The organism is Mucilaginibacter sp. FW306-07-L (assembly GCF_058782065.1).
In genome coordinates this window covers 631,520-862,205 of sequence record NZ_JBYSXI010000003.1, presented here as the reverse complement: position 1 = coordinate 862,205, position 230,686 = coordinate 631,520, and the positions used below count along the sequence as shown (strand labels likewise).

The following is a 230,686-nucleotide window of genomic DNA, read 5'->3' as shown; positions in this document are numbered from 1 at the left end:
TTTGAGCTTCCTGGACAGCATAGCACAGGATTGGCGCGGTGTCAAGTACTTCACCCCCCGCGGAAAGACGGGTCTTAAATTGCGCATATAGTACTCAGGCAGCGCCGGAAGTTTCACTAAGCGGCGAAAAAAATTTATACCGCCCATCATTAAGATAAATTATAGTATCCCCGTCGTGAAAAAACGGTCTAAAATGGAGGCAAAAAGCTGTTTTTGAAGGATAATTCGCAGGAAATTTTGCCTTTATTAAAAGTAATTCGCCTGACAATCAGTGTTATGTGTTTATTTTTCACTGATCTATGATTTTTTTATTTTTCAGCCGGATTTGACTGAATCGCGGTTCCTAATTTCTTTGCGCACTTTTGAGGAATGAGTTTAAGTTTAGAAGACACACTTCGGTTATGCGATGGCGAGCGCAATCACCACGGGCTGACACTTGCCCGGAGCTATGAGGGCTTCAAAGCATGGTTTGCGGCCTTTGAAAACAGCAGCGATGAATTTGACCTGCGTCTTGCTTACATGCGCGAACTTGACATTCCGAAAGAGGAAGCTTTCTTTATTTTAGCTTATACCGGTACACACTCCAGCTGGATCAACAGCGATCTTCGGAACGGTGAGGAACTATCAAGCCGCTGCAAGCAAACATTCGCGGAATCTTTAGATCAGGTGCTTCGTAAGCTTACCTCATTCAATAATCAAATCGTCTACCGGATGGATATCCCACCTAACGATGACGAAGAGACTAGAAGCTGGTTCCATCAACATGTAGGAGCAAAGTTCGAAGTTCCTTATTATCTTTCAACTGCGCAGGAGGATTACCATAATACGCCCGTCGTCTGGAAAATCCAGACACTGACTGCCGATAGTTTTGGGAAGGATATTTCCAAACTTACGAATAACGAGTTTGAGCGGGAGGTGCTTTTCCGTCGGCACGCTAAATTTGAAATATTGGGAATTGAGTACGGAACTGGGTATGTGATGTTACAGGAACTGACGAAGGACGCCGCAACCGATTTTCCCCTGGTTGGTATCTATAACCGCAAATATTAGGAACGACGGCAATTGAATGCTCATTAAATTTGATTATGAAAAAAACGATCTTCTATTCTTGGCAGTCTGATCTGGCCAGTAATACTAACCGGGGGTTTATTGAGGACAGCCTTGAGAAGGCGATCAAGGGGATAAACCGCCAGGAAGTACATCTCGAGGTGGCGATCGACCGTGATACCCAGCACAGCAGCGGGACCCCTGATATTGTAAATACGCTTTTTGAAAAGATAGACAAATGCCAGGTTTTTGTTGCGGACGTTAGCCTGATCAATACCGAAGGCAAGCGCACACCTAATCCGAATGTACTTTTGGAACTTGGTTACGCAGCCAAATGCGTTGGCTGGGAGAATATCATCTGTGTTTATAATACGGAATACGGTCAGCCTGAAGAATTGCCATTTGATTTGCGTTTCCGCCGGCCACTGCAATACAAGATCAGTAAAGCCGGGCCGAAAGCCGCTGAGCGAAACCTGCTAGCAGCCGCGCTTCAAAAATCACTTCAGGCGGTTTTGGATAAGCAGCACAGCAAAGATGTCATCTATGAGAACATCAAACTACAGGTCGATCAGCATTTGATGGCAATCGCTAATCTTGGGTATAAGCTATTTTACGGCTATAAGGGTTTTATTACGCCGCGTGACCTTTTTAATTTAGTTGATCTAACAGAACAAGAATTATCGGAACTATTGAGTGCCGGTGACTTTATGGGCTTCCAATTATTCAAAAACACTGAAAGTTTACAGGATAGCTTTCAGGCCATCGTTAATAACCCGATCTTTGCCAAGCAAATTGATGATGATAAAGTCGCCGCACTGATCAAACTGGGCAACGCACTTCACCTGTTGAACGAGAACCTGGCGAACCGCCGGGAGCTGTTCCGGAAAACAGAAAAAACCATTAGCAGGTTCCGGACGATTGAAGGCACGGCTATAGAAGCAGGTAATAAACCGGGCAAATTTCTTTTGCTGAAAACGATCGATCAGGAGAAAGGTGTGGTGATGGATAGCGGGGATTTCACCATATACCGGCAAGCAGATCTCCTAACTTTTTTCAAGGTTGCAGAGGACCAGGTATTTGTGCTGGTACTGTTGTTTAAAGAAGTGTTTTCAGCTGTTGGCGCCGTGATTGACCAATGGGGCGGCTCGATCGTGCTTGACCCCGCTCGGATCTAAAGGCGCTTAATTTTCCGGTAGACCGTATTTGTGGTAATACGAATTCAGGCACCACTTTTTACAGGCTTCATAACTTTCTTTTTCTGAGGCAAGCTCCGGATATTTGGCCATCGTTCTTTCTGCGAATTCCCAGGCGAGTTCTTCCCTGGCGACCTTGTTATCTCCGGGCCTTATTTTCGGTGACTGAAAATGGCCGAACTCATGAAACAGAATCCATAACACGTTTAGGGGCACTTTCACATTTTTGAGGCTGATGCGGATATGCTCAGGGTTATTGTCGTAGGCTTCAAAATTAGAAAACTCAACATCATAACGTGCAGAGATATTCACGCCTTCTGCCTGCAGGTCATCCAATACGCGGGTGACTAATGTGCGATATGGTTCCAGCTTACCTTGAGCGCAAAACTCGTCGATCTTTTGTTCACGTGGCGTTTTAAGTGGCATATGCTGGGTTATAAAGCCAGGTCCAGATCTTGTTCGCTATCCGAAATGTTATTGATGTCCCGGATCACCACGATTGACGGCGTATCATCATGGACACTGGCGTAAATATTTAATCCTTCTTTCGGATAAATAACGCTTGCGGCATAATGCCGTAATGCGTCGACCAGTTTTTGCTTTGCTTCGGGCGTAACGCCGAACGGCGGCATGGCAGTCAGGATGCAGCCGGTTTCAGCTCCTGTTTCCGGATTGTTCAATCTTTTGATAAGTGTTCTCATGGATAAGGTATTAATTAAGGTGCAATATAAAAATATTTCATTTAGGGTTGAATGATTTTCAACATTTTCAGGTCAGCGGTCAGATTTTGCATGGGGCAAACAATCAGGCCATCATTTGGGATCATTTCGGTGCAGTTCTTTATTATCCTAAATTACCAAGGCGATTACATCATCGAAACTAACGATAACTATTTTACATGATTATCATTATTGGCTAATTTTGATTAATTCCCAATTATCATAATGTAAGCCACTCTTTGTCATTTAAAAACGGCTTGCCGGACATTCGTCTTAATGATTGTTTCAACTTTGTTCTGCATTTACACGTGCTCTTGACTAATGGCCTTTTATAAAATTCAGATTTTTAACCCCTCTAAATTAATGATACAAGGGAAAGTAGTTATCAACAACAGATAACCATTTATTATCTGTTACTAGCGGGTTTATGTAGAATAATTGCTTTGTCGATAAGCTTACCCAGCATGCTTATCTCTTCAATTTTATAAAATAATGTTTCTATGGCCTTATAATTTCCATTCGTTTGCTTTGATAAATATCCTTGAAAACAGCCTTCGGATGTGATCATGTAACAGTGACAGGGTACGCCTGGAATAGACTTCTTATCCGGTTGGAGTTTTATTCCTTTCCTGCGATGACGCATGAATGTTGATTCGATCCATTTCCTTGTTTTATTTAACACCTAAGAGCGCTATTTGCAGGTTTTTATTCTTTAATCTTTGGCTCCATTTGCGCGATAATGGCGTTGACATCTGATTCCGTCGATTGCAATTTAGCTTTACAATAATTGATCAGGACAGCGCCCCTTTTGACCTTTTCAGCAAGTTCATCTACTGTAATGGTTTCTGATTCGAGGGCTTCTGCGATCTCAGCAAGTTCTGTATAAGCCTGCTCATATGTTAAAGTCGTTTCCGTCATATTCTTTTTTATTGGTTACAGTAGCTGTTATTTCATGCTTCGATAAAATAATGGCTATCTCGCTGTTTTTGTCAATGCCTTCCGCATTGTTGACGATCTTCTGCTGGTGCTTCACCAGAGCAAAGCCTTTCCTCAGGACATTCTCCGGTGACATCAACTTCATCAGGGAAGTATAATTTTCAAGTTTGCTTTGCTGGCCCTTCAGGTAATAACTGCTGCTAAGCTTGATCTTACTTTGTTGTGTTTCGATGTCCCGTTGCTTTTCATACAGGATCAGTCCCGGCTTTCGGAGGAATGCTGACGCTCGGAGATGAAGGCGTTGTTGCTTAGCATTTAGGAACTGGCTGACTGATTTGGTCAGTTGCTGGTTAAGTGTTGACAAAAGTGCATGCTGCTTGGCTAATAAGCGCTGGGTACGGATAATAATGTTTTTTTCGATTGACTCCAGTTCATCAGCAAACGATTTGTTATGAGCAACAATGAACTCTCCGGCTTTGGTTGGCGTCTTTAAAGCAGTATGTGCCATCAGGTCAGCGACGGTTTCATTTTTGTGGTGCCCTATACCGGTGATCACCGGAACTGGAAACCGGGCGATGGCACGCCCGATCGCATATTGTTCGAATAACAGCAAGTCGGTTTGTGAACCGCCGCCACGGATCACCACAACTACGTCATAGGTTATTCCGCTATTATAGATCGCGATCAGTTGGTCTACTACATACTGTGCGTTAAGTTCGCCCTGTACAACACTATAGTACGGATCAATCCTAAACTGGTAGTGGTAATTATTGCTTTGCAATGTATGCGTGAAATCCTCCAGCCCGGCCGATGTACTTGATGAGATCACCGCCACGCGCTGGATTACCAGCGGCAGGGGTAACTCCTGGTTGAACGTGACGTAAGAATCCTTTTCCATGCGGATAAATGCCGCATTATCCCTGACCAGTTTTATTAAGGTCGAACGTTTTTCTTTTTCCAATGCTCCTAACGTAAAGTTAGGATCAATATTTATCAACGTTAGTTGAAGGCCATATACAGCGTTAAAGGATACGCTTGCCTGCACCAGGACATTAAGGTTATTTGTGAACTGCTGACCCGTCTCTGCTTCAAAACTTGCTATGTAACGGCTGCCTTCAGACCAGGAACGGGTAGCGATTTTGGCAACCAATGACGAGGTATCCTTGTCTTTTTCTACCAGATCAAAGTAATGATGATTTGATTGCGCTTTAAAACTGTGATTCGCAACGTCGGCGATCACCCAAAACAACTTTTTATGGAAAGCTTGTTCCACCGTCCGGCCTACTTCGCCTGCCAACTGTGACAAAGATAAATGGGGTATTTGATCGACCACGTCGCTGTTCATCTGTATCAAATGTACCAATTAGAAAACATCAGATCCAAATTAGCAAGGAGAATCGCTTTTGAAGGTCTTTATGCGGGAGTAAGACACCAGAAATTTAAATGATTTAAAGTCCGCGGATTTGTCAACCGCTCATTTTGCCATTTAGGATCTATGTCGAGGTGGTCCCATACTTTCTTTTTAACCCTAAGCTGATCCATCACATAACCACGGTAGCGGTAATGTCCATAAGTGGCTATGCAGGCCACGGCATAATGTTCCGCAAGTTTTTGGTTACCCGAAATCACGACAAAGTTCTCATCATTCTTTTGACTGGCACCCCCCGAAAAATTATGTGAACCCGTAATCACCACCGGGTTAGGTCCGAAGGCATCGATTACGATCATCTTGGTATGCGTGATCGCAAAACCCACCTTGGGAATAAAACCTTTTCTGGTTACCTCTTCTACCCAATAGGAGAAATCCTGTGCAATACCGTCCGGTTGGATCAGGTCTGTTTTATAGGTTTTACCCATCGATTCATCCAATATTTCGAACTGTTCTTTATTGGATTTGATCACGGTGCTGACCACTCCGCGGATATAAATGTTAGGATCTGCCCGTTTCTGCAGGATGGACCTCAACGGTTCGCTGCCTGGCTGGAACATTACGTACAAAACAGAGCTTTGGGCCTGGTCGATCAGCGATTTAATGTACTTGATATCCGGTGGAAGTTCTTTTTTAGGTGTCTTTTCTGTGCGTGTGAACCAAACGGCGGCATTGCCGGTAACATGGGGTTTGTTACTGTTGAAGTCCATCAGTTCAGTATTGAATCCATTACCTGCCTGTTTAAGTTTCTTCCAATAATCTAAATAGACCTGCACGATTTCTCGTTTTTTAAAGACGATCGCATTATTAAGTTGTGTACATAACCCACTAGAGGTCCAGTTTGTGCTCCCGGTCAGAACGGTTTTGGGCTCATTTGTGCGGTTATCTACTACAATCAGGATCTTATTATGGCCTAATCCGTCTTTACCAAGGATCCGGTCAAATACCTGGACGCCCGCATCACGTAAAGTTTTACGGGAAGCTTTGTTTTCATCATAGTATTCCACAGGCTTCCCTTCCGCTTTTTTGGTGTTGGCACCATCCGACAGGATCACACTGGCGCGTACGCTGATCACCGAAAGTTTTGCGATCAGTTCCGGGTCGCCTAATTCAAACAGCGCCGCATAAATGCTCAGGAACGGGTTGCCCGCCACTTCTTCCAGTAATTTGACCATGGCAATTCGCAATTCACCGGATAAAAAAATCCTCAATGGTTCCTTAAGTTCCTTGACATGATCTTTTATCGCAACTGCGCTCCAGTTCTTTTCCCGCGCGATCCTGGCAACATATTGGGACATCATAGCTCCACGGTTAAAATACACCTCCGTGTCTTCATCGACTTGAGCACTTACCGTAATATCGTCCGTCCATGCGGAGGACAAAAGCACCGGGAGTTCGCTTTCATCAAATATAGTTGTCGCTGTTTTTCCGACAGCTGAGACCCTGTAGCGCACAAATTCATTATTATTTGCCCCGTGCTCTGTCCAGTCATAACGTTGGAAAGGCCAGATATTGCTTGGCCGGGTGAGTTCTTTCGGATCGTTCTTGTTGATTTTCTTAACCCCAAACCCTACCCGGTTCCGGAGGATTTCGGAAGGAAGCCAGGTATTCCCTTTCTTTCGTTGCCGCTCAATCATAAAACCGACACAATTTTCGACCGGTGCGTCTATACCGGAATCGTCAAGCGTTCTCCAGCAAAGTTGCACATCATCACAGTTAACATAGAAACTTACCGCCAGGCGGGACGCGAAGGGGGTATCAGGTTGGATATCTGGCATGTGAAAAAGATTGAGGGTTAAATAGTTGAAGATAAATTTAACGACTTAAATAATTGATTACAAGTATTTAAGATCTTTTTTTTATTTAGGTAATACCTGCTTCGTCTGCCATCAATGCGATTAATTATCAAATGGAGTTCCTTGATAACGCTTATGGAACACGGTCAAAGTGTTGGATTTGATCCAGGTGTAAGCTTTGTCAGATCAGAATCGTTGCTGCTTTATTTTATTACCTTAGCATCGACTTATAATTTGCAGATCATCGTCCATGTTAACTTACAGTTTTCGATTGGCGCTGATTGAATTTTGGAGCCTGAAAAGACCTTATCAACATATGACCACCTTCGTTATCATTTTTAGCACCTTAATAAGCTTAGGCTTATTTATTGGTTCCGCTTTCTTCATCCGTTGGGTATACAACAAGTACTTTTTATCGGCGAACAAAAAGCCTTCCATGGAGCATTTAAATTGGCAAACAATTTTCGCACTCCTTATTGCGCTCTTTTTGGTTGTTTGCTCACTGATTTCTCCTTTTATTTTAACGCGCCCCGCAGTAACCGGCGATTTCGATTTTTCAAAGGCGGGACCCATCGGCGATACAATTGGCGGTTTAATGAATCCTTTCATTGCACTGGGAGGGGTGATTGTAACCGGCCTGGCATTTTACATGCAATACCGGGCAAATTTGCTGCAAAGAAAACTTTTCGATGAACAGATTCAGAAGGAAAAAGATCAGTTTGAAAGTCAAACAAGGCAAACTACCGAGCATTTTGAGAAGCAATTTAATGCACAGGCATTAGAGATAAGACATCAAAGATTTCAAGATCAGTTTTACGAAATGTTGCGGCTTCACAAAGAAAATGTTAATGAAATGGAGGTATCGGGCCAACGTAGAACTGAACAAAACAATTTATTCCACTATGAAGCCTACACGATTACCAAACGATCCGTTTTTGTAGAGTTTAAAAAAGAATTTGAAGAGATATTAAGATCCGTTCGGGAAAGTGATCTTAAAGATATCAATAAGAACACTTTTGAAATTGCTTACGGTCATTTTTTTTGGGGCATTAACAATCCTTATGCAACGGAAGAAAACAGGAGCATACAGGAAATCTTTGAGGATGATAAAAGTTTGCTGAACATTCTATTGAAAAAGAAAAACGCCCAGTTTGCGAAGGATAAGTCCATTTCGAGCAAACTGGATACTGACCTGTACGCCTTTGAAGGCCACTCCGGTTTTTTAGGCCACTATTTCAGACATTTATATTTTACCGTAAAGTTTGTTGTTAATCAGGAACCGGGGTTTCTTGATTATGATGCGAAAATGCATTATTTGAAAATCCTGCGTGCCCAGCTTTCCAACCATGAACAGATTATGTTATTCTATAATTGGTTATCCGGTTTTGGTGGCCCATGGGAAGATAGTCAAAGACATTTCTTTACTGATTATTGTATGATTCATAATCTATGGTATGACATGTTGCTTAAAGACGATTATCTGGATAGCCGAGTTAATTATCTAAAAGATAAAAAGCCGGTACTTCGTAATGGTTCAATGTTTGAGATTGATGGATAGACGTGATTAGCTCTTATTAAGAGCTGAACTAATTTAATTAGGGATAATGTGATACTGATAGCTTTGATCGGGATGGTGCCGATCAGGTGCCTTTTGCCTATAAACCTGACCAGGCTCTTTATCGGATTGAAACCCCTCCTGTTGTCGGTACTGACTGGAACAGTTATTGTTATGCTCCTGATGTTGATTTTGGTATGAACCAAAATTTGCTTATATTTGATTGTGAATCACACAAAATCGCATATGACTTTTAAGAAGCAAAAGGGACCTTTTGTCAATCCTTTCATTAAGTTGATCGAGGATAAGATGAAGATTGCCGATGCTGTCAAGGAGGGAAAACCGCTTTCCACGCTTAAGCATATTAAATTTGTCAAGCCTATATAATCTTACTTCTGTTCCTGGTGGGTATGAGTTTACCACTACCTCCGGTGATGTTTACTTCGTTTATTTTACAGAGTTCTTTCTGCTCGATCCGGAAGATGAGGGTAACTACATCGAAACTTATTCCTTTGGGTTTGATTGCCGCAGGGCCCATCCTGAAAAGAAGCACCGTTTTGATGCCGGTACCAAAGCCACTATACTAAATATTCTAAAGGATTTCTTTGATGAACACGGGGAGGATGCTTTCTTATATATCTGCCTCAATACCGACGGCATGGCCCGCAATCGCCGCGTTACCTTCGGCCGGTGGTTCCGGGAAATGAAAAATGATTATGAACGCCATCAGTCACATATCGATTATGGTGATCAGGATTGGTACAGCGCCCTCCTGGTCAGGCAGGACAACCCGGAAAAGCAACGTTACATTAATGCGTATCACTATACACTTGAACAAATGCTGGAAGATGCGGTACAGGGCGATAATGAGGAACATGAGGATGAAGATGATTAAATGGCGTTAAGGAGATGATTAACATGACCTATAAAAAAAAGCAGACCACCAGGTCTGCTTTTTTCGTTTTAAACTTTTAGCTTACTTTTTTGGGCCGGCTTTTTTTCCGGCAGCACCTCCTTTTGCTGCTTACCCTGTTGCTGGGTCTTTTCTGTGTTGACCGCTGGTGTGAGCAGTTCTTCGCGTTTCAGCTTTTTCATCTGCGGATCGTACAGGTCAATGGTTTTGAACTGGGGATTGGCCGTAACATAGTACTTCTGTTCCTTGCCGTCCTTTTCAACGGTGATCTGCTGGGCATTCCCTTTTTTCAAAGATCTAAGCAGGTTTTCACGGCCTTCATCCGTTTTCATTTCCTTGATACCCTTACCAGCCAGCACCTCTTCCGGTTTATACCCGTAATTTTCGTTATAGGAGCGGAATTTCTTGTTGCCGCCTTCGGTCAGGTTTTCATTATCCAGTTTTAACCAGGCAGTATATTTCTCGCCTTCCTGGCTGAAGAGCTGCTTATGCACAGCGCGGCCTTCCATCAGGTTAAAGGCTTCTTTTGCCGTTACGCCATTTCCCTTATTAATATAGAACGACTGCTTGTTGTCCTCGCCTTTGTCATTCTTAATGGTGGCATCGTACTTATTGAAAAAATACATTTCCTGGTTTTCACCTGCTTTGAAATGCAGGGTATAATCTGTTTTCTTCTGGTTGAACTCATGAGAAGTGTTCAACTTGAATTCGGGTGACCTGGCTTCAATTTGCTTTTCGAGGTCGGTATTCAGCTTTTCGCCAAATCCAAGGTTCAATAAGCTCTTTTTTAAAAATTCTACATTCTGCGTATTCATAACATTTTCGGTTATTGATTAATTAATTTGTTGATTGAGTGTTAGTGCGAACAGGTAGGTCTATAAGGCTGCCTTTTGCTGGTTGTCGCGCAGCAGCAAAGGCGTTTCGTCTTTCAGCCGGACCTTAATTTTTTTGACCTTTTTATTGAACAACCCTTTAGCCGCGTTGATCCCGGAGGTTGCGGCCTGTGCGCCAATCGATTGGTCCATAGACAGGAGCTGCATGTTAGCCAGGGCATTTTCGGCCCCTTCACCCGCAGCGCCGGCCAGTTCCGCTTCCGGTGCCGGTATACCCGGCATACCGTCCATGCTGTAAACCGTCAGGTCGACCGGGATGATCTTATCACGCAGGCGGATATTCTTTACCTGTACCAGCAGGCGCTGGTTAGTGACCTGGCCAATACCAAACAACAGTTGTCCTTTAGGCAGAACTTGCTTCATAAGGGTAATGCTGTCCGTTAATCTGATCCTTACGGCAGCGCCGTCGGCAACTTTTTGTTTGCCATCGATAGTCGCCGGAATAGCCTGGAAGGCATTTTCCGGTACGGTTTTGCTGCTGCCGGAATTGGCCGTGCCGGGATTCTGTATGGCCTGGATCTGGGACAGTACCTTACTGATCTGCTGCATCTCCGGATCTGCTGCCTTGCCCTCACCCGCAGCGTTCATCATCGAACGCAGTTTGCGGATGCTCCGGTCATCCTCCCGGGGGGCTGCCGTATGTACCGGCGCGCTGGCCGGTTGCGTGGTGATCTGCCGGTTGATCTGGGCGATCTTCTGCTCGATCTGTGCAGATTGCACATCCGCCTCGTTCGGCGCTGCGGGGTCGGCGATCCCTCCGTTATTGACAGATTGCGGCGATCTTTCGCCACCCATTTCGGCAAGGAAGCTGCCGCTTACGATACTTGCCGTGGAGGAATCCTTCGCCGCCTGCTGGTAAAGGGCCAGTTTATCCTGCTTTTTCTCATCCTTAAAACTGGCATCGGGTAAGGTGGCGTTCAGTCCTGCTGGGGCGTTCGGCACGGGGTCCGGCTGGCTTCCCTTTTTTCCGCCGCCCAGTGCCCAAAAGGCAATGGTCATAAACGGCAGGATCAGGATGGGCAGGGCCACATAAAATTTCCGTTTCTTTTTTTGCGCTTCAGGTAGCGCTGCCACAGAAGGGCTGTCGATGATGATGTTCATGTTCATTGTTTTTTAGTTAATGAATCGGTTACTTGCTCCTGGATAAGGTTGGGGACCGCCGGCGAGGGCTGTCCGATAGTGGTCGGACGATAGCCGGTGATTTTAGCGTTGGCCATCGTCCGGAACTTGAAGGAAGTCACACCGATCAGCAGGCTGATGAGCGCTACAAAAGCCCAAAAGAAGCGAAGCTGTGTCTTCCTGGGGAACTGATTAACCCGTTTGTTCAGCCATAGCGCGGTGCGCCGCATCCAACGGATGAGAAACCCGGCGATCCACTGTGCCAGTCGGTCACTGGCTTCCCGGCTTTTGGATGAATGTTTACTGAACAGCATAATTGTTGGTGTTGGCGTTAAGGGTAGTGTCTTTGTTAACCAGCGTTTCCCAGCGCTGGATCAGGAATCCATGCGGGTTATTATCCGATCTGGCGACATCGCGCAGGTAACCCTGTGTCACCAGCACCCGGTTAATGGTAGAAGAGGATCGGATCAGCTTTTCCCGGGCATAACATTTGAAATAGTACGGTCGCTGGTTCAGGTCGAGTGAAATGCTGTCTATTTCGATCTGCTGGCTGATATTTCCCGAGATCAGGTTATTGTAGTAGCTCTTCTCCTTAAGATTGTTATACTGGTTCCGCGCACTTTCATCGGCCAGGTAAAGTGCTTTGCCCAAATTGGCCCTGATAACCTTTTCGTCCGGGTCCAGCGTAAAGAAATAATGGTGAAACATGCTGATGTGGTCGCGGGCCTCTACCGGAACATTGTCTTTTCTTTCAGCAGAAACCGCTTCCATGGCCTTTCCATTGGCCAGGATATAGATATGCTTGCCTGCGTTGTTCGAACTTTCGTAGCTTTTATACAGGGCAAAGCAGGAGATCAGGGTACAGGCTGCGATCAGTACCAGGCTGAATAACTTAATGTGCCGGAAGGCGGTGTCGATATTTTTGAGATGCGTAAACATAGGTGTAAAAATTAAAGGTGAATAAATCAGTTACCCGTAAGTTTCTTCTTTTGATAATCATCGGTAGTTTGTCCGCTTCCGGCCTGGGCACCTCGGTAACCTTCCATGATCTGTCCAGGTGCATTGATGGTGTTTTTGGCACCGCTCAATGCCCTGCTGCCGATCGCGGTACCTGCAGCCGCTGCGGTATTGCCGGAAGAACTGACGATGGTGTTCACTTTACTTAAAAGGCCGTTCATGCCACCTGCATTAACGATGTACCCCGCAACACTGGGAACGGTAAAATAACCGATGGTGCCGATGATCAGGAAAACAAGATAAGCCGTATCCGTAGAGCTGAAAAAGGTATCGCCGGACTGTTGTACCTGTCCGATATCGATTTTGAGCATGTTTTCCTGGACTTTGCCGATGATCGCCCCGAAGATATTGGCGACCGGCAGCCAAAGGAATACGTTGAGGTACTTGGCGAGCCAGACCGTCAGGGTATGCTGGAAGCCGTCGAAAACCGCCAGCCCGAAAACAATGGGGCCGAGGATAGCCAGTACAATGAGGTAAAAGGTACGGATGGTATTGATGCATAGCGAAGCGGCTTCATAGGCTACCTGTAAAACTTCGGACATCCATTTTTTGACCGTGTTGCGAAACTGGTAGCTGGCCTTGGCCATCGCGAATTTCATATCGTTTCCAATGCCTTCGAAAACGCCTTCTGAATCTCCGGTCTTATTATCTGGATGGGTATATTTATACCATTTGTCCCGGTCGCCCTGCCCGTCGTCACCTTCATACATCTGCCAGGAGCTGGTTTGCTTGACGGCATCCTCCTTGGCTTTCAACAACCGTGCTATGGCCGCATCGGAGTCTTTGACCATCCCGGCGGTTGCAGTAACGGTCGGTTTCATGATGCCGTTGATCACAGCGATCACTACCGGGAACATCATGATGGCCATACCCAGAGCGAAGGGCCGGAGCAAGGGATAAAAATCAATGGCTTCGGCATTAGCGATCTGCCGCCAGACCCTCGCCGCGATATACCATAGCGCGCCAAAGCCCGCGATAGCACGGCCAACACCGATCAGCTGACCGAATAGGGGTAACATGTCCTCATACACCGTGTCCAGCGTTCCCTGCAACCCGTGAATATCACCGGCAAGACCCTCCGCATAGGTCAGTGATGGCATCATTCCGGCCATAATGACCAGGATGCCGCTTATAACAATAGACTTTTTCATAGCATTTTCAATTAGTTAAACCGTAAAGGCGTTTCAGCTGACGCGTATTTTCGAGGTCCCGGGTACGCCTTAGCGACAGGAGGATGCCCTGCCGGTTGAAGGCGCGCAGAAAGTTTAGCTTATCAGTTGCCCCCTTGTAAATGCGGTCGATGGCCTGCAGGCGCTCTGCGTCTGACATGCGGAGTTTACCGGCAGTGGTCACCTGAACCAATTCCTCGATCCCCTGTAAACTCTCCCCGATCAGCTTTTGATAGACCTTAGAAAGATAACCCAGCTCCGCGGCAGAAAAAGTTCCGCTCTGACGGAAACGGCCGGTCGCAATTTTGTATTCCTTCACGAGGCTGGCCTGCATGGAAATAATCTCCGGGATCCGCTGGTAATTCCGGACGGCCGGGCTCACCGCTAAAAGCCCGTTCAGGTAAATATCGTGCAGGTTGAAATTGCCCTTGCTCAGGTTAGAGATCATCCCATAGCCCTGCTGGTATATCTGGTAGCCGGTTTTCATGTCCGAAAGGATACTTTTAAGCTGGGTAAGTTTCTCTATATTGAGCAGGAGCTGCTGCATTTCTGTTCCCTGACTATAACCTTTCACGGTGCCCATCCAGACAATCAGGCTGAGCGTAACAATAATGGCTTTGCTTTTCATGTTTTTCATTTTTGGGGGATTACTGGATACCGCGCATCAACCTGCTGGCCTTTGCCTCTTTCTCTTGTTGCTGGCGTCCTTTGATGAGGCTCATGACCTGCACCACGAATTCGGAACTGAAGCGGTAATTCACCGTCATGGCCGCGTGCACCTGGTTAAGCTGTTCCATTCTTTCCCGGTCACCGGCTTTTAGTTTACCGTCACTGATGACCCGTTCCAGGTCCTGAAGTTGGAGTTCACAGTCATGTAACACCGCACCTCTGACCTTTCCAAGGTATTGTAGCTCTGCTTGGGATAGCCCTTCCGGTCGTTCCAATGGCACGAACAGCTGTTCGATATCCGCCTGGCGACGGAGGATCTCCCGGATCTGCGGGTCGTCCCTGACGGCCGGTCCCGCCTGGAGTAGACGATTATAATAAACGGAATGGCTTCCGTACTCCTCGTTGAGGTAACTGCTCACAGCGCCTAAACCTTTTCGGGCAACCGCATAGCCTTTTTGAAGATAACCGCTGTAAACCCGAAGGGCAGCAAGCTGCTCCAGCAGGTATTTTTTTTGTGTCTTCTTCTGGAAGAACCATTCAGAAAAGGTTTGGCCATGGACCGCAGTGCTCATTCCGGAGACAATGGCGGTAACGAAAGCATAAAGCAACAGTTTTTTGGTATGCTTGCCGATCTGACCGGCTTCGTACCATGCGGTGCTAATGGATGCCATAAAGCGCTTTGATTTGGTTTACATCACCCTGTTGCTGGCCTCTCTCGAGCGTAAGTATCAGGTTTTGGTTATTGAATTGTTTAAGATCAGTGAAGTTCTCGTCCAAACGGTTTCCTGCCGCATTGATCAGTTCGAGACGCTGCTCGTCCGTCATCTGGGTCTTGAAGCTATTGATCACCAGCATGATCTGGTCAAGGTTCCGGACACTGGATTTCAGGATGCCTGAATAGACTTCCTGCATATGACCGAGTTCGTCCGCACTGAAATGTTTGTCAGAATTGAAAAGGCCCCAGGCCTTTTGATATTCGCCCACCAGTTGCGCCTGGCGAATGGTAAGGTCCCTGATCCGCTGGTAATAGCTGATGACCGACTTGATCTTCCATAGTTCATCATAATAGTTACCATACAGCTTTCGCTGCTTGTCCGTCCAGTCGGAGATTTCCGTTAACCTGAGCTTCGACAGTTGGTTTTCCAGCGCTTTCTGCGCATTTTGCAGCCAGATGGTTTTGTTTTGCATGCGCTGCACCTTCAGGTCGATCGCTTTGATCACTTTCTTGACCGTCATCTTAACGACCTCTGCCACGACGAACTGTGCATTGGCCTTTTCTGCGTTTACCGAGATCAGCACAAATGCGAGACTGACCGGCAGGGTCACTTTAAAAATTTTCATAATAAGCCTCCTTTCCCCCGCTTGCAGGCGGGAGTCAATTGTTAAATGATGTGGATTTAAATTACCGGATCTTGCGGTAAGCCGTGCTTTTCAGGAGCAGGCCATCCGGCGTCAGCCGGATCGGCGGGTAGTACAGCGACCCGGTAAAAGCGTTGGCTTTGTCGTCCCAGTCAGCAAACCATGTTTTAGTTTTGTACTCCTTAGATTGCTTTTTACTGTCACGGATTCGCTGAAATCCTGTGTGGTTCTCAACTTTATATGATGACTTTAATTCGGGAATTTTTGAGATAACCAGTGTGTCCCATGCTACACTGTATTCTCCTGCATGCTGATTCACATAGATGCCTTCGATGCGGCTTTCCGGTTGGTGGCAGGACAGGAACATAGCGAACAATAAAGAAACCAAAAGTACGATGCTAAACTTTTTCATAACGAGTTGATTAGATTAAACGATTTTGTTTTTGATCGGCCACCAGGGCTCGTATGCCTTTTTCCATACTGCCGTACTTACGGGCGTAGTCCTGCACCATGACCCGTTCCCTGCCTTCCGTTGTATAAGCGTAATATTCCTCCGCACTCAGCTCGTTGCGGACCACCTTGGCCACCTGCCCGCCAAGCCCGATATAAATATCACGCTGGTCCTTATTGACCGATAACACCTGCGCTTTCGCCTTTTCAGATAAGCCGAGCGTTTCCTGCAATTTGTCGAACTTATTCATGTACCCCCGCATATCCATGAGGATCTTGATGTCCGCATTGTTAATGATCGCGTCTTTGACGATCGGCGAACTGATCAGGTCATCCAGTTCCTGGGTGACAACATTAGGAACACCGTTAAATTTCCGCATGGTCTTAAAGGCGTACTGAATAAAGCCGGCCATTCCGGAATTCGCAATAGCTTTCCAGGCTTCGTCGATCGTGAGTACTTTACGTACGCCTTTAAGTTTGCGCATTTTGGAAAGGAACATTTCCATTACGATTAGGGTGACCACCGGGAAGAGGATCGGGTGGTCCTTGATCGAATCCAGTTCGATCACCACGAAACGCTGCGCCAGCAGGTCGAGGTTTTCCGTGGCATTCAGCAGGTAATCAAATTCACCGCCGCGGTAATAAGGACGGAGCACATACAGGAAATTGTCCATGTCGAAATCCTTGTCTTTGACCCTATGCTCCTGCAATACTTTGACATAATCACGTTCCAGGTATTCATAAAAGGTATTAAAAGACGGTTTGAGCTTCCTATTGGCGGCTATGGCCTGGTAGTAGCCCTGCAGGGCATTGGAAAGGGCCACATATTCGCTCCTATTAAAGGATTCGTTTTCCTGCTTCCAGAGGGTAACCAGCAGGGCTTTTAAACTCTCTTTTTTCTCCGTGTCCAATACCTGGTCCGCCGGCAGGTAAAATGGGTTGAACCTGATCGGTTTTTCTTCTTCATACGTAAAATAATAACCGCCTACCAATTCACACAACCCTTTATAGCTGCCACCGATGTCAACCGTCACGCAATGTGCGCCCTGGTCATACAGCGTGCGGAGGATATGGTTGACGGTCATGCTTTTTCCACCGCCTGATGTCCCGCAGACCAGCATGCCCATATTGGAGGTAATGCCCCTGGCCCTCGGCTTGTCGAAAAGATCGAGGTACACCGGCCTGCCGGAGACCCGGTCGCAGAAGCGGATGCCTGCTGCCGGCGGGTCGCTCCGGAAATTGCTGTCATGGTTGATGAAGCAGGCCGCTTGCTCAGCAAAGGTATCAAAGGTGTCATTTAACGGGAAATCTGCGGCATTGCCCGGAATACCTGCCCACCAGATCTGAGCGGCGCCATCCGTTTCCAGTTTACTGCTCGCGCCGATCTGCGCGATGGCCGCACTGACCCGGTTTTTCAGGTCCTGCAAAGCGCGTCCCTCCGAGGGCCAGGCCATCACATTGAAATGGGCCTTGACCGGAAGTCGCTGCTGGCTGATGGCTTCGTTCAGGAAATCATCCGTCGCATCCCGGCCGATCGCGTTTTCCCGGCTGTATGCGGATAAGGACTGCAGCCGCAGCTTCTTGGTCTCCATCTCCTTCATCGTCTTGGCCGGATCACCGATAAACAGGTACTGATTATAGATATGGTCGCAGTTCAGGAGCAGGTTAAGATGCGCCGCAAAGCCTACCGGGAAACTGGTCTTGTCCGTGCTGAAAGCATCGTAGTTGATCCGGCTGCCGCAAAGGGCGGGCAGGTGTTCCGCGTCCCCGAGTGAAAACAGTAATACGGGTTGGTCTCCGACAGCCAGCCTGTCCCGTAAATGCACGTCCTTGATGACCGGCCGTTCTTCAGGCCTTAAAAGAAAACAGTACTGTTCCATAATGCCCGGCACGGTCTGGGTTCCGGTCAGCTCCTGATCATTAAGCCGCTGCAGGCTGATCAGCCCGCTGTCACCCAGGATTCGCTCGAACTGCCCGGCCTTTTCGATAAAACTGTGATAAGCGCCATCATCTATGGTCTGGCGGGGAACAACCGATTTACGCATGATGCCGGACAACGCGCTGCTGGCCTGCTTCCTGTCCGCAGCTTTTTGGGTAAGCATCACGTAACAGGTGTGATCCAGGTAATCACGGCCATTGAAATGCGCCTTTGCTGCCTTATTTAAAAACGAATCCGGAAGTTCACCTTCATCCGCCCGGTAGGGTCGCTTATGGTAAATATCCTGCTTGTGCAAAATACTTTCCTTCGGAAGCACCTTGACCGCTTTGACCCAGGACTGGTGGATCGTTTCATAATCTGCGTCAGATAGGGTAAACAGCTCTGCCAGGCCAAGGCGGTAAGCGATGGTCAGGTCTCCGGAGTTTGATACCATGCAGCCATGCTCTACTTTGAACACCGGGAAAATTTGCTCTGCTAAGGTGTATGCGCTCATGTTGTTGTCTTTTTAGAGGTGAACAAATGCCGGGAACGGAACTTCAGGTAACCCGGCAGGTAACGTTTAGCCGACTTTTTCATCAGCCCGAACGCACCATAGCGGTTGCTTAGCCGGTATACCTGCCGAAAGAGGATGCCTCCGAGGCCGCCTGTCACCAGCAGGCAGCAGATGACGGGCAGGCCGAACAGGTACATCAGCGTGAACAACAGCAGGAGGATCACCAGTCCGATGGCCAGAAAGCTGATATACTGGGCTTTCAATCCCTTAAATTCGATGGGCTTATTAATGCCTTTATTGATTTGATAAATAGCCATATAGTGTTTTATTTTATACACCGAAAAAGGACTTCAATACGGTAGTTACGATGGCTACGAAAATGCAGCTCCCGAACCAGCTGGTGGCTACCTTGGCCGTGTCATGGTCCCCGTCGTTCCATTTTTTATAGACCTTGATTGCCCCGACGAGCCCGACGATGGCGCAGATGGCATAAACCAGTTTTGACCCGTCATCGAAATAGCCGCGTACCCGGGTCGTCGCCTCGGTGATCCCGGCATTGCCGTCCTGCGCGAACGACTCGATACCGGTAAGCAGTAAAATGATCAGAATGATGAAATAGCGTTTAACAGTAAGGCGCAGTGCCTGTGCTTTGGTTACAATTGCTGAGGTCTTCATGTCTTTAATGATTTAATTGTTCATCCCATAGTTGATTTAGATCTTTATCGCTCAAAGCGAAAGGAAAGGTGCCCTGGCTTTCGGCCAGCAGGTAGCCGATGATCTTGCTGCGGTAAGGCGTTTCCGACAGACCAGGGTACTTTTGGATGATGAGTCCGAAAAGCATTTCAAAATTTTCCCGGCTTTCGGAAGATTCCGCGACCACGCGGATCAGTGTTTTGACTTCTCCCACCATCTCCGAAAATTCACTGACCTGCTGTGGCGCAGATGGAACCGTTAATTCCGGTGTGGCGGGCTCATCCGCATCTGCCGGGCCGAACTGCAGTTCCTGGTCACCGGCTACCGTTTCATCCTCCGGTGCCGTCTGCCCGATGACCTCAAAGCCGGGATCGGTCTGGGCCTTGCCGGTAAAACCGTTGCCAGCAGAATGCCTTTTGAAGGCTCCGGCCAGTTCTGTTCTGTAAAAAGTGAGCGATACCCAGCCATAGTAGATCAGGGTAATGATAAGAATGCTGACCAGGTAGGTAGGCCACGAAATGGATTCAAGCATAATGATTCTGTTTTAATCCTTGAGCTTCATTGCTTTCGGTAAAGCAAAATTGGTAAGAAGCCTGACCGAATTACTCCGAGTTTGTCCGACTCGGAGTGCAACTAATTTCATTTTGATCAAAAAAAAGCGGCAAAAGCCGCTTTGAATGCTGCTATCGCAGCTTTTTTTCGATCCGGAGCAGGAAGGCTTCCCGCATCTCATCCAGGTAGGTGGTGGGGCTGGGCCTGCCGCAGAGCCAGTCATAAGTATCATAAAAATTGCCTAACGAAATATTGAACGTGCGTTCAATGAACTTAACGATGCTTTTCAGGTTTTTTTTTCCGAAAGCCTCGGTGGCATGCCAGCTGTAAATCAGTTCGATCAGGGCGCATTTGGTCTGTTTCCAGTCGAAATCCTTGAACTCCGGATCGACCTGGGTAATCGCATCCCGTTGGCTGATGCGCTGAATAGCCTGTTCCAGGTGCTCCTGCAGCAATTCGCTGGCGAGGACCTGCGCCAGTTTATGGTCATGCGTCGTACTGAAGGCCGGGTCGAAATCAATCACGCATTCGTCCGGGTTCAGGTGCACGTCATAGTTGCCGCGAACAAAGTAATACTCATCGAGGTAGGTCGCTTCTGTACGGACATATTGATAAAAGGTAAGGTTGCTATCAAAAAAATGCCGGAGGATGCGGATCTCATTCCGGTAATACTCGCTGACGATCTGACCATCTCCGATCGGTTTCCTGAGCTCGATGTTCAGCAGGGCCTGGTGAAAGATCAACTGGGACTTGAACTTCGGTTTGATACATTTAAAGAAGCGGATCTCCTCCTCTGGTGCCGAAGGATCATTAAGTTTAAAGTAATCCTTTAGCTTCCTCAGGTATTTGAGGCTGGTATGAATGGATTTCTCAAGCCTCTTGATGACCTGTTCATCATCCAGTAACAAGGCGTTCAGATCCTTGTTAAGGTCGGCATATAGCCGCTCACTAAATTTGACAAGCATGGTTCTTACATTAAGTGACCGGGTCTTGCCACCCGCCCGGCTAAGCGGGTGTAACTAACAATTCCCTTTGGTAGTGTTTTTTCATAAGCAGGTCTTCATTCAGGGGAAATAGGTTTTATTGATAAAAGTGATCATGCGCTGCAGAAAATCACGGACCACGGCCGCCGAAGTCTGATCCATCGCGTAGAATCCTTTGGTGAAACTTTTTACAGAGATATTACCCTGCCGTTTGGTCGTAAAATGCGCCGTGAAGAACCGGATGATCTCTGCAGCATTATTCAGCGAAAAACAACCGGCCCGGTAACATACCCGGCAAAACAGCGCGAACTGGGCCACAGATAAATTCAGCGGCAGCTGCAGGAAGCCTGGTAAAGGCAGTGCCTTTTCTTCCGGTGTCTCTGCCGGCTCATGCAGCAAGGGAAATAAGGCCTCGGTGATGGCAAGCTCATGAGCGTCAACAGGCGGATGCGATGAGCTTCTTTGTTCATTGGTAACAGCATGGGCTTCCTCAAGGGTGTAAAAGCCCGGGTTGTTGATTGCCTGCTTGAACCATTTCACCAGCCGTTTGGAATTCAGGTTCATTTTATACACCAAAAGAAACAGTCTTTTTTCGTCAACGGATTCCACGCCGGTCAGGAAATACCGGAGGGAGCTTATGAACTGACCGATCACCGAGCTTTGCCGGTAAGAGATCCGCTCGTTCGGAAAGTCAAGTAACTGGTCGCTCAGCGAACTGATAATAACTTTTGGCAGGGAACTTGCCGGCAATAACCGTTGCAGATCGGCCTCCAGCTCGCTGACCATTTGCAGGTATACTTTCTGTTCCTGTTCCCGCCTGAAGCGGCTCTCGGGCATACCGGTTTCAAAAAAGCCGTTTAACGAACGCTGCAGAAATTGAAGCAAGTCGTCAAACAATTGCAGAATTTTCATCAGGTGCGGATCTGCATCGGACGGCGTGCCCGATCGCATGGCCCGCTCACTCAGCTGATCCGACAGGTGGGTCAAACCGGACTGGTGAAACCGCACGTAACGAAAGATGACCTGTTCTTTCATCCGACTGAACAGATGATGTGTCCACTTACTCCGGAGCCTGTCGCATTCCAGGGCGATCAGGCGGACGAACTCCGTAGGCTTTCGATCATACCGGACGCTTGCGGCACTGCTGCCTGAGTTCAGCACCTCATGAACAAGGATCTCAATCGTATGAAGTTCGGACCGGAGCATTGCAGAATTATTAAACTGTTATCAATCGGCAAATAATAATATAACCTTTAGGTAAATTTTAATGATTTGTTATTAATTTTATAACTAAAACTTAGCATTTACCTGCCGATATGCGTATTCACCGTCGTGATTGTCGTGATCATGGTATTGGTTGGATCGGTGCCCAGTGTAGTTTCTGTCGGAAACGGGTTTTGAGATAAATGATTAAAATCACAAACGGTATTGATCTTTTTTACAAGTCGTTTTGCTTTGGTAGTTTTCATGTCTTTAATTTTTCATTAAAGTTATTTTCACTAAAGCGACGATAAAGTTTATCTGACGAAGAGCCCCTTGCGCTATGTAGATACCGTTTTGGTTAATGTATTAAATTAAAAAAAATTAGAACATGGGTAACAGGAGCATCATATTACGTCATCTATTTTTGTGGGTCCTATATATCGGTTTCGAAGTGGAATACCTGCATATCACCGTGGACGCCATGGCTTCGTTCACGCACTTTCTGATCTATTACCTACTTAATATCGGCCTGTTCTATATCAATTCCCTGGTGGTATTGAATTATGCATTTTTCAAAACGCACAGGCCCTACACGATCTATCTGTTGCTGCTTATTCCGGAAATTTCCCTGTACCTGGGCATCAAAGTGATATTAGACGTGCTGCTGTCTGAACCAGCTGTATCCGTTGCGCAGGTAATCTGTTGGGGCAAAGTTTACTTCATGGCCAACTTGTGGCGGGGTATCAACTTCATCGGATTGAGCATCGCTTACTTTTCCACCATCTATATGATCCGTTTCAAAGACAGGAACCACCAGGTGGAGACAGAAAGGCTTAAAGCCACAACGGCTCAACTGGAACTGGAAAACAGGTATATCTCCGTAGAAAATGCTTACCTGCAAAACCAGATCAGCCCGCATCTGCTGTTTAACACGCTGAATTTTGTATACGCTTCCGTAGAAGACGTTTCCGATAAGGCTGCTAAGGGAATCAAGTATTTGTCCGAACTGATGCGTTATTCCCTGGTTAGTACAGGTGACCAGCAAAAAGTTCTCCTGGCTGCTGAAGTCAGGCAGATTGACCACCTCATCGCGTTAAGCCGCCTTCGGTTCGGGGAGGAACTGTACCTGGACTTCACGAAGACCGGCGGGATCACTGACCAAACGGTCATGCCGCTCCTGCTGGTCACCCTCGTCGAAAATATGCTGAAGCATGGTGACCTGGGCGAACGTACATTTCCAGCGATCCTTGATCTCAGGATCAACGTTTGTTCCCTGCAGTTCCGGACCCGGAACAAAAAGCGCCCTGCAGCGCCCTATCTGAAAACGGGCATTGGCTTGAAAAACCTGGAGAAAAGGCTTCAAAACTTTTACCCCGGGCGGTACGTACTGCAGATCGAAGACCATGCCGACATTTTTACTGTAACCTTAACCATTGACCTATGAATATCCGATGCTATATTATTGACGACGAAACAGATGCCATCATGCTGCTGAAGCGGTATATCGAGCGGACAGCCGGGCTGGAACTGGCAGGCTCCTCCCGCGACCCGCTGGTGGCCATCGATCACCTGACCAGTCACTTTGCACCTGATCTGACCTTTATCGATGTGGATATGCGGCAACTCTCTGGTCTGGAACTTGCCGGGATGGTCAATCAATACACATCGGTCGTTTTTACGACCGCCTATCCGCAGTTCGCGATTCAGGCCTTTCAGAAAGAGGCATGGGATTACCTGCTCAAACCGATCGGTTACGAAGATTTTCTCTGGTCAATTCAACGGGCAAGAAAGCGCCTGGTAAAAGAGGCCGTTAAAGGTTTGCCGGCTGAAAGCTTTTTTAACATCAAAAGCGAGGTCAAAGGCAGAATGGTACGGATCAGGACGAACGAAGTCATGTATATAGAAGGTGCACAGAACTACATCTATATCCATACCACCGGCGACAGGCATATGACGTATATCCCGATCAAGAATATAGAAAATAGCCTGCCGCCGGATCTGTTTGTCAGGATCCATCGCTCATTTATCGTCAATGTATCTTACGTGAGGGTGATTGAACGTAACCGGATCATACTCTATAACGGGCATGAATTGATGCTGGGCGATCACTATAAACAACGGTTCCTGCAAATGATGGACGACCGCTTGCTGAATCCCGGGAAAGCTAGCTAGCCTGTTTCCGCCTGGCGATGGCTGACCGGAGAGCTTTGTAAAGCAGGTAATAGGTCATCATCTCCTGTTGCCGCGACTGGTCGGGAAAAAGCCGGTTCAGGTGCATATGGATCAGGCTTCTGAAGAACGAACCTGCAAACTCCGGACTTGCCTGATTCAAATTAAATCTTCCGGCAGCTTTGATGAATTCCAGCATTGCTGACTTCAGGCCCTGGAACTGCATCAGGTACCCGGTCTGTAGCTTGCCGCTGATCACACGGCTGACCTCCCTGTACTTTCTGTCCAGGTCTGCCCGGAGTTCGGGCCCTTCAAACTCCGTAAAAAACGACAGGTAGCTGTCTTCGTAAAACCGGAGCAGGCTTCCCGGGTCGGCGGTGAGACATTCCGCAAGGGCGTTCGTCGTGATCATGGCGAAATGATAGGCGGGCAAGTCAGATCCGTTCGATTGCAGCTTCAGGAAACGGATAACCAGTTCACTGCTTTTCCAGAATAGATGCTCGGTTTCCGGGTAACCTCCGGCCTGGTAACGCTCGTTTTCCCGCGTATAGGTGTCTACCTGGTACTCCCGGATCACGCGCTCGTGAATGTTCCCTTCCAGTTTTCGCTTCAGGGCCTGCAGTACATCGCTGATCATCGCAGGATCAAGATGAAGGCGGAGGCGGATATGGGGTGCATGGTCTTCATAGCGGATAAAGAACCATTTCCTGATGCTCCCTGTAGGATACTTTTGCCGGAGCAGCGGCAGCACTTTTAGCAACAGCCGGTTGGTCAGTGACCGCGGCACATAGATTTTCAGGTACAGCCATTCGGAGCCCGGTACGAACTTCCGTTCTGCAGGCTTACCGTGGAAAGGACGGTAAGCATAAGGGAAAAGCTGCGGGTCCGACGGCGGGATAAAAGCATTATACTGCCTGACCGCAACGGATGCCGGATTTTGCGCATCAAGGTTTGCGGACGAACGGTCAAGGAACACTTCCCGGATCACCACCTCTTTTTTGCTTTTGACCAGGGACAGGAAAAACCGTCCCTCATTTTCCTTCCGCCGGAAGATGACCATTTGCTGGTCACCCTCACCGGTATAGAAAGCATCCGGGATGTCCAGCCCATCCATGAGTTCGTTGAACTGCAGGTCAAGCCCATTTTCAGGGGTATGGAACAGGACATCAAGGTCTGCCTTTTTGAGGACCCAGGTCGCAGGCTGGAGAATGGTATTCCGGTAGGTTACGCGCGGATAGTGCGACACTCCCGGGAAGAAATCTTTCAGGTCGAAACCGAAGGTTGACCGGGCAAACTGGTAAGGCAGGTCAGCGAGGAACCGGAAAAGCGGCAATTTGTTCAGGCTGTGATTGTAAGCGGTACTCAGCCGTGGCATGACCATTTTACGATGCCTGACGGACCACAGTAAGAGCTTGTCGCCTTCAAGCCGTAAGGTGAGGTCAGCAAGCGGCAACTGTTGTGAGAAGGGCAGGTGTGAGCCTGTTGTTAACGGGATCTCATAACGCCAGATACTTTCCCGGACGTTGACATTATCGGTATGCGGATCGGTAACATGAAGCAATTCCGCGAAAAGAACATGCGGATAAAGGGCTTCGGTTTCTTGCGCTGTCCTTTTAACCGCTTCATAAATACGGGGGTCTGCGGGGGTGAACCGGCCGGCCAGTGCCGCCGTGTTTACACCGCCGGCCGTTTCCAGCCAGAGCTGTTCGTCCACTGCCCGGAAAAGAACGGACATCCCCATGATGGGTTCATTTCCTGCCGCCAAGCGCAATTTTTCGATACCCTGCGCATCCAGGTTCATGACAGTCGCACCTTCCCTGATGGTTTGATGCCATTGCTCCAGTAAAAAGGCGTGCGCGTCCGTCCACTTTACCCCGTCGGCAGGAGGGCCTATCTGGCGGATATCCACGGTTTCTAAAAGCGGGTTTGTTAATTCCCTGATCGGTGGCCCGTAAGCGATTCCCGCCTCCGGGTCAAGGGCTTTGAGCAAGGACACTTCCTCATCTTCGAATAAACGTCTGAAGGCATTTGCGAATTCGGCCATCGCGGGTGGCGTTCGGCTGGCCGAAAGTGCCCCGATAGCAGACAGCCCGTCGGATAGGTCTGTTTGCCATTTCAGGGGAATGGTTTCTTTCCTCCGTTCCCCGATGAGGATCACATTGAACGGAGCCTCGTAGGCCGGTTGCGAAGCGATCTGGCTGTTGACGGCCTCGGTGGCCTTGATCAGGTCGGCCGGGTTAAGAGCGCTTTTAGCGCTGATCGATGACAGTACCTGCTGCGATGAGGCTTGAAGCAACGGGTCGCCGTCACCGGCGGGCTCGAATGCCGGCGAATTGGTAATCCCCGAACGCTTCACCGGCAGCAGTAACTGAGCGTTGACCAGGAAATTAAAATAAGAAACGGCTTCCTCGTTCGTACAACCCGCTTTAAGTTCGATCTGGGCGATAAACTCCAGTCCGCTCCTGGGGGTCTGGACAGGCGTAAACAGCGCCTGCAGGATCGACGTATAGCCGGTGCTTTGCAACAAATATTCACGCTTGCCGCCGGTCACATCGGTTCGGATAAACCGGTACTCGTCCATTAACCGGTATAGGGTCGGGTTGACCGTGAATCTTTCGTCCGGACCATGCTGCAACTGTTCCTGTTCATAACTGACCAGGCATTCCTGGCTGAGAAAGATCCGGGGAAGTAACGCTTCATCCGGATCTTTCAGAAGATCCGCTCCCCAATGAATGAGCGATACGGAGGCGAACAGCCCGAAAGGCGTCGGACGGTAACATATCCGGTTAATATACTTCTGCAAGGTGTCCAGTTCTTTTCGGGTCAGTTGGGCCGGATCGAAACCCTTGGTGGCCAAACGGCTGTAAAATACCGGGCTCGCGAGATAGAGCGCGGACCGGAAGAAGGAATCCCCGAGGAACTGGTCAGGGCAAGGGCTTTCGCGGTGTGCAGTCATAGCAGGCATCCGCAATAGCAGCTGTGGCGAAAAAGTAAATGACATAAGCAAAAATTTGAGGTGAAAAGATGGAACAGGTCCCGCCCGGATGTTTCATGTCTTCACTATAGAGATTGAAGGGTAGTTCAGATCAATCAACGATGTTTTCGTGATTAAGGCTTTTAAACGAGGATGATCTGGAAATTATGGACATTAACTGTGCGTTATCTAAAGTAGAATGACCAGCTCCGAGAACGAAAAAACACTCCGGATCTCACCCCGGAGTGTCTCAACTAAACACTGAACTCACTGAATCTGTCCCGGACAAATGGGACCTTCACGTATTGACTATTTATATAGATCAAATTCGGTTAATGCAATTAAATTATTTTGCCATCCGGTAATGTCTAATCTGATATAGCGGGCATTGAAAGGTTTATAAGGTTTAATGTATTGGGTCTCCCCGCCGGCAAGATTCGCGGTACCGTAATCGGTCCAGTTCACGCCATCATTGCTGGAAAGTACCTTGGTCGTGGTAAGCCCGTAAAATCCAAAATAATTTTTTATCCGGATTCCGCTGATGCCCGTTACCGATTCACCTAGATCTGTAATCAAAGTACTGGTAGAAGACAAGTAGTAAAAAAATGTCTGAACGTCTCCATCGAAAAGGTCTGAAACAGACCCTTGTAATAAGGACTGGTCTAACGTTCCGGTCCATTTAGAACGGTCGGCAATGACGCTTCCTGTCATGTCCGCAGCTCCCGGCGACTCATACAATTGGGAAGTGGATACACTTACCTTTACAATAACATAAACTACGTTTAAGTTCGTGCTTATCTGCGTAGCTGCATCACCGGAAACACCGGCAATTTTTACAGGCACCAGGTACGTATTCTCCGTAAGTTGCGCTAACTTATCTTTTGGAATAGCAACTTTTAAAGAATCTGCCGATACTTGCTGTCCCTGTTGAATAATTACAGAGGCGGCGCTTAACTCAAAGACCCCGTTCGGTAAGGCGATATAATTCGTGTTGTTAGCTGCGTTATAGCTATCTACCATAGAATTATCTATACTAAAACTAACTTTTAAGCCTTGCGCAACGGGCATGGTAGTACGGACAGGCAGTGCCGCATCTACGTTGCCAACAGAGCCAATTACCGTATTCACAATGGAGAACCTTAGACTATTAGCGCTCTTGACCGTATTATTTCCTGTTGCGACATAAACCCGGTTCACCTTATCACCGGTAATATCGTATTTGGTTTCCTTTTTACAGGATGTTACAGTTGCTATCAACAGCAGCGTACAAAGACCGGTATATATATAATTTATTTTTTTCATGTTTCTCGTTATTGAACACATTTGTTATTGTTATCCTGGATCCAAATTGTTTGGTTAGGCCAGGTCATATCCCTGCCATTACCTGTACGATCGTAAAAAACGTTGCCGGAACCTTCGTTCATTTTATAATATGCGATCAGCCCGTCTGATTTAGCATCCACACCGCATATGCCGCTTGATATTTCTGTTCTCGACAGGGCTTTGTTCCACAATCGGATCTCGGAGATCCGGGCATCAATCCTTTGGCTGAACTGGTAGCCACCGTAAGACATACCTAATTCAAGAGCGCCAAGTTCGAAGCTGCGTGGTGATCCATCAAAGGAAGAATCGAGTTTACCATTAACATACATCATATATTTGGATCCATCAAAAACGCAGGATACGGTATACCATGTTTTGGTGGCGAACCTGGCGCTGGAAAAAGAACTCCCCCCAGGCGCCACCCATTGCAGCTGATTCTGATCACTGCCAAATTCACCAAAGCGTAACAGGTTGGGATAGGCTTCATCTGCCGGCCCCCAATTGGTTAAACGGTTGATGCCATCATGAAAACTGTTAATGTAACATTTGATTTCGTACGTGAACTGGCTGATGTTTTTATAAGGCTCGGGGAACTTATAGGTTGCATAATAATTAGGGCTGGATATATCGATGGAATTGAAATCAATCACCCGCGAAATTTTTAAAAATACTGTTCGCGAAGCTTCCAAGACCTCATTCCCACCAGATATATTTTTGATCGTTACCGGAATGAGGTAGGTACGGCCCGATACCAGCTTATCAAGAGAGAGTATTTTCACGTTCACCGCGTCGGATACGTTCGTGCCTGATTTAATTACACTCGTGTTACCCGATAATTCATAGCTGCCTGCAGGCGCGGCAAAATACTTACCGGACACTTCCGAATTGTATCCTGCAACCATCGTGGTATCAACCGCGAAGTTTATGGTCACATCGCCGGTTACTTTACCTGTTGCGGTAGCAGTCACGGCATAGGTGGCGGGAGCTGTTTCTACCGTAAAGGGTACTAATTTACCACTTTCGGTGCCGGTTATTAAAATAACGTCGTGAAAGTCTAACGATTTTTTGCATCCGGCAATAAGTACTACGGCCAGGCAAAAACAGCTGATAAAGGCTGTCTTTAATTTTATGTTAAATGTTTTCATATCAAATTTAATTTAAGAGGTTGTTAACGTACAGCAGGATTTGCAGCCTGAATGCTGGCCCTTACAAAAGGGAAAGGCCCGTTGTTGTAATCTCTATCAAAAAAGAAGGCGCCCCAGCCAGCCTTTTGCCCTTGCTTTGGATTCCAGCGCGCCATGCCTTCTAATGACATCATGCGTTTTCCGTTTGGTGAAAGCGTATTGCCATCAGCCTCGGTAAATGCCACGCCACCTGTCTGCCAGTAATCACCAAAGGTTTCGGTAACAATGTACTTGCCTGGCGGGCACCAGTTACTCACGCCATCAAACCTGCCCTGTAAGCCAGACGCCGAGCCAATACCATAAGCCTGGTTTACCACCAGGTTGATGTAAGGTTCAACTTCCGACGGAGGTGCCTGATTGTAATAATCTACAATAAGGTATTTCTTAGGGTTGCTGGATTGAGGGCCAAACTCTGCACCCAAAATTTTAATGAATTTGGTGAAATTGTCATTTTGTAACCAATCACCCTCCGGTTCGTAATCCAGGTCAAGACCATCGAGGTCATTGTCCTTTACCTGGTTAATAAGCCATTGTGCATACATCCTTATCCCATCATCGTTTAAGGGGTATCTGCCTTTAAATTGTGGCTTTTGGATCCTGGTAATCTCCACAGCAACCATCTTAATACCGCGCACTTCCATTGCTTTTCGCATTTCCGCATAGGCTATCGGATTGTAGGTTGATACGGAGTCATTTTTCTTTAACGAAGGGATGCCCCCCCATAAACTGCAAAAATCAAGACTGTCCGGAAGGCCGGCAAAATGCTCGCCCCATGATGCTGATTGTTTATAATCGGCTATTACGCCCTCCTTGTTACCGTACCCGGCAAACCAGCCATAAAAAACCTGGTGAGGGGATGCTTTGTAAGCACGCAGGTTTTTATAATATTGATCATCGTACGTATAAGGTTTCTGAATAGTTATAGCCGCGGCCTCATTCTGCTTTTTACAGCTTGCATATAGGATCACCATAGCAAACAGCACGGCGTATAGGAATATGCTTTTCGTATATAAGTTCTTTTTCATATCATTCTTATTTTTTATCCCACCATAATTTAGTGCCGCCATTGTCGCTTCCGCCAAGTAAGGAAATGCCTTGGTTTACACCCGCCCGGTTATTTTGATATTCATTAGCAGGAAAAGGCAAACGACGGATTTGTACGCTGGTATTTATTGTTCCCTGGCTGTTGTTCACTACCACCGGGAAAACTTTTGGGTAACCTGTACGCCTGAACTCTGTCCAGGCTTCCTGACCATCCGGGTATATGGCCAGCCATTTCTGGGTAATAATGCGTTCCAGCTTATCCTCAAATGAACTGGCGTCGCTCCATTTAATTGTAATTGCACTGCCCGCAGATGTACTATTAGCGCCGTTCCCCGGATCGCTGTAATCAGCCGGTGTGCTTACGTCATCAGCAATGTATTGGTCTGCATTGCCGGATACGCCGTTCAGATCAAACGAGGTACGAATGCCCTGCTCGTAAAGATTTTGTGCAGTACCGCCCATGGTCCATCCCCGTAAAGCACCTTCGGCACGTAGAAAGTACGCTTCAGCCGGGTTAAACCACGTAATATTGGTAGAAGGCTGAATATTCAGTTCAGAAAATGAACCGCTGGTATAGGTAGCTTTGTTGTTAATATTGATCCCGCTTCTGATCCCGCGAAACTTACCATCATTAGCTGCCACAAAATATTTGGCAACCCGAGGATCTTTGTAACCATTCAGGTAAGAATCCATTACCGCGCCCATTCGGGTGTCGTCAAAATTGTTTGAAATGATGTACAGCGGGTGGTTGTAAACTAAAGCTGAAGAATGCTGTAGTGCCGCAATATCTGAACCACTTGTCATGACGCCGAATTTTTGCGAAACAGCCGATTCAGCTTCTGTTTTGGCCTTGCTTGCATCGGCGTACGCTAATCTTACGGCCAATCTTAATTTAAGTGAATTTGCAAATTTGATCCAGTTGGGAATATTGCCGCCATAAATGTAGTCATAGGCAGCAAGTGTTTTGGCCGAAGGAAACTTCGCATTAAAATCTGTAAGGATCTGTATGGATTCATTCAGTTCATCAAAGAACTTATAGTAAACATCTTTCTGGCTGTCATATTTACCCTGGGAAGCAACGTCGCCGTTGCCAAAGCTGACGTAAGGTAAAGGTCCGTACATATCCGTGGTACGGTGTAGCGCCTCAACCTTGATAATAGTTGCAATGGCATACACTTCGGGGGTTTGTGTTTTTGCAGTGGTTACGATACGCTGCCATGCGGGCATAACGCCCACATAGGAGCGGGAAAATGCCTGGCCGTACCAGCCGGGAATTAAAGCATAAGTGGTATTGTTGGCACCTGACAGAAAATTGTTAGTCGTACCCAGGTAACCGGAATAAGCGTCACCTGCAAGGTTTAGCATGACCTGGTATACTTCGTCGCCGAAAGCAGGCTGCTGCGCAATCGGGAATACATTCTTTTCCATTTGTACGATAAGCGAACCGGTAGACAGATTATCGGTCTGTAGCATTTCTGCCGTAGCCTTATTGGGATCGGTATTGAATTTCTCGAAGTTTTTTGTACACGAACTTATAAGCGTGAGCAGCGCTGCGCAGCTGATGTACATTTTTTTGCTTTTTAAAGCATTGAATATTTTGATCATAATGATTGGTGCTATATATTAAAACTTTAAACGGGCAGAGAAACCTACACTTCGTAAACTTGGCTGCATAAAGTAATCTATACCCTGATAGTAAGTACCGGTATTGGCGGTGCTTTCCGGGTCATAAGGCGCTTTGTTGTAAAACATAAATAAATTGCGCCCTATTAATGACACATTGAAGCCTTTGATCCATTTATAGTATTTAGACAGGGGAATATCATAGCCTATTGATGCTTCACCAAGCCTTACATTGGTTGCGCTGTAAACATACATTGAGCCTATACCCGAAGAGCCGCCGCCCACAACGCTATAGTAAGCCTGCGCCGGAACTTTAAAGCCATTAACTACTGCGCCGCCATTATCCCTGGCCGTAGCCGAATTTTGTGACACACCAAAACCATCCATAATAGCTTGTGTAACTGATACGCCGACACCGCCAATCCTGGCTGCAACTAAAAAACCAACATCTATACCTTTGTAAGAAAAGCTGTTACGCCAGCCGAGCGAAAAATCCGGATTAGCATTACCGGCTTTGACGTACCTGTTCTGATTGGCAGAAACGGTATAGTTTGTTGGATTTACATAGATCTGACCATGCTCATCAACCTGTAGGGTGTTCACGTAAATATCACCCATAGATCCGCCTTTGGTAAGCAGCATTTTGTAACTGGTTGCACCGCCAAGATCCAGCGTATCCTGTGAAACGCTGATGCCTATCTGCCCAATTGTACTTTTTGGAAGCATTTGGGCGACTTTGTTACGGTTTAGGGAATATACCAGGTTTGACGTCCATTTAACGGCACCAAGATCTTGCTTTAAAGCTACGGAGATCTCTATACCTTTATTGTCTATACGCCCGCCGTTAACAAAAATGTTATCATAATTGGTGGTTTCTGAAACTTTGACATTGAATAATTGATTAAAGGTAGAAGACTTGTAAACCGTACCATCAATTTTGACCTTGCCGTTCCATAATATCAGGTTTAATCCTGCTTCATAAGATTTGGTACGTTCCGGGCGAAGATCAATGGCGGCTGAACTTAATAAATTCGGTAGCCCGCCGGTTCCCAGTATCGGATAGGTTGGAATGGTTAACAATGGCGGCGGCGGATTACCGACCTCACCATAAGAAACCCGCACCTTCATAAATGACAGCACATCAGATTTGATCTTAAAGATATCCGTAACCACACTTGATAAACCTACGGACGGGTATAATATCGAAGATTTAGGGGTATTTACAAGTTGCGATGGGTTATCGTTACGAAGGGTTGCGTCCAGATAAACCATGTTATTGTAACCAATCTGTGCCGTTGCAAAAACAGATTGTACCTGGGTATGATAGTCATTCTGCAGGGGCTTTATCTGTGTAAAATCTATATTATTATAGCTGAACAAATTAGGCACAGAGGCCAGGTTGCCCGCTATGGAAGCATCGCTGTACTTATCATCCTGCAAACTTCCCCCTATGTTGGCAGATATGGAGAAATTACCTAATGTTTTATTGATATTTAACAAAACATCCGCATAGGTTTGGTTTGATGTAATGTTGTAGCGATGGTATGCGCCTGTAGCACTGGCAAATAAACCTGAAGTTGAGGCGTAATATTTACGCTCGTTTAAAGCCGTAGAGCGGTCAGACTTAACCCTTGCGGTAATATTCATCCAGCTATTAATGCGATATCCTACGTTTGCCGTTAACATGTAACGGTCTTTATTATTCTGAAACAGATCGCGCTCGGTGATCCAGTAGGGGTTCTGTATCTGAAAGCCCTGATCGCCAAAAGGCCAGTACTGCGTCTTAAAATTCCGATCGGGGTTATATCTTTCAAATGCCTGGTATTTGCGGATATCGTCTCCCCTCGGAAATAGATAAATAGGCACTAGCGGATTAAAATATTGACCCTGCGCCAGCATATTCTGCTCTTTCGTACTGGTGTACATTGCGCTTAGGTCCAGCGTAAGTTTGTCATTTAACAACTTACTGGTATTGCGCACATTAAAATTATAACGTGTTAAATCGTTGTTGTGAATAATTCCGTTGGCGTTTACAGATGCTGCCGAAAAATAAGTTTGGTTTTTTTCGTTACCTGTAGATAGCGTGAAAGCGGTTGTACTGTTTACACCTGTCTGGAAAAAATCTTTAGGGTTATAGGTTGATGGTGTCTTCAGTTTTTCACCCCAGCTGGCAAAATTTCCCTCTTCAGAACCATAAGTATTCTGAAACTTTGGTAATACGAAGGGGCTCGAAAAAGTTGTGCTGTTTGATATCGTTGCGCTAAACCCATTGGCCGAGCCTTTTTTTGTCGTAATTACCACGACCCCATTCGCGCCTTTATTACCATATAAAGCAGTTGCTGAAGGGCCAGTTAATACAGTTAACGATTCAATATCTTCCGGGTTAATGTTCGAAATACCGTCACCTGTTTGCCCGGCACCTGAGAAGATGTCACCGGGCTGTGCGGAACTTAAGTCCTGTAGCGGGATGCCGTCAACTACATATAAGGCATTGTTATTGCCGAATATAGATTTGGTACCGCGTAATATGACTCTGGTGCTTGCACCGGGACCTGCAGAACTGCTGTTGATCGTTGCACCTGCTATTTTACCCGTAAGTGAGTTTACGAAATTCGCATCCTTGACTTTGGTAAGTTCGCTGTTGTTTAACTCCTGTACGTTATAAGATAGCGTACGTGTTTGCTTTTTAATACCTAATGCAGTAATTACTACGCCCCCAAGTTCGTTTTTGATTTCTTTCAGAGAAATATTAATCTCCGTTTTTGTGCCAACCGGCATCTCGGCTGGTACATAGCCGATAAAGGTAAATACCAAAACGTCGCCGCTGGTAGCATCAATGTAGTAAGCGCCTTTTTCGTTACAGATACCTGTTTTATTACTTCCCTTGACCTTTACTGTTGCGCCTGGTAAAGGCAGCCCTTGTTCGTCAGTAACTGTGCCGGTTATTCTAATGAAGTTTGATCCAATACCTTCTTTAAACTGGGGAACCGAAATTTCCCTTATCACAATATTTTTACCTGTGATGGTATAAGTAAGCGGAAAACCTTTTAAACACTGGCTTAAAGCTTCCGTTATGGTAGCCTGCCTTAGATCAACACTTACCAGGCGGTTGTTAGTGATGTTTTTTGAAGCCCAAAGGATGTTATAACCTGTTTGTTTATTGATCTCATTAAAAACCTGTTTCAAAGTAGCATTATTTTGGCTGAAGGTTATCTGCTGAGCAAAACTTCTGGCTTGTACCTGTAACAGGGTAGCCATGATTAAAATTGTAATAAGTTTCATAATTATCAGGGGTTTCCAATTGCGTTTAGCAGAATTATAAAAAATATTTGTAAATATTATTTGCATTTAAATTGGTTAAATTTAGTTAAACATTAAGTGGTTTATTGCTGTATATCAGTAACTAAGATTCTTGAATTTCGCTACGATATAAGGCAGGCGGAATGCGTGCTCAAGTAGAATTGATCATGATTTTTAATTTTTTAGGGTTATTACTATTGGTTAATTTTTACCGAGCACAACAATGCTGTTTTTATCTATCCTGAATTTTACTTCTCCGGTTAATTCAAGCATTTTCAGCAACTCCGCCACGTTGGCAAAGCGCGTTGTTACACCAGCAAATTTTATTTTCTTTAACGCATCGTTCTGATACTGTACATCTACATCATACCAGCGTTCCACTTTGCGCATGATACTTTCCAGACTTTCGTCGTTAAACCTGAAATAGCCGTTCTTCCAGGCAACGGCATCTTCTGTATCCACTTTCAAAACAGCCATATGGCTTTGGGTTAAAACAGATTGCTCGCCGGGTTTTAATACCGTATTATCAGGTGACAATTTATCATGGATGATAGGGCTCACTCGGACGCTACCCTCCAGTAAAGTGGTTTTTATAACGTCCTCATTATTATAAGCACTGACATTAAAATGCGTACCCAGAACTTCGACCATCTGAGCCGATTTGCCTGTGGTCTTGACCATGAATTTTACTTTGCTGCCATCTACCGGGCTGAGGTGCTTCACCTCAAAATATCCCTCGCCAGTCAGCTCTACCATTCTGGTTTTTCTTTGAAAACTGAGTGGAAAGCGTAAAGTACTTGCCGAATTTAACCAGACTTTACTGCCATCCGGTAGGTTTATTTGGTACTGTCCGCCCCTGGGGGTGCTGATTGTATTATAGGCAAATTGATTATCTGGACTGATTTTACTACTCGTAACAGTATAGATCAATTGGCCGGCAGCAGTTTTGCTGATTCTTACGCCCTCGTCAGTAAATTGCGAGCTGGACAGATCATCGAGAAGTATTTTCTTGCCATCGGCAAGGGTAAGGATAGCCTTGTTACCACCAACCCTAACCGTATTGGCCAACCTTTTTTCCGTGGCAACTGCGTTCGTGTCTTTATTTAAAATATATAATTTAAAGAATACGGTAAGTGCAGCAAATAACAAGAGCGCTGCAACATACAACCTCCAGTTGACAGATCTGGTTCCTGCTTCATTGGCGCCGTTGATCTTCAACCACATATTTACTTCAGCTTCCTTCAGGTCACTCTCGGTCAGTCCATGACTACCATCTTCATTTAAATGATGGCCCCAGTATTCAATAAGATTTCGTTCAGCTTGTGTGCAGTCATCCGAATTGTATTTTTCCAAAAGTTCAACTGCATTTTTATTTTTCATGAATACGGTATAAGTAGCAACTTACTGGTTTATAGCTCCGCTGGTTTACGGCAATTATATACAAAGACAACTCAAACAGCCCTATCGGGTATCCGGTCGTTACTTTTTTTAATAAAAAAATATTTTAATTTAACAGGAAAGATGAAGCCGGAATATCTACCTCATTAATAAATAAATAAGCACCGCATGTGCACCAAATTTACCTTTAAGAATTCGCAGTACTTTCTTGATATGGGTGGCTACAGTATGGTCAGATATATTTAAACGTGCTGCTATTTCCTTATTAGACAAATGTTCTTTCAGACGAAGTTCAAAAACCTCTCTCATACGAAAAGGCAGCAATGCGATCTCTTTATCAATAAGTTCAGCAATATCTTTTTCCCTGACACGATAGTCGGTATCATCTGACTGGGTGACAATCAGGTGTTGTAAATCAGATACATATCGCTCGGAAATGCCCTTATGTTTCATGACGTTGAGTACTTTATGTAGTACCGCTTTATAAAGATATCCGGCGATATGGGTCTTCAGGACAAATTCTTCCCGGTTACACCAAACATTCAAAAAGACATCCTGTACGATATCTTTTGCCGTTTCTTGGTCCTGAACTTTTCGATAGGCGTAAATAAGCAGTAAGGAATTATAACGCTCATATAATTCCCTGAAAGCAGTATAGTCCCCTTTGCAAAGCAGTTGTACTAACTCCCCATCGTTTGTTTTACGGTAACTTTCGGTGTCTATACGCATACATCAGGGGAAAATAGCATCACTGATTCAGAATGATTTAAAAGGCTTTGTCAACAAATTGTTACTTACAGATTGTAAAAATATAAATAATTAGCACTCGGCAAGTAGTTCATCATTTTTTAAGAACTTTCTGAGATATTACAAAATTGTTGAATTTCAGATTTTCAAAAAGCAATAAATCAAACTTGTGTCTGAACGATCAAATTAGTAGCCCGTGGCGATGCATGTGACTTTTTAACAAAGTTTTTATTTCGATCAAGCCGGCGTTGGTTATTAATAGCAACCTGACCAGGGTGGACAAGTCTTATGTCATTCCCCGGCCTTGTGTTTATGGACGCTCAAAAAAAAATAAATTACCGGAAGGCATTAGGTAAAGTAGTTGATTGGTCATTTTGATGCGAACCCATCCGCAAAATTGTCCTACGGCCCCTAATTAAGATTGCCTTGCACTATTAAGTGCTAAAAGCGGAAATAGTTATCAAATACAATACATCCGGCCAAGGTGACCCGCTGATCACCTTCTTTTTTACAGCAATGGGCTGCCGCCTGGCATTGCTTTTAACAGCCGTGCTTTTTAAATTTTAATAAGGGAAATGCAATACTTCCCGGTTAATGTCACCGAGTTAAATGCCAACTTTTATCCCAGATCTTGTGCCCCCGCTGCCACTGCGAAATGAAAACGCAGCAGCCAGGGCTGCAATAACGGATATAATACTGCTTAAAACAAAAACCCCGTTGGCATTGGAAAGATCGAAGATCAAGCCACCTGTTGCAGCACCAACTGTAATCGCCAATTGGACCACGGCTACCTGAATGCCGCCGCCGCTTTCTGCTTCATCAGGAATGGTTTTCGTTAGCCAGGTTGGCCATCCGACCTGCACAACGCCAAAAGTCATTCCCCATAAAGCTACCAAACCGGCTGCAACGGCGAGATGCTCCCCAAAAAGCACCAGCAGCGCTACAGTAACTCCCATTACAAGCGGGGCTAAGATCAAAGATATTTTCAGGCTTTTTTCCAAAACATGACGTGCCATTGAAGTGCCTGCCAGATTAGCGGCTCCAAAACCCAACAAAACGGTTGACAGTACATTCACATTAGCACCTGATGTTTTCTCCAGGAATGGCCTGAGATAAGTAAAGAACGTGGCATAGCCGGCGAAAATGAGCAAAGTGGATAACATCCCCGACTTAACTCTTGGGCGTTTTAACACCAGGAGAAGCGTTTGCAGGTTAGTGGGTTTTTCAGAAGGCATCGACGGCAGAGTGAGCGCTTGCATGATGAGGGAAAGTACGCCCAGGGCCGCCGCAAAGAGAAACACGTAGCGCCAGCTCATGACGCCACCCAGATAGCTGCCAAGAGGTGCAGCCACCACTGTAGCCACCGAAACAGCGCCGAAGATAAGTGATAAAGCCTTGGCGATAAACCGGCCTGGAACCAAACGCATAGCAATGGCCGCTGACATGGCCCAGAATCCGCCGATGGCGATACCCAATAATATACGCCCGGTAACGAGCACCATGAAATTGGGCGCAAAGGCAACCAAAATATTGGAAAAAATCTGAAGCAAAGAAAATGAAAGCATCACCCATCTTCTATCCAGGTTTTTAGTTACAATTGTTATGGACAGGCTCGCGATCATAGCTATAACGGCTGTAATAGATATGGCCTGTCCGGCTATTCCCTCTGTAACATGAAGGTCAGTGGCCATCGGTGTCAGTAAACTAACCGGGAGAAATTCAGAAGTAATGAGTCCGGCTACGCCCAATGCAAGTGCGTAAATCGCCATCCAGGCAGGTTTAATGGTTTCTTTATCCTCGTTTTTCGAAATGGAGCTTTCAGTTATGATCATAATTAAATTCTATAAAGCCTAATCCTATAGGTGAAGCATGATGATCGATTTATATACACGATTAACATCTACCTCAGGATACAAGGTGAATTGCAAAATTAGTTCGATGCCATTTCACGTTTTAATGATAATCAAGCGAATGAATATAATATTCAAACGAATTATCGGATAAGCACAATTTGTATGACCACTGTCGTCTGCTAATAAATGGCTGTAGTTTCCTTTTAATTCAAATTATGGGTTTAATTAGCTGCTACGGATTAAAAAAATGTTATTTGATTTTCTTAGCTTTGAGTTATGACAGACCAAATAAAAACAACCGAACAAGCGATTAAAAAAGAGCACATTACCAAAAGTTATGGGTTCAATGCATCCTGTTCTGATGAAACGGATGGTGTCGTTAGAACATACAGCAGAAAAGATTTTTACAAAGTCTGCCTTTACCGTGGTAAATGCGTAATTGAATATGCCGACCGCGGTATTGAACTGGATGGCCTCTTTTTATTTTTCGGAACACCACATATTCCCTATTCTTGGGAAGATATCGATAAAGAGAAAGCTTATTCAGCGCTTTTTACGGAAGAATTCTTAAAGACCAATAATAACTCGGAAAGTTTGCAGCAATCCCCGCTCTTTAAGATCGGAGGTACCCCGATCTTTAAACTGAATGAGGAACAGGGAAAATCGATCACAGATATCTTTGAAAAAATCATTAGTGCTTACCATACAGATTACATTTATAAAAGTGATCTGATCCGCAGTCATATCAATTTAATTATCCATGAAGCGCTGCAGATGGAGCCATCTGCTACTTATACCAAACACAAAAATGCATCCTCAAGGGTAACTGCACTTTTCCTGGAGCTACTGGAGCGTCAGTTTCCGGTCGAATCTCCGCACAATCCACTAAAACTTCGAAACGCTACGGATTTTGCTGAAAGCCTGGCCATCCATGTGAATCACCTTAACAGGTCTGTAAAAGAAGTGACAGGAAGGCCTACTACGGCACACATCGCCGAGCGAATTATCACGGAAGCAAAGGCCTTATTAAAACATACGGATTGGAGTACAGCTGAAATTGCTTTCAGCCTCGGCTTTGAATACCCCACCTATTTTAATAATTACTTTAAAAAACTAACCGCAACAACGCCGACGGCTTTTAGAAGCTAGCACTTTGCATATAAGATTCGATTAGGCCTGTAATCTTAATCGTTTAACTATTTAAGCGAAATATCCATTACCTTGAATTAAGGGAATGATAGCCAATTCTCCCGATAGAACGCCACATGGCTAGTTCTTCCTTATACCGGTCTTTTATGACTTCACATTTAGTGTCAATACGCATGGTAGGCCGACTTGTCAAATTATAAGCAGGCCATTCAGGGACATCCTTCGCCGAAGGTTTGCCCGTCCTTGCAAATGTCGTCCATAATTCCGCCATCTGATGCGATGCGATAAAGCGTTCAGGATTGTTCCCACTCAAAAAACCCGGCTTTGAACCTGGCAATTCGTTATTAAATTTAAATGTGATATCCATGGCGTGCGGCGTGCCGAATGGGTAATCAGTATCAGGAACCTTCGCTTCAGATTTATAACCAAAATTGTACAGATACACCGATGCCCCATGTTGTTCACATTTCCTTTCTGCAATCGCGATTGTGCCTAACCCCATCATATTAATGGATTTGACAGCCATACAGATATCACTTGCAGATGCTTTCGGCCTGGTTCGCCTGTAAGTTGCTATGATTTTCTTAGTATCGGCGCCAAACTCCGGTTCGATTTTAGCCCTTAATGCATCGAAGGTGAAATCGTCTTTCAGCGCGTTCGTATCATGTGAAAACATGGCAAAAAACGCCCATTCATCCTCGTTCCATCCGGTCATCAGTGGCTTATCTTTTGATATGCTCGGAGCAACAGGATCAAAGGGGTCATGCGGTAGTGCAACGCCATCCACTACCGGCGCAAAATTGTTTGGAACGAATCCTACCACACCATGCTTGCGTACATAGTCACTATTAGCCATCAGGCCGGGAACTTTATTTTGAACATCGATCAGATCCTTCACGGGAACATCTAGTATTTTTTCCCAGTTTTTCGGATCGATGTTGAGTTCCTGAAATACCAGTTTTGTCATCTCGATGGCGGCTTCTTTCGGCAACATTTTAAGGCCGGGGCCGCTTTCGATAGAGGCCTTATTAAAATAGGGTGCTGCTGCCGGCATAGCATATAAACAGCTCGTTTTGGCGCCGCCGCCGGATTCCCCAAAGATCATCACATTATCCGGGTCGCCTCCAAAAGCTGCTATATTCTTCTTTACCCATTTTAAGCCATCGACAATATCCAGAAGGCCGTTATTACCCGAACCGGCATATTCCGGGCCTGCAATATGTTCCAGATACAGAAACGCCATCAGCCCTAATCGATGGTTTGTTTCCACGACGACCACATCAAAGTTTTTTGCAAGGTTCGTTCCGTCCTGGCCTGGTGCCGCGCCGGAGCCGTTGGCAAAGCCGCCGCCATGGTTATAGACCATTACAGGCCGCCTTTTGCCGTCATTGGCCGGTGTCCAGATGTTAAGGAACAAACAGTCCTCCCTTGAGGCAGGATTGAAAGTATCGCCCTGAATGGCGGGTGGCCCGAATTCCAATGCATCCCTGACACCCTGCCACGGCTCTAGTTTTGCAGGCCTTTTAAACCGCCTGTCACCCGAGAGGCGTCCGGCGTAGGGAACGCCCTTGAATAAACATACCCCATCTTTTTTGATTCCCTTAAGCTTGCCCTCAGCGACTTCAGCTATTATGAAGTCGTCTTCAGCCAGAACAGAGGACCTGGCAAATTTGGGGAGGGTAATTGCAGCGGTAACAACCGACAACTGCCCTAAAAATTTTCTTCTGCTTGACATGGTTGTGGACATAGAATAATCAATTGGCTTTTGCAAATTCGCCGTCAGCTGCAATTTCAACCTCGTCGCTTACAAGTACCTTAGGAGTGCCTGAGCCAATATTAAAGTCTGAACGCTTTAACGTGCCCCGCAATTTAAAACCTGCATCGCTTTTCTTGCTGTTGAGGTTCTCTTTTGTGCCGCGGTACCAAAGATCCATCGTTACGGGTTTTGTAACAGCGTGCATGGTCAGGTTGCCGGTAAGCTTATACTTGTTTGTTCCGTCTGCCTTTATTGATGAACTTTTGAAAATGATAGCCGGGTATTTCGCAGCATCAAAAAAGTTAGCACTTCTCAGATCATTGTCACGCATTTCAACTTCTGTATTGATCGACGACACATCTGCTGAAAGTTCAAAAAATGCATCACTGAAATCAGGTTTGGTTGCAGTGATGGTCACATCAAAATTTTTGAACAAGCCATCAACATCCGAAAGCAAATGATGGGTAACGGTAAACTTGAGCTTGGAATGCATTTTATCATTTTTCCACGTGGTCGTTTGGGCAAATAATGAGGTTTGTAAAAGCAGGATTACTGCAAATAGTAATAATTTCTTCATGTTAAATAATTGGTTTTTGTAATTAATCGAATAATTTCCCTGCTGACAAACCCGCATTTCAATGCTTCATTTGACGACAGGAAGATTCTGGGTAAAAATAGAGTGAAACTCCATTCAACATCTTGACATGGATCAAGAAATAATATTGATTTCAATCAATGCTTCAGTCCTTTTTTACAAAGAGTTTTTTTCTGACGCGGCTTAGTGTTTCAGGTGTTAAACCGAGATAAGAAGCGATCATATGCTGTGGAACGCGCTGCATGATATCTGGATATATACTTAAAAGTTTGGTGTATTTTTCTTCAGTAGACAGCGTCAACATATCAATTAACCTTTTTTGCAGTGCGATATATGCACCGCGATACTGCATATAATTAAACTTAAAAAAATCGGGAACCGCAGCCTCCAGATAGACATGTGCTTCTTTGCTTATCAATATTAATTCAGAATCTTCTAATGCATCAATGTTTAGATGCGATTTATCTTCGTTGACAAAACTTGCGATATCCGAAATAAACCAGCCCTCCGGAGCGAATTGAATAATTTGTTCGTTGTTTTTTTCATCCACCAAGTAGGAACGCAGCAGGCCTGTACTAACAAATGCAACGTATTTGCAAATTTCGTGTTCCTGCAAAAGATACTGTCGCTTCCTTAATTTTTTTATAATAATATGCTGGCTAAAAATTGCTTTATCTGCTTCTGTAAGTAGTATTCCCTTTGATAGCTTTTGGAAGAAATTGTCGTACATGTATCTATATTTAATTTGCTGCCAATATTCAAGCTTTAGAATAACGAAGTGCTTAAAGTGTAATAATAACTTATTAAGTTTGAATGCACAGTATTTTTGTAATTTGCATTATTACGTAGCTCTTATGGGCGAAAAACATTGTTTAAGATTAATTATTTGAATCCATGCATCCGACTAAGGTATAACTGGTTTTGCATTCGATGGTCAACATATTCCACGATAGCTATTGGTAATTAAATTTTGCCCTTTTTTAAGAAAGATTTGAAAAGCGTTATGTCAGGTGTCTTAACATAAGTATCTTTCTGTAGCAAGCTTAAAGCATTATTAGTAACAAATATGAGAGACACTGCCTGAACTTTTTTTGCACGCCATTAAAACCCCAGTATTTTGCCCGATGGTAAAAACTACGATCTTACACATTCATCACAATGCATACAGGCTAATGAAGCACGCTCAAATAAAGTTATTGTTCTTAACGCTGTTTTCACTTCCCTTATTTACACTTGGGCAATCTGCGAAAACGCGTGTAGTAAGTCTCAAAACAGAATACGCGTCTACACCGCTGGGTATAGATGTTAAAAGACCAAGGTTTAGCTGGCAGATGCAATCCGCACAACGCGGCTCCTATCAATCGGCCTATCAGATACAAGTAACCGATGAAACCGGCGCAGAAGTATGGAACTCTCGGAAAAGGAGGCAAGGCGTATCGCTGAATATTACCTATTCCGGAAAAAGCCTGAAGTCGCGTATGCGTTATCAATGGCATTTGCGCGTCTGGGATCAGCAGCAAAATCAGTATCAAAACAGTTCATGGTTTGAAACGGGGTTAATGGATACCAGTAGCCGATTTACTGCCTGGAGCGATGCCCGTTGGATTGGTGGTGGCGATGAAGATTTGCCACTTCATGCCCAGTATCTGCCGGTTTTTAAATTAAATGTCACTATCCGGTTTGACCAGGCATCTCACAGCAAAAGGGCAGGATTGGTGTATGGTGGCAATGATAGTCGTCTTCAAGACAAAAACAAGAACAACTATGGCCTGCAGAACAAGTCGGATAGTTCTTATATTCTTGCCGAACTTGATTTTGCCCCGCTGGATTCAGGCAAATTTGCCAGGCTGTGTATCTACCGGGTTGGGTACAAGCCGGGCGATCGGAGTGACAAGCCGCTTCAATCTTTCGATATCCCTGCTTCGTTGCTTAAAGCTCAAAACCAATATATGCCGCATACCATTTATATCTCTTCTGTAATGGGCGCTACAGAGTTATATCTTGATGGCGAGCATCCGGCAAATCTGATCGGTAAAATAGGCCTGAACCCTTTGGGACAGGGCGGCGATTACATTGCCTTCCCGGTATTGGGTGATATCGGGTTCCGGGTTCCGGCAGGTCAAAGCGCCTATTTTTCTAACCTGCAGGTTCACAATTTCAGAAGCCCGTCCAGTATTTTATATAAGGCTTATTCCTTGCCTGTTATAGTAAGCGGCACCAATAAGCCGATCCTGAAGATCTATGATCCAGGTCAGCATTCCACACCAATGCTTCGAACAACTTTTTCTGCTTCAAAGGGCTCCATCGCAAAAGCCCGCTTATATATCACTTCACGCGGCATTTACGATGTTTATCTTAACGGAAAGCGTATAGGCAATGACTACTTCAATCCGGGGTTAACCCAATATAACAAAACTCACCTCTACCAGACTTTTGATGTAACTAAAAATATGGTTCCCGGACCTAATGCCTTAGGTGCTGTTTTAGGTGAAGGATGGTGGAGCGGAGGAAGTACTTATTCAGGAAATTTTTGGAATTTTTTCGGCGACCGGCAATCCCTATTAGCCAAACTGGTCATCACCTACGCTAATGGTAAAGAAGAAACCATAGTTACCAAACCTCAAATGTGGCGCTATTTCAATAACGGCCCGGTCGTTTACGGAAGCATCTTCCAGGGTGAAGTATATGATGCCACTAAAGCAGGTGCGATTGAAAACTGGTCAACTGCCCGTTACGATGATTCCAAGTGGAAAATGGCATCCGAAGTTAGTCTTGAAAGGCATGTAAGTACCGACTACCGAGATACCCTTCTGAATATTCCGGCTGTAGATAATTACCAGAACCTGTCTTTGATGGGGCAGTTTGGTCAAACGATCAAAAAAATAAAGGAGTTACCGGCAATCTCAGTTAAAGAGGTACGGCCGGGCGTTTTCGTATATGATCTTGGGCAAAACATGGCCGGAGTTCCAATTATTTCATTAAGGGGAATGCCACGGGGTCGCAAAATAACACTACGCTTCGCTGAGGTCAAGTACCCTGACCTGCCCGAATACCAGGCAAATAAGGGCATGATTATGCTGGAAAATATCCGTGCAGCTATGGCGCAGGATATATACATTACACATGGCGGTAATGAAGTCTTCAGCCCGAGGTTTACTTATCATGGTTTCCGTTACATTGAGATCACCGGAATTGACCACGCATTGCCGCTACAGGCTGTGCGGGGTGCAGTATTGAGTTCTGTTCACCGGTTTACGGCAGATTATGAGACATCCAATACCAGAATTAATAAGCTTTGGGAAAATATTACCTGGTCTACAGCTGCCAATTTTATGTCAATTCCAACCGACTGTCCGCAACGAAACGAACGCCTTGGCTGGAGCGGGGACATATCGGTGTTTAGCCGTACCGCTACTTACCTGGCAGAAATGCCGCAGTTTCTGCGCAGACACATGCTGGCTATGCGGGATGTGCAGCGTAGCGACGGGAGGTTTACAGATGTTGCCCCCTTGGGCGGCGGTTTTGGAGATGTATTGTGGGGAAGTGCAGGGATCACAGTGGCCTGGGAAAGCTTTCAGCAATACGGTGATGAAGCGTTGCTGTCCGAGCATTATGATGCGATGAAGAATTACGTGGCATTTTTAGTTAAAAAGATTGATCCTGAATCAAATGTACTGTATGATAAAAACAGGAGCAACTGGTCGAGTTTGGGCGACTGGTTAAGCCCCGAATATGACAAAACAGAGAAGGCCCTGCTGTGGGAAGCTTACTTCCTGTACGACCTGAAACTTATGACGAAAATTGCGGCAGTACTAAAAAAAGATAGCGATGCCAGTTGGTTCAATAAGCTTTATGCTCAGAGAAAGACATTTTTTAATGAAACCTATGTTGACAGTAACACCGGTAAAACAGCCTTCAGAGGTAAGGAAATCGATACACAGACATCCTATGCGGTCCCGCTTGCTTTTAACCTGTTCGATAACATACAGGTAGCTGTAAACCATTTTGCGTCTACTATCAGCCGGGGAAATGTGGATGACCGCGGAAAGTTACTGCCCCCATTTTCCTTAATGACGGGGTTTATAGGAACAGCATGGGTGTCTACAGCACTGTCCGATAATGGTCAAAGCAAAATGGCGTACCAGCAGCTTCAGCAAACTAAATACCCTTCCTGGTTATACCCGGTGGATCAAGGGGCTACAACTATCTGGGAGCGACTCAATTCTTATACCCATAGTGATGGATTTGGAGGCAACAATAACATGAATTCATTTAACCACTACTCCTTTGGAGCAGTTGGTGCATGGATGATCAGTCATTCATTGGGTATTCAAAGAGATGAAGCAAGTCCTGGATTTAAGCATTTTGTTTTGGCACCAGAACCTGACCCCGGCAGCGAAATGACGCATGCAAAGGGATATTTTGATTCCATGTACGGCAGGATTGAGGCCAGCTGGACAATAAAAAACGGGGCATGTTACTATCATCTCCGTGTCCCTTCAAACACTTCGGCAACACTCTACTTGGATGCGCCGGCGCTGAAGGCCATACAGCTAAACAATAAGCCGCTTTACAGAGCAAAGGGCGTGCGATATTTAGGTTTGCAGCACGCGAAATTTGCTTTTGAATTATCACCTGGTGATTATGATATCCGTATAAAATAAGTGATATGACTGCATGGTTTGACGAATGTGTTTATAGAAAAAGATCATTTGTGTATGTTATCTCAAAAAATTAAAGCCAATGAATAACTTTAAATTATTTGCCTGTATTTATTTGTTTACAGTCTTTATTATTAAGCCGGCAGCAGCACAACAATTTAAAAGCGGCAAATTATTGTACGGCGTAGCTTACTATGATGAGTATATGCCTGTTGAACGCCTGGATAAAGACGTCGCGATGATGAAAGCTGCCGGAATTAATGTGGTCAGGATAGCTGAATCGACCTGGAGCACGCTGGAACCACGGGAAGGGGAATTTGATTTCACTCATATCGACCGTGTTTTGCAGGCTATGCACGGTGCCGGTATACAAGTGATTATCGGTACACCAACCTATGCCATCCCTGCCTGGCTGGCCGCAAAGTATCCGGATGTACTGGTTACTACTTCGCGCGGACAGGTTGGCTTTGGAACGAGGCAGAATATGGATATTACAAACGAGCATTACTTAAAAGCCGCTGAGCGGGTGATTCGTAAATTACTGGCACATGTTAACGGGCATCCCGCAGTAATAGGCTATCAACTGGATAACGAAACCAAAGCCTATGGAACGGCAGGGCCTAACGTTCAGCATTTGTTTGTAACGTATTGCAAACAGAAATTTCACTCACTTGATACACTGAACAAGCTATGGGGCCTTGATTATTGGAGCAACAGGATCAATACCTGGGAAGAGTTCCCATCGGCGAATGGTACCATCAATGCCAGTATGGCGGCAGAGTTCGCAAAGTTCCAGCGGAAACTGGTTACTGATTTTTTAGCCTGGCAGAACAGTATCGTCCGGGAGTATAAACGACCGGAACAGTTTACCACTCAAAACTTTGACCTGGGCTGGAAAGGCTATTCATTTGGCATTCAACCGGAGGTCGACCACTTTGCAGCAGCCGCGTCACTGGATGTAGCCGGAATAGACATTTATCACCCATCGCAGGATGAGTTGACTGGCGTGGAAATATCATTCGGAGGAGATATGACACGTTCGATGAAAGGCGGTAAAAACTATTTCGTACTCGAAACCGAGGCGCAGGGTTTTCCGCAGTGGGTTCCTTATCCGGGGCAATTGCGTTTACAGGCTTTCAGTCATTTAGCTTCCGGGGCTAATATGGTTGAGTACTGGCACTGGCACTCAATTCATAATTCAGCGGAGACTTACTGGAAAGGGTTATTAAGTCATGATTTTTCGCCCAACGCAACGTACAACGAAGCGAAGATCATCGGGAAAGAATTTGAACGGCTCAGCCCGAAACTGGTCAATCTGAAGAAAAAGAACGAGGTCGCGATTCTTTATAGCAACGAAGCGCTGACTGCCTTTTCTAACTTCAGTCAGGGGATGTCCTATAACGACATTCTAAGGTCTTTTTACGATGCCTTTTATAACATGAATGTAGGTACTGACCTGGTTGATCCAACGAGTAACAATCTCGAAAGCTATAAGCTGATCGTGGTACCGGCTTTATATGCCGCGCCGGATAGTTTACTTCGCAGGCTCAATAATTATGTAAAAAACGGTGGCCATATTATTTACTCTTTTCGCAGTGGTTTTTCAGATGAGAATGTTAAAGTCCGTTATTCGCGGCAACCGGGTGTCATTGCCGAGGCGTGTGGTATAGGTTACGACCAGTTCACGGTACCAAAGAATGTGGGGGTGCGAAGCAGCATTTTTAAAATTTCGGGGGCAGATGCGCAAGCCAGGCAGTGGATGGAACTGGTCACGCCTACAACCGCGAAGGTTTTAGCCTATTACGATCATCCGGTGTGGGGTAAATATGCGGCCATCACAGAAAATCAATTTGGTAAGGGGCAGGCGACCTACATAGGATTTATGCCATCACAGAACTTAGTGAGTGAAATCATTGGTGACGCGGTGAAAAAAGCACAGATCAGCAAAGATAGTGAGCTGAGATTTCCGCTTATCAGTAAATCCGGTACAAATGAAAAAGGTAAGCAGATACATTATTATTTTAACTATTCAGCCTTACCAAAAGTGATAACGTATTCCAGGAAAGCAGGTAAGGAATTGTTGACCGGTAACGAAATCAAAATGAATGACAATCTTAAAATCGGTCCGTGGGATTTAAAAATTATTGAAGAGCACTAACAACGCTTAATAACGCTCACGATTACAATTTATAACGGGATTTTATTAACCGGAATCTGTCATCAATGATTTCCGACAACATCATAGCGCATAAATATTTCAGGATACCAAATAATAGTCCTAATGATATAGAACTTGTACACTTCCGGTAAAAATTTGATGTAGCTTATTTAACAACAATTATTGCGAAGTGACTTCGTATTGTTTGAAACCATTAAGCTTATGTTTGATTATCTTTATAGCTACCGCCCGTGATCAGTTATTTTTGTATCATGAGAAAGATAATACTACTACTTTTTTCAGCGGTTATGCTTAACAGCGCATTTACCTCATGCAGCAAAAACGGTGATGATATGAATGGCAGCAACGATACGGAAAATAGCAATACCGAACCTAACGTCGCTACGGGTAGGATCACCATCACTGCAGGTGGCCAAACATTCAACGCTACATTAGCTAATAACGCCACAGCCAGAGCATTTCTCAGCCGGCTTCCGTTAACACTCGATATGCAGGATCTAAATCATAACGAGAAGTTTTTTGATCTTGCCCAAAGCCTTCCCACAAATGCCTCAAATCCCGGGTCAATCAATAATGGAGATATCATGCTTTACGGCTCAAATACCTTGGTGCTGTTTTATAAAGGGCTATCAACTTCTTTTAGTTACACCAGGATTGGACGGGTTGATAATCCATCTGCGCTTGAAGCAGCTTTAGGCGCCGGGAATATTACGATCACATTCACGGCAGTCCCTTAAGGTCATCTTATAAAATATTTTATAGCTGATCACAATCAGACAGACGAGTCCGAACCATTGGTCATGTTTCCTAACGCAGGCTTTACAGATAAAAAAACAAATATGGATAGAAACTATTTTTTAAAGAAAAGCCTCTTAGGCTTGGGTGCTATAGCAATTTTGCCAATAGCCACCTCTTCCTGTTCCAAAGGCAGTGAGGGCAATAGCTCGGGCACTATAGATGAAGCCAATAGTGGCAATTGTGCGGTTTCACCAGCCGAAACGCAAGGCCCTTTCCCAATACGAACACCGGCTCAATATGTACGTGCAAGTATTATTGGAGACAGGACGGGCGTTCCACTTCTCATGACATTAACAATACAAGATCAAAGTAATGGTTGCAGTCCGCTTGCTAATGTATTAGTGGACGTGTGGCAATGTGACAAAGACGGGTTATACTCTCAATATACCACACAAACGGGAGCCAATTACTTGCGTGGAAGACAAACCACGGATAATAACGGGCAGGTGTCGTTCATCAGTATATTCCCGGGGTGGTATCCGGGCAGAGCGCCCCATATTCATGTAGAAGTATTAACACCTTCCGGAAACTCACTTTTAGTCACGCAAATCGCTTTTCCGGCTACCGCTTACACGTCTGTTTATTCTACAAACGGTTATAACGGAGTGCCGGATACCTCCAACACCCAGGACAGTATCTTTGCCGACAGCCTGAACAGAAATATGGCTGATTCAATTACCGGAAATAATACAGATGGTTATACCTTGACTAAGAGGATTATTGTAGCTTAAGTAATAAAAAGAGAGAGATAAATATCCGGTTTGGCTATAGCTGGACCGGACATTTGCATGTCACTGCTTTGCAACAGCTTTATTTTAAAATCGATATTTCCCGGTTTGAATCTTACGGTATAGTTTGTTTTATAAGCAGGAATAAGCGTAACATTCCTATCTGAAGGCAGGTGTGATATCCGTACATATTTTGTTCAAAAGCCCGCTGTCAAATATGGCAGCGGGCTTTCTTCTGTTTATATTCGGCGTTGTAGCGGAACCTTAACATGCAGTTCCTATTTAAGATTAGCTTTAAAGAAAGACGCTAACTTGTCAAAGGGGATAAGATCTGTTTTATCATATAAGTCAACATGCCCTGCATTAGGAACAATCACCAGTTCTTTAGGTTGTCCCGCTAATCGGTAAGCTTCCTCACTAAACTCTCTGGAGTGGGCATGGTCACCAGTGATAAAAAGCATCGGGCGGGGAGAGATGGTTTCTATATCATTAAACGGGTAAAAGTTCATAAATTTAGTGTTACTGCTTAAGGTAGGGTGCGTGGTAAGCGCTGAAGATCCGCCCTTCGGCGTGTACTCGCCACGTTGGGTTCGATAGAATGCATAAAATTCACGCTGGATCGGATCGGTATTTTTATCCAATTGGTGCACTGTTCCACCAGTATATTTTACTTTGCCGCCTGTAAATTCCACATAGCGTTGCTCTGCCGCCTCTTCGATAATCTTTTTGCGTTGTTCAACCGTTTGCGAATGGTGTAAAGCATTACGGCTGGCCGCCCCCATATCATACATACTAACGGTCGCGATAGCTTTCATGCGGGGATCGATCTTGGCGGCACTGATCACAAAACTACCGCTCCCGCAAACACCAATAATGCCAATTTTTTCACGATCTACGAAAGGACGGGTTCCCAAAAAATCAACGGCTGCGCTAAAATCTTCTGCATAAATGTCCGGAGCAACAGCGTTTCGTGGCTCACCCGCACTTTCACCCCAAAAAGAAAGATCAATTGACAGGGTTATAAAACCACGATCGGCCATGTTGGAAGCATATACGTTAGCACTTTGTTCTTTGACAGCACCCATTGGATGACCGACGATAAGTGCTGCGCTTTTACTGTTGCTGTCTAAATTTTTGGGTACAAACAAATGGCCGGACACAGTCATATGATATTGGTTGTTGAACGTAACGGCATACATGGTTACGTTATCACTCACCTTAAAGGTGGTATAATTCTTCGGTGATATTTCTTTCATCTCTGTTTTTTTTGCTGGTTCTTCTCTAGCCTTATTTTGCTTGCTATCCTGTGTTTGATTGCAGGCCTGTCCAAAAAGGATCAGAAAACCTGCTGCTATTAACATTTTTAAGTTTTTCATATAAATTTTTATTTAAAGTGGCTGAATAGTATTCGGGTAGATCAACTTACCTCAAAGTATGGTGTTCTTATTCAGTAGCCTGAATGATCAATACACTTTTGAATCCTTTACAGACAATACAAAATTACATCTGTTCCGCTAAATCGGTTAAAGAAATTCAATGCAAAAACTAAGAAATTCAAATAATTTAAAGACGAAAAGCTACTTGATTTAGAAGAATTAATAGCGGGTTCAATCCATTAACAATGATTTTTATTTGAAATTCTTAGCTATCGGTTTGAAAATTGTTATCATCTGGCTTTCTTAAAGGCATAAATTTGCATTATCAATTATAAGTTGATCACAAATTATAGTAGTATGAATAGCAAACGTCTTTTACTGATATCATTGCTAGCGAGCCACAGCCTCTTTGCGTTCAACAGGACGACTTTGCAGCACAAAGCCGACCATGTCAGGATCGCTCCGCAACAAAACAATAAAATGAAAATAAAAATTGGATCAAAGACCTTCACAGCTACACTGAATGATAGCGAGGCATCAAAAGCATTGAAAGCAATGCTGCCGCTGACATTGAACATGGACGATGTTAACAGCAACGAAAAAAAATATGATTTTCAGAAGAGCTTACCCGGTAATCCACACAAGCCAGGCAGGGTCAATGCTGGCGATCTGATGATCTGGAGCGGAAACACGCTTGTTTTATTTTATAAAAGCTTTTCAACGCACTATAGCTATGTCCAACTGGGACGAATCGATGACCCGTCAGGGCTTGAAGATGCACTCGGTGCAGGCAAGGTGACAATAACTTACGAACTATAAAACGGGAAGCGAAGATTGGGTTCTAACTATGTTCGACTACCCGGTAACAATATCAAACATCTATCTATCATGGAAAACAATAAAAACAACGAAGAAAACAAGATTAACACAGGAATGGACAGACGGGATTTCCTGACAAAGTCTGCCTTGTCAACCGCTGGCGTAATGGCAGGGAGCACTTTGCTTGCGCCGCTTGCCGATGCCCAGACCAGTAAGAAAGCTGTTGCGGCGTCGAAAAACAGCAGCAAGTTTGGGCCCTATTCCGCCAAGGGAATGGCCGCTTATTCACCAGATGGCCCATTAAAATTAATGACGTTTGAACGCAGGGCCTTGGGTCCGAAAGACGTGGCGATCAAATTGCACTTTTGCGGTGTTTGCCATTCTGATATTCATACGATACATGAGGACTGGGGAAAAGTTCAGTTCCCTCAGATCGTAGGCCATGAACTCGCAGGAGAAGTAGTCGAAGTCGGCTCAAGCGCGAGCAAATTTATGGTAGGTGCCCGGGTAGGTGTCGGTTGTATGGTCAACTCCTGCAAGCATTGCACGGAATGTTTAGCCGGCCATGAGAATTATTGCCTGAACGGCAATGTGCAGACTTATGGTTCAAAAGACAGGGACGGATCGATCACCCAGGGTGGCTACTCTACCTTCGTTGTTGTGGATGAAGACTTTGTTATCAATATTCCGGATGCCATAACACTCGAAGAAGCGGGGCCACTGATGTGTGCCGGTATTACCGTATATTCTCCGCTGCGCAGATGGGGCGTGACAACAGGAATGAAGGTAGCCATTTTAGGGATGGGCGGATTAGGCCACATGGCGGTAAAACTGGCTAAGGCAATGGGTGCGGAAGTAACCGTCTTTACGACATCTCCCGACAAGGTTGATGATGCCAAAAGGTTCGGTGCAACCAATGTAGTGATCAATAAGGAAGGCGCTGATTTTTCCGCTTACAACCATAAATTCGATTTTGCCCTCGATACCATTCCATACAAGCATAACATAAAACCCTTCATCCCGCTCCTTAACCGTGATGCGACATTTTGCCGGGTCGGAGTTGGTAAAGTTACCGATGATATCGAAACAGGCCAGATGAGTCTGGTCATGTACCGAAATGCTATTGCCGGATCAAATACCGGGGGCATAAGGGAAACCCAGGATATGATCAATTTCTGTGCGCTCAACCAAATCAAGCCTGAAATAGTAAAAATTCCGATGAATGGAATTGATAACGCTTGGAAAACCGTTGTGAACAAAAAGGCACGATACCGTTACGTGATCGATGTCCAGTCAGTGTAAGCAAAGCAGCAAATCATATTATGCTTGTTTAGGTTTTTTAAAGCTTGAGTCGGTCACTGTAAAACAATAAGCCGGATTATCCTATCGAGTTAAGTTATGCAATTAGCAATAAGAAGCAATGTTGTAACCAGCAGTAAATACACTATTTAAAGGCCAAGTATCCGTAGATTAGTTTGATTATCATAATCAGTGACTTTATTTAATACTTAGTTTTACGTGAAGTAAAGTATTTTCCAGCCGAAGCAATATTAAGACGATTGATATCACTGTAAATGGCTTGTTGCACCAGGCAGAAGCTGACCTAAAGAGTAAGATTTTAGCCCCTTTTTTATAACTCACCATGCATGGGCATAGCCATGCATGGTGAGTTTACACTAATACGACATGAAGCTACAGTACAACGGCAAACTTTACCTGCAGGTCAACGGTGAACGAGTGTTCGGCCCGGGAAGGGTCGAATTGCTGGAAAGAATAATTATTTCAGGATCGATAAGGACAGCCGCCAAAGAGATGAAAATGTCATACCGGCAAGCCTGGCAATCCATAGACCATATGAATACGCATTTCGGACAGCCGGTGGTTATTGCAGAACGTGGTGGGAAAGGTGGTGGTAAAACAATTATTACACCATTTGGCATGAAGCTCATAGCGGAATTTAAAGCGTTCCATGAAAGGTTTCATGAATTTTTAAAATCAAACAGTCTTCAGATCAAACCATAAGACATTTTTTTAAAATTCGTTATTCACTACAGGGAATCACGATATTTAAAAATCTGTAAATATATTACAGCACATGACCATTTTTATAAGACCTGGATTTTTCCTGTTATTTCTTTTGTTACCCTTTGTCCTGTTTGCGCAGGTACAAACGGCTAAAGACAGTACCAGGAAAGCGGATTCTATCAAAACACGTTCTCTACAGGAGGTGGTGGTATCTGCCTCGCGTACCGCAGAGAGCATCCTGAAGTCGCCGGTTAGCATAGAGAATGTAAACACAAATTTTCTTAAAAACACGGCGTCACCCTCATTCTTCGACGCGCTCGAAAATGTAAAGGGTGTACAACTGCTTACCCCAAGTTTAGGCTTCAAGATCATCAACACCCGGGGTTTTGCCAATACCACCAACGTCCGCTTTACACAACTAGTCGACGGCATCGATAATCAGGCACCACATCTTGGTGCACCAATCGGGAACGCCCTGGGGCCAAGCGACCTGGATATCGAACGGGTGGAGATCATCCCGGGAACCACATCTGCCTTATATGGACTGAACGCTGTAAATGGTTTGGCTAACTTCATTACCAAAAACCCGTTTACCAGTACAGGTATTACCATACAGCAAAAAACAGGTATCAACCATTTAGGCGATAACAATTCCAGTGTCAAACCTTTCTCGGAAACCAGTTTCCGGATCGCTGAAAAGCTGTCGAACCGTTTTGCATTTAAAATCAATGCCAATTACACCAAAGGATCCGACTGGATCGCTGCTAACCGGACTGACCTCAATCCTAATGCGAACGCAAGTATCGGTATTCCCGGGGGCGTCGATAACCCGGCATACGACCCGGTCAATGGATATGGCAACGAGTCCTCGAACCGCCGGACGATCACCCTGCAAGGGAGAAGATATGTGGTTGCCCGGACGGGTTATGCGGAGCAAGACCTGACCGATTATAATGTCCAGAACATCAAGGCCGATCTCGGCCTCTATTACAAGTTAAGCCCGAGGACTACCCTGAGTTACACCTATCGTTTCGCCGACCTGGATAATGTTTACCAGCGCGCCAACCGGTTTGCGCTGAAAGATTATGTGCTCCAACAACATGCCTTAGAGGTTATAAACGATATATTCCAGGCACGTGCTTTTGTGACCAGCGAAAATACCGGCAAATCCTATAACCTGCGTTCAGCAGCTGAAAACCTGGACCGACGTTTTAAAACTGACGACAATTGGTACGCTGATTACACGAACGCCTTTAACAGCGCAGCGGGTGTGGCCGGCACGACAACTATACAAGCGCTTAACCAGGCAAGGACAATGGCGGATCAGGGCAGGTTACAACCAGGTACGACCGCCTTTCAACACAGTTTGAACGAACTCGCAGACATTAATAACTGGGACCGGGGCGCAGCATTGCGCGTAAAAGATGACCTGGTGCATGGCGAAGCACAGGTGGATATTGCCAGGGCGCTTGGCACGAATTTCAGGCAGCGCACCGGCCTGGAATTACTGGCCGGGATGGATTACCAGGCTTATCTTATCCAGCCGGACGGCAACTACTTCGTGAACCCTGTAGGGAGCGATCCCAACAAGACCTTTTCCTACGGCAAGACCGGCGGATTTATACAGGTGGGCAAGAACCTGTTTCACGAAATGCTGAAACTGACCGCAACCCTGCGGGCTGATAAGAACGATTATTTCCAGGTTAAATACAACCCGCGTTTTACGGCGGTGTTGACGCCGGATGACCACCAAAGCATCCGCATGTCTTACCAGAGCGGCTCTCGGTTTCCCAGTATTTTTGAGGCTTACTCCAACGTGAACAGCGGTGGCGTCAGGCGGGTTGGCGGTCTAAGGGTAATGTCAAACGGCGTATTTGAAAACGCGTACCTGCGCAGTTCCATAGACCGCTTCCAGGCCGCTGTAACCAACGATTTCAACAATGGCGGGCTAACGACGGCTCAGGCTATCGAACAGGAGAAAGGATTATTGGTCAAAAACTACTACAGCTACCTGCAGCCTGAACATATCAAGTCACTGGAACTGGGTTACAAAGGGATATTCCTGGCACGCACGCTCAAGGTGGATGCTGACGTTTACTACAATAAGTACAACAATTTTATCGCGCAGATCGAGATGAACGTTCCGGGCACCACCCGTCCGGATTCAATTCCTTATTACCTGAATAACCGCAACCAACAAAGCCGCTACCGCATATATACCAATTCGCGCAGTGTCGTGTATAACTATGGTGGTAGCCTGGGCTTAAGTTACCTGTTTTTGGACAAGTACACGATCGGCGGTAACGTAGCTTACGCTAAACTTAGTCGTACAAATAATTCAGATGGATTTGAAGATGGCTTCAACACGCCTAACTGGATCACCAATGTTTCCTTTGGCGGTGAACATGTGATCAGCAGCCTGAGCTTTAATGTGTCTTACAAACACCAGAGCAGTTTTTACTGGCAGTCTTTTTTAGTAAACGGCAATGTACAGGCTTATGGCAATGTAGATGCACAGGCCAACTATGATTTTTTAAGCGAACACCTGAATATCAAACTTGGCGCTACCAACCTGCTGAATCAATATTACAATTCGTTTCTCGGGGGCCCTGCGGTGGGTGGCATGTATTATACCACCTTAACCTACAAACTTTAATTAAATTAGCTGGAATGGATGCCAATCAACTGATCGATCAACATGGAAGGAAGCTGGATTACCTCAGGTTATCCGTGACCGACCGCTGTAACTTCCGATGTTACTACTGCATGCCGGAAGAAGGAATTGACTTTGCACCGCGTAAGGAATTGTTGTCATTTGATGAAATGTACAACCTGTCTGCCCTCTTTGTCGAAATGGGGATTCGCAAGATCCGTATTACCGGCGGTGAGCCTTTTGTGCGCAATGGAATTATTCCCTTCCTATACCGCCTATCCGCTTTGACTGATCTGGAAGAGATCACCATTACCTCTAACGGGACATTATCGGCCAGGCATCAAAGCGCCTTAAAAGACATGGGCATCCGTAAAATAAATATCAGCCTGGACTCACTTGACCCTCTCCGCTTTTTCAGGATCACCCGCAGGGATAGGTTTCAACAGGTTTATAATGGAATCTTTGACCTGCTCCATAACGGGTTCGAAATAAAACTCAATTGCGTGGTGGCTGAGAATAAGAACGTGGAAGACATCATGCCTTTTATTGAATTGACAAAAGACCATCCGCTGTCGGTACGCTTTTTGGAGGAGATGCCATTTAATGGCAGTACGGAAAGTAATGGAGGGGAACTATGGGATCATCTTAGAATCTATGAGCATATCGATTCACATGGAATTGGCATTATTCCTTTAGTTGACCCTGTTCATTCCACCTCGGTCAATTACCGGGTAAAGGGCTACCAGGGATCGTTTGGCATCATCCCATCCTTTAGCAGGACTTTTTGCGGCACCTGTAACCGTGTACGGCTATCAGCAACAGGCGAATTGCGAACCTGCCTGTACGGGCCGCCGGTTGCTAACCTTCGCGACCTGATCCGTGGAGGCACAGGTGAAACCGGGTTAAAGAATCAGATTCTGTCTGCCATCAGTCAAAGGGCTAAGAACGGCTTTGAGGCAGAAACAATGAACGGAGCAAATATTCACACCTCAATGTCGTCTTTAGGCGGATAAATCAAAAAAAGAACTTCACGAAAATATAACCTAACATGAAAGAGCTTAAAGCGATTATAAAAGCTTTCGATGAAGCGGAGGCACTGGGCAAAAAGACTGCGCTGGCCACGGTTGTTATGGTCGATGGATCGTCCTATCGGAGGGCGGGTGCACGTATGCTGGTTACCGAAGATGGTCAAATGACCGGCGCGATCAGCGGAGGTTGCCTGGAGGGAGATGCTCTGCGAAAAGCCCGTCTTGTAATAGCGCAACAGAAAGCGATGCTGGTTACTTATGATACTACTGATGAAGATGACGCCAAACTGGGTGTTGGACTGGGCTGTAACGGGATCATTCAAATTTTGATAGAACCTATAAATAACGGTGAGGCTACAAACCCTATTATATTACTCCGCTCTTTTCTTGGTAAACGCGACCCTGCTGTTCTGATCACGGTATTTAATTTGGATGACAGGCATAAAACCCAATTCGGAACCTGCATGCTGATCGAGAAGGACGGTTGCGCCGCAGGTGAATTAGCCCATGAGATCATGTCCAAAGAAATTTTTAAAGATGCGGTAGACGTTTTTCAACAGGGTAACCGGGACCATAAAGCTTACCTTTATCAAAACGGCTATACCTGCTTCATTGAACTGCTGGAACCTGCGATATCATTGGTGATTGCAGGTGCCGGAAACGATGCTTTGCCACTTGTTGAAATAGCCAAGGTTTTAGGATGGACCGTTACACTTGCAGACGGCCGGGCCAATTATAATACCCCAGAAAGATTCCCATTTGCCGACAATCGGATCATTGCAAAACCGGAAGCTGTACTAAAGGAGTTACAACCTGACGAACGCACGGTTTTTATGCTGATGACGCATAACTATAATTATGATCTGGCACTGCTGGAACAATTACTGCCATTAAACCCGCCATATATTGGGGTATTAGGCCCCAAAAAACGACTCGACCGGATGATTGAAGAATTAAATTTAACGGCATTAACCGCAAAAATGCCGGAAAGCCTGCATGGACCGGCGGGTTTAGATTTAGGCTCTGAAAACGCGGAAGAAATAGCCCTTTCCATTGTTGCCGAGATACAGTCCGTTATGAAGCAGCGTGACGGAAGGCCACTAAAAGAAAAGGTGCTCGTTCATCAACGGACACAGCGCCTAAGATCGCTAAAGCAGGAGAATTGAAATGTTAACTATAGTTATATTAGCTGCGGGTGCATCCAGCAGGCTGGGTAAGCCAAAGCAAAATTTAGTATTCAAAAACCTGACTTTGCTGCAGCAAGCTGTAATTAATGCGCAAAAGGTTAGCCACAATGTGGTGGTTGTGCTGGGTGCTAATTATGAGGCTATAGCCGGTAGCATTGATCATCTCGGAACGGTAATTCTGCATAATGCCGAATGGGCCGAAGGAATTGCATCGTCCATAAGGATAGCGATATCCCAACTATCGAAGGAAACACAGATTCAGTCCGTACTGTTCATGGTCTGTGATCAACCGTTTGCCAATGCCGGGTTCCTGCAGTCCGTAGCGGATACAGCGGAAGCATCTGACCGCAACATCATCGCCAGCGGATACAGCGAGACCATCGGCGTACCGATGCTTTTTAAAAGGCAGTATTTTGAGAACCTGAAAGCGCTGAAATGCGATGAAGGCGCTAAAAAAATAGCAATGTCCCACCAGGACGATCTGCTTGTCATCCCATTCCCAGAGGGAGCTATCGATATCGATACTGAAAAGGATTACCAGGCATTTAAAAAACATGAAAATTAATATTATCAGTTTCGGCAGCATAGCCGAAGTCATTACCGGGGAAAAGAAGGACCTGGAAGGCGTTGAAGACACGGACCAGCTCAAAAGTTACCTGGAAGACAGGTATCCTCAATTGAAAACAATGCGATACATCTTAGCGGTGGATAGCCTTCAGGTGCAGCAAAATATACCAATAAGCGACGGCGCAACAGTGGCCGTCATGCCGCCTTTTTCCGGCGGGTAATTATTATAATTGATGAACGAACGATACAGCAGACAAATTGCATTAAAAGATTTTGGCCAGGCTGCACAGCAAAAATTGTCAGCAGCCAGTATCCTGGTCATCGGTGCCGGGGGGCTGGGCTGTCCGGCTTTGCAATATCTGACCGGTGCCGGTATAGGCACTTTGGGTATAGCTGACGGCGACCATGTTGGACTGACCAACCTGCATCGCCAGGTGTTATATGATACAGCAGATATCGGCCGGCTGAAGGTCGATGTCGCATCCGGGAAATTAAAGGCTGCAAACCCAGAAATTACGATCAATAGCTACCCAATCTTTATTGATGCGCAAAATATATCAGGAATCATTGACCTGTATGACATCGTGTTGGATTGCAGCGACAATTTTAAGACCCGTTACCTGGTGAACGATACCTGTGCAATGCTGGGTAAAACCCTGATCATTGCAGCCATTTCCGGCTACCAGGGGCAGCTTGCCCTATTCGCCGAAAGTGCTGATTCATCAACGCGGACTAACTACCGGGACCTGTTCCCTGTACAGCCCGGGCCAAATGAAATACCCAATTGTACGCATAACGGGGTTTTAGGCGTATTACCTGGTATCATGGGAACGATGCAAGCAGCAGAGGCTATCAAATTGCTCACGGGTACCGGCAAGCCGCTGATCAACCAGTTCCTGCTCTATGACCTACTGGAGCAAAGCATTTACACCATGCGCATATCTCCCGCAGCAGCCGGTTCCTACACCCTGTCTGAAAACAACAGTGAGCTTTTGCAGAACTTCTGTGATGAAGGCGCGGCGGATGGCGATCCTGACATTGCAGAAATAGACGGCAAGCGAATGAAAGAGCTTTTACAGGTATCCACTACGTTGGTGATCGATGTCCGGGAAACGCATGAACTCCCCGTGCCGGACATCGCGCATATAAGGATTCCGATGTCTGTCTTGCAAACGGCTGATAGCAAGGTTGATGTCGCGCAAACCCTTATCCTGATTTGTCAATATGGGATACGGAGCATGGCTGCGGCGAAGTTGATGAAGAACAAATACGGTTCAGAAAAAACCATTTATAACCTAAAAGGCGGTTTTGCCCGTTGGAACCATTATTTATAAGTATCATGAGCAATAAAAAATCACCAAACATATTTAGTAACGGACCAATTGCGCCATTATTTATCGCAGAAAGTATTACCAAACACAGTACCAAAACGAGTATCGGTGCACACCAGATCTTTTTAGGACAGGTCAGGCAGGATGAGATCAATGGGAAACCGGTCTCCGGGATAGCATATACGGCTTATGAGAAAATGGTTACTCAAAAAATGGCTGTGATCAGAGAAGAGATCTTTGAACGTTATCCCTTATCCTGTATGCATGTTCACCACAGCCTTGGCTTTGTAAAAGCCGGAGAGATCTGCCTGTTCGTTTTTACGTCATCGGCGCATCGCCGGCCCGCCATAGAAGCTTGTAACGAACTGGTGGAGCGGATAAAAAAGGAGCTGCCGATCTGGGGCAAAGAAGTATTCGAGGACGAAACGTATCAATGGAAAGAAAATACCTGAGTAGTATTTCGGTACATATTATTCCTTCTGACATATACAAGCAGCACGCATTTCAGCTGTGTTTGAAAATTGCAGCGTTTTATTTGAATATCTTAATGACAAAATGAGTCATATATGATAGTTTTATAGAAGAAAACATAAGCCGGGATGTTAACCCGGTTCGCACCTTCTAAATTGTAAACGATCATGCCCAGATACACGCTTTCTGTCAACGGAAATGTTTTATCAGCAGACGCAGATGCTGACACCCCCTTACTATGGATACTTCGCGACCATTTAAATATGGTGGGGACCAAATTTGGTTGCGGTATAGCACAATGCGGTGCCTGCACAGTTCATGTGGACGGACAGGCGGCGCGCTCCTGTGTACTCCCGGTTTCGGGAGTAGGAAAGCGCAAGGTCATTACGATCGAGGGGCTAAGTTCCACAGGTGATCACCCGCTGCAGCAAGCCTGGGAAGAGTTGGATGTAGCACAGTGTGGTTATTGCCAATCCGGCCAGATCATGTCTGCGGCAGTATTATTAAGAGAGAAGCCGAATCCCAGTGACGAAGACATCGATAATGCCATGGGCGGAAATATATGCAGGTGCGGAACTTTTACCAGAATACGAAAAGCGATCCATTTGGCAGCTGAAAAAAATAAAGCAAAGTAACATGAAACCAGCTATATCCAGAAGACATTTTCTTAAAGTCTCCGGCATATCGACCGGGGGAATGCTGCTGAGCTTTTCTTTTCTCAGCCAGGCGGTAAAAGCAAGTATTGATGCAGAACCCGCTTTTGATCTTAACATGTTCATCAGGATCGGTTCCGACAATTCGATCGTACTACTTGCACCGAATCCCGAGATCGGCCAGGGCGTAAAGACATCTTTACCGGTTATTGTCGCCGAAGAACTGGCTGTTGACTGGAAAAAGGTAAAAGTTGAACTGGCACCACTTGATGCTAAATTTGGCAGGCAAACAGCCGGAGGAAGCGGATCGGTCAGGGGCCGTTTCACTGCCTTGCGTACCGCAGGTGCCACCGCCCGCGAGATGCTCATAGCCGCGGCCGCCCAGACATGGAACGTGCCGGCTACAGAATGTACGGCCGATAACGGAGAAGTACTACATCAACGCAGCGGAAAAAAATTAACCTATGGCAAACTGGCATCAAAAGCCGCCACGATGCCCGTGCCGTCAAACCCTGCATTGAAGGTAACTAAGAATTTTAAACTCATTGGCACCCGCATTACAGATGTGGATGCGCATAAGATTACCACAGGTAAGCCTCTCTATGGCATTGACACACGCCGTGAAGGGATGTTATTTGCCATGGTAGCCCGGCCACCGGCCTACGGTAAGACACTGGTATCGGTGGATGATTCTGCCGCCCGCAAAGTGAGCGGCGTTAAGCAGGTTATTAAACTTAAAAATTCGGTGGCCGTGCTCGCTACTTCAACCTGGGCAGCCAAAAAAGGACGTGCAGCATTGGTCATCGAATGGAATACAGCAGAGAAACTTGAAAACAGCGCGGAACATTTTGCTGCCTTTAAAGAAATGCTCGACAAAGGCGCGCCATCCGCAGCAAGGAATGACGGGGATGTTAATGCTGTTATACAAAGTGCAAGTAAAGTACTGGATGTAACGTATGAACTACCTTCGCTCTCTCATGGGCAGATGGAACCGCTCAATTTTTTTGCTGATGTACGGAGCGGTAAAGCAGAATTGTATGGCCCGACACAGGTTCCGGGGCAGGTACGAAGTGAAGTATCAAAAGCATTGGACATTCCTGAAGCAAACATCACGGTTGGTGTACCGCGCCAGGGCGGCGGTTTCGGACGTAAATTAATGCCTGATAACGGCCTTGAAGCAGCGTTGATCTCTGCTGCCGCACAAAGCCCCGTTCAGGTTCAATGGACGCGTGAAGATGATATGCAAAATGATTTCTATCGTCCAGCAGAGATGTACCGCTATCGTGCTGCACTTTCCGAAGACAGTCTTATCGGATGGCATCAGTCAGGTGTCGGTATCGGCGGAGGGCCTCGTGGAGATAGTTATGTGGCCGGCGCGCTGGCCAACTATCGCTCGGACGGGCAAGGCTTAAAGAGTAACACGCCAACAGGCTGGTGGAGGGCACCGGGCGCCAATACCTTAGCCTTTGCGGCAGAAAGTTTTATGGATGAGGTTTGTTCGGCATTGAAAAAAGATCCGGTCGCCTATCGTCTCCAGCTTTTAGCAAAGGCCCAAACAGAACCCATCGGGCGTCTTGGCTATGATCCTGAAAAATACAAAAGCGTAATCGATCTGGTAGCCAAAATGAGCGACTGGGGAACTACTTCTGACGGCATGCACAGGGGATTCGCGACCTGGTTCTCTTTTGGCTCTTACGCGGCGCAGGTTGTTGATCTGAAACTGGTAGATGGAAAACCAAAAGTAATGAAGGTGTATTGTGCAGTGAACTGCGGAAGGGTCATCAATCTGAGCGGCGCCGAAAACCAGGTTGAGGGTGCCATCGTCGACGGTATTTGCCACGCGATGTTTCCCAAAATAACATTTGTTAACGGGGCGGTAGCTGAAAGTAATTTTCATGCTTACCGGTTTCTCCGAATAAACGATGCGCCCTTGGCCATTGACGTAAAATTTGTTCAAAGTGAGGATGCGCCGACTGGTTTAGGTGAACCTGGCCTTCCCCCGGTTGCGCCTGCCCTGGCAAATGCTTTATTTGCTGCAACCGGTAAGCGGTACAGAAAAATGCCATTTGCAGAACATCTGGCGTAAGCCTGAAACCTATCCATGTCATTCATACCGCAATGCTTACGGGTTAGTCGCGTAAATACTGCCATTTATTAAAACATATCATGAAAGTAATAAACAATTCTTTCCTTAAAATAATCACTTTTTTTGCCGTTAACCTGCTATACCTGGTTACACTGCAAAGTTGTTCAAAGAATAACGGCACATCAGATAATGAAACTGACCCAACCAATCCAACAACGAGCGTAAATCCTGTAGAAACCGGCCGTGCAAATGCCAGTTACAGACCGGCTTTTGACGGGCAAACAAGGATCTCAGGCGTACGGACAACAACGGCTATCCAAACGAGTGTCCTTACTTCTTCACTGACTGCTCCCTGGGGAATCGCTACGCTTCCTGATGGTCGTTTCCTGATCACGGAGAAAGCGGGCAACATGCGGATCGTTACTTCGACAGGTACGGTTAGTTCGCCCATAACCGGGTTCCCCGCGGTCAACGGTTCGGGGCAAGGCGGTTTGCTGGATGTGGCCGTGGACCCGAATTTCCAATCGAACAGAATGATCTACTGGACATATGTCCGTTCTGTCACTGGCGGTAATGCGATAGCTGTTGGCAGAGGACGGTTATCGGCTAACGAAAGCGTTATAGAGTCACCCACTGTCATCTACAGTTCTACCACACCTTCTTCACAAACCAGTAATTACGGCTCACGGATCATATTTGACGGCACGGGAAACCTGCTTGTGTCCTTCGGAGACCGAACCTCTAATGAAGTACGGATTGAAGCGCAGTCGGTCAATAGTAGTATAGGTAAGGTTATCCGCATAACGACCAATGGAACGGCCGCCGCTGGTAACCCTGCCTTTAATCAACCAGGCGCCTTGCCGGAGCTTTATACCTTAGGACATCGTAATCCCCAGGGTTTGGCTATTCACCCGGTAACCGGTGACATTTGGGAAAGCGAACACGGACCGCGCGGTGGTGATGAGATCAATCGGCTGCAGCCCGGAGCTAATTATGGATGGCCGGTGATCAGTTACGGCATAGAGTACAGCGGGCAAGCTGTAGGTGCGGCCATCCAGCAGCAAAATGGTATGGAGCAACCTGTTTATTACTGGGATCCGGTGGTATCACCAAGCGGCATCACGTTTTATGCAGGTACCCGGATACCGGAATGGCAAAATAACCTGTTTCTGTGCTCTCTTACACAAACGCATATTATCCGGTTGATTATCCAAAATAACCGGGTCACTGGAGAAGAAAGGTTACTGACCGCAGAAAACCAAAGATTCAGAGATATTATACAAGGCCCGGATCAGGCACTGTATGCGATTACAGATCAGGGAAGGTTATACCGGATCGACAGGCAATAGGTAACCCTTATCTTCCTATGGCAGCATAAGCCATCTATCCTAAATTTTTACTGTTTAAGCAGAAACTACCTATAAATTTTATAAATGACTGGTATGTTATCGCGCAAGCATCAGGGGACAAGACAGCTATATCTTTGAAAGAACTACCGATGTTTCGAATATTCCTGATCTGTGACAGTTGACAGTTCAGGCAAGTTATAAGGCAGGCGATCATATTTGCTAATTCGCTAAAATCACCGGGCCATTAAAAATCACTGGGCACATACCACTGCTTAACGGTAATTCCGAAGCATCCGACTGCTTACAAGAACTAAAATTCTTTAAAGCAAAATGCATGATCTGCAACAGCAGTTGCTGGAGATATTCATTTTTGAATAGATATCCGCCCCTGGACACATCCTCAATCTTTTCCGTGATCAGTAAAAGGTCGTCTTTCTGTAGTGCCGTCAGCGGATAGCACACCTGAGATCGCATGTGTTGTAAAGCACAGCCGATTAACGGGCACTCATTCGGCCTGAAAAATTCCTGACCGATTATTAAGGTCAGACCCGACCTCGCCTGCAAAAAGTTTCTCCGTATCACATTTTCTCCGGGCTTGATGATGTGAAAAGTGGCATCTTCTTGGTCATCGAACAGCACATTACAAATCAGCCAATTGGCATCCATTGCCAGCGGCAATGCGGATAAGATCATGAAGTCCCGAAATCGCTCGATTTTCAGCTCATGATTCCCATTGACGGGAGTCATATTCTTACCTGAAGCCCATTTCTTACTTACATTTTCGCCTACCGAATCAAGCCACTTATTAAAATCCATTGTCATTATCCTCGTTATTAATCATACATTATTAAGATGATCACGCATATACCTGAAGCGCGGCTTACTCGTTAAATTCGGTGGCGGATTGATGATCCCGACGTGAGCAGAGTATGAAAAGATTCAGCCAGCGAAGAGGTCAAAATCATTGTTGTCGGGGATACCTGTAAAGTGCGGCAATCCGTTTCTACGGCATCGATTTTAATCTTTATGCAAAGTTAAGACGGCATCAACTGGGAAGTTAAAGAAAATCAAACCATTAATTAAGAAAATCAAATGATTGTACACATCCGTAGCCCGCCGCTATGGCAGCTTGCGGTTCACGCCTGATTGCCAAGGCAAAATAACCGCATATGTTCATTGGCCGTTTGTTCAAAGGCGACAATTCGATCTAAGGAATCTTAGGATATGCAAACATGTCAGCAGGGTACTCCGAAATGTCTGATATTTTAAAAAGATGATGCTTCTGGCGCTAAATATAACGCTAAACGGGGGGACTATGCCCGTCCCCCCGGAGGAAATTTTGCGTATCTCAATCGTTTACCTATTGAGGTTCGCTGATTCAAATGAAGTGCTTCGTTATCTTATCACTTATTTGGTTATTTTCAATTCTGCTTAGGCATCTTTTAAAGGTTAAGTCACATTCCCCCGGCGCAGTTCCCGGACTTGATTTACCGATCTCAACTATACCTCATCGTAACTCTTTAAAACGAAACACTTTGACTTTATTTCACGAATATTCCATGATAGGAGATTGAACACTTAAATTGGTTAATTTGTCTGGTTAACTGTATAAATTCTTACTCAAAAAATCATTACGGAATTTGCCTTCAGGATCATAGCTTTCAACAAGTTTTTTGAATTCGGGCAGTTTGTTAAATCTGGATTGTAAAATCTTGGGATCAATCGTGAATACTTTCGCCCAGTGTGGACGAACATTAAAAGGTGCCAGTTTTGCTTCTATCAATGAAACGACACTGTTAACTGCATCGATATCCTGCTTCCAGGTAAAATGAAAGGCGACACAGTCCTGCTGATAGCATGGACTCATCCACAAATTGTCAGCTTTAATGGTTCTGATCTCCGTTATGAAAAGATGTGGTGTAATTTTTTCATTAAGTTGCTCAATCGCCTTCATGGCCTCATAGGCATGCTCAATACCAACAAAAAATTCTGATTGCAATTCTTTCCCGGTGCTTGGCTTAAAACCCATTTTAAAGTGTGGCATCCGCTCGTACCACGGTCCGGGAACACCCATCTGATCAGTTACATTCTCTGCGGATTGGTGAATTACAGGATGAACATTTTTATTCGCCGCTTTCGCGCCAAAAAATTCAGCAGCGATTTTAGCCGGAGTCTTACCTGTCGCTTTCTCAATCAGCCAGATTTCACTTATATTTTTATTGGCCCAGTTGGTGAAAAGACTTACGCTATAAGCTGACGATAAAATGGCAAGCATGTTTTTCTCCAGCGTCTGCATCGGCATGTTTAGATATACTACTTGCGTCATGTCGAAGGTTGGCACCAGGTCCAGGGTTATTTTCGTAACAATTCCCAAAGCACCCAGGCCAACAACAGCTCCATAAAAGCTGTCGACGTTATCTTTATTGTTCAGGTTTACAATTTCCCCGTTGGCATTGATAAACTCAATTGCAGATACACACGTCGCCAGGTTTCCGTTATTCACGCCTGAACCATGTGTAGCTGTGCTCACCGCGCCTTCAATGGTAATGTGAGGAAGTGAAGCGAGGTTATTTAAGGCAAAGCCATGCTCATGCAAATAAGGAGCGAGTTCACTATACCGTATGCCGCCCTGAACAGTAACCGTACGCGCCGTTTTATCCAGTGAAATGACCTTATTTAGACCAGATAGGGAAATCTGATTGGCATCGCTGTCAGCGATACGGTTAAAAGAGTGTCTCGAACCTATGGCCCGGATCTTTTTGCATTTCTTTACCACTTCCTGTATGTCTTTAACGGATTGGGGATAATGGACATTTTCTGTACTGAATTCTATGTTGCCAGCCCAGTTTTTTAGTCTTGAACGACGGGGAGCCAGGCAACCGTAGAAAGGGGTAAATGCAGCACCAGTCAATAGTGCCGCCGACATTTTTAAAAAAGCTCTTTTTTTCATCTATTATTATGTGTTTACTGGCGCATTGGGGATAATTATATGATTACAATGGTTTATCGCTGTTCCTCATTTGCTACAAGTCGCCAATATTTAAAACAGTCTTGCTTGTATTTGAGGTTCTACGTGGACAAATTTAAAGGTCAAGACAAGGTCAATCTCCATCCCGATTAACCTAAAAAACCTCTGTATTGATAAAAAAAGTATATTTGATCAACAATTTTATATAATGCAGCATGCAGGATATTCATTTTGAAAAAATTCAATTCGATGAAGGAAAGTCCTTTAGGCTTATCTACCCCGAGATGAGAAACAAATTTTTCTGGCATTGTCATCCGGAAATCGAACTCGTATATATTGAAGCGGTCTCGGGGATAAGACATATTGGAACGCATGTGTCAACCTATACGAACACGGACCTGGTACTGATCGGCAATAATCTCGCCCACCTGAACTTTGACTATCGACTGAGAAGTGATTATACCCAGATCGTCATACAGCTTCGGACTGATTTTTTGGGAACAGCGCTCTTGAAATCACCGGAATTTTCGCTTATTTCCCAACTACTGAAAAGAGCAGATTATGGGATAGCCTTCGAGGGAAAGACAAAAGTAGCCGTTGCCGAAAAACTTAAAAGGTTAAAAGGCATGGACACATTAAAACAATTATTAGAAATCATACAAATCCTCCAGCTACTAGCAGATTCTACCGATGCCCAACTTCTCAACGGGGATTTAAAAAGCAAGGCGTTTTTACTGAAAGATAAACTCAGAATGGGAGATATTTATACCTATATAGATATCGAATATAATCATAAACCGGATGTCAATGTAGTAGCCGCGAAGGTGAAAATGACCACCCCTGCATTTTGCAGGTATTTTAAAAGGCAAACCCAAATGACCTTCACTGACTTCGTTAATCAATACCGGCTGGAAAAAGCCAAAAATCTACTAATTCAGGACCATACCGTTATAGAAACATGTTACGCCGTTGGGTTCGAAAGCCTATCGTATTTTAACAAGCTTTTTAAAACCATTGTCGGAATAACACCCTCGACCTTTAAAAAAACTTCAAGAATGAAGTAGCCCAATATTACCATCGCGCCATACATAGGATTGATTTTCCTGAATAAAACTCATCTATAATTTGCTATGGCAGCCTTGTGAGGCCTGCCTCCCGCTTTGTATAGAAACTTGCTGAGCTGGACCCCGGCGTACCGCGATTTTGGTCGGGCGTATCCTGGAAGACTCCAACCCGTCCACCAATTATCAAGGAATTATTTTGGGGTAATCTTTATCAAACAGCTTTATATTGTTCGTCCGTTACCGGTTCCAGCCACTCCGGTTTACCTGCAGTGATCGCAATATGTTCAAACCAACTGTCTTGAGCCGCGCCATGCCAGTGTTTGACACCGTCATGCGTAACGATTACATCCCCGGATTTTAAAAACTGAGCAATTTTACCCTCTTCCTGATACCATCCCTCGCCACCTGTCACTAACAAAATTTGATAGCCATCACGATGGATGTGCCAGTTATTCCGACACCCTGGTTCGAAAGTAACCAGTCCAACGCTGACATTTACCGCTGGGTCACCCCCAACTAATCCATTCAAATAACTTTGCCCTATGAAATATTGGGCATACGCATCATTCTTCTGCCCGATTGGGAATACAACGCCGTTTTTAACTTCTTCGTGCTTTTCCATATTTTGAAATTTAATTTTTAGCTGTTCAAAGACAGCGTTTTATTTTTTTGCAGATACCAGCCTGTTTAAAACTATTTGAGCTGCCTCTGCCTGCGTTTTACCAACATAGTTTTCCAGTAAGGTAAGCAAACCCTGGAGTTGACCTATCGTTATGCCTACGTGCATGCCCGCACCGATATGATATTGCAACTGCGCTCCCAGGCCTGGCAAGGTAGCCAGCACAGTAATAGTAGCAAGTTCGCGCTGCTGGAAGGTTAAAACCCCTCTGCCAAAGATATCGGCGAACAAATGTTCTTTTAAGAAAACATCGATCCCCGGTGCAAAGGCATTGGTGCCGGTGAGCGGGTCTGATTGTGCTATGCCGGAAAGTTCCTCAAGTGTCTTTCTCCCTTTTTCATATTTATCACCGCCTTTTACGCGAGTGCCTTCAACTCCTGCCTGGTCCTGAATACCTTTGCCTTTTCTTTCGTCAATTATCGCCATAAAGGTACTAAGCCCGTTAAGGCTCCTGGGAAAGCCGCAATAAGCATACAACTGGATTAAAATTTCTTTGATCTCGTTGATGGTCAATCCTGCATCCAACCCAGCGTTCAATGCGGGTTTTAATTTCTCAATGTCGCCATTAGCCGTGAAAGCTGCTATGATGATGATGCTTTGTTCTTTGACACCTAACTGCTGGTTGTTTTGTTGTGCAATCATAGTTTTAATGCTTATAATATTAAAAATGATTGTTAACAGCACCCAAAATTTTAATTTTTTCATAGATGAAACTTAAATACCAGGCAACTATAATTTACGTTATCACAGTTGCCTGGCAGATTGTTTAAGAACCGGGACTATGCAAGATAGCCGCAAATTAATTTACAGTTCCTGAGATGTAGGACGGAAGATAACTTCATTGATATCCACATCCTCAGGCTGGCTGATCGCAAAGGCAACCACGCGCGCAAAACTATCAGGACTGATACCAACCGATCCCACATAATCCTGGTTAGCCTGCTGGATATCCACCTCAGTGATATGCTCCAGCAGTTCCGTTTTAACAGCACCAGGGCAAACGATCGTCGTACGGATATTATAAGGTTTTACCTCCATACGTAAGCCCTCAGTCAATGCGCGTACAGCAAACTTGGTAGCAGAATAGACCGAAGAGCCTGCGAATATTTTATGGCCCGCTACAGAAGAGGTATTGATGATTTGACCTGATTTTTGCTCTTTCATATAAGGAAGCACAGCGGCTATGCCATTAAGCACGCCTTTGATGTTCACATCGATCATTTTATTCCACTCGTCAACATTAAGACGATCTATTGGCGACAAGGGCATGATACCTGCATTATTCACTATTACGTCTACCCGGCCAAATTTTTCAACTGCTGAATCCACCAATTTTTTTACCTGGTTTAGCTGTGTTACATCGGCAGCGATAGCCAACGCTTTGCCGCCAGTGCTATTGATTTCATTGGCCAAGCTTTCAATACGTTCAGCTCTTCTAGCTCCTAGTACAACGGTTGCGCCAAGTGCTGACAAGTGCTTTACAGCAGCTTCGCCCAAACCACTGCTTGCGCCTGTGATTACGACTACTTTACCCTCGATATTATCTTTCATGATTTTGTATTTTTAATTGTTGTTTATTTAAATTTATATGGCGGCCTAAATTAATCCCCTGCCCATGGGCAAGGGGCGATAATATTTTTGATTACACAAAGGTCGGCGAAGCGCATATAAAAAGTGTATGAATAACAAACCAATAATTAAGAATTTCAAACTAAAAAAATTAAAGAGCAGGTCTGCTGTTATCAATGGGAAAATGCTCTTTTGCGGTCCGGTTCAAATAATTAATATGGGCTGAGAGGTTGTCCGCATACCCGGCGCGGAATTAAATGCGGGTGATTGTTCAGCGCTGAACCTGTGTTAGAATATATGTTATAGAAATTTTTGCTATAAATGAGTTACTTACCGCTGTCGGCTTTTATCTGAACACTCTAAAGTCTTTTAATTACTGGTTAAATTCCGAAACCCGGCGTATCTACCCGCTTTCCACAATGCCAAATTAAGGAAAAATGAATTCAGATAAGCGTTTGTCAAATTCTTGTTAAGTAGCTTATGACCCATAATTCGATTCAATTATTAGATTAATTTAAGATATTGTTTGAGGGCCTTGAAGATTTATACCAATTCCGAATGTACTTTTGTACAAGCCGGAAGATTTTAAAGATATGCTTTCGATGGATGGTGTCGAGATTTCTGACCTGCTCTAAAGAAGTTTACAATATTATTAGTCTATTCTCTGTTTTCTTGCGGTGCAGTGACGCATTACGTATGAGTATAACATCAGATATATTTGAATTTCTTAAGTAATGGTTTGATTAGTATAATTCAGGCGATTATTAACCTTGTATATTTACCAATTAGTTTTAAAGTTTAACAAACCAGACGCAATGATAAGTTTAACTATAAACGGAAAACAGCGGGAGATTGATGCTGATCCGGATATGCCCCTGTTATGGGTGATCCGTGATATTTTAGGCATGACAGGAACCAAGTTTGGCTGTGGCGTTGCCCAGTGCGGTGCCTGTACTGTACACCTTAATGGGGAAGCCGTTCGGTCATGCGTAACTAAAGTGAGCCGGGCAGCCGGGCAGCAGATCATCACCATCGAAGGGCTTTCGGCCAATAACGACCATGCTTTGCAAAAGGCTTGGGCCGAATTTGATGTACCCCAGTGCGGTTATTGCCAATCGGGCCAGTTGATGTCGGCAGCGGTGCTGCTGCGCGAAAACCCAAACCCAACAGATCAGGATATTGATGATGCCATGTCTGGCAATATATGCCGGTGCGGTACTTATCCGCGAATAAGGGCTGCGATCCATCAGGCTGCTAAAATGCAGCGGGAAGGGGCTAAATCATGAACAGGCGTAATTTTATTCAGTCAGGTGCCCTCTTGGGCGGCGGATTGCTGATATCATTCAAAATACCCGTTGCCAATAAATTAGCTGCTTCAAATGAGGTTGCTGCGGGCGTTGCTTTTGCACCTAACGCTTTTTTGAACATCAGTACAGATAACACCATTACCGTGGTTTTAAGCCACGTAGAGATGGGGCAAGGTATATGGACCACGCTCCCTATGCTGCTGGCAGAGGAACTGGACGTTGACCTTGAGCAGATAACCGTTAAACACAGCGGTGCAGACAAAGCATATAATCATAATGTTTACGGCGTACAAATCACGGGCGGATCATCAACCACCTGGTCAGAATTTGACCGTTACCGCAATGCCGGTGCAACAGCAAGAACATTACTAACCCAGGCAGCCGCTAAACGCTCGGGTGTTGCCCTGCAAAACTGCAAAACCGAAAAGGGTGCGGTAATAGCCGGAGGAAAGAGATTTACTTATGGCGAACTGGCTGCTGATGCTGCGCTACTACCGGTTCCGGCAAAAGTTGCTTTACGTACCAAGGCCGAGTGGAAATATATTGGCAAAAATACCAAGCGCCTGGATGCCGGTGTAAAAACCAATGGGACGGCCATATTTGGTATGGATATCCATTTCCCCGGTTTATTGACAGCCGTAGTTGCACATGCGCCGGTTTTTGGCGGCAAGGTTAAATCGTTTGATGCCGTTAAAGCCAGAGCGGTTAAAGGTGTAAGGCAAGTGATTGAAATACCAACCGGGGTTGCGGTTATTGCCGACCACTATTACGCAGCACAGCAAGGTAAAAAAGCGCTGAAAATAATTTGGGAAGACGGCGCAGGTGCCCAGCTATCTACACTTAAACAAACGGCAGCCTATAAAAAGCTGGCGGCTACCGACGGTTTAACTGCTCAGAAAAAGGGCGATGCAGCAGTTGCGCTCTCAAAATCGGCAAAAATAATAAAGGCCGAATATGTGTTTCCTTACCTGGCCCATGCGCCTATGGAACCGTTGAACTGTACGGTAAAAATTGATAAAGACAGTTGTGAGATATGGACAGGTACACAATTGCCGGGTGGCGAACAGGCTGCAGCAGCTAAAATATTGGGCTTGGCACCCGAAAAGGTAAAGATCAATATCCCATTTTTAGGTGGGGGCTTTGGCCGCAGGGCAACTCCCGCTTGCGATTTCGTTTCCGAAGCCGTACATATTGCAAAGGCCTGCGGTAAACCTGTAAAAATGGTTTGGAGCCGCGAAGATGATATGAAAGGCGGACACTACCGACCATTTTTTGTACATAATGTAATTACGGGTGTTGATAGTCAGGGCATGCCTATAGCATGGAAACATAATATTGCCGGGCAATCCATCATGAAAGCGGCAACCCCTGCATTCGGACCACCGCGAAGCCCTATTGATGACACTTCGGTTGAAGGTGTGAAGGGCTCACCATATCTCACCAGCGTTCCCGATCATTTTGTTGGGCTGCACAATACTGACGAGGTTGTACCTGTGTTGTGGTTCAGATCAGTAGGGCATACCCATACGGCTTATGTAATGGAAACCATGATAGACGAGCTGGCTCACAATGCCGGTCAGGATCCGGTTGAATACCGGAGAGGCTTTTTCAAAGAGCACCCCCGCCACCTGGCAGCTTTGAATCTGGTAGCAGAAAAAGGTAACTGGAAAAAGACATTATCCAAAGGGCGTTACAAAGGTGTAGCCGTAAATGAGGCATTTGGAAGCTTTGTAGCCACCATAGCAGAAGTGAGTATATTGAATGGGCAGGTAAAAGTGCATAAGATAGATTGCGCCATTGACTGCGGTTTAGCCGTTAACCCCGAGGGCGTTAAAGCGCAATCGGAAAGCGGGATCATTTTTGGCTTAACGATGGCGCTTTACGGTGAACTTACCCTGGAGGGCGGCACATTACAGCAGAATAACTTTTATGACTACAAGATTGCACGCATGAACGAGTCGCCCGAGATCAATGTTTACATTGTTGAAAGTGATGGCAAAATGGGCGGAGCCGGAGAATGCGCCGTGCCGCCAACCGCACCGGCCATTGCGAATGCTGTTTTTGCAGCTACAGGCAAACGTATTTATAATCTCCCTATTATGAACCATAAACTAACCGAGCAAGCATGAAAAAATTGATCATCTTCAGTATCATATTATTCACTTCGTCTTTAATCATCCTGTCTTTTAAAACAGAATACCCTAACAATAATGCTTCACCAATGGTGGTACGTAAAGATAGCGTAGCTTCGGTGAAAGCCTTTAAGCAGGTGTATACAGTATTGATGAGTGCCCGTTGCATGAACTGCCACCCATCTGGAGACGTGCCCTTACAGGGAGATGACAGCCACCTACACACCATGGGGCCTAAGCGGGGGATTGACGGAAAAGGCGTGTATGCCATGAAATGTTCCAATTGTCACCAGGCTACTAACACACCGGGGCTTCATACGCCGCCAGGCAACCCCAACTGGCATCTGCCTCCGGCCAATATGCGTATGGTTTTCCAGGGCAGAACACCGAGGCAGTTAGCCAAACAACTGGTTGACCCCAATCAGAACGGCCACAAGGACATGAAAAAGCTAATTGAACATGCTGATGACGGTTTGGTGCTGGCCGGCTGGAACCCGGGCGAAGGCCGCAAACTTCCGCCAATGAGCCATGCTGCATTTAAAAAAGCCTGGTTAACCTGGTTATCTACGGGTGCTTATGCCCCTTCAAAATAACGTTAAAGCTATTCACAATCGCTTAAGTTGCTTTTAATAAAAAACATCCCGTGATCTTGCTGATTGATAATTATTAAAGTTTTTGTATGGATGTTTATAAGGTAAGAAATTGAAACATCGATCAAGGGTTAACAAACAAGGAAATAGTACCTGTACAAAGAAAAGAGTAGCCTTACATGAAATTGTTTAGGGCAATTGTTGCGTGAAAATTATGTGCCGGGCAGCCTGCACAAAACGCGATTTGCGGAAATGTATTAATGAATCAAATAGTTATGTCCGGTAAGCTATAAGATTGGAAATGATGAATATATTAGGCGTTTAAGTTTTCCATGTTTAGGATTTGCATCGCCTGGGAACCTCATAACCTGTTGTACTTCACCGCTCGCCTTACAGGTCGTTCAATTGCTAGTAGCGATAAGAAAGGAGATGTCGGCGCGTACGCGCTTATTGTGCTCGACTTTACCTTGTCGGAATAATTTTAAATATAAAATTACGATCAACTTTTCTTAGTTTAATTATAGCTTAAATATGTGACCGCAGTTACATCTTGCATTTTGATTGAATTAATTCAATCCGCGGTATTCATTTGGTGTCATTCCTGTTTTCTGTTTAAATATCCTTGAAAAATGTTGCTGATATTTAAAGCCCAGATCAGCAGCAATCATATTTAATGTCTTTGAATGGTCTGAAATATACATTTTTGCATATTCTATCATTTTCAACTGTATGTGGTCTAAAGCAGTATTTCCGGTTTCCTTTTTTATCAGGTCACCAAAATAGTTTGGGGATAAATGTAATTTTTCAGCACAATAGGAGACCGTCGGCATACCCAGTTGAGCGGCCTTATCTGAACTGAAATATTCTGTTAAAAGATTTTCGAAACGTACAAGAATGTCTTTATTTGCATGCCCGCGGGTTATGAACTGCCGGTCATAGAACCGCATACAATAATTTAAAAACAGTTCGATATTTGACACAATTAATGTCTTACTGTGATTGTCAATATTCTGATCTATTTCGTCACCTATCTTCCGGAACAAATCAACAATTGTCTTCTTTTCCTTTTTTGAAAGATGCAGGGCTTCATTAACCTCGTAAGAAAAAAAGTTGTAATCCCTGATAGTCTTCGCCAAATGAGTTCCCTTCAGCAGATCGGGATGAAATACCAAAGCGTAGCCTGAAGGAATAATGGGTATTCCATTGCTGTCTATGCCATACACCTGTCCTGGGGATATGAATACAAGTGTGCCGTCTTCATAGTCATAGGTATCACAACCGTAAGTCATATTTCCGCATTTAATATTCTTAAAGAATATGGCGTAAATACTCATGTAGTGACGGGACCGAATAATGGTTGGCACTTTATCAAAATTGACAACGCTAACCAACGGATGCAAAGTGTCTACACCTACATACTCGTTATATTGACGTACGTTATCCAGTCTTCTCAGTTCTGTCATAATATCCAAATTTAGCTAAAATGAAATTGTGGCATAATGTGGTAATATTAAATCAGTAAAATTGGTAAACAAAACAGTGATTTGTATAAAAAGAAAGCTGATCGTACTCCCGATATTTGTAATGCAGATTTCTGATTAATAGAATTTTAGCTTAATTATTCCAATGATGCTTGTATTGAAAAAGACCTCAATAGTTCTAATGTAGCTTAATATTTACCTGATTGAAGAATGAAGTCTAATTCGTTGAACAAGAAGACCTATCTGAATTATACCTTTAGCGAAAGATCATGACAGAAAAAAATAAATTTAACATTACACGTCGCGAAATGATCGTTGGAACGGCCGCAGCGGTAACCGTAAGCCTGACGTCAGCAACTATTGAAAAGGTGCCGGGTATAGCGGCTGCTCCTGAACGCAAGCTATCTACGATGAAAGTCTCTTTCAGAGTTAACGGAAAACCGACGGAGCTGCAATTAGATACCCGCACGACACTTTTAGATGCCCTTCGTGAACATATGCATATGACCGGCACCAAAAAAGGCTGCGATCATGGACAATGCGGTGCCTGTACCGTTTTGGTCAACGGCCACCGGATCAACTCTTGTCTTTCACTTGCCGTCCAGCATGAGGGCGACGCAATAACCACAATAGAGGGGTTAGGAACTCCGGAAAAACTACATCCTATGCAAGCCGCTTTTATTAAACACGATGGGTATCAATGCGGCTATTGCACACCGGGTCAGATCTGTTCTGCGGTCGCTGTACTAAAGGAGATCAAAGCAGGTGTTCCCAGTCATGTGAGCAGCAACCTTGAAGTAACCCAGGAACTGGATATCCGCGAATTGAAAGAGCGAATGAGCGGAAACATCTGTCGCTGCGGAGCATATGCCAACATAGCGGATGCCATTATGGAAGTGGCTGGCAAGGCCTGAACTTTTTAGCGTACCACTTCATTCTGATTGAATATGTCATTTAATAATTTTCAATGAAAGCATTTACCTACGAACGTGTTCATTCAGCGGCTGAAGCAGCAGCAGCAGCGGCCCGTAATCCTGATAGCAAATTTATTGCCGGTGGAACAAACCTGCTCGACCTGATGAAGTTACAGATTGAAACCCCTGTCCACCTGATTGACATAGGGAGGATCGGACTGAATAAGATCGAACGAATTTCCGGCGGCGGGCTGCGTATCGGCGCCATGGTCAGCAATACAGATCTCGCTGCTGATCCGAAAGTCAGGAAAGATTATGCCATACTGTCCCGCGCATTGCTGGCAGGTGCATCAGGTCAGTTGCGAAACAAAGCTACAACAGGTGGAAACCTACTACAGCGCACGCGCTGCCCATATTTTTATGATACGAACCAGCGTTGCAATAAGCGGAACCCCGGAAGCGGTTGCGCTGCAATCGATGGATTCAGCCGGCAACTGGCAGTTATCGGAAGCAGCGACGCTTGTATAGCTACTCACCCGAGTGATATGGCCGTAGCCATGCGGGTATTGGATGCCGTCATCGAAACCGTAAAGCCCGGCGGTGCGACCCGTAAGATTCCCATCGCTGACTTTTACCGCCTGCCCGGTGACACGCCTCATCTGGAAACGGCGCTTCAAAAGAATGAGATCATCACATCGGTTACTCTTCCCGCGCCTGCAGGGGGCGTACATATTTACCATAAGGTACGTGACCGTGCGTCCTATGCTTTTGCGTTGGTGTCGGTGGCGGCAATTCTGCAAAAGGACGGATCAGGGCGAATTGCAGTTGGCGGAGTGGCCCATCGGCCATGGCGCAGCGAGGCCGCTGAAAAGCTATTGCCCAATGGTGCGAAAGCGGTCGCAGCTAAGCTGATGTCAGGGGCTCGTCCCACAAAAGAAAATACGTTTAAGGTTAATCTGGTTGAACATACCATTGATGCCGTAATTAAAGAAGGGAGAGTTTGATATGAAATTTGACAAGCCTGCAGGAAGCAATCCGACCGATCAAAAAAAAGTAATCGGTAAACCAGTTGACCGCATAGACGGGCCGTTGAAAACAACCGGCCAGGCAAAATATGCTTATGAGCAAAATGAGGCAGCTCCTGACCATGCTTACGGATATGTGGTTGGCGCTGCTATTGCAAAAGGCCGCATCAATACCATTCATCAATTGGCCGCGAAGTCTTCACCGGGTGTCCTCGCCATTGTGACTGCCGCGAATGCCGGGCCATTGAAGAAAGGGAGGTTCTATGCAGATACGCTTTTTGCAGGGCCTGAAGTAGATCATTATCACCAGGCGGTTGCCGTCGTTGTTGCTACCACATTCGAACAGGCGCGTGCGGCTGCTGCGCTGTTAACATTTGATTATTCGGAATTGAAAGGCGCATTTGACCTGAAAGAAGCAATGGCAATAGCGCCGGAGCAAAGTCAATTCGGCCCGCCTCAGGTCGTTGGTGATTTCGAGGGCGCCTACAATGCCGCAGAGGTAAAGCTGGATGAAACTTATACTACGCCCGACCAGTCGCACGCCATGATGGAACCACATGCCGCGATTGCCAGGTGGGACGGCGACAAGCTCACCTGCTGGTGCGCCATCCAGCAAATCAACTGGGGGGTCAGGGATCTTGCAAACGTACTAGGTATACCTAAAGAAAATATCCGGCTTATTTCACCTTTTATCGGAGGTGGGTTTGGAGGTAAGGGAACCGTTCTTTCCGATATTGTCACTGCGGCCCTTGGTGCGAAAGCGGCAGAACGCGCCGTTAAGGTAACACTGCAGAGGCCGCTCATTTTCAATAACACTACGCACCGGCCGGCGACTATACAGCATATTAAGTTAGGTTCCACCCGGGAAGGCGTGATCACAGCGATCGGACACGAAAGCTGGTCAGGAAACCTGCGTGGAGGATTTCCGGAATTCGCGGTCACCCCGACGCGCTTGCTGTATGCCGGTGCAAACCGGAGAACACATTTGCGTTTAGGTGTATTGGATTTACCTGAAGGGAATGCCATGCGTGCACCAGGTGAGGCCAGCGGTATGATGGCTTTGGAGATCGCGATGGATGAAATGGCAGAAAAGTTAAAAATCGACCCTATTAAATTTCGCATACTGAATGATACGAAAACAGATCCTTCTGCGCCAAGTCGGAAATTTTCTTCCCGTATGCTGGTGGAATGTCTGGAAACCGGGGCACAGAAATTCGGCTGGGAGAAACGGAAAGATTCACCTGGACAGTGGCGTGACGGCCAATGGCTGATCGGCATGGGTGTTGCTTCTGCTATCCGTGGCGCTCCTATCGTAAAATCTGCAGCGAGAGTCCGCCTTAACCGGGACGGCATCATTACGGTGGAAACCGACATGACAGATATCGGTACGGGCAGTTACACCATAATTGGCCAAACGGCGGCAGAGATGATGGGCGTGAGCCTTGATAAGGTAATTGTTAAACTCGGTGATTCGAGTTTTCCGGAGTCTTCCGGATCAGGCGGGCAATGGGGTGCCGCATCTGCCACCTCAGGTGTTTATGCGGCATGTGTAAAACTTCGCGAAATGGTAAGTCAGGCTCTCGGCTTTGAAGCGGATAAGGCGCAGTTTGCTGATGGGTTCGTGCGGATCGGTGACCGGGTCATAGCTTTGAAGCAAGCCGCCGGTAAGGGTGACCTGGTTGCGGAGGACGAAATGACTTATGGTCAACTGTCGAGAGAATTTGCACAGGATACATTCGGTGCACATTTCGTTGAAGTCGCCGTAAACGCCTACACGGCAGAGGTACGCGTAAGGCGCATGCTGGCGGTCTGTCATGCCGGGAGGATATTAAACCCCAAATCGGCCCGAAGCCAGGTGATCGGCGCGATGACCATGGGCGTTGGTGCGGCGTTAATGGAAGAGCTTGCGGTTGATACGCGACTGGGCTTTTTCGTTAATCATGATCTTGCGGGTTATGAGGTTCCTGTCCATGCAGATATCCCGGTTCAGGACGTTATTTTGATGGAGGACGAAGATCCCACGATGTCGCCTATGAAAGCGAAAGGCATTGGTGAATTGGGAATTGTCGGTGTTGCGGCAGCAGTTGCGAATGCTATCTACAACGCGACAGGTGTCAGGGTGCGGGATTATCCGGTTACCTTAGATAAGTTATTAGATAAGATGCCGGCCACCATCTGATGAATAGCCTCCATAGCAGGTCACCCGATGGATGATCTAAAGCGGAATGATAAAGGCGTGGGTTACTTAAATGAGTATGGTATATTTGAGCAGTTGTAAGCCTAAAAAGCACCTGGTTTAGATGCATAGTTGCTTAAAGAAATGCAAAAAGTAATTTATTCGAGATAACCTGATAATGCTTTCAGCATATAAATATAATGGCCGTTTATGGATCAAGACAGACGGCGAGCCTGTACTAAGTGATTTTAGACTCATAACAAAAAGATCAGTTTACAGCTTGAGACAGCATTTATACAAGCAGATCGATACTGCTGGCAACAGGAGGTCTCTCATTAGATCTTGCGCTTACCTCACGGGGCCGGTGTATGGCCTGCTTTTACAGGAAAGATCAAAAAAATGGACGCAGCATTTAAACGCGCGTGACAGCTTCCCGGAACTGATCAGCCGTTATTATGGCGTCAGCGCCACAGGTGCGCCGGACGAAATACGTTATCAGGGTTTGGCTATCCGGGCTGCCGAAATGCAAAAAGAAACGATACGTTTGCAGCAAGTCGCTGCCTATTCCGAAACATTTACCCGCAGACCGGTATTAAGCATCGAACTTGTTAAAATGAGCGTCATGTTTAACCCGAATACCCTTTTTGATTTAGGCGCCCTCGGCACGGTCTATCCTACTGGAGAAATAAGGGATAGTTGGGGTTACCTGAAGGTCAGTAGTGGCGGCATGCTGCTCAAAGACTGGCATATCGTTACCGTACCAATTGGCGACCTTCCTGACATGAACGCCCGTCAGCTCATTGGCGATGGCTGGACATTGGAACTGGCCGCAGGCTGGCAATTGGTCAAAACAGACGATATTCATTATAAATTGATTCGACGTAATAATTAAATTCGAACACACATTCTGAGATAATTTAATTGCCAAAAATCGGAGCCATTGACACGCTTGCAAAGAACCGTATACAGAACCTTGGCGCAATAATGTTACTCAACATTCCATGGCGGCTACCAAATGGCAAATGCTATAAATGATCTAAGTTTAAAACTGCGCACAGCTTTATTTACAAAGATATTTTGCCACCGTCATTTCTATTTGAAACCCTTGAATTTTGGCACTAAATCATTTTGGCGTGCCGAAGGTGTGAAAAGCGCTGTGACTCCATTAAAGATCTTTTCAGACACCCGATCTGAGAGGGGGTTAGCTTTCATATTGGTGTATTCTACCTGCCTTTTTTGGCTTTAGGATAATATTCGGTCAATTCATAAGAGTAAATTACACTTGTTATCTTCCATTCTCCGTTTATCTTAATCAATTGCCAGATTTCTTTTCCCCAATTTGTCATATTGTTCTCATTCCAAAATGAGTAGTCAAACTGAACACTGGCAATAACATCGTCGTTGTCAATTTTAACGTTTTCAAACTTCTCTTCCTTCTTACCATCTTTAAGAATAAATTGAAAGAAGCTCTTATAATCATCTGCAAAAAATCTTTTTGTACTGGAAGGGTCTTTCTCTAATATCTTGCGCTGGGTTCTATCTTTTACTAATCCGATCCAGACTACGGGATTTTCGTGAAATAAACTGTAAAACGTTGCAGAATCTTTCTGAATTATACTTTGCCTGAATTGCTGTACCACCTTGTTGATTTCAACTTTTTGCTGATGGTAATCCTGGGCAAATGACTGATTGAAAAGATGCACGAGCAAGATAAAAACGACAATTTTCATAGAACTTGATTTATAAGGGTTAAGAATTTATTTTTTATGATGTTGGATATTTTTTCAATGGAGAAGTGATATAACACACTGACCATGATGCATGAAATAAAACACAATAACAGCAGTACATTACAAGAAACCACCATGTTGTAATTTTGTACCAACAATTGTATGAGATGTATAATGCCTTTATGCGTGAGGTACAAGGAATAAGAAAGAACGGCTAATTGCGATGTGACAAAGAGTTTGTTATTTCCAAAAATACATGAACTGGAAATAGCTCCCATCACGATCATACCGTAACTTATTGCCACTAAAGAGAATCCAAAAACAGAAGCCCTTGGAGAGGCTTGATCCTCGCAAAACCATAACGATAATGCCGTTGCGACCATTCCCATCAGGAATAATACATTTCCGTTGCTATTAAGTATATTCTTAAAACGGGAAGAGTATTGATAAAAATAACCAATCAATACACCGATAGCTAATCCGTCAAACCTGGTATAGGTCGGATAATAGATGTTCATATACCACGCTTTCCAAAAGTTGGGAGAGTTTAGGTTGGGAACTACAAATTCATGCCACGAATAAAGCCGAAGCAAAATTGAAATAATAATAAGCAGTATAACGCCGAATTTTAAATAAGAAAAAATACCTGCTCTAATGAAGGCGATAAGTGCCAGGGGTAAAAATAGATAAAACTGCTCTTCAATACACAGCGACCATGCATGTGAGAAAGTTCCTTGATTAATAACGTCTAAGGCATAGTTTTGAGTAAAAGTCAGGAATTTCCAAAGTGGTGGTAAAGTTTCCCTTTCTCTAAAAACCGGAACGCAGTCATATAGAAACAAGGTAACAAGATAGGGCGGAACAATCCTGAAAAAGCGTTTTATGAAAAAAACATCGAGTCTAATCGTTTTGCTTTTTTTAATCTCTACAAATAACTGATTGGAAATCAAAAAACCGCTTAATACAAAAAAAAGATCTACACCAGTCCATCCGACAGATCCGATGATATCGATCCAGGAGGGATGTTTAAAAGCTCTGTAATGATACATCAACACCAGAAGAATGGCAACTGCTCTCAAATGATCCAGTCCGTAAAATTTCTGTCCCTCCATTTACTTGTTTTTTCAAAGGTTCAGCTTTTTAAAATTTTTCAGAACGGTTGGATTCAGACAACAGTCTTTTCATTGCGAGTGGCTACATCACCGTTTTAAAACCTAAATCACGCCGTTGGCAGCCGAAATGCTGTCCTATGCATGTATCCCAGCAATTAAATTTATTTAATCATTAATTTTGAAGATGGTGAAAATGGAATCGATCCATCAAGTAAGAAAAGATATCCGCTATCAGATCGTATTTTGGGCGGCGCTTTTCATATTTGGATTAACTAAAAACTACGGTGAGTATCAACAGCCTACCGCCAGGGATTTTTTTTATTACGAGTTATGCCACGTGCTTTTTCAGGTGATTGGGGCTAATTTCATTCTATTCGTACTCATAAGGAAATTCTATGACGCTAAAAAATATGCTTTATTTTCAATGTCTTTACTATGCTGCATTTATTTGTTGGGGGTATGTAACCGCATTTTTGTTGTATACCTTGCAGAGCCATTTTTTATCACACAACCCCAGGATGGAATTGTAGCTATTTTCACAGATCTGAGATATCTGTTGTTTCACTATATTTTTCCGATCGTAACCGGATCATTTATTTTTATAGCATTTATGTATATGTTACAATACAGGCATGAAAAGCAAAATGTGGCACAACTTCAAATGGAAAAATCAGAGTTGGAACTGAAGGCCTTAAAAACCCAATTAAATCCACATTTTTTATTTAATACCCTCAATAATATTTATTCGCAGTCTGTTAGCAATTCTGTGTACACATCACAGTCGATCAGCAGGCTTTCAGATATACTGGATTATATCCTTCATAAGGGGCCTAAAAGGCTGGTTCCGATTGAAGATGAATTAAGGATCATTGACGATTACATTGGGCTTGAAAAATTAAGGTATGACGAGCGGCTGAAGGTCACCAAATCTGAAAAAATATCTTCCCAGCATACCATTCCACCTTTATTATATCTTTCATTAGTTGAAAATGCGTTTAAACATGGCGCAGAAAAAACCAGCAAAAATGTGGAAATCGTCATTTCAGTGACGACCAGTAAGGGACAATGTACATTTAAAATAGAGAATACTTTTTATAAAAAAAGCAATGAAGAACATATCGGCATTGGTTTAAAAAACATAAAGCAACAACTTGAATTGTATTACCGGCACAATTACAGTTTAACGATCAAACAGGAAAATAATTGGTTTAAAGTTGAAGCGATAACCCCTGGGTGTAATGATTAATATTATGATAGTGGATGATGAGCCTTTGGCTATCACACTTTTAGAGGACCATATTTCAAAAATCAACGGCTTAAAGCTGATTGTCACCGCGAAAAATGCAATGGAAGCCTATCGCATATTACAACATCACGATATTGATTTAATGTTTTTAGACATTCAGATGCCTGACTTAAACGGGATCGAGTTTTTAAAGTCATTGCATCAAAAACCTAAAACCGTATTTACAACTGCATATCGTGAGTACGCCATTGAGGGATTTGAATTAGAGGCGGTAGATTACCTGTTAAAGCCTATTACCTTTCATCGTTTTTTTAAAGCTGTTGACCGGGTACTGCGGCATGATATAAAAGAAAGCGAGGAAAGGTTTATCATACTCAAATCCGAAGGATTTAATCGAAAAATAAAACTAAATGAAATTATATATTTTGAGAGCAATGGAAACGATATCAAAGTCATACTGGATAATGAAATAGTTACTGTTGCAAAAATGGCCATTTCTGAACTGACAACCAGTTTGCTTAATAAGGGGTTTGTGAGGATTCATCGCTCATTCATCGTCAATACAGATTGGGTGAAAGCGATAAACAATAATGAAGTAATACTTTCCAGATTTAAAATTCCTGTCGGTCGAAGCTACAAAAAAGAGCTTGACAACATGATTAAGGAATTCTTTGGGAAATAATTTTCAGGCTGAAACACTTTTAAATTTTTAAATTATTATTCAACACCAGTCTATATCAGTTATGGTTAGAAAGCCTTATAAATTAGACATAACAAAACCAGGGCACGTTTATATCGCTCAACTGTGCCCTTACTGTAAACTCACTACATAAAACGTTTACCGTCGGATGTAGTGGACACTTCTAAAAAATTCAACATCATCTAATAATTCAGTTCTCTGTAACCTGATAGATCAAAAACACGTCACACACCCAAAAAATAAAAATGACAAAAGCAGTCTCAATCAAAATCCTATCGATCCTTTTATTCGTAGCCTGGGGCTTAATCAACAATGTTTTCGCCCAAAGCCTGGAAACCAAAATAGACAGTACTTCTTGAATGCTTTAATTAATTATTGATACTTCGTCCTTTCTATAACCCAAAAGCAATGCTTCTAACGACGTTCAAATTCAATGTAGGAGCAAGCATATATTGTCTATGTCAGATTCTGCGCAGCCGGGCATTACTCAAGTACTGTCTTTATCCGGCTTTCGGTAGGTTAAGGTATTACTATGAGTTCGTGCCATCCGTATGATAATCAAACCATTCCTTAAGACTTTCAAACCATTTTATATGAGCGGCTTAGGCGATAATGTATTACCGCTCATCAATAATATCTAATATCACTTCCAAAGATGGCTATTTGGTAAACTGGGATCCTTTCCCAATGGAGTTCGCAATTGTAGCCGTTGAAGTATTCATGCCGTGTAGCATTTCTTTTTGAACCCTAATTAAGCAAACGGTAATCCTGCGGTGAATGCCCCACCTTCTGCTTAAAAAGCCGCGTGAAATGCTGCGGATACTTAAAGCCCAGATCATGGGCGATCTCACCGATCAACTTCCCGCTATCACTCATTCGTTCTTTAGCGACGTCAATGAGTTTCGACTGAATATACTCCTGTGCGGACTGTCCGGTTTCTTTTTTGATCAGGTCACCGAAATATTTAGGAGATAAATGAAGCTGTTCGGCACAATAAGCAACGGTTGGCAGTCCGATCAGGGCCGGCTTTTCCGACACAAAGTAATCGTCAAGCAAAGCTTCAAACCGCGTTAAAATATCTTTATTGTGGTGCTCCCGGGTAATGAACTGACGGTCATAGAACCGTTCGCAATAGTTAAGCAGCAGTTCGATATTATTGACGACAAGCTTTCGGCTGTGTTTATCAATGGGATGTGCAAGTTCGTAACTGATCTTTTGGAAACACTCTACCAGCAAATCTTTCTCGCGGCTGGAAACGTGCAGCGCTTCGCGTACATCGTAGGAGAAAAAATGATAGTCTTTAATATGTTTGCCGAGGTGGGTGCCATGAATAAGATCCGGATGAAAAGCTAAAGCCCAGCCGTTCGGCTGAATCAGCGCATCACCTTCCAGACCGGCGAGCTGACCCGGCGCAATAAAAATTAGCGTTTCTTCCTGGTAGTCGTACCTGCTCCTTCCGTAAAGCAGGTCAGCACATTTCTCATCCTTTAAAAAGACGATATACAAGTCGGAGGTAAAACGGTAAGGCCGGATCTGAATTGACCGGGATTGATCCAGGACGCTCACGAGCGGATGAAGGGTATCGTGGCCTCTTTCCTTGTTGAACTGTGTGACGTCCTTTAATCGGCTGATCTCTTCCATTTGCTTTAATTTTACTTTGATCAAAAATACGATATCTCCTGCAACATGCACCGTCATCAGGAATAGTGGTAGATATTACAGGAATTCGTATAAGTATTCACCAACAAATTTCTTCCAATTTTGCAGTACTAAACAAAAAAGAAATGAAACTTGAAAAATTATTGCTGGTATTTTTACTGTTGCTCAGCTGGGAAACGAAACTCCTCGCGCAGACTGGAGATACTACCGGTAAGAAAATAAAGAAATATCAGGCCAAAGCGCCAGAAACGCAGTCTTTCGGCCGGGAAGCATTTAAAAGATCGAACAGTACGACCATTCGGTGGCTGGGTATGGCCGGATTTATGGTCAACAGCCGGGGTACGGTGTTTATGATCGATCCGCTGCTGGAAGGTTATGATATGCCGCTGCTGATGAAGTTTCCGATCCTGCCAAAAGATGTTCCAAATGTAGATGCCGTGATGGCGACCCATAGCGACAACGACCATTACAGCGTAGAGACGTTCCGTGACCTTAAAGCAGTGACTAAATCGTATCATTCCACGATATACGTGGACTCATTGATGAAAAACGAAGGACTTCCTTCCAGCGGACATGCAATCGGTGAAACTTTCAGTTTCGGTGTTGTCAGTGCAAAGCTTACACCGGCGGACCATGCCTGGCAGAACGCCTATCCGGGCACTAGCAAGCGACATTTCAATCCGGAGGATGCCTGCGGTTTTTATTTCTTTACTCCCGATGGTACGATCTGGGCACCCGGAGATTCGCGCCTGATGCCGGAACAATTGAAACTGCCCGCTCCGGACATGATCCTGTTGGATTACTCTGAAGATGCGGAGTGGCATTCCGGCCTCGAGGGGTCTGCAAAGCTGCTGAATGCTTATCCTCATGCACAGGTAATACTGGGCCACTGGGGTTTTGTTGACGCCCCGGATTTTAAGCCTTTTAATGGCGATCCGGCAAGACTGGCCAAATTGGTTGTCAATCCCGAACGCATTCAGGTGCTTGCGCCGGGGCAGCCATTCACGTTGAAAGCGCTAAAAAAGGCAAGAAAACGATAATTGTAAATGCGCAAAATAATGAAGAAGATGACTATCCTGATCCATTGTATGATGACCATTGCGGCCTTTGCTGTTGCACAACCATCTAAAGCAACGCTGACAAAAACGATTATCGCCGCAGACAACGTTTTTTTAAAAGCCTTTCGAACCGGCAACGTAAGTGAGCTCGACGGCATTATAGCGCCAGAATTTTTTAACCACACCGGAGAACATCGTGGTCTGGATAGTTTAAAAAGTTCGATCACACATTTCCATAGAACAATGAAGCCGGTCTGTATGAACCTGATCAGGCAACTTGCCGATCATGAATACGTGGCGGATTGGGTGCGTTATAATTTTGCTGCCCCCGGAACTGCGATCGAAGGAGTTGAAATGACCCGTTACCTCGGGGGCAAAGCCGTTGAACACTGGGTCTTTCCTTACATGCGTCCCCGAAAACCATAAACAAGCAATTTATGAAAACCCTGAAGACCATCCGAACATCACTGATCCTGTTAATTATAATATTTCTATCTATGACAAACGCTAATGCACAGAAAAACCAGGAATTAAACCCAAAAGAAAGGCATATCGTAATGATTGCCGCTTTTACGGCAACCGGTGACCTTCCGAAGCTGAAAAATGCGCTAAATGCCGGGCTTGACGCCGGTTTGACCATTAACCAGATCCGGGAAGAACTGGTCCAGTTATATGCCTATTGCGGCTTTCCCCGCAGCCTTAACGGCATCAACACCTTTATGGCCGTGCTGGAAGACAGGAAATCTAAAGGTATAACAGATACAGAAGGTGATGCGCCGGACGCTGTTAAAGGAACGAATGGAAGTAAATACGAGCAGGGCCGGAAAATGCTGGAAACGTTAACCGGTAAATCGCAGACCGGGCCGCTCAGCGGCGCTAATGCTTTTGCGCCAGGCATTGACACTTTTCTGAAAGAGCATCTTTTTGCTGATATCTTCGGGCGGGGTGTGCTGTCCTATCCGGAACGCGAACTGGCAACGATCACCGTGCTGGCAAGCCTGCCCGGACTGGAGGCGCAGCTACTGGCACACCTGGGAATGGGGATGAATGTTGGGCTCACCGAATCGCAACTGGAACAAGCATTTACGGTATTGGAATCAAGTATCAGCAGTAAACAGGCAAATACAGCGAGGTCCGTCATGGCACAGCTGGGAGCAAGGAAATAAAGAAATTTACATAAGCTATGAAAACCATTAATCAATATTTCCAAAAAGCAAGGCAGGCATCGATCAGGACACTGATATGCTTCGGCATGTTACTTTGTTTCGTTCAGGGTCTGAAAGCACAATCAGATAAACGCATGATCCGTCTGGCGAAGATCGAAGTTGATCCGGCGCAGCTCAAAGCTTATCATACAGCCCTTTCAGAACAAATGCATACCGCTGTCAGGCTGGAACCGGGCGTGCTGACCTATTATGCGGTGGCCGACAAAAAAGATGCTTCTCAGATCACCATCCTCGAAATATATGCCGATACTACAGCCTACCAAAAGCATATTGCGACCACTCACTTTAAGAAGTACAAGGCCACTGTAGCGCATATGGTCAAAAAACTGGAACTGGTGGATGTTAACCTCATAGGAAGCGCTAAGCAGGCTGGATTGTAAATACTAACGCACAATGAAAATTAGAAAATTAGGCAACAGCGGACTCGAAGTATCCGCTTTAGGATTGGGGTGTATGGGTATGAGCTTTGGTTATGCGCCGTTCCCGGATAGAAAAGAAATGATCATACTGATCCGCAAAGCGGTAGAATTGGGTGTGACCTTCTTCGATACAGCGGAAGTGTATGGACCTTATATTAATGAAGAACTGGTTGGCGAAGCATTGCAGCCGCTTCGGGATCAGGTGGTAATAGCCACTAAGTTTGGTTTTGCGCCGGCTGATGAAAGTGAGGCAAACAGCAGATGGAATGCATTAAGCAGCCGCCCGGAACATATCAGGAAAGTAGTTGAAGATTCCCTTAAAAGGTTGCGTACCGAGGTTATTGACCTGTTGTATCAGCATCGCGTTGATCCGCAGGTGCCTATTGAAGACGTTGCCGGAACAGTGAAAGACCTGATTGCGGAAGGTAAGGTCAAGCACTTTGGTTTGTCTGAAGCCGGTGCACAGACGATCCGCCGGGCACATGCTGTACAGCATGTTACCGCCCTGCAAAGTGAATACTCATTGTGGACCAGAACGCCTGAAAAGGAAATCATCCCCACACTGGAAGAATTAGGGATCGGTTTCGTGCCCTTCAGCCCGTTAGGTAAAGGCTTTTTAACCGGCAAGATCGATGAGCACACCAGCTTCGAAAGCGTGGATATCAGAAGTACAACCCCTCGGTTTACGCAGGATGCCAGGATTGCCAACCGGGCATTAGTGGATCTGTTAGAGAAAATTGGTGCAGAAAAAAATGCCAGCCCCGCACAAATTGCCTTAGCATGGCTTTTGGCGCAAAAGCCATGGATCACGCCTATACCGGGTACCACCAAGCTTCACCGGCTGGAAGAAAATGTCGGGGCAGCAAGTGTTGAACTGATGGCAGCCGACCTGCAAATGATCGAAGAAGCGGCCTCTGAAATCACGATACAAGGTGCACGTTACCCCGAGGCCGCGGAAAAGATGACCGGATTGTAAATAAAGCCTGACATCGGAGAAATAAAAGCATGAAAGTGATAAATAAAAGTCGGCGAAGAACGCAGGTGGTGGAAGGGTTTTGCAATACACCGCATTCATCAGCTACCGATATAGCATTATTGATATTGAGAATCGTTATCGGGACGTGGATGCTGTCCAAGGGACTTTCTAAAGTACAAATGCTTTTTTCTGGTGAGGTAAGGTTTTATGCAGTAATGGGCATGAGTTCCCAGGTGTCACTTGCTTTAACCGTCTTTGCGCAGGTTGTAGGTTCTTTGCTGATAATGACAGGTGTTATTACCCGATTCGCTACTGTAATACTCGCTGTGAACATGCTTGTTGCCGTGGTAGCAGTTCACAGCAATGAACCATTCGCTAAGGCAGAACCCGCCTTGCATTTTCTATTGGTCTATGTTGTTTTATCATTTACCGGTGCAGGCAAATTTTCATTGGATCACTGGTTGGTCAGTAAGCCGGTTAATCCTCAAAAACCGGTATAATGAAACACGTGCAGGCAAAAAAGCCTTGCACCAATGAACCGAAGAATCCGGCGGGGATTAATAACCATCAGGGTAAAGGAATCGTGCAGGCGTTTTCACCGGATGGCAGATGGATAAACAGGTATTATTTTACTTAATTCTATAACGACAAAATTGAATATGACAAACGTATTGATACTGGGAGCCGGCGGACAGGTTGCCGGCCATGTAATTGAAAGGTTATCTCAAAATCCAGCCATTTCGCTTACTTTATACTTACGTAATACCGCTCGATTGAAGCAGCTGGAGTCAGAACGGATCAAACTGGTAGAAGGCGATATAATGGATACGGTAAAGCTGGAAAGTGCTGTGCAAGGGCAGGATATCATTTATGTGAATATTAATGGACAGGAAGATACAATCGCTGAAAAAACCATTAATGCCATGCGACAGGCATCTGTTAAACGGCTGATATTTATTGCTGCTATAGGCATTTATGATGAAGTCCCCGGCGCATTTGGAAAGTGGAACAAACAGATGATCGGTGACATACTGGATCGTTATAAGAAAGCGGCCAGGCTGATCGAAACCTCAGAACTGGAATATACGATCCTTCGCCCGACATGGTATACAAATAAAGAGGAAGTAGCATACATCATCTCCCAAAAAGGGGAACCGGTGACAGGTACCGAAATATCCCGGAGAAGTGTTGCAGATATGGTCGTTAAGCTAATTGAAAATCCATCTCTGCACATCCGTGAGAGCCTCGGTATGGAAAAGGAAGGAACTGATGGTGATAAGCCCGGCTTTATCCGCTGATAAACTGAAGGATGCTACCGCAGATTTTGGATGCAAACTTATATTAATCTTGAAAAAAGGGCTGCATTCAAGGTTGCTTTCCGTAAAGTCACGTAGCTAAGAATCTCTCGTTAGATAAACTGCCCATTAGCGATTATGCCATCAATTCTCTAATTGATGGCATTTACTACCCACACTGGCCATTGCGAACCAATGAATTACGCAAATACGTGCATTAATGCTGTTAAAGCATCCCGATGAAACGGAATCTGGCCAAATTCGAACAAATTGATATAACCCAATTCAATATACACTGCAACAAGTGCTCTACGGTCTTGCCTGAATGAAATCAGGTCACAAATTGTGCTTTCCATACAGCGATCAATTGATCAATATTATTCCCTAATTCATAAGCTCCCTCTCGTTTCTTTGATTTTTATACCGTACCTGACCCTTTCATAGTCTCCTCTGGGCGCCGTTAACCCACCTGCATAGATCGATTTTTCGCAGGATTCACCGTTGATGACTAAAACCCTATCACCTGCGTTCAGCCGACCTTTCTCAGATACCCAATCTACCCTGACCAAAATTTATTTTGACTGATCACGGCTTTACAGGCCACAAATTTCCTGCATATCATTGTTAGTTTGAACACGACCGATGTAAAATAGTAATGGATAAAATCCGGTGTCATTGCAGGCGGCACTTTTGCTGCGCTGCAAGAGCCTCGGCTTTTATGGCGCAAAACCGGATGCTCCGGATTTGCAAAACCCGATTCAGACTGCTTTAAGTCAGCTGTCGCTTCCGCTATTTCCCAAAGAAAACGGACAAAAGAGGCGTCAAGCTCGGTCAGCCGTCACGTACGAACGCATAATGGCCTCCGCTGCGCTGCGGCCACCCTTCGGGACTTATAGTTCTCCCGTTCCGCCTTACGACCGCTCTTTTGACTTTCTTTTTTACCGTTTTTTCTTTTGAAAAATAGCTATCCGGGAGGGTCGCACAGGTAAAGGGAAAGCGGATTAATTAATTAACAAATTTTTAAAAATCAAAAGTTCAGGGTCATGGAAATCACAGGAAGATTGGTAGCAGACGCTACCGTGAGAGCAGTAAACGAAAACAAAAATGTAACAGGGTTCAGGGTGGCAGTTAACCGCCGTTACAGATCACAGGGGGAACAAAAAGAGGAAACGGCCTATATCGATTGCACCTACTGGCGGGGTGAGGGTATCGCCCCTTATTTAACGAAAGGTATGTTGGTGCAGCTTTCGGGCTTTATGACCGCCGAACCGTGGGTAAGCCGTGACGGCGAGCCAATGGCAAGCCTGCGGTTCCGCACCGACGAAATCACCATGCTTACCAGATCCGCTAAAAATGGTGCAGTTGAAAACACAGCCACACTTAAACAGGCAGGCGACAAAAAAGGCGTGATCAAACCAAGCGAACAATTCAATTAAGCGAGTACACACAAGTTTTTAACCTTAAAATTTCAGAAAATGGCACATAATCTTTTTTATAACGAGCAGACAGAGAAACACAGCTTTTTTAGTGTAAAGGAAAAGGCATGGCACGGCTTGGGGCAGATCGTAGAAGATTACCCCACCAGTGCGGAAGCGATACGCTATGCGGGATTAGATTATACGGTGGAGAAACGCCCTTTGTTTACCAATGCGCTGAACAATGAACTCACAGGGTTCGACCCCGATTTTGCAAACTCAAAACTGGAAGTACCCGGTTTCTTTGCCACCGTCCGCAATGATAATGATAACGTTTTGGGCGTAGTCGGTAAAGATTACGAAGTGGTACAAAATGCGGATGCATTCCAGTTCTTTGATGCTATCGTTGGTGGCGGGGATGGTATAAAATATGAGACCGCAGGCGCATTGGGCAAGGGTGAGCGCATTTTTATTACGGCCAAGCTACCCGATTATATTAAAGTCGGTAAACAGGATTTAATAGAACAGTATTTGTTCCTGACCACTTCGCACGATGGTTTCGGCAGTATTACCGCCGCGTTCACACCGACCCGTATCGTATGTAACAACACCTTAAATGCCGCATTGCGCAATCAGTCGGGTGGTATTAAGATTAGGCACACCGCATCGGCTAATGACCGCCTGAAACAGGCGCATACCTTAATGGGCATATCTCACGTAGTGGCGCAGGAATTAGGGGAACTGTTTAATCATTGGGCAAAGGTGCGCATTACTGATGCGCAGGTGAAAAAACTGATACAGGTTGCTTTAGCACCTAATAAAGAGGTTATCCAAAACCTCGAATTGGGTTTACTGGATAAGCTATCAACCACCTACACCAATATCGTGGATAACGCCTATGCCTATGCAATGGGTAACCCGACCCAACAGATGGAAACCACCGCAGGGACAGTATTCGGTGCCTACAATGCCATCACAGGGTATTACCAAAACGTTCGCAATTTCAAGGACGGGGATGCCAAATTCAAATCTATTATGGACGGTACGGCAAAGCAACGGGCACAGGTAGCCTTTGACCTTTGCGGGAACTTTGCCAAAGTTGGAGCGGATGCGCTTAACCTGAATTAACCCTACGCAGGGGGAGCAATCCCCCTGCATTTATTCACCTTAATGAATGCCCGATGCAACCATTACAAATGTTAAACAACGTGCAGAAAGGAAGGCTTTTACACAGTCTGCTAAGTAACGAGATACCCCAATTCTTAGGCTATCTGAACGAACTGACCGAAACGGTTTTAAACGACAGGGAACGGATTACCACCGAATGGAAAGACCAGTTATTCAGCGTGGATTTTTGGTTTGGACTGTCCGAAGAAGTTCAGCGGGTTGTGGCTAAATACCCGAAAGACCTGTATGAAAGTTCAGCGGTATTTGCAGACCAGTTATTCGGTGGTTTTACCGCCATTTTTACCGCCCATGCTTTAACGCAATACGTGGCGAACGGCAGGCACGGCGACCCGAAGTTTAAACCCGCAGTCGAACTTTTATTTAACTAATCATGAAAGCATATCAAAATTATCACCTGACCATTGGCCTGCTCTTACTGGCCATCGGTCTGATTATCCGTTATCACATCGGCAGGCGCAGGTTTAACCGCAGGGGGATGGGCGGTTTACAGCAGTTCCCCACGTACGGCAGGTTCATTTTGACCATGGCCGTGGAAAAGGTCTTCTATTTTATGGCAACGCTCTGCGTTTGGGCAGGCTTCTTTTTACTCGCCTTAGCAGGATTTAATCACTTTAAACATTAACAATGATGAAAACGAATTTTTTTCAGCAAATAGCAGGATTAGGCTTCAACGGCAATTTTCTGCTCAATGTCCATCAGGACGAAACAGGGGTGCAGACCGTATCGGTTGTACTCAAAAAAGATAAGGCTATCGACGGTTTGCCACCTATGCTTTTTAAGGCGACCGCCGAAGAACTGGACGAGGGTTTTTTTGAGCAACTGGCACAACCCGTACAGCAAACCGCAGGGTTGATCAGCAATCTGGAAACCTATCAAAAGGAACTGGATATAGCCAAAAAGAACGCCAAGCCTGATAAGGCCAAAGCAGGCAAACCTGCGGAAACCGAACCCGACGAGGACGAACAGGACGAGGCCAATACCCTGTTTACCCCGCCCGGGGATGACAAGCAGGCGAAAGCTGAAAAGAAACGGCTGTATGACGAGGCAATGGAACGGGTGAAGAATTTGGCACAAAACACCAGGTATGCCGAAGCATTAGCGCAATTGCCAGATGTGTCGGAATACCTTGACAAGGCAGAAGCCATCGAAGCCAAGCGCAAAACCCTGCAGGCGGGTAAGGAAGCCTACGATAAATTAACCGCAAGTTTTAACGATTAATCCCCGAATAATGAAAACGATGATATTACCGAGGATATTCCTGCACAAGGAGAACGGGCAGGAAATCCGGTTGACAGACCCCAATGACAGGTTTACGATTGCAGAAGTGCAGAACTTCTATGCAGGCACTTACCCGATACTCACCAACGCCAAAATTAACGGTCCTGACATCAAAGACGACGAAGCGCAGTACCGTTTTGAAAGCACGATGGGAACAAAAGGATAATTATGAAAAAGCAGGCAGTTAACAGAATTATTAAAATCAACAGGAAAGGCGACCAATGGAAACTACAGCAATTATTCGGCGAACTGGCAGAGCGGTTAAACCGCCTGCCCGATGCAGACGAGGTCAGGCGCAACCCGCTCCGAAGCGCACCCGCAGGGATGACGGAAATGGTTTTTTAAATCATAGTTTCCTACCATTTTGGTCATTCAGCGGTAACCAGGACAGGATAGCAAGGGAGTATTTTAACTCCCTTGACAATCTTTGTAAATTTTATGGGTTGGAAACACCCGAAACCGATCTCCCGTTCCCGCAGAACATTTATGCCACATGGCAGGCGGTCGAAAAGCAGGTAAATGCTACCAATCGGGAGAACCATTGCATGATCTTGCAGGACAAAGGCAAACAGGCGGTGCTATCGGTAGTTAAGACCTTTGATTTGAGCCATTGCCTTTTTTATATCCCCGTGAGGGCTTACTGGCAATGGTCGCAAAGTGCGGAACATACCGCCATTACTGAACTGGTAACGGTCATATTCGCCTATTTGCATCAAGTGGTCGATATTCCATTTTATGCCGAGAGCGGGAGTTTTATGAATTACCAGTATGATACCTTGGAACAGTGGATAAGCGAAGCCGAAGATGAGAGCAATACCGACGAAGAAGATAAGGCATGGCGACAGCAACAGGAAGATACCCTTTATGAATTAAGGCGGGCAGGCGGGCATATCATGCCCATCATAAAAAATCCCGATTGGCTTAAAAGAATGTACACCATCGTTACGAACTTCCACCACAGGGATAAACATGAACTGGAATGGGAACTACTGGCTATCGAATTCTTGCAACTTTACCGCCAGTACCCTAAGCGCTCCTTAACCGACAGCATTCACCCCGATTTGGTATATCCTGACGAGGAAGAACGGATTGCAGTTTGGGAATACATGGGTTTTTACTGGAGCGATAAGGATTGCTTTCAGCATGAACTCATGGAAATGATCAATTGCTCTTTTCAGGAAAGACCGGTCATGGATGAACCTACTGCTGTCCATTATTTTGATTGCATGCCAGACCCTGATAAAAGAGATTTTGAATTTGAGAACCGCCTGTTCGACCTGATCGAACGGCTACGGGACTTATTAAACGATTACGACCATGAAGAACATCACCCAACAGTTTAACAGCGGTTTTGAACCGTTCAAAGCCTTGCTCATATACCGCTATGATAAAGCCGAAGAAATTAACCAGTTCCAACGGGAAGAAAAGCGGACGGATATTTATGTGGAAAGCTACGACATCGGCAGGAACGGCAAGCCCATCAATGCCCATCCATTGAACGAAAAGGAAGTGACCGCACTAAGCGACTTATTGCAAACCACGCAGGAAACCAAAAGCGGTTATCTTAAGAGCAAAGGGCTATTGCCATCCAATATTTTATACGTCAATCAACAGGCAAACGGCTATGCCGTTTGGTACACGCCGCCACAGGAAGTGAACCTGTTTTTTGTAGATAGCCTGAATATCCCATCGGGAAAGTTCCACATACCTGCCATGCTTTGGAAAGCCAATGCTGACCATTTGATGGTTTACGGTTTAACAGGCAAAACAAAACCGACTGAAAAGACCAAACTCTGCGATGCGCCGTATCTAAACATCTACGGGAGCGGTCAGGTTTGCATGGGTACGGTACAGATTAATATAAATCAAACCACCTGTTTGGAGGACTTTACCAAAATATGGGAGCAGTATTTCTTTAACAGCAATTTCAGCCACTCTATCAATGGAAATAACAGCACCAAAAGTAATACGACCGAATTGTGGCGTTCCCTTGCAGGAAAGGGCAAACCGTTCCCGCAGGACGAGTTAATCAAAACCAGTCTGACCCTTAAAAGCATCATCCAATGAGAAAGCAAAAAATCAGCAAACCTGCGGTACATATCGTACAAAAGGAATTGTTACAGCCCTACAATCCCGTTACTGTCAATCTCATTGGCGCAGGCGGTACAGGCGGTCAGGTATTGACCGCATTAGCAAGAATGAACCATGCGTTAAACGCTTTAGGTCATGCGGGTTTATTTGTCAGGGTATTTGACAATGACACCGTAGATACCGCCAACCTCGGCAGGCAGTTATTCACCACCGCTGAATTAGGCTTACATAAATCGGTCGCCCTCATTAACCGCATCAATCGATTTTTCGGTACGAACTGGCGTGCGGAGACGACCCGCTATGATAAAGCATCCTTAAAAGATAAGGATTTGGCAAGTGCCACCATCACCATTTCCTGCGTCGATACCGTAGACGCCCGTTACGAGATAGCAGATATATTGAAACATTTAGCCGCTCAATACGGCGGTCGCAACCGTGTGCAGTACTGGATGGATTTTGGGAACAGCCGTTCGAGCGGTCAGGTCATCCTGTCTACCTTGGAGAAAATAAAACAACCCGCTTCGGAACTATACCAGCCTGTAGAAACTTTGCCCTTGGTGACCGATGAATTTAAGGAACTGCTCGTCGCATCTGAACAAGCGGATAACACGCCAAGCTGTTCGCTTGCCGAAGCCCTCACCAAACAGGATTTGTTTATCAACTCCGCATTGGCCAATTGTGGCGCATCGCTCTTATGGCAACTGTTCAGGGAAGGCATTTTATTTAATCGCGGGTTTTTCCTGAACCTGCAGCATTTCAGAACACAGCCTTTAAAAGTGGCTTAAGCCCTTTGGTGTCAATTAGCATTAATACATTTATAAAATAGTGCGGATTGACACCGCCGCCGGACTCTCCGGCGGGCGGGCATACGCCCGCCCCGTTTGACGCCCCGTATTTTGCAATGGTTACGGCTTTTGGTTAAAATACGGGGCGCTCCATTTCGGTTATTGCTTCTTCACTAAATCAAAATAGTGTTAACTGTAAGTGCTGATTTAAGAAAGTATCAAAGAAACAAAACTTAAAGACCTAATAATCGATGGCCTTGCTCTTGAACTACCCGGGAAATCTCAGGTTTCAGCACATCGAAAAGTGTGTCAGCTCCTTTGTTGGCGACATATGAGGCTACAATGCCGGTAAAACGTTGATACCACCTTTTTTTACCAAGTGGAAAGTCGGTTTTCAGTTCACTGAGATCACTTTTCAAGTCAGATATAAAGTCATAAATAACCTCTTGACCAACTGTGATCTCGTCTATTTTGATCAAAAGAGCATTGATCTTTCTGGTTAGTTCATTCACTTCAATTTGATCAAATGCCCTTTTATCAATGCCCTTAACACCAAGCTTTTCAAGTTCACGAACGGCATAAAATAGTTGTGTTTCTGCACGATGTTTTTGCTTTGACCAGTCTCGGTTGGTTTGACTTAACCAGTGATATCTTTCTTCCTCCTCAGACATTTTAGGCTTTGCTAACTCTTCCATAGCTGATGCCAACTGTAAATTAAGATAGTCAATCGTTATTAATAAATACGTGATTTTATCTTCCTTATTCCCGAATTTTTTCAAGCCGGTAAGAACAAATTTTTGGTTGTCGATGGAACTTTCCAGGTAAGAATTAAAGTGATGAGCACCGCCTGTAAGATAAGATTCCGCTTCACTTCTTACGATATCTTGAAAATTGAAAGTGTTAAGCAAGTTGCTTAGTTCATTTAGATCCATCCTGTAAAAAATAAGGCCTTTCAAAACTAATAAATTATCAACTGTCCGTCGTATAATTTGACAGTCGAAGCTGGTTTAAAATGTGGATATTTTACAGAGGCGATACAACTTATAGATTTTTGAAAATAGTATTATTGCAATAAACAATTTCTCATATGACTAACGATAAAATTACCAATGCAATAAAAGCGAAAAAATGGGTGACAATTCAGTATGGCGGTGATGATGAGCCTGCAACAACGATTAAACCGATATTTACCGCAGAGTCCTCTTATGGTGATCACTTTGTTTACGCATGGGGATGGCATTCAGGTGAGCCAGGGTACTATCGATTTGATTTAGATAAGATCCATAAGGTGATCCCGGCGAACTCAGAAGATTTAGATGACAATGAAGAGCGTGAGCAATTCGTATATCCAAGATGGATAAGCACTCTTTATGATTTTCGCGAAGACTATTTGCCATGGATCAACGCACCTAGATAAGCAAATTACTCAATGGGTTAATTTTATCCCCTTATGGAACTGAATACCATGCCAAAACTTGAGGCAGGACATATAGAATGGGTTAATAAGCAAGCAAATTATCTTAAGCTAAATTTTGAGGCTACAAAAGCGATATTAAACCGCCCGATGAGTCCTCGAAACTTGCAGGCTATATTTGCCTGCTTTTATAATATTATCAGCATTGTCCCTATGATGATCACGCCTCTTTATGGCAGCCGGATCTTGCGGGCAAGAGTTTACGATCATAAATGGCCATTGTATAGTAACCAGAGAGAAATTTCTTACAATAAGGTAACTCCTCATAAAATTAAATTAGGAAGGTTCAATCGAAGAGGCGAGCCTCTATTTTACGGTTCATTACCAACAGACTCTGATAAGGAAGATTATCTATTATCATGTGCACTTGAATGCTGTAAAGAATTGACTAATCCTAAAAACCCAGTTATAGCTCAAGATCTGGCGATCGGTGGTTGGCTTGTCGAAAAGGATCTGTTCGTTATAAATCTTTGCAACGATGACTTACATCTATCTGACAACCGCAGACTAAAAATTGGCACCGAAGGCTTTTTTAAAACAATTCAAGAAAATTTTAGTGAAGAGATCTATTTGTTCATTGAAGATTTTACCGCTTATTACGCGGCACTAAGCCGCTTAAGAACCTCCAAAAAAGAGGTCTACCTTACACTTTCCGCCCTATTTTATTCTTTGAGACATTACTATCATTTTAAGGAAAAAAAAGAGATCGAAGGATTGATCTATCCAGGTGCCATGAGCGAAGGCAAGGGCTTAAATTTAGTGTTGACGCCAGAGGCGGTAGATCGTACATTAAGGCTTGATAAAGCACTCATTTACCGGCATGTACTTGACAGGAACAACAAAAAGCAATATTATGGAGACAAAGCCAGTGATATAGTAGACGTCGTAAATGGTAATTTCGCTATTACTAATTATGTCCCTCCCGGTATCGTCTAGCATTTTGACATTTCCTAAGGCTTTCAGTATTGCAAGGAGATCGTTTCTTTACTTAGCGATTAGAGTAGCCCTGATACCAATCTCCTGCTTTTGCAAAAAATGAGAATTGCAGATTAATGATCTAAGTACTCCCTCGGCATTCGAACTGCCTATCTAAAACTTGTTAGCGGCGCGGCATGCAGAATTGATAAGAATGATGCGCATGGATGGCGGAGACAGGCTTTTATTAATTATTGTAAATGCTGATCTGGACGTTTTCAGGAACGGCCCTTTCTCCATTGTCCAAAAAAATACTGTAAGTATGTGTGATAATCGTATGGCCATTGAGGTGCGCCTGTGTATCCGGTAGATCATCAGTTTTAACTGACGGAGATTATACTAGAGAGGTATCATTAGTACTATTTAACAGCTGTCCAAAAGCGAATATCCCTTTAAAGGTTAGTAATTATTAACCAGCCTCTTGCAAATAAGTTTTCAGGAGCTCTATTCTTCGCATTAAGGAAGGCGGTCAGCTGTAAGGCAGTTTTAAAATTTGAAGACGAATTTGTAGTTACATCAATTTGAAACTTAAAATGATTCCGTCGCTTATTCAAGCCTATGGATAATCAATCAAATCTTAGTTATAACCATATCTCTCCTCGATTTCGATTATTATAATTATAATACATTTGATTATTATAATTTTACTACATTTAATTATTATAATTTAAACACTACTGATAATCATAATAAGAGCACGTATCATTAAACAGATGGGTGCATAATGACCATATAGAGCAAAGATGGCAACACCAGCAGAAAAATTAGCCGATGCATTAGACGTATTGCATGACCTACAAAATAAAGGTTTGGTAACCATTCATACCAATGACATTAGCACTGTTTACAGGCAGCGATTAACCAAGAATGGCTTTCTTAAAGAGGTACTCAAAGGCTGGTATATTCCATCAAGCCCAGACGAAATGCAGGGTGACAGCACTTCCTGGTATGCTAATTATTGGGAATTTTGCAGCCGGTATATCAGCGAAAAGTATGGTGATGAATATATCCTTTCCGCTGATTATTCATTGCAACTTCATTCTGGGAACCAAACGGTGCCAGCTCAGTTACTGATCCGCGCGCCTGATGCTTCTAACTTTAAAACAGACTTGCCTTACCATACCTCTCTATTTCATATGAGAGGCGAACTGCCGGCAGTTGAACTCAGAGAAAAGCAAAATGGTATAATGGTATATACCTTGCCTGCTGCAGTGGTATTTTGTAGTCAATCGATATTTACTCAAAGTCCAACGGACGCGCGTGCAGCCCTGGCTTTAATAGGCGCTTCCTCCGAAGTGCTGACTATTCTGTTAAACGGGGGCCATACCACTATTGCCGGGAGATTAGCCGGTGCGTTCCGGAATATAGGCCGCGAAAGGTTCGCAAACGATCTGTTGAAAGCCATGAAAGCCGCTGGCTATGATATCAGGGAAACCGACCCTTTTGAAACCAAGATTGACGTGGACCTGTCGTTCAAAGAGCGTTCACCTTATGCGAATAGAATCAGGTTGATGTGGAATACCATGCGCGATGCAGTAATAGCCGTTTTCCCCAAGGCCCTTGGTATACCAAAGGATAAAGAAGCCTATCTTAAATCGGTCGAGGAAGTATATGTCACTGATGCCTATCACTCTTTATCCATTGAAAGATATCGGGTTACACCTGAACTGATTGAAAAAGTCCGTAGTGGGCAGTGGAACAGCGAAGGCAACAAAGAAGACCGCGGGCAAAAAGATGCCATGGCAGCACGCGGTTACTGGCAGGCATTTCAGGTAGTTAAAGAAAGTATCCGAAAGATAATAGAAGGCGCAAATTCCGGAACTATTGCCGACGAAGAACACCAGGATTGGTACCGAGAATTGTTTGGGCCGAGCGTGACAGCTGGCATATTAAAGGCTGGTGACCTGGCAGGTTACCGGACAAACCAGGTTTATATCGGCGGCTCTAAGCATGTGCCATTAAATGTAACAGCCCTGAGGGATGCAATGCCGTTATTGTTTGAACTTTTAGCCGTTGAGCCGGAAGCATCAGTAAGGACAGTATTGGGACATTTCGTTTTTGTAAACATTCATCCTTACATGGATGGAAATGGCCGGATGGGTAGGTTTATGATGAACGTTATGCTGTCCTCTGGTGGGTATCCCTGGACGGTTATTCCGGTTGAAAAGCGGGCTGAATATATGAGTTGCCTGGAAACAGCCAGCGTAACCGGTGATATTACACCTTTTGCAAAATTCGTAGCACAGTTAGTACAACTGGGTATGGATGGAAAACCGGCTGCTACTTTAAAGGATTTTATTTAAAATTCTAATTGTGCAAGCGCCGCTTGCACAATTAGAATCCATATTAAACGCGAACTCTTCTTGCAATACGTTTGGCAGGATTGACATTTCGTCTGCTTTTCGGTTCATCAAAATTCATCAGCATATCTGCCATTTCTTTTTTGGTCTCACTTTGAAATCCGGCCCAATAATTTTGAGTTGTTGCAAGAGTAGTATGACCTAATGCTTCCTGGGCAAACTCCATTCCTTGTCGTCTGGTGACTTGTGTGGTAAATGAGTGCCTGGCTTCCATCGTGCCCTTGATTTCCATTCCATTGGCATTGGCCAGTTTTTTCATGTGCTGGTTAATAAAGCGAACGAAGTTTTGATTGGCTTTATGACGTTCTTTAGCGTCCATGCCGGGGGTAAAAACTGGAAAAACATAATCACTCGGCTTCCCTCTTTTATTTCCGTATCTTTCAAATACCTCTTTTACATATTCAGTAATCGGCACAATGATCGGTTTAGGATCTTCTTTGGTCGTCCTTATCGTTTTATGTCTTAGGAATGAGAAGTAAGTCCCGTGTAGATCCCTGAACTTTAATTCAGAAATATCCCGGATATTCATTCCATTGCACTGATAGCTAAAGAACCAGAAGGCTTTCGCTTTTTCCTGGAAGATATTGCCTTTTACATCTGCGTTGAACAGCTTTTTAAGATCTGGAGCTTCAATTGCTTTTTTGGTATTTTTACCGGTGGGAATCTTGTATTTTTTGAAGGGATAAATTTCCCTGTCAATAATACCATCTTCTATGGCTTGGTTAAATATCTTCCGGGTGGTACGCAGGTAGATTCCAACAGTTGTCCTGCTTCTATCCTGGGCGATCATCCAGTTTTCATACTTATTAAGGAATTCGGGTGTGATCATGTCAAACGTTATCACCTCGATCGGATTTCTACGGGTGTCATTAATAAATTCCCTAATAGAATTAATGCTACAGAGATAACTGGAAGATGTACCTGTTTGGCTATTTTTATCGAGTTCCTTAATATAGTTATTGTAATGATCGATAATGTTCGTCAGAGATTGTTTGGTTGCGAACAACATTTTCTCGAATTTTTCAAAAGTGAAGATTTTCAGATCATCAACCACTTCGTTAGCCCTTGCTTCGATTGAGTTGAGTTCGATTTTTAAATCTTTCAAACGATCCCCCTTTGGCTTAGCCGATTTATATGAATCCTCAAAATCTTCAGCCGTAACATATGTGCCTGTATTGAATAGCCTTTGTCTGCCGTAAAAAACTTGAATTTTCACAGGGTAGGTACCGTCAGATAACTCTCTTCTAGTATCGAGATATAGTGAAATAAGCGCCTTTTTTTCGATCTTTTCCATTTTTTCACAAAAATTTGCATACTTTATTTTTCAAATATACGAATTATGTGCTTTTTTGATATCATTAAGGCACATTTTGCCTCCAAAAATTTGCATATTATTTGCATATTTTTGACCAAAATAACGATAAATAACGATAAATATCGGCAAACCCAAAACACTTAAAATGCTGTATATCAGTAAATAATAAAAATAAACAAATATCGGAAAACGCCATTTTCTGACTGTTAATCAGAGGGTCGCTGGTTCGAGCCCAGCCTCAGGAGCCTCAGGCCCCGCATGTCCGCGGGGCTTTTTTTATGCCTAATAGGTTCATTTCATCCCGCCCAATCTGTCATTAATTTGCTTTTGATCTGTATAATAAATTCAGCTTTTACACATAGCTATACCTAAATAAATAGTTCAATCATCATTTACTTGCATCAAAAACTAACATCCTACCTTTAAAAAGTTTATTTTGCGGCACCATAAATGAACCTGTTTAGCCGCACAATACATCCTGACGAAGCAGATGACGATATTTTGCTTGAACGCTACCGTACTGATAGCGACTTGCAGGTGCTGGGGCGTTTGTATGAAAAATATGTGCCGCTGGTGTATGGCGTATGCTTAAAATATCTGCCCGGTGAGGATGATGCCAAGGATGCCGTAATGGGTATTTTTGAGCAACTGGTAACCAAAGTTAAAGCGCATGAGGTTAAACAGTTTAGGGGGTGGTTGTATGTATTGGCGCGCAATTATTGCCTGATGCAGTTACGGAGCGACAAAAAGATGCCCACCACCGCTATTGATGATAACGTTATGGAATTTACCGCCGATCTGCATCCTGATAACAGATATAATGAGGAGTACATGACGGTGCTGGAAAGATGTATGGATAAATTGCCTGCCGGGCAGCGCCAGAGCGTCGACCTGTTTTTTTTGCAGGAAAAATGCTACAAGGAAATTGTTGATGATACCGGCTTTACCATGAACGAGGTAAAAAGCCATATACAGAACGGAAAACGTAACCTGAAAATTTGCATAGAGAAAAACCGTGAGTAAGCCTGCCGACATAACGAAGCAAATTGAAAAGTACCTAAATGGGGAGCTTGATGCCCGCGCCATGCATCAACTGGAACGCGAGGCACAAAACGATCCGTTTTTAATGGATGCTTTAGAGGGCTATGGCAAGGTGGGTAATAATCATCAGCTTAACCTTAACGATATTGCCGGGCGCTTAAAGCAACGCACCGCCAAAGGCAAGGTACGGAGCATGCTGATGTGGAGATTAGGCGCAGCAGCCTCTGTAATTGTGGTATTAGCCGCTGTTAGTTTATGGCTATATCAGGATAAGCCCGCTATTAACGAAAAAGCTTTAGCTAATGTTGATAAAGCCGAAATAGCGCAACCATCAGAGCTTATGATAAGCCCGGCTCCTTTAAAAGAGGACACGGCGGTACAACTTAGCGTGAAAAAGCCTTTACCGGCGCAGCAGCCGGCTTTGGCAGCATTACCAAGAGCTAAGAAAACGGCTCACCCAAACAGAAGCATTCCTGCGGCTGACGAGGCCTTTGAACCAAACACCATACAAACAACGGATACGGGAATCAGGAAAGGGGCATCGCTTGATGAAATTATTGTTATGGGTTATGCCACGCAATCAAAAAAGAGCGTTACAGGATCTGTTGCTACTGTTACGCCAGGTCGGGCGCAGCAAAAAATATTAAGCGGCAGGGTAACTGACGAACTTAAACAGGCCATACCCGGGGTAGCTGTTACCGTTAAAGGAAAAGGCACCGCTACACAAACCGATGCACAAGGCTATTTTAATATCCCGGTAGTTCCTGATAAAACGGAGTTAGACCTGTCCTTTATGGGTTTTAAAGACAAAAAAGTTAAAGTTAAAAACCAAGATTCTCTAATGATAGCCATGGAACCGGATCAAAGGTCGTTGAACGAGGTTGTGGTGGTTGGCTATGGCAGCAAACACAAAATAAATGAAGCTCACCCGGTTAACGGTTGGGATGATTACAAGGATTATCTGAAAGATAACGCCATTTCTCCGGATGGCAAAAAAGGCACGGTCAAACTATCGTTCACCGTTAACAGCGATGGCACGTTAACCGATTTCGAGATCACCAAAAGCCTGAGCGACGAAACCGACCAGCAAGCCATCGCCCTGGTAAAGGATGGACCCAAATGGGTAGCCGACAGCAGCGGAAAACCTAAAAAAGTTAAGCTCAGCATTAAGTTCAGGGCCGAATAATATTCAGTCTTTGTTTTTTGTTAGCTTTATCCCATAAGCTAACCTCTTTACACCATGAAAAAAACTATAATTGCCATTTGCCTGGCAGGCGTATTTGCCGCCTGCAATCAACCCGGCACAAAAGACGCCGGCAACTCATCAGCCGGAAAAAACGAACAGCTTGCCAAACTTTTTGATAATTATTACGAAGCTTATTTAAAGCTGGACCCGATTACGGCTACTTATATTGGCGACCCGCGCTACAACGGCGAGCTGCCGAATACATTGTCTGTGGATTATTTAAAAAAATCAGAAAGCTTTTACAAAGCCTACCTTGATAGTGTAAAAACATTTAACCGCGAGGAATTAAGCGATAACGACAAGTTATCCTACGACATTTTTGTGTACGAGGCTCAAACCGCGCTGGATGGGTTTAAACACCATCTGGAGTATTTACCTTTTAACCAGATGTACGCCCTACCGTTAACCATGGGGCAATTTGGCTCGGGCGCGGCGGCACAGCCGTTTAAAACCGTTAAAGATTATAATGACTGGCTGAAAAGGCTCAGCGCTTTTTCTGTTTGGGCCGATACCGCTATTACCAATTTTGATAAGGGCATAAAAACCGGTGTGATTTTACCAAAGGCGCTGGTTGTAAAAATGATCCCGCAGATGGAAAGCTTCGTGGTAACCTCGCCCGAAAAGAGCCTGTTTTACGATCCTATTAAAAACCTGCCAAAAAACATCGCCAAAGTTGATGCTGATAAGCTTACCGCCGACTATAAAAAAGCGATTATGGAAGTGGCCGTACCTGCGTACAAAAAGCTGGCCGTGTACCTTAAAAATAATTACCTGCCGCACACCCGCAGCACATCGGGCTTATCATCGGTAACTGATGGCGCGGCTAAGTATGCCTACCTGGTAAAACAGCAAACCTCAACAGACAGGACTCCGGAGCAGATCTACCAAACCGGCCTGAGTGAGGTGGCCCGCATTAAAGGGCAAATGGACAGCATTAAAACACTGGTTGGCTTTAAAGGCGACATGAAGGCCTTTTTTGAGTACATGAAAACCAACCCTAAATTTGTGCCTTACAAAACCCCTCAGGAGGTGCTGGCCGCTTTTGAGAATATTCATCAGCGCATGAAACCGAACCTGAAAAAAATGTTTAGCCATGAACCTAAAACACCTTTCGTTATCAGGCAAACAGAGGCATTCCGGGCGGCATCCGCAAGCGCGGAGTATAATCCCGGATCGGCAGACGGCACACGTCCAGGTATTTTTTATGTACCGATACTGGATGCCAAAACTTTCAATGTAACCTCGGGCATGGAATCGCTGTTTTTGCATGAGGCCATACCAGGACACCACTACCAGATCTCGCTTACGTATGAGAATAAGGATTTGCCCAAATTCCGTCGTTTTTTAGTGTTTGAGAATGCTTATGCCGAAGGCTGGGCACTGTATTGCGAATCGTTAGGTAAAGAATTAGGCCTGTATACCGACCCATATCAGCACATGGGCGCTTTGGGCGATGAAATGCACCGCGCCATCAGGCTGGTGGTTGATGTGGCCATACACACCAAAGGCATGACGCGCGAACAAGCCATTAAGTATATGATGGATAACGAGGCTATTGGCGAGCAGGGTGCCACGGCAGAAATTGAGCGTTACATGGGTATACCGGCACAGGCCTTAGGCTATAAAACCGGTGCGCTTAAAATACGCGAACTGCGTACCAAATACGAAAAGCAAATGGGCGGCAAATTTAACCTTGCCGAGTTCCATAACCAGGTACTCAAAGATGGCGCTATGCCGCTCAGCGTACTCGAAACCAAAATGGATGCCTGGGCAGCCAAGCAATAAAACAGCAAAGCCACCTTTGCCGGGTGGCTTTTTTGCTGCTATACTTTGATGATGATCTTCCGTTTGTAAAGCACCCACATAATTACCCATATCAGCAACACCCAAAACAGGGCCATAGCCAGCGAGGCATTAAGCGGCGAAAGGTAAGGGTCGAACAATATTTTGTTAAGGTTGAGCTTGCCCAGGTAATGCGGTATATACATGGATAGTATGTAAGCCGTAATGGCATTCACTCCAAAGGGTATAAAAAAGCCGGTGAAACGGGTACGGCCATTTACATCGATCAGCCAGTAGCTTATGCCGAGGGCAATGGTAGCCAGTCCGCCGGTGTACAATACAAAGGAGCTTGTCCACAGCGATTTATTGATCGGAAAGAACATGTCCCATATCAGCGCCAGCACTACGGCAGCAACCCCATAGGTAAGCATCCAGGTTACTTTCACGCTATCTTCGGTATCTTTTTGTTTAAGCCATGAGCCTACCCTGATGCCGAACAGGCCGGTGGCTATGGCCGGCAGGGTACCCAGCAAACCTTCCGGGTCCCAGGTGCGCGCCTGGCTCCATAAGTGGCTTTCGGTAAATACGGTACGGTCAAGCCAGGCACCGAAATTAGTTTCGGGCTCCAGATTAGCCGGGCCATGGCCGGGTACCGGTATAAAGCACATGATGATGTAATAACTGATTAACGCCAGAGCAAACACCCAATCGCGTGTGCGCTGCGAAGTTTTGATGTACAGCACCGTGCAGATAAAAAACACCACGGCGATGCGCTGCAATACGCCCGGTATCCGCATGGTAGCCAGGCCGGGGTGAAAGAGCAAGTGCGTACCCAAACTTATGATAATGAGTATCGCCATCCGGCGCAAGGCCGTCAGGATCATTTTACCATGATTAGCCGGATCGGCCTTTTTACTTTCCATCGCGAAAACGATAGATACTCCTACGATGAATAGAAAGAAAGGAAAGATCAGGTCGGTAGGCGTACAGCCGTTCCATTTGGAATGTTCAAGCGGCGGATAAATGTATTCCCAACTGCCGGGGTTGTTAACCAGTATCATGGCGGCAACGGTAGCGCCACGAAAAACATCAAGCGATAAAAGGCGTTTTGAAACAGGCTGGCTCATCTGAATAGTTTATTCTCAAACATAAAAATAATAGCGCTTAAAAACACTGATTATAATAACTTTGGTTCAATGGCACTTAACCGCAATTTGCAGCAATTGGTCAACATCGCCCAAAAGGATGAACGGCTGGGCATCGGCCTGATGTCGGGCACCTCGTTGGATGGGCTGGATATTGCCCTGTGCCGTTTTGCAGGGCATGGCATGCAAACCCGGTTTGAGTTGCTGAACTTTATAACAATCCCCTATCCTGATAATTTTAAGGATGAGGTGAGGCAGGTTTTTGCCAAACGCCGGGCAGATATGGAAAAGCTTTGCCTGCTGAATGACTATATAGGCCAATACCATGCCGAACTGATCTTACAGGCGCTTGAGCAATGGCAAATAAAGCCTGATCAGGTTGATTATATTGCCAGCCATGGGCAAACGGTATACCATGCACCGGCAAGGCAACACCAGCAACCCGGCTACCCAAACGCTACCCTGCAAATTGGTGATGGCGACCTCATAGCGGTAAAAACAGGCATTATCACCATCAGCGATTTCAGGCAGAAACATATTGCCGGTGACGGCGAGGGCGCTCCGCTGGCTTTATATGGCGATGTGTTATTAGGCAGCAAACCCGGCGAAAACCGTTTACTATTGAACATCGGCGGTATTGCAAATGCAACCTGGCTGCCCGCATCACAAAATTTGGCCGAAGTGTTCAGTACCGATATTGGCCCCGGCAATACCCTGATAGATGCAGCCTGTAAAAAGTATTTTAATTTGCCTTTTGATAAAGATGGTGAAATTGCCCGGTCAGGCTCCGTAAATAATCAATTGCTGGATGCCCTGCTGCAACATCCCTTTTTTGAGCAGCAATTACCTAAAACTACTGGCCCGGAGGTATTCAATATCGGGATGATTGAGAAAGCTATAGCGGATAAAGGTATAACCGATATGAGTCCTGTGGATTTGATTGCTACGCTAACAGCGTTTACAGCAGAGAGTATAGTCAGGTTTGCAAACAGTTACTTAAATACTTACGTAACTGTTTACGCAAGTGGCGGCGGTGCAAGCAATCCGGTAATTATAGCTTATCTGCAACAACATTTAAGTCAAGCCAATATAACCAACACTACCGCCTTGGGCATTAACCCCGACGCTAAAGAGGCTATACTATTCGACCTATTGGGTAACGAGGCCCTGGTGGGAGAACCAACAGCCATTGGTAAAAACCCCGCGGTATTGATGGGTAAATTCAGTTTACCTTATTGAGTATAGCTATATATGCGCTCAAACAAACCCGGGTAACTGGTTACCATGCCATCGCTGTCAATGGTAAGTTCGGCTGTAAAACTACCATCAGCCACTTCAAATTTATAGGTTTGCTCATTAATGCAGGTGTATATTTGCCTGCTTGTAAAAACGTCCTGCGCCATTACATCAAAATACAGCACCTCAATTTGCGCTGTTTGGCCCGGCTGTAATTTGAGGCGATTAATGGGCAGGCTATTGGTAAACGGCGTAACGGCTATATCAACATCAATGCAATCGCAATGCAGCGGCTGGGTATCTGTACCGCCAAGCCAGCCACCGGCAATATTTACATAATGCCAGCTTCGCGGAGTACCGTCACTAATATATTCAATGTAAACTTCTTTGCCGTTCCAGTCGCTATCAAGCAGTAGCGAGTAGTTAACTCCAAACGCCTGCCCGTTTACCGTACCGGCAATGGCTGACGAAATGGTTATATCAGTAGCTGATGCCGTAACCAAACAATGCTCAACCGAATTATAGTCTGTAAGGCGCTTCCATACAATCACTTTCTCTTCCATAATTTACACTAACGCAACCAGCCCGTACTTGTTTATTTTATAAGCTGTAAACCAATATTTTAGCTGCTATTTATTTAAAACAGCAGTAAGCTTATTATCCGTATTAATATATTCCATCAAAATTTTTACGGCCGCTACTTTTAGTTGACTAATGATAATTACGTTTTAGCAATTGCACATTCATCTTGTTTTACTGAATGCTTTATAGCTACCTTTGCACCCATGTTAAACCGGTGTTTGGCCATAATGCTGCTCATTGCCTTGGTAAGTTCCAACTTCTCCAGGTTTTTTGTGTATGCCGGTTTCCAGGTAAATCAAAATTACATCGCGTCCACCCTGTGCGAAAATAAGGCACGCCCTTGGATGAACTGTAATGGCCGCTGTTACCTGATGAAAAAGCTGAAACAGGCCGAAGAAAAAGAGAAAAAACAGGAACGTGAAGACAAGCGCAACCAATTTCAGGAAGCGTTGCCTGCAACCCCGGCTTTATTCTCTTTAATAAAAAGGCCTGTTCAGCGCCAGTCGTTCCCCCGGTTGCCTGCCCCCGGCACGGTTGACCAGGCAATCACCATATTCCAACCGCCCAAAATAGCCTGACGATATTTTTATTATGCCTATAAATCAGCATCAGGCGATAGCCTTTGGCTAACGGCAAAGCCACATTTCATTAATTATATTGATCAATTTTTATTTAACCGGCAAGGCTCAACGCCTGTGCCCGGGCTATTTTACATATCATGAAAAAAATTTTATTCGTGCTGGCCGCCGCGGCCCTTTTTACCTCCTGCAGCAAAAACAACGATAATATTGAACCCGGTTATAACGAGGCCAACCTTGCCCAGCTTTCGGTAGAGTTTGATAACATTGTGGGCGAGCGTACGCTGGTATTAAACAATACCGCAAGCCCCTATACCAACGCCGCAGGCGAAAAATTCACGCTATCAAAAGTTCAATACTTCATCAGCAATATTAAGGTTGGCAAGGCCGATGGCACAACCTATACTGTAAATCAGGACAGCAGCTATTTTTTAATTAACGGCGCTGATAAAGCAACACGTTTTGCCAATGTTAAGGTACCTGAGGGTGATTACACCAAACTAACCTTTACCGTAGGTGTAGACAGCCTGCGCAGCACTATGGACATCAGCAAGCGTACCGGTGTACTTGATCCGTCAGGCAGTATGGAAGATGGCATGTACTGGGGCTGGAACTCCGGTTACATCTTCTTTAAAATGGAAGGCAACTCCGACGTTATATCAAATGACGCGGATGGCGACCCATCCGGTAAAAAACAGTTTAAGTACCATATCGGCGGCTTCGGCGGTTATTCGGCTCCAACCATCAACAACATTAAAACAGTTACTGTTGATCTGACCACAGGCGGTATAGCCCGCGTGCGTAAAGACCGCGAAAGCAACATACATATGCTGGTTGACTTGATCAAGGTATTTAACGGCACCACCAGCTTTAGCATAGCGGCGCATCCAAGCGTAATGTTTGGCGATTTTAGCACCAGTATTGCCGGTAATTTTGCAGGCATGTTCCGTCACGATCATACTGAAAACTAATATCACCATGAAAAAACGAGCATTATGGATAGTGCTGCTGTGTTTCGGGGTGATGCTTTATGCCTGTAAAAAGGAAGAAGCCATAAAGGATACGGTAAATGAATTCCTAGGCTTTAAAAGGCCCGGGAATTTTCCGGAACCTGAATATAAGCTGGCCAATAACCCTGTTACCGAGGCCGGCTTTATATTGGGGCGTACCTTGTTTTACGAGCCCCGCCTATCGCGCAACAACACCATTTCCTGCGGGTCATGCCATATTCAGTCATCAGCCTTTACACAGCACGGGCACGATGTAAGCCACGGTATTGACGATCGCCTGGGGACACGCAACTCCCCGCCTATTATGAACCTGGCCTGGAACAAAGCCTTTATGTGGGGCGGCGGTATATTTGACCTGGACCTGCAACCCATAGCCCCCATTACCACGCATGAGGAAATGGATGAGAGCGTGGAAAATGTAATGGCGAAACTAAGGCTGGTTAATAAGTACCCCGCCATGTTCAAGGCTGCTTTTGGTACCGAGGAGATCACTACCGCCCGGTTTATGAAGGCGCTATCGCAATTTATGGTGATGTGCGTCAGCGCTAATTCCAAATACGATAAGGTGATGCGCAAAGAGGGTGGCTTGAGTTTTACGGCCGACGAACAAGCGGGTTATGAACTTTTTAAAGCCAAATGCGCAAGCTGCCATAGCGAACCTTTGTTTACCGACGGATCATTCCGAAACAACGGCCTTGGCGCAAGTCCTATAAACGACCAGGGTTTGTACACCGCGACCTTGCAGGCAACGGATCGCTATAAGTTTAAGGTGCCCAGTTTACGTAACCTTACCTATACAGCCCCTTACATGCACGACGGCCGGTTTTTAACCTTGAACGGCGTGCTGGATCATTACACGGGCGAGGTACAGGCAACCCCCAACCTCGACCAATTGCTGCAACATACCGATGGCACACGCGGCATAGCCCTCTCAACAGATGATCGCGCCAGGCTTACCGCCTTTTTAAAAACGCTGGATGATACGGAATTTATTAACCGTAAAGACCTGTCAGAACAATAAGAAAGATTCATATGAAAAAATATCTCATCATTTTACTTTTAAGCGTACTTACCTTCCCCGCATTAGCCTGCGATATATGTGGTTGCGGCGTGGGCAGTTACTACTTAGGCATATTGCCTGAGTATAACAAACGCTTTGTAGGCTTGCGCTATCAGCATAAACTACTGATGACACACCTTGGCCCGCTGGGCGAACGCACGCCCCTCACGTCTGACGAGACCTACCAAACCATGGAGGTTTGGGGCGGCTGGAACATCGGCAAAAAATTCAGGGTGCTGGCTTTTGTGCCCTACAATTTTAACGAGCGCACCGCCCAAACCGGCAATGGTTATAAGGATGGTTTAGGCGATGTAGCTATTATGGGCTATTATAACCTGTTAAGCAAACGCGGCATGGTTGGCGAACAACTTATTGTACACTCGCTGTGGGTGGGCGCGGGCATAAAAGCTCCTACAGGTAAGTATGAACCTAACGAGCGCGTACAAGGCAGCGAATCGCCCAACAATTTTCAGTTAGGTACCGCGAGTACTGATTTTACCCTGAACGCGGCCTATGATGTACGCCTGATGGACCTGGGGTTAAACGTAAATGCCAATTACAAAATCAATACCGCCAATAAGTACGATTACCGTTACGGCAATAAATTCACCGCCAACGGCTTGCTGTATTACAAGTTCCGCTTTTTTAAAAAGCTGACCGTTGCCCCTAACGCCGGTGTATTATATGAAACCTCGCAGCAGGATGTAGAGGATAAAAAGTATACGGTTGATGTATCCGGCGGGCATGTGCTTTCATTAGTTGGCGGGCTCGAAGCCAATTACGGCCGCTATTCGGCAGGTGCCAACTACCAGGATGTAGCCACGCAGCAATTAGCCAACAACCGGGTAAGCGCGGGCAACAGACTGATGGTACACCTTTCGGTAGCGTTTTAATAACTCATAAATTTAAATACATGAAAAACCGGATATATATTGCCCTGATCCTAACCGTGGCCAGCTTGCTGATGCAAGCCTGTAAACAGGAGGTCAGTTATAAACAAGTGCGCGATGAAGTTATTGCCATGCACGATAAACTGATGGCGGATGACGAAAAGGTGATGAACAATAAAATGAAGCTGGACACACTGGCTACCCCTGCTTATTTGCTCAAAGTAAAAACGGACCACCCCGAAACGGATACTGCCGCTTTACACCATGAGGCAGACAGCTTACGCCGGGCACTGAATACCGCCGGTAACCACATGAGCGAGTGGATGCAGAAGTTTCAGCCGGAACAAAGCGGTAAAAGCAATGCTGAAGCCGTGGCTTATTTTGAAGGCGAAAAACAAAAAGTGATCCGGCTGGACAGTGTATACCGCTCGCTTTTACAGCAATCAGGCAATTACATCAAAAAGTATAACCTGAAAGCGGATACGGCTATGAGCCATCATCACATGAAGATGTAGTATGAGTTTCATGTAACTTCAAATACCTAAATATAAAGCCACAAAAAAAACCTCTCAAATTGCTCTGAGAGGTTTTTTGTGAGAGCACCTTCAATGCCACCTGCCTAACCGCCTTATTAAGGCCAACTGTTTGTACGTGCACTTTCGCACATAAAGTGTAACAAAAACGTACATAGTTTTTAATTATTCCTACATAATTTATTGCAAGTCAGCAATTTATAATAATGGCATCAATGTAGCGGAATTTATTGTACGTTGATTTTACCGTGATAATATGTTTAAAAATAACTTTAAGATCGCTTTACGAAACCTTTTAAGAAACAAAGGTTTCACGGCTATAAATATATTAGGCCTTGCCCTGGGTATAGCTACCTGTTTGCTGATCGCTTTATACCTGCAAAGTCAGTTGGCTTATGACCGTTATAATGAAAAGGCCGACAGGATGGTGCGTGTTGTTTTTAATGCCCGGATGCAGGGGCATGATATTAACGAAGCCAACGTGATGCCACCGGTAGCACAAACGTTAAAGAAAGATTTTCCTGAAGTTGAGGAAGCGACCCGGATCCGCGCTGTGGGTAAGCCACGTGTAAGTTATAACGATAAGCAATTCAGGGAAGATGAATTGGCTTTTGTTGACAGTAATTTTTTTAATGTTTTTACACTTCCTTTAATCAGAGGCAATGCCGGCACAGCTTTGCTGCAACCCAATACCGTAGTTATCACAAAGCAGCTTGCCAAAAAGTTTTTTGGGAATGATGACCCTATTGGTAAAGTACTGACATTAAAAGACAATGATGTGCAGCTTACCGTAACTGGTGAAATTGATGAAGTTCCGGCCAGTTCGCATTTTCATTTTGAGTTGTTTGCCTCCATGTCCGGCCTTAACGAAGCTAAGGAATCAAGCTGGATGCAGTCCGGTTTTTATACCTACTTGGTTTTACCAAAAGGTTATGACCTTAAAAAACTCGAAGCAAAAATTCCAGGTGTGGTAGAAAAATACATGGGCCCACAGTTGCAAAAAGCGATGGGAGTAACTTACGCTCAATTTAAGCAGCAGGGCAATAATCTTGGCTTTAGGTTGCAGCCTATTACAGACATCCACCTGCATTCCAATTTAAGCGGCGAATTTGAACCTTCAGGTAACATCACCTACGTGTACATATTTAGCGTAGTAGCCGTTTTTATGTTGTTAATAGCCTGTATAAATTTCATTAACCTGTCCACAGCCAGCGCCTCAAAAAGGGCTAAGGAAGTAGGCGTGCGCAAAGTAATGGGCTCAGGAAAATTGCAACTGGTATGGCAGTTCCTGTTAGAATCGCTACTGCTTACTTTGGTTGCCCTGATGGTTGCCGTGGCCATTGTTTACATAGCACTACCGTACTTTAACCTGCTCACCAGCCTAGATCTGGCTTTCTCATTTTTAGCAAATCTGCGCTTTGTTCCATTGCTGTTGTTGTTTGGTTTGGTTACCGGGGTGTTGGCCGGCAGCTATCCTGCTTTCTATTTATCATCGTTCAATCCTGTTACGGTATTAAAAGGCAAAATCACGTCAGGCAAACAAAACCAATCATTACGTAGCTCACTGGTTGTATTTCAGTTTTTTATTTCCATTTTACTGATTATAAGTACTACGGTAGTGTATAAGCAGCTTTCGTTTATTCATAATGCCAAATTGGGTTACGAGAAAAACCGGGTGATAGTGATACAAGACACGTATTTACTTGGTAAACAACAGGGCTTGTTTAAAGAGCTTTTGCAGCAAGACCCACGCATAGCAAGTGTTAGCGCCTCAGGCTATTTGCCGGCAGGTAGCTCTAACAGCAATAATTACCTGGCCTATCCTGATACCCGCTCTGCCGAACTCATCAACTCGCGCCGGTATGAGGTGGACGAGGACTATATCCCAACATTAGGGATGCATTTAAGCATGGGGCGCAATTTCTCCAAACAATACGGCAGCGATTCATCCGCGATGATCATCAACGAGACTGCGGCAAAGGCTTTCGGATGGGGTGCCAACGCGCTTGGGCATACCGTTACCCGGCCGGATAATAACGGGCAGACGAATACCTACACGGTAATAGGTGTAGTAAAGGATTTTCACTTCTCTTCCCTGCATGATCTGATTACGCCGCTGGTGATGACTTTGGGCGGCGAAGGCTCCTTAATTGTAAAGGTTAATTCAGCCGATATGAGCGGTGTGTTAGCCGGTATGAAAAAATCATGGGATAATCTAAAGCCGGCCTCGCCTTTTTCGTACTCCTTTTTGGATGATCGCTTTAACAACACTTACAAAGCCGAGCAAAATATTGGCCGTATCATGGGTGTTTTTGCCGGTCTTACCATTTTTGTAGCTTGCCTTGGCCTTTTTGGCCTGGCTACCTTTACAGCCGAACGCCGTACAAAAGAAATAGGCATACGAAAAGTATTAGGTGCAAGCGTTAGCGGCATAGCGGTTCTGCTGTCATCAGATTTTTTCAAGTTGGTATTGATCGCGTTTGTATGTGCGTCCCCAACAGCATGGTATTTTATGAACAAATGGCTACAGGGGTTTGCCTACAGAATACACCTGACCTGGGTTGTGTTTGCGGTGGCTGCAGTGGCGGTTGCCCTAATCACCTTGCTAACTGTAAGCTATCAAAGTATCAGAGCCGCATTAGGAAAACCTGCAGACAGTTTGCGCAGTGAGTAACCAATTGTACAAAAGCTGATTTCAATTTTCCCTTAACTGCGATTTATATCATTGCGGTTTACCTATGGTTTAAATTTTTAAAAACAAGGTAAAAATAAGTTTTGACAAAACTTGATATAGTTGAGAGGACTAAAAACAAAAAAGCAGACGATTATATGGATTTGATGGGAGCTACTGGGTTTGAACCAGTGACCCGCTGCTTGTAAGCGGCAGATACCCGTTTGCAATAACTTGTCTTTTACGCGTTTTTTATGCTATAAATACCCTTTTTATAACAATAATAATGTAACTCCTTGGTTAGGTTTTTGGTTACCTACCAAAAGTCATTAATTGTTAAACCTTTTGAAAGGAGATCATGTTGAATTTGACCAACTCTGTTTCAGGCAAACTCGAAGATCGCGTTATTCTGTGCTATTCAGAATTGCTGCAATTTTTTTATTGATGTAACTGAACGGACAACGGCATCCTTAATCAAAGCTAAATTCATGATTGTCTCTTCAGGAGACTATAGTAATGATCCGGCATTCTTGTTAACAAGTATTCTGTTAGTATACAAAAAAGGATAATTAAAAAAAGTGGGGTTAAGAGCTTATCATTTTTATAACTTTTTAAACCAAAAACATCCGCATCCATAGTTTTGCTTATTTAAAAGCGTTTTATCAGGATCAATTACTATCCCACCATCTATTTCATTTTCCGGTATCAAGGCAAATTGCTGCAAGACAAGCTCAGAAAATAAATTCAGAACATGTTCTTTCGAATAAATCCTGTGGGCATTGAAACAGATCTTATCCTGTACTCCGAGTGGCACGACAAACAAGAGATTGCCACCGGATGCTAACACACGTTTCAATTCTTTAATAGCTTTTACATCTCCGTCATAGTCTACCGGATCTCCGTATCTTCCGAGTCCGATATGCTCTATAGTATGCATGCAGGAAAGAGACTCTATCGTATTGGATTGAAACGGCAGATGCATCAAATTTCCGCTAAGAGATCGCAGATCAGATAGGTGCAGGTTAGCGGGGCGGTAGTCATAAAAATCCACAGGTATAAAAGCGGACACCATGGAACAAAAATGCAGGGATGAAGATATATCGACATGCTTGCTTGGATTGATCTGCCTGACAATTCTGGCTGCCCACGCAGGATGGTACACGTAATGCCTATCAAATCCTGTGTAGGCCGTATTATCCGCCAGACACGGGTAAAGATCGTCTTGATTTAAAGCAAATCGTTGTTTTGTCTTCTTTTGAGATTTAACCAAAGCCAAATACTGGTCAATAAAAATTTCCCTGGCATCGTGCTTTTTATCCGTTTGGCGCATATAAATGATGTATTTAATGATTATACTCTTTCCGTCTACAGCATTAACCCTTTTAGCAGAAACATACCATAGCTATCGGCAGTATTGATAGTTTTGATAATATCATCTTTCAGTTGTCGGTTATTAACAATTTTGCCGGAAACAGGTGGTGTGATAATTCCCGGATTGACGATCTGCTCAGTAACACGGGTCGCATACCAAGTTACATTCTCGTGCGGAAGGGCTACGCCAAGAATCATTCCCGGGAGGCCATTGAATGATTCCGGGCCGCCCGATACATGTATTTCATCCGTATAAAACGCCACAACATATACAGAATCAAGTATAAGTGCATTGGCTCTGCGGCAAGTATAGCCGGCTATCACACGGGTTTCATCAGTCAGTTTCCAGTTTATCGTACGAAGAGAATCTTTGACAAGATAGGTACGTTCATAAAAATCCTTTTCTATCACACTAACTTTCTTATCCAGATCTGAGTAAATGATATTTATTTGATTGGCCATAGGAGAATCGTACCAATAACTTATACTCTGCGCAGAAGGTGTGGGTACAAAAAGGGTTTTGTTATTGGAAAACGTCAATGTACTTTTTAGTTTGAGGAACTGCGGTTCCGTCTTTAAATATTCTTCATAATGAGGTTTATATTCCATGGACGATGGGGTGACCTTCTTTTTAATTAACGCGAACATATTATCTGTCTTTTCATATTCTATAACCCCATGATGGATCACATGAAGAATCTGGGAGACTGCGATATTACCGTAGGCAAAAAGCATCATCAAAAAAAAAGCACTTACATATTTCATAGATCAAGGTTGAAGTGATTTACCGAATTTGTTAAAATCCCAAGCAACGGATAACATAAAGTAACGTCTGATTGTATTATTTCTCACCTCTGAGAAACCATCAGTGCCCCCGGATCTCGAATAGCCCGTATTCTGGTTCAGAAGGTCATTCGCACTGAAGCTGACCTTTAGATTCTCTTCCTTTAGAAAATACCTGCCGATATAAGCCTTGACCAGTGTACGATAAAGATCACGATCAAAGAATTGGTTCTTTGAATAGAAATCAAAACTACTCTCAGAACCCGCAAAAAAATTGAATGGCAAACGGCTGTTAAAATTGAGGTGAGCGAAGTATTGTCGGGAATTATTTTCCACTGGTTGTAATGACGTATTATTTCGCCAAAAATTCATTCCAAAATCAAGATAGTAACTGTAGGTTGATTTATTCTTTGCAATACTTATTCCCGGGTTGATCACTACATTAGATGAGCTATTCAGTTGACCGTTCACATATCCGTAATAGCTATTTCTACTGATATTGAAACTGGAGGTAAAGACCGCGTTAACTATAGGCAGATGAAAATAAAATTCAGCATAAGCGCTCCAAGTAACAGGTTGATGGTCTTTTAGATTTGACCATTGATAAAAGTTAACGCCCGAGGAGTCCGTGTAACGATTATTTATGATACTGTTGATCTGATTACTGAAAGAACCCCTTAAATTGCCCCCCTGATCTGTACTGGTTTTGTATAACCTGTAATTAACGGAAATGTCATTTTGAAACGACGGTTTCAAACCCGGATTTCCCAAGGCAATATTCAATAAATCCGCATTTTGTTTGAGGGGCTGCAATTGTTCGATGGTTGGCTGAACCGTATTTCCCAGGTAAGTAAATGTAAAACTGGAGGCTTTATTGATTTGGTAGGTCAAACTGGCGTTGGAATTCCAGTTAGTGAAAGGCCGGATCAGCGCAGTGTCAGTAAACAGATCCGTTTGCTTGAGGTTCTGCTTGATCATGGAGATGCTAATATTTGATGTCAGCTTAGCCTGGAAAAGAAAAAATCCCAAAGTATATTTGTTGGACATGTCTCGCAGCTTAAAATGATTGCTAAATTCCAGATCAGGTACATCATATTTATTGCTTCCCGATTTGTCAAAAGTACCGTTGTAGTTATCTTTAAGCTTGCTGTTAATACTGTATGCAACGATAACAGAAGCATGCGGCGATAACGGTTGTGAATATGTAAACCCTGCCGATATTTTTTGGTTATTGAACTGCCCCGGTTTGTATTGATCTGTTGCCTGAATGGAATCAGTCCCCCCGGAACTGTTGAAGTATTGCAGCGTATTTTTTAAATAACTATTTGATTTGCTACGGTTAACAGCAATTGAGGTAAAAACCGAGATCATATTTCCCCTGGAACTGAGTTTTTTACTGAAGATCGCATAAGTATCCACATTTTTAGTTTCAGATTCGTTTTCAGACCGGATGTTATTCCTGTTTAGCTCATAGCCGTTTCCATGCCGTGTGGCAAAAACAGTATTATCGTTATTGCTGTTGTTGGATATAGTGCCGTTAACAGACACCTCCAGATTCGCTGTAGAATCCAGGTCGGCCTTAAATACAGCATCCATCGACTGGTTGAAATTATGGTCATTGTGTGTGGTCGATTGGTTTAAAATATTGTAATTGCCCGGCAAATTGTTTTGAATCGTTTTGAGAATATCTCTTTGAAGATCTAAACTACGTATAGCGTAATTACCGTTTATGCTTTTTTTGTTATGACCCCATTTGCTATTGAACTGTAACCCGGCATTTTTTTTTTGGGGTAATCCAACGCCGTTATATCCGCCGCTACCGGAACCGAAACCATCTTCAGCAGTATTAGTTATATTGCCGTAAATCGCCATTTTTTTTTCCGGAGAAAACTTATTTATAATACCCTGCCCTACATAGGATTGACGAGTACCGACCCCAGCAAGGGTATTACCAAAAATGCCTTTGCTTTTGTCTTCTCTTAATTGAACATTCAACACTTTGATCTTGATGCCGTCATCAATACCAGTTAATTTAGATTGATCGCTTTTTTGATTGTAAACCTGAATCTTACTTACCATATCAGCCCTTACATTCTTCGTAACTAATGTTGGATCATCCGAAAAAAATTCTTCACCATCAACCAATACCTTTCCAATAGATTCGCCCTGAAACATGATTCCACCATTTTTATCAATCCTCATACCGGGCAATTGCTGCAATAACTGGTCGACCTTGGCATTTTTTTGAGTTGTAAATGCGTCAGCATTAAATTCGGTGGTGTCTCCTTTGATCTTGACCGGAACCCTTTTTGCTTTTACGATCACCTCATCTAATAATTCAGACCTAAGTATTAATGAAATTTGTCCAAAATTAAATGTTGAATGCAAGGAGTCCAGTGTAAAGTCAGTAACAAAATCCGCATAAGATTTGTAGTTAACCAATAGTAAAAATCTGCCGGGAGTTAATTTTATGTTAAAATCTCCGTTCTTCGTATAAGTATATGCTTTCAATGTGGAGTCGCCGGCATTCAAAATGCAAATAGTAACGTCACTCAGTTTAGTTCTGGTTGATGTATCAACAACGCAACCCTTTATATAACAGCAACCTTGGCCAGATGCATTATTAGTAAGCAGGCAATAAAAAGCGGAGAAGATCAAGAAAATTGTGATTTTCATTTAGGCGGCTTGGTTGTCGCAATATAGAAAAACAAAATAAATCAAGAATATAATTTTTCAGACTTGTTATTTATTTTTTAAAAAGCCTTGCAATTATTAACCCTAAGTTTATACATTTGAGAACAGCGGATTCCAATCGCACACAAACCTAAATTCAAGATCAATGTCACCTCTCTCAAAAAAAAGCTTTTTTATTATTCAGGGTAGTTTAGTAATAAGTATGTACCTCGAAAACAAAACTGAAAGCGTCATAAAAGTTATAACTCGAAAGTTGTAACAACTTATCTTATTTTACCATTGCCGAAGTATTCTATTCGCAATATTTCCGGCATATCAAATTCTTCATAAAATAGTTCAATCCGTTTATTCACCCGCGTATCATTTGCATATAATATGCGGTAGAATTTATGCAATAATGGTTATAGTCAAAATTCAGGGAGGCCTGGGCAACCAAATGTTCCAATATGCATTTGCGCTGTCTATCGCGAAAAAAGACCGATTGGTAAAGTTAGATGTATCTTACTACCAGCAAACCATGGTTCGAGGTCAGGATCAGGGATTAGAGATATTTCGTTTGTTTGATATCGAACTACCTCGGGCTACGTTAAGAGATGCTTACTATTTTTTGAAAAAAAATCTGAATACTGACGATACAATCAGCTATCATCTGAGGAGCGACCGGTACTTTATAAAAGATGAAAGAATATCCGAACATATATATTATCCGGAAGTATTTCACTGCGATAACTGCTACTTTGATGGCTATTGGCAACATATCAGCTATTTAAATGGATTAAAAAAGCACCTTCACAAACTTTTCTGTTTCAAACCTTTCGCTACCGAAGACTCATTAAACAGCGAATTACTAAAACGAATAGACAGTTGCAATTCGGTAAGCATCCACATCAGACGCGGGGACTATTTGCATACGTCAGATCTGTATCCGTTACCTCAACAATATTATATAAAAGCAATGGAGATCGTTAGGAATCAAACCCAAGTTTCGCATTTCTTCGTTTTTTCCGATGATATGGAATGGGCCAAAGGAATGATTGGTGAACAACAATGCGCATTTGTAACAGGCAATTCCGGAGATAACTCTTATAAAGATATGGTGTTGATGAGTCATTGTAAACATAATATTATTGCTAATAGTTCATTCAGTTGGTGGAGTGCCTGGCTGAATAAAAACCCGAGAAAACTTGTCATAGCACCCAAAAAATGGGTGACAGGCAACTTTGATCTGTCTTTCCTACCCAAAAACTGGCAAACCGTGTAGTATGTACACACCCTTTAATAATAATGGCTAAAATCTATGAATGAATCGAGCACATACCAGATAACTAACAAATCTTTCAAAAAAAGATGCATATACCGGATAGGACACGAAGTGAGCTTTTTCAATGAAATAAATCATATGATTTCAGCAATGTTATATTGCCTTGAAAACGAATTAAAATTCGAATTACATTCTGATCAATCCGGGGTATGTGATGATATCTGGAAGGATTTTTTCAATCCATTTACATCCCATTCCTCGGATCCTTATCATTTCCTTTACAATCGGAGGCCTGATTCAGAAAGGTTACCCCATCAGTTTACAGTTGATGAACTTTTTCAAATAAAGAAAACGTTGGCGAATTGCTTTCTTACACAGGATATCTGGCCTTACATAAAGCACAAATACAAATATGTATCAAACCACTATATACGGTCCACTTACATGAGTGGCACGCCCTTGGCTATTGCTTGCAAACTGATAAAAGATATATGGATTTACAAACCTCAAACACATAATAAGATCAACAAAATCTTAGAAACACTTAAGATAGACCGGCCTTATGTAGGAATTCACATAATGGGTGGTAATATAGATTGGATAAATACCAGATCATCTATCAAAACTTCCTTTGATCAGGTTAATTCAATAACAAACGATGCCAATCTCCCGGTATTTATCGCAACGGATGATAATAAAATATTAGATAGAATTAAAGCGGCCTTTCCAAAGCGCGAAATTTTAAACTTTAACTTTCCAGATCGCTCCGGATGGAAACCAGAAGAGTTTCTGCATGGCAAGACGAAAGAAAGCCAGCGAAATGCCATCATCCAATTATTAGCAGATGTTCAGATGCTGGTCGAATCTGAGTTTTTTATAGACTGCGCACACTCCAATATTGGTCAATTTGTTCGTGTTGCCCGAAACAACTTCGGATGCTTGGAAAATGATTCAATCGAAAGCCATATTTATTTAAAAGCCCCAAGTGTCAGTTAACAACATTTTTATAAAGCCCTAAACTTATAACCCCAATATCAAACCAAGATATATGATACCTAAAATTATTCACCAAATCGTCGGCGCCAAGCAAACCCAGTTGATCAGACATTGCCTAAAATCCTGGCATCAGCTAAAGCAATCGGATTTTGAAATAAGAGTGTGGAACGACAATTTGATTAGAGACCTGCTTAGTAAACATTATCCATTTATCCTGCTTCCTTTTGATAACGCACGTAATCATGCAGAAGCTGCGGATATTGCCAGATATGCTATTATTCACTATTATGGCGGTCACTATGTGGATTGGGATGTTGAACTGCTGAACGTGAGTGAATTTCTTACTTTGTGTAATAATAACCCTAAAGGTTATCTGATTCAGGATCCAAAAAACCTCACTATTGCAGCGGAAGCATTTAGCGGCCTGGCTGGTGAGTTATACCTTTATTCTTTGCTCAAAGATATCGCATCGCTTTATGAAAACGGACAACGGGAAATGATGAAAACACCCCAATACTCAGGACCATACCGAATGCGCGACGTGTACTATGTAAATGATACTTTGTCGTGTCAAAATCTGGTTCCTATTAAAAAAGCATTTCTTTATGATTATGATGAGATGTCCATCATGCCCACAAGACAGGAAGATGTTGCTATGGTCCATTATTGGGTGCATTCATGGATGTAAGCTTTCAACAAGTTCCTGTGGTACATTGCCAAATAGCTAAAAAACAGGTATTGCCTAAAACGGGTACAAACCGTTAAAATTCAACTTATTATTAAATAATAAATTTGTTTTTATCCAAATAACTTATAAATTTATATCATAAACCTGAAAACATTATCATCATGAAAAACCAGTTAAAACTATAATTCACGTATTTTTTTTCTTTCTGAATTTTGCATTAATTTTTGCGGAAGAACAGCATAAGGCTACTTGGCAAATCAGTTGATTTGCGGTAAACTGCTAAATCATTTTTGTTAATGACTGGCCATGGATTGTATTGTCCGGATATTTCCTAAAAGTCCAGTCCGGAATGATGCTATCTGAAGCTTTGTGACAAATATTCATACGCTTGTTAAGTTTGCAATAAACCTACTTACTGACCTTACTACCAATATATATTATTATGTTGAATTTACTGTATCAATTGTTGTTTTCCGCACCGGATATTGTACACGCAGCCTGGCAGGTTTCAGCTATCAACAAGGTCCGAATTACCAGGACTACTCTAAAAAAAGGAATTGAAAAACATCCGGACTTTCCGAGTTTATTAAGTGTGAGTGACGTTTTTGACAACTATGGCATTGCAAATCTTACTATTAAAGTTAAGCCCGAAGATCTGGATGAATTACCTCTTCCATTTATAACCAGCTTAAGTAAAACAAATTCCGATTCCTTTTTTACAGTTGTTAAGGAAGTTCATGACCAGCAAGTAACTTACTTCAACCCGGGTAACCACCAATGGGAAAGTATGAAAAAAAAGGACTTTTTATCGTGTTTCAATGGAATCGCTCTCCTAACTGAGCCTGAAGAATATGCCGGCGAGCCTGGTTTCGAAAAAGCCAGAAAGATCGAAATTCAACAGGCAAGTGTTAGATACACAGGGCTGGCATTACTTTTTCTATGCGTGGTGGTATACGGCTTGCTAAGACTTTTCCAAATGGGTAACGCTGCATTATTGCCTCTTGGTTTTGGCGTGGTAACAATAGTTGGCACAATATTGACACTATTACTGCTATGGTATGATTTAGATAGCTACAATCCGATTTTAAAAAAAATATGTGCTGCAGGAAATATTAAAGTAAACTGTGCTGCGATACTTCATTCCGACAAAGCCAAGATATTCGGAATTAGCTGGAGCCAAATCGGCTTTACTTTTTTTGCCGGAAATTTAATGTCGCTTGTCGTTTCTGGCTTCACAAACACCGGTGTGCTTTCCTTACTCTCTGTATCTGTATTACTCTCATTTCCCTATATAATTTATTCTTTGTCCTATCAATGGCTTATAGTGAAACAATGGTGCTTACTGTGCCTTTGGGTTCAGGCCATATTGTTGGTGCAAACCATTGTAGTATTATTGGCGGGATGGCCTCAGATGATAGTTTATATGAACGATATATATACATCACTGGCACAAGTTATGGTATCTTACATAATTTCTTTTGCCGCTGTGACGCTCATTTTACCGGCATTATTAGACGCTAAAAAGGGCAAGGCAAATCATATGGAATTACAGCGTTTAAAACATAATCCCCACGTTTTCAATGCACTTCTCGCCCGGCAAAAACCGGTTCAATATACACCAGGTAATTTGGGGATAAAACTTGGTAATCCTAACGGGCAGACTAAAATAATCAAAGTATGTAATCCCTTCTGCGACCCCTGTGCTCAGGCTCATAAACCGCTTGAAAATCTTCTTGAAAACAATCCCGATTTGGAAATCCAGATAATTTTTACGGCAAGCTCAGATCAGGATGATATCAGGAGACTACCGGTAAGCCTTTTGATGACTATAGCTCAATCAAATGATGAACATTACACTCGCCAAGCAATGGATGACTGGTATCTCGCCGAAAAAAAAGACTATGGGGATTTTTCGGCTAAACACCCTATGCAAATCGATACTGATGATCAAAATCAAAAGATTGATGCAATGAACAAATGGTGCATTGACAATTCAATAAGTTACACCCCTACTGTTTTTATCAATGGCAGACAACTTCCTGATAACTACTCCATTGCGGATCTTAAATATTTCCTGGCAACTTAGCAACTTTCGCCTAACATCAAACCAAACTTTATCCATCGTTAACCAATTATCTCACCCGTTTTACTGCGAACAGCCTATTCAGAATTGTTTGCCCTTTCCAAAACTAATTACACTCAATCATGATCAATTATATCAGAACCGGTCACCGGGTCTTAAAAATATATTTCTTTCTAAATAGCCTTTGAAAGAAAGTACCGGAGAGGCTTATACACCAAAACGTGTATATCCGGGAAGCCTATCCTTCCGGGCTTAATGCGGAAGGTAACTTACTTTTTTAAACCATATTATGAAAAAATTGAAATTAAAAGCACTCAAATTCAGCAACATGGAAGTGCTTACCAGAAATCAGCTTAGAAATGTATTAGGAGGATCGTTCGGTAGCGGCAGTGGTAGTGGCAGCGGCAGTGGAAGCGGCAGTGGAAGCGGCAGTGGTAGTGCATGCCCGACAGGTACAGCGCATTGTTACTGCGGAAATGAATATGTGGGTTGCAAGTCGTCCGCAGATTGTCTTGCAAGATGTGGCATAAAGCCTTAAATTTAATTGCAGGCCTGATTTCCAGGCCTGCAATTACCTACATCGAGAAATATACTTTTCTGAAGCATACCTAAACATACCAACATGCAAAAACCTATTCAAACCTACATAGTCAATTTAAAAACAAGGCCAGACAGAAGAAAGTTTATTATTAAGGAATTTTCCTCACGACCGGAATTCGCCGTGCAAATAGTAGATGCTCAAACCAGCGAATTCGGCGCACTAGGTCTTTGGAATACGATGAAAGCTATTGTTAGCGAAGCATTGAACGGCCGGGAGGAGTATATCATTATATGTGAAGATGACCATAAATTCACCAAAGATTATAGTAAAGAATATCTCTATCAAAGCATTGAACAAGCCCAAAACAACAATATGGATCTGGTATTCGGAGGAGTTAGCTGGTTTTCTAATATCATCAATATCGGAAATAACTTATTTTGGCTTGAAGACTTTTCCGGCACTCAGTTTTTTGTAATATTCAGAAAATTCTTTAAAACATTTCTTATAAATTCCGTGATGGACGAATCACCGGCTGATGCCCGAATGGGAAATCTCACTTCAAATAAAGTGGTTATGTACCCATTTATTTCTACGCAGAAGGATTTCGGATATTCGGACGCTACACAACGGAATAATGAAAAAGGAAGGGTTCAAAATTTATTCAAGTGGGCACAAAATAGCCTCAAAACACTGGAATCGGTCAGATTTTTTTACCAGTCATTGCCAAAAACGTCAATACTGACCGGAGAAAAAGGAGAAAATTTATTATCCACTTACAAAATTCCAACCTATATCATCAACCTGCCGGAGAGAAAAGATAGACTTGAACACATCCGGAAGGAATTTGAAGGCAGAAATGAATTTGATATTCATATCATTAAAGCATGTAAGCACAAAATAGGAGCCGTTGGCTTATGGAAAAGTATACGCAAAGTTATTAAAACCGCTATTGCCAATGAGGATGATGTGATCATTATTTGTGAGGATGATCACAGCTTTACCACTGCTTATTCCAAAGAATACCTTATTACAAACATTCTGGAAGCTCATCATCAAGGTGCCTGCATCTTATCAGGAGGAACCGGAAAATTTGGCTACGCAGTTCCATTGACTGAAAATAGATACTGGACAAATCACGCGCTCTCAGCTCAATTTGTGGTCATATATAAAAAATTTTTTCAGCAAATATTGGATGAGCCTTTCGATAAGTATGTGATAGCAGATATGTTGTATTCCCGAATGACCAGCAACAAAATGTTGCTTTTTCCCTTTATCTCTATCCAAGCTAATTTTGGGTATTCAGATGTCACCCCTTTACACATGGAAGACAGCAAGATAATAAGCCGTTTGTTTTATGAAAGCACGAACCGGCTGACCACTATTCGACAGGCATATCTCAAATACAACTTAATCACGGCTTAGATCTAATTCATTACCGTTACTACTCACCGATTTAAATAAAAAAAAGAAACATGTCGTTTCGTTTCTATAAACAGTTAAATGCGATGGATTGCGGTCCGACCTGTTTGCGTATGATAAGCACGTACTATGGTATACACTATAACATAGATACTATCAGACAGAAAGCAGGTTACAATAAACTGGGGGTATCCTTACTGGGGATCAGTGAAACTGCTGAAAAAATCGGTTTTAGAACAAGAGGTGTTCAAATTAATTTTGAGAAGCTATTAACCGCTCCCCTACCCGCGATACTTCATTGGAGCCAAAATCATTTTGTTGTACTAATATCTTTAACAAAAAACAAGGCTAAAATAGCGGATCCATCGACAGGAATTTTAACGCTTAACAGAATTGAGTTTAATAGCTACTGGCTTTCGAATAAAATGGAGGATATTGGTAGCGTGGGCACCGTATTATTGTTGGAGCCTACGCCGGCTTTCTTTGAAAACGAAGGCGAAAAAACTCGTAAACTCACCTGGGGCCTGGTTACGCAATATCTCAGGCCTAATAGCTGGCGTATTTCGCAAATATTCATATCACTGATCGTTAGTTCTGTTATTCAGCTGATATTTCCATTTCTGGCACAAGCTATGGTTGACACAGGGATCAACACCCGTAACTTTTCATTTATCAAGTTGATTCTCATTGCACAATTGATACTCACTGTTACGAGTACGGTTGTAGATTTCATCAGAAGCCGCTTGCAAATGAAAGTTTCAAACATAATTAACATGTCGGTACTTTCTGATTTTTGGATGAAGCTGACCCGTCTGCCTATATCATATTTCGATTCCAGACATACCGGAGATACGCTACAACGACTGGGCGACAATAGCAATGTGCAAAACTTTATATTAGGTCAAGCGTTCGGCACCGTGTTCTCACTGGCCAACTTTCTTATCTACGCCATTGTTTTGATGAGTTATAATTTAAAATTGTTTGCCGTATTCGCAGTTGGTAATTTGGTGTATTTTGGATGGGTTTGGTTGTTTTTAGGAATAAGGCGCAAACTTAATTATGAAAGTTTTCGCATTGCTGCAAAGGAGAATAACTCCACATTGCAACTTATTCAAGGTATGCAGGAAATTAAATTGAACAATGCAGAACATCTAAAACGCTGGGAATGGGAATCGATACAAGCCAGTATTTTTAAACTGAATTTAAAAGGGCTCAACTATAATCAATGGCAGTCTACCGGTGCTTTATTAATCAACCAAAGTAAGGATCTTATCATCAGCTTTATTGTTGCTGGTTTAGTGGTTGACGGATACCTCACATTGGGTTCAATGATTGCTATACAATACGTCATCGGACAACTGAGCGGCCCTGTGCATGGGTTCATCGGTTTATTGCAAAGCTATCAGGATGCGAAGATCAGTATGGAACGTTTGAATGAAGTTTACGAAATAGATGATGAAGAGCCGCATGATCAAACATTTACAACCAACTTGCCCTCGGATAAGACCATACATTTTGAAAACCTGAGCTTTACTTATCCCGGTACGGGCAATGAACCGGTTTTGAAAGACATTAATCTGGAAATAGCTCAGGGCAAGGTAACAGCAATTGTCGGCATTAGCGGTAGCGGCAAAACAACTTTACTCAAATTGCTGTTAAAAATCTACAAGGATTATAACGGACATATTAAAGTTGGTGACAAACCATTTAAATTCTTTAGTCCTTCTTACTGGCGCAGAACCTGTGGTGCTGTACTACAGGACGGTTATATATTTAATGATACGGTTGCTCATAACATTGCACTTGGCGAAGAATTTATCGATCATGAAAAATTGATCGAAAGTTGCGATGCGGCAAATATCACATCTTTTATAGAAAGCCTCCCAAATGGCTATAATACTAAAATGGGCTCTGAAGGTGTCGGCGTTAGTCAGGGTCAAAAACAAAGAATTTTGATTGCCCGGATGATTTATAAAAACCCGCACTACCTTTTTTTTGACGAAGCCACGAACTCGCTCGATGCAAATAACGAAAAAGAAATTGTTGAAAACCTGCAGAAATTTTACAAAGGCAAAACAGTTATAATAGTGGCTCACCGACTGAGCACCGTAAAACATGCGGATAAAATTGTCGTTCTGAAAGATGGCAAAATCGTCGAAGAAGGAAATCACCATTATCTCACGGACCTCAAAGGGCATTACTTTGAGCTTGTGAAAAACCAGTTGGAGTTAGGAAATTAATCAGATCAATCAATATGCCGGCAGATAAATTACCTTCAACAGATGAGCAGCAACCATCAGCTCAGCGTACATTACATTCAAAAATTAATCAACGGTCTGAATCGGTACAGGAAATTATATCTCATCAACCTGATCTGCTAGAGAAATGGGGAATAACACTTTTGGTTGTATTGTTCATCGGCCTCTTTTTTTTAGCTTGGTTCGTCAACTATCCTGATACTGTTGAAGCACCCTTAAAGGTTATTTCTGAGAACGCCTCAAAGCCGATCATTTCACTTAATGGCGGTCAACTAACTTTTCTCAACAAAAACACTAATCAGCAAGTGTCAAAAGGTGAAGTAATCGCTGTATTGGAATGCGATGCAGATTATAGGGAAGTTCTTGCTTTGGAACGTAAAGTTCACAATGGACTTAACGCTTTAAATACTGGAAAAAATGTTAGCCGGACAGAGTTGTTTGGTGAGCGATACCGAAAATTAGGGGAACTTGAGGGGGCTTTTCAGATGTTCTACCTCACTTGGATGAACAATTCCGATGAAAATAACGGTAGATTTTACGAGGCTCTTCAACGTTTGAAAAACGAAATTGATCATTGGTCCCAAAAATACATAATCCGGGCACCCATTAACGGCAGATTTGTGTTTGTCAGACCGTTGAAACAGGGTCAAATGCTTAAGCCATCCAAACTTATCGGATACATTAATCCGCCAAATACCAAATTTTACGCTGAGGCTAATTTATCGAATGTAAATATTGGCAAAATTGACACCGGGTTGGAAGTTCAGATAAGATTAGACTCATACCCCTATCATGAATATGGGGCGCTTACCGGTCAAGTAAGCTATATATCTTCGATCGCATCTGACAGCGGGATATTCGCAACCATCAGGTTGGATACAGGTGTGTTGATAAAAAATGGTAAACTTATGAAATTACAGGATGGTTTTTCCGGAAAGGCTATTATCATTACAAGGAAAAGCAGATTACTGGAAAAAATGTATTCAAAATTTTCGCAATCAATTATTAGTGATTAGTGTCAGAAATTATTAGCAGGGTAAGAGTTATGGTATGTAATTTATCGGCAACTGATCGCCAAGCCTGCTTAGTCCCCATTTGCCATTAAAAGTTATACTGCAATCAATACAGTTACCCAACCTGTCTATCATCACCCTTCGGTTATCTAAATGGATAAGTGTGCTTGTGGGTGAGCGCTCTATTGGCTTCAGCCTGAATTTCTGATTCATCTTCATCAATCTGCTTGCTCTTGATGGATCGTGGTCAACATAAAGCGATGTAAAGTGTAATGATAAATAGGCCGTATCAATGCGCTTGGCAAGGGTATCAAACTTAATCGGACGAACATCTATGTATGGCAGGTCCGGCCGGACGGCATCAACGGGAGTAGGCAACATTTCATGTGTTATAAAGCCTTCTTCATAAACCCTGTTATAGTAAATCGACGTTAAAAAGTGCCTGAATGATTCCGCATAAGCAATCGCCCGGTTCTTTTTCCAGGCACGCTTCTCCCTCTCTGTACCGCTCATCTCCTCAAAAACAGCTTCGCCTGATAGGGTGCTTCGGTTGGTACCCACCTCATGGTTAAAATAAGTGAGCGCATAACGAATTTTATACCCCAGTCGCTTGTTCTCGACTATCAAAAATTCATCGGCATCGGCTTTCAAGAATTGCTTATCTGTTGATAAATTAACCACTTCGGGATTAAGCAGCCGGCAGCTTCTGCCATTTACCGAGGAGCCTAACAGCTCTTTCTGAAATACCTTTAAAAATTTATCCATATTACCAGTGCCTACCTTCACCTCGTTAAGTATGGTCGGCTTTACATCTAACACAAAATTTTTCACTACCGGTGCATTCAAAACCTTTACCTCTTGTGTAATGGTGGCATGGCCTAACATTTTGGCTGTTACCAGATAATTACCAGGCTCAAGGGTGCTGAATAAGTAATTGCCCAGATCATCGGTAGCTGTAATATGAGTAGATCCGGTTATAAAAATCGTCGCGCTCTTTAGTGGGCCCCCTTGCGCATCTGTAACTGTTCCGCTTATTGATGCTGAGCGTTTTTGTGCACAAACAATAGAAGCAAACATCGTAAATAGTAAAATCAAGAGTCGGTTCATGCTAAGTAATATGGCTAATCTTAGGTTTTTGGTTTGTACATAACCATTAAAAATCTAAATTAATAATTGGCAATCATTTGACAAATTAGTTCATCACAATTATAAACTCCATAATAAATTGAAAATCACTTATTGGACGACTGCCATTAATGATCGTCAAATTGAGGCACGGAGAATATCCGCTCTAAAAATCTGATGGGTAGGAAATAATAATAAATTATGATTTCTTGGTTAGTATTCATTAAATTTAAAGCATAGACAATAACCTAATACCATGAAGAAAAATCACAGCAAGATTGATCATCGATCAAAGTATGCGTCAACTATTTTCACCAATATTTATAAAAATAATATCTGGGGTGGAAAGAAAGGAGAATATTATTCCGGCTCCGGTTCACATAATGAAGCTATATCAGAATATGCGAAAATAGCAACCGAACTAATTGTTTCCAATAAAGCTATTCAGATTGTAGAAATTGGTTGCGGAGATTTTAGCGTTACGAAAAAAATCCTCAATCATCTTGATATTCTTGGTTGGCGATATCAGTATATGGGATATGACGTGGTCAAACCATTGATTACGCAAAATATTAGACTATTCGGTAAAGACAATGTTCAATTCAGGTTAAAGGATTCCGCAAACGGAAAAATCTGCTCCGGTGATTTCTTAATAATCAGACAGGTACTTCAACATTTAAACAACCGATCTATAGCTAAAATAGTAGCGAAGTTTATCAACTACAAACATGTTTTGGTCACCGAACATCAGGCATCAGATATGTATGATGCGATAATAACACCTAACTTGGACAAACAGACCGATGCATCGAACAGAATACATCAGTATTCAGGAGTTTACTTGGATAAGCCACCATTCAATTGCCAATCATTAACCAAGGTCTATTCCATATATGAGCCGCAGGCAAGTTTGCAAGCCAGTATTAATACATTCCTTATCCCTATAAGGTAATCAAATTCCGCAAGTAACCCGAATTTTCTAATACTTTCCTCGATAACTTATAAAATTTATTGGGTAACAATCATATTAAATTCTGTGATAATGTAAGCTTAGTGCGTTTTTAATACCGTCAAGGCCGATTTAAACAAAAAAAGGCCTTGCGTTTGCAAGACCTTTTTGGTGGGAGCTACTGGGTTCGAACCAGTGACCCTCTGCTTGTAAGGCAGATGCTCTGAACCAGCTGAGCTAAGCTCCCGTTTTAAAACTTTGTTTCGCCTTAGCAGCGTTGCTTTGTTTTGGGACTGCAAACATAGGGCGTTTTTTTAATTATTCAAAAAAATATTTTAAAAAAATATTTAGTGATTGATTAACAGTAAATTAATTTTTCAGCACTAATTTACAGAGAGTATTAAACGGCCTATCCGGGAAAATATATCTTCAATTTATATAATAAGCCAATACATAAATCGCAATTCTTGAAAAACAAGACAATGTTTAAAAAAATGATATTTATCTATTTTTTAATAAAAATTCAATGAAAAGGCGAATTTTTATTTGTTTTTATAAATAATTACTTTAAATCGACCTTATAAATATGCATTTTTGCAACAAAAGCCATGTAATCAAATGCTAAATCATTAATCCATGTTAAATAAGCGTTAAAAAACTTAAAAAAATTAGCTTTTTTAATATCTATAATGTATGTTTGATCCATACAATTTATCGTCCTAACACAACACGTTCTTTATGGTAAATTTTATGAGGTCAGTTAATATATAAAAGAGAAAGTTGCTGCTTTCTCTTTTTTTATGCCTAAAACATTCACGCGTTTAAACACCAATAAATTGTGATTTATTGTAAACATATCGGTTGATATGGGCGTTACCTTATAAAAAAAACCAATCGTTATGACTGATATCACACCCGCCGATAAAGACGGCAAATATGAATTTACCATTTCTTACTCCGAGCGCGAACTGATATGCGAGGTAGAAAAGCAACAGAATGTTTTACACGTTACTATCGACAAAACATTGCACTCTGACCTGGTTATCAATAAGGATGGCTCTGTAGAACAAACCGAAGGTGCCCCTATCCCGGCATCAACTATTGAGTATATCAAAAAGCGGGTAATCGGCTAACAACGTATGAGCTGATGCTTGATGTTAAACAATCAGGCATCAGCTTAATACCTCCTCCAGCACCTCGTGCGACCGTATGTGGCCAAAACTTTCAATATGCAGGGCGTAATACTCCAGCAGTTTATCTATCAGGTACCGGCGTTCACTATTATCAATTTTTAATAGGGCTGACGTGGTAAGGTTACTTTGCAACAGCAAATAAAAGTTTTGGGTATGTGGCGCCGACAAGTACTGAGCGCTTTCAGGCTTCCAGTTTGAAAATACGCCGTTCTTCATATCAAAATAGGCAGCCGTAGCTGCATTGGCCTTATCAGGATAAAAGCCCAGGTATCGCGTAAGCTGGGTTAAAAACAGCAAATGGAAGTTGGCCAGCCCCTCTTTTTGATGATCGAGCCATTCAATCGCGTTAAAAATATAATCAAACAACTGCTCATCCGGCGATTGCTGCCTGATGGCCTTATACAGCACTTCGTTCAAAAAAATAGCGATGCAGCTTTTTATCACATCATAAGGAATGCTTTGCAGCACAGGCGATGTTTTTAATTCGGATATCCGCTGCACGTTACCGGTATTTTTATGATACACCACCAGATCAACCAGATGCAATGGTTGCAGCATATTGCGCGGTATTTTGGCCCGCGGCTTTTTAACCCCGTTGATGATGTAGGATTGCAGGCCGAACTTCTCCGTAAATATCTGTACGATCACGCTGCTTTCGCTGTAATCAGTAGTTCTGAAAATAATGCCCCGGGTTTTATGCAGCATGTGTGGCCAGTAAATAAACTTTAGGCAAAAATATAACGCTACCGGTAAAAACAGCGAACACGGCGGCAATAACCACACAACCCGCGCTAACATCTTTTACATGCCCGGCTTTGGTATTATACTCCGGCGAAGCCAGATCGGTAAGTAACTCCAGGGCGGTATTCAGCATCTCGGTAATAATAACCAGCGTAACGGCCAGCATGATCCAAAGCCATTCGGCGGCGGTAATTTTAAAAAACAAGCCTAATGCCATAGCCACAAGGGTAGCGCCGCTATGTATCCTGAAGTTTAGCTGTGTTGCATAAGCATAGCCAATCCCTTTAAAAGCGTAACCAAAGCTGCGTATAACCTTTTTCATGTAAAATTGAACTATTAGTTGGCTTTTAACCCCCAATATATATATTCTAAAGTAAAATCCGTATTTTTGCAACCTCTAAAATTTGAGGTGAAACACATTGATGTACAACGAATATAAACAGTTAAACTTATCTGAAACCGGTAAACAGGTGCTGGAGTTTTGGAAAGCGAACAACATATTTGAAAAAAGTATCAGCAGCCGTCCTGCCGATAATCCATATACTTTTTACGAAGGCCCGCCATCGGCCAACGGTATGCCCGGCATACACCACGTTATGGCGCGTGCTATTAAGGATATTTTTTGCCGCTACAAAACCTTGAAGGGCTACCGCGTAAAGCGTAAAGGCGGCTGGGATACCCACGGCCTGCCTATTGAGCTGGCGGTTGAAAAATCACTGGGTATTACTAAGGATGATATCGGTAAAAAGATCTCGGTTAAGGAATATAATGATGCCTGCCGCCGTGAGGTTATGCGCTATACGGATGTATGGAATGACCTTACCGAGAAGATGGGCTACTGGGTTGACCTTGACGATCCGTATATTACTTATAAAAATGAGTACATCGAATCGTTATGGTGGATACTGAAACAGTTGTATAATAAAGGCTTTTTGTATAAAGGCTACACGGTACAGCCGTACTCTCCCAAATCGGGTACCGGTTTAAGTTCGCACGAGCTGAACCAGCCGGGTACCTACAAAATGGTAAAGGATACTACCATTACCGCCCAGTTTTTTCTGAAGAACGACCAGCAGCACCCGCTGATGCCGGTACTGTTCAGCAAACCGGAAGAACAAACTGCCATTTTAGCCTGGACCACTACCCCATGGACACTTCCATCAAACTGTGCCCTTGCCATTGGAGAAGATATTGAATACGTAAAAATAGCCACATTTAACCCGTATACTTTTAAACCGGTTAGTGTGGTGCTTGCCAAAGCATTGGTAGGCAAATACTTTAAGCCCGAAGGCGAAAATGCCGCCTTTGATACCTATAACGAAGGCGACAAGCTTATTCCATGGCGAACAGAAGCCGCTTTTAAGGGGGCTGACCTGGTGGGCTTACACTATCATCAACTAATGCCTTATGTTACTAATGCCGATCTGGAGCAAAACGCCTTCCGCGTTATTCCGGCTGATTTTGTAACTACGGGCGATGGTACCGGCATTGTACATACCGCCTCCGTATTTGGCGCAGACGATTTCAGGGCCTGTAAAGAGAACAATGTACCATCAGTAATGGTGCTTGACGAAACAGGCAAGGAAGTACCGCTGGTAAACAAGCAAGGCCGCTTTGTTGATGAAGTGACCGATTTTGCCGGACGTTATGTAAAAGAAGAATATTACAGCAAAGAAGAGCGCGAAGAACCCGGCTTCAGGCCTACCGACGTGCTTATCTCCATAAAACTAAAAGAAGATAACAAGGCGTTCAACGTACAAAAATATGAGCACAGCTACCCGCACTCGTGGCGTACCGATGAGCCCATATTGTATTACCCGCTTGATAGCTGGTTTATTAAAACCACCGCGGTTAAGGATAAACTGGTAGCCCTTAACAAAACCATTAACTGGAAACCCGAGGCAACCGGTACCGGCCGTTTTGGCAACTGGCTGGAAAATTTGGTTGACTGGAACTTGTCGCGTTCACGCTACTGGGGTACCCCGTTGCCGATTTGGCGCGAGGAGAACGGCAGCGAAGAAAAATGCATCGGCTCTGTCGAAGAATTGAATGCCGAGATACAACGATCAATAGCAGCCGGTAACATGCCCGAAGGTTTTACCTTAGAGGATATGCACCGCCCGTATGTTGATGATGTGGTATTAACCTCATCAACCGGCAATAAAATGTTCCGTGAGCCTGACCTGATCGATGTTTGGTTTGACAGCGGTGCCATGCCTTACGCGCAATGGCATTTCCCGTTTGAGAACAAGGACGAGTTTAAAAATGCCTACCCGGCAGATTTTATAGCCGAAGGTGTTGACCAGACACGTGGCTGGTTTTTTACCCTGCACGCGTTAGCCGTACTGCTAAGCGAAAGCAGCGACGAGGTAAAAGTGGTAAACGAAGCCATAGGCAATAAAGGTATCGCCTTTAAAAATGTGGTATCAAACGGCCTGGTGCTTGATAAGAACGGCAACAAAATGTCGAAACGTTTGGGTAATGCTACCGATCCGTTCGAGACCATTGAGCAATACAGTGCCGATGCTACCCGCTGGTACATGATCAGCAACGCATCACCATGGGATAACCTGAAGTTTAACTTGGAAGGGCTGGACGAAGTGCGCCGTAAATTTTTCGGCACACTGTACAATACCTATTCTTTCTTCGCGCTGTATGCCAATATTGATCAGTTTACTTACAGTGAGCCTGAAATAGCACTAAGCGAAAGGCCGGAGATAGACCGTTGGATATTATCCTTACTCAACACCCTTACCAAAGAGGTTGACGGGTTTTATGCTGATTTTGAGCCAACCCGCGCGGCACGTGCCATACAGGATTTTGTTGACGCGCACTTTAGTAACTGGTACATCCGCTTAAGCCGCAGGCGTTTCTGGAAATCAGAAAACTCGGAGGATAAACTATCAGCCTACCAAACGCTTTACACCTGCCTGGTTACTATAGCTAAACTCATATCGCCCGTGGCACCGTTTTTCGCGGAGCGTTTATACAGCGATTTGAATAAAGTAACCGGCAAGGAACAATTTGAATCGGTACATCTGGCTTACTTCCCGGAGTACAATACCGGGGTAGTGAACAAGGAACTGGAAGAGCGTATGCAATTAGCGCAGGATGTATCATCCCTGGTACTGTCGCTACGTAAAAAAAGCAGCATTAATGTGCGCCAGCCGCTGAGCAAGATACTGTTACCGATATTAGACAGGAATTTTGAGCACCAGGTAGAGCAGGTTAAGGAGTTAATACTTTCTGAAACCAATATCAAAAATATTGAATATATTACCGACGCTGCCGGCTTTATTAAAAAGAAGGTAAAGCCTAATTTTAAAGCATTAGGCCCTAAGGCAGGTAAAAGCATGAAAGCCGTTGCCGACGCTATTGTGAACCTTGACCAGCAGGCACTTGCTAAATTTGAACAGGATGGCACCACAACTTTTGAGGTTGATGGCGCAATTTTTGAAATAGCGATAACCGACGTTGAAATTATAGCGGAGGATGTACCGGGCTGGCAGGTTGCAAATTTAGGCAAACTAACCGTTGCTTTGGATGTTACAGTGACTGACGAACTCAAGAAGGAAGGCTTATCGCGCGAGCTGATAAATCGGGTTCAAAACCTGCGCAAAGGCAAAGATTTTGAGGTGACTGATAAGATCAACGTAAATATAAAAACCGGTAGCGCCGCTATTATTGATGCGGTAAACGCGAATTTGGCCTACATACAGGCGGAGATACTTGCTGATACCGTTGTATTTATTGACGAACTGACCGAAGGTGAAATAACAAATATTGACGAAAACGAATTATTGATTTCTATAAGTAAAATATAATGGCAAACGAAACCACAAAGACCAGATATTCTGACTCGGAACTACAGGAATTTAAAGATATAATTTTAGAGAAAATACGCACGGCTAAACAGGAGCTTAACGCGCTTGCGTCATCATTAAGCTCGCCAAACGCGAATGGCACTGATGATACGGCCGGTACTTACAAAACCCTGGAAGATGGCTCGGCTACATTAGAAAAAGAGCAGATAAACCAACTGGCTGCAAGGCAAAAAAAGTTTATTGAGCAGTTGGATGCCGCTCTGGTACGCATCGAAAATAAAACTTACGGTGTTTGCCGCGAAACCGGTAAACTGATCCAAAAAGAGCGTTTACGTGCCGTGCCGCATACTACGCTTAGTATGGAAGCTAAACTTCGCCAAAATTAAATGAAGGCATCGTACGTTAAGCCATTTTTGGTGGCCACGTTAGTAGTATTGGCGGACCAGATCATCAAGATTTGGGTGAAAACCAATATGTACATAGGCGAAGAGATCCATTTTTTAGGCGACCGCGGCATGCTGCGCTTTATCGAAAATAACGGTATGGCATTTGGCATGGAACTGGGTGGCGAACTGGGTAAACTGGCTCTTACGCTTTTCCGCATTGTTGCGGTTGTAGCTATAGGTTACGGGCTGGTACATCTCATCAAACACAAGTACCACCGTGGTTTGATCATGAATGTAGCCCTGATACTGGCCGGCGCATTGGGTAATATTATTGACTGTGTTTTTTACGGCAAAGTGTTTGATTACGCGCCGCTGTTTCATGGCCGGGTGGTTGATATGTTCTACTTCCCGCTTGTAAGAGGAGTTTTCCCGCAATGGTTTCCGGTATGGGGTGGTGAGGACTTTGAGTTCTTTCGCCCGATATTTAACCTGGCCGACGCGGCTATATCTGTAGGTGTTATTATGATACTGATATTCCAGAAACGCTACTTTAAACATGAAGAGCCGGAACCGGTAAGCACCAACAGCGAGGTTGTTGAAGAGTAATTACCTCGTTTATATAAAACGTGAAAGGCCTTGTTAAATTAACAAGGCCTTTCACGTTTTATAGGGCTTACTTTGTTTTCAGCACATTAAACTTATAGGTATAAGTAAGCAAAAAATATCTTTTCAGGGTATTATTTTGCCCGTCAATAAGCGCGTTGGTGGTGGTAAACCGGTAAATATTGATGTTTTGATCGAGCAAGTCATACACCGCCAGTTTTATCTCGCCCTGCTCCTTTTTAAACATCTGCACCGCTACTGACGCGCTCAGAATGTTATTGCTCTTACGGAAACCATCGGCAATTTGCGAGTTGTAAGTAAACTCCTGCTTACCCTCCCAAACTACTTTTTTAGGCCAGCGTATATTAATGTTGTTCTGCATGTTAAAGCCTTTCAGGTTCTGGTTTTGTCCGCTACTGTAATCATACCTTGCCCAATTGCGGAAGTAAGTAAAATTGGTATTGAGCTCTATCTTATCATTCCATGCTATCTCTCCGCCTTGGGTAAATGATGCCGTCCAGTTTTTTTCCTTTCCGGTTTCATCATTGATCATATTGATCCGCTCACGATACTGCGGCCCTATACTACTCCGTAAGCCAAAACGCCATATCTTACTTTTTTTAAACTCCTTACCAAACGAAAAAGATCCATACATATCCACACTTTGCCCGGCATTAACAGGCATATTGGTATGTACATAGTCGCTGGTAATGGTTGTTTTATGGATCACCGTATTTTGCGAGGTCGAGTAATTAAACCAGGCATACATATTTACTCCTTTTTCAAAATTGTAGTTATAGTAGTTAAGGGTAAAACGCGTACTCTGCGATGGCTTCAGATCAGGGTTGCCTATGAATGATGATTGCGGGCTGTACACAATAGTAACCGGCCGAAGATCAGATATAGACGGCAGGTTATAGTTCCTTTCCATAGATATAGAGATCCGGTCAAACAGATCTAAACGGAATGAGGGCAACAAAAAGTTATAAGACCGCTTAACTGTGCCTACATCAAAAACATCGGTAATATTTTGCCATTGTTGTGTTACGCCTGCTATTATGGATACCTTTTTAAACATGCGCCAGGTTATGCCGGGTTTTACATTCTTGGTCCAGTTACGGCGGTTCAGGTCAGCGCTTTGATCGGGTAATAAAATGCTGTACCGGTTGGTAAGCATATCCCGATCATACACAAATTGGTTTTGGTCGGCATTGTTGTAATCGGCAGAGGTCACTACATCCACGATCAGCTTTTTTGAGAGCGGGTATCGATAACTTAATGACAGGCTGCCCGATGAATTTTTATTGTCGCTGGTGTTATACCTGTCAAGCAGGTAGGATGGTACGGTTGAAACATAACTTGTTGTACGGCTTTTATTAAAACCATCGGCGTTATTAGGGTTAAAACTCAGGTTATGCATCAGCGTGAATGATTCCTCGCGCCGCTTTTTGCCCCGCCGGTTATATACCACGCTATGCCCAAAGGTTGATGAATTATTATCATTAGTACCTCTGCTTTCACTATCATTAACCTTCGCGTCAAAATTGTTGTTACTATTACCGCTTGATGAATTATCGCTATTGCTATTATTGAATGCCAGGTTCGGCCTGTATGTCAGGCTGTTCAGGCTATCAGGTTTCCACTCTACCAAACCGTTAATAGTATGCCCAAAGCTGGCACTATTATTACTACTTGCAGTACGGCTAAATAAGGTGGTATCCTTTATATACTGTTGTACAAAATTACTGTTCTCGCTGGTGTTACGGGTTTCGTTGTAAAAATACATCAGGTTTAGCTTTAGCTTTTTGCCGTAATCGCTGTTAAGGTTAAAGCCGCTCGAGGTTACCTTTTCAATACCGCCCCAGCCACGCCCGCCAAGCTGTACCGAGCCATTCCACAAGGCATCGCCTCCGCTGCGGTCAAAACCACCGTTACTGTATAGCTCCTGGCTGCTAAAACCCGTTTTGTTCAGGTTATTACTCATGGCAATTACGCTTACCTGTAGGGTATCCCTGAACATGTTGAACAGTCCGCCGGTTTCATACCTGTCGCGCGATCCGCCACCGCCATACACCTTACCGAATATGCTGCGCTTAATGGCCCGCTTTAGTTTGATGTTAACAATCTTGTTTACATTAATGGCGCTTACCAGGTGGTCGGGGTCATTTTCCCGGTCATCATATACCTGTATCTTATCCACAATAGCCGCATCCAGGTTCTTGGTGGCTATTTTGGGATCGTTGCCAAAAAACTCTTTGCCGTCAATCAGCAGCTTGCTTACCGTTTTACCATTCACGGTGAATGAGCCATCTTTGTTTACCTGCATACCAGGTATCTTTTTCAGCAGTTCCTCCAGCATGGCATTAGGGCGGGTTTTAAAGGCCTCGGCATTAAACTCAATGGTATCCTTTTTCATTACGATGGGCACCCGTTCGCCTTTAATTACCACCTCATCCATCATACTGCCGGCCATCACAATTTTGCCTGCATCAGTAACTTCGCCGGTTTTAAAGTTAAAATTTTTGCGGAATGATTTATAAGTTACAAAGGTTACGAGCAACTTAACATCGCGGTTAAGCGGCAGACCCGACAGCTCAAAGCCACCATTGGCCCGGCTAAGGGTATAAGCTACCATTGACGAATCCTTAACATCAATAACGGTAACAGTGGCATGTTCGAGCGGCTGGTTATCGGCCGAATCAATTACAGTACCTTTTAAAGAAGCTTTGTTTTGTGCCGATGCGGTAAAAAACAGCAAACAGCATAGGAGTGATAAAAAGGTTGGTTTCATTAAGTTGTGACAAGCGTGCGTTTAAAATTGCGAATTTAACGGCAAGTAAATGCTTTTATTTCAACAAAAAATGTCATTAACACATTTTAACAATTGCATCATGAATTTTACTATAGATGCGGATACAGGTGTAAGCTAAATATTATCTTTGTCACGAAGTTGTTTCAATAAATAAATCGACTTTCTGTAACGTTTAAAAAAATTAACCGTCTTTTCCCTAAATGAAGTATTTGATAGTTGGGTTGGGTAACATAGGCCCTGAGTATGCCGATACACGACATAACATAGGTTTTATGGTACTTGATGAGCTGGCCCGCCAGGATGGGGTACGATTTAGCATGGGGCGCCATGCCTATCATGCCGAAACATCCTTTAAAGGCCGTAAGCTGCATTTAATAAAACCCACTACCTATATGAATTTGAGCGGGAAAGCGCTTGGCTACTGGATGAACGAATTAAAGGTTTCGCTGGAGAACGTATTGGTTATTGTTGATGACCTTGCGCTACCCCTTGGCACCCTGCGTTTAAAACCCAAAGGCAGCGCGGCGGGGCATAACGGGTTACGGCATATTGAGGCAACCCTGGGGCATAACAACTATGCGCGCTTGCGATTTGGGATAAGTGATAACTTCCCCAAAGGGCAGCAGGTTGATTATGTGCTCAGTGGCTTTGATCATGACGAAATACCGGAACTGCCTGCCCTTGTTGATCGCTCGATTGACATGATTAAAAGCTTTGCAACCATTGGCACCGAACTAACCATGACCAAGTACAACAAGTAGATATGTTAAACTTTAACTATTAATTAGTTAAAGTTTGTTAAACAGCCCCTTGAAGTAATATGGCATGGGTAACTTGCGCCTAAACAGAAACTCGAACTACCACCATACGAAAGCCTGAAAAATGAAAAATATTTTACTCACAGTGTTATACTGCATGCTATCGGTATGCCTTTTTGCACAAACGCCTGCCGGTAACATCACTGTAAAAGGGATGGTTATTGATTCGGCCACCAATAAACCGCTTGATTTTGTTACCGTTGCCTTGCAGGATGCGGCTACTAAAGCCCCTGTAAAAAGCGCCCTGTCAAAAGGTGATGGCAGCTTTACATTGAGCGCGCCCACCGGCAAGCAATACCAATTGGTACTGGCCTTTGTAGGCTACAACAATAAAGTAATAGCGCTTGATGATAAGCCTGTTATTGATTTAGGCCGCATTATGTTCTCGGCATCATCAAAACAACTGGGCGAGGTACAGATCAGCGCGGTTAAACCAGTGATGAGGCAGGAGGTTGACCGCCTGAGCTATGATGTACAGGCCGACCCCGAAAGCAAAGCCTATACCGCGCTGGATATGATGCGCAAGGTGCCCCTGCTGAGTGTTGATGCCTCTGACGCGATCAAGCTAAAAGGCAGCGGCGCTTATAAAATTTTAGTGAACGGTAAGGAATCGGCACTGATGGCTAAAAATCCATCGGATGTATTGAAGGCCATGCCTGCCACCAACATCCTCAAAATAGAAGTGATCACTACCCCACCCGCAAAATACGATGCTGAAGGCCTGGCGGGTATCATCAACATTATCACCAAAACCAATGCCGACGAAGGCTACAATATCGGCATCAACGCGCGGCATAATACCGTGTGGGGGCAGGGCCTTAACCTGAACGGTACGGTTAAAAAAGGTAAGTTCGGCTTCGCCGGATATATCGGTGCCGGCCGTCAGCCTGAAAATGAGAATACATCCGAGAACAGCCAGCGTCGTATTGCCGATAATTCCCTGTTACTGCAAAATGGTGTTAACCGGTTTGATGGCAACTACATGTATGCCAATGGCGAGTTAAGCTATGAAATAGACACGCTTAACCTCATCACCGGTTCGTTTGAAATGTATAAGGAGAAAAACAACCAGTCTAACGATCAGTTATCGCAATTGTTCAATAACACCGATGCCATTACACAACGGTACAGGCAAATAAGCAACAACGTGAGCCACTACACCGGTATTGACGCGGCGCTGAACTACCAGTTAGGGTTTAAAAGAAGTAAGGATCAGTTGCTTACCCTATCGTATAAATACAGCTACTCCCCTAATGATCAAACTACTGAAAACACGTTCGGCGAAACGCTAAACTACAACCAGGCCGACTTTTTACAGAGCAACGACCAGGGCTCAAAAGAGCATACCGTACAGTTGGATTATGTGCATCCGTTGAAAAAGATAAATATTGAGGCCGGTGCCAAAGGTATTTTACGTAATAACTATAGTGATTTTACAACAGATACGCTAACCAGTCCCGGCATTTATAACCGTAATGACCCGCAATCAAACATATTTGATTACCAGCAGAACGTTTACAGTGCCTACAACTCCTACCAGTTAAAGGGCGAAAAATGGTCGGCTAAGGCGGGTTTAAGGCTGGAGTACACTACCATCAACGCCACCTTCGCGGCAGGGCAGCCGGAGTTGAATACGAACTATAACAACCTTATTCCATCGGTATCGGTACAGCGTAAACTAAAAAGCAGCAGCGTTAATTTAGGGTATACACAGCGTATCCGCAGGCCAGGCATCTATCAGCTTAACCCTTTTACAGATAGATCTAACCCGTTGTTTATCAGCACAGGTAACCCTAACCTTAAACCAGAGTTGAACAATACTTTTGAGCTTACTTACAGCAATTTTTCAAAAGGATCTATCAATATAGGTTTGAGTTATGCGTTCTCAAACAACTCCATACAAAGCGTTACCAGTTTCAGGGATACACTCATCAATAATCAAAATCAAAAAATAACCACCACCAATTTCGAGAACATTGGCAGCAACAGAACGCTTGGGCTGAACGTAAATACCAATTACGATATCACCAAAAAGCTCTCATTAAGCTTAAACGGGCAGGTATCGCGTATATGGCTGGAGGGTACTTACAACGGGCAGCTTTATAACAACGCAGGCTACATTGGCAACGCCTTTGCCAACATTGGCTATAAGTTTGATAAAGGGTACCGTGTAGGCCTTAACGCCGGTTACTTTAGCGGATCGGTAACCTTACAGGGTAAATCGAGGTTCTTTATGTTTAACTCGTACGTAGTGAGCAAGGAGTTTTGGGATAAGAACGCCAGCATATCATTGGTGGCTAATAACCCTTACGGCCGCTACTGGAAAAACACCTCAACCACCATAACGCCTGATTTTATTCAGAACTCAACTAATAACCAGATCTATCGGCATTTTGCTATACGCGTAAGCTACAAATTTGGCAAGCTGAGCGGCGAGATCAAAAAGAACCAGCGCGGCATTAATAATGATGATAAGAGCGGCGGTAAAAGTGGCGGCGGAAATGGTTAATTTTACCGCATGAAAGTTTACGGAATAACTAACTGCAATACGGTAAAAAAGGCTCTGGACTGGCTCAAAGAAAATAAGGTTGATTACGAGTTTCACGATTTTAAGAAATTGGGCATCAGCCAGGAAAAACTCATCGAGTGGGACCAAAAGGCAGGTTACGAAAATTTTTTGAACAAACAGGGCCTAACCTGGAAACAGCTTGACCCGCAGGTTAAGGAAAGCGTGAAAACCAACGTAGACGCCCTTAAACTTTTACAGCAAAAAACCAGCATGATAAAGCGCCCCGTTATTGAAGATGGCGATTACCTCTACTTCGGCTTTAACGAAGATGTTTGCCGGGAACATTTTAACAAATAACACAAAGCGGCTTTCGGGCCGCTTTTTTGTTGTGCAGGCAGTAAATAAGCATCCTAAATTATTATTATTTAAATAAAACGGTAACAATCGCTTTACCGCATTTTTGATTACAGCTATTTATAGTATTATTGCTATAAATATTATTAAACTGATTAACATGACCTTTAAGTACTTAGCCGGCGCTATGCTGGCTGTAATGGCTATTGCCAACTCCGGTTTGGCACAAGCCCAGGAAGCACCCGGATCAAAGTATGATTATCATGATGCTTTCGGCCCTAACTTCTACACCAAAAACGGCAATGAGTACCGTGCGGCAAGCGGCGAACCAGGCCCTAAATACTGGCAAAACCGTGCCGACTACCAGCTAACCGCCAAACTGAACGACAAAACCAACGAAATTACCGGTACTGAGGTACTTACTTATACCAACAATAGTCCGCAAAAGCTGGGCTTTATCTGGATGCATCTGGATCAGAACCTGTTTAAGCAGGATTCGCGTGGATCAGCCATTGTGCCTACCAGCGGCAGCCGCAACGGCGGCCACGGCCAAGTGTTTGATGCAGGCCACAAAATTAAATCAGTTAAACTGGTTGGCAGCGAAACGGAGCTGAAATACATCATCAACGATACCCGCATGCAGGTATTTTTGCCTAAAGAAGTAACTGCCGAGGGCGGGCAAGTTAAACTGCGCATTGAATTTTCATTTGTCAGCCCCGATTATGGATCAGATCGTACCGGTATACTAAGCACTAAAAACGGCAAGGTATTCACCGTAGCGCAATGGTACCCACGTGTATGTGTGTATGATGACGTACAGGGATGGAACGTATTGCCCTATACCGGCCCTGCCGAGTTTTACCTGGAGTATGGCGATTTCGATCTGAGCATTACCGCGCCTGCTAACCACATCGTAGTTGCATCGGGCGAGTTGCTTAACCCTGCTGAGGTTTACACGGCCGAGCAGCAAAAACGCTGGGCACAGGCTGCGCAAAGCGAGCAAACGGTAATTATCCGTTCGGCTAAAGAGGTTACCAGCGCGGCATCACGCCCGGCCGGTAAAACCGAGCTGACCTGGAAATTCCGCATTAAAAATGCCCGCGATGCTTCATGGGCTTCATCAGCATCATTTATTATTGATGCCGCTAAAATGAATTTGCCAAGCGGTAAAAAATCTATCGCTATATCAGCTTACCCTGAAGAAAGTGATGGCAACGATGCCTGGGGCCGCTCAACCGAGTACGTTAAAAAATCAGTTGAATACAGCTCAAAAAAATGGTTTGAATACCCTTACCCTGCTGCTACAGCCGTTGCCGGTATTGTAGGCGGCATGGAATATCCGGGCATTGTTTTTTGCGGATACAAAGCTAAAAAAGGCAGCCTTTGGGGTGTTAACGATCACGAATTCGGCCATACCTGGTTCCCGATGATCGTGGGCTCAAACGAGCGTGTTTACGGCTGGATGGACGAAGGCTTTAACACCTTTATCAATACCCTGACCACTGAGGACTTTAACAATGGCGAATACGCCAACAAACGCCCGATGGATATGCAGCGTGTTGGTGAATTCGCTACCAAGCCTGACCTTGAAAGCGTATTGAGCGCCCCTGCCAACATGAAGGAGAAAAACATTGGCATGCTGCTGTACTTTAAACCGGGCTTTGGCCTTACCATGCTGCGCGAGCAGGTTTTAGGTAAAGAGCGTTTTGACCTTGCTTTCCGTACCTACGTTGAACGCTGGGCATTTAAACACCCTACGCCTGATGATTTCTTCCGCACGATGGAGAACGTAGGCGGCGAAAGCCTGCAATGGTTCTGGCGCGGCTGGTTTACCAACAACTGGAGGCTTGATGTTGCCGTTAACGATGTTAAGAATGTTGACGTTGACCCATCAAAAGGCGTGCTGATTACTCTTACCAATATGGAGAAAATGGCCATGCCTGTTCCGCTGGAAATTAAATTAAAAAGCGGTAAAACCGAGCGTGTAAACCTGCCTGTTGAAATTTGGGAGCGTAACAACTCATTTGTTTACAAATACCCATCAACCGAGGAAGTAATTTCAGTTACTTACGACCCGGATAAAAAACTACCTGATTACAACCCGGACAATAACGTCTGGAAAAAATAACAGAAAGCGAAACGGCCTCCAAATTGGAGGCCGTTTCGCTTTTATACATGCTGGCCATTATGCTCTTTCAGGCATCAGGTGGGTAGTTATAGCTATGCGGTTCCAGGCGTTAATGGTAACAGCAGCCACAATAACCTGCCCGGTTTTCTCTTCGCCTAATACATTTACTGCTTGCTGGTATGTAGCTTCTTTAACATGCCCTTGTATGTTGGTTATCTCCTCGGTTAAAGCCAGCACCGCTTGCTCTTCGGCTGTAAAAAAGTCGGTTTCGCGCCAGCCGGGCAGCACATAAATGCGCTGTTCGCTTTCACCGGCTTTGCGGGCATCTTTGGTGTGCATATCCAAACAATAGGCACAGCCGTTTATTTGAGAGGCACGGATTTTAATCAGTTCATGAAGCTTTTTTTCTAAACCGCTTTTTTGCACGTAAGCTTCAAGGCCATACATCGCTTTAAAAGCGTCCGGTAATATCTCGTGTATTTTGATCCTGGTTTCCATGATATTTCTTAATTTTTAAAATGTGATTAAATGTTTTTGCCGGCGTTTACAATACAAAGGTGCATCGCCACGGGCAGCAAAATCTTAATCTTGATTAAGAAATACGGGGTGAAGAAAATTAGTCTATTAGGATACAGCCGGGGTAAGATCGCTCACAATTTTTGCTGATAACAGGCACAGAGGTATTCCACCACCCGGATGCACGCTGCCACCGCAGAAATACAGGTTTTCTATTTTGGATGAACGGTTGGCGTGCCGTAAAAACGCCGCGAACTGGTTATTAGAACTGGTGCCATATAAAGAGCCCTGGTAAGATGAGGTACGGCTTTCAATACTGCGTGGATCGAGTATACTTTCGCATTGGATAAGTGAGGATATGTCCTCACCCAATAAACGGGTCAGTTTATTGATGATGTTGGTACGGGCAAGGTCGATCAGCGCGTCCCAGTCCTGCCCTTTGTTGGCGGGTACATTGATCATTACAAACCAGTTTTCATGGCCTTCGGGTGCATCGTCAGCCTTCAGTTTTGAGCTGATGTTGAGGTAAACGGTTGGGTCGGAACAAATGGTTTCATCTTTCCAGATGCTGTTGAACTCTGCTTCGTAATCGGCACTAAAAAATATATTATGCAGGTCGAGCTGCGTGAACTGCTTGCTGATACCCCAGTAAAATATCAACGCCGAACTGCTCCGCTCCTGCTGTAATGTTTTTTGAGGATGTATGCCAGGTAAATGGCTAATCAACTTTTTGTAGGTGAACCATACATCCATGTTGGATATTACCACATCCGCTTCAACCACATCTGTCCCTACTTTTACACCACTTGCTTTGCTGCCGTCAACCACAATTTGCTCAACCGGGCTATTATAATAAAAACTCACACCCAATTCCTCCGCCAGTTTAACCAGGGATGATGTGATGCTGTACATACCATCATCCGGAAAGTAAGCGCCGAAATACTGCTCAAAATACGGAATAACATTCAGCGTGGCGGGTGCCTTGTATGGGTTTGAGCCGTTGTAAGTGGCATACCTGTCATAAAACTGAACCAGCCGTCTGTCTTTAAAAAAGGCGGTATTTGCCTTATGCATACTCCGCATGGCATCAATACCCGGCAGACAAAAAATAGAACGGACAGTAGGCCAGCGTAAATAGGTACTTAACCGGTGTAACGACCGCTCTAAAAAAACATGATTGGTTATATCATATATCCGCCGGCTATTATCAGCATATTTGCGGATACGGGCGGGCTCTTCGCCTGTTTTGGCAGCTAATTCAGCCGTCAGTTTATCACTATCTGCATAGGCTGATAAGCAGGTGCCATCCTCATAAAAATAATTACAAACGGTATCAAGCTGCTGGTAATTAAAATACCGGCGCGGATCTTTACCGGCCAGTGCAAAAAGCTCGTCAACATATTGCGGCATGGTGAACAAGCTTGGCCCCGCGTCAAAGCGGTAACCCTGCTGCTCAAACTCCGATAACTTGCCGCCGGGGTAAGCATTCGCCTCAAATACCGTTACCTTATAGCCCTTTACTGCCAAACGGACAGCGGTTGCTATACCGGCAATACCGGCACCTACAATTATGGCTTTTGGCTGGGGCATGTGGGCAAAAGTAGTATTAAAAACATATCTTCGTTCTTGTGCAGGTTAACTGCCACCATTAATATTTGTTTTAAACCATGGAATATATACAAATGGCCCCGGTGGCCAGCATGATATTTTTAATTACGATAGTAACCTCGCTTTACGCTTTCTCAAACGAAACCATATACCGCAAGTTTACGCTGCACCCGTACAGTGTATCCAGAGGGCAATACCTTTACACCCTTATTACCAGCGGACTGATCCACAAGGATTGGGGGCATTTGTTCTTCAATATGCTGTCTTTCTTCTTTTTCGCGTTTACGTTAGAGGCCACGATAGGGCACTGGCAATTCGGGCTGGTTTACCTGGTGAGCCTGGTTTTGAGCGATCTGCCTACCGTATTTAAACATCGCCATAACCAGTGGTATTATAGCCTGGGGGCATCGGGGGCTATCAGCGCGGTAATATTCAGCTTTATATTATTCTATCCAAAAGCGGGTATGTACCTGATGATGATCCCGATCAGCATACCGGCATATATCTTCGGGATACTTTACCTGATATACTGCACTTACTCCTCACGCTATGCGCAGGATGGTATTAACCACGATGCCCACTTTTACGGCGCGTTAAGCGGAATAGTACTCACCATAATGGTTTTTCCGGAAGTGATCAAAATATTTCTGCAGGCATTCGGTATCGGCGGTTAAGCCGGTAGCTGGATAGTATCGGCCGGTATAAAGTTACCGTCCTCCGCATCAAACAAAAAGCTCATGGGCTCTTCCGGGTTCTTGATGATCTCGAACAGCAGGAAACCCCAGTTTTTCCAGAAGTTTTCCAGCACTTGTCCGTAGGTTTTGGTTACCCAATGGTCAAATAAAGGCTTGCTGCTCATGCCGCGCAAGGGCATAGCTTCAAGGTAAATGCTATCGTTAACGGGTAAAATATTGTACTCCGGCAAGCGGTTAAATAAGTAGGCCGAGTAAAAAAATCGCGCGTTCAACTCTTCAAACTGTATAGGGTGCAGGGGCTGGCCGGCTATCTTATCCAGCACTTCCCTATGATAGTTGGCATTTGTGCCGTTATCCTGCAGGCAAATGATGATACCAAAATCCTTTATCCGCAACGAAAAGGTAAGCGTATTGATCTCATCGCGGTAGCCAAAAACATCGTCGGCATTGTTAACGCGGAACAGTACCAAACTAAAGGGCTTAAAATCGTCAAACTCCAGCGGCAAATTGATACTTTGCAACATTAAGTGCAACTGTGTAAACCGGTGTATAATGGCTTGCGACATGCTGAACTCCTCGCCCTGCGCATGTTGCTGCCTGATGCCTGCCTGTATCTCATTAAATACAATACCATACAACAGCTTGCCCGCCCATTGAAACAGCTTTACATCATCTAACCGGCTAACCCCTTCGTAACCCTGTTCAAAAGCGGCGGCTATTTCACGCTCCAGCGGCTCCAGGTATTGTTCATTCACGGCAGCCGAGCAAGGCAACTTTAGATCCTTATAGGTAGCCATGCTTTCATCAAGCAGCTTAAAAGGTTTGTCTTCAAGCTGGAAAGCACTCATCAGCCATTGCGGAAAAACCTGTATCTTTTCTTTGGAAGTGCTTAATACCTCGCCGGTTAAAAAACAATTACGGTTGCTAAAGTTAAAATTGCTGAACGGGTTATAAAGTTGTTGCGGCATGGCGGCAAAGATAAGCACGTTTTTGATTGCAAAACTTTAGCTTTGATTTTATAACATGCAACTGACTTACCGCCCATACCACCTGCAATTAAAGCACCCGTTTACCATTGCCCAATTTACACGCACAGCCACGCCTGTAATGCTGGTTGAAATTACGCATGAGGGCCATGTGGGCTACGGCGAAGCATCCATGGTGCCCTACATGGGCGAGAGCCACGAAACAGCCGCCGCGTTTTTAAATAAGGTTGATGTTAGCCGTTTCAGTTATCCGTTTGATTTTGTGGCGATCATCAATTACCTGGATGAGATAGCGCCCGGCAACCCGGCCGTTAAAGCGGCCATTGATATTGCCCTGCATGACCTGGATGGCAAACTGCGCCAAACGCCCTGCTGGCAGTTATTGGGCAGCGATCCGGCGCTGATGCCGCCTACCAGTTACACCATCGGCATTGATACGCCCGATGTGGTACGCCAAAAAGTACTTACCGCGCCTGATGTAAAGGTGTTAAAGGTAAAACTGGGGCGGGAGAACGATAAGGAGCTGATAGAAACCATCCGCTCGGTAAGTAATTTACCCTTATATGCCGATGCCAACCAGGGCTGGACTGACAAGCAACAGGCTTTGGATAAGATACTTTGGCTGCACGAACAAGGCGTACAACTGATCGAACAACCTATGAACAAGCTGGATGTAGATGGCAACGCCTGGCTTACCGAACACAGCCCGATCCCCGTTATTGGCGATGAGGCCGTGCAGCGCCTGCCTGATGTGGCTTTGGCCGCCGGGGTTTACCATGGCATCAATATTAAACTGATGAAATCGGCAGGGATATATGAGGGCTTGCAGATCATCAAAAAAGCCCGATCGCTCGGGCTAAAAGTTTTGATAGGCAGTATGAGCGAAACAAGCTGCGCCACGCTGGCCGCTGCCGCCCTCGCCCCTCAATGCGACTGGGCTGATCTGGACGGGCCATTGCTTACCACCAATAACCCGTATGCCATGCCCGGCTTTAACAACGGGCGCTGGCAATTAAGCAGCCAACCCGGTTTGGGGCTATTATAGCCTTACGGCTTTTTGGTGAGCTGGCGTACTTCCTTTATCAGGCGTACCTTTAAAATGATCAGCATTACGGCTACAAACACAGCACCCAATAACCAGCTCCAGTGTTTTTGTAAAAAACCCTCGTAGGCAATAAACAGGCACACCATAATGCCCACATTGTACAGCACATTAAGCGCTACCTTTTTGCCCATAGTTAGTATACCTCTATGGTTGGGTCAATTTGTGCCTGCCATGCCAGTATACCGCCTTGCAGGTTGTATAAGTTGGTAAAGCCTTGCTGCTCTAACTGCATAATGGCTGCCGCGCTGCGTTTGCCACTGCGGCACATTACCACAACCGGTTTATCTGTATATAATTTATCCGTCTCAATTAAAATGCCGCCCAGCGGAATATGCTGACCGCCGATGTTTGAAGTTTGATACTCAAAATCTTCCCTTACGTCAATCAATTGAAAATCCTCGCCGCGGTCAATTTTCTCTTTCAGTTCCTGTACGGTTATCTCGTTCATGGTATTTAAAATATGTTTTCAAATGTATGATTTTTTAGTAAACAGCAACCGTTTACCATAAAGGCCCGGACTTATAATTTACATTATGCTGTCATTATAACTAATAACTTCGCTAAACTATTGATGCTTAAACGCATCTGATGGTTTAAGCCCATGGTTAATAATTGCCGACATTGCATAAATGTTTTACCCTTAACTGTAACAATAGCAACCCGCGGGCGTTTTATATAAAGTTTACGTAGACAACATTATTGATGAAAAAAATTACACGCTTCTTTTGGTTTTGTTCAGGAGCGCATATTGATACGCTTAAAAAATACCCTATCGAACATAATAAGTATGTGGGTATTGGGGCAACCATATTTTTCACCGCGCTTTTCGCCGCCCTCTCCGGTGGTTATGCCATGTACTTTGTGTTTAGCGGCAGCGCTTTTGCCGTAGGTTTCGCCATACTGTTTGGCCTGCTGTGGGGTACCGCCATTTTTAATATGGACCGCTACATAGTATCAAGCATTAATAAGGATGGCTCCACTAACCAGCAGATCTTACAGGCATCGCCGCGTATATTATTGGCGATCATGATAGGTGTGGTAATATCGCGCCCGCTGGAGTTAAAGATATTTGATAAGGAGATCCGCGGTAAGCTCAAAACCTCATACCTTAAAGGACAGCAACGTAAAATAGATACGCTGCAAAAAACTTACCAGGGTAAATACGCCATGGAACTTGGCAAAAATGCCGAGTTGAAAAAAGAAAAGGACTCCTTAGAAAAAGATATTAACCGCTCCCGCTTTCAGCTTAACCAGGAGGTTTTTGGCGATAAGACCAACCAAACATCGGGTATAACCGGCTACGGCACTTACGCCAAGCAAAAGGAAGCCGTGCTGAAAGAGAAGCAGGACAGGCTGAAAACCGTTACCGGCGATATGACCAATATGGAGGAGTACCTGAGCGCGCGCAAAAACTACGAGGGGCTAAACAGCACCAAGCTATTTTCGGATAAGCAACTGGACAGCCTGGCTAACGTGGCCGGTTTCTCCGACCGTAACTGGGCGCTGGGGCAGCTATCCTATAACGACAAAGGCGAACGCGACCTGGATACTTACCTGGCTATATCCTTTATCGGCTACCTGTTCATCCTGTTTGAGTGTTTGCCGGTATTTGTTAAGCTGATGTCGCCCAAAGGGCCGTATGATGTAGCCGTTAGTAAAACCGCCGAAGCCAATATTCACCTGGCCGAACGGGATAAGGAGCGGGACATTGCCGTTACCGACAATGTGTACGATCATCATCTTGAGGCCGATGTGGACAAGCGAAAGCGCATCATCACCGGCCAGTCTGAATATGACCTGGGCCGCCATAGTTATGATTGATAGCGGGTTATACTAACTATCAGGCCTGGTATTAATAAATTACCTGTTTGTTATGTTATAAACTCGTATTTTTCGGGCTTGTTTACTTAACTGCACTTCATGAAAAAATTATTACTTATTGCGGTGATGTGCCTGGCAGTGTCAGCAACATTTGGCCAGCGCGGCAAGCGCCACCGTTCTCGCCCGGTTTACAGCAGCAGCCCTGTTTATTATACGGTATCGTTCCCCAACGCGGTACACCACGAAGCGGAAATTGTAATGACGCTTACTGCCGTACCACAAGGCCCGCTGCGTGTACGCATGAGCCGCTCGTCACCGGGCAGGTATGCCACCCACGAGTTTGGTAAAAATATTTATAACATAAAGGCCTACACCAATAAAGGCTCTGAAATCCCGATCAAGCAAATTGAGGGCGATGTTTATGAGATCCCCTCGCATCAATCCGTAGTAAACATCAGCTATACGCTGTTTGGCAACTGGGTTGATGGCACCTATGCCGGTATTGATGCCGGGCAGGCACATCTCAACATGCCCGCTTCCTTTATGTGGGCCGTTGGGTTTGACCGCCGCCCGGTAAAGATCCAGTTCATTGACCTGGATAAGCACCAGTGGAAGGTATCATCACAACTAAAATACGAGGGCAATGCTACCTACAGCGCGCCGAATTTACAGTACATGATGGATAGCCCCACAGAATTATCCGGCTATAAACAGGCAAGCTGGGAGGTTACCAACCCAACCGGTAAAAGACAGAAGATCAACCTGAATGTGTATTCCGACGATAGTCAGCAATTTGTAAACAGCTTTGCCCAAATGGTGCAAAAGGTGGTATTGGAAGAGCAGGCCGTATTTGGCGAACTGCCCGATTACGATTACGGCGAATATACCTTTATCAACAATGTACACTCCACCGTTAACGGCGATGGTATGGAGCACCGCAACTCCACCATTATTACCGACCCTTTGGATAAGATAGAGGGCAACGAAGTACAGGTGCTGGGCACATTTTCGCATGAGTATTTTCATAGCTGGAACGTGGAGCGCATCCGCCCGAAATCATTAGAACCGTTTGATTTTACCCATGCCAACCAAAGCAGTGAATTATGGTTTGCCGAGGGCTTTACCCAATACTACGGCGAAATGCTGCTTAAAAGAGCAGGTTTTTATACAGTTGATGATTACGCACAGGTATTAGACGGACTGGTTAACTCGGTGTTAAATACGCCGGGTGCTAAAAAATACCCGCCAGTGCAAATGAGTCGTTATGCAGTATTTGCCGACGCGGGGGTGTCTATCGACATGAATAATAACTCAAACATTTTCACCTCCTACTACGTGTATGGCGGGGCTACCGCACTGGCGCTTGACATGCGCCTGCGTGCCGAGTTTAACCTGACGCTGGATGATTATATGCGCTATGTATGGAAAAAATATGGCAAAACCGAAAAGCCCTACAGCGTACCCATGCTGCAGTTAGCGCTGGCGCAGTTCACGAAAGAACCGGCTTTCGCGTCAGACTTTTTCAGGCAGTACATTTATGGCATCGAGAAGAACGATTATGAAGCCCTATTAGCCAACGCGGGTTTTTTGGTACGTAAAGCAAGTGCCGATAAAGCATGGGCAGGCGCGTTATCAACCGGAGGCGGCAGGGTTAAATCAGGCCAGGCACATGCCTCGTATGCCGGGGATGGCGTTCTGATTGCCATACCAACGGTACAAAACACGCCATGGTATAAAGCAGGGCTTGATGCCGGCGACGTGATACTGACCGTTGACGGACAGACAGTAAAGACCGCTAAAGATATTGAGGGCATCGTCGGCTCAAAAAAACCGGGGGATAAACTTGCGGTGAAATACCGCAACCGCACCGGCCAGCATGAGGCCAATGTAACGCTTGAGGCAAGCCCATATTACGATGTGATCAGCTTTGAAAAAGCTGGCAAAACATTGAGCAAGGAGCAGGAAACATTCAGAAATAACTGGTTACAATCAAAAGTAAAATAACACCATGATAAAAAGATTTTTAGCGGCAGGATTACTGCTCAGCGCGACGGCGGGAGCCTACGCGCAGGATGTGAACAAACTGATCGTTCAGGAAGATGTGGGCAAGATCATCAAAACCCTCTCGGCGGATGATATGCAGGGCCGCGGCAGCTTTACGCCGGGTATTGACAAGGCAGCCAAATTTATTGAGGGCGAATTTAAAAAAGCAGGCCTTACCCCGCTTACCGGAGAAAAGGATTTCCGCCAATCGTTCAGCGTAATACGCTCCACCCCGGTAAGCATACAGGCCAGCATCAACGGCAAACCGGTGCTTACTGAAAATGCCTTCGCCATGGCAGGCGCGTCATTTAAATGGACTGCCGCCAGTGGTGCCGAAGTAGTCACATTAGCTGCCGGACAGGATTTTCGTACCGAATACCGCAAGTACCTGTCATCAGGAAAAAACATGCTGATCTTAGTCGACCCGTCTTTCGCTGATATTTTTGGCAGGCTACGTGGCCGCGCTATGGGCGGCAACGTAAGCCTGAAGGTTGACAGCGCCCAGTCGTTAGTATTTGTACTGGGCAAGTTTGATAATACATCAAGCTACGAAATAAATTACCAGGTAAAGAACGAGCCTGCGCCGCTGTTCAACGTGGCGGGTATGATCAAAGGCAAAACCAAACCTGATGAGTACGTGGTTTTCTCCGGTCATTATGATCACCTGGGCATTATCAAACCAACTGATAAGGACAGCATTGCCAACGGCGCTGATGATGATGCATCGGGCACAACGGCGGTTATTGCGTTAGCTAACTATTATAAAAAACTGAATAACAACGCCCGCACCCTGATTTTCGTGGCCTTTACGGCAGAGGAAATTGGCGGTTACGGTTCCCAATATTTTTCGGGCAAGGTTGACCCGGATAAAACGGTGGCCATGTTTAATATCGAGATGATCGGCAAGGCATCAAAATTCGGTACTAACTCGGCATTTATTACGGGATATGAACGATCTGATTTTGGCACCATCCTGCAAAAGAATCTGGAAGGCACCGCCTTTAAGTTCCATCCTGACCCATACCCGGAGCAGCAACTGTTTTACCGCAGCGATAACGCTACCCTGGCAAGGCATGGCGTACCGGCGCACACCATCTCAACCGATCAGATCGATATCGACAAATTATATCACACCGTGAAGGATGAATTCAGCTCGCTTGATGTAAATAACATTACCTCAACCATACGTGCCATAGCCCTGAGCTCGCGCAGTATTGTTGCCGGTAAGGATACGCCAACCCGCATCCCTAAAATGGAAGATTAATATTTTATCGAGCTTATTTTTTAGAAACTATTTCGGCCTGCTGTTTTTTCGGCAGGCTTTTTAGTATCAGGTCGTATGAGTGGTCAATCATTTGGTGCAGTTGTTTTATGGTGAGGCTGCCATCCATCTGCACGGTGTTCCAGTGTGTTTTATTCATGTGGAAACCAGGCTGCACTTCGGGGTGTTGCTCGCGCAGTTCAACGGCCAGTTCAGGATCGCACTTAGCGTTAAAGCTGTTACCGTCAAGCCCGGCAAGCAGGAATATTTTTCCGCCCACCTTAAATACCAGCGTATCATCACCAAACGGAAAACTTTCATCGGCGGCGGGTTTGATAAGGCAATAGTCGCGCAGTTCTTCAATATTCATGGTAAAAGGTATTTTATGCTGATTGTCAAAAATACCTTTTTAGGTATCATTTGTTAAAGGGATAATTATAATTGTAAACTATGAATTTGTCAGCTCTAAAATATACCGTTAGCGAACGCTTTTTGCGTTACGTTACCATCGATACCCAGTCGGACCCGGAATCGCCCACTTGTCCCTCAACGGAAAAGCAAAAAGACTTGGGCCGGGTGCTGGTTGCCGAACTGCTTGAAATTGGGCTAACGGATGCCCATATGGATGAGCATGGTTATGTATATGCTACCATCCCCGCCAATACGGATAAGGATGTGCCGGTGATCTGCTTCTGCTCGCACATGGATACCGCGCCCGATTGCAGCGGGACCAATGTAAAACCCATAGTACATAAAAACTATACCGGCGCCGATATTATTTTGCCTGATGATGATACGCAGGTGATCCGCATGGCTGATCATCCTGACCTGAAAAATCAATTGGGTAATGACATTATAACGGCCAGTGGCAATACACTGCTGGGTGCTGATAATAAGGCCGGCGTTGCTGAGATAATGGATGCATGTTACCAGATAATGAACAACCCGCAGATCAAGCACGGCACCATCAAAATATTGTTTACTCCGGATGAAGAAATTGGCCGCGGGGTGGACAAAGTAAATATTGAAAAAGTAGGTGCTTATGCCGCCTATACCATGGATGGAGAAAGCGCGGGCAACCTGGAGAACGAAACCTTCTCTGCCGATGGCGCTAAGCTGACCATCAACGGCGTGAGCGCGCACCCCGGTTTTGCCAAAGGTAAAATGGAAAGCGCTATTAAAATTGCCGGTGAAATGATTGCCGCCCTGCCTTTTGAGCTTTCGCCGGAAGGAACCGAAGGGATGGAAGGCTTTATTCATCCCGTAAGCATACAAGGCCATGTAGAAACCGCTATCATTGAATTTATACTGCGCGATTTTGATGAGGAGAAGCTGCATGCCCATGCTGAAACGTTGAAGCGCGTTACCGATGAGGTTTTAGAAAAATACCCGGCATCCTCCTACTCCCTTAAAATATCCGAACAATACCGCAACATGAAGGTGGTACTGGATCAGCATCCCGAAATAACAGAATATGGGTTAGAGGCTATCCGCCGTGCAGGCATGGAGGCCAAGCTTTGCAGCATACGCGGCGGTACGGATGGCTCGCGCCTGTCATTTATGGGTTTGCCCTGCCCTAATATTTTTGCCGGCGAGCACGCCTTTCACAGTAAGCAGGAGTGGGTATCGGTACAGGATATGCAAAAGGCGGTTGATACCATCCTACACCTTTGCGCCATCTGGGAAGAAAAAGCTTAATAAATTTATTATGGCCGATGATGCTCAACATACCCGCCGAAAGATCATCCATATTGATATGGATGCCTTTTACGCGTCGGTTGAGCAGCGGGATAACCCGGAGTATCGAGGCAAAGCCCTGGTAGTTGGCGGCCTGCCCGAAGGACGGGGCGGCGTAGTGGCTACAGCCAGTTATGAGGCGCGTAAATTTGGCGTACGCTCGGCCATGCCCTCAAAACAGGCGCTGCAATTATGCCCCCATGCTATTTTTGTAAGGCCAAGGTTCGCGGCCTATAAAGAGGTATCTCAAAAGATCAGGGAGATATTTCGCCGATATACTGATCTGATCGAGCCGCTCTCGCTGGATGAAGCCTACCTGGATGTAACTACCGATAAGCTGGAAGTAGGCTCGGCCATTGAGATAGCCAAACAGATAAAGGATGCCATTAAAACCGAGCTGCAATTGACTGCATCCGCCGGAGTATCAATTAATAAGTTCGTGGCTAAAATAGCGTCGGACATGAACAAGCCCGATGGCCTCACCTTTATCGGCCCCTCGCAAATAGCGGCGTTTATGGAAAAGCTGCCGGTGGAGAAATTTTTTGGCGTGGGCAAGGTAACCGCTACTAAAATGAAGAATATGGGCTTGCATACCGGGGCAGATCTGAAACGCCTCAGTGAGGATGAAATGGTAAAAGCCTTTGGCAAAGCCGGGCGCTTTTATTACCAGATCATTCGTGGTATTGATAACCGGGCGGTACAGCCGCACCGCGAAACCAAATCAGTCGGCGCGGAAGATACCTTTGCTTATGACCTTACCCAACTGGATGAAATGAACCCCGAGCTTGACCGTATTGCCGAAACCGTAGCCACCCGCCTGGAGCGATACGAGCTTAAAGGCCGTACCGTTACGCTAAAGGTGAAGTACCATGATTTCAGGCAGATCACCCGCAATCAATCCGTCGTTACTCCTGTTTACAACGCTGCCGAGATCGCGCGGATCGCTAAACAATTGCTGGCCATTACCGCTACTGATGACATGAAAGTACGCCTGCTGGGTATTTCGATATCCAACTTCGGCGAACCGCAGCGCAAATCCGATCCGCGTACCTATACCGATCAGTTGCGCTTGTTCTGATCTGCTACTGCGATCAAAAAGTTATTTAAGCTTATCTGCCATTTCAAAATACTTAACCCGGCCTTTTACACTCGGCCGCTCGTTATAAGCAGCATAGTAAACGTAAGCCTTGTTTTGATTCACGCCCGGCATAATGGCAGGCAAGGCTTTGCGTATAGCCATGTTCTCTACCTTTAAGGCCGCGGTATCTTTCAAATCAATTTTTGATTGATAGCATATCTGCGGAAAAGTGCCTTCGGGCGTGTTTTTATTAAAGATGCCGAAAATACGCGGTTTGGTTGCCACCGCGTTCACAGCGTACGGAAACGGATAGCGCTTGTTGGCTTCGTTACCTACCGTGTAATAGATCTGTGTAATGGCATCCTCGTATTTATATTGCCAGGCCGGGCTTGGGTGCAGGCAGCTAAAGGCCAGTGTCAGCGTATTCAGGGCTTCAACAACCTGCCCTTTGGCATAACTGTCTTTAGCATGTTCATAAAGCTGCGGCGCCGTTTTATTATTGATGGTATAGGGCGCAACATCGAGCTTGCATAGCCGCCAGCCATAATCATAATTAGCATACATAATGGTGATCAGCTCCTTATTAGGCCCTTTTTTGGGCACAAAAAAAGCGATGTACATTTCTTCGGCCATGCCCGGGTAGTACAAACTGTAACTGTTAATGCCGCCTGTGTTGGTAACAATGGTATCGTAATCGGTGTATTTATTAATGGCATAATACTCATCTAAAATAGCGTAGGTACTATCCGCCTTAAAGTGGTTGGCCACTATTTCGGCCTGCCTTTTAGTAGCCGGGTCGTCCAGCATTTCTTTCGACAGCAGGTTTTCTAATGTTTGCTTGTCGTCCGTTTTAAGCGCCTTAATAAATTCGGCATTAATAGCATGAAAATTATCGCGCTCGTCTGCTTCTATTTTTTCATTCTTCCAAAAACCAGGTTGTTTTTTCTTACAGCTTTGAGTAAACAGAGCCAATGCCAGCAGCGCGATAAGTAATCGTGATGGTTTAAGTAACAGGGGATTCATAACAGGGGTTAAATATACAAAATCAAATCCGCCTGCTATTTGTAATAATAAAATGGCTATTGCTATTAACTTTAATATTACGTAAATTTAATATACCAATTGTTTCAATTTAGGCGAAAGGAGGTGTTGTGATGCGGGTGCCCGTTTTATTTATTGTGCTGTTTTTCTCGGTTCAGGCTTTCGGGCAGGGCAAACAGGCATCCTTTTGCTTTGATTTTTACGGCAATACTTTTTGTGCCGATGCGGATACCTCGTTAAATGCAACCATTCCACAGCAAATAACACCACAACATATTCGGTCTTTTTATACGGGCATAAACGCGCTGAATTACAAGCCACTGGTAGCCGCCATGCAGGCTTATCGTGATAAATATAAACTGAACGATTGGTTGTATTATCAACTGGTGCGTAAAACCGCCCAGCAGCTAAGTCCTAAGGAGGTAAACTACGGCCGTTATACCTTATACAAATGGTACCTGCTCAGCAGTTCGGGCTTTGATGCAAGGCTGGCCATTACCCCCGAAAACCGGGTTATTTTTTATGTTTATAATAATGAGGACATTGCCGACATACCCTTTTTTATGGTTGACGGTAAAAAGTTTATGTGCCTCAACTATCATGATTATGCCCATGCCGACTTGCACCAGGATCCGCCTTTGCCTGTACCGGTAACCGTTGCGGGGGCTACACGCCCTTTCTCGTACCTTGTAACAAGGCTGCCTGATTTTAAGCCCGAAAATTACGTGCAAAAGCAATTGCAGTTTAAATACGGCAATACCATATACCACTTTGATGTGAAGCTAAACAGTGAGGTAAAAAGTATTTTCGCTAATTATCCGGGGGTTGATTTCAGTTATTATTTCAATATTCCGCTTAGTAAAGAAACTTATGGCTCGCTGATCCCTGCCCTGCGTAAAAACGTAAAAGGGATGTCGCAAAAAAAAGGCATTGATTACCTGATGCGCTTTACCCGCTATGCCTTTTTGTATGAGGATGATGAGCAGAACTTCGGCAAAGAGAAACGCATGTCGCCGGAAGAAACCCTGTTTTCAGAGTATAGCGATTGCGACGACCGTGCAGCCCTTTTCTTTTACCTGGTAAAGGAGATCTATGACCTGCCCATGATCGCCATGTTATACCCAACACACATTACCATAGCGGTGCAGTTTGATAAGCCTGTGGGCAAGCCCATTGTTTACCAGGGCCGTGAATACTCCGTATGCGAACCAACCCTGCAACCCGAAGACCTGAAGATCGGCCAGCTATCATCCAAATTGAAAAAGCAAAGTTACCAGGTAGTGTACAGCTACAACCCGGTAAATTCTATCCGTTAACTGTATTTAAGGATGTTTACCTTTGCCCCTGATGCTCGAGATACTTTTTCAGGATGAATACCTGGTTACGATAAATAAGCCGCACGGATTGCTGGTGCACCGATCTTCCATCGCCAATGATGCCAGTGAATTTGCCCTGCAGCTTTTGCGCGACCAATTGGGCCAAAGGGTTTATCCGGCACACCGTATTGACCGTAAAACCGGCGGAGTGCTGCTTTTCGCTTTAGATAAGGATACCGAGATAGCCATGCAAAAGCAGTTTGCCAATAACGAAGTTGCTAAAACTTACCTTGCTTTGGTTCGCGGGCACGCGCCCGATGCCGGCGAGATCGATTACCCCCTGCGCAAAGAGAACGGCACCCTACAGGAGGCCTACACTGCCTACACCACTTTACAACGTGCCGAGCTGAATGTGCCCTTCGGCAAGCATCAAACATCACGCTATTCACTGGTTGAGGTAAAGCCTCAAACCGGCCGCATGCACCAGATCCGTAAGCATCTGGCGCATATATTTTACCCTATCATTGGCGACCGCACGCATGGGTGCAACAAGCAAAATAAATTATTTAAGGAACGCTGGGCTATTGAAACCATGTTTTTACATGCGGAAAAGATTTCTTTTACTCACCCGGTTACCGGCCAACCTATCGCCATTAAGGCGGCGTTAAGGCCGGAGTTTGTAGAAGTTTTGAATTTGATGGAAATGTCCGTTAATCGGTAGTTAAGGCATTTTACTACTTGGTAAAACAGTAGTGGTTTACAATGGTTATAGTATTCAGCACCAAGTACTAACAACTATACCATGAAAATTGCACTTACGCCACAATTACTTGGCGACCTGATTGAAAAAGGGTTTACCTACATGTTAGCCAGCGAGATCGACAGTTCAAATGCCGACAGCGACCTTTCCATCATATTAAAACCGGTTAAAGCCGCACCCAAATTGCAGCAACTGCCCGATGGCTATCAAACCTTTTACCGTATTACACAGGAGCCCCTGCAAATGTGCTGTGGCATCAGCGAAACAAATATATTGGTTGATTTAGAAGATGGCGTAGTAACCGAAACCTACAAAGCTGAAGACGTTTACAACAGCAGCTATTTCAGGATGAGCGAAAGTTTTTTCAGACATGTATTGGACAGCCTGGAGGATTATGCCGTTTTCACGACAGATACCGTAGGTAATGTAAACAGTTGGAACACCGGCGCGCAAAAAGTTTTGGGGTACACCGAAAATGAGGTATTGGGCTACAGCGCCTCTGTATTTTTCACTACCGAAGATGTTGCCCGTAATCTGCCTGCATTGGAGTTAGAGACCGCCCTTAAAGAAGGACGTGCGATTGATGAACGCAACCACGTTTGCAAGGACGGATCAAAGTTTTGGGGCTCGGGCCTGGTGTTCCCATTATATGATGAGGAACAAAAGCACCGCGGCTTCACAAAGATCATGCGCAATTTACGGGAAGAAAAGGAAGCCCGGCATAGTGGCACAGTCTAAATTATATTAACTTATTTGAAATTATTTTTCAGCAGGCGAAACCCTTCTCTTTCTGTTACCGTAGAAAGTGCAAAATCCTGTTTCTTAACTATATACAATAGTTTTTGATATTGCTTTTATATAAGTGATTTTATGCGAATAGTTGACCCTGGCGCTCAACTTTTTACAAAATAATGTATCATTTATTTGCAATTTTAAAATGTTTAGATAGATTTGTATCTAACAATAGACATATTGTATAATTTAATAAACAGTTTGTTGTACCCCTATTCAACAACATAAAGAGATTAAATGAAGAGATTTACTATTGCAATCGCACTGTTGGTTAGTGTATTAAGTGTTCAGGCTCAAACAAAATATGTTACTGCAAATACAGCCGAAAATGCAGTTGATGAACAAGAAAGCTTAGCTAAAACATATCTTTCACAAATTATGGGTGTTGCGTTATCAGCAACCTCAAACCTTAAACTTTTTGAAGTAGTACATGATTGGATAGGCACTCCTTACCGTTTTGGTGGCAGCAGCCGTAAAGGAATTGACTGTTCGGGCTTTACTAAAGAGGTATACAGCAAGGTATTTAACCTGGCTATCAAACGTAACTCCCGCGATATATTTAGCATGGTTGACCCTGTTCGCCGTAATGAACTGAAAGAAGGAGATCTGGTTTTCTTTAAAATTCGCAGCCGCCGCATATCGCACATTGGTGTTTACCTTGGCAATGGCCGGTTTGCCCACGCATCATCAAAAGGTGTTGCTATTTCAAATTTAGAAGACCGCTACTACAGCCGTTATTTTTACAAAGGCGGCCGCTTAACCGCACAATACCAGGAAGAACTTGACATTCCTTTAGAAGAAGAAACTAATTAGAAACTTATTTATATTAAGTGTGATCCTCCCGTGTTCTCGGGAGGATTTTTTTTTGCCATGCGCCGTAACCTTTGCCTTGTATTTTTTATCCTTTTAACCGCTTCGGCCTGTATGCCCGGCAGCGATAAAGCGCGTAAACCGGCATCGCCAAAAGATACCATAAACCAAAAACCCTTTATCGCCCCTGGTGATACCATCACCATAGCCGCCGTTGGCGACATAATGTTGGGCACTTCATACCCTGATAGATCAACCTTGCCGCGAGATAGCAGAAAACATAGCTTTAAACCGGTAATACAACACTTACGTGATGCCGATATCACGTTTGGCAACCTCGAGGGGGTACTTTTAGATACTGGCGCGCCATCTGAATTTAAGTTGCATCAAAAAAGTAAAGCCTATCTGTTTAGGATGCCTGAGGCTTACGGCGGTTTGCTGAAAGATGCCGGCTTTGACCTGATTAGTTTAGGCAACAACCACTCTAACGATTTTGGACCGGCAGGCCGTAAAAGCAGCATGCGCATTTTAGATTCGTTGCAGATACAACACGCGGGTTTACGCAGTAAACCTTCCGCCATATTAAAGGTAAAGGATATAAAGGTGGGGTTTTGTGCGTTTTCGCCAAACAGCCAAACGGTATCGCTGCTTGATCTGCCTAACGCCGCACGTATCATCCGCGAGCTCAAGCAGCAAACGGATATTGTTATTGTATCCTTTCATGGCGGCGGCGAGGGTACCGAGTTTGAACATGTTCCCCGAAAAACGGAAACCTATAAAGGCGAGAACAGAGGCGATGTTTACGCATTCGCCCACAACGCCATTGATGCCGGTGCGGATGTAGTATTAGGCCATGGCCCCCACCTTACCCGAGGAGTAGAGTTGTATAATAATCGCTTTATAACTTATAGCATGGGTAACTTTATCACTTACCGGGGTGTAAATACCAGCGGCTTATGTGGCCTTGCCCCGCTGTTTAAATTAAAAATAAACAAAAAGGGCGAGTTTGCCGGCGGACAAATTATCGCTACCAGGCAAACTTACCCTCAGGGTATTCGTGTTGATACAGCCAACCGGGTTATCAGGCGTATAAAAATTTTAACCGCTGCTGACTTTTCTGATACAGACCTTGAAATTACTGATGATGGCTTGATAACGCCTTTGTACTAAACCGCTTTGTCGGCCGTATTACGCACCAGCCCAACTCCGGTAAAAAAGAAGATGATGCCAATTACGCCAACTACGACCAAAGTAGTTATCTCGGCATTTTTTTGGATGATGCCTACGCCGGTGTAGATCAAGCCGATAATACCTAATACAGTAAGTATAGTTCCAAATGTGCGTTTTAAGTTCATGGTGATTTAATGTTTGCATTTAATTAAACAAATTGCACACCAATATTTAATGCTATATTTATTTATCGTTTAATCATTTGTTTTTATGGACTTTCCTATCTCCCTTACGATAATTGTAGTATTGTTTATTGTTATACTGTTCAGTTCATTTGTGACTGTTAAACAGGGCACTATAGCGGTTGTTACTATATTTGGCAAATACCGCCGCATACTAACGCCGGGGCTAAATTTCAAAATTCCGCTTATCGAGCTCATCCAATCGCGCATCTCCATACAAAACCGCTCGGTTGAGCTGGAGTTCCAGGCTGTAACTTACGATCAGGCTAATGTATATTTTAAGGCGATGCTGCTGTACTCCGTATTGGATCAGCAGGAAGAAACCATTAAGAACGTAGCTTTTAAGTTTGTTGACGAGCGTAACCTGATGCAGGCACTGGTGCGCACCGTTGAAGGCTCCATACGCGCCTTTGTAGCCACCAAACGCCAGGCCGATGTGCTGATACTCCGCCGTGACATTGTAGAGCACGTAAAGGAACAGTTAGATAATATACTCGAAGGCTGGGGTTATCATTTACAGGATCTGCAGTTGAATGATATTACGTTTGACGATATCATCATGAAATCAATGAGCCAGGTGGTGGCATCAAACAACCTGAAAGCAGCCGCCGAGAACGAAGGCCAGGCCTTGCTCATCACCAAAACCAAGGCAGCCGAAGCGGAGGGTAATGCTATTAAAATATCTGCCGAAGCAGAACGCCAGGCAGCGCAGCTACGCGGCCAGGGTATAGCCCTCTTCCGTGAGGAAGTGGCCAAGGGTATGACGGTAGCTGCCAAAGAAATGCAGGAAGCTGATATGGATACCTCGGTGATCCTTTTCACCATGTGGACAGAGTCTATCAAGCATTTCGCCGAGAACTCAACCGGCAACGTGATCTTCCTGGATGGCTCGGTGGATGGCATGCAGCGCACTATGAAAGAAACCATGGGGTTAAACCTTTTGAAGGATGACAAGGTCAAAAGGTAAAACTTTTGGCTGTTATGGGATTTAATTTTTTTAGGATAGCGATATTGCTGGTGCTGTTTACGGCCACTGATAGTTTTGCACAACAAGGCTATAAAACACTTACAACCAATGATTTTCAGGGCACCCCGCGCCGAACCAATTTTGCCGCGGTTGCTTACACTAATTGCAGCATAAACTATAATTACAGCGTAAAGCGAATAAAAGGTGTATTCCGGATTGATTTTGAGGTGGGTATGGTGATGAACAAGGATAAATCATGGCTGGACAAAAGCCGTGTTAAAACACCCGAAATGCTGGCCGAGGTTTTAAGGCACGAGCAAGGCCATTATGCCATTGCCTACTTACAGCAGCAGGAAGTTTTACGCAAGTTTAACAGCACCCAGTTTGGGCGCGACTACAGCATAGTGATAGCCGATATTTTTAACCGCATTGATGCCAAATACCAGCAGATGAATAAAGATTATGAGGACGACACCAACCACATGCAAAACCGCGCCCAACAAGCCGTATGGGATAGATATTTGGAAAAGAAGGTAAGCAATATGCCGCCTTTAACAGCATCCATGTAAAATAAAAAAGCGCCGACCATTTATAAAACGGCAGCGCTTTTTGCTTATGGTGATTTCATTAATACAGCAAATGATCGTAAGGATATCGGGCCGTATGTATGGCTTTTACCTTATCATACAATAACTGCCTGAACTCGTCGATATTGTCGCGCTTGGCGGCTGAAATGAATATGGCGGGGCTGTTGTGTCTGCCCATCCAGCTTTGCTTAAAGTCCTCAAGCGTTAAGGGCTTCAATTCTTCGCCCTCAAAGGTTTCTGTAGGTTGATAAGCATCAATTTTATTGAATACCGTAATATTCTCCTTATCCACGGCACCCAACTCCTTCAACGTTTCATTAACCGTACGGATCTGATCCTCAAAATTAGGGTGCGATATATCAACCACATGGATCAGTATATCGGCTTCGCGCACCTCGTCAAGCGTTGATTTAAAGCACTCCACCAAATGGTGAGGCAACTTGCGGATAAACCCAACCGTGTCTGACAGCAGAAACGGTGCGTTCTCGATCACCACCTTGCGCACCGTGGTATCCAGCGTTGCAAACAGCTTATTCTCGGCAAACACATCCGATTTGGAAAGCATGTTCATGATGGTGGATTTGCCCACGTTGGTATACCCAACCAAAGCCGCACGCACCAACTGATGCCGGTTTTTACGCTGCGTTTCGTTCTGGCGGTCAATATCCTTCAACTTGTCTTTCAACAACGATATTTTATTCAGGATCAAACGGCGGTCAGTCTCTATTTGCGACTCACCCGGACCACGCATACCGATACCACCCTTTTGGCGCTCTAAGTGAGTCCACAAACGGGTAAGGCGGGGCAGCATGTATTGAAGTTGCGCCAGCTCAACTTGGGTTTTAGCCTGTGCCGTTTGCGCGCGGCCTGCAAAAATATCAAGGATGAGGTTGTTACGGTCAAGTATCTTTACCTTCAGCTCATTCTCAATATTACGCAGTTGCGATGGCGATAATTCGTCATCAAACACAACTATATCTATTTCTTCGGCTGTTACATATTCCTTTATTTCTTCGAGCTTGCCTGTACCAACGTAGGTAGCACGCTCCGGACGGGATAGTTTTTGAGTGAAATATTTAACGGTTTTTCCACCGGCGGTTTCCACCAAAAATTCTAATTCTTCCAAATATTCCTTTTCCAGTTCCTCGGTTTCGTCGGCAGTAATTACACCAACTAAAATCGCTCTTTCCTGCTTTACAGCAGTGTCATAAAATTTTTGTTTCATTCAATAAAATGATTAACAATCAAAATGCCAAGGTAATAAAATGGCGCTGTTTTACTCAAGCTTATGCCAAAATAGCATAAACGATATATGGATCAGGGTATTAACCCGGCTATAATGATCAGGTACTAAAATGAGATTAATTAATATACTTCGGTCCGGCTATCGGGCAATAGCGCTACCTTGGAACCAAAGTATTAAACAAATATGGTAGTAATTTCCATGATGAGGCAAAGGTAAGAAATTTTAAAAAATATGCGCCTGCCCTGAAAAATCTTTCAGCGGCACAGGCTATACGCCTTGCTCCGGTTATGGAGACAGGCCTGCGCTCTTTTATCAGGATAAGCTAAACGTCAAAACTTTACCAAAAAATCTTCTTTAACCTGGCCTTTTTTAAAATACACCAACCCTATCCAAAACAGGTCAACAGTTACCGTTACCTGCGGATGGTCTTTTATTTGTGCCCAGGCTTCTTTCATGCCTTCGCTCCAGTATATGTCATCAAATATCAGCAAGGTGTCCTCATGTACATGGGGCAGGCACCACTCAAAATATCGTAGTGTGGCTTCTTTTTGATGGTTGCCATCTACAAATACAAAATCGAGCTTGGGCAGGCTACCGATAATGGAATACAACGTATCGTCAAAATTGCCAACAGTTAGCGCGATATCACTCAGCTTCTGGCCGGCGAATTGCTGCCCGGCTACCGCCGCGGTTTGAGGGCACCCTTCAAGCGTATAAACTTTAGCTTTAGGCGCGGCTTGCTGCAGGTACAGGGTGGTAACACCAAGGCAGGTGCCTAACTCAATAATGCTTTCGGGTTGGGTACTTGCCACCAGGCGGCATAACAGTTGCGCGAGTTTGGGTGGTTTAAGCGCGTTTTTAGCAATATCGGCAATGCGTTTTTGCTTATTGTTGTTTACATGCGAGCCCGCACCCAGGTCGGTTACGGTAATGCTGCGGTCATCGGCAAGTAAATGTTTACGCACCTGCTCTATATCGTTGTACACTTTTTTGGGCTCAAAATCGTATATTACCTTATCAACCAAATGATATACGAACGGGGAGTGTATACCGTGGCGTGTTTTTGCGCTGAAGCGGTGCCGCAGGTAATCGACAGCAAACTTTATGTTGAACATGGTTGTAAAATTATATAATTAGTAATACTTTACTTATACACATGTTAAATACCGCAGAAATAAACTCATTGATAAAACTGCTCGATGATCCCGATCAGGAAATATTTGAGCATGTGCATGGCAAACTCCTGTCATTAGGCGGCGGCGCTATTGAACCGTTGGAGACGGCATTTAGTGAGGCTTTTGACCCTTTATTGCAGGAACGGATTGCCAACCTGGTGCACGAAATACAATTCGGCCTGTTAAAAAACGACCTGAAACTATGGATCCATAGCGGGGCCTTTGATCTATTGCAGGGAGCTTTGATCATTAACCGCTACCAGTACCCTGAACTGGATGAACAAAAAGTGATCAACCAGATCGAGGCCATAAAACGTGATATATGGCTGCAGATGATGAATGAGGGCAGCCCGGTAGAGCAGGTAAAACTCATAAACCATGTATTTTACAACCTTTACGGGTTTACCGGCAATACCAGCAACCACCAGGATCCGCAGAACAGTTACCTGAATCAGGTGCTCGAAACCAAAAAAGGCAACCAGATATCGCTGGCTATTATTTATTCCATCATTGCCCAAAAATTGGATATACCGGTTTATGGCGTTAACCTGCCGCAGCATTTTATCCTGGCTTATTTAGATGAGGGTACGCAAAGCGAGTTTGAAAGCGGCATCTTGTTCTACATCAATGCCTTTAACAAAGGGTTTATTTTTGGCCGCAGGGATGTTGATATGTTTTTAAAGCAACTAAAACTTACGCCCGATAAGCAGTTTTACGAACCCTGCTCAAATACCCAGATCATTAAACGGGTAATACGCAACCTCATCAGTGCTTATGAGCACCTGGGTTCAGCAGAAAAAGTTGCCGAACTGAATGAGTTGCTGGAGATTGTTGAATAGCTTTTTAGTTGGCAGTTTATAGTGCGCAGTTCGTAAAAGGATTTTCAAAAAAACTGCGCACTGCCGGCTGTAAACTGACAACCGCACACTGCAAACTTACTTAGTAAGCCACCCGTTAGATGCCATCCAGTTGGTGAGGCTATTGAACCATAACTCCTTTGTGGTTGGGTTTACCATGCCGAAACCATGGCCACCTGCCGGGTATAAATGCATTTCGGCTTTTACTTTATTAGCCAGCAATGCATTATAAAAAAGCAGGCTGTTTTGAACCGGTACTGTAGTATCATCCTGGGCATGTACTAAAAATGTTGGTGGGGTTTCAGGCGTTACCTGCAATTCATTGCTGAACTCATTTACTAACTTTGCTGATGGCTCCTTGCCGATCAGGTTATCCTTTGAGCCCTGATGGGTAAATTCACCGAAGCTGATAACCGGATAGATCAGCATCCCAAAATCGGTGCGCAGGTTAATATTGTTTTTATTGGGGATAACCGCCTTTTTGAAATGCGTAATAGCTGTTGAAGCCAGATGCCCGCCCGCCGAAAAACCAATAATGCCCACCTTGTCCGAACTGATGCCCCATTCGGCAGCGTTCATACGTAACATTTGTATGGCGCGCTGCACATCCTGTAAAGGGCCTATGGTTTTATCTACCATAATGGTGTCATTTGGCAGCCTGTACCTAAGCAGAAATGCCGTAACGCCAATTTTATTGAACTCACGTGCTATCGCATCGCCCTCATGCCCCGTAACCAGCCCGGCATAACCACCGCCCGGTAATACAATTACCGCCGTACCGTTTGCGGTACCCGCAGCAGGCAAATACGGCGTAAGTGTGGGTGCAGTCACTTTTAATGTCCAAGCGCCCTCTGTTTTTTCCACGTACGATTTAGGCGCGGGTTTTGAACCGGGCACGCCATCCGGATATAATAGCAAAGGCTTTTGTTTTTGGGCGAATACGTTCACAGTTAATAATACCAATAAGGGTAAGGCAAGAATTTTCATTATAAAGGGTTATAACCAAATGTATGTATTTTATTATGCTTTCACTATAGCAACAAGGGCGGTTCCTTAGTCAGGAAACGCCCTTGTTTTAATTAATAGACTTGTAATTATTTTATCTCGAATACCGCGTTGATCTGGAAGCTCAGCTTGATCTGTTTAAAGTTGATGTCAGATTCAGGTACACCGGCTTCATCCGCAACACCCCGCATGGCCATCGTAGCATACATACGCGGCTGAGGGAAACTGCTGTTATCCGTTTCGGAGATATTGATGGCGCTGCCCAGTTTATCGCCCAAAGCGGTTACCAGGTAAGTAGCTTTCTCTTTGGCTGACAGCAAAGCCTGTACCTTCAGCTCTTTTTTCAACTCATTGATTTTGGAATAATCATAGCTATCAATATTGGTTGACTGGATACCTTTAGGATCTATCTTACTTAGTATCTGGTTATACTTGTTCAGGTCGCGAAACTTGATACTGTATTGTTTGCTTACCAAAAAGTCGGGATTTTTCTTCTTTTCGGTAGCCATGTTCCAGCTCGAAACGTTATTTACTGTAAAATCCTCTTTAGCTACGCCGGCAGCAGATACCGCCTTTTCCAATTGTTTTTCCAGATCACTTATAGCGATCTTCTTTTTACCATCCATATACTCACGCAGTGAGATGGATACATTGATAATATCGGGCGTAACTTCTTTCTCGGCAATGCCGGTAACTTCTATTTTGCGGCGCAAGTCGGCTGTTTGAGCAAACGAACTGTAGGTAGTGGCAATTAAGGCCGCGATGATCATTAATTTCTTCATGGTTGTGTATAATGTATTTATAGGTATAGACGAGGATTCCCTCCAAAGTGAAACATGCAACAAAAACATTACAATTGAGACCTCACCCCAACCCTCTCCCTGGGAGAGGGAGTTAAAAGATTGAAGTACCGAAACATAGCTACTGCTGCTTTTTCTTCTCGGTATGCTCGTAAATTTTGGTATTTACAGCAACGGAATCCTTAAAATAAACAAAAAGGCGCTTTACGTAGCTTGGCGGGTAGCCATCGTATTTTACCACAATGTCATAGTAAATATAATCGTCCTTTTTACCTTGCGGCCAGCCAAGGGTATCAGTAACCTGGTAAAATTTCATGCCCTTGATCTTATGGTTCTGTAACAGATCATTAACCATATTGGCGCGGTACTTAAAGTCGAGCCCGTCGGCATCTTTCCATAATTTACGGTTAAACGGCTGATCGCTGTTACAGGCTGATAAAAGCATCATAACAAAAGAGAGCACAACTATTAAGGCCTTATTTAACATCGCTGGTAATTATAGCGCAAAGATACTTAATTTTTATGCTCCTGCACTTCAACCGCGGTCACAACCGAATCGGCGTTAAAAGATACAGCCAACTCCTTTGAATAAACCGGGTCAATGTCGGCACCATACTTCATTACTATATCGTAGTAAATATGATTAGCCTCACGGTTATCGGGCTCGCCAAGCATTTGCACAACTTCGTTCAGGGGCTTGCCTTTTAAATCGTGGTTATTTAAAAGGTCTTTAAGCATGCCGTTGCGGCGCGGATAATCCCATTCTTTCTTTTCACTCCACTTTTCCTTATCAAACTTTTGCTTACAGCCGTACGCTATAAGTAAAGACACAATAAAAACTAAACGGAGTAATATTTTCATTAAATGTTATTCAGTAAATATGCTTTGAAGCTTTCAAAATCAGCCGGCATTTGTACGGCTTGTTTCTCTCTTCCTTCAAGCTGTTTAACGGATTCGGGTACCGAAATGTTCACCGCAACATCAGCCGGTATTACATCCGGAAACTTGCACGGATGCGCGGTTGACAGGAAAACGCCGGTTGTTTCAGCATGGTCTCCCTGCCATTCCTTTAAAGCCTTCCAGGCTATGGCCGTATGCGGGCAAACCACATATTGATGAGCAGCATAAACATTCTCAATGACTTCAACGGTTTGCTCATCGTTATAACTATACCCAGTGATAAGTTGCTTCAAAGCTGCTTCATTACCTTTAAACAGATCGGCAATGCGCACCCAGTTGCTTGGATTGCCAACATCCATCGCGTTTGATATGGTTGATACGGATGGCTTAGGCTCATAAACACCGGTTTTTAAAAACGCGGGCACCGTATCGTTAGCATTGGTAGCGGCAATGAACTGCTCAACCGGCAAGCCCATTTTCCAGGCTAACAAACCGGCGCCGATGTTACCAAAGTTACCGCTCGGCACCGCGAAGGCTACCTTGCTTTTACCCTTGCGCAGTAACTGAGCGTAGGCATTAAAGTAGTAAAAAGTTTGCGGTATAAGCCTGGCTATATTAATGGAGTTGGCTGATGTCAACCGGTAGGTTGCGTTCAGTTCCGCATCGGTAAAGGCTTGTTTAACCAGTGCCTGGCAATCATCAAAAGTACCATCAACTTCCAAAGCGCGGATATTTTGGCCGTTGGTAGTTAGCTGCTGCTCCTGCACACCGCTTACCTTACCTTTAGGGTAGAGGATGGTAACACGGGTATTGGGCACCCCTAAAAAGCCCAGGGCTACGGCACCACCGGTATCGCCGGAGGTGGCTACCAGTACATCAAGCTGCTTTTCGCCTGCCTCTAAAAAGTAGCTCATTATGCGGCTCATAAAGCGTGCACCAAAATCCTTAAAGGCTAATGACGGGCCGTGGAACAGCTCCAGCACATATACCTCATTCTCCAGCTCCACCACCGGGGCATCAAAGTTAATGGCATCATCAATCAGTGCTTTCAGGTCAGCCTCGGGGATGGTATCGCCCAATATATTTTTAGCTACGCCGAAGGCGATCTCCGGCAGGGTAAGTTCGCCCAGTTTGCTGATAAATTCATCGCTTAAACGCGGAATGCTCACCGGCATATATAAACCCTTATCCTGCGGCATACTGTTAAAAACCGCCTCTTTAAATGATACGCTTGCTGATGTATTGTTGGTGCTGTATAGTTCCATGACCTCTCCCAACCCTCTCCAAAGGAGAGGGCTTTATATTTTTTATTGTTTTAAATACTATTATCTTTCAATCTGGCATTATTAGCCCTCCCTTTGGGAGGGTTGGGTGGGTAATACCCTCGGCCCTGCATCATTTATGGTTGATACATAAGTATTAGAGCCGATCTTTAATCCTGTTAAATGTTGCTGTAGCTTTTGTGTGATGATGTGGGCGGTTTGCTCATCGCGGGTAAAAGCAAAAACCGATGGGCCTGAACCTGATATACCGAAGCTTACCGCGCCGTTGCTCATGGCGATTTCGCGCATCTTGTAAAAATCGGGTATCAGCATGGAGCGTACCGGTTCAACCAGTACATCTTTCATACTACGGCCTATCAGGTCAATATCCTGCATAAACAGGCCGCTCACCAATCCGGCAATATTACCCCACTGGGTTACGGCATCCTTCATATTGATTTTATTACGGATGATCTGCCTTGCCTCGCGGGTAGGCACATCCACATCGGGGAATACCACAGCACACCACAGATCCTTTGGATGCGGCAGGCGTACCACATCAAGCGGCTCGTAGCTGCGTATCAGCACAAAACCGCCTAACAAGGCAGGCGCAACATTATCCGCATGGCCATGCCCGCAGGCCATTTCTTCGCCTTTCATGGCAAAAGGCAACAGGTTTATCGGGTCACGGTCATCGCCCATCAGCGCTTTAATGGCATATAAACCCGCTACGGTACTGGCCGAGCTTGAACCCAGCCCACTGCCTATCGGCATCTTTTTATGAAGCTCAATATCCAGCCCAATATCAGCACGGCCGATACTGTCGAGGTAATGCTGTACGCTCACGCTCACGGTATTCTTAGCCGGGTCAAGCGGCAACCTGCCATCATCACCCGTAATTTTGCTGATGGTGATGCCGGGCTTATCCGTAACCCGCATGACCACCTCATCGCCGGGTTCATTAACGGCAAAGCCTAATACATCAAACCCGCAAACTACGTTGGCTACGGTTGCCGGGGCAAAAACGTGTACACTGTCCGCGGTCAGGTTTCCCGTCCCCCTAAAGGGGGTGAAAGCGCTGTTTGTATCTATTTCCTGTAAATCGTTACTCATGATCGTTTTGTATTTAAGTTCCCCCTTTAGGGGGTTAGGTGGCTAATTCGCACCCACGTTTATCAAATCAGCAAATACACCTGCGGCGGTTACCTCGGCACCAGCGCCAGGGCCTTTTACTACCAGCGGGCGCTCCTTATACCTGTCGGTAGTGAAGGATATTATGTTATCGCTACCCGACAGCATGTAGAACGGATGATTTTCATCAACCATTTGCAGGGTGATGGATGCCCTGCCATCTTCCAGTTTGCCGATGTAACGCAATACCTTGCCGCCGCTTTCGGCCTGTTGTTTCAGGTTGGTGAAATAAGCATCCTCAGCTTTAAGCGCCGCGTAAAAATCATCAACGGTAGTGGCATCAAGGCAGGCTTGTGGCAGTATGCTTTGTATATCCACATCGGCGGCTTCTAAGGTATGCCCGGCATCGCGCGCCAGGATCAGTATCTTCCGCATAAAATCGGTACCGCGCAGGTCGTCGCGCGGGTCAGGTTCGGTATAGCCTTTCTCCTGCGCCAGTTTAACTACATCGTGAAAATTGGCATCGCCCTTAAACTGGTTAAAGATGAATGATATGGTACCCGACAGGATGGCCTCGATACGTTGTACACGGTCGCCGCTGTTCATCAAATCTTTAAGCGTACGGATGATCGGCAGGCCTGCACCCACATTGGTTTCGTAAAAAAAGTCGACACCGCGGGTACGTGCCGCATCCTTAAAGGCTTTGTAACGGCTATAGCTGCCCGAGTTACCTATTTTATTACAGGTCACTACTGATATGGCCGAATTGAGCACTTCCTCATAAAACTCTACCGGAACCGGGCTTGCCGTATTATCAATAAACACGCAGTTGGGCAGGTTCATGCTCTTCATGGTATCGATAAACAAGCGCAGGTCGGCTGTATCTGTACTGGTTTCAAGCGCGGGTTGCCAGTTTTCAAGGTCGATACCATCAGTATTGAACATCATTTTGCGGGTATTGCTGATGCCTACTACCTTTACCTGTATGCCGTTCTCGTTAAGCAGAAAACCGGCATGGGCGTTAAGCTGCCCGAACAGCGTTTTGCCGATATTGCCCGTACCCAGGCAAAAGGCATGCAGGGTTTTATACAGGTCAACAAAAAAGGCATCGTGTACGGCATTGAGCGCCTTGCCCAGATCGTATTCGCTGATGATCACCGAAATGTTATACTCTGATGATCCCTGCGCAATCGCCCTTACATTAACCCCATTACGGCCCAATGCATGGAACAACTTGCCCGATACGCCCGGCGTTTGTTTCATGTTTTCGCCAACCACGGCTAATATGGCCAGGTTTTCTTCAACAGTGATAGGTTCCAGTTTGTTGGCTAATATTTCCAGCTCAAATTCCTGCTCAATAATGGCTTTGGCGCGTACGGCATCGCCGGGTTGTATGGCAAAGGTGATGCTATGCTCTGATGATGACTGGGTGATGAGGATAACGTTGATCTGCTCGCGGGCAAGCAGGGAGAACAAACGCCCGCTAAAGCCCGATTTACCCACCATACCGCTGCCCATCAGGTTAAGTATGCTGATGTTATTGATGGATGATATACCCTTTATAGGCTGATTGGATGCCTTACTTTCGTGCTGAATAACCGTACCGGCAAATTCAGGCTCAAACGTATTTTTTATAACGATAGGGATCTTTTTCAGGAAAGCCGGGATCATGGTTGGCGGGTAGATCACCTTGGCACCAAAGTAGGATAGCTCCATGGCCTCGGTATAGGTCAGCTCGCTCAGCGGAAATGCTTTTTTCACCATGCGCGGGTCGGCGGTCATCATGCCGTTCACGTCCGTCCATATCTGTATTTCCTGGGCGTTCAAGGCCGCACCGAAAATAGCGGCGGTATAATCACTGCCGCCACGGCCAAGCGTGGTGATCTGCCCGGCCTCGTTACTGGCAATAAAACCGGTAACAAACAATACTTTATCGGCATGGCTGGCATACAGATCGCGGATCAGGAGTTCGCTAAGCACGGTATCTACCCTCGCATTGCCAAAAGCGCTGTCGGTTTTTAATACTTCGGATGCATCAACAAAAAACGCATTACCAAAGCGCTGGGCCGCGATTTTACTGATCATCAGCGTTGAGCAGCGCTCACCAAAACTAACGATCAGGTCGCGGGTTTTGGCGGTAAGCTCGCGCAGGGTCAAAACGCCCTGTAGCAACTCCTCTAACTGGTTAAAATTAATTTTCAAGCGGGTGAAAGCCGGGTTTTGATTCTGTATATCGAGCAGGCTTTTTACCACATCAAAGTGGCGGCGCTCCAGCTCGGCAAGCTGCGCGGTAAACTCGTTGCCTTTGGCAGCCTCTTCAGCCATATTGATCAGCAGGTTGGTAACCCCGCTCATGGCCGAAAGCACCACTACCGGGCGTTCGCCTTGCTCAACTTCGTTTTTTACTATTTGCAGCAGGGTTGTGATGCTGCTTACTGAGCCTACGGAGGTACCCCCGAATTTTAAGACTTTCATTTTGTTGATATAGCTATTAAAAAAAACCGCCTTCCTCTTTGTCGGAGGAAGGCGGTCAGTTGGTTTGTTTATATTTTTTACACCATACGATTACTTTCCTCCGATATCTATGCCGGTGGTAATAATGGTAATAATAATGGTGTTGCTGTTATACATATAATTTACTTATCGCACTAAGGTCATGGCAAATAAAGCGGTTAATTTTTAAAATAGCAAGCGCAACAGGTATTTTATTTTAAATATTCATCCGCATAAAGCGTTGGCTTAAATCTTTTTGCAAGATAGCCGGTAGCCAGCGCCGGATCAATATCAACCACCAGTACACCCGGAACGCCGTATGGCTGATATACCAGACAGGTACCATCAGGCGCTATTACGGACGATGCCGAATCGGGATAGCGGGTAGTGTTGTTAACGCTGGCAAAGTAAATGATATTCTCCAGGGCGCGCATCATCATGGCCTTTTCATAGTAGGCGTTGCTCATACTGCCCCATTCGCTTGGGGTAGTCCCAGTAGTATCACTGCCGCCAAAATGCGGATGGAAAACGATATGCGCCCCATTGCGTGCCGCCCAACGTACTGACTCGGGGTAACGAAACTCCTCGTGGCAGATGGTAATACCGAAATTTAAGCCGTTTACATCAAACAGCCTGCGTTGTGTGCCGGGCACCCATCTTTCATCTTCCGATGGGTCGAGCTGGTTTTTGGTTTGATAACCCAGCACCTCGCCCTGTGGCGATACAACATAAGCTACATTATACATGCCTTCGGGCGTGTATTTATCCATCGGTACAATAACGGCGATGTTATGTTTGGCAGCCACGGCGCAAACCTGCTTCAGCGCCGCCTCCATCTTATCGGCTGAACCCTGCTCCGGCTCAAAGCCCGGCATCGGGTAACCCGGAATATAGGTTTCGGGAAAACAGATAATCATGGCTCCTTGGGCGGCGGCTTGTTCGGTAAGTTGTTCGAGCTGTAAAAGAGCTTGTGCAATACTGCCCGGAAAGGCTGGCGAGGCTAAGGCGATCTTCATTTTTTGCTTTGGTATTAAAGCGCTTAAAGTTAGCCGATTCAGCCATCTATCACAAAGGCTTATTAATTTTTATTCAGGGCGGATGCAAATGCCTAACTTTGCCCTCTTACAATGCAGGGATTAATTACAAAATCAACCGGTAGCTGGTACCAGGCGCAAACGCCCGATGGGCAACGTTACGATTGCCGTATAAAGGGCAAGTTCCGTATAAAGGGCATTACCACTACTAACCCCATTGCCGTTGGCGATATTGTTGATTTTGAAATGGAACCTGAGCAGGGTACCGGTGTGATTACCAACCTGCATCAGCGTAAAAACTACATCATCCGCAAATCCATCAACCTGTCGAAACAAGCGCAGATCATTGCCGCCAACCTGGATCAGGCCCTGCTGGTGGTAACCCTGGCCTCGCCGCGCACCTCGCTGGGTTTTATCGACCGCTTTTTGGTTACTGCCGAAGCCTATGATATTCCGGCTAAACTGATATTTAATAAACTCGATCTGTTTAGTGATGAAGGCTTGGAAATACTACAAGCCTATAAAGCCGTTTATGAAAACATCGGCTATCCATGTTACGAGGTATCGGCGCTTGAAGGTACCAATATTGATGAGATACAGGCTTTGTTAAAAGATCAGATCACGCTGTTCTCCGGCCACTCGGGTGTAGGCAAATCCAGCCTGATCAACCGCTTGCTGCCTGATCTTGACCTGCGCACGCACCGGATATCCGAATGGAGCGACAAGGGCATGCACACTACCACCTTTGCCGAAATGTTTGAACTGCCGCAAGGCGGGTTTATTATCGATACCCCCGGTATACGTGAACTGGGTATTATCGATATTGAAAAACCGGAACTTGGCCACTTCTTCCCCGAAATGCGCGAACGCATGCACGATTGCCGCTTCAATAATTGCCGCCATATTAATGAACCCGGCTGCGCCGTACTGGAAGCATTGGAAGACGGCGAGATTGAACCATCGCGTTACGAAAGCTACCTGAGTATCTACAACGGCAACGATACCCGTAGTTAACTTACTACTTTACTGACTGTTAAAAGATGCGCTGCTTTCTGTTTTTTTATACAGTTGCCTTCATAATTTACCTCGCCGGTAACAAGTAACAACATTGTTAAAATCACACGAATTTTAATTTTTGGTTTAGTTGACAGGACTATCGGTTAATAAACCAACCGGATTTTAACACATTAAAGCAATTTAGCTTATTTATTTCCACATCCGTTGAGATAAGCCCGATTAATGCTTGTGTAACAAAGCTGTATGATAACCTTATTTAACAGTTTTTAGTTAAACATTTGCATCAGCATTAACCAAACTTTAAATAATTACAAAACAATACACACCCCCAAAAAAGATGAAACGATATTTACTGATCATGGCCATGCTATTTGCGGCCGCGCTAAGCACCTACGCGCAAACAGGCAGGTCGGTTAGCGGAACAGTGATAGATTCTACCAAACTTTCAGTACCCGGCGCAAGTGTTAAACTTACCTCTGCCGAAGGTGACAGCGCCGTAGTAGCCGCCGATATGAATGGCAAGTTCACTTTTCCATCGGTAAAAGGCACCAAATTAAATGTTACGGTAACTTCTATAGGCTACCAGGTGTTGCTTAAACATTACACACTTGAGGCCGGCAGCGAGCCCGTATCATTAGGCAATATTGTGATACAGGTACAAAGCAACCAGCTAAACCAAGTAAACATTGTAGGCGCGCCAAACCCGGTAACCCTTAAAGAAGATACTGTTGAATATAAAATAAGCACTTACAAGGTACGTGATAACGCGCCTGTGGAAGATGCCTTACGCAAAATGCCCGGCGTTGATGTGGATAAAGATGGCAACGTGAACGCGCAAGGTAAATCAGTTACCAAGGTGCGCGTTAACGGTAAGGATTTTTTTGCGGGTGACCTTAAAACGGCCACACAAAACCTGCCTGCGGATATTGTGGAAAGTGTGCAGATTATTGATGATTACGGCGATCAGGCCAACCTGACCGGTGTTAAAACCGGCGAGCCAACCAAAATATTGAACATTAACATCCGTAAGGATAAAAACTACGGCTACTCATTACAGGCAACAGCCGGTGAGGGTACTGACGCGCTGCCAAGCAGCGAGGCCAATAACGCTAACCGTTATTTGGGCAATGTAAATTACTTTAAGTTTAAAGGCGATCAGCAGATAGCCGTTTTAGGCAATCTAAACAACACCAATCTTAATACCTTTAGCTTCGGCGGATCAACCGGCGGTGGCTTTGGCGGCAACTTTAATGGCGGCGGCAGAGGCGGCGGTGGCCGTGGTAATGCCCTGCGTGGCGGTGGCGGTAGTACTACTACCAACGCGAATGGTATTACGGATGCCAAATCATTAGGCCTCAACTTTAGGGACCAGTGGGGTAAAAATGTATCGGTTTACGGTAGTTACAGCTTTAATGATAACAGCACGTATACCACCACCAACTCCTTGCAAATAAACCGGTTTCAAAACCCAAGCACCAGCAGTTCAAGCAGCCAGGAAACCAATAGCCCGTTAAACCATCGTTTTAATTTTAACGTGGAGTGGAGGCCTGATACCGTAAACTACTTTAAAATCACACCGTCGTTCTCCTACTCGCGTAATAATAACGTCGGCGCTGAAAACGTAATCTATACCCTTGCCGATAGTTCGCGTGCAAGTGCCAATCAATCATATACGGTTAATTCGTTAACCAATACCACTTCGCCAAATTATGGCATCAACGCATTGTATAATCACAAATTTGGTAAGCGTGGCCGCAACTTCAGCTTAAATTTAAGCTGGAATACCGCTAAAAATGACCAGTTTGACAACCCGATATATAACTATACAGCGGGTACACCAACTACGCCGTTAAATCAGCGTATTAATACCAATAGCCGTACCACTACATGGGGTGCCAATTTTGCTTATATGGAGCCTTTGAGCAAGGTGTCTTTCCTGGAACTCAACTATGCTTACAATCACTCTAATACCAGTAGTGATAAACTCACCGATACACTAAGCTATACCGGCACCACCCCACCAACGGATTATAACGATGGTGACTTTAACCGCTACGCGCTGTTGAGCAATAGTTATGATTACACTTTTACTACCAATAGGGTAGGGCTTAATTACCGTTTGGTCGAAAGTAAGTATAACCTTACCGCAGGTTTTGGTGTACAGCCGGCATCGTTAAAAGGCAACTCGATTAATGCGCCGCAAACGGTTAAAAACACTTTTAACTTTATACCTACCGCACGTTTTGTATACAACTTTACGCGCAGTAAATCAATCAACTTTAATTATAACGGGCAAAGTAACCAGCCCTCATTTAACCAGTTGCAGCCGGTGCTTGATCTGTCGAACGCCCTATACCCGGTGTTAGGTAACCCTGATCTGAAACCATCGTTCACCAATACACTCGAAGCGCGTTACAATAACTTTAGTTTTGAGAGCGGCAACGTTTTTTTTACCCGCGTTGCTTATACCACCACTATGGATCAGGTAGTGTCGCAAACCACTACTTACTCCAGGTTTACTGAGGCCACATTGGCGGCTGACCCTTCATTAAAAAGCCTGCAAAACACCAACTTAACCACTTACCGTAATGCCGATGGCTATTACCAGTTAAGCGGTTTCGGCGTATTTTCAAAACCATTTGCCGAACGTAAGTACACCTTGTTTTTAAATGGCAATGTAACCTACAGCAACAATATTGGTTACTCAAACAGTGTGGATAGCTTAAACCGCGCATCAGAGTTTGAGAAGAACATCTCGAAAAACTTAGTTTTAACTCCGGGCGTACGTTTCAGGGTTAATATTGATGATGTGATGGATGCCGAGGTTAACAGTACTTATGCCATTAATCGTACAGTTAGCGCTATTGGTAACAACCCGTTGTTAAATACCAATGCCCGCACATTAAACCTGGGCATTAACGGTAAAAATTATTTCTGGAAAGATTGGACGTTGTTTTATGATTTTACCCGATCTATTAACTATGGCTACAACGTTGCCGTTACTAACCCTAACATCCTGAATGTGTATGTAGAACGCCGTTTTTTGAAGGACAATGTGGCTACTATCCGCCTTTCCGGGCTTGACCTTTTGAACCAGAACCGTGGTTTTACCTCAACGGATAATGGTACCATCACCACGCAGAGCAATGTGAACAGGCTGAGCCGCTATGTATTGCTTACCTTTTCGTTAAGGCTGCGTAAATTCGCCGGTGCCGCGCCATCACAAGGCGGTCGTGATTACAGGCAGGGCGGCGGCGGTCCCGGCGCAGGTGGCCCCCCTCCGGGCGGCGGACCGATGTAATGGTTAAATAAGTTTAGATATTAACGTGGCGTGCAGAGATTATTTGTGCGCCACGCTTGCTATGGTCGAAACCAGATCATCCAGATCAAATGGCTTGGCCAGGTAAGTTTGGGCACCGGCGGCCTTGGCTAATGATTCGATATCGCTGTTGGCAGAAAAATACACGACCGGAATATCCCGCAGGCCTTCATCTTCCTTTAAAGTTTGGGTAGCTTTTATCCCGCCGGAATCAGGTATCCAGTTATCCATCAATATAACATCAGGCCTTATTGTAGCAACCCGATTGACGATATCGTTGCAATCCTCAAAAGTATGCACATTCCATCCGCTCTCTTCTAAAATGTACGAGCAGATAGAAAGAATATCATTATCGTCATCAAAAATTATAATAGTTTTAGCCGGGTCGCTCATTGTGGGGGTTTATCCAACAGTAATTTTTTGCACAATTATAATATTAGTACTGCAATAAATGTTTTATCTACAACAAAATAAAGTTGTAAGATTTTTTCATTTTTTGAAAAAGCGCCATTAAAGCCGATATTTGAATTAAATTAAAGCCCTATGTTATTAGCAAGGTACCAGTACGAATTGATGGAGGCAGGTTGTGACGAGGCTGGCCGCGGGTGCCTGGCGGGGCCGGTTTTTGCCGCGGCTGTGATATTGCCTGCCGATTTTAAGCACCCCCTGCTTAATGATTCAAAACAGCTTTGCGAAAGCGACCGCTATTTGCTGCGCGATGAGATAAAGCAAACCGCCCTGGCCTGGGCAGTGGCATCATGCTGTAATAAGGAAATTGATAACATCAATATTCTAAATGCCTCATTTTTAGCCATGCACCGGGCTATTGACCAGCTCAGCATCAAACCGGAATTTTTGATTATTGACGGCAACCGTTTTAATAAATACGGTACAACGCCACATTTTTGTATTGTTGAGGGCGATGCCAAATACTACAGCATAGCGGCCGCATCCATATTGGCTAAAACCTACCGCGATGATTATATGAAAATGATAGCGGCTGAACACCCGGAGTATGACTGGCACAGCAATAAAGGTTATCCTACCATAAAACACCGTAACACAGTATTACAAAATGGGCACACCCCGTATCACAGGCTTAGCTTTAAGGTTACTGAGCCTCAGCTAAAGCTCAAATTTGAGCAGAGCTTGTAACAACCCTTTTTTTATTATATTTTGTGTGGATTAAGTGTAAAGTATTACGCATGGGCTTGCCTGTGTAGTTCAATTACGATATTTTTATACCCCATAAACCTGCGTTTTTCATTGTTTTGAAGATTTTAATATTAACTCACCGGGCCTTGTTTCCGCAAAACGGCGGTTACCCTATTGTGGTATACAATACCATAAAGGGCTTGCTTGCGCAGGGACATACGGTTACGTTAATATCGTTGGATGAAAAGCAGGTTACGGACAGGCATTACGAGGCTGATGATATTTTAGAGCGTATAACCTACCGGCATTGCAGCGTAAATACTCACATCAGTATTTTTAAAGCCTTTATCAGTTTATTTACAGCCGCCGTACCCTTTATTGATAAATATTTTGACGAACGGGCGGAGAAAACATTGATCCATGAATTGCATAGTACCGATTACGATATTGTGCAATTTGAAGGCCTGTTTGTTACCCCATACTTAAACATTGTAAAAAAGCACTCCAAGGCTAAAATAGTATACCGCGCTCATAATATTGAACACCAGGTATGGCAGCGTATAGCACAGCGCAAGGCCGATCCGTTTAAAAAAATATACCTGCTGCTGCTGGCCAAACGCATTAAGGCTTATGAAATAAACCAGCTCAGTAAATTCGACGGCATCATCGCCTTTACCGATCAGGATAAGAAATGCGTGATTGAATATGGCACCAAAGCCCCTGTCGAAATTTTGCCGATAAGTATTGAGCTGGATAAATATCAGCCCTGTAATGATAAAACCGAATTTCCGAGTCTTTTCTTTTTAGGATCATTAGGCTGGATGCCCAACCTGGAAGGCATTGAATGGTTTATTGATAATTTTCATGCCGACCTGTGCGAGGGCGATCTACGGGTGCGCTTTTACCTGGCCGGGAATGATATACCCGAAACGTTTGATGATTATGAAGTACCCGGTAAAATATACATACAGGGTGAGGTTGATGATGCCCTGGAGTTTGTGAACAGCAAGGCCATCATGATCGTTCCGCTATTATCAGGCGGTGGTATGCGGGTAAAAATAGTGGAAGGTATGGCTATGCAGAAATGCATCATATCAACCTCGTTGGGTGCCGAGGGTATTGATTATACGCATGGACAAAACATTGTAATTGCCAATACCCGCGCCGAGTTTTACAACGCCATAAAACGCTGCATGGCCGACGAGCATTACTGCCGCCGCATTGGCTATAATGCCCGCAAACTGGTTGAAGAACGCCATAATGTTACCGCCGTAACCAACCGCCTTATTACCTACTACCGCCAATTAACCCGGGCTTAAAAATCAGCTTAATTTTACTACTTTTGCGGCATATTAACGCAAATGAAAAATACTGCCCTCACTGATGTTCATATAAAAGCCGGTGCCAAAATGGTACCGTTTGCCGGTTACAACATGCCCGTACAATACGTTGGTATTAATGCCGAACACGAAACCGTACGCAAAGCCGTTGGCGTGTTTGATGTAAGCCACATGGGCGAGTTCATCCTGAAAGGGGAAAAGGCGCTTGACCTGATACAACGCGTAACCAGTAACGATGCCTCAAAGCTATATGACGGCAAGGTGCAATACTCCTGCCTGCCTAATGAGGACGGCGGTATTGTTGACGACCTGCTGGTTTACCGGATTGACGGGCAAACCTACATGCTGGTAGTCAACGCCTCGAACATTGAAAAGGACTGGAACTGGATCTCAAAATTCAATACAGAAGGTGTTGATATGAAAGATATATCAGACCGTACCTCACTGCTGGCCGTACAAGGCCCTAAAGCCGCCGAAGCCCTGCAAAGCCTTACCGACATTGACCTGGCTTCAATGGAATATTATACCTTTAAAAAAGGCACTTTCGCGGGTATCGAGAATGTTTTGGTATCAGCAACGGGCTATACCGGTGCGGGTGGTTTTGAGATCTACTTTGATAACGCCAATGCCGAAGCCATTTGGGATGCTATTTTTAAAGCAGGCGAGCCATTCGGCATTAAGCCGATAGGTTTGGGCGCACGTGATACCTTGCGTTTGGAGATGGGTTTTTGCCTTTATGGTAATGATATTGATGACACTACCTCACCACTTGAGGCCGGTTTGGGCTGGGTAACCAAATTCAGCAAAGAGTTTACCAACTCGGCAAAACTGGCGGAGCAAAAGCAAGCCGGCATCAACAAAAAACTGGTAGGCTTTGAAATGATTGAACGCGGTATACCCCGCCACGATTACGAGATAGTTGATGCCGAAGGCAACAACATTGGCCGGGTTACATCGGGCACGCAATCACCATCGCTGCAAAAAGCGGTTGGTTTGGGTTATGTTGCCAATGCCTTTACCAAAGAGGGTACCGAGATCTACATCAAAATACGTGATAACAAAGTAAAGGCAAAGGTTGCTAAACCTCCTTTTTACAAATAGTATTTACCGAGTTGGCTGATCAAACAAATAGCGTAACGCAAGGCAGGCCAAAGTTAGCGGTTTGCCTAACACCGGCCCTGCTGCCACTGTACCAGGTGGAAGAATATATTGTGGTGGTGATCGATGTATTTCGCGCTACAACGTCTATTTGCTACGGTATTGAAAACGGTGCCGAAGCTATCATCCCTGTATCGCAGGTAGAGGAATGCGCCGCTTACCGTGAAAAAGGATTAAACTACCTACTTGCCGCCGAGCGCGACGGGCAGGTGGTTGCCGGGTTTGATTTTGGCAACTCACCCTTCTCCTACACTGCCGAAAAGGTTGCCGGCAAAACCGTAGTGCTTACCACCACCAATGGCACGCACGCGCTGCACCTGTCGCGCGATGCTAAACAAATTGTTTTAGGCTCATTTTTAAACCTGACCGCCTTATGTAACTGGCTGAAAGATCAGCATGAGAACATTTTACTGGTATGCTCGGGCTGGAAAAACAACTTTAACCTGGAAGATACCCTGTTTGCCGGTGCGGTAGTTGAACAATTGAAAGGTTCTGTACACCGTACGGACGACCCCGCCATTGCCGCTAATGACCTGTACCAGTTAGCTAAGGATGATCTTGGTGCTTATCTCAACAAAACCTCGCACAGCGAACGCCTGAAACAACTGGGCATTGAAAAGGACATTGCCTTTTGCCTCAATGTTGATCTGACCTCTGCCATCCCCGTACTACAGGGTGAAAAACTGGTTAAGCTAAGCGTTTAAATTAGCGGCTGCGCGTTTGGCTTTACGGCGTATAATAATTTTGCGTACTACGTAAACCACAATTAACGCCAGCAACCATACCGGCCATAAGGTAATTATTCCGAAGAACAGGCTTACCGCTATCTCCCAACTGTCGCCCACTGCTTTTTGCCATTTGTAGCCAAAACCCTGGCCGTTATCTTTAGTGGATTGCTGTGTATAAAAAGTGATGTTTAACGAGCTGAAGTCGATTTGTTTACTCAGGTAATTAAGCTGGCCCTGGTTGCTTTCAATTTCGGTGCGTACATCATTCAGCTTACTCTCTATTTCCAGCACGTCGGCCATTTTACCGGCTTTGCTTAATAGTTCGAGGTAACGGTTTTCCAGCGCCTTTTTATTGTTGAGGCGGGTGGTTACATCAATGTATTCGGTGGTAACATCTCTGGAGCGAATGCTTTTTGATTCGATACGGTCATCACCGGTAGTAATTCCGGCTAAAAACTTCTCAAAATTATTTGCGGGGATGCGTACCACTAAGGTGTATTCATTCCGCTTTTCGTAGCTGTTATTTGCCTGGCGTTCCTCGTCAATATAGCCTCCAGCAGCTTTTAAAGCATCGGCTACACGTTTACGCGCCTTGGCTATATCATGAGTTTCAAAGCTGATGTCGCCCTCTTTAATTACTTTTTTTTGTGTAGCCGAGGCCGGAGCCGGAGCAGCCTTTAATGCTTGGTTAGCCATCGGGGCTTCCGTTATCGCTATATCACTGGCCACTTCCTTCTCTGTTACGGCATTGCCTTGTGATGTACCGCCATCCTTATTCTGGCATCCGGCAATAATCAATGCCGCTATAGCGGCAAGCGCAAACTTTTTCATATCCTTCTATTTTAGTTTCTCGTTCTTCTTGTGCCTGTCGGCATCGCGGATATTTTTTTTGTCCAGGTTTTTTAACAGCGCGTCGGTAAGGTCGATCCCGGTTTGGTTTGCCAGGCAGATCAGTACAAAAAGCACATCGGCCATTTCATCAGCCAGGTTAACTTCCGTGTCTGATTTTTTGAACGATTGCTCGCCGTATTGCCTGGCCATAACGCGGGCTACCTCGCCTACCTCTTCCATTAAAATGGCGGTATTGGTTAACTCGTTAAAATACCGCACACCTGTTGTTTTTATCCAGCTATCAACAAGATGCTGCGCTTCCTTAATTTCCATAAATCAATATTTTGTTTTTTTTCAGGGGGATGTTTATTCTTTCACTTTTGTGTCGATGGTGATCGTTACCGGGCCGTCGTTTATCAGGCTTACCTTCATATCGGCACCGAAAATACCTGTAGCCACCGTTTTACCTGTTAGCTTGCTTAACTCCGCTATCATCTGCTCGTAAAGCGGTATCGCCTTCTCGGGGCGTGCAGCCCTGATAAACGAGGGGCGATTACCTTTTTTGGTTTGAGCGAACAGCGTAAATTGTGATATTAATAGTATGCTGCCGTTTATGTCAGCCAGCGCTTTATTCATCAGGCCGTTTTCGTCACCAAATACGCGCATGCTGGCTATTTTTTGTGCCAGCCATTGCAGGTCATCAACCGTATCGGCGTCTTCAATACCTAACAACACCAAAAACCCAACTCCGATTTCGCCGGTAATAACCCCATCAACCCGGCACGCGGCTTCGCTTACACGTTGTAGTACAGCTCTCATGCTACAATATTACAAGGTTTATACAGACGTGCTGTAATTAAATAAATTTAACCCTAAGTAAAATTCACGATTTAGCTTCAAAGCCAGCCACTATGCTTTAAATTTATAACAACTGTTTATAAACTAATTATTAAAACCGGCAACAAATTGTTTTGTAAAATCGTTAATAAGTTAAATATCAATACCATGGCAAAACTACGCGCATCATTACATTCACGGGTACATAAGTGGATAGACAAGGTTGGCTTTAGCCTTAACTCTCAAACCAGCAAGGATAATGTAACCACCAAGCATTATTTTTTTGAAACATTTAACCTGATAGAAAAAGAAAAACAGGATGATCCTGAAAAATCTAAGTATTTATGCTTTGATGTTTATGGCGAAAAAATACCGGTACGCTCACTGCTTGATCTGCAATCCGCTTTTTTTGACAACCTGAGCCAGCTTAAATAGCCCGTTAAATTCTTCTTTTCAAGGTGAGTACCACATGGTCGGTTTTACCGCTGTGGTATATTTCAAGCAATATAGTTCTTTCATGCCTTGATTTGAAGAGGTTGTCGATTGCTTCCAGGCTCATCCTGTTAACCGGTTTAAAATTCACCGATACTATTTCATCCCCACGCTCAAGCCCTATATCATACCCGGATGAGCCCGGTTCTACCCGGCTAACAAATATGTGCTGCAAGTTAGGCCCTGAAGCATAATATTCTATACCGGTCATGTCATGCTCAAAGGGCTCTTTAAATTTGTTTCCCTTTTTTAGATAAATGGCGTTCCCACTATAATCAAAGGTTATTTTAAACCGCTTTAATATTTCCATGCCAATGTTTCCGTCGCGCGCTATAACGGGTTTAATATTGGTATTATTCCCGTCAGGAAATGAAGTTAGGGGGTTCAGGATTTTATATCCGCCCAGATCGAGTTGTTTTGCCCGGCTGATAAAACCCGTGATCGGTCCGTTCAACCCTACGCCAAGGTTAGCGGCGATAAATTTGTCGGGCATTCCCCTTCGCTGAATCAGGTAATCCAGTGAGAGCGCGTGGCCAGCACCCAGATCAATAAGCAGTTTATTTACTGATGATGAACCATCCGGCAGTGTTACCTTGGTAGTAAGGTAGGGTTTCTTCTCCTGGATAAGTATGGGTATCTTAACTCCTTTCTTTTTGATCCGGTCAATGTCCTTAGGCCGGTAAATATGAAGTACGGTGTCAGCGAGGTTTACCTGCACCACAAGATTATTAAAAAATTCATAACCTAATATTCCGTGTACCGGCATACCCACAAAGCCGGAAAGGTTTAGGTTATCAACTTTTAATATAGCCGCTGATATACCGTAACCCCTAACACCCGGCACGCTAACCGCTAACTGCCCGGTTACGTAGGCTTGCGCATCATTACCTTCGCCAAGCCCCGGTATGTTTACTAAGCGTTTATTGGTGATATTGAGGGAGTCGATAAGCGTAGGATCGGTTATTAGCATTAAACCAACACCGGTATCTAAAATAAAATTATAGGGCCCGTTACCATTTATAGTTACCGGTACAATAACCGAGTTACGGACAAACCTGAATGGTAGTGTTACTTTTTTACGGGGGCCGTCAATATCAAAATACTGGGCATAGGCTATACTGTGCCATAAGCAACAAGTACTTAAACCCATCGCAACCATAAAAATACACCGTATAGTGCCCTGAAATTTCAATCCGTTTTATAACTGGTATATAAATTTACAAACTATACCGGTTATAAAACAATATTACTTATCAGTGCCCGGCTTATCTTCTTCCTTGCAGTCAGGTTTGTCCTTATCGTCTGTATCACATTTTAGTACGCCCTTTATTTCAGGGTTTTGCAGCGGTAACTCACTGGCTTTAGTTTCATACTCGGTTTGCCTGATCACAACCGCGTAAGGAGCGGGTTCAATACGGCTGCCTTGCGCTTCGGCATAAACCTGGGTAAACTCGGCACCTATATATAGTATAGCCGCTGTATAATATATCCAAACCAAAATTACGATGATGGAACCGGCCGTTCCGTAAGCTGAGCCTTGTGCTGTGTATTGTATATATAAACTGATAATATACTGGCCTATAATAAATAGTATAGCGGTAAATATAGCCCCTGCACGTACGTCCTTCCATTTGATCTTCACATCAGGCAATACCTTGAAAATGATACCAAACAGTACGGAAATGACCATCAAGGTAACTCCAAAATTGATAGCGAAGATGAGTGTTGTACCTACTACGGCAGATATATCATTACCAAGCACCTTGGGCAGCCAGGCTTCAATTTTATCACTTATAGCGCTGATAATAATATTTACAACCAATGAGGCCAGCAGCAAAAAGCCTAAACTCACGATTAGTGAAAATGATAGAAACCTGTTTTTAAGCATGCGTACCCAGCCTTTTTTAGGCTTGGCCTTAACACGCCAGATCAGGTTGAGCGAATCCTGGATCTCCAAAAAGATACTGCTTGCACCTAACAATAAAGTAGCAATGCCAATTACCAAACCAATACCGCTTTTACCCGCAATATCCTGCGATTTGATGGTGCTTTTAATTTGCTCGGTAGCCTGCGCGCCAACGTAATGCTGCAACTGATCGTACAGTTCATTACTGTTATGCGCGTCCTTTAAAAATATGCCGGTTAATGATAGTATCAAGATCAATAGCGGGGCTAAAGAAAATATGGTATAATAGGCCAGCGAAGCGCTTAGCTTTAATCCGTTATCATTACCAAAGCTGGTAAAAGTGGCCAGCAAAACTTTCCATAGTTGCTTAAAGTACTCTTTACTAAACATTTTCATAGGCGCGGGTTGTATATGCTTTAAAACACATTGCTAACAATAGCAGTAAGGTTATGTTTTTATATTAAAAAGCAATTATAATGCCCGTAGTTGAGCACCACGAGGTAAAAGCGTTGTTACAATCGGCTTAAAGAGCGCCAGGTTACCCTTAATTGTTTGATAGAACCGGATAACTATAGTCCTCTAAATGTTTGATACGATCAGCAGGTCCAGGTCTTTACAGGGAATATTAAACCGTTCGCCCATGTGCTTATTGGTGAGGTGCCCCTGGTAAATATACACCGCGTTGCGTACGCCTGCCTTTTGCCATATCACGTTTTTGATACCGCCCTGGTCGCCAATATCAACCAATATGGGAGCGAATATATTGGTAAGCGCATAAGTAGCGGTTCGGGCTACCCGTGAGGCTATGTTGGGTACGCAGTAATGTATTACATCGTACTTTCGGAATACGGGATTGGTGTGGTTGGTTACCTCCGAGGTTTCAAAGCAGCCGCCCTGATCTATACTTACATCAATGATCACCGAATCGCGTTTCATGCGGCTTACGGTTTCTTCGCTGATAATGCAGGGGCTACGGCCGGCCTGCGCGCGCAAGGCACCGATAGCTACATCGCAGGTAGTGATGGCCTTCTCGAGCACGATGGGCTGTACTACCGAGGTAAATACACGGCTGCCGATGTTATTTTGCAAACGGCGCAGTTTATATATCGATGGATCAAACACTTTAACTTCCGCACCTAATGATATGGCCGTACGCGCGGCATATTCACCCACTGTGCCGGCACCCAATATCACTATTTCGGTAGGCGGTACGCCGGTAATGCCGCCCAACATCAGTCCTTTGCCTTCAAACACATTGCTCAGGTATTCGGCGGCTATTAGAATAGAGGTAGCGCCTACAATCTCGCTCATGGCACGTACCACGGTGAGGATACCGCCCTCATCCAGCAGGTGCTCAAAACTGATAGCGGTAATTTTTTTATTAAGGAGCGCCTGCAACACCTCGGCTTTCATGGTAGCAGGCTGCAGGGTTGATATCAATAGCTGGCCCGCTTTCATCAACTCGATCTCGGCAAGTGTAGGCGGTGCTATCTTGATAATGATGTCGGCCTCGTAAACGGTTTTGGTATCGTAAACTATGCGGCCGCCCTGCTCGCTATAATCCTTATCCAAAAAATTGGCGGCCTTGCCCGCATTGCTTTCCAGCATTACATCGTGCCCATTGTTTACGAGCAACGCTACCGAAAGCGGGGTTAACGGAATGCGGTTTTCCTGAAATGAAACTTCTTTGGGTATACCTATGTAGAGCTTGTTTTTGCGGGTTTTAACCTCCAGCATTGATTCCTGGGTTTGCATCATGGCCTGTTTTGCCACGTCGCTAAAACCGCTGTATTTACCTGAACTCATGGGGCTGTCACTAAATTTACGGATGTTGAAGATACGGAATAATTCATAACCCGGCTTAAATATTTTCCACCTCCAGATGCCTTTGGCTATCGTTCAAAGCCGTAATGGCAACACGTGTGTAATGGGCCGGCAGCAGGTCAGGTATCTTTTCGGGCCACTCTATAAAGCAATAATTGCCTGAGTAAAAATATTCCTCATACCCCATATCCAATGCCTCACTTTGGTTTTTAAGTCGATAAAAATCAAAATGAAATACCTTGCCTGATGAGATGACATACTCATTAACAATAGAGAATGTAGGACTGGTTACCGCTTCGGTAACACCAAGCGCGGCAGCCAGCTCTTTGATCAATGTGGTTTTACCCGCCCCCATTTCGCCGTAAAAAACAAATATTTTATTAGCGCCGGCATGGGTAATTATCTGGCGGGCAACGGCGGGAAGATCACTAAGCGATGAAATGTTTATTTGCACTTACTCAATATTTCTATTACAAAATTCGCCACATGTAATAATTTTATATAATACACATGGCGAACGCTATTTATTAAGTCAAAATAATTATTTAGGCCCGTAAGTAGCTATCGGAATGATCATTTCTTCTAACGAGATGCCCCCGTGCTGGAAGGTTTCGTTATAAAAATTCACAAAGTGGTTATAGTTGTTCGGGTATACAAAGTAACCATCGTTTTTAGCGAACACAAAGCTTGAACTTACGTGCAGTTTAGGCAGCATAGCATCGTGTGGGTTGCGTATGTGCAATACATCCTTAACGTTAAAGTTAAGGTTACGCCCTTGCTTGTAACGCAGATTGGTATTGGTATTACGGTCACCGATGATCTTGCTTGGGTTTTTCACCTTAATAGTACCATGATCCGTAGTAATAATTACCCTTACCTGTTTTTGCGCCAAAAATTTCAATAGCTCAAACAAAGGCGAGTGCTCAAACCACGATAGCGTTAATGAGCGGTACGCGGCATCATCATTAGCCAGTTCGCGGATCATCTGCATATCTGTACGAGCGTGCGACAGCATATCCACAAAATTGTACACGACTACGTTCAGATCATTATTCATCAGGTTGTTTACTGATTCGTTTAACGACCGGCCTTCATCCAGGTTCAAAATCTTATGGTATGAGTATTTGCACTCCTTACGCAGGCTGCGTTTGATGTTGTCTCCCAAAAAGTCCTCTTCAAACAGGTTTTTACCACCCTCGTCCTCATCATTCTGCCACTTATCCGGAAAACGGCGTTCCATTTCCAATGGCATTAAACCGGAAAATATGGCGTTACGGGCGTACTGTGTGGCCGTAGGCAAAATACTGAAGTATATATCTTCTTCTTCCAACCTGAAATATTCAGAGATGAGCGGGTTGATGATGCGAAACTGATCGTACCGAAGGTTATCTATCAGGATAAAAAACAGCGGTTTGCCATCGTCTTCCAGCTTAGGGAATACCTTTTTCTTAAATAACTGCGGTGAACTGATCGGGCCGCTATCCGGGTTTTTGATCCAGCTTAAATAGTTCTTTTCAATATACTTGCAAAATTGGGTGTTAGCTTCGGCCTTTTGCATGGTCAGTATCTCGTGCATGCCGGCATCTTCCAATTGCTCCAGTTCAAGCTCCCAGTATATCAGCTTTTTATATACATCTATCCACTCCTGGTAACTCAGGTTATCGTTCAGGGTCATGCCCAGGGTACGAAAATCCTGCTGATAGGCCATGGTGGTTTTTTCAGTAACCAGGCGCTTGTTTTCCGTCAGCTTTTTAATGGTTAGCAAAATTTGCTTGGGGTGCACCGGTTTTATCAGGTAATCATCAATTTTGGAGCCGATGGCATCCTCCATCAAATATTCTTCTTCGCTTTTGGTAATCAGCACTATCGGCACATCATTGTTCAGATTCTTGATCTGCGACAGGGTTTCCAGGCCGGTAAGCCCAGGCATGTTCTCATCTAAAAAAACAAGGTCGAAGTATCCCTTTTTAAATGCTTCAATGGCATCGTTTCCGCTGGTAACGGTAGTTACTTTGTAGCCTTTCTCATTCAAAAAAAGTATATGGGGTTTCAACAGGTCAATTTCGTCGTCGGCCCATAATATGGTGGTATCTTGCATAATATCTATTTGGTTGGGTTATAACCGTAAATTGTACTATTTGTTGTCTGCATTAAGCAACCTTAACAAAAAATAACAAATATAAGATACTTTAGTTAAGCATATTTAACACATTTGCACTGTTTTTTAAAAAGCTTTGAATAAAAAAAAAATTATAAATGATCCGGTATACGGATTCATCAGCATTCCGGATGGTTTGGTTTTTAGCCTGATCGAGCACCGCTACTTTCAGCGCCTGCGCTACATTAAGCAATCGGGCATGACGCACATGGTGTACCCCGGCTCCATACACACCCGTTTTCACCACGCGCTGGGTGCTATGCACCTGATGGGCCTGGCTATTGAAACCCTACGCAACAAAGGGCATGAAATAAGCGAACAGGAGGAAGAGGCGGTAACCATTGCCATACTGCTGCACGATGTAGGGCACGGCCCGTTTTCGCACGCGCTGGAGAACACCATTGTTAAGGATATCAGCCACGAGGATATATCAGCCTTGTTAATGCAGCGCCTGAACGTTGAGTTTGAAGGCCGTCTGAATATGGCCATCAATATATTTAATGATACTTACCCGCGCCGCTTTTTGCATCAGTTGGTTTCAGGCCAGTTGGATATGGACCGGCTGGACTACCTGAACCGCGACAGCTTTTTTACCGGCGTTACCGAGGGCATTGTAGGCAGCGATCGTATTATCAAGATGCTTAACCTGTACGACGGGCAGATCGTGGTTGAGGAGAAAGGCATCTACTCGATAGAGAAATTTTTGATAGCGCGCAGGCTGATGTACTGGCAGGTATACCTGCACAAAACCGTGATCTCGGCCGAACAGTTGCTGAATAAGATACTGGTACGCGCGCGCGAACTGGCGCTTGCCGGTAAAAAGCTGTTCTGTACGCCGGCATTGTGCCATTTTTTGTATGATCGGATCAGCCGGGAGGAATTTATACACAACCCGGAGCACCTGGAAACCTTCGCGCAGATGGACGATACCGATATTATGTCGGCCATAAAAGTTTGGGTTAACTGCGATGATGTGGTACTGTCAACCCTCTGCCGCAACCTGGTCTACCGTAACCTGTATCATGTAGATATAGCCAATATTCGTCCGGGCGAGGTACTGGTACAAGCCCTGTTGCACAAAGCAGCCGGTTATTATAATATCAGCCTGAGTGATGCCGCCTATTTTGTGTTTACCGATACCGTGCTGAATGATGCTTATAAGGTGGATGATACCAACATACGCATACTGATGAAGGATGGCAGCATTAAGGATATTACTACCGCCAGCGATAACGCTAACCTTACAGCTTTAGCCAAAACGGTAACCAAATATATACTGTGCTACCCTAAACAATTGATATAAAATATGAACGTTTGTATTATTTGTTGCTTTAATATTAACATATAACTTTGTGCGATGCAATTTACCGCCCAGCAGATAAGCTTATTATTAAACGGAACTGTAGAAGGTGATGCTTTAGTGGCGGTTGATAAACTGGCTAAAATTGAGGAGGGCACAACAGGCTCCTTATCGTTTTTAGCTAACCCCAAATATGAGCAGCACCTGTATACTACAGGCGCTTCGATAGTTATTATTAATAAGGATTATGTTTTAACAGGCCCTGTAAGCGCCACGCTTATACGGGTTGATAATGCTTACAGCGCGTTTTCATTACTGCTGGAGCAATATAACACCATCAAACTTAATAAAACCGGCATTGAGCAGCCCAGCTTTATACACCCAACCGCGCAGGTGGGCAGCAATGTATTTATAGGCGCGTTTGCCTATATCGGCCCTAACGCCAAAGTTGGTGATAACAGCAAGATATACCCTAACACCTATATTGCCGATAATGTTACCATTGGCAGTAACGTTACGCTATTTGCCGGCGTAAAGGTTTACTTTGATTGTATGGTTGGCGATAATGTTATTATCCACTCCGGAGCTGTAATTGGGAGTGATGGGTTTGGCTTTGCGCCCAATGCCGATGGAACGTATAACAAGGTTAGCCAGATAGGCAATGTAATTATTGAGGATGATGTTGAAATTGGTGCCAACACCACGGTTGACCGTGCTACCATGGGCTCAACCATTATTCGTAAAGGGGCTAAAATTGATAACCTGGTGCAGATCGCCCATAATGCCGAGATCGGGCAAAACACCGTTATAGCCGGGCAGGCCGGCATATCGGGCAGTACTAAAATAGGCGATCAGGCGGTTATTGGCGGCCAGGTGGGTATTGCCGGGCATTTAAACATTGCAAAAGGTTCGCAATTCTCGGCACAATCGGGCATCAACCATTCTATTAAAGAAGAAGACAGGCAATGGGGTGGTTCGCCACACCTGCCTTTAAAAGATTATCTTAGGGCCCACGTAAATATCAGGCGGTTGCCTGAACTTGAAAAGCGCGTGGCTGAACTCGAAAAACTAATTGCTCAACTGCACAACACAAAAATATGAGTGCGGTTAATGTTAACTATATGAACGTAAAACAACGAACCATTAAATCGCCTGTTTCAGTATCAGGCACCGGTTTGCACACCGGCGAAAGGGTTACAATGACCTTTAACCCTGCGGCTGAAAATCATGGCTACAAATTTCGCCGTGTGGATATTGAAGGCCAGCCGGTAATTGATGCCGACGTGGATAACGTAACCGATACTTCACGCGGTACAACCATATCACAAAACGGCGCGAGCGTTAGTACCGTTGAACATGTGCTGGCTGCCCTGGTAGGCCTGGAGATCGACAATATGCTGATTGATGTTGACGGCCCCGAAATACCTATTATGGATGGCAGTGCCATTGAGTTTGTTAACGCCTTAACAGGCGGCGGCTTTGTTGAGCAGGATGCCGACCGTGAGTATTATCATATAACACATAATATACATTATACCGAAGCCGACCGTAAAGTTGAGATGGTGGCCATGCCGCTTGATGATTACCGCTTTACCTGTATGGTTGATTATAACTCGGATGTATTGGGCAGCCAGCACGCCAGTATTTCAACCATTGGCGAGTTTACCAAGGAGATAGCATCATGCCGTACATTTTGCTTTTTGCATGAGCTGGAAATGCTTTTAAAGCACAACCTGATTAAAGGCGGCGACCTGAACAATGCCATCGTTGTGGTTGACAAACAGGTTGATAATGAGGAGCTGGCACATTTGGCCAAGCTGTTTAACCGTAAGGATATTAAGGTAGCCCCGCAAGGCATCCTGAACAATATTGAACTGCGCCATCAAAACGAGCCCGCAAGGCATAAATTGCTGGACATGATCGGCGATCTTGCTTTGGTAGGCGTTCCGCTTAAAGGCCATATCATGGCTGCAAGGCCGGGCCATGCGGCAAACATCGCCTTTGGCAAAAAAATAAAAACCCTGATAAAAAAGGAGCGCAGCAAAAAGCACCTGAAGGTATATGACCCTAACATGAAACCGCACTATGATACCGTGCAGATCATGAACATATTGCCGCACCGCCAGCCATTTTTAATGGTCGACAAGATTTTGGAGCTGACCAAAACCCACGTGGTTGGATTGAAAAATGTCACCATGAATGAGGATCTGTTTATGGGCCATTTTCCCGGCGCGCCGCTTTTTCCGGGCGTATTGCAGATAGAAGCCATGGCACAAACAGGTGGTATTTTGGTGCTTAATACCGTTCCTGATCCGGAGAACTACATTACGCTTTTCCTGAAAATAGAAAATGCCCGCTTTAAAGATAAGGTTGTACCGGGAGACACCGTTATATTCACTTGTGATTTGATAGCACCTATACGCCGCGGCATTGCGCAAATGAAAGGCGTGGGCATGGTAGGCGAGCGTGTGGTGGTTGAGGCCGAACTGATGGCACAGATAGTAAAAACAAAAAACAAAGAATAATACATGATACAGCCTTTGGCATATATACACCCGCAGGCACGCATTGCCGATAACGTGGTGATTGAACCGTTTGTAACCATACATAAGGATGTTGAGATAGGTGAGGGTACTTGGGTAGGCTCAAACAGCGTAATTATGGATGGTGCCCGCATCGGTAAAAACTGCCGTATATTTCCGGGGGCTGTAGTATCTGCTCCGCCGCAGGATTTAAAATACAAAGGCGAGCCAAGTACCGTTACCATTGGTGATAATACCGTTATCCGCGAATGCGTAACGCTTAACCGCGGTACCGCGCTTGATAAAAACACTACCACTATTGGCAGCAACTGCCTGCTGATGGCCTACGTACACGTAGCGCACGATTGCGTGGTGGGTAATAATGTGATCATAGCCAACTCGGTACAATTAGCCGGGCACATTAATGTGTATGACCACGCCTTTATTGGCGGCACCTCAGCCGTGCACCAGTTTGTAGAGATCGGCGCGCATAGCATGATCTCGGGCGGATCATTGGTACGTAAGGATGTGCCTCCTTATACCAAGGCTGGGCGTGAGCCATTGTCATACATCGGCATTAACTCGGTGGGTTTGCGCCGTCGTGGTTTCTCGGCTGAAAGTATTAACGAGATCCAGGAGATTTACCGCATTATCTTCCTCAAAAAATATAATGTCACCAAAGCGCTTGATATTATCGAGGCGGAATTTAACCCAACCGTTGAACGCGACGAGATCATCAACTTTGTACAAAACTCACAACGCGGTATTATGAAGGGGTTTGGGATATAACAAAAAGTTCATAGTTTATGGTTCATAGTTCATAGCCGGATGATGCATATCCGTTGCTGATATAAATTATTAACCATGATCTATCAACTATGAACCATGAACTAATGACCATCACCCTCACCGATATAGGCCGACGATTTAACCGCGACTGGATATTCAAGGGAGTGAACTATACCTTCACGTCGGGCGAAAGCTATGCCGTGCTAGGGCCTAATGGCTCAGGCAAATCAACCCTGCTGCAGGTAGTTAACGGCAGCCTGTCGCCCTCAAAAGGCACTATAGCTTTTAATTTTAACGGAGCCGATATAGAAGTTGAAAAGGTTTTCAAACACCTTAGTGTTGCCGCGCCCTACCTGGAATTGATCGAAGAGTTTACCCTTGCAGAGGTGATCGATTTTCACTTTAAGTTTAAACCCTATATACCCGGTATTGATAAAAGCGAACTTATTGCGCTGCTTAATATGCAAAGCAGCGCCAATAAACTGATAAAATATTTTTCGTCAGGTATGAAACAGCGGTTAAAGCTGGCTTTGGCCTTTTGTTCAGATACGCCCATGCTAATGCTGGATGAGCCCACCTCCAACCTGGATACCCAAGGGGTTGACTGGTACCTGAACCTGGTTGAGCGTTTCGCTGCCGGCCGCCTCACCATCATCTGCTCTAACCAGGAGCATGAGTACAGCTTTTGCAAACAGCAATTGAGTATTGTGGATTATAAGTAGTTGACGGGCTATAGTTCATGGTTCATAGTCAGCTATTTGAATTTTGCTAAACCATTCCTATGAACTATCAACTATTAACCATGAACCACATTGTAAACTTGCAAAGTTCCACATAACTCCCTAAGTTTGCGCCTCAAATAAAATTTTTATGTCTAAGGCATCTGAAGTAAAAAACGGCAATATATTGCGCTTTAACGGTGAGTTATTGCAGGTTGAAGAATTTTTACACCGCACACCGGGCAACTTGCGTGCTTTTTACCAGGCACGTATGCGCAATGTTAAAACCGGTAAACTGGTTGAATACCGTTTCCGTACGGATGAAGAGGTTACCATTGCACGTGTTGAAACCAGTGACTACCAATACCTGTACGAGGATGGCGACGCCTTGGTGGTGATGGACAATACATCATACGAGCAGTTTAACATACCTAAAGCGCTTTTTGGTAACGCCGTGCGCTTTTTAAAAGAAGGTGTTAATGTTATTGTAGCCTTTGAAAGCGAAGAGCCTATTATGGCGCAGCTACCCTCATCAGCCGAACTTGAAATTACTTATACCGAGCCGGCCGTTAAGGGTGATACTTCTACAAACGCCCTAAAAAGCGCTACTGTTGAAACCGGTGCCGAAATACGCGTACCGCTTTTCATCAACATTGGCGATAAAGTTAAGGTTGATACCGCTACAGGCGCTTATGTTGAGCGTGTTAAAAGCTAATGATAAACATTTGTATATTTATCATTAAATATTAAGCTCGTCTATAATTTTTATAATTAAATTACTAATTTCGTTAAAATATGGTAATTTACCCTGAACTCTTATGTCAAAATTAAAATTTAGAGCTGATATAAACGCCCTCAGGGCAATTGCTGTTATCGGCGTTATCTTATATCACTTCAAAGTACCTTTTTTTGAGGGTGGTTTTTCAGGGGTAGATATATTCTTTGTTATATCAGGTTATTTAATGAGTAAGATCATTATTTCAAACTTGCAGGAATCAAAGCTTTCAATTATTGATTTTTACGGGAAACGGGTAAAACGTATAATTCCGGCCCTGCTTTGTATGATAGCGGTTACTACCGCGGTCGGCTTTTTCATTACCCTGCCCGAAGATTTTTCATTCAATTCAAAAAGCGGTTTCTACAGTTTATTATTTATTTCCAATATGTACTATTGGAAACATTCCGGCTATTTTGATTCTTCTTCTGAAGTAAACACGTTTTTGCACACGTGGTCATTATCCGTTGAGTGGCAGTTTTACATTATCTATCCAATCCTGTTACTCTTATTATATAAAATCGTTAAAAATAAAAAGCTTTTTACGACCATATTTATAGTGCTTACTGTACTGGCTATCGGGCTGTCCTTCGTGGTTTCTCGGTATGATAGCCTCATGTCTTTCTATTTTTTCCCGACGAGGGCCTGGGAGATGATGGCCGGCGGAGTAGCATTTTTAATTGAGCCTGTAGCTAACAGGATTAAATTGAAAAAGGTTTATGTACTGCTTTCATATTTAGTGCTTTTAGGCGGTATAGTTTTATTAAGCGCGAAGGGCTGGCCGGGTATTTACGCACTTATACCAGTAAGCGCAACCCTGGCAATTATAGCCTGTAACGCTGAGTTTGCCTTTATCGGATCAAAGCCATTACAGTATGTAGGTAAAATCTCCTACTCGCTCTACCTTTGGCACTGGCCGGTTTATGTATTTTTCAGGTATCTGGGAGCCCCTTTAAACTTTGTAAATATTTGCTTAATGCTATTGATATCCTTTGCATTGAGTTTATTTTCATTCAATTTGATCGAAGCCAAAAAGGGACAAAATAATTTCAGAATACTTGCTGTTACCGGGGTGTTAGGCGCTATCGTAATTACATTCTCTATCATTAAACCCAATCAGTTTTTATTTAAACCGGAGGCATTGTATTTGTCTACCTTTAAAAAAACGCATGCTGCGGAAAGAAGAAAGCAATTTGACCACGGCTGCTGCTTTTTAAGTGTAAATAATGACGGCGATAAAAAATTTGATTTTGACAAGTGCATAAAGTTAGATCCGAATAAGGAGAACTATGTTTTAATAGGCGATAGCCATGCCGCGCAATATTCTCAATCATTAAAAGAGCTGTTTGCAAAAACCAATAAACACTTGATACAGGCCACAGTTACCAAGTGCATGCCGGTAATTATCAAAAATGGAAATGAAACCTGCTACGATGTAATAAATAACGTTTACAACGTTTTTTTACCTAAAAATAAAAATGCTATAAGCGGCGTATTAATAGGTGCTAACTGGATAAGTTTTGACGGTGACAAGAAAAGTTTAGTGGCAACTTTAAAAAAGACCATCGATCATTTAAAGCAACAGAACATTGATGTTAGAATAATAGGTCAGAATGAAGTATATACGCTTCCGTACCCGGTTATACACGCCAAAGAGATACAATACAATGTAAATATGTTAAACAGGTTTACAGATACTAAGGCGCAGGAAATTAACAAGGTACTTAAAGAGAATTTAAAAGATTATTACATTGATGTAATGAGAGATGAGTCTGCCGTTCCCGGGCTTAGCGCAAATAACACGCCTTACATGTTGGATGAAGATCATTATACAAAATACGGTGCAGACCTTACTTTGATCAAAATGTTACAGTCTAACACGATGAAGAGTTTCTTTAACAAGAAAAAACCGACCGTAAATACAATCGCTAAAGTTTCATTGCAATAACAAAACCTTATCATAATCATAAATCTATGGGATTATTTTCGAGCCTGTTAGGCAACGCCGGTGTAGCCAACCCCGATGAATTGAATAAAGAATACGCGAACCTGTTAACCGATGGTGAAAGCATCGAAATAGGTTTTAAGCTGATACGCGATGTATTCATTTTTACCAATAAGCGCCTGATATTGGTTGATAAGCAAGGTATAACCGGAAGCAAGGTGGAGTACCTTTCCATCGCCTACAAAAGCATCTCGAGGTTCAGCGTGCAAACCTCCGGGCATTTTGACCTGGATGCCGAGCTGCGCATCTGGATCTCGGGCGAAGTTCAGCCAAGCCTCACCAAAAAATTCAACAAGCAGGTTAACGTTTACGATCTGCAACGCATACTGGCGCAACACGTGCTATAAAAATAGATTAAAGATCGGGCTTACTCAAGCTCGATCTTTAAATCTTCCTTTTGCCTTTTTACATACAACTCATCAACCAGTACAATTACTACAGCCAGTATCGGCGTAGCTAATAATATCCCTAACACACCTGATAATGTACCCATCAGCACCTGGCTAATGATGGTAAGCGCAGGCGGCAAATCTATCATCTTTTTTTGTACCATCGGGGTAATGATGTTACTCTCCAGAGTTTGTATCAGTATATACATAATGGCAATGATGATGGCCGTATTGGTGCTGTCTATAAAACCTAAAAGCACCGCCGGTATCATGGCCATTAACGGGCCGAAGTTGGGTATAAAGTTAAGTAAACCGGCTAACAAGGCGAGGGTAAGCGCCATGGGTATGCCCATAACGGTTAAGCCGCTCACCGTTAATACAGCTATAAGGCACATGGCCAGCAACATGCCCTTCATCCAGCCTTTCAGCACAAAGCTCAGGCGATCCATCACCACATGAGCATGCTCTTTGGCTGATGGCGGCACCAGTTTGATTATACCGTTTTTATATAGCGATGGAGCAGAGGTGAAAAAGATACCAAGGAACAGGATAATGTACAGATCTCCAAGCACACCAAAGCTGGTACTGAAAAAGCTTTGCGCGGTGGTCATCAACTTTGATGAATCATAGCTTGATGCCTTTTCAACTATTTTAGCGCCCCACGAGGTTTGTTGTAATTTAGCCTGTGCTGATTTTACCACCTTCGGAAATTCATCACTAAGCGAGGCTACCTGGTGCTGTATGGTGTTGCCCATAAACCAAAACAAGGTGCCCAGCAACAAAAAAGTACCCACTACTGAAATAACAACGCATGGCGCACGCTTCCATTTGGTGCGGCGCTGTATCATATCGGCAAAGCCATGAAAAAATACAGCAATAAGCGAACCGGCGAATACCATCAGCAGCACGTTAAACGCCACACGTAATATTAATATCAGGCAAACTGATAACGCGAGTATACCCACCACTATCCAAACTTTGTGTGCAAATGAAAGCTCTTTATCTGTTTTACCTATCGGTCTGTTTGTGGGTTCTGCCATGTCGCGTATCTATATCCTACAAATAGCTTTTAAATTGTATTTGTTTTTGGATGATACGCTTTTTATTCTGAAACGGAATACCACCAAACAAACGGGCAACCGTATGGCTGCCCTGTTTGTTATGATAAAGCCTCGTTAAGGCTTTTCGCTTTTTGTATCGCGGGTGGCGGCGCCGTTTTATTTTTAACCATCGCGCTTACCCGGTATACCAGGTAAAGGCAAATTACAATAGCCACGCAAACTACATAGCCCAATACATCATAATGCTGCAAAGGCCCGTGTTTATGCGGCTGGGTAACTATTAAACCGGCGCATAATGCGGCAACGCCGCCGGCCATTTGCTGTAACGATGAGTTGATGCTCATAAAAGCCCCACGGTCAACCATTTCGGGTATAGCGGTGGTTAAAGCGGTTGAGGGGATAATGCGCCCCATGATACCGATGAACATGATCATGTTGATGATGACCACCTCCCATAACGGAATGGGCGGCAATTGGGTGTAGATCAATATCATGATGGTCGCCAGGGCGGATCCGGCGGCAAACAAGGTAAACTTGTTATACTTATCGCTCAGCTTGCCGATCATCGGCATAATAATTATAGAGGCCAGCCCGCTGCATAAAAACACGGTTGGCAATTGCGCCTGTGTTATACCAATGTTGTTAATAAGGTAGGCGCTGCCGAAAGGCATCATCATAAAACCACCTATTGAAAGGAAAGCCGTGGCCATAAAGCCGGTTTGGTACTTGCGGTTAGCCACCGAATGCCATAAATGCACAAAGGGGTTGGTATCCTTTTGCAGGCCGATATGCGAGGTGACCGGCCGCATGCGAAACAATACCACCAAACCAATAATTATAGCCAGCAGCACGATCATTAAAAAGGGCGCGTGCCACCCCCACTTGTTGGCAAAGTACAAGCCTACCGGTATGCCCAGCACCTGGCTGGCGGCAAACCCCATTTGCACTACACCCATTACCCGGCCCCGCTGGCTAATGTCAAAAACATCAGTAACCACGGCCAGTGAGATCGCGCCGATAACACCGCCGAACAAGCCGGTAAAAATACGGGCACCCAGCAGCATCCAGTAACTGCCGGCCATGGCGCAGCACAACGTGCCGATGATAAAGCCGGTATAAAAAAACATCATCAGCTTTTTACGGTCAAACCTATCGGCAAAGCCCGCTGCCAATAAGCCGGATGCGCCCGCGCTGAAAGCATAAGATGATACCACCAGCCCAAAGCGGGATGGTGTCATATCTAATGATTTCATTAGGATATCACCCAGCGGAGATAGCACCATAAAATCAAGCACTACGGTAAACTGCAGCAGTGCCAGCAAGGCTATCAGTAATTTTTGATAGGCGGTAAATGTTACCGCCGTTTTATCAGGTTTCATTTTTCGTGATCATTTAAATAAGCTCAATACACAGGTAACCTTTGCGGTTAACCAGCTCAATAATATCTGTTGCGTAAAGATGGTGCGATACTACACGCAGCACCTTATCGCAATCCTCAAGGTCAACATGCCACTCGCTGATAGCACGGTGTGCATTAAGCAGGGGGCTAACATTGGCTTTGTCTTGCATGGTGCTGATGTTTGTTTTAAATACCAGCACCCCGGCAGGGTTTATTGACGATTCATCCATGATACTATTTTTTGAGTACTATTTTTTCAGCGCTTTTAATACCAGTTCAAAGGTTTGCCATATCATATCCTGGGTAAGTACGAATGATGCGCCGCCAATGCTACGCCCCTCGTTATGAAAACGTACCAAATTATATAGCGGGGCAAATGCTACCGACCAGTATACCTCAAGCGGCATGGGGGTTATTTCGCCACGCTCAATAGCGTTTTGCATAAAGCGGCTCATCTTAACCTTAAATTCCTTAAAAAAGCTGTTGTATATTACGCTTTGATAGGTTGAACTGCGCAACTGTTCAAAAAAGCGTAGGCTTTGCTGGTTATTCATCATGTGCTTCGAGCGGTTTTTCCATTGCTGCTTTAAGCCTTCAGCAAAGCTTGCTTCCGGGTCAAAATCATCCAGCATCATGCTGCTCATACGCTTGGCTTCTTCCTCGGCAATCTGTATAATCAGGTCGTCCTTATCTTTGTAATAAATGTATAAGGTACCTACAGATATGCCACAGGTCCTGGCCAGCTTATTCATGCTGAAACCTTCAAAACCTACTTTTACCATCAATTCAACTGCTTTTTGTTTTACCAGCAATTGCTTATCAATATCCCTGTTACGCATTAATTATTCTTTCATAACACAAAAATAAATGAATATTCATTTATTTAAAAATCATTTTTTAGATTTCTCTTATTTAGAGCGCTATTATTGAAAAGTGCTATCCTTACGGGTTGGCTGATTTGCAGGCGGACGGGTAACTGAGGACGTATCCTTTTGAGGAACCACGGCCGGCATAATTACCGGGGCGGTGTTCAGCGTACCATCAGTAACGCGGTTGCGGTTCTCTTCCTTCAGGTTAACAGGTGAAATGTTGCCTGTCGAATCGCGAGCGGTACTATCCGTGGCGTTAACCTTTTGCATTACCGCAGGTTTTCCAGTTCCGCCTGGCGAAGGCTGGCCTTTTGCACCGGCAGTTGGTTTAATGCCGGGCTTACCCGCTACCGGTTTTTTGGATGCGGCTTCGGCACGGGCGGCTATACGGTTTGCAGCCTTACGCCTTGCTGAATAGATGACGGCCTCTTTTGATACCGGGCGCTCTTTGGGTTTCCAGATGAATCCTTTAAGGATCCGGTCGTCCTCAGTAAACTTACCAAGCGGCCCGTAACGGATATCAGGCTTGGATAAAAAAGCCATTTTAAGCGGTTTATTTGCAGCGAACCTGATGCGCATACGGCTGCTGAGCGAGCGCCCCATGCCGGTAACGGTTTTGGTAGTACTATCCCGGTCAAAGTAAATACTTTCGGCATTCCCGTCAACAAACATTACGTTGAGCTTATTATCCTTAAAAAAGCCGCGCATTTTTTTACCGCCCACCTGGTTAAAGTGGGTCGAATCATCCTTATCTACATTTACCACAAATGAATTATAAAAGATGTCCATATTGTCCAGCTTCTTATTCTTCATTTGCAGGTTAAGGGTATCACCGGATAGCTGCGAACCCTGCGTCCACATCATCGGTTTAATATAACAGCGAATGGTGGAGTCCGCATAACTATAAAACATCGAGTCGGCCTTGGCCTGCAGGTCAGACTTATAGATCTTGGCATCATGGTAGGCGAATATCACCCGCACGCGGCTGGTATCGCTCAGTTTTACCTTGGTGGTCATGTAAACCGAGTCGACCTTACCCGGCACGTTGCCTAATTTTGCAGCAGTGTCTACCTTGGCTTTTGCCGTACTGTCGGTTTTAAGTGTACTGTCTTTTTTTGTATTGCTGATTTTTTGAGCCGAGTCTTTACGTACCGGCTGCGGTTTGGGTTTGCCAAATAGCATCGGGTTACGGTAGCCGGTATCAAACCGCATTTTAGGCGGATCGAGCGTTAATACCTTAGGCGATGTTTTATAAACAATAGGTTTGGGCTTAACCGGCCCTGCGGCAGGGCGCGCTGCGGTGTCCCTAAAATTGGCTAACCGCCGTTGCTCCTGCAAGGCTTTTAATTTTTTGTAGGTGAACATCTGCGTTTCCAGCGTATCGGCACTCATATAAACCGAATCGACCTTGATACGTTCACCCTTTTCATTTATAATTATGGTAGATGTTGAGGTAGTTACTGGCGTTTTGGTTTTACCTGTGGATTTTGCGGCAGGCTTTTTAACCGTAGCCGATGGCGCTTTAACATCTAGCGGTTTTGCTGCCTTTTTTGGAGCAACCTTGGCCGCGTTATCTGTTTTTATTTTATCAAGCTTTTTAGTGGTATCCGTTTTGGTAGTGTCCTTTTCTTCGGTAACCAATATAATATAAGCATTCTCGGTAACCAGGGTACGTTCCTCTTTACGGTTAAATATACCCAGATCGCCCTTCATGGTGATCTTTTGCTCACTATCGTTAAACGTGATCCGCTTGATAGCACGCCCCAGGCCCAGCAAGCGATCATAAAACAAAGTATCGCCTTTTAATGACTTGGTGCCCTGCTTGTACAGGTTATTTTTCGTGAAAAAAGCCTGTTCGTTAACGGTATTATAAGTGCCGAACTCGGTGTATAAAGTGTCCTTATCTTTAGCCTTACCATAAATATTGGTTGGCCCGTAAAAATAGGCTATGCGGCTGCCGCTGTTGTAGCGCATGGTATCCGTCTTGATCAGCGCATCAACTGTGTTCAATACCACATCATACCTGAAATAGGCATCGCGCGAAAAGGCGAAGTAGTAACCATTTTTACTGGTAAGGGTATTGTCCTTATTAATGAGCTTACCGCCGCCGGTGTAGGTACCTATACGGGTAGCGGTGTTGTAGGTCAGGTAATCGGTGGTCAGGATGGCATCCTTATCAATCATCCGCACATTATTGGTCAGGATGGCGGTTTTGGTATTACCGTTATAGTTTAGCTTGTCCGAATAAATATTCAGCGTATCGCCCTGGGTGATGTGCACATTGCCAAAAGCATCAAAAGCGTTATCCTGCGGATAGAAATACGCGCTGTCTGACTGCAACACAGAGAAATCCTGCTGAAAGGTACCGTTAAAAACCTTTAGTATATCCTTACCGTTGCGCTTAATGCCCTCGCTCCGGTCAGACCGCGTAAGCCGCACCTGCGATTTTTTTTGCTGGCCGAACGCCGCGCCCGCAAGCAGCAGCAACAGTATACTTAAAAGGCATTTATTCACGTTGGCAAAATTAGTTTTTTGCGGGGCTTATTAAATTAATAATTTTGATGCATGCTCCCAGTTAAGCGCTTTACCGAATTTATTGAGCAAAATAATCTTTTTACGCAGCAAAACAGCATTTTGGTTGCCGTTAGCGGTGGTATTGATTCTGTTTTGCTCGCCCGGTTATTCAGCGCGGCGGGTTACCGTTTTGGCATAGCGCATTGCAACTTCGGCCTTCGCGGCAGCGAGGCCGATGCTGACCAGCAATTTTGCCGCAGCCTGGCCACACAACTCGGCATACCTTTTCACACCATCAATTTTGATACCACCATCTATGCCGATACGCATAGAATATCCATACAAATGGCGGCAAGGGAACTGAGGTATAACTGGTTTGAGCAGGTAAGGCAGCAACATAATTACCACCTGATCGCGCTTGGCCACCACAAGAACGATACGATCGAAACAATATTGTTAAATCTTACGCGCGGCACGGGCATTGCCGGCTTGCACGGCATCCTGCCCAAGAACGGGGTACTGGTAAGGCCGCTGCTCTTTCTCACACGGGAAGAGATAACGGCTGTTGTTGCAGCAGAGAATATACCTTATGTTGAGGATAGCTCGAACGCCTCAACCAAATACGCGCGTAACAAGCTCAGGCATGAGGTGGTGCCTAAACTACGGGAGCTTAACCCCAACCTTGAACATACCTTTGATAATAACCTGCGCCACTTTCGCCAGTTGGAAGAATTATTGACGTTAAAGGTTGAGGAGGCAAGACAACATCTGTTCATCCAGCACGATGATGAAATATATTTAGCCATCGATGACGTAAAATCCTTGCAACCGCAACAGCTACTCTTATACAAACTGCTGCAAACCTATGGCTTTGCCGAACCTGTGGTTGATGATGTGATCGCATCCCTGGATGCGCAAAGCGGTAAATGGTTTGCATCCTCAACGCACCGGCTGACCATTGACCGGGGTAAACTGATACTGGTTGAGAACAACCCGGCATCAATTGAGAGCGTAACAATAAATGAGCATGACCACGAGGTGCTTTTTAACGGGCAGCGCATCGCTATTTTGCATGATGATTCGCCATTGATCATTCGCGACAATGCCTTTGCCGTTTCTATCGACAGCGAAAAACTGATCTATCCGCTCAGCATCCGCCACTGGCAGCAAAGCGATTATTTTTATCCCCTGGGGATGAAAGCCCGTAAAAAACTAAGTGATTTTTTTATCAACCTGAAAATTCCGCTGCACAAAAAGCAGCATATTCCGTTATTGGTAAACGGCAACGGAGACATTATGTGGGTTGCAGGCTACCGGCCCGACGAGCGATATAAGGTAAGCCACAACACTAAAAAAGTTATTATATTCGAACTGTTTAAATAAGGCATGAGCGAAAAACCTGTTTACATCGAGAAACAATACCTGGGCAGGGAATTTATTCCGTTAACTATCAGGCTGGTACTGGCTATGTCGTGCTTCGCCGCTTACCTGTTTACCGAGGGCAATGCCCGCAATGGCGACCTGCTGATCGTGGTGGGTTTCGCTATCATCATCATTTCTATCATCATGGGCTTTTTGCTGCACTTTCGTACCCGCGTGCAAAACAAAAGCATTATGCTGGATGGTTTGTGGACCACCCGCCTGGTAAAAATTGACCTGAACAGTATTGTAAAAGCCGAAAAAGACACTTACAGCCGTTACCTGTTCAATAACCCGGTTTACAACCTGCATACCCGCGGCACTATCCGTTTTTACGCGGGCGGCAAGGATGCCATACACCTTACCGACCGTGACGGTTTGCTGTACATCATCGGCTCACAGCACGCTAATGAGCTGCTCAGGGCTATCCTAAGCGAAATGAGGTGATAATTCATCGTCGCTTTATTGTACTTTAATTTTTTCCGCATGTCATCATCACCCCTTCGTATTATATCGCTTTTACCATCAGCCACCGAAATCGTCTGCGCTTTAGGTTTGGAACAAAACCTGGTTGGCCGCTCGCACGAGTGCGACTACCCCGAAAGCGTAAAAGCCCTGCCCGTTTGTACAGAAGCTAATATTCCTGACGGATTAAGCAGCGCCGGGATCGATAATAAGGTAAAAGAGATACTGAACGACGCGCTATCCTTATACACCGTAAAAAAGGAAGTGATCAAAGAACTGCAGCCCGATGTGGTGATCACACAAGCGCAGTGCGATGTTTGCGCGGTATCGCTCCCCGAAGTAGAAAAGGCGCTGGCCGACTACCTCGATAAACCGGCACAGATCATATCATTGCAACCCAACAGCATTGATGAGATGCTTGCTGACATAAAAAGTGTAGCATCGGCACTGAATTTTGTTGAAATTGGCGATACATTGATCGAGGACTTAGATGACCGCATCAACATCATCCGCCACAAACTGAAATTTATTGATGCTAAGCCGACCGTGGCCTGTATTGAATGGCTTGACCCGTTGATGGTATCAGGCAACTGGATACCCGAACTGGTGAACATTGCCGGTGGCACACCTGTATTGGCCGAAGCAGGCAAACATTCGCCTTATGTGGATTGGGATGATATCCGCCTGGCCGACCCGGATATTATGGTGCTGATGCCTTGTGGTTTCGCTATTGACCGCGCCATGCGCGAGATCAATTTACTGTTGGATAAACCCGGATTTGCCGAACTGAAGGCCATTAAGAACAACCGGCTATACATTGCCGATGGCAACCAATACTTTAACCGCCCCGGTCCGCGGCTGGTTGACTCGTTAGAGATCATGGCCGAGATCATCAACCCCAAGCAATTCATCTTCGGGTTTGAGGGTAATGGCTGGATCAAGTTCAGCGTATAAAAAAACGGCCTTTAGCTTAGCGCTAAAGGCCGTTTGACTTTTGTATTTTCTGTTATTAAAACTCAGCGTTTTTAGGGAATCTTGGGAAAGGGATCACATCGCGGATGTTGCCCATGCCGGTAACAAACAGCACCAAACGCTCAAAGCCCAAGCCAAAACCGGCATGCGGGCAGGCACCAAAGCGGCGGGTATCCAAATACCACCAAAGCTCCTCTTTAGGTATGCCCATTTCGCCCATGCGTTGTTCAAGTCTGTCTAAACGCTCCTCGCGTTGCGAACCGCCTACAATTTCACCGATACCCGGGAACAGGATATCCATCGCACGCACCGTTTCGCGGCCATTGGCATCAGGCTCGTTCTGGCGCATGTAAAAGGCCTTGATCTCCTTCGGATAGTCCGTCAGGATAACCGGTTTTTTAAAGTGTTTCTCCACCAGGTAACGCTCATGCTCTGATTGCAGGTCGGTACCCCAGCCTTCAACCAGGTACTGGAATTTCTTTTTCTTGTTCGGGGTCGAATCCTTTAATATATCGATAGCCTCGGTGTAGGTAAGGCGCACAAAATCGTTCTCCAAACAAAACTCCAGCTTTTCAAGCAGCGTCATTTCCGAGCGCTCGTTCTGCGGTTTTTGCTTGTCCTCATCCTGCAAACGCTGGCTCAGGAACTCGATGTCCTCGCGGTTTTTGTCTAACGCGTATTTGATAACGTACTTAAGCAGCGCCTCAGCCATATCCATGTTATCATCCAGATCATAAAAAGCCATTTCGGGCTCTATCATCCAAAACTCGGCCAGGTGGCGGGTGGTGTTCGAGTTTTCGGCACGGAAGGTTGGGCCAAACGTATAAATATCACTCAGCGCCATGGCACCCAGTTCGCCCTCCAACTGGCCTGATACGGTCAGGTTGGTGGCTTTACCAAAAAAATCCTGCTTGTAATCAATCTCTCCGCTATCTGTACGCGGCAGGTTATCCAAATCAAGGTTAGTTACCTTAAAGGCTTCACCCGCGCCTTCCGCATCAGATGCGGTTATTACCGGCGTATGCAGGTACACAAAACCGCGCTCCTGGAAAAACTGGTGAACCGCGAACGACAAACTGTTACGCACCCTGAACACCGCGCCAAACGTATTGGTACGGAAACGCAGGTGCGCTATCTCGCGTAAAAACTCCAGGCTGTGCTTTTTGGGTTGCAGCGGGTATTTTTCCGGGTCACTATCGCCCAGTACCTCTATCTCTTTAGCTTTTATGTCGATCTTTTGGCCTTTACCTAATGACGGTACTACGGTACCGGTAACGCTTAATGCCGCGCCTGTGGTAATGCGTTTTAATAAAGCCGCATCGGTATTCTCAAAATCAACTACTATTTGTACGTTATTATTAGTTGAGCCATCGTTTAAAGCTACGAACTGGTTGTTGCGGAAGGTACGCACCCATCCTTTTACGGTTACATCAATGTTGGTTTCATCGCTCTCCAACAAGGCTTTAATTTTAATTCTCTGGCCCATATAATTATATTATTGAGCGCCAAAAATACAATTATTTAGCTAAAGCCACTCTGAATCGGCCTTTTGAAAAATAAATTTCCGGAACGGGATTTCCGGCCCAGGCCGGCACCCGTACTTCGGTATTAACGGTTAAAAATAATTGTACCTGGCTGCGCATGTTATCTGGGCAGTGCGGCTGCGAACCTTCCGCTCACAAAGCTTACCTCATTAGCTAATGCCGGATTAGTGTAACGCGCGCTTTTGGTAAGCTTTATTTTAAACTGCCCTTCTATCCATCCTGTGTTTTTGCTATAAGTTAAAACTTTTATATAATTAGCACTATCGGTAGTGGCCCTGTATTCACCAACTATAGCATCCCCACCAACCGTAATATCATAAACCCCGCTTTTGGGGTTGATGATATATTTGCCGGTCTCAATAACCTTCATACTTAACCTCAGGGTTTCATTTTTACGGATGCCGAGCAGAATAAGCGAATCTTTGTTATAGCTTAATTCCAGTTTGTCTGTTCCCCATATGGTATCAGCTTTTACAGCACTCATAAAGTTAGGTCGTCTGCAACAATTCAAACAGCACATCTCATCTTCTTTTTTTTTTCTTGAGCACGCTGTTAATGCGGTTGCTACAGCAAGCAAAGCAATAAGTAATCTGGCGTTCATAATTGATCGGTATTTAGGTAATTACACTAATATAACGGCATCAATCGCCTAAATGCTACAGGCTTGCCATATTTATTTTTGTAAGTTTGCTGCCCGTTATATGCCTGTTCCATGAATCCGAAAGCAAGCCTGGCATTAGGCATTATATTCATTTCCTTTTCGCCCATATTTGTGAAGCTTGCCGCCGAGCCGGCCATCACTGCCGCTTTTTACCGCATTTTTATGGCCTGGATATTTTTGCTGCCTTATTGTGTGGTAAAGGGCTTGCTCAAAATTGAGCGGAAGGATCTGTTCATCACCCTGATCTGCGGTATCATCTTCGCGGCTGATATTGCCGTTTGGAACATCTCCATCTTAAAAATAAGTGCCACGGTATCAACCCTGCTGGCTAACCTGGCACCGGTTTGGGTGGGGCTCATCAGTTTTTTTATTCTGCGTAAGCAAACCGGCAAGCTATTTTGGGCAGGTACCATCATCGCCATTGCCGGCATGGTAGTACTGGTGGGCTACCGTAATATTATTGAATTGCATATAAACGATGGGGTAATGCTTGCCGTGCTGGCCAGCTTTTTTTACTCTATGTATATTGTTACCAGCAAAGGCGTATTGCAACGGGTTAATACGCTCACCTTTATGTTTTACAATATGCTGGCCTCCATGGCTTTTTTATTGGTATTAGGTATTGGCGGCGGCTACAACCTGATCCGGTTTCCGGCGGTTACCTGGCTTTATTTTTTGGCAACGGGCCTTATTTGCCAGCTGGCCGGTTGGATCACCATTAACTACGCCATCAAATTTTTAGCGCCAACCAAAGTGTCTATCACGCTGCTAAGCCAAACGGTGGTTACCGGTATATTAGCCGCTATTATACTGCACGAAAAGCTGGGCATTACCGAGATCATCGGCAGCCTGATTGTGCTTGGCGGTATAGCCCTTACATTTTTAAAGCCCTCGCAATCAAAAATTTCGTAATTTAACGTTTGCATTTACTAAAGGCATTGGCGCAATTGCCCTACCTTTGCATTTCTTACTATGATCACCAAAGCTACCGTTGACCGTATTATGGAAGCCACCGACATTGTGGAGGTGATAGGTGATTTTGTGCAGTTAAAAAAGCGCGGTGCCAACTACATCGGCCTGTCGCCGTTCAGTAACGAGCGCACGCCATCGTTCACGGTGTCTCCCGCTAAAGGCATTTTTAAGGACTTTTCATCATCAAAGGGTGGCTCGGCCATTACCTTTTTAATGGAGATGGAAAAGTTCACCTACCCCGAAGCTTTAAAATGGCTGGCCAAAAAGTACGGCATCGAGGTAGAGGAAACGGTGGAGAGTGCCGAAAACCTGGAGGAAGCCAACCACCGTGAAAGTTTGATGATCGTATCCGGTTTTGCGGCCAAATTCTTTCAGGACAGCATGTGGGAAACTGACGAGGGTAAAAGCATTGGCCTGAGTTATTTTAAGGAACGCGGCTTTACGCCCGAAACCATCCGCAAGTTCGAGCTGGGTTACTCGCCCGACCAATGGGAGGCCTTTACCTCGCAAGCCTTAAAAGAGGGTTATCAGGCGCAGTTTCTGGAAGAAACCGGCCTTTCAGTAAAACGGGATAACGGCAGTATGTACGATCGTTACCGCGGCCGCGTAATGTTCCCCATACACAGCTTTACCGGGCGGGTTATCGCCTTTGGCGGACGCACTTTAAAAAGCGACAAAAGCGTACCCAAATATGTAAACTCTCCCGAATCGGAGATCTACCATAAATCGAGCATACTATACGGCCTGTACTTTGCCAAAAAAGCCATTCGCGATGCGGATGACTGCTACCTGGTAGAGGGTTATGCCGATGTGGTATCTGTTCACCAGGCGGGTATTGAAAATGTGGTGGCCTCATCGGGCACCTCGCTAACCGTTGAGCAGATCAGGCTGATCGGCAGGCTGACCAAGAACGTTACCATTTTATATGATGGCGACGCGGCGGGCATCAAGGCATCCCTGCGCGGGCTCGACATGATCTTAGAGGAAGGCCTCAACGTTAAGGTAGTGCTTTTCCCTGACGGGCACGACCCGGACTCGTATGTACGCAGCGTAGGCACCAATGCCTTCAAAACCTACATCGATCAAAATAAAAAAGACTTTATACTCTATAAAACCGGCATCCTGCTAAAAGAGGCCGGTAATGACCCTATCCGCAAGGCTGGTGTTATACGTGAAATTGTGGAGAGCATCGCCAAAATACCCGATTCTATCAAGGCATCGGTATTTGTTAAGGAGTGCAGCCACATTATGCAGATAGATGAGCGCGCGCTGCTATCTGAACTCAACAAAATGCGGCTGGCTAAATCTAAAAAGGATTCGCAGCAGCAATACAACCAAAACCAGCGTTCAACTCAACACCCGGACGCGCCGCCCGAAGACCTGTTTTTTGATGAACCGGGTACATCCGCTTCACCAGCTACTGAAAAAAGAGAGGAAGCGTACACCCAGGAACGGGAGATCATCCGCCTGCTGTTATTGTACGGCAACCGCATGATTGATTGGGACGGCATTGCCAATACCTACATCGGCCCGTTTATTATAGCTGAGCTGAGCGATGTAACTTTTGAGAGTACCGCCTGTAAAAATTTTGTGGAAGACTATCGCCGCGAGGTAGAAAACGGCGTACTGCCCGATGAACAGCATTACATTCACCATAAGGATAAAGAGATTGTTGACCTGACCGTTACCATGCTGGCCACCCGGTATACATTAAGTGAAAACTGGTATGAAATGCACAAGATAACCGTACCCGATGAGCAGGCTAACATGAAAGCCACCATATTGGGTGCTATTTTTCATCTTAAAAAGCATAAAGTAGCCCAGATACTGGAAAACCTGCGTAAGGAACTGCAAAATACCACCGGCGAGCAGGACCAGGAGATACTGCTTAACCAATACATGCGCATGAAAAAGGTTGAAAAACACATATCCGACTACCTGGGCTCGGTAATCCTTAAATAATGGCGCTACACCTCGAATTAGGTCGCCGGGGCGAAACATTGGCTAAAACTTATCTGCAAAATCTGGGTTATGAAATACTGGACGAAAACTGGACCTACGCCAGGGCCGAGATCGACCTGATTGCATTTAAAAACGGGGTGATTATATTTGCCGAAGTTAAAACCCGTACCGGAACCGGTTTTGGAGCGCCCGAGGATTTTGTTGATGACCGCAAGCAACGCCTGATGGCCCGAGCCGCGGATGAATACATCTACCTAAAAAACCACCAGGGCGATGTGCGTTTTGATATAATTTCGGTACTGTTTAATAAAAGCGGGAATTATACGTTAAAACATATTGAAGATGCCTTTTGGCCATCTGCTGATTGATACTTATGAACAAACAACTTAAACTTTTTTTAGCCGGAGCAGCACTGTTAGCCGTAGCAAGCTGCGGCGACGACAAACCAAAAACAGCCGAAATAGCATTAAGTCCGGAAGCCGGGACAAGCATTAACGCGGGTAAAGAACTTTCTGTTAAAGTGAGCCTGCCGGATGGCATGAGTGTTGATTCGGTGGTTTACATGCTGGATACCCTGCGCATAGGTTCAAGTAAGGACACTACTGCCGTTACCGTTAAAACCGACGGTATGCCATTAGGTAATAAGGTGATTACGGCCAATGTATTTAGCGGCGGCAAAAGCCAGGAGGTTACCAGCAACATCGTTTTGCTGGCTGCCAAAGCACCTAAAGTATATACTTTTAAGGTAGAAAAAGTTTATCCGCATGATACCTCATCATATACCGAGGGTTTGGAATACCACGACGGGTTTTTATTTGAGAGTGACGGCGGTTACCTGACCCCGCCGCCGGGTGAAGATGTAACCGGCCAATCAAGCCTGCGCAGGGTTGACTTGAATACCGGCAAAGTGGTACAACAAGCCATGGTTGACCCAAAGGTTTTTGCCGAAGGCATTACCATAGTTGGCGATAAGATTGTACAGCTTACCTACAAGGAGAAAATTGGTTATGTGTACGATAAAAAATCATTCAAGCTGTTAAAAAGCTTTAGCTACACTGCCGGTACCGAAGGCTGGGGACTTTGCTTCGATGGTGAAAAGATCTATAATACCGATGGCAGCAACAGCATATTGTTTTTAGATAAGAACGATTACCACCAGATAGGTGCTATCAACGTTTATGATAACGAGAAACAGATTGACCAGGTTAATGAGTTGGAATATATTGATGGTAAGCTATACGCCAATGTTTACCTGAAAGACGATATTTTGGTGATCGACCCTAAAACAGGTGCCGTATTGGCTAAAATTGATATGAGCAGCCTGTACCCTAAAGATAAACGCAATGCAAACGCCGATGTGCTTAACGGCATAGCTTACGATGCAAAAGGCAAACGTATTTTTGTTACCGGTAAAAACTGGGATAAGCTTTTCCAGGTGAAGTTTGTGAAGACGGAAGAATTACCATTGTAAATGCCCCTCCTGAATCCTCCCCGAGGGGTAGGGCTTTTATATACAAAAAGGTAATAGAGAAATGCCTCATTTCATCTCAAGTCCTCCCCCTCGGGGAGGATTAGGAGGGGTTTGTAACATTCTCATAAATCATATTGAGTTTACATTGGGTTTGGCATATTTGCACTTTAACAAAGCAAATAGGCTATGAAATATAAATTCCTGTTTTCATTATTCCTGTCGGCATCGGTAGCCGGTGCGGCATCTGCACAAAAAAAAACGGCTGCCCAACCCACCGCAGGCAATGATGTTGCCCGCCCAAAGCTGGTGGTAGGCATAGTGGTTGACCAAATGCGCTGGGATTACCTGTACCGTTTTTACAGCCGCTACCAAGCCGGTGGTTTTAAGCGTATGCTTAACGAGGGCTTTACCTGCGATAATACCGATGTTGATTACCTGCCAACCTTTACCGCGCCGGGGCATAGCTGTGTGTATACAGGGTCGGTACCATCAATACACGGCATAGCCGGTAATGATTTTATTGTTCAGGCTACAGGGCGCTCCACCTATTGTACCGAGGATAGCTCGGTAACTACCGTAGGCAGCAGCTCAAAGGCAGGCCAGATGTCTCCGCGCAATTTGCAGGCCAGCACCATTACCGATGAGCTTAAGCTGGCTACTAATTTCCGTTCAAAAGTTATTGGTGTAGCTATTAAGGACAGGGGCGGCATTCTACCCGCCGGCCACTCCGCTAATGCCGCTTATTGGTTCGATGATGCCAGCGGCAATTGGATAACCAGCACCTATTACATGAACGACCTGCCTGCCTGGGTAAAAACATTTAACGGGCAAAAGTTGGCCGAAAAGTACCTGAAACAAGATTGGAACACGCTGTACCCGGTAAATACCTACCTGCAAAGTTCACCGGATAACAGCCCGAAATACGAGGGTAAATTCAGCGGCACCGATGCTCCGGTTTTCCCTATCAAAACATCGCAACTGTACAAAGGCAACGTGGGCATGATCCGCTCTACGCCTTATGGTAATTCATTTACGCTGGATATGGCTAAAGCCGCTGTGACTAACGAACAATTAGGTAAAAATGTAGTAACAGATTTTTTAGCCGTGAGCCTTTCATCAACAGATTATGTAGGCCACCAGTTTGGCCCTAACGCGGTAGAAACCGAAGATACTTACCTGCGTTTGGATAAGGACCTGGCGGCCTTCTTTACCTTTTTAGATGGCCAAGTGGGCAAAGGCAATTACACCGTGTTCTTGACTGCCGACCATGCCGCGGCGCATAACCCCACTTTCCTGACCGACCATAAAATACCGGCCGGCAACTGGAATGAGGGCGCTACCGAATTAAACAAATTTTTAAAAGATAAATACAAGGCCGATAAAATTGTATTGAGCCTGAGCAACTACCAGGTAAACTTTAATTACAAGGTGATAAATGATAACAAGCTGAACGAGGAAGACCTGAAAGCGGATTGCATCCAAATCCTGCAAAAAGATCCGGATGTACTGTACGCGGTTGATATGACCAAAGCTGCGACAGCCAGCATACCCGCCCACTTACGCGAGCGTGTAATCAACGGCTACAGCAAGGAACGCAGCGGCGTGATACAGATCATGCTGAAGCCGGGTTACTTTGCCGGCGGCCGTACAGGCACCACTCATGGCACCTGGGCACCATTTGACGCGCACATCCCGCTGGTATTTATGGGCTGGGGCATTAAACACGGCAGCCTTGCCCGCCAAACCCACATGACGGATATTTCAGCCACCATAGCCTCCCTGCTGCACATCCAGCAACCAAGCGGCTGCATCGGGCAGCCTATACCGGAAGTGATGAGTGGGAGATAGTCGGGGAGTCCGGAAGACGGAAAGTCCGGAAGACCAGAAGGCAAGAAGTCAAAAAGAAATTTCACATAAAAATGGCCAGGCATATCGCTTGGCCATTCTTGTTTATATTTTAATCGGGATAATAAAACCTGCGATTAAAAAAGCTTTCATCTTCCGGACTTTCTGACTTCCCGTCTTCCGGACTATTTTACTTCCGTCTTTCGGACTCTCCCTCTACTGCCTCTTAAACTCATAAGCACCCATTTCTACAAAATCGGCTACTTTTAGTTTAAAGCCGGTTACCTTGCCGTTTTGTACCGTGAAGGGAAATATGGCTTTGCCCAGGATCGGGTCGCTAAAGGTTACGTAGAAGCGGTTAGCACCTAACGGCTGCAAACGGGCATACATTTTAGGATGATGCTCAAAGCGCATGGTCAGGTCGTTATTGTCGCCACGCTCAACGTTTACGGTGCCGTAGAGCGGATTAGTGAATTTCCCCTCGTAATAACTTAATGATAATTCTGCCCGCGGGTTACGGGCTACCGTGTCACGCAGTTTCTTGTCGGCCGCAAGCTGCTCAGTAGTATAGTTTTTATATTCCTTTAAATAAGCATCGCTGTAATTACGATAGGGTAGTTTAAAGTAAGCATCCAGTACTTCCCAGCGCAAAGCCTCGTATAGGTTGTTTTGATCGGTGTTGGTCAGGATCACGATACCGAGATTTTCTTCGGGCACCAACGTAACTGATGATACAAAGCCGTTCACCCCGCCATCATGCATCACCAGGCGGTGGTTATGATAATCCTCCAAAAACCAACCCAACCCGTATAACTGAAAATTTTTAGTGCCATCCAGGTGCTCCGAAGTGCCTACAATGTCCTGCGGTTGGCGGGTAGCGGCAATAGCGGCCTCGGGTATTACCTGTTTACTGCCTACCTTGCCATTATTAAGCAGGGCCATAACCCATTTACCCATATCAACCGCTGTTGAGCTGATTGCCCCGGCAGGTGCCATGTTATCCAGGTTGGCATATGGTATGGCCATCAGCCGGTTATCGGCAATGGTATGGCCGGCAGAACGGTTAAAGGCTTTGGTCATAGCTACGCTCAGGCCAAGGGTGTTATTCATTCCAAGCGGGGCAAATATTTTTTCTTTCAGGTAGATATCCCAGTTCTGGTCGGCAACCTTGGGGATGATCTCGCCTGCGGTTAAAAAGGCTGAATTAGTGTAACCCCAGGTGGTACGAAAGCCGTAAGGCGCTTTCATCAGCGCCATTTTGCTCATTACCTCGCTGCGGGTAAGATTGGTATTATAAAACGTAAAATCGCCCTGAAAGGTTTGAAAACCCAGGCGGTGGCAAAGCAGATCGCGAATGGTAAGCAATTCGGTAGCGGCCTTGTTATCCAGCTTAAAATCGGGCAGGTATTTGGTCACCTTATCGTTAAGGGTGATCTTTTTTTCGGCGGCAAGCATAGCCATCGCGGTAGCGGTAAAGGCTTTGGTATTGCTGCCGATCATAAACAGGGTATGCTCGTCAACCTTGTTATTCAGTCCAAGCTCCTTTATGCCAAAGCCCTTTACCAGCACAATGCGGTTATCCTTAACAATGCATACCGCTGCGCCGGGCACACGCCAGTTGGTAAGCGCCCTGCTGATGTAGGCCTGTAAACTATCGGCTATAAATTTACTGCGATTGGCGTTTTGAGCTTTCGAGGTAATGTTAAGGGTTAATACGGTGATTACCAGTAGAAGTATTTTTTTCATTACAGTTATAAGCCGATTTTTATAAAAACACTAATTTAACGCAAAAATTAAAAGGGCATTACCTTATTTAAATTAATTGACCAAACAAAAGTACATGAAGAGTAAATTTTACAGTTTACCCGTTGTGTTAATGGCGTTTATGCTATCAGCATTATGGCAGGGCGCGCAGGCACAATTCGGGAGCGGAACTAACTGGGCCAAGGACGGCTATCGTTATTACAAAACATTTGAGGGCGGCGTTGCCGAATTTGATGTGCGCGATGCCAATAAAAAAACGGTGATAGCCACCGCGCAGGATCTTACCCCTGCCGGACAAAAACCCATCAGCATACGCCGTTTTACCATTACCGATGACGGAAAAAAGATACTAATCAACACCAACACCAAACGTGTATGGCGTT

Annotated in this window: 209 protein-coding genes and 1 tRNA gene (1 of these 210 only partly in view); 120 read left to right on the top strand and 90 right to left on the bottom strand. The window is 44.6% G+C overall.

The genetic code is table 11. The features are described 5' to 3' along the window. Window positions 1-369 precede the first annotated feature (369 nt). Both AC3WJC_RS19030 and AC3WJC_RS19025 read left to right on the top strand, forming a co-directional pair. A complete protein-coding gene (locus AC3WJC_RS19030) occupies window positions 370-1,050 on the top strand; it encodes an ADP-ribosyltransferase (protein ID WP_492400704.1) in 681 nt (226 codons plus the stop codon). Window positions 1,051-1,085: 35 nt separating this feature from the next. After that, complete coding sequence (locus AC3WJC_RS19025) at window positions 1,086-2,222, top strand: hypothetical protein (protein WP_492400703.1); 1,137 nt, start codon at window positions 1,086-1,088, stop codon at window positions 2,220-2,222. Window positions 2,223-2,228: 6 nt separating this feature from the next. On the opposite strand, the gene AC3WJC_RS19020 is transcribed toward AC3WJC_RS19025, so the two are convergent. The 5 genes from AC3WJC_RS19020 to AC3WJC_RS19000 form a co-directional block, all read right to left on the bottom strand. Beyond that, window positions 2,229-2,666, bottom strand: a complete 438-nt coding sequence (locus AC3WJC_RS19020) for a hypothetical protein (RefSeq protein WP_492400702.1) — start codon at window positions 2,664-2,666, stop codon at window positions 2,229-2,231. Between the two features lie 8 nt (window positions 2,667-2,674). Beyond that, window positions 2,675-2,941: a hypothetical protein gene (locus AC3WJC_RS19015; protein ID WP_492400701.1), complete on the bottom strand. Its 267-nt coding sequence runs from the start codon at window positions 2,939-2,941 to the stop codon at window positions 2,675-2,677. A 723-nt stretch (window positions 2,942-3,664) separates the two neighbouring features. After that, window positions 3,665-3,877, bottom strand: a complete 213-nt coding sequence (xseB, locus tag AC3WJC_RS19010; protein WP_492400700.1) for an exodeoxyribonuclease VII small subunit — start codon at window positions 3,875-3,877, stop codon at window positions 3,665-3,667. Then, complete coding sequence (gene xseA / locus AC3WJC_RS19005; RefSeq protein ID WP_492400699.1) at window positions 3,852-5,201, bottom strand: exodeoxyribonuclease VII large subunit; 1,350 nt, start codon at window positions 5,199-5,201, stop codon at window positions 3,852-3,854. Before xseA ends, xseB begins: the two co-directional genes overlap by 26 nt. Before the next feature lie 107 nt (window positions 5,202-5,308). Next, window positions 5,309-7,102 (bottom strand): phospholipase D-like domain-containing protein, encoded by a 1,794-nt coding sequence (locus AC3WJC_RS19000; protein WP_492400698.1) that lies wholly within the window; start codon window positions 7,100-7,102, stop codon window positions 5,309-5,311. 289 nt (window positions 7,103-7,391) lie between these two features. Between AC3WJC_RS19000 and AC3WJC_RS18995 the strand changes: the two genes are divergently transcribed. Next, the gene (locus AC3WJC_RS18995; RefSeq protein ID WP_492400697.1) at window positions 7,392-8,678 is read left to right on the top strand and encodes a putative phage abortive infection protein; all 1,287 of its coding nucleotides are present in this window, start codon (window positions 7,392-7,394) and stop codon (window positions 8,676-8,678) included. Between the two features lie 367 nt (window positions 8,679-9,045). Next, on the top strand, window positions 9,046-9,570 hold the full coding sequence (locus tag AC3WJC_RS18990; RefSeq protein ID WP_492400696.1) for a DUF6169 family protein: 525 nt from the start codon (window positions 9,046-9,048) through the stop codon (window positions 9,568-9,570). Between the two features lie 68 nt (window positions 9,571-9,638). On the opposite strand, the gene AC3WJC_RS18985 is transcribed toward AC3WJC_RS18990, so the two are convergent. The 16 genes from AC3WJC_RS18985 to AC3WJC_RS18910 form a co-directional block, all read right to left on the bottom strand. Further along, window positions 9,639-10,403 (bottom strand): hypothetical protein, encoded by a 765-nt coding sequence (locus AC3WJC_RS18985; protein WP_492400695.1) that lies wholly within the window; start codon window positions 10,401-10,403, stop codon window positions 9,639-9,641. A gap of 60 nt (window positions 10,404-10,463) precedes the next feature. Then, a complete protein-coding gene (gene traM / locus AC3WJC_RS18980) occupies window positions 10,464-11,555 on the bottom strand; it encodes a conjugative transposon protein TraM (RefSeq protein WP_492400694.1) in 1,092 nt (363 codons plus the stop codon). A 29-nt stretch (window positions 11,556-11,584) separates the two neighbouring features. Beyond that, window positions 11,585-11,914 carry a hypothetical protein gene (locus AC3WJC_RS18975; RefSeq protein ID WP_492400693.1) on the bottom strand — a complete coding sequence of 110 codons (330 nt, stop codon included), beginning with the start codon at window positions 11,912-11,914 and terminating at the stop codon, window positions 11,585-11,587. Next, window positions 11,901-12,539: a conjugative transposon protein TraK gene (gene traK / locus AC3WJC_RS18970; protein ID WP_492400692.1), complete on the bottom strand. Its 639-nt coding sequence runs from the start codon at window positions 12,537-12,539 to the stop codon at window positions 11,901-11,903. The genes AC3WJC_RS18975 and traK overlap by 14 nt, the downstream gene beginning before the upstream one ends. A gap of 26 nt (window positions 12,540-12,565) precedes the next feature. Continuing rightward, window positions 12,566-13,768, bottom strand: coding sequence for a conjugative transposon protein TraJ (traJ, locus tag AC3WJC_RS18965; RefSeq protein WP_492400691.1), 1,203 nt, complete (start codon window positions 13,766-13,768; stop codon window positions 12,566-12,568). A 7-nt stretch (window positions 13,769-13,775) separates the two neighbouring features. After that, window positions 13,776-14,423, bottom strand: a complete 648-nt coding sequence (locus AC3WJC_RS18960) for a TerB family tellurite resistance protein (RefSeq protein ID WP_492400690.1) — start codon at window positions 14,421-14,423, stop codon at window positions 13,776-13,778. Window positions 14,424-14,433: 10 nt separating this feature from the next. After that, the gene (locus AC3WJC_RS18955; protein ID WP_492400689.1) at window positions 14,434-15,126 is read right to left on the bottom strand and encodes a hypothetical protein; all 693 of its coding nucleotides are present in this window, start codon (window positions 15,124-15,126) and stop codon (window positions 14,434-14,436) included. Further along, window positions 15,113-15,709: a conjugal transfer protein TraI gene (locus AC3WJC_RS18950; protein ID WP_492400688.1), complete on the bottom strand. Its 597-nt coding sequence runs from the start codon at window positions 15,707-15,709 to the stop codon at window positions 15,113-15,115. The genes AC3WJC_RS18955 and AC3WJC_RS18950 overlap by 14 nt, the downstream gene beginning before the upstream one ends. Before the next feature lie 148 nt (window positions 15,710-15,857). Then, window positions 15,858-16,226: a hypothetical protein gene (locus tag AC3WJC_RS18945; RefSeq protein WP_492400687.1), complete on the bottom strand. Its 369-nt coding sequence runs from the start codon at window positions 16,224-16,226 to the stop codon at window positions 15,858-15,860. A gap of 10 nt (window positions 16,227-16,236) precedes the next feature. Further along, on the bottom strand, window positions 16,237-18,696 hold the full coding sequence (locus AC3WJC_RS18940) for a TraG family conjugative transposon ATPase (RefSeq protein ID WP_492400686.1): 2,460 nt from the start codon (window positions 18,694-18,696) through the stop codon (window positions 16,237-16,239). Continuing rightward, the gene (locus AC3WJC_RS18935; protein WP_492400685.1) at window positions 18,693-19,013 is read right to left on the bottom strand and encodes a DUF4133 domain-containing protein; all 321 of its coding nucleotides are present in this window, start codon (window positions 19,011-19,013) and stop codon (window positions 18,693-18,695) included. The genes AC3WJC_RS18940 and AC3WJC_RS18935 overlap by 4 nt, the downstream gene beginning before the upstream one ends. 13 nt (window positions 19,014-19,026) lie before the next feature. Beyond that, window positions 19,027-19,371, bottom strand: a complete 345-nt coding sequence (locus AC3WJC_RS18930) for a DUF4134 domain-containing protein (protein ID WP_492400684.1) — start codon at window positions 19,369-19,371, stop codon at window positions 19,027-19,029. 4 nt (window positions 19,372-19,375) lie between these two features. Continuing rightward, window positions 19,376-19,921 (bottom strand): hypothetical protein, encoded by a 546-nt coding sequence (locus tag AC3WJC_RS18925; RefSeq protein WP_492400683.1) that lies wholly within the window; start codon window positions 19,919-19,921, stop codon window positions 19,376-19,378. Between the two features lie 151 nt (window positions 19,922-20,072). Next, window positions 20,073-20,906: an RteC domain-containing protein gene (locus tag AC3WJC_RS18920; RefSeq protein ID WP_492400682.1), complete on the bottom strand. Its 834-nt coding sequence runs from the start codon at window positions 20,904-20,906 to the stop codon at window positions 20,073-20,075. A gap of 99 nt (window positions 20,907-21,005) precedes the next feature. Further along, window positions 21,006-21,959, bottom strand: a complete 954-nt coding sequence (locus AC3WJC_RS18915) for a hypothetical protein (protein WP_492400681.1) — start codon at window positions 21,957-21,959, stop codon at window positions 21,006-21,008. A gap of 269 nt (window positions 21,960-22,228) precedes the next feature. After that, window positions 22,229-22,393 (bottom strand): hypothetical protein, encoded by a 165-nt coding sequence (locus AC3WJC_RS18910; protein ID WP_492400680.1) that lies wholly within the window; start codon window positions 22,391-22,393, stop codon window positions 22,229-22,231. A 122-nt stretch (window positions 22,394-22,515) separates the two neighbouring features. On the opposite strand from AC3WJC_RS18910, the gene AC3WJC_RS18905 reads away from it, so the two are divergent. Continuing rightward, window positions 22,516-23,571 (top strand): sensor histidine kinase, encoded by a 1,056-nt coding sequence (locus tag AC3WJC_RS18905; RefSeq protein ID WP_492400679.1) that lies wholly within the window; start codon window positions 22,516-22,518, stop codon window positions 23,569-23,571. Continuing rightward, a complete protein-coding gene (locus tag AC3WJC_RS18900) occupies window positions 23,568-24,299 on the top strand; it encodes a LytR/AlgR family response regulator transcription factor (protein ID WP_492400678.1) in 732 nt (243 codons plus the stop codon). The genes AC3WJC_RS18905 and AC3WJC_RS18900 overlap by 4 nt, the downstream gene beginning before the upstream one ends. Here AC3WJC_RS18900 and AC3WJC_RS18895 read toward each other — a convergent pair. From AC3WJC_RS18895 to AC3WJC_RS18855, 9 genes are all read right to left on the bottom strand, one after another. Further along, window positions 24,292-27,297, bottom strand: a complete 3,006-nt coding sequence (locus AC3WJC_RS18895) for a lantibiotic dehydratase (protein WP_492400677.1) — start codon at window positions 27,295-27,297, stop codon at window positions 24,292-24,294. The two genes, AC3WJC_RS18900 and AC3WJC_RS18895, sit on opposite strands and share 8 nt — an antisense overlap. Before the next feature lie 282 nt (window positions 27,298-27,579). Then, on the bottom strand, window positions 27,580-28,572 hold the full coding sequence (locus AC3WJC_RS18890; protein WP_492400676.1) for a BT_3987 domain-containing protein: 993 nt from the start codon (window positions 28,570-28,572) through the stop codon (window positions 27,580-27,582). An 8-nt stretch (window positions 28,573-28,580) separates the two neighbouring features. Further along, the gene (locus tag AC3WJC_RS18885; RefSeq protein WP_492400675.1) at window positions 28,581-29,738 is read right to left on the bottom strand and encodes a BT_3987 domain-containing protein; all 1,158 of its coding nucleotides are present in this window, start codon (window positions 29,736-29,738) and stop codon (window positions 28,581-28,583) included. 23 nt (window positions 29,739-29,761) lie between these two features. Then, on the bottom strand, window positions 29,762-30,802 hold the full coding sequence (locus AC3WJC_RS18880; protein ID WP_492400674.1) for a glycoside hydrolase family 18: 1,041 nt from the start codon (window positions 30,800-30,802) through the stop codon (window positions 29,762-29,764). A 7-nt stretch (window positions 30,803-30,809) separates the two neighbouring features. After that, window positions 30,810-32,426: a RagB/SusD family nutrient uptake outer membrane protein gene (locus AC3WJC_RS18875; protein WP_492400673.1), complete on the bottom strand. Its 1,617-nt coding sequence runs from the start codon at window positions 32,424-32,426 to the stop codon at window positions 30,810-30,812. 18 nt (window positions 32,427-32,444) lie between these two features. Beyond that, on the bottom strand, window positions 32,445-35,702 hold the full coding sequence (locus AC3WJC_RS18870) for a SusC/RagA family TonB-linked outer membrane protein (protein ID WP_492400672.1): 3,258 nt from the start codon (window positions 35,700-35,702) through the stop codon (window positions 32,445-32,447). Between the two features lie 243 nt (window positions 35,703-35,945). After that, window positions 35,946-37,124, bottom strand: coding sequence for a FecR family protein (locus AC3WJC_RS18865; protein WP_492400671.1), 1,179 nt, complete (start codon window positions 37,122-37,124; stop codon window positions 35,946-35,948). 156 nt (window positions 37,125-37,280) lie between these two features. Continuing rightward, window positions 37,281-37,871: an RNA polymerase sigma factor gene (locus AC3WJC_RS18860; protein WP_492400670.1), complete on the bottom strand. Its 591-nt coding sequence runs from the start codon at window positions 37,869-37,871 to the stop codon at window positions 37,281-37,283. A 623-nt stretch (window positions 37,872-38,494) separates the two neighbouring features. Then, window positions 38,495-39,721: an MFS transporter gene (locus tag AC3WJC_RS18855; RefSeq protein WP_492400669.1), complete on the bottom strand. Its 1,227-nt coding sequence runs from the start codon at window positions 39,719-39,721 to the stop codon at window positions 38,495-38,497. A gap of 297 nt (window positions 39,722-40,018) precedes the next feature. Between AC3WJC_RS18855 and AC3WJC_RS18850 the strand changes: the two genes are divergently transcribed. After that, window positions 40,019-40,891, top strand: coding sequence for a helix-turn-helix domain-containing protein (locus AC3WJC_RS18850; RefSeq protein WP_492400668.1), 873 nt, complete (start codon window positions 40,019-40,021; stop codon window positions 40,889-40,891). Window positions 40,892-40,958: 67 nt separating this feature from the next. Here the strand turns inward: AC3WJC_RS18850 and AC3WJC_RS18845 are convergent, their stop codons facing one another. From AC3WJC_RS18845 to AC3WJC_RS18835, 3 genes are all read right to left on the bottom strand, one after another. Further along, a complete protein-coding gene (locus AC3WJC_RS18845) occupies window positions 40,959-42,626 on the bottom strand; it encodes a carboxylesterase/lipase family protein (RefSeq protein WP_492400667.1) in 1,668 nt (555 codons plus the stop codon). 19 nt (window positions 42,627-42,645) lie between these two features. After that, complete coding sequence (locus AC3WJC_RS18840) at window positions 42,646-43,224, bottom strand: YceI family protein (protein ID WP_492400666.1); 579 nt, start codon at window positions 43,222-43,224, stop codon at window positions 42,646-42,648. 163 nt (window positions 43,225-43,387) lie between these two features. Beyond that, on the bottom strand, window positions 43,388-43,972 hold the full coding sequence (locus tag AC3WJC_RS18835) for a Crp/Fnr family transcriptional regulator (RefSeq protein ID WP_492400665.1): 585 nt from the start codon (window positions 43,970-43,972) through the stop codon (window positions 43,388-43,390). 442 nt (window positions 43,973-44,414) lie between these two features. Between AC3WJC_RS18835 and AC3WJC_RS18830 the strand changes: the two genes are divergently transcribed. The 4 genes from AC3WJC_RS18830 (at window position 44,415) to AC3WJC_RS18815 (ending at window position 51,611) form a co-directional block, all read left to right on the top strand. Then, window positions 44,415-47,906 (top strand): alpha-L-rhamnosidase, encoded by a 3,492-nt coding sequence (locus AC3WJC_RS18830; RefSeq protein ID WP_492400664.1) that lies wholly within the window; start codon window positions 44,415-44,417, stop codon window positions 47,904-47,906. 79 nt (window positions 47,907-47,985) lie between these two features. Beyond that, window positions 47,986-50,061 (top strand): beta-galactosidase, encoded by a 2,076-nt coding sequence (locus AC3WJC_RS18825; protein ID WP_492400663.1) that lies wholly within the window; start codon window positions 47,986-47,988, stop codon window positions 50,059-50,061. 272 nt (window positions 50,062-50,333) lie between these two features. Then, window positions 50,334-50,819, top strand: coding sequence for a cyclophilin-like fold protein (locus AC3WJC_RS18820; protein WP_492400662.1), 486 nt, complete (start codon window positions 50,334-50,336; stop codon window positions 50,817-50,819). Between the two features lie 63 nt (window positions 50,820-50,882). Next, on the top strand, window positions 50,883-51,611 hold the full coding sequence (locus AC3WJC_RS18815) for a dioxygenase family protein (protein ID WP_492400661.1): 729 nt from the start codon (window positions 50,883-50,885) through the stop codon (window positions 51,609-51,611). 275 nt (window positions 51,612-51,886) lie between these two features. Here AC3WJC_RS18815 and AC3WJC_RS18810 read toward each other — a convergent pair whose 3' ends face one another. Next, complete coding sequence (locus AC3WJC_RS18810; RefSeq protein WP_492400660.1) at window positions 51,887-52,984, bottom strand: alpha/beta hydrolase; 1,098 nt, start codon at window positions 52,982-52,984, stop codon at window positions 51,887-51,889. A 357-nt stretch (window positions 52,985-53,341) separates the two neighbouring features. Here AC3WJC_RS18810 and AC3WJC_RS18805 point away from each other — a divergent pair, with 357 nt between their 5' ends. From AC3WJC_RS18805 to AC3WJC_RS18745, 13 genes are all read left to right on the top strand, one after another. Next, the gene (locus AC3WJC_RS18805; RefSeq protein ID WP_492400659.1) at window positions 53,342-53,803 is read left to right on the top strand and encodes a cyclophilin-like fold protein; all 462 of its coding nucleotides are present in this window, start codon (window positions 53,342-53,344) and stop codon (window positions 53,801-53,803) included. A gap of 69 nt (window positions 53,804-53,872) precedes the next feature. Next, window positions 53,873-55,105, top strand: coding sequence for an NAD(P)-dependent alcohol dehydrogenase (locus AC3WJC_RS18800; RefSeq protein ID WP_492400658.1), 1,233 nt, complete (start codon window positions 53,873-53,875; stop codon window positions 55,103-55,105). Between the two features lie 384 nt (window positions 55,106-55,489). Next, entirely contained in the window at window positions 55,490-55,825 is a 336-nt protein-coding gene (locus tag AC3WJC_RS18795) for a winged helix-turn-helix domain-containing protein (RefSeq protein ID WP_492400657.1), read from the top strand. A gap of 73 nt (window positions 55,826-55,898) precedes the next feature. After that, a complete protein-coding gene (locus tag AC3WJC_RS18790) occupies window positions 55,899-58,484 on the top strand; it encodes a TonB-dependent receptor (protein WP_492400656.1) in 2,586 nt (861 codons plus the stop codon). Window positions 58,485-58,498: 14 nt separating this feature from the next. Then, window positions 58,499-59,494 carry a GTP 3',8-cyclase MoaA gene (moaA, locus tag AC3WJC_RS18785; protein ID WP_492400655.1) on the top strand — a complete coding sequence of 332 codons (996 nt, stop codon included), beginning with the start codon at window positions 58,499-58,501 and terminating at the stop codon, window positions 59,492-59,494. A gap of 35 nt (window positions 59,495-59,529) precedes the next feature. Next, the gene (locus tag AC3WJC_RS18780) at window positions 59,530-60,675 is read left to right on the top strand and encodes an XdhC family protein (protein ID WP_492400654.1); all 1,146 of its coding nucleotides are present in this window, start codon (window positions 59,530-59,532) and stop codon (window positions 60,673-60,675) included. A 1-nt stretch (window position 60,676) separates the two neighbouring features. After that, entirely contained in the window at window positions 60,677-61,261 is a 585-nt protein-coding gene (locus AC3WJC_RS18775; protein WP_492400653.1) for a nucleotidyltransferase family protein, read from the top strand. Further along, a complete protein-coding gene (locus AC3WJC_RS18770; protein ID WP_492400652.1) occupies window positions 61,251-61,484 on the top strand; it encodes a MoaD/ThiS family protein in 234 nt (77 codons plus the stop codon). Before AC3WJC_RS18775 ends, AC3WJC_RS18770 begins: the two co-directional genes overlap by 11 nt. A 12-nt stretch (window positions 61,485-61,496) precedes the next feature. Continuing rightward, complete coding sequence (locus AC3WJC_RS18765) at window positions 61,497-62,597, top strand: ThiF family adenylyltransferase (RefSeq protein ID WP_492400651.1); 1,101 nt, start codon at window positions 61,497-61,499, stop codon at window positions 62,595-62,597. After that, the gene (locus AC3WJC_RS18760; RefSeq protein WP_492400650.1) at window positions 62,579-63,046 is read left to right on the top strand and encodes a molybdenum cofactor biosynthesis protein MoaE; all 468 of its coding nucleotides are present in this window, start codon (window positions 62,579-62,581) and stop codon (window positions 63,044-63,046) included. The genes AC3WJC_RS18765 and AC3WJC_RS18760 overlap by 19 nt, the downstream gene beginning before the upstream one ends. Before the next feature lie 186 nt (window positions 63,047-63,232). Continuing rightward, window positions 63,233-63,700 (top strand): (2Fe-2S)-binding protein, encoded by a 468-nt coding sequence (locus AC3WJC_RS18755; RefSeq protein WP_492400649.1) that lies wholly within the window; start codon window positions 63,233-63,235, stop codon window positions 63,698-63,700. A 1-nt stretch (window position 63,701) separates the two neighbouring features. Then, complete coding sequence (locus AC3WJC_RS18750; protein ID WP_492400648.1) at window positions 63,702-65,804, top strand: xanthine dehydrogenase family protein molybdopterin-binding subunit; 2,103 nt, start codon at window positions 63,702-63,704, stop codon at window positions 65,802-65,804. An 80-nt stretch (window positions 65,805-65,884) separates the two neighbouring features. Then, window positions 65,885-67,153 (top strand): PQQ-dependent sugar dehydrogenase, encoded by a 1,269-nt coding sequence (locus tag AC3WJC_RS18745; protein WP_492400647.1) that lies wholly within the window; start codon window positions 65,885-65,887, stop codon window positions 67,151-67,153. 219 nt (window positions 67,154-67,372) lie between these two features. Here the strand turns inward: AC3WJC_RS18745 and AC3WJC_RS18740 are convergent, their stop codons facing one another. Both AC3WJC_RS18740 and AC3WJC_RS18735 read right to left on the bottom strand, forming a co-directional pair. Then, window positions 67,373-67,969, bottom strand: coding sequence for a hypothetical protein (locus AC3WJC_RS18740; protein ID WP_492400646.1), 597 nt, complete (start codon window positions 67,967-67,969; stop codon window positions 67,373-67,375). Window positions 67,970-68,753: 784 nt separating this feature from the next. After that, entirely contained in the window at window positions 68,754-70,103 is a 1,350-nt protein-coding gene (locus AC3WJC_RS18735) for an FAD-binding protein (protein WP_492400645.1), read from the bottom strand. Between the two features lie 302 nt (window positions 70,104-70,405). On the opposite strand from AC3WJC_RS18735, the gene AC3WJC_RS18730 reads away from it, so the two are divergent. Beyond that, the gene (locus AC3WJC_RS18730; protein ID WP_492400644.1) at window positions 70,406-71,185 is read left to right on the top strand and encodes an AraC family transcriptional regulator; all 780 of its coding nucleotides are present in this window, start codon (window positions 70,406-70,408) and stop codon (window positions 71,183-71,185) included. A 211-nt stretch (window positions 71,186-71,396) separates the two neighbouring features. On the opposite strand, the gene AC3WJC_RS18725 is transcribed toward AC3WJC_RS18730, so the two are convergent. The 3 genes from AC3WJC_RS18725 to AC3WJC_RS18715 form a co-directional block, all read right to left on the bottom strand. Continuing rightward, window positions 71,397-71,807, bottom strand: coding sequence for a cupin domain-containing protein (locus AC3WJC_RS18725; RefSeq protein ID WP_492400643.1), 411 nt, complete (start codon window positions 71,805-71,807; stop codon window positions 71,397-71,399). 39 nt (window positions 71,808-71,846) lie between these two features. Next, window positions 71,847-72,506 carry a carboxymuconolactone decarboxylase family protein gene (locus tag AC3WJC_RS18720; RefSeq protein ID WP_492400642.1) on the bottom strand — a complete coding sequence of 220 codons (660 nt, stop codon included), beginning with the start codon at window positions 72,504-72,506 and terminating at the stop codon, window positions 71,847-71,849. A gap of 162 nt (window positions 72,507-72,668) precedes the next feature. Next, window positions 72,669-73,415, bottom strand: a complete 747-nt coding sequence (locus AC3WJC_RS18715; RefSeq protein ID WP_492400641.1) for an SDR family oxidoreductase — start codon at window positions 73,413-73,415, stop codon at window positions 72,669-72,671. Between the two features lie 833 nt (window positions 73,416-74,248). Here AC3WJC_RS18715 and AC3WJC_RS18710 point away from each other — a divergent pair. Genes AC3WJC_RS18710 through AC3WJC_RS18700 form a run of 3 tightly spaced genes read left to right on the top strand, consistent with a single transcriptional unit; the run spans window position 74,249 to window position 77,465 of the window. Beyond that, entirely contained in the window at window positions 74,249-74,719 is a 471-nt protein-coding gene (locus AC3WJC_RS18710) for a (2Fe-2S)-binding protein (RefSeq protein WP_492400640.1), read from the top strand. Continuing rightward, window positions 74,716-76,869 (top strand): xanthine dehydrogenase family protein molybdopterin-binding subunit, encoded by a 2,154-nt coding sequence (locus AC3WJC_RS18705; protein WP_492400639.1) that lies wholly within the window; start codon window positions 74,716-74,718, stop codon window positions 76,867-76,869. The genes AC3WJC_RS18710 and AC3WJC_RS18705 overlap by 4 nt, the downstream gene beginning before the upstream one ends. Then, window positions 76,866-77,465, top strand: coding sequence for a hypothetical protein (locus AC3WJC_RS18700; protein WP_492400638.1), 600 nt, complete (start codon window positions 76,866-76,868; stop codon window positions 77,463-77,465). Before AC3WJC_RS18705 ends, AC3WJC_RS18700 begins: the two co-directional genes overlap by 4 nt. Before the next feature lie 563 nt (window positions 77,466-78,028). Here AC3WJC_RS18700 and AC3WJC_RS18695 read toward each other — a convergent pair. Continuing rightward, window positions 78,029-78,925: a helix-turn-helix domain-containing protein gene (locus AC3WJC_RS18695; RefSeq protein ID WP_492400637.1), complete on the bottom strand. Its 897-nt coding sequence runs from the start codon at window positions 78,923-78,925 to the stop codon at window positions 78,029-78,031. 287 nt (window positions 78,926-79,212) lie between these two features. Here AC3WJC_RS18695 and paoA point away from each other — a divergent pair, with 287 nt between their 5' ends. The 4 genes from paoA (at window position 79,213) to AC3WJC_RS18675 (ending at window position 83,950) form a co-directional block, all read left to right on the top strand. Next, window positions 79,213-79,857 (top strand): aldehyde dehydrogenase iron-sulfur subunit PaoA, encoded by a 645-nt coding sequence (gene paoA / locus AC3WJC_RS18690; RefSeq protein ID WP_492400636.1) that lies wholly within the window; start codon window positions 79,213-79,215, stop codon window positions 79,855-79,857. 53 nt (window positions 79,858-79,910) lie between these two features. Continuing rightward, window positions 79,911-80,861: an FAD binding domain-containing protein gene (locus tag AC3WJC_RS18685; protein WP_492400635.1), complete on the top strand. Its 951-nt coding sequence runs from the start codon at window positions 79,911-79,913 to the stop codon at window positions 80,859-80,861. 1 nt (window position 80,862) lies between these two features. Then, complete coding sequence (paoC, locus tag AC3WJC_RS18680; RefSeq protein WP_492400634.1) at window positions 80,863-83,061, top strand: aldehyde oxidoreductase molybdenum-binding subunit PaoC; 2,199 nt, start codon at window positions 80,863-80,865, stop codon at window positions 83,059-83,061. A gap of 175 nt (window positions 83,062-83,236) precedes the next feature. After that, window positions 83,237-83,950 carry a hypothetical protein gene (locus AC3WJC_RS18675; protein ID WP_492400633.1) on the top strand — a complete coding sequence of 238 codons (714 nt, stop codon included), beginning with the start codon at window positions 83,237-83,239 and terminating at the stop codon, window positions 83,948-83,950. Window positions 83,951-84,281: 331 nt separating this feature from the next. On the opposite strand, the gene AC3WJC_RS18670 is transcribed toward AC3WJC_RS18675, so the two are convergent. After that, window positions 84,282-84,788, bottom strand: coding sequence for a nuclear transport factor 2 family protein (locus AC3WJC_RS18670; RefSeq protein WP_492400632.1), 507 nt, complete (start codon window positions 84,786-84,788; stop codon window positions 84,282-84,284). After that, on the bottom strand, window positions 84,785-85,900 hold the full coding sequence (locus AC3WJC_RS18665; protein ID WP_492400631.1) for an acyltransferase family protein: 1,116 nt from the start codon (window positions 85,898-85,900) through the stop codon (window positions 84,785-84,787). The genes AC3WJC_RS18670 and AC3WJC_RS18665 overlap by 4 nt, the downstream gene beginning before the upstream one ends. Before the next feature lie 184 nt (window positions 85,901-86,084). On the opposite strand from AC3WJC_RS18665, the gene AC3WJC_RS18660 reads away from it, so the two are divergent. Both AC3WJC_RS18660 and AC3WJC_RS18655 read left to right on the top strand, forming a co-directional pair. Next, window positions 86,085-87,146: a sensor histidine kinase gene (locus tag AC3WJC_RS18660; protein ID WP_492400851.1), complete on the top strand. Its 1,062-nt coding sequence runs from the start codon at window positions 86,085-86,087 to the stop codon at window positions 87,144-87,146. 4 nt (window positions 87,147-87,150) lie between these two features. Beyond that, window positions 87,151-87,828 (top strand): LytR/AlgR family response regulator transcription factor, encoded by a 678-nt coding sequence (locus AC3WJC_RS18655; RefSeq protein WP_492400630.1) that lies wholly within the window; start codon window positions 87,151-87,153, stop codon window positions 87,826-87,828. Between the two features lie 765 nt (window positions 87,829-88,593). Here the strand turns inward: AC3WJC_RS18655 and AC3WJC_RS18650 are convergent. After that, complete coding sequence (locus AC3WJC_RS18650; RefSeq protein WP_492400629.1) at window positions 88,594-89,487, bottom strand: helix-turn-helix domain-containing protein; 894 nt, start codon at window positions 89,485-89,487, stop codon at window positions 88,594-88,596. 143 nt (window positions 89,488-89,630) lie between these two features. Between AC3WJC_RS18650 and AC3WJC_RS18645 the strand changes: the two genes are divergently transcribed. From AC3WJC_RS18645 to AC3WJC_RS18565, 17 genes are all read left to right on the top strand, one after another. Further along, complete coding sequence (locus tag AC3WJC_RS18645) at window positions 89,631-90,545, top strand: MBL fold metallo-hydrolase (RefSeq protein WP_492400628.1); 915 nt, start codon at window positions 89,631-89,633, stop codon at window positions 90,543-90,545. Between the two features lie 18 nt (window positions 90,546-90,563). Then, window positions 90,564-90,989, top strand: coding sequence for a hypothetical protein (locus AC3WJC_RS18640; protein ID WP_492400627.1), 426 nt, complete (start codon window positions 90,564-90,566; stop codon window positions 90,987-90,989). Window positions 90,990-91,000: 11 nt separating this feature from the next. Beyond that, window positions 91,001-91,729 carry a carboxymuconolactone decarboxylase family protein gene (locus AC3WJC_RS18635; RefSeq protein ID WP_492400626.1) on the top strand — a complete coding sequence of 243 codons (729 nt, stop codon included), beginning with the start codon at window positions 91,001-91,003 and terminating at the stop codon, window positions 91,727-91,729. A gap of 17 nt (window positions 91,730-91,746) precedes the next feature. Further along, complete coding sequence (locus AC3WJC_RS18630; RefSeq protein WP_492400625.1) at window positions 91,747-92,169, top strand: putative quinol monooxygenase; 423 nt, start codon at window positions 91,747-91,749, stop codon at window positions 92,167-92,169. A 13-nt stretch (window positions 92,170-92,182) separates the two neighbouring features. Next, window positions 92,183-93,184, top strand: a complete 1,002-nt coding sequence (locus tag AC3WJC_RS18625) for an aldo/keto reductase (RefSeq protein ID WP_492400624.1) — start codon at window positions 92,183-92,185, stop codon at window positions 93,182-93,184. Between the two features lie 29 nt (window positions 93,185-93,213). Next, window positions 93,214-93,684: a DoxX family protein gene (locus AC3WJC_RS18620; protein ID WP_492400623.1), complete on the top strand. Its 471-nt coding sequence runs from the start codon at window positions 93,214-93,216 to the stop codon at window positions 93,682-93,684. Window positions 93,685-93,807: 123 nt separating this feature from the next. Continuing rightward, complete coding sequence (locus AC3WJC_RS18615; protein ID WP_492400850.1) at window positions 93,808-94,482, top strand: NAD(P)H-binding protein; 675 nt, start codon at window positions 93,808-93,810, stop codon at window positions 94,480-94,482. Between the two features lie 1,040 nt (window positions 94,483-95,522). Further along, complete coding sequence (locus AC3WJC_RS18610) at window positions 95,523-95,915, top strand: single-stranded DNA-binding protein (protein ID WP_492400622.1); 393 nt, start codon at window positions 95,523-95,525, stop codon at window positions 95,913-95,915. 39 nt (window positions 95,916-95,954) lie between these two features. Next, window positions 95,955-97,022, top strand: a complete 1,068-nt coding sequence (locus AC3WJC_RS18605; protein ID WP_492400621.1) for a DUF932 domain-containing protein — start codon at window positions 95,955-95,957, stop codon at window positions 97,020-97,022. Between the two features lie 80 nt (window positions 97,023-97,102). Further along, entirely contained in the window at window positions 97,103-97,450 is a 348-nt protein-coding gene (locus AC3WJC_RS18600) for a hypothetical protein (protein ID WP_492400620.1), read from the top strand. Between the two features lie 2 nt (window positions 97,451-97,452). After that, window positions 97,453-97,704 (top strand): hypothetical protein, encoded by a 252-nt coding sequence (locus AC3WJC_RS18595; protein ID WP_492400619.1) that lies wholly within the window; start codon window positions 97,453-97,455, stop codon window positions 97,702-97,704. Between the two features lie 2 nt (window positions 97,705-97,706). Further along, window positions 97,707-98,300: a PRTRC system protein E gene (locus AC3WJC_RS18590; protein ID WP_492400618.1), complete on the top strand. Its 594-nt coding sequence runs from the start codon at window positions 97,707-97,709 to the stop codon at window positions 98,298-98,300. Window positions 98,301-98,310: 10 nt separating this feature from the next. Next, the gene (locus AC3WJC_RS18585) at window positions 98,311-98,526 is read left to right on the top strand and encodes a PRTRC system protein C (protein WP_492400617.1); all 216 of its coding nucleotides are present in this window, start codon (window positions 98,311-98,313) and stop codon (window positions 98,524-98,526) included. 2 nt (window positions 98,527-98,528) lie between these two features. Next, window positions 98,529-98,705 (top strand): hypothetical protein, encoded by a 177-nt coding sequence (locus AC3WJC_RS18580; protein ID WP_492400616.1) that lies wholly within the window; start codon window positions 98,529-98,531, stop codon window positions 98,703-98,705. A gap of 98 nt (window positions 98,706-98,803) precedes the next feature. Beyond that, window positions 98,804-99,703, top strand: a complete 900-nt coding sequence (locus tag AC3WJC_RS18575) for a hypothetical protein (RefSeq protein WP_492400615.1) — start codon at window positions 98,804-98,806, stop codon at window positions 99,701-99,703. Continuing rightward, the gene (locus tag AC3WJC_RS18570; protein ID WP_492400614.1) at window positions 99,678-100,427 is read left to right on the top strand and encodes a PRTRC system protein B; all 750 of its coding nucleotides are present in this window, start codon (window positions 99,678-99,680) and stop codon (window positions 100,425-100,427) included. The genes AC3WJC_RS18575 and AC3WJC_RS18570 overlap by 26 nt, the downstream gene beginning before the upstream one ends. After that, window positions 100,424-101,236: a PRTRC system ThiF family protein gene (locus AC3WJC_RS18565; RefSeq protein ID WP_492400613.1), complete on the top strand. Its 813-nt coding sequence runs from the start codon at window positions 100,424-100,426 to the stop codon at window positions 101,234-101,236. The genes AC3WJC_RS18570 and AC3WJC_RS18565 overlap by 4 nt, the downstream gene beginning before the upstream one ends. Window positions 101,237-101,469: 233 nt before the next feature. Here AC3WJC_RS18565 and AC3WJC_RS18560 read toward each other — a convergent pair whose 3' ends face one another. Continuing rightward, window positions 101,470-102,168, bottom strand: coding sequence for a hypothetical protein (locus AC3WJC_RS18560; protein ID WP_492400612.1), 699 nt, complete (start codon window positions 102,166-102,168; stop codon window positions 101,470-101,472). Between the two features lie 155 nt (window positions 102,169-102,323). Between AC3WJC_RS18560 and AC3WJC_RS18555 the strand changes: the two genes are divergently transcribed. The 3 genes from AC3WJC_RS18555 to AC3WJC_RS18545 all read left to right on the top strand — a co-directional run bounded on the left by AC3WJC_RS18555 (window position 102,324) and on the right by AC3WJC_RS18545 (window position 105,988). Beyond that, entirely contained in the window at window positions 102,324-102,653 is a 330-nt protein-coding gene (locus tag AC3WJC_RS18555; RefSeq protein WP_492400611.1) for a hypothetical protein, read from the top strand. Window positions 102,654-102,686: 33 nt separating this feature from the next. Further along, window positions 102,687-103,646 (top strand): hypothetical protein, encoded by a 960-nt coding sequence (locus AC3WJC_RS18550; RefSeq protein WP_492400610.1) that lies wholly within the window; start codon window positions 102,687-102,689, stop codon window positions 103,644-103,646. Between the two features lie 824 nt (window positions 103,647-104,470). After that, window positions 104,471-105,988: a Fic family protein gene (locus AC3WJC_RS18545; protein ID WP_492400609.1), complete on the top strand. Its 1,518-nt coding sequence runs from the start codon at window positions 104,471-104,473 to the stop codon at window positions 105,986-105,988. 43 nt (window positions 105,989-106,031) lie between these two features. On the opposite strand, the gene AC3WJC_RS18540 is transcribed toward AC3WJC_RS18545, so the two are convergent. Next, window positions 106,032-107,339 (bottom strand): phage integrase SAM-like domain-containing protein, encoded by a 1,308-nt coding sequence (locus tag AC3WJC_RS18540; RefSeq protein WP_492400608.1) that lies wholly within the window; start codon window positions 107,337-107,339, stop codon window positions 106,032-106,034. 471 nt (window positions 107,340-107,810) lie between these two features. On the opposite strand from AC3WJC_RS18540, the gene AC3WJC_RS18535 reads away from it, so the two are divergent. From AC3WJC_RS18535 to AC3WJC_RS18525, 3 genes are read left to right on the top strand one after another with little or no spacing between them, the layout of a single operon-like run. Then, on the top strand, window positions 107,811-108,383 hold the full coding sequence (locus AC3WJC_RS18535; RefSeq protein ID WP_492400607.1) for an RNA polymerase sigma factor: 573 nt from the start codon (window positions 107,811-107,813) through the stop codon (window positions 108,381-108,383). Next, window positions 108,376-109,587, top strand: coding sequence for a TonB family protein (locus AC3WJC_RS18530; protein WP_492400606.1), 1,212 nt, complete (start codon window positions 108,376-108,378; stop codon window positions 109,585-109,587). The genes AC3WJC_RS18535 and AC3WJC_RS18530 overlap by 8 nt, the downstream gene beginning before the upstream one ends. A 54-nt stretch (window positions 109,588-109,641) precedes the next feature. Further along, on the top strand, window positions 109,642-111,432 hold the full coding sequence (locus AC3WJC_RS18525) for a DUF885 domain-containing protein (protein ID WP_492400605.1): 1,791 nt from the start codon (window positions 109,642-109,644) through the stop codon (window positions 111,430-111,432). A 38-nt stretch (window positions 111,433-111,470) separates the two neighbouring features. Here AC3WJC_RS18525 and AC3WJC_RS18520 read toward each other — a convergent pair whose 3' ends face one another. After that, complete coding sequence (locus AC3WJC_RS18520; RefSeq protein ID WP_492400604.1) at window positions 111,471-112,556, bottom strand: acyltransferase family protein; 1,086 nt, start codon at window positions 112,554-112,556, stop codon at window positions 111,471-111,473. Between the two features lie 69 nt (window positions 112,557-112,625). Here AC3WJC_RS18520 and AC3WJC_RS18515 point away from each other — a divergent pair, with 69 nt between their 5' ends. Further along, window positions 112,626-113,813, top strand: coding sequence for an anhydro-N-acetylmuramic acid kinase (locus AC3WJC_RS18515; protein ID WP_492400603.1), 1,188 nt, complete (start codon window positions 112,626-112,628; stop codon window positions 113,811-113,813). On the opposite strand, the gene AC3WJC_RS18510 is transcribed toward AC3WJC_RS18515, so the two are convergent. Next, the gene (locus tag AC3WJC_RS18510) at window positions 113,807-114,373 is read right to left on the bottom strand and encodes a putative glycolipid-binding domain-containing protein (protein WP_492400602.1); all 567 of its coding nucleotides are present in this window, start codon (window positions 114,371-114,373) and stop codon (window positions 113,807-113,809) included. The genes AC3WJC_RS18515 and AC3WJC_RS18510 overlap by 7 nt on opposite strands. A 222-nt stretch (window positions 114,374-114,595) precedes the next feature. Here AC3WJC_RS18510 and AC3WJC_RS18505 point away from each other — a divergent pair, with 222 nt between their 5' ends. From AC3WJC_RS18505 to AC3WJC_RS18480, 6 genes are all read left to right on the top strand, one after another. Then, window positions 114,596-114,970, top strand: a complete 375-nt coding sequence (locus AC3WJC_RS18505; protein ID WP_492400601.1) for a hypothetical protein — start codon at window positions 114,596-114,598, stop codon at window positions 114,968-114,970. 140 nt (window positions 114,971-115,110) lie between these two features. After that, window positions 115,111-115,941, top strand: coding sequence for an MbnP family protein (locus AC3WJC_RS18500; RefSeq protein ID WP_492400600.1), 831 nt, complete (start codon window positions 115,111-115,113; stop codon window positions 115,939-115,941). Between the two features lie 7 nt (window positions 115,942-115,948). Next, complete coding sequence (locus AC3WJC_RS18495; protein WP_492400599.1) at window positions 115,949-117,001, top strand: cytochrome-c peroxidase; 1,053 nt, start codon at window positions 115,949-115,951, stop codon at window positions 116,999-117,001. 11 nt (window positions 117,002-117,012) lie between these two features. Further along, window positions 117,013-117,933, top strand: a complete 921-nt coding sequence (locus AC3WJC_RS18490) for a transporter family protein (RefSeq protein ID WP_492400598.1) — start codon at window positions 117,013-117,015, stop codon at window positions 117,931-117,933. Window positions 117,934-117,953: 20 nt separating this feature from the next. Further along, window positions 117,954-118,445 carry a hypothetical protein gene (locus tag AC3WJC_RS18485; protein ID WP_492400597.1) on the top strand — a complete coding sequence of 164 codons (492 nt, stop codon included), beginning with the start codon at window positions 117,954-117,956 and terminating at the stop codon, window positions 118,443-118,445. 274 nt (window positions 118,446-118,719) lie between these two features. After that, window positions 118,720-121,137, top strand: coding sequence for an ABC transporter permease (locus tag AC3WJC_RS18480; protein WP_492400596.1), 2,418 nt, complete (start codon window positions 118,720-118,722; stop codon window positions 121,135-121,137). 598 nt (window positions 121,138-121,735) lie between these two features. Here AC3WJC_RS18480 and AC3WJC_RS18475 read toward each other — a convergent pair. From AC3WJC_RS18475 to AC3WJC_RS18465, 3 genes are read right to left on the bottom strand one after another with little or no spacing between them, the layout of a single operon-like run. Then, window positions 121,736-122,464 (bottom strand): DUF268 domain-containing protein, encoded by a 729-nt coding sequence (locus AC3WJC_RS18475; protein WP_492400595.1) that lies wholly within the window; start codon window positions 122,462-122,464, stop codon window positions 121,736-121,738. A 35-nt stretch (window positions 122,465-122,499) separates the two neighbouring features. After that, window positions 122,500-123,270: a GLPGLI family protein gene (locus AC3WJC_RS18470; RefSeq protein WP_492400594.1), complete on the bottom strand. Its 771-nt coding sequence runs from the start codon at window positions 123,268-123,270 to the stop codon at window positions 122,500-122,502. Window positions 123,271-123,273: 3 nt separating this feature from the next. After that, the gene (locus tag AC3WJC_RS18465; RefSeq protein ID WP_492400593.1) at window positions 123,274-125,964 is read right to left on the bottom strand and encodes an outer membrane beta-barrel protein; all 2,691 of its coding nucleotides are present in this window, start codon (window positions 125,962-125,964) and stop codon (window positions 123,274-123,276) included. 415 nt (window positions 125,965-126,379) lie between these two features. On the opposite strand from AC3WJC_RS18465, the gene AC3WJC_RS18460 reads away from it, so the two are divergent. The 8 genes from AC3WJC_RS18460 (at window position 126,380) to AC3WJC_RS18425 (ending at window position 136,244) form a co-directional block, all read left to right on the top strand. After that, window positions 126,380-127,243, top strand: coding sequence for an alpha-1,2-fucosyltransferase (locus tag AC3WJC_RS18460; RefSeq protein ID WP_492400592.1), 864 nt, complete (start codon window positions 126,380-126,382; stop codon window positions 127,241-127,243). A gap of 444 nt (window positions 127,244-127,687) precedes the next feature. Continuing rightward, window positions 127,688-128,239 carry an O-fucosyltransferase family protein gene (locus AC3WJC_RS18455; RefSeq protein WP_492400591.1) on the top strand — a complete coding sequence of 184 codons (552 nt, stop codon included), beginning with the start codon at window positions 127,688-127,690 and terminating at the stop codon, window positions 128,237-128,239. Window positions 128,240-128,291: 52 nt separating this feature from the next. Continuing rightward, window positions 128,292-128,927 carry a glycosyltransferase family 32 protein gene (locus AC3WJC_RS18450; RefSeq protein ID WP_492400590.1) on the top strand — a complete coding sequence of 212 codons (636 nt, stop codon included), beginning with the start codon at window positions 128,292-128,294 and terminating at the stop codon, window positions 128,925-128,927. Window positions 128,928-129,369: 442 nt separating this feature from the next. Further along, on the top strand, window positions 129,370-131,013 hold the full coding sequence (locus AC3WJC_RS18445) for a vitamin K epoxide reductase family protein (RefSeq protein ID WP_492400589.1): 1,644 nt from the start codon (window positions 129,370-129,372) through the stop codon (window positions 131,011-131,013). A 286-nt stretch (window positions 131,014-131,299) separates the two neighbouring features. After that, window positions 131,300-131,548, top strand: a complete 249-nt coding sequence (locus tag AC3WJC_RS18440; RefSeq protein WP_492400588.1) for a hypothetical protein — start codon at window positions 131,300-131,302, stop codon at window positions 131,546-131,548. An 84-nt stretch (window positions 131,549-131,632) separates the two neighbouring features. Next, complete coding sequence (locus AC3WJC_RS18435; protein WP_492400587.1) at window positions 131,633-132,973, top strand: hypothetical protein; 1,341 nt, start codon at window positions 131,633-131,635, stop codon at window positions 132,971-132,973. 50 nt (window positions 132,974-133,023) lie between these two features. Next, window positions 133,024-135,210 carry a peptidase domain-containing ABC transporter gene (locus tag AC3WJC_RS18430; RefSeq protein ID WP_492400586.1) on the top strand — a complete coding sequence of 729 codons (2,187 nt, stop codon included), beginning with the start codon at window positions 133,024-133,026 and terminating at the stop codon, window positions 135,208-135,210. 14 nt (window positions 135,211-135,224) lie between these two features. Then, window positions 135,225-136,244, top strand: coding sequence for an HlyD family secretion protein (locus tag AC3WJC_RS18425; RefSeq protein ID WP_492400585.1), 1,020 nt, complete (start codon window positions 135,225-135,227; stop codon window positions 136,242-136,244). A gap of 27 nt (window positions 136,245-136,271) precedes the next feature. Here AC3WJC_RS18425 and AC3WJC_RS18420 read toward each other — a convergent pair whose 3' ends face one another. Next, on the bottom strand, window positions 136,272-137,318 hold the full coding sequence (locus AC3WJC_RS18420; protein ID WP_492400584.1) for a carboxypeptidase-like regulatory domain-containing protein: 1,047 nt from the start codon (window positions 137,316-137,318) through the stop codon (window positions 136,272-136,274). 304 nt (window positions 137,319-137,622) lie between these two features. Between AC3WJC_RS18420 and AC3WJC_RS18415 the strand changes: the two genes are divergently transcribed. Then, window positions 137,623-138,318, top strand: a complete 696-nt coding sequence (locus AC3WJC_RS18415) for a class I SAM-dependent methyltransferase (RefSeq protein ID WP_492400583.1) — start codon at window positions 137,623-137,625, stop codon at window positions 138,316-138,318. A 166-nt stretch (window positions 138,319-138,484) separates the two neighbouring features. Here the strand turns inward: AC3WJC_RS18415 and AC3WJC_RS18410 are convergent. Beyond that, window positions 138,485-138,562: transfer RNA gene (locus AC3WJC_RS18410), tRNA-Val, on the bottom strand. 652 nt (window positions 138,563-139,214) lie between these two features. Between AC3WJC_RS18410 and AC3WJC_RS18405 the strand changes: the two genes are divergently transcribed. After that, on the top strand, window positions 139,215-139,448 hold the full coding sequence (locus tag AC3WJC_RS18405; protein WP_492400582.1) for a hypothetical protein: 234 nt from the start codon (window positions 139,215-139,217) through the stop codon (window positions 139,446-139,448). A gap of 39 nt (window positions 139,449-139,487) precedes the next feature. Here AC3WJC_RS18405 and recO read toward each other — a convergent pair whose 3' ends face one another. Then, entirely contained in the window at window positions 139,488-140,213 is a 726-nt protein-coding gene (recO, locus tag AC3WJC_RS18400) for a DNA repair protein RecO (RefSeq protein WP_492400581.1), read from the bottom strand. Continuing rightward, window positions 140,203-140,571, bottom strand: coding sequence for a diacylglycerol kinase family protein (locus AC3WJC_RS18395; protein ID WP_492400580.1), 369 nt, complete (start codon window positions 140,569-140,571; stop codon window positions 140,203-140,205). The genes recO and AC3WJC_RS18395 overlap by 11 nt, the downstream gene beginning before the upstream one ends. A 100-nt stretch (window positions 140,572-140,671) precedes the next feature. Between AC3WJC_RS18395 and ileS the strand changes: the two genes are divergently transcribed. Genes ileS through AC3WJC_RS18380 form a run of 3 tightly spaced genes read left to right on the top strand, consistent with a single transcriptional unit; the run spans window position 140,672 to window position 145,065 of the window. Next, window positions 140,672-144,073 carry an isoleucine--tRNA ligase gene (gene ileS, locus AC3WJC_RS18390; protein ID WP_492400579.1) on the top strand — a complete coding sequence of 1,134 codons (3,402 nt, stop codon included), beginning with the start codon at window positions 140,672-140,674 and terminating at the stop codon, window positions 144,071-144,073. Then, the gene (locus AC3WJC_RS18385) at window positions 144,073-144,459 is read left to right on the top strand and encodes a TraR/DksA family transcriptional regulator (RefSeq protein WP_492400578.1); all 387 of its coding nucleotides are present in this window, start codon (window positions 144,073-144,075) and stop codon (window positions 144,457-144,459) included. Before ileS ends, AC3WJC_RS18385 begins: the two co-directional genes overlap by 1 nt. Next, on the top strand, window positions 144,460-145,065 hold the full coding sequence (locus AC3WJC_RS18380) for a lipoprotein signal peptidase (protein WP_492400577.1): 606 nt from the start codon (window positions 144,460-144,462) through the stop codon (window positions 145,063-145,065). Between the two features lie 67 nt (window positions 145,066-145,132). On the opposite strand, the gene AC3WJC_RS18375 is transcribed toward AC3WJC_RS18380, so the two are convergent. Continuing rightward, on the bottom strand, window positions 145,133-147,853 hold the full coding sequence (locus AC3WJC_RS18375) for an outer membrane beta-barrel protein (protein ID WP_492400576.1): 2,721 nt from the start codon (window positions 147,851-147,853) through the stop codon (window positions 145,133-145,135). Between the two features lie 221 nt (window positions 147,854-148,074). Here AC3WJC_RS18375 and pth point away from each other — a divergent pair, with 221 nt between their 5' ends. The 4 genes from pth to AC3WJC_RS18355 all read left to right on the top strand — a co-directional run bounded on the left by pth (window position 148,075) and on the right by AC3WJC_RS18355 (window position 153,683). Next, window positions 148,075-148,635 carry an aminoacyl-tRNA hydrolase gene (gene pth / locus AC3WJC_RS18370; protein ID WP_492400575.1) on the top strand — a complete coding sequence of 187 codons (561 nt, stop codon included), beginning with the start codon at window positions 148,075-148,077 and terminating at the stop codon, window positions 148,633-148,635. 121 nt (window positions 148,636-148,756) lie between these two features. Continuing rightward, entirely contained in the window at window positions 148,757-151,201 is a 2,445-nt protein-coding gene (locus AC3WJC_RS18365) for a TonB-dependent receptor domain-containing protein (protein ID WP_492400574.1), read from the top strand. A 9-nt stretch (window positions 151,202-151,210) separates the two neighbouring features. Continuing rightward, entirely contained in the window at window positions 151,211-151,558 is a 348-nt protein-coding gene (locus AC3WJC_RS18360) for a Spx/MgsR family RNA polymerase-binding regulatory protein (protein WP_492400573.1), read from the top strand. Between the two features lie 157 nt (window positions 151,559-151,715). Next, the gene (locus AC3WJC_RS18355; RefSeq protein WP_492400572.1) at window positions 151,716-153,683 is read left to right on the top strand and encodes a M1 family metallopeptidase; all 1,968 of its coding nucleotides are present in this window, start codon (window positions 151,716-151,718) and stop codon (window positions 153,681-153,683) included. 57 nt (window positions 153,684-153,740) lie between these two features. Here AC3WJC_RS18355 and AC3WJC_RS18350 read toward each other — a convergent pair whose 3' ends face one another. Beyond that, window positions 153,741-154,181, bottom strand: a complete 441-nt coding sequence (locus tag AC3WJC_RS18350) for a carboxymuconolactone decarboxylase family protein (protein WP_492400571.1) — start codon at window positions 154,179-154,181, stop codon at window positions 153,741-153,743. Between the two features lie 126 nt (window positions 154,182-154,307). After that, window positions 154,308-155,789: a 1-hydroxycarotenoid 3,4-desaturase CrtD gene (gene crtD / locus AC3WJC_RS18345; RefSeq protein WP_492400570.1), complete on the bottom strand. Its 1,482-nt coding sequence runs from the start codon at window positions 155,787-155,789 to the stop codon at window positions 154,308-154,310. Window positions 155,790-155,866: 77 nt separating this feature from the next. Between crtD and AC3WJC_RS18340 the strand changes: the two genes are divergently transcribed. Then, entirely contained in the window at window positions 155,867-156,481 is a 615-nt protein-coding gene (locus tag AC3WJC_RS18340; protein ID WP_492400569.1) for a rhomboid family intramembrane serine protease, read from the top strand. Here AC3WJC_RS18340 and AC3WJC_RS18335 read toward each other — a convergent pair. Continuing rightward, window positions 156,478-157,470, bottom strand: a complete 993-nt coding sequence (locus tag AC3WJC_RS18335; protein WP_492400568.1) for a hypothetical protein — start codon at window positions 157,468-157,470, stop codon at window positions 156,478-156,480. The two genes, AC3WJC_RS18340 and AC3WJC_RS18335, sit on opposite strands and share 4 nt — an antisense overlap. A gap of 55 nt (window positions 157,471-157,525) precedes the next feature. On the opposite strand from AC3WJC_RS18335, the gene AC3WJC_RS18330 reads away from it, so the two are divergent. Further along, on the top strand, window positions 157,526-158,533 hold the full coding sequence (locus tag AC3WJC_RS18330; RefSeq protein ID WP_492400567.1) for a dipeptide epimerase: 1,008 nt from the start codon (window positions 157,526-157,528) through the stop codon (window positions 158,531-158,533). A 2-nt stretch (window positions 158,534-158,535) separates the two neighbouring features. Here the strand turns inward: AC3WJC_RS18330 and AC3WJC_RS18325 are convergent, their stop codons facing one another. Then, the gene (locus AC3WJC_RS18325; RefSeq protein ID WP_492400566.1) at window positions 158,536-158,724 is read right to left on the bottom strand and encodes a DUF6358 family protein; all 189 of its coding nucleotides are present in this window, start codon (window positions 158,722-158,724) and stop codon (window positions 158,536-158,538) included. A gap of 2 nt (window positions 158,725-158,726) precedes the next feature. Continuing rightward, the gene (locus AC3WJC_RS18320) at window positions 158,727-159,041 is read right to left on the bottom strand and encodes a rhodanese-like domain-containing protein (protein ID WP_492400565.1); all 315 of its coding nucleotides are present in this window, start codon (window positions 159,039-159,041) and stop codon (window positions 158,727-158,729) included. 254 nt (window positions 159,042-159,295) lie between these two features. On the opposite strand from AC3WJC_RS18320, the gene AC3WJC_RS18315 reads away from it, so the two are divergent. From AC3WJC_RS18315 to AC3WJC_RS18305, 3 genes are all read left to right on the top strand, one after another. After that, the gene (locus AC3WJC_RS18315) at window positions 159,296-160,414 is read left to right on the top strand and encodes a DUF4407 domain-containing protein (protein WP_492400564.1); all 1,119 of its coding nucleotides are present in this window, start codon (window positions 159,296-159,298) and stop codon (window positions 160,412-160,414) included. A gap of 99 nt (window positions 160,415-160,513) precedes the next feature. Beyond that, window positions 160,514-162,418, top strand: coding sequence for a M61 family metallopeptidase (locus tag AC3WJC_RS18310; RefSeq protein WP_492400563.1), 1,905 nt, complete (start codon window positions 160,514-160,516; stop codon window positions 162,416-162,418). 4 nt (window positions 162,419-162,422) lie between these two features. Further along, complete coding sequence (locus tag AC3WJC_RS18305; RefSeq protein WP_492400562.1) at window positions 162,423-163,721, top strand: M20/M25/M40 family metallo-hydrolase; 1,299 nt, start codon at window positions 162,423-162,425, stop codon at window positions 163,719-163,721. A 13-nt stretch (window positions 163,722-163,734) separates the two neighbouring features. Here the strand turns inward: AC3WJC_RS18305 and AC3WJC_RS18300 are convergent, their stop codons facing one another. After that, the gene (locus AC3WJC_RS18300; protein WP_492400561.1) at window positions 163,735-164,088 is read right to left on the bottom strand and encodes an MmcQ/YjbR family DNA-binding protein; all 354 of its coding nucleotides are present in this window, start codon (window positions 164,086-164,088) and stop codon (window positions 163,735-163,737) included. A gap of 80 nt (window positions 164,089-164,168) precedes the next feature. Here AC3WJC_RS18300 and pepT point away from each other — a divergent pair, with 80 nt between their 5' ends. Further along, window positions 164,169-165,416, top strand: coding sequence for a peptidase T (gene pepT, locus AC3WJC_RS18295; protein WP_492400560.1), 1,248 nt, complete (start codon window positions 164,169-164,171; stop codon window positions 165,414-165,416). Between the two features lie 10 nt (window positions 165,417-165,426). Continuing rightward, entirely contained in the window at window positions 165,427-166,533 is a 1,107-nt protein-coding gene (gene dinB / locus AC3WJC_RS18290; RefSeq protein ID WP_492400559.1) for a DNA polymerase IV, read from the top strand. 21 nt (window positions 166,534-166,554) lie between these two features. Here the strand turns inward: dinB and AC3WJC_RS18285 are convergent, their stop codons facing one another. Continuing rightward, entirely contained in the window at window positions 166,555-167,556 is a 1,002-nt protein-coding gene (locus tag AC3WJC_RS18285) for a hypothetical protein (RefSeq protein WP_492400558.1), read from the bottom strand. A gap of 131 nt (window positions 167,557-167,687) precedes the next feature. Between AC3WJC_RS18285 and AC3WJC_RS18280 the strand changes: the two genes are divergently transcribed. From AC3WJC_RS18280 to AC3WJC_RS18260, 5 genes are all read left to right on the top strand, one after another. Beyond that, a complete protein-coding gene (locus AC3WJC_RS18280; protein ID WP_492400557.1) occupies window positions 167,688-168,890 on the top strand; it encodes a hypothetical protein in 1,203 nt (400 codons plus the stop codon). 31 nt (window positions 168,891-168,921) lie between these two features. Continuing rightward, the gene (locus AC3WJC_RS18275; RefSeq protein WP_492400556.1) at window positions 168,922-169,611 is read left to right on the top strand and encodes a pseudouridine synthase; all 690 of its coding nucleotides are present in this window, start codon (window positions 168,922-168,924) and stop codon (window positions 169,609-169,611) included. A gap of 81 nt (window positions 169,612-169,692) precedes the next feature. After that, window positions 169,693-170,388 carry a PAS domain-containing protein gene (locus AC3WJC_RS18270; protein ID WP_492400555.1) on the top strand — a complete coding sequence of 232 codons (696 nt, stop codon included), beginning with the start codon at window positions 169,693-169,695 and terminating at the stop codon, window positions 170,386-170,388. A 291-nt stretch (window positions 170,389-170,679) separates the two neighbouring features. After that, window positions 170,680-171,255 (top strand): C40 family peptidase, encoded by a 576-nt coding sequence (locus tag AC3WJC_RS18265; protein ID WP_492400554.1) that lies wholly within the window; start codon window positions 170,680-170,682, stop codon window positions 171,253-171,255. A 57-nt stretch (window positions 171,256-171,312) separates the two neighbouring features. Next, window positions 171,313-172,422, top strand: coding sequence for a CapA family protein (locus AC3WJC_RS18260; protein WP_492400553.1), 1,110 nt, complete (start codon window positions 171,313-171,315; stop codon window positions 172,420-172,422). Here AC3WJC_RS18260 and AC3WJC_RS18255 read toward each other — a convergent pair. Further along, the gene (locus AC3WJC_RS18255; protein ID WP_492400552.1) at window positions 172,419-172,607 is read right to left on the bottom strand and encodes a hypothetical protein; all 189 of its coding nucleotides are present in this window, start codon (window positions 172,605-172,607) and stop codon (window positions 172,419-172,421) included. The two genes, AC3WJC_RS18260 and AC3WJC_RS18255, sit on opposite strands and share 4 nt — an antisense overlap. Window positions 172,608-172,692: 85 nt before the next feature. Here AC3WJC_RS18255 and AC3WJC_RS18250 point away from each other — a divergent pair, with 85 nt between their 5' ends. Together AC3WJC_RS18250 and AC3WJC_RS18245 are read left to right on the top strand one after the other, a co-directional pair. Beyond that, complete coding sequence (locus AC3WJC_RS18250; RefSeq protein ID WP_492400551.1) at window positions 172,693-173,631, top strand: SPFH domain-containing protein; 939 nt, start codon at window positions 172,693-172,695, stop codon at window positions 173,629-173,631. Between the two features lie 14 nt (window positions 173,632-173,645). Then, window positions 173,646-174,200: a DUF922 domain-containing protein gene (locus tag AC3WJC_RS18245; RefSeq protein ID WP_492400550.1), complete on the top strand. Its 555-nt coding sequence runs from the start codon at window positions 173,646-173,648 to the stop codon at window positions 174,198-174,200. 58 nt (window positions 174,201-174,258) lie between these two features. Here AC3WJC_RS18245 and hflX read toward each other — a convergent pair whose 3' ends face one another. Both hflX and AC3WJC_RS18235 read right to left on the bottom strand, forming a co-directional pair. Continuing rightward, complete coding sequence (hflX, locus tag AC3WJC_RS18240) at window positions 174,259-175,443, bottom strand: GTPase HflX (protein WP_492400549.1); 1,185 nt, start codon at window positions 175,441-175,443, stop codon at window positions 174,259-174,261. 350 nt (window positions 175,444-175,793) lie between these two features. Then, window positions 175,794-176,579: an O-methyltransferase gene (locus AC3WJC_RS18235; RefSeq protein ID WP_492400548.1), complete on the bottom strand. Its 786-nt coding sequence runs from the start codon at window positions 176,577-176,579 to the stop codon at window positions 175,794-175,796. 41 nt (window positions 176,580-176,620) lie between these two features. Here AC3WJC_RS18235 and AC3WJC_RS18230 point away from each other — a divergent pair, with 41 nt between their 5' ends. Then, a complete protein-coding gene (locus AC3WJC_RS18230; protein ID WP_492400547.1) occupies window positions 176,621-177,478 on the top strand; it encodes a transglutaminase-like domain-containing protein in 858 nt (285 codons plus the stop codon). A gap of 96 nt (window positions 177,479-177,574) precedes the next feature. Here AC3WJC_RS18230 and AC3WJC_RS18225 read toward each other — a convergent pair whose 3' ends face one another. The 8 genes from AC3WJC_RS18225 to AC3WJC_RS18190 form a co-directional block, all read right to left on the bottom strand. Further along, entirely contained in the window at window positions 177,575-178,483 is a 909-nt protein-coding gene (locus tag AC3WJC_RS18225; RefSeq protein ID WP_492400546.1) for an alpha/beta hydrolase, read from the bottom strand. Window positions 178,484-178,590: 107 nt separating this feature from the next. Then, a complete protein-coding gene (locus tag AC3WJC_RS18220; protein ID WP_492400545.1) occupies window positions 178,591-179,283 on the bottom strand; it encodes an SIMPL domain-containing protein in 693 nt (230 codons plus the stop codon). A 139-nt stretch (window positions 179,284-179,422) separates the two neighbouring features. Continuing rightward, complete coding sequence (locus AC3WJC_RS18215) at window positions 179,423-179,788, bottom strand: hypothetical protein (RefSeq protein WP_492400544.1); 366 nt, start codon at window positions 179,786-179,788, stop codon at window positions 179,423-179,425. Window positions 179,789-179,814: 26 nt separating this feature from the next. Beyond that, window positions 179,815-180,162, bottom strand: a complete 348-nt coding sequence (locus AC3WJC_RS18210; RefSeq protein ID WP_492400543.1) for a hypothetical protein — start codon at window positions 180,160-180,162, stop codon at window positions 179,815-179,817. Beyond that, window positions 180,162-181,466 (bottom strand): threonine synthase, encoded by a 1,305-nt coding sequence (gene thrC / locus AC3WJC_RS18205; protein WP_492400542.1) that lies wholly within the window; start codon window positions 181,464-181,466, stop codon window positions 180,162-180,164. Before thrC ends, AC3WJC_RS18210 begins: the two co-directional genes overlap by 1 nt. An 81-nt stretch (window positions 181,467-181,547) precedes the next feature. After that, window positions 181,548-182,576, bottom strand: coding sequence for a homoserine kinase (locus AC3WJC_RS18200; RefSeq protein ID WP_492400541.1), 1,029 nt, complete (start codon window positions 182,574-182,576; stop codon window positions 181,548-181,550). A 42-nt stretch (window positions 182,577-182,618) separates the two neighbouring features. Further along, complete coding sequence (gene thrA, locus AC3WJC_RS18195) at window positions 182,619-185,069, bottom strand: bifunctional aspartate kinase/homoserine dehydrogenase I (protein WP_492400540.1); 2,451 nt, start codon at window positions 185,067-185,069, stop codon at window positions 182,619-182,621. 230 nt (window positions 185,070-185,299) lie between these two features. Further along, entirely contained in the window at window positions 185,300-186,103 is an 804-nt protein-coding gene (locus AC3WJC_RS18190) for a carbon-nitrogen hydrolase family protein (RefSeq protein WP_492400539.1), read from the bottom strand. A gap of 111 nt (window positions 186,104-186,214) precedes the next feature. Between AC3WJC_RS18190 and rsgA the strand changes: the two genes are divergently transcribed. Both rsgA and AC3WJC_RS18180 read left to right on the top strand, forming a co-directional pair. Further along, entirely contained in the window at window positions 186,215-187,135 is a 921-nt protein-coding gene (rsgA, locus tag AC3WJC_RS18185; RefSeq protein ID WP_492400538.1) for a ribosome small subunit-dependent GTPase A, read from the top strand. A gap of 340 nt (window positions 187,136-187,475) precedes the next feature. Beyond that, window positions 187,476-190,439: an outer membrane beta-barrel protein gene (locus tag AC3WJC_RS18180; RefSeq protein ID WP_492400537.1), complete on the top strand. Its 2,964-nt coding sequence runs from the start codon at window positions 187,476-187,478 to the stop codon at window positions 190,437-190,439. 39 nt (window positions 190,440-190,478) lie between these two features. On the opposite strand, the gene AC3WJC_RS18175 is transcribed toward AC3WJC_RS18180, so the two are convergent. After that, window positions 190,479-190,850, bottom strand: a complete 372-nt coding sequence (locus tag AC3WJC_RS18175) for a response regulator (protein WP_492400536.1) — start codon at window positions 190,848-190,850, stop codon at window positions 190,479-190,481. A 150-nt stretch (window positions 190,851-191,000) separates the two neighbouring features. Here AC3WJC_RS18175 and rnhB point away from each other — a divergent pair, with 150 nt between their 5' ends. The 4 genes from rnhB to AC3WJC_RS18155 all read left to right on the top strand — a co-directional run bounded on the left by rnhB (window position 191,001) and on the right by AC3WJC_RS18155 (window position 194,814). Continuing rightward, window positions 191,001-191,612: a ribonuclease HII gene (gene rnhB / locus AC3WJC_RS18170; protein ID WP_492400535.1), complete on the top strand. Its 612-nt coding sequence runs from the start codon at window positions 191,001-191,003 to the stop codon at window positions 191,610-191,612. A gap of 116 nt (window positions 191,613-191,728) precedes the next feature. Beyond that, on the top strand, window positions 191,729-192,931 hold the full coding sequence (locus AC3WJC_RS18165; protein ID WP_492400534.1) for a glycosyltransferase family 4 protein: 1,203 nt from the start codon (window positions 191,729-191,731) through the stop codon (window positions 192,929-192,931). A gap of 42 nt (window positions 192,932-192,973) precedes the next feature. Next, the gene (gene gcvT / locus AC3WJC_RS18160) at window positions 192,974-194,053 is read left to right on the top strand and encodes a glycine cleavage system aminomethyltransferase GcvT (protein ID WP_492400533.1); all 1,080 of its coding nucleotides are present in this window, start codon (window positions 192,974-192,976) and stop codon (window positions 194,051-194,053) included. Between the two features lie 11 nt (window positions 194,054-194,064). Then, complete coding sequence (locus AC3WJC_RS18155; protein ID WP_492400532.1) at window positions 194,065-194,814, top strand: 2-phosphosulfolactate phosphatase; 750 nt, start codon at window positions 194,065-194,067, stop codon at window positions 194,812-194,814. Here AC3WJC_RS18155 and AC3WJC_RS18150 read toward each other — a convergent pair. The 3 genes from AC3WJC_RS18150 to dtd are packed head-to-tail and all read right to left on the bottom strand — an operon-like array spanning window position 194,803 to window position 196,488. Then, window positions 194,803-195,669, bottom strand: a complete 867-nt coding sequence (locus AC3WJC_RS18150; RefSeq protein ID WP_492400531.1) for a DUF4349 domain-containing protein — start codon at window positions 195,667-195,669, stop codon at window positions 194,803-194,805. The two genes, AC3WJC_RS18155 and AC3WJC_RS18150, sit on opposite strands and share 12 nt — an antisense overlap. Window positions 195,670-195,675: 6 nt before the next feature. After that, a complete protein-coding gene (locus AC3WJC_RS18145) occupies window positions 195,676-196,002 on the bottom strand; it encodes a nucleotide pyrophosphohydrolase (protein ID WP_492400530.1) in 327 nt (108 codons plus the stop codon). Between the two features lie 33 nt (window positions 196,003-196,035). Next, window positions 196,036-196,488: a D-aminoacyl-tRNA deacylase gene (dtd, locus tag AC3WJC_RS18140; RefSeq protein ID WP_492400529.1), complete on the bottom strand. Its 453-nt coding sequence runs from the start codon at window positions 196,486-196,488 to the stop codon at window positions 196,036-196,038. Between the two features lie 186 nt (window positions 196,489-196,674). On the opposite strand from dtd, the gene AC3WJC_RS18135 reads away from it, so the two are divergent. Continuing rightward, the gene (locus AC3WJC_RS18135; RefSeq protein WP_492400528.1) at window positions 196,675-196,941 is read left to right on the top strand and encodes a hypothetical protein; all 267 of its coding nucleotides are present in this window, start codon (window positions 196,675-196,677) and stop codon (window positions 196,939-196,941) included. A 4-nt stretch (window positions 196,942-196,945) separates the two neighbouring features. Here AC3WJC_RS18135 and AC3WJC_RS18130 read toward each other — a convergent pair whose 3' ends face one another. The 5 genes from AC3WJC_RS18130 to porX form a co-directional block, all read right to left on the bottom strand. Beyond that, window positions 196,946-198,148, bottom strand: coding sequence for an aspartyl protease family protein (locus tag AC3WJC_RS18130; protein WP_492400527.1), 1,203 nt, complete (start codon window positions 198,146-198,148; stop codon window positions 196,946-196,948). Window positions 198,149-198,244: 96 nt separating this feature from the next. Next, on the bottom strand, window positions 198,245-199,300 hold the full coding sequence (locus AC3WJC_RS18125) for a YihY/virulence factor BrkB family protein (protein WP_492400526.1): 1,056 nt from the start codon (window positions 199,298-199,300) through the stop codon (window positions 198,245-198,247). 183 nt (window positions 199,301-199,483) lie between these two features. Beyond that, the gene (locus tag AC3WJC_RS18120; RefSeq protein ID WP_492400525.1) at window positions 199,484-200,710 is read right to left on the bottom strand and encodes an alanine dehydrogenase; all 1,227 of its coding nucleotides are present in this window, start codon (window positions 200,708-200,710) and stop codon (window positions 199,484-199,486) included. Between the two features lie 55 nt (window positions 200,711-200,765). Next, a complete protein-coding gene (gene tsaE, locus AC3WJC_RS18115) occupies window positions 200,766-201,182 on the bottom strand; it encodes a tRNA (adenosine(37)-N6)-threonylcarbamoyltransferase complex ATPase subunit type 1 TsaE (protein ID WP_492400524.1) in 417 nt (138 codons plus the stop codon). Between the two features lie 87 nt (window positions 201,183-201,269). Beyond that, window positions 201,270-202,826, bottom strand: coding sequence for a T9SS response regulator signal transducer PorX (gene porX / locus AC3WJC_RS18110; protein ID WP_492400523.1), 1,557 nt, complete (start codon window positions 202,824-202,826; stop codon window positions 201,270-201,272). 136 nt (window positions 202,827-202,962) lie between these two features. Between porX and AC3WJC_RS18105 the strand changes: the two genes are divergently transcribed. The 8 genes from AC3WJC_RS18105 (at window position 202,963) to AC3WJC_RS18070 (ending at window position 211,343) form a co-directional block, all read left to right on the top strand. Continuing rightward, window positions 202,963-204,189, top strand: coding sequence for an HD domain-containing protein (locus AC3WJC_RS18105; protein ID WP_492400522.1), 1,227 nt, complete (start codon window positions 202,963-202,965; stop codon window positions 204,187-204,189). 54 nt (window positions 204,190-204,243) lie between these two features. Then, window positions 204,244-205,287 (top strand): UDP-3-O-(3-hydroxymyristoyl)glucosamine N-acyltransferase, encoded by a 1,044-nt coding sequence (gene lpxD / locus AC3WJC_RS18100; RefSeq protein ID WP_492400521.1) that lies wholly within the window; start codon window positions 204,244-204,246, stop codon window positions 205,285-205,287. Between the two features lie 20 nt (window positions 205,288-205,307). Further along, window positions 205,308-206,711 (top strand): bifunctional UDP-3-O-[3-hydroxymyristoyl] N-acetylglucosamine deacetylase/3-hydroxyacyl-ACP dehydratase, encoded by a 1,404-nt coding sequence (locus tag AC3WJC_RS18095; RefSeq protein WP_492400520.1) that lies wholly within the window; start codon window positions 205,308-205,310, stop codon window positions 206,709-206,711. A 3-nt stretch (window positions 206,712-206,714) separates the two neighbouring features. Further along, window positions 206,715-207,497 (top strand): acyl-ACP--UDP-N-acetylglucosamine O-acyltransferase, encoded by a 783-nt coding sequence (gene lpxA, locus AC3WJC_RS18090; RefSeq protein WP_228954280.1) that lies wholly within the window; start codon window positions 206,715-206,717, stop codon window positions 207,495-207,497. A gap of 104 nt (window positions 207,498-207,601) precedes the next feature. Then, window positions 207,602-208,219 carry an ABC transporter ATP-binding protein gene (locus AC3WJC_RS18085; protein ID WP_492400849.1) on the top strand — a complete coding sequence of 206 codons (618 nt, stop codon included), beginning with the start codon at window positions 207,602-207,604 and terminating at the stop codon, window positions 208,217-208,219. Between the two features lie 148 nt (window positions 208,220-208,367). Continuing rightward, window positions 208,368-208,931 (top strand): elongation factor P, encoded by a 564-nt coding sequence (efp, locus tag AC3WJC_RS18080; RefSeq protein WP_492400519.1) that lies wholly within the window; start codon window positions 208,368-208,370, stop codon window positions 208,929-208,931. 103 nt (window positions 208,932-209,034) lie between these two features. After that, a complete protein-coding gene (locus tag AC3WJC_RS18075; RefSeq protein WP_492400518.1) occupies window positions 209,035-210,939 on the top strand; it encodes an acyltransferase family protein in 1,905 nt (634 codons plus the stop codon). Window positions 210,940-210,965: 26 nt separating this feature from the next. After that, on the top strand, window positions 210,966-211,343 hold the full coding sequence (locus AC3WJC_RS18070; protein ID WP_492400517.1) for a PH domain-containing protein: 378 nt from the start codon (window positions 210,966-210,968) through the stop codon (window positions 211,341-211,343). A gap of 20 nt (window positions 211,344-211,363) precedes the next feature. Here AC3WJC_RS18070 and AC3WJC_RS18065 read toward each other — a convergent pair whose 3' ends face one another. From AC3WJC_RS18065 to AC3WJC_RS18045, 5 genes are all read right to left on the bottom strand, one after another. Beyond that, a complete protein-coding gene (locus AC3WJC_RS18065; RefSeq protein WP_492400516.1) occupies window positions 211,364-212,425 on the bottom strand; it encodes an AI-2E family transporter in 1,062 nt (353 codons plus the stop codon). A gap of 119 nt (window positions 212,426-212,544) precedes the next feature. Further along, window positions 212,545-213,825 (bottom strand): MFS transporter, encoded by a 1,281-nt coding sequence (locus AC3WJC_RS18060; protein WP_492400515.1) that lies wholly within the window; start codon window positions 213,823-213,825, stop codon window positions 212,545-212,547. A 13-nt stretch (window positions 213,826-213,838) separates the two neighbouring features. Then, complete coding sequence (locus AC3WJC_RS18055) at window positions 213,839-214,075, bottom strand: hypothetical protein (RefSeq protein WP_492400514.1); 237 nt, start codon at window positions 214,073-214,075, stop codon at window positions 213,839-213,841. Window positions 214,076-214,093: 18 nt separating this feature from the next. Further along, window positions 214,094-214,684, bottom strand: a complete 591-nt coding sequence (locus AC3WJC_RS18050) for a TetR/AcrR family transcriptional regulator (protein WP_492400513.1) — start codon at window positions 214,682-214,684, stop codon at window positions 214,094-214,096. Between the two features lie 84 nt (window positions 214,685-214,768). Beyond that, on the bottom strand, window positions 214,769-217,228 hold the full coding sequence (locus tag AC3WJC_RS18045; RefSeq protein WP_492400512.1) for an OstA-like protein: 2,460 nt from the start codon (window positions 217,226-217,228) through the stop codon (window positions 214,769-214,771). A 51-nt stretch (window positions 217,229-217,279) separates the two neighbouring features. Here AC3WJC_RS18045 and tilS point away from each other — a divergent pair, with 51 nt between their 5' ends. Genes tilS through AC3WJC_RS18030 form a run of 3 tightly spaced genes read left to right on the top strand, consistent with a single transcriptional unit; the run spans window position 217,280 to window position 220,066 of the window. Next, window positions 217,280-218,611: a tRNA lysidine(34) synthetase TilS gene (tilS, locus tag AC3WJC_RS18040; RefSeq protein ID WP_492400511.1), complete on the top strand. Its 1,332-nt coding sequence runs from the start codon at window positions 217,280-217,282 to the stop codon at window positions 218,609-218,611. A 3-nt stretch (window positions 218,612-218,614) separates the two neighbouring features. After that, window positions 218,615-219,094 carry a hypothetical protein gene (locus AC3WJC_RS18035; RefSeq protein ID WP_492400510.1) on the top strand — a complete coding sequence of 160 codons (480 nt, stop codon included), beginning with the start codon at window positions 218,615-218,617 and terminating at the stop codon, window positions 219,092-219,094. A gap of 39 nt (window positions 219,095-219,133) precedes the next feature. Continuing rightward, entirely contained in the window at window positions 219,134-220,066 is a 933-nt protein-coding gene (locus AC3WJC_RS18030; protein WP_492400509.1) for a cobalamin-binding protein, read from the top strand. A 55-nt stretch (window positions 220,067-220,121) separates the two neighbouring features. On the opposite strand, the gene asnS is transcribed toward AC3WJC_RS18030, so the two are convergent. Both asnS and AC3WJC_RS18020 read right to left on the bottom strand, forming a co-directional pair. Beyond that, window positions 220,122-221,570: an asparagine--tRNA ligase gene (asnS, locus tag AC3WJC_RS18025; protein ID WP_492400508.1), complete on the bottom strand. Its 1,449-nt coding sequence runs from the start codon at window positions 221,568-221,570 to the stop codon at window positions 220,122-220,124. 158 nt (window positions 221,571-221,728) lie between these two features. Then, a complete protein-coding gene (locus tag AC3WJC_RS18020; RefSeq protein WP_492400507.1) occupies window positions 221,729-222,112 on the bottom strand; it encodes a DUF6252 domain-containing protein in 384 nt (127 codons plus the stop codon). Window positions 222,113-222,340: 228 nt separating this feature from the next. On the opposite strand from AC3WJC_RS18020, the gene AC3WJC_RS18015 reads away from it, so the two are divergent. From AC3WJC_RS18015 to pafA, 5 genes are all read left to right on the top strand, one after another. Further along, complete coding sequence (locus tag AC3WJC_RS18015; protein WP_492400506.1) at window positions 222,341-223,201, top strand: DMT family transporter; 861 nt, start codon at window positions 222,341-222,343, stop codon at window positions 223,199-223,201. A 60-nt stretch (window positions 223,202-223,261) separates the two neighbouring features. Further along, entirely contained in the window at window positions 223,262-225,223 is a 1,962-nt protein-coding gene (gene dnaG / locus AC3WJC_RS18010; RefSeq protein WP_492400505.1) for a DNA primase, read from the top strand. Continuing rightward, window positions 225,223-225,591, top strand: a complete 369-nt coding sequence (locus tag AC3WJC_RS18005) for a YraN family protein (RefSeq protein WP_492400504.1) — start codon at window positions 225,223-225,225, stop codon at window positions 225,589-225,591. The genes dnaG and AC3WJC_RS18005 overlap by 1 nt, the downstream gene beginning before the upstream one ends. Window positions 225,592-225,596: 5 nt before the next feature. Next, on the top strand, window positions 225,597-226,694 hold the full coding sequence (locus AC3WJC_RS18000) for a glutaminyl-peptide cyclotransferase (protein WP_492400503.1): 1,098 nt from the start codon (window positions 225,597-225,599) through the stop codon (window positions 226,692-226,694). 186 nt (window positions 226,695-226,880) lie between these two features. Beyond that, entirely contained in the window at window positions 226,881-228,542 is a 1,662-nt protein-coding gene (pafA, locus tag AC3WJC_RS17995) for an alkaline phosphatase PafA (RefSeq protein WP_492400502.1), read from the top strand. 213 nt (window positions 228,543-228,755) lie between these two features. Here pafA and AC3WJC_RS17990 read toward each other — a convergent pair whose 3' ends face one another. Further along, the gene (locus AC3WJC_RS17990) at window positions 228,756-230,285 is read right to left on the bottom strand and encodes a serine hydrolase (protein WP_492400501.1); all 1,530 of its coding nucleotides are present in this window, start codon (window positions 230,283-230,285) and stop codon (window positions 228,756-228,758) included. A gap of 94 nt (window positions 230,286-230,379) precedes the next feature. Between AC3WJC_RS17990 and AC3WJC_RS17985 the strand changes: the two genes are divergently transcribed. Next, window positions 230,380-230,686 carry the 5' portion of a S9 family peptidase gene (locus AC3WJC_RS17985; protein ID WP_492400500.1) on the top strand. The gene runs 1,868 nt beyond the window's last position, so the window shows 307 of its 2,175 coding nt (coding positions 1-307); the start codon lies at window positions 230,380-230,382; its stop codon lies beyond the right edge, outside the window.

Coding starts and splice junctions, on each gene's coding strand:
- AC3WJC_RS19030 (WP_492400704.1), top strand. CDS start 370: ATGAGTTTAAGTTTAGAAGACACACTTCGGTTATGCGATGGCGAGCGC.
- AC3WJC_RS19025 (WP_492400703.1), top strand. CDS start 1,086: ATGAAAAAAACGATCTTCTATTCTTGGCAGTCTGATCTGGCCAGTAAT.
- AC3WJC_RS19020 (WP_492400702.1), bottom strand. CDS start 2,666: ATGCCACTTAAAACGCCACGTGAACAAAAGATCGACGAGTTTTGCGCT.
- AC3WJC_RS19015 (WP_492400701.1), bottom strand. CDS start 2,941: ATGAGAACACTTATCAAAAGATTGAACAATCCGGAAACAGGAGCTGAA.
- xseB (WP_492400700.1), bottom strand. CDS start 3,877: ATGACGGAAACGACTTTAACATATGAGCAGGCTTATACAGAACTTGCT.
- AC3WJC_RS19000 (WP_492400698.1), bottom strand. CDS start 7,102: ATGCCAGATATCCAACCTGATACCCCCTTCGCGTCCCGCCTGGCGGTA.
- AC3WJC_RS18985 (WP_492400695.1), bottom strand. CDS start 10,403: ATGAATACGCAGAATGTAGAATTTTTAAAAAAGAGCTTATTGAACCTT.
- AC3WJC_RS18975 (WP_492400693.1), bottom strand. CDS start 11,914: ATGCTGTTCAGTAAACATTCATCCAAAAGCCGGGAAGCCAGTGACCGA.
- traK (WP_492400692.1), bottom strand. CDS start 12,539: ATGTTTACGCATCTCAAAAATATCGACACCGCCTTCCGGCACATTAAG.
- traJ (WP_492400691.1), bottom strand. CDS start 13,768: ATGAAAAAGTCTATTGTTATAAGCGGCATCCTGGTCATTATGGCCGGA.
- AC3WJC_RS18960 (WP_492400690.1), bottom strand. CDS start 14,423: ATGAAAAACATGAAAAGCAAAGCCATTATTGTTACGCTCAGCCTGATT.
- AC3WJC_RS18955 (WP_492400689.1), bottom strand. CDS start 15,126: ATGGCATCCATTAGCACCGCATGGTACGAAGCCGGTCAGATCGGCAAG.
- AC3WJC_RS18945 (WP_492400687.1), bottom strand. CDS start 16,226: ATGAAAAAGTTTAGCATCGTACTTTTGGTTTCTTTATTGTTCGCTATG.
- AC3WJC_RS18940 (WP_492400686.1), bottom strand. CDS start 18,696: ATGAGCGCATACACCTTAGCAGAGCAAATTTTCCCGGTGTTCAAAGTA.
- AC3WJC_RS18935 (WP_492400685.1), bottom strand. CDS start 19,013: ATGGCTATTTATCAAATCAATAAAGGCATTAATAAGCCCATCGAATTT.
- AC3WJC_RS18930 (WP_492400684.1), bottom strand. CDS start 19,371: ATGAAGACCTCAGCAATTGTAACCAAAGCACAGGCACTGCGCCTTACT.
- AC3WJC_RS18925 (WP_492400683.1), bottom strand. CDS start 19,921: ATGCTTGAATCCATTTCGTGGCCTACCTACCTGGTCAGCATTCTTATC.
- AC3WJC_RS18920 (WP_492400682.1), bottom strand. CDS start 20,906: ATGCTTGTCAAATTTAGTGAGCGGCTATATGCCGACCTTAACAAGGAT.
- AC3WJC_RS18915 (WP_492400681.1), bottom strand. CDS start 21,959: ATGAAAGAACAGGTCATCTTTCGTTACGTGCGGTTTCACCAGTCCGGT.
- AC3WJC_RS18910 (WP_492400680.1), bottom strand. CDS start 22,393: ATGAAAACTACCAAAGCAAAACGACTTGTAAAAAAGATCAATACCGTT.
- AC3WJC_RS18905 (WP_492400679.1), top strand. CDS start 22,516: ATGGGTAACAGGAGCATCATATTACGTCATCTATTTTTGTGGGTCCTA.
- AC3WJC_RS18900 (WP_492400678.1), top strand. CDS start 23,568: ATGAATATCCGATGCTATATTATTGACGACGAAACAGATGCCATCATG.
- AC3WJC_RS18895 (WP_492400677.1), bottom strand. CDS start 27,297: ATGTCATTTACTTTTTCGCCACAGCTGCTATTGCGGATGCCTGCTATG.
- AC3WJC_RS18890 (WP_492400676.1), bottom strand. CDS start 28,572: ATGAAAAAAATAAATTATATATATACCGGTCTTTGTACGCTGCTGTTG.
- AC3WJC_RS18885 (WP_492400675.1), bottom strand. CDS start 29,738: ATGAAAACATTTAACATAAAATTAAAGACAGCCTTTATCAGCTGTTTT.
- AC3WJC_RS18880 (WP_492400674.1), bottom strand. CDS start 30,802: ATGAAAAAGAACTTATATACGAAAAGCATATTCCTATACGCCGTGCTG.
- AC3WJC_RS18875 (WP_492400673.1), bottom strand. CDS start 32,426: ATGATCAAAATATTCAATGCTTTAAAAAGCAAAAAAATGTACATCAGC.
- AC3WJC_RS18870 (WP_492400672.1), bottom strand. CDS start 35,702: ATGGCTACCCTGTTACAGGTACAAGCCAGAAGTTTTGCTCAGCAGATA.
- AC3WJC_RS18865 (WP_492400671.1), bottom strand. CDS start 37,124: ATGAAAAATAAAAATGCAGTTGAACTTTTGGAAAAATACAATTCGGAT.
- AC3WJC_RS18860 (WP_492400670.1), bottom strand. CDS start 37,871: ATGCGTATAGACACCGAAAGTTACCGTAAAACAAACGATGGGGAGTTA.
- AC3WJC_RS18855 (WP_492400669.1), bottom strand. CDS start 39,721: ATGATCATAACTGAAAGCTCCATTTCGAAAAACGAGGATAAAGAAACC.
- AC3WJC_RS18850 (WP_492400668.1), top strand. CDS start 40,019: ATGACAGACCAAATAAAAACAACCGAACAAGCGATTAAAAAAGAGCAC.
- AC3WJC_RS18845 (WP_492400667.1), bottom strand. CDS start 42,626: ATGTCAAGCAGAAGAAAATTTTTAGGGCAGTTGTCGGTTGTTACCGCT.
- AC3WJC_RS18840 (WP_492400666.1), bottom strand. CDS start 43,224: ATGAAGAAATTATTACTATTTGCAGTAATCCTGCTTTTACAAACCTCA.
- AC3WJC_RS18835 (WP_492400665.1), bottom strand. CDS start 43,972: ATGTACGACAATTTCTTCCAAAAGCTATCAAAGGGAATACTACTTACA.
- AC3WJC_RS18830 (WP_492400664.1), top strand. CDS start 44,415: ATGAAGCACGCTCAAATAAAGTTATTGTTCTTAACGCTGTTTTCACTT.
- AC3WJC_RS18825 (WP_492400663.1), top strand. CDS start 47,986: ATGAATAACTTTAAATTATTTGCCTGTATTTATTTGTTTACAGTCTTT.
- AC3WJC_RS18820 (WP_492400662.1), top strand. CDS start 50,334: ATGAGAAAGATAATACTACTACTTTTTTCAGCGGTTATGCTTAACAGC.
- AC3WJC_RS18815 (WP_492400661.1), top strand. CDS start 50,883: ATGTTTCCTAACGCAGGCTTTACAGATAAAAAAACAAATATGGATAGA.
- AC3WJC_RS18810 (WP_492400660.1), bottom strand. CDS start 52,984: ATGAAAAACTTAAAAATGTTAATAGCAGCAGGTTTTCTGATCCTTTTT.
- AC3WJC_RS18805 (WP_492400659.1), top strand. CDS start 53,342: ATGAATAGCAAACGTCTTTTACTGATATCATTGCTAGCGAGCCACAGC.
- AC3WJC_RS18800 (WP_492400658.1), top strand. CDS start 53,873: ATGGAAAACAATAAAAACAACGAAGAAAACAAGATTAACACAGGAATG.
- AC3WJC_RS18795 (WP_492400657.1), top strand. CDS start 55,490: ATGAAGCTACAGTACAACGGCAAACTTTACCTGCAGGTCAACGGTGAA.
- AC3WJC_RS18790 (WP_492400656.1), top strand. CDS start 55,899: ATGACCATTTTTATAAGACCTGGATTTTTCCTGTTATTTCTTTTGTTA.
- moaA (WP_492400655.1), top strand. CDS start 58,499: ATGGATGCCAATCAACTGATCGATCAACATGGAAGGAAGCTGGATTAC.
- AC3WJC_RS18780 (WP_492400654.1), top strand. CDS start 59,530: ATGAAAGAGCTTAAAGCGATTATAAAAGCTTTCGATGAAGCGGAGGCA.
- AC3WJC_RS18775 (WP_492400653.1), top strand. CDS start 60,677: ATGTTAACTATAGTTATATTAGCTGCGGGTGCATCCAGCAGGCTGGGT.
- AC3WJC_RS18770 (WP_492400652.1), top strand. CDS start 61,251: ATGAAAATTAATATTATCAGTTTCGGCAGCATAGCCGAAGTCATTACC.
- AC3WJC_RS18765 (WP_492400651.1), top strand. CDS start 61,497: ATGAACGAACGATACAGCAGACAAATTGCATTAAAAGATTTTGGCCAG.
- AC3WJC_RS18755 (WP_492400649.1), top strand. CDS start 63,233: ATGCCCAGATACACGCTTTCTGTCAACGGAAATGTTTTATCAGCAGAC.
- AC3WJC_RS18750 (WP_492400648.1), top strand. CDS start 63,702: ATGAAACCAGCTATATCCAGAAGACATTTTCTTAAAGTCTCCGGCATA.
- AC3WJC_RS18745 (WP_492400647.1), top strand. CDS start 65,885: ATGAAAGTAATAAACAATTCTTTCCTTAAAATAATCACTTTTTTTGCC.
- AC3WJC_RS18740 (WP_492400646.1), bottom strand. CDS start 67,969: ATGGATTTTAATAAGTGGCTTGATTCGGTAGGCGAAAATGTAAGTAAG.
- AC3WJC_RS18735 (WP_492400645.1), bottom strand. CDS start 70,103: ATGAAAAAAAGAGCTTTTTTAAAAATGTCGGCGGCACTATTGACTGGT.
- AC3WJC_RS18730 (WP_492400644.1), top strand. CDS start 70,406: ATGAGAAACAAATTTTTCTGGCATTGTCATCCGGAAATCGAACTCGTA.
- AC3WJC_RS18725 (WP_492400643.1), bottom strand. CDS start 71,807: ATGGAAAAGCACGAAGAAGTTAAAAACGGCGTTGTATTCCCAATCGGG.
- AC3WJC_RS18720 (WP_492400642.1), bottom strand. CDS start 72,506: ATGATTGCACAACAAAACAACCAGCAGTTAGGTGTCAAAGAACAAAGC.
- AC3WJC_RS18715 (WP_492400641.1), bottom strand. CDS start 73,415: ATGAAAGATAATATCGAGGGTAAAGTAGTCGTAATCACAGGCGCAAGC.
- AC3WJC_RS18710 (WP_492400640.1), top strand. CDS start 74,249: ATGATAAGTTTAACTATAAACGGAAAACAGCGGGAGATTGATGCTGAT.
- AC3WJC_RS18705 (WP_492400639.1), top strand. CDS start 74,716: ATGAACAGGCGTAATTTTATTCAGTCAGGTGCCCTCTTGGGCGGCGGA.
- AC3WJC_RS18700 (WP_492400638.1), top strand. CDS start 76,866: ATGAAAAAATTGATCATCTTCAGTATCATATTATTCACTTCGTCTTTA.
- AC3WJC_RS18695 (WP_492400637.1), bottom strand. CDS start 78,925: ATGACAGAACTGAGAAGACTGGATAACGTACGTCAATATAACGAGTAT.
- paoA (WP_492400636.1), top strand. CDS start 79,213: ATGACAGAAAAAAATAAATTTAACATTACACGTCGCGAAATGATCGTT.
- AC3WJC_RS18685 (WP_492400635.1), top strand. CDS start 79,911: ATGAAAGCATTTACCTACGAACGTGTTCATTCAGCGGCTGAAGCAGCA.
- paoC (WP_492400634.1), top strand. CDS start 80,863: ATGAAATTTGACAAGCCTGCAGGAAGCAATCCGACCGATCAAAAAAAA.
- AC3WJC_RS18675 (WP_492400633.1), top strand. CDS start 83,237: ATGCTTTCAGCATATAAATATAATGGCCGTTTATGGATCAAGACAGAC.
- AC3WJC_RS18670 (WP_492400632.1), bottom strand. CDS start 84,788: ATGAAAATTGTCGTTTTTATCTTGCTCGTGCATCTTTTCAATCAGTCA.
- AC3WJC_RS18665 (WP_492400631.1), bottom strand. CDS start 85,900: ATGGAGGGACAGAAATTTTACGGACTGGATCATTTGAGAGCAGTTGCC.
- AC3WJC_RS18660 (WP_492400851.1), top strand. CDS start 86,085: ATGGTGAAAATGGAATCGATCCATCAAGTAAGAAAAGATATCCGCTAT.
- AC3WJC_RS18655 (WP_492400630.1), top strand. CDS start 87,151: ATGATAGTGGATGATGAGCCTTTGGCTATCACACTTTTAGAGGACCAT.
- AC3WJC_RS18650 (WP_492400629.1), bottom strand. CDS start 89,487: ATGGAAGAGATCAGCCGATTAAAGGACGTCACACAGTTCAACAAGGAA.
- AC3WJC_RS18645 (WP_492400628.1), top strand. CDS start 89,631: ATGAAACTTGAAAAATTATTGCTGGTATTTTTACTGTTGCTCAGCTGG.
- AC3WJC_RS18640 (WP_492400627.1), top strand. CDS start 90,564: ATGAAGAAGATGACTATCCTGATCCATTGTATGATGACCATTGCGGCC.
- AC3WJC_RS18635 (WP_492400626.1), top strand. CDS start 91,001: ATGAAAACCCTGAAGACCATCCGAACATCACTGATCCTGTTAATTATA.
- AC3WJC_RS18630 (WP_492400625.1), top strand. CDS start 91,747: ATGAAAACCATTAATCAATATTTCCAAAAAGCAAGGCAGGCATCGATC.
- AC3WJC_RS18625 (WP_492400624.1), top strand. CDS start 92,183: ATGAAAATTAGAAAATTAGGCAACAGCGGACTCGAAGTATCCGCTTTA.
- AC3WJC_RS18620 (WP_492400623.1), top strand. CDS start 93,214: ATGAAAGTGATAAATAAAAGTCGGCGAAGAACGCAGGTGGTGGAAGGG.
- AC3WJC_RS18610 (WP_492400622.1), top strand. CDS start 95,523: ATGGAAATCACAGGAAGATTGGTAGCAGACGCTACCGTGAGAGCAGTA.
- AC3WJC_RS18605 (WP_492400621.1), top strand. CDS start 95,955: ATGGCACATAATCTTTTTTATAACGAGCAGACAGAGAAACACAGCTTT.
- AC3WJC_RS18595 (WP_492400619.1), top strand. CDS start 97,453: ATGAAAGCATATCAAAATTATCACCTGACCATTGGCCTGCTCTTACTG.
- AC3WJC_RS18590 (WP_492400618.1), top strand. CDS start 97,707: ATGATGAAAACGAATTTTTTTCAGCAAATAGCAGGATTAGGCTTCAAC.
- AC3WJC_RS18585 (WP_492400617.1), top strand. CDS start 98,311: ATGAAAACGATGATATTACCGAGGATATTCCTGCACAAGGAGAACGGG.
- AC3WJC_RS18580 (WP_492400616.1), top strand. CDS start 98,529: ATGAAAAAGCAGGCAGTTAACAGAATTATTAAAATCAACAGGAAAGGC.
- AC3WJC_RS18570 (WP_492400614.1), top strand. CDS start 99,678: ATGAAGAACATCACCCAACAGTTTAACAGCGGTTTTGAACCGTTCAAA.
- AC3WJC_RS18565 (WP_492400613.1), top strand. CDS start 100,424: ATGAGAAAGCAAAAAATCAGCAAACCTGCGGTACATATCGTACAAAAG.
- AC3WJC_RS18560 (WP_492400612.1), bottom strand. CDS start 102,168: ATGGATCTAAATGAACTAAGCAACTTGCTTAACACTTTCAATTTTCAA.
- AC3WJC_RS18555 (WP_492400611.1), top strand. CDS start 102,324: ATGACTAACGATAAAATTACCAATGCAATAAAAGCGAAAAAATGGGTG.
- AC3WJC_RS18550 (WP_492400610.1), top strand. CDS start 102,687: ATGGAACTGAATACCATGCCAAAACTTGAGGCAGGACATATAGAATGG.
- AC3WJC_RS18540 (WP_492400608.1), bottom strand. CDS start 107,339: ATGGAAAAGATCGAAAAAAAGGCGCTTATTTCACTATATCTCGATACT.
- AC3WJC_RS18535 (WP_492400607.1), top strand. CDS start 107,811: ATGAACCTGTTTAGCCGCACAATACATCCTGACGAAGCAGATGACGAT.
- AC3WJC_RS18525 (WP_492400605.1), top strand. CDS start 109,642: ATGAAAAAAACTATAATTGCCATTTGCCTGGCAGGCGTATTTGCCGCC.
- AC3WJC_RS18520 (WP_492400604.1), bottom strand. CDS start 112,556: ATGAGCCAGCCTGTTTCAAAACGCCTTTTATCGCTTGATGTTTTTCGT.
- AC3WJC_RS18515 (WP_492400603.1), top strand. CDS start 112,626: ATGGCACTTAACCGCAATTTGCAGCAATTGGTCAACATCGCCCAAAAG.
- AC3WJC_RS18510 (WP_492400602.1), bottom strand. CDS start 114,373: ATGGAAGAGAAAGTGATTGTATGGAAGCGCCTTACAGACTATAATTCG.
- AC3WJC_RS18505 (WP_492400601.1), top strand. CDS start 114,596: ATGTTAAACCGGTGTTTGGCCATAATGCTGCTCATTGCCTTGGTAAGT.
- AC3WJC_RS18500 (WP_492400600.1), top strand. CDS start 115,111: ATGAAAAAAATTTTATTCGTGCTGGCCGCCGCGGCCCTTTTTACCTCC.
- AC3WJC_RS18495 (WP_492400599.1), top strand. CDS start 115,949: ATGAAAAAACGAGCATTATGGATAGTGCTGCTGTGTTTCGGGGTGATG.
- AC3WJC_RS18490 (WP_492400598.1), top strand. CDS start 117,013: ATGAAAAAATATCTCATCATTTTACTTTTAAGCGTACTTACCTTCCCC.
- AC3WJC_RS18485 (WP_492400597.1), top strand. CDS start 117,954: ATGAAAAACCGGATATATATTGCCCTGATCCTAACCGTGGCCAGCTTG.
- AC3WJC_RS18480 (WP_492400596.1), top strand. CDS start 118,720: ATGTTTAAAAATAACTTTAAGATCGCTTTACGAAACCTTTTAAGAAAC.
- AC3WJC_RS18475 (WP_492400595.1), bottom strand. CDS start 122,464: ATGCGCCAAACGGATAAAAAGCACGATGCCAGGGAAATTTTTATTGAC.
- AC3WJC_RS18470 (WP_492400594.1), bottom strand. CDS start 123,270: ATGAAATATGTAAGTGCTTTTTTTTTGATGATGCTTTTTGCCTACGGT.
- AC3WJC_RS18465 (WP_492400593.1), bottom strand. CDS start 125,964: ATGAAAATCACAATTTTCTTGATCTTCTCCGCTTTTTATTGCCTGCTT.
- AC3WJC_RS18460 (WP_492400592.1), top strand. CDS start 126,380: ATGGTTATAGTCAAAATTCAGGGAGGCCTGGGCAACCAAATGTTCCAA.
- AC3WJC_RS18455 (WP_492400591.1), top strand. CDS start 127,688: ATGAGTGGCACGCCCTTGGCTATTGCTTGCAAACTGATAAAAGATATA.
- AC3WJC_RS18450 (WP_492400590.1), top strand. CDS start 128,292: ATGATACCTAAAATTATTCACCAAATCGTCGGCGCCAAGCAAACCCAG.
- AC3WJC_RS18445 (WP_492400589.1), top strand. CDS start 129,370: ATGTTGAATTTACTGTATCAATTGTTGTTTTCCGCACCGGATATTGTA.
- AC3WJC_RS18440 (WP_492400588.1), top strand. CDS start 131,300: ATGAAAAAATTGAAATTAAAAGCACTCAAATTCAGCAACATGGAAGTG.
- AC3WJC_RS18435 (WP_492400587.1), top strand. CDS start 131,633: ATGCAAAAACCTATTCAAACCTACATAGTCAATTTAAAAACAAGGCCA.
- AC3WJC_RS18430 (WP_492400586.1), top strand. CDS start 133,024: ATGTCGTTTCGTTTCTATAAACAGTTAAATGCGATGGATTGCGGTCCG.
- AC3WJC_RS18425 (WP_492400585.1), top strand. CDS start 135,225: ATGCCGGCAGATAAATTACCTTCAACAGATGAGCAGCAACCATCAGCT.
- AC3WJC_RS18420 (WP_492400584.1), bottom strand. CDS start 137,318: ATGTTTGCTTCTATTGTTTGTGCACAAAAACGCTCAGCATCAATAAGC.
- AC3WJC_RS18415 (WP_492400583.1), top strand. CDS start 137,623: ATGAAGAAAAATCACAGCAAGATTGATCATCGATCAAAGTATGCGTCA.
- AC3WJC_RS18405 (WP_492400582.1), top strand. CDS start 139,215: ATGACTGATATCACACCCGCCGATAAAGACGGCAAATATGAATTTACC.
- recO (WP_492400581.1), bottom strand. CDS start 140,213: ATGCTGCATAAAACCCGGGGCATTATTTTCAGAACTACTGATTACAGC.
- AC3WJC_RS18395 (WP_492400580.1), bottom strand. CDS start 140,571: ATGAAAAAGGTTATACGCAGCTTTGGTTACGCTTTTAAAGGGATTGGC.
- ileS (WP_492400579.1), top strand. CDS start 140,672: ATGTACAACGAATATAAACAGTTAAACTTATCTGAAACCGGTAAACAG.
- AC3WJC_RS18385 (WP_492400578.1), top strand. CDS start 144,073: ATGGCAAACGAAACCACAAAGACCAGATATTCTGACTCGGAACTACAG.
- AC3WJC_RS18380 (WP_492400577.1), top strand. CDS start 144,460: ATGAAGGCATCGTACGTTAAGCCATTTTTGGTGGCCACGTTAGTAGTA.
- AC3WJC_RS18375 (WP_492400576.1), bottom strand. CDS start 147,853: ATGAAACCAACCTTTTTATCACTCCTATGCTGTTTGCTGTTTTTTACC.
- pth (WP_492400575.1), top strand. CDS start 148,075: ATGAAGTATTTGATAGTTGGGTTGGGTAACATAGGCCCTGAGTATGCC.
- AC3WJC_RS18365 (WP_492400574.1), top strand. CDS start 148,757: ATGAAAAATATTTTACTCACAGTGTTATACTGCATGCTATCGGTATGC.
- AC3WJC_RS18360 (WP_492400573.1), top strand. CDS start 151,211: ATGAAAGTTTACGGAATAACTAACTGCAATACGGTAAAAAAGGCTCTG.
- AC3WJC_RS18355 (WP_492400572.1), top strand. CDS start 151,716: ATGACCTTTAAGTACTTAGCCGGCGCTATGCTGGCTGTAATGGCTATT.
- AC3WJC_RS18350 (WP_492400571.1), bottom strand. CDS start 154,181: ATGGAAACCAGGATCAAAATACACGAGATATTACCGGACGCTTTTAAA.
- crtD (WP_492400570.1), bottom strand. CDS start 155,789: ATGCCCCAGCCAAAAGCCATAATTGTAGGTGCCGGTATTGCCGGTATA.
- AC3WJC_RS18340 (WP_492400569.1), top strand. CDS start 155,867: ATGGAATATATACAAATGGCCCCGGTGGCCAGCATGATATTTTTAATT.
- AC3WJC_RS18335 (WP_492400568.1), bottom strand. CDS start 157,470: ATGCCGCAACAACTTTATAACCCGTTCAGCAATTTTAACTTTAGCAAC.
- AC3WJC_RS18330 (WP_492400567.1), top strand. CDS start 157,526: ATGCAACTGACTTACCGCCCATACCACCTGCAATTAAAGCACCCGTTT.
- AC3WJC_RS18325 (WP_492400566.1), bottom strand. CDS start 158,724: ATGGGCAAAAAGGTAGCGCTTAATGTGCTGTACAATGTGGGCATTATG.
- AC3WJC_RS18320 (WP_492400565.1), bottom strand. CDS start 159,041: ATGAACGAGATAACCGTACAGGAACTGAAAGAGAAAATTGACCGCGGC.
- AC3WJC_RS18315 (WP_492400564.1), top strand. CDS start 159,296: ATGAAAAAAATTACACGCTTCTTTTGGTTTTGTTCAGGAGCGCATATT.
- AC3WJC_RS18310 (WP_492400563.1), top strand. CDS start 160,514: ATGAAAAAATTATTACTTATTGCGGTGATGTGCCTGGCAGTGTCAGCA.
- AC3WJC_RS18305 (WP_492400562.1), top strand. CDS start 162,423: ATGATAAAAAGATTTTTAGCGGCAGGATTACTGCTCAGCGCGACGGCG.
- AC3WJC_RS18300 (WP_492400561.1), bottom strand. CDS start 164,088: ATGAATATTGAAGAACTGCGCGACTATTGCCTTATCAAACCCGCCGCC.
- pepT (WP_492400560.1), top strand. CDS start 164,169: ATGAATTTGTCAGCTCTAAAATATACCGTTAGCGAACGCTTTTTGCGT.
- dinB (WP_492400559.1), top strand. CDS start 165,427: ATGGCCGATGATGCTCAACATACCCGCCGAAAGATCATCCATATTGAT.
- AC3WJC_RS18285 (WP_492400558.1), bottom strand. CDS start 167,556: ATGAATCCCCTGTTACTTAAACCATCACGATTACTTATCGCGCTGCTG.
- AC3WJC_RS18280 (WP_492400557.1), top strand. CDS start 167,688: ATGCGGGTGCCCGTTTTATTTATTGTGCTGTTTTTCTCGGTTCAGGCT.
- AC3WJC_RS18275 (WP_492400556.1), top strand. CDS start 168,922: ATGCTCGAGATACTTTTTCAGGATGAATACCTGGTTACGATAAATAAG.
- AC3WJC_RS18270 (WP_492400555.1), top strand. CDS start 169,693: ATGAAAATTGCACTTACGCCACAATTACTTGGCGACCTGATTGAAAAA.
- AC3WJC_RS18265 (WP_492400554.1), top strand. CDS start 170,680: ATGAAGAGATTTACTATTGCAATCGCACTGTTGGTTAGTGTATTAAGT.
- AC3WJC_RS18260 (WP_492400553.1), top strand. CDS start 171,313: ATGCGCCGTAACCTTTGCCTTGTATTTTTTATCCTTTTAACCGCTTCG.
- AC3WJC_RS18255 (WP_492400552.1), bottom strand. CDS start 172,607: ATGAACTTAAAACGCACATTTGGAACTATACTTACTGTATTAGGTATT.
- AC3WJC_RS18250 (WP_492400551.1), top strand. CDS start 172,693: ATGGACTTTCCTATCTCCCTTACGATAATTGTAGTATTGTTTATTGTT.
- AC3WJC_RS18245 (WP_492400550.1), top strand. CDS start 173,646: ATGGGATTTAATTTTTTTAGGATAGCGATATTGCTGGTGCTGTTTACG.
- hflX (WP_492400549.1), bottom strand. CDS start 175,443: ATGAAACAAAAATTTTATGACACTGCTGTAAAGCAGGAAAGAGCGATT.
- AC3WJC_RS18235 (WP_492400548.1), bottom strand. CDS start 176,579: ATGTTCAACATAAAGTTTGCTGTCGATTACCTGCGGCACCGCTTCAGC.
- AC3WJC_RS18230 (WP_492400547.1), top strand. CDS start 176,621: ATGTTAAATACCGCAGAAATAAACTCATTGATAAAACTGCTCGATGAT.
- AC3WJC_RS18225 (WP_492400546.1), bottom strand. CDS start 178,483: ATGAAAATTCTTGCCTTACCCTTATTGGTATTATTAACTGTGAACGTA.
- AC3WJC_RS18220 (WP_492400545.1), bottom strand. CDS start 179,283: ATGAAGAAATTAATGATCATCGCGGCCTTAATTGCCACTACCTACAGT.
- AC3WJC_RS18215 (WP_492400544.1), bottom strand. CDS start 179,788: ATGTTAAATAAGGCCTTAATAGTTGTGCTCTCTTTTGTTATGATGCTT.
- AC3WJC_RS18210 (WP_492400543.1), bottom strand. CDS start 180,162: ATGAAAATATTACTCCGTTTAGTTTTTATTGTGTCTTTACTTATAGCG.
- thrC (WP_492400542.1), bottom strand. CDS start 181,466: ATGGAACTATACAGCACCAACAATACATCAGCAAGCGTATCATTTAAA.
- AC3WJC_RS18200 (WP_492400541.1), bottom strand. CDS start 182,576: ATGAGTAACGATTTACAGGAAATAGATACAAACAGCGCTTTCACCCCC.
- thrA (WP_492400540.1), bottom strand. CDS start 185,069: ATGAAAGTCTTAAAATTCGGGGGTACCTCCGTAGGCTCAGTAAGCAGC.
- AC3WJC_RS18190 (WP_492400539.1), bottom strand. CDS start 186,103: ATGAAGATCGCCTTAGCCTCGCCAGCCTTTCCGGGCAGTATTGCACAA.
- rsgA (WP_492400538.1), top strand. CDS start 186,215: ATGCAGGGATTAATTACAAAATCAACCGGTAGCTGGTACCAGGCGCAA.
- AC3WJC_RS18180 (WP_492400537.1), top strand. CDS start 187,476: ATGAAACGATATTTACTGATCATGGCCATGCTATTTGCGGCCGCGCTA.
- AC3WJC_RS18175 (WP_492400536.1), bottom strand. CDS start 190,850: ATGAGCGACCCGGCTAAAACTATTATAATTTTTGATGACGATAATGAT.
- rnhB (WP_492400535.1), top strand. CDS start 191,001: ATGTTATTAGCAAGGTACCAGTACGAATTGATGGAGGCAGGTTGTGAC.
- gcvT (WP_492400533.1), top strand. CDS start 192,974: ATGAAAAATACTGCCCTCACTGATGTTCATATAAAAGCCGGTGCCAAA.
- AC3WJC_RS18150 (WP_492400531.1), bottom strand. CDS start 195,669: ATGAAAAAGTTTGCGCTTGCCGCTATAGCGGCATTGATTATTGCCGGA.
- AC3WJC_RS18145 (WP_492400530.1), bottom strand. CDS start 196,002: ATGGAAATTAAGGAAGCGCAGCATCTTGTTGATAGCTGGATAAAAACA.
- dtd (WP_492400529.1), bottom strand. CDS start 196,488: ATGAGAGCTGTACTACAACGTGTAAGCGAAGCCGCGTGCCGGGTTGAT.
- AC3WJC_RS18135 (WP_492400528.1), top strand. CDS start 196,675: ATGGCAAAACTACGCGCATCATTACATTCACGGGTACATAAGTGGATA.
- AC3WJC_RS18130 (WP_492400527.1), bottom strand. CDS start 198,148: ATGGGTTTAAGTACTTGTTGCTTATGGCACAGTATAGCCTATGCCCAG.
- AC3WJC_RS18125 (WP_492400526.1), bottom strand. CDS start 199,300: ATGAAAATGTTTAGTAAAGAGTACTTTAAGCAACTATGGAAAGTTTTG.
- AC3WJC_RS18120 (WP_492400525.1), bottom strand. CDS start 200,710: ATGAGTTCAGGTAAATACAGCGGTTTTAGCGACGTGGCAAAACAGGCC.
- porX (WP_492400523.1), bottom strand. CDS start 202,826: ATGCAAGATACCACCATATTATGGGCCGACGACGAAATTGACCTGTTG.
- lpxD (WP_492400521.1), top strand. CDS start 204,244: ATGCAATTTACCGCCCAGCAGATAAGCTTATTATTAAACGGAACTGTA.
- AC3WJC_RS18095 (WP_492400520.1), top strand. CDS start 205,308: ATGAACGTAAAACAACGAACCATTAAATCGCCTGTTTCAGTATCAGGC.
- lpxA (WP_228954280.1), top strand. CDS start 206,715: ATGATACAGCCTTTGGCATATATACACCCGCAGGCACGCATTGCCGAT.
- AC3WJC_RS18085 (WP_492400849.1), top strand. CDS start 207,602: ATGACCATCACCCTCACCGATATAGGCCGACGATTTAACCGCGACTGG.
- efp (WP_492400519.1), top strand. CDS start 208,368: ATGTCTAAGGCATCTGAAGTAAAAAACGGCAATATATTGCGCTTTAAC.
- AC3WJC_RS18075 (WP_492400518.1), top strand. CDS start 209,035: ATGTCAAAATTAAAATTTAGAGCTGATATAAACGCCCTCAGGGCAATT.
- AC3WJC_RS18070 (WP_492400517.1), top strand. CDS start 210,966: ATGGGATTATTTTCGAGCCTGTTAGGCAACGCCGGTGTAGCCAACCCC.
- AC3WJC_RS18065 (WP_492400516.1), bottom strand. CDS start 212,425: ATGGCAGAACCCACAAACAGACCGATAGGTAAAACAGATAAAGAGCTT.
- AC3WJC_RS18060 (WP_492400515.1), bottom strand. CDS start 213,825: ATGAAACCTGATAAAACGGCGGTAACATTTACCGCCTATCAAAAATTA.
- AC3WJC_RS18055 (WP_492400514.1), bottom strand. CDS start 214,075: ATGGATGAATCGTCAATAAACCCTGCCGGGGTGCTGGTATTTAAAACA.
- AC3WJC_RS18050 (WP_492400513.1), bottom strand. CDS start 214,684: ATGCGTAACAGGGATATTGATAAGCAATTGCTGGTAAAACAAAAAGCA.
- tilS (WP_492400511.1), top strand. CDS start 217,280: ATGCTCCCAGTTAAGCGCTTTACCGAATTTATTGAGCAAAATAATCTT.
- AC3WJC_RS18035 (WP_492400510.1), top strand. CDS start 218,615: ATGAGCGAAAAACCTGTTTACATCGAGAAACAATACCTGGGCAGGGAA.
- AC3WJC_RS18030 (WP_492400509.1), top strand. CDS start 219,134: ATGTCATCATCACCCCTTCGTATTATATCGCTTTTACCATCAGCCACC.
- asnS (WP_492400508.1), bottom strand. CDS start 221,570: ATGGGCCAGAGAATTAAAATTAAAGCCTTGTTGGAGAGCGATGAAACC.
- AC3WJC_RS18020 (WP_492400507.1), bottom strand. CDS start 222,112: ATGAGTGCTGTAAAAGCTGATACCATATGGGGAACAGACAAACTGGAA.
- AC3WJC_RS18015 (WP_492400506.1), top strand. CDS start 222,341: ATGAATCCGAAAGCAAGCCTGGCATTAGGCATTATATTCATTTCCTTT.
- dnaG (WP_492400505.1), top strand. CDS start 223,262: ATGATCACCAAAGCTACCGTTGACCGTATTATGGAAGCCACCGACATT.
- AC3WJC_RS18005 (WP_492400504.1), top strand. CDS start 225,223: ATGGCGCTACACCTCGAATTAGGTCGCCGGGGCGAAACATTGGCTAAA.
- AC3WJC_RS18000 (WP_492400503.1), top strand. CDS start 225,597: ATGAACAAACAACTTAAACTTTTTTTAGCCGGAGCAGCACTGTTAGCC.
- pafA (WP_492400502.1), top strand. CDS start 226,881: ATGAAATATAAATTCCTGTTTTCATTATTCCTGTCGGCATCGGTAGCC.
- AC3WJC_RS17990 (WP_492400501.1), bottom strand. CDS start 230,285: ATGAAAAAAATACTTCTACTGGTAATCACCGTATTAACCCTTAACATT.